The organism is Acinetobacter sp. LipI_23, from assembly GCF_058243045.1.
Genome location: NZ_JBZAYJ010000001.1, coordinates 3,226,185 through 3,456,870, shown reverse-complemented (window position 1 = coordinate 3,456,870; position 230,686 = coordinate 3,226,185). Strand labels below are relative to the sequence as shown.

The window sequence follows — 230,686 nt, the reverse complement described above, 5'->3', positions numbered from 1 at the left end:
TTGACTGTTTACTTCATTCAACCATTCAAATTCAGGTTGCTTCTTCATTGCAACCAATTGGCCTTGAATATCCTTTTTTGATAATAATTTTTGAGTTTCTGAATGGACTTTGGTTTGAAGAGCTAAAGCCCAATTGAAAATAAAGCGAGTGCATCCGAAGTGCTTTTCAAACTGCACTTTCTGTTGAGAATTTGGATAGATGCGATATTTATACGCTTTCAAAAAAGGTTGTTTCATGGTTATAATTTAACAAATTAATTACTTAGTGTAAATATAATGAAATCACATTATCACTGTGTTTATAAGCTCAAATATCATTTAGTGTTAGTAACAAAATATCGCAAGAAATGCCTTTCAAATGAAATGCTCAATCGGCTTGAAGAAATCGTAAAAAAGAACTGTGCCGATTGGGAGATTGACTTGCTTGAGTTTAATGGTGAAGCTGACCACATTCATTTATTACTAGAAATGCACCCGAATATCATGCCAAGCAAATTCATTAACAATCTAAAAACAGTGTCAAGCCGACTGATACGCAAAGAATTTGAGGAAGAACTAAAACCGTATTATTGGAAGCCTGTACTTTGGACGAGAGCATACTGTCTACTTACAACAGGCGGGGCTACAATTGATGTAATTCGGGAATATATAAAAAATCAAGAAAGACCTGAATAACGAAAAGTCGTGCTATCCATCACAATCTAAATCACAGATTATAGATGGAGAATTTCGCACAGTTAGTTAAAAAGCCATTGAGGATGGTAGCCAGCGCCATCGGGATCGTCCCTAAAAATAGGCTCATGCTTGGATGTTAAAAAATCTGTTTGGCTTCCTGCGGATAAAATGCCCAACGTAACCCATATAGCACACTAAAAAGTACAAACAGTAAAATATTGAAATACCACAGTCCTGTGCCGAGTTGCCATGTGAGTGCCTTTAACATCGGAAACTCTGATACAATTAACGCCACAACACCTGTTCCCATACTGACAGTGAACCAGTTGGGGGGTGAATTGACGGATCAGATTTTGCCGCTGTCCAAGTTGTGTAAATGGTTTTTGCATGAGTTCGGCCTCATTTAAAATCTACATTTATACTAGGGTCTGTTGACATTTACTGTTCATAATTACCCCTATAAAGGTAGCCATAAAAATATACAGGCTAAAGCAACAGAACTTTGATAATTTCTTTTGAGCTTGTCATATCGAGTAGCTATTCCTCTAAATTGCTTTAATCTACAAAACATATTTTCAACTAAATGCCTGATTTTATATAAATACCAGTCCATATGGTCATTGTTCGATTGGCTATTTGTTTTCTTTGGTATATTCGCTTTAGTCCCTGTTTTCCTGATCTGTTCACGCAGTGGTTCTGAATCATAGCCTTTATCTGCACATACCACTTTTGTCTCTTTTAAATCTAATGTTGATATTAAATCAGGTGCAACTTTAACATCATGTGTGGTTCCATCGGTAATCATGAAATCAATAGGATTGCCATGTGCATCAACAATCAAATGTATTTTTGAGGAGTTTCCTCCTACACTTTTAGAAATAGATTGATTCGCTATGCCGGCAGAATGTTGATGAGCACGTACATGAGAGCCATCAATAAAAATCCACTCCATATCGGGGCATGAGGCTAATAATTTGAATAATCTAAGTAACTTACCGCTGCTTGACCAACGATTAAAACGTTTGAAAATAGAGTTTGAATGACCAAAACAACAAGGAATATCTCGCCACGGACAGCCTGTTCTAATTCTATAGAGAATAGCTTCAATAAAATTGCGTAAATTTGAGTTGTGGTGAATGGATAAATTACGCAGAATAACTTTCAACTTTTGCCAGTGTTGATCTGTCAGCATGGTACGAGGCATAGCGAATAGTAAAATTGGGTTTGGCGATTTGATTTTACTACTTCGCTATTTTTTTAAGCTAAAAGTGTCAACACACCCTAATCAAATTTATAAATAAGAAAAATTGATTAATTTATATTAAATAAATAAATAAAAATAATATAAATATACTTTGCACTAAATTTTGCGTTGTCAAAAAACAACCACAAGACGAATGCCCAAGAATATGGCAATATATAAGCCGTTCTTAATTCCAAGCACTTGATTTGCCCATGAAGCTGCTCCGTCTAAATGCTTTGCCCTCAAATACCCAATTAGAAAAAACCGCTGTCACCATCGGTAATTTTGACGGGGTGCATTTGGGTCATCAAGCCATGATTCATCAGCTCAAAGCCGTTGCAAAACAACAAAATCTAAAAACAGTAGTAATGATTTTTGAGCCTCAACCACTTGAATTCTTTAAAGGTTATGATGCTCCACCGCGTATTTCATCATTGCGTGAGAAAGTTGAATATTTAACTGAGCTGGGTGTGGACTATATTGCGGTCGCGAAATTTGACAATAGCTTCCGAAGTTTAAGTGCAGAACAATTTGCCGATATTTTAAAAGAAAAACTCAATGCCCAAAGTTTAGTTTTAGGCGATGACTTTCACTTTGGTAAAAACCGCCAAGGCAACAGCGAATTTCTCGAAAACTATGGTTTTCAAGTCTACAATCTAGAAACCATCCTCGCAGAAGGTGAACGCGTCAGTTCAACTCGGATTCGCCAAACACTGGCCGCAGGGGACTTGGCGCTGGCTGCTCAGTTATTAGGGCGCCCTTATAGTATTACGGGTCGGGTACAATATGGCGACCAAATTGGCCGAACCCTTGATTTTCCAACCATTAATGTACGTTTAAACCGACATAAACCCTGTTTAAACGGCATTTATGGTGTAGATGTGATGTGTGAAACCACGTCTTTACGCGATAAAGTGAAAGCAGACCACCCTGATCGATTAGGGGTTGCAGGATATGACCATTCAGCGCTTTTTGGTGCGGGTCATGTCGGAACACGTCCAGCCATTCAACAAGCACAGCCAGAATGGCGATTAGAAGTACATTTCCCTGATGTTTCTGCTAATCTGTATGGCTTGTTAATGCGGGTCACTTTCTTGAACTACTTACATGGTGAAAAGAACTACCCTTCGCTGGAAGCACTCAAAGCGGGAATTGATGATGATGTGGTGAAACTGCTTGAGTTCCGCCAAAACACCCCCACATTTCCCTTTTAAATACCAATCAATTTTATGTAAAACGCGTCAGCCGAGCCGCTGATTAAATTGGAAGACATCTTGCATGAGCGATAAGCAAACTACTGAAAATGCAGTGGATTATAAAGCCACACTCAACCTCCCAGGTACCGAATTTGCCATGAAAGCAAACCTTGCGGTACGTGAAGCAAAATGGTTAGAAGAGTGGTATGCCGACAACATTTATCAGCAGATTCGTGCGTCGCGTATTGGCAAGAAAAAATATGTCCTACATGACGGCCCTCCGTATGCAAATGGCCAAATTCACTTGGGTCATGCGGTCAATAAAGTTTTAAAAGATATCATTATTAAAAGTCGTATTCTCGACGGCTTCGATGCCCCTTATGTACCAGGTTGGGACTGTCACGGCCTTCCGATTGAACTGAAAGTAGAAGAGAAAGTCGGTAAAGTGGGCGTGAAGGTGGATGCTTCTACTTTCCGTAAAGCCTGCCGTGAATATGCTTACACCCAAGTTGAACTGCAAAAGAAAGACTTTGTGCGTATGGGCGTGTTTGGTGACTGGGACAATCCTTACCTGACCATGAACTTTAAGCAGGAAGCAGACATTGTGCGCTCTGTTGGCGCAATTGCGAAAGCAGGCCATATCGAACCAGGTCTTAAACCTGTGAACTGGTGTTTAGACTGTGGTTCAGCTTTGGCTGAAGCTGAAGTGGAATATGAAGATAAAAAATCTGACGCGATTGACGTTGGCTTTACGGTTGTCGACTTAAAAGACTTAAGCGCACGTTTAAATATCAACGTAGAAGCCGCAACAGATATCGTAATTTGGACCACCACACCTTGGACTTTGCCTGCAAACCAAGCAGTTGCCGTCCATGCTGAAATTGACTATCAACTAGTTCAAGTTAGCACCGACCGTGGCGTGCAAAACTTTATTTTAGCTAAAGACTTAGTTGAGTCGGCAGTTGAGCGTTATAAGCTTGAAAACCCTGTGGTTCTCGCTGATTTTAACGGCTCAGCAATCGAAAACCTATTATTACAACACCCGTTACTGACCGATCGTCAAGTGCCTGTGATTTTGGGTGAACATGTCATTGCAACCAGCGGTACAGGGGCGGTACATACTGCACCTGGCCATGGTGTAGACGACTATAAAGTTGGCTTACAGTACAACTTAAAAGTTGAAAACCCAGTGGGTGGTAATGGTGTGTATTTACCAACTTCACCGATTTTTGCAGGCGAGCACATCTACAAAGCCAATCCAAAAATCATTGAAGCATTGGATGCAGTTGGTCGCTTATGGGCACATCAACCGATCAAACATAGCTACCCACACTGCTGGCGCCATAAAACACCGATTATCTTCCGTGCGACCCCACAGTGGTTTATCAGCATGGATGCACAAGGTCTGCGTCAAAACGCTTTAAATGCGATCGAAAACGAGATCAGCTTTGTGCCTGATTGGGGTAAAAATCGTATTCAAGCCATGATCGAAGGTCGTCCAGACTGGTGTATCTCACGTCAACGTACGTGGGGTGTGCCAATCCCATTCTTCGTGCATAAAGACACCAACGAGCTCCATCCGCGCACAGCCGAGTTGATCGAAGAAGTCGCGAAATTGATCGAACAAGAAGGGATTGACGCTTGGTATAACCGTGAAGCGAAAGACTTTATCGGGGATGAAGCGGAACAGTACAACTGTGTGCGTGACACTTTAGATGTGTGGTTCGACTCAGGCACAACGCACTATGCCGTGTTGCGTGAACGCGAAGAACTCACCGATCCAGCCGATTTATACCTTGAAGGTTCAGACCAACACCGTGGTTGGTTCCAGTCTTCATTGCTCACCTCGATTGCGATCAATGAACGTGCGCCGTACAAAGGTTTACTGACCCATGGCTTCGTGGTGGATGAAAAAGGCCGTAAGATGTCAAAATCTTTGGGCAACATCATCACCCCACAAGACATCATTAAAGACATGGGTGCAGACGGCTTACGTTTCTGGATTGCATCGGCCGATTACCGTTATGAAATGACCGCAGGTAAAGAAATTTTTAACCGAGCATCAGATGGTTACCGTCGTATTCGTAATACTTTGCGTTTCTTGTTAGCGAACTTAAATGGTTTCAAACCATCGACGGATGCACTGCCTGTAGATCAATTGATCGCACTTGATCAATACATCTTGCAACGTGCAGCAGATGTACAGAAAACCATTCAGCAAGCCTATGAAGATATGAACTTCCATATCGTGACCAATGCGCTGACCAACTTCTGTATCAACGACTTGGGTGGTTTCTATCTAGACATCATCAAAGACCGTCAGTACACCACCAAAGCCGATTCACAAGCGCGCCATTCAGCTCAAACTGCGCTGTATCATTTGGTTCAAGCCTTTGTACGTTGGATGTCACCAATTTTGAGCTTTACCGCTCAAGAAGCATGGCCTCTTATTCCAGAGCAAACTGAGAAATACGTGTTCACTGCGGAATGGTATGACATTCCTGTGGCTTCAAAAGCAAACTTGTTGTCTGAAGCCGATTGGCAAACGCTGATTGCGGTGAAGTCTGCGGTGAACAAGTTCATCGAAACTGCGCGTACCGCGAAAATCGTGGGTTCAAATCTCTCTGCCAAAGTTGAACTGTGGGCAGATGCAAAACTCAAAGACGTACTGGATCGTTTAGATGATGAACTTCGCTTTGTTATGATCACTTCACAAGTCTTGGTCAATGCATTCGATGCAACTCAAGGTGAAGCCTCTGATCTGGCAGGTCTGAATGTGCAAGTCTCTGCGGCTGATGGTGAAAAATGTGTACGTTGCTGGCATGTGCTGCCAGATGTGAATACACATGTTACACATCCAGGTTTATGTGGTCGTTGTATTATCAACCTTCCTACAGGCCAAGGCGAAGAGAGAAAGTATGCCTAACCCTCAACAGAAAAAGGGCTTATTCCAATTCTATCCACACAATTTGGTGTGGGTAGGTTTGGCGATTCTAGCGATTGTCTTAGATCAATGGACCAAATGGATTGCCAGTGCTCATCTGAATTATGCAGATCCAGTACCAGTCCTGCCCTTTTTAAATTGGACTTTATTGCATAACTATGGCGCAGCCTTTAGTTTCTTGTCCGATGCGGGCGGCTGGCAACGTTATTTCTTTACCTCTCTTGCAGGTATTGTGTCTGTCATTTTTCTGTTTTGGCTAATGCGTATGCCCAAAACCGTAAAAGTGCTGCCCATCGCGATTGCTCTTATTTTAGGTGGTGCTATAGGGAATTTAATTGATCGTGTAACCTTAGGTTATGTGGTTGATTTTATTCATGTGTACTATCAAAACAGCCACTTTCCTGCATTTAATATTGCAGATAGTGCGATTACGCTAGGAACGATCCTTTTGTTGATCGATACCTTTTTTCTCGAAAAAAACCGTATCCAACGTGCCGAAGTAAACCATGACTGATTTTATTAATCCCAATGAAGAAACTCGCGTGAGCGAAGGTTCAAAAGTAGAGTTACATTTTTCTGTTTGCATTGAAAATGGCGTAGAAATTGATAACACACGTAGCCGTGAAGCGCCTGTAAGCCTTGTAATGGGTGATGGCAGCTTACTGCCTGGTTTTGAAAAAGCACTGTTTGGTTTACGTGCTGGCGACCGTCGTACGGTGAGCCTACCACCAGAAGATGCTTTTGGCCCGTGGAATCCTGAAAACGTACAACAGTTTGATACAGTCAAATTTGAACAGCGTCCTATTGAAGGGCACATGATTGAATTTGAGGACAAAGCTAAACAGAGTCTTTATGGTGTGGTTAAAACTGTAGGTGATGACATCACCGAAGTCGACTTTAACCATCCATTGGCAGGTAAAGATATTACCTTTGAAGTAGAAATCTTCAAAGTGACACCTGCCGGTCAGCAAGGCATCAAAATTATGTAAAGCCACAGATCGAACGTCTGTGTGTCATTTAAAGCTCCTTCGGGGGCTTTTTTAATGCCTCAAACATTTGTCGATCAGATACATATTCAATCTATGCAAAGCCTAATTTTCATACTACCGTAGCGTAATCACATTTATTTCCCAAGGATTTTTGATGAAAATTCAGGTCATTATAGGCAGTGTACGCGAAGGTCGAACAGCCATTAAAGTTGCGCGATGGGTACAAAAAGGCTTTGAACAACTTGAACTCAATACGGTCCAACTCGAGTTGGTCGACTTAAAAGAGTGGGATTTACCAATTTTTTCAGGTGCAAATCCCCCAATGACAGGGATTTATGATCAACCTAAACAACAAGCATGGGCCGACCACATTGCCCAAGGTGATGCCTTTATTTTCATTAGCCCCGAATACAATCATGGTTATAGCCCTGCGCTTAAAAATGCCCTAGATTACTTAGGCAAAGAATGGCAAGGTAAACCTGCAGCCTATATCAGTTATGGCGGGACCAATGGCTCACGCTCCATTGACCAAATTCGCCAAGTCGGTACTCAGCTCGGTCTGGTCGATACCAATGCGGTGATTGAAATTCGAGATATTTTTTCACGCAATAAAACCGAAGATTTTGAACCAAATCCTTTTGATGAGAAGAATCTAAAAGCAGCAATTGATAAACTCATTAAATATGTCAGCGCATAAGCATGAGATTATTCTGTACGCTATTGCTTACAGTAACTTAAGTATTTGTCGGCTTTTCAATAAACAGCATCGACGCTATAGTTAAATCATACAGAGACAGGATGTCTCAGATTAAAAACAAAAATAACAACATACATAGCAGGATGCTGATCGGTAGGACAGGAGTTATACCGTTTGAAAGAATTTAAAAAGCCCTCGACAGGATGTCGGGGGCTTTTTAATTGTATTGATTCTTAGCTCAATATTTCTCCAAAAAACCAAATCAAGATCAGATATTAACTAACCTCTTATATGCTTCAATACTTTAGAAGAAGCTCGTGAATACAAATTAAAATTGGTCTGAATGGATGTCTTTCTCAACTTAAATATTATAAAAATAATGATATAAAACATATATATAAATACAAAATACTTCCCAAGTAATCATTTCCGTCCAACGTACATATTTAAGCGCTAATCTATAAATTAGATCCATCAAATATTAAGACTTTCACCGTTTGTCGGTATGTTCTTCTGTACAACGAAATATTACATCTGGCGCTCGCACTACACTTTATACTCTCGCCCACTGAACATTTGCCGCTTTAGCCAAAATGCTTCAGCCCAATACAATAAATTAAAAAAACAAAAATAGAGACCATTCACATGCAACTAAACACCACACTTTTAAATGATTATTGCAAAATTTATGTCGCTGACCCCGAATATACAGATGTAGATGCTCTAGCCGCCTATGTTAGAGTCCATCGCACAGAACTTATGCAAGAGTTGCATCAGTACGGCATCTTATTATTTCGTGGCTTTAAATTACAACGTCACTATGAATTTCATGAGCTCATCGAATATCATTTTCAGCTTGAACCTTGGCATACATTTACGCCTAAAAAATCAGGTTGGTTCGCCTCTTTCATTTGTAAATATAGCGAAAATCATGCAGGTCATGATAGACCTTATCTCAACCACAATACGGTGCAATTAGGCTCTGTTGAAAACTCAATTCAAGGTCCACATGTCGAAGGTGGCCTACACTCGACTCGCTCGCGTTATATTGCCTTGTTTTGCCAAGAACCCGCGGACCACTTACTCGAAACCGGGTTTAATAACCTCGAAAAAATTTGGGCCCATTTTCCAGTCAGCTCACAACAAAAATACTTAGGCGCATGGAACCATTTTTCTTATATTTCAACACGTAAGCTTAATCTATTTGATCGCTTGACCTTCAATAAAAACTCATTTGGTTTCCAGAAAAAATCAAATAAAGAAAGCAAACTTACCTTAAAACGCTCACCTTTCGTTGTCATACACCCGAACACGCAAAAGTTGATGATCCAGCCGTGGGCTTTTGCAAACAATACCAATTCTTTTGCCCATCAAGCTGCACAAAAAAGATTTAAGCAGCGAGGAAAGCTTCAACCAGACCCTACGGCTCATTGCATGCAACTGTCATGGGAACTTTTCACCCATGAAGGTGAAAAAATTGAATGGACCGATCAGGAAAAACAGCACTTCTTTGAAGCCTTATATCACGATGCACTCTTGCTCAAATGGCAAAAAGGGGATGTCGCCTTGATCGATAATATTAAAATTGTCCATTGGCAGATGAATGGCAAACAAGGACAACGAAAACTGATGCAGATCCAAGCCAATGTCTTCAATGCCGATCAACATGCTGCGCTTTAAAACCGTCTTTCCTAGCAACACTCTATTCGGGTGATTAATGTGAAAGCAGCTGAATTAAATCTGCATGTTTCCCATCCTCAATCACCCAAATACTGCCATCTTTCGCTTGTTGTAAACCACGGATACGTTCTTTCATATCTATCCGTTGGATTTCTTTTACTGGCTGTGCTGTGGTGTCTACAATAATTAATGCTTTAGATGAAAGCCCACCAATGATGGCTTTATCCTGCCACTTTGGAAACATCTGTCCCGTATAAAAAATCAAACTCGATGGAGAAATTACGGGTGTCCAGTCTAATTTTGGCGTTTCAAACTCAGGCCGCGTGGCGTGGTCAGGGATATTCACACCACTATAATGATCACCATTCGAAACGATTGGATAACCATAGTTTTTAGCCTTTTGAATTAAATTAAGCTCATCCCCACCTTTGGGGCCCATCTCCACCACCCAAAGTTGTTTTTTGGCATCCAAGGCCATTCCCAAAGGATTACGATGCCCCAAACTCCATATTTGTTTTGCGACATCACCCTGCATCTGAAATGGATTATCTGAAGCAACCGAACCATCATCATTCAAGCGAATCATTTTTCCAAGGTTCGATGTTAAATCTTGTGCAGGCTCAAACTTTTGCCGTTCTCCTGAACTAATCCATAATTTTCCTGCACCATCAAATAACATCCGATGTGCATAATGCCCCTGCCCACGCACCTTGGGTACTTGTTTCCATATCGTTTTAAGGTTGTCTAATTGTGGTTGCGCCTGATCTAAATTCAAATCAGCACGAATCACAACCGCACCATAACCACCTTGCACTGCTTCTGCATAGCTAAGATAAATTTGATGGTTTTGTGCAAACTCAGGATGTAAAGCAATATCGCCTAATCCGCCCTGACCACCATAAGCCACTTTAGGTATATTCCTAATGAGAGTCTTTGTCTGATCTATCGGATTAAATAAAATCAACTGTCCTGATCTTTCAGTAATCAATAATCGCCCATCAGGCAATACCGCTAATGCCCATGGCTCATTAAATTCAGCAATACGTTTGAGGTGTATAGATGTGCCTAAAGAAGCAGAACTGTCCTGTTGTTCCTGTGCTGCTGACTCCGCTGGTCTTTGTGCATGACATGCCATTAATCCAAAAAATGCACTCACTGTCATCAACAAACAAAAAGCTTTTTTTCTCAGCATTGCCTTCCCCATTAAATGCACGAACACCATTCATTGTAGAGAGATCATAAGCATAAGGTTATCCGCTATAAGATGAATCTATGTAAGCCAAAGCTTACAAAAACTGAGGAAAGTGACCACTAGCCTTAAAACAGCTTACAGCATATATTAAATACATCAGGAGACAGGACGTTTCCCAAACTTAAAACAACAATAATCAGTTTGAGCATCAGGATGTGAGATATGACAGGAGTTGTATCTAAGCACTGAAATACAAAGAAACCTCGACAGGATGTCGGGGTTTCTTTTTTATAGAGCACATTAAAATCTAAATCAAAACCTGTTTTGGCATATTTTGCATGATCACGAGTTAACTATAGCCATATTCCATTTAAAGATATTGCTAACAAACTATGAACATTTGATCGACTATTCAATATTTTTAAAAATCTAAAAATAAAAATGTTAGATAGATTAAATGTCATGATCGATAAATAAGTAAATCAGTATGTAGAAACCTATCCTAAACCTCAATTAGACGATTGATTCGTTTATTTTTTATTATTTAATATATTCAGCATAAAAAAATCCCCCTCAGCGCTTAGCGGAGGGGGATTTAGAATTAATGAGCTGGCGATGACTTACTCTCACATGGATAACTCCACACTACCATCAGCGCTAAGAGGTTTCACTTCTGAGTTCGGGAAGGGATCAGGTGGTTCACTCTTGCTATTGTCGCCAGCACAACTGTTTATGACTATTCGTTGGGTCTAACCTCAGAGCAGTGCTCTTCGTGCCTAACTTTCATCAAATGAGTTATTAACAGGTATATTTGAGTTGGATATTTTATCTAGCTTTATAACTAAATCAAGTTGTTTGCAGTGATTTGAACCACAACACCAACTGTTTGGGTGTTGTATAGTCAAGCCTCACGAGCAATTAGTATTGGTCAGCTTCACATATCACTATGCTTCCACATCCAACCTATCAACGTCGTAGTCTTCAACGGCTCTTTAGAGGACATAAAGTCCTAGGGAAATCTTATCTTGAGGTAGGCTTCCCGCTTAGATGCTTTCAGCGGTTATCCCTTCCGAACATAGCTACCCGGCGATGCGACTGGCGTCACAACCGGTACACCAGAGGTTCGTCCACTCTGGTCCTCTCGTACTAGGAGCAGATCCTCTCAAATTTCCAACGCCCACGGTAGATAGGGACCGAACTGTCTCACGACGTTCTAAACCCAGCTCGCGTACCTCTTTAAATGGCGAACAGCCATACCCTTGGGACCTGCTTCAGCCCCAGGATGAGATGAGCCGACATCGAGGTGCCAAACACCGCCGTCGATATGAACTCTTGGGCGGTATCAGCCTGTTATCCCCAGAGTACCTTTTATCCGTTGAGCGATGGCCCTTCCATACAGAACCACCGGATCACTAAGACCTACTTTCGTACCTGCTCGACTTGTGGGTCTCGCAGTTAAGCGCGCTTTTGCCTTTATACTCTACGCGTGATTTCCGACCACGCTGAGCGCACCTTCGTACTCCTCCGTTACTCTTTAGGAGGAGACCGCCCCAGTCAAACTACCCACCAGACATGGTCCTCGTCCCGGATAACGGGACAGAGTTAGAACCTCAATATTACCAGGGTGGTATTTCAAGATTGGCTCCACCGAAACTAGCGTCTCGGTTTCAAAGCCTCCCACCTATCCTACACAAGTAAGATCAAAGTTCAATGTCAAGCTGCAGTAAAGGTTCACGGGGTCTTTCCGTCTAGCCGCGGGTACACCGCATCTTCACGGCGAATTCGATTTCACTGAGTCTCTGCTGGAGACAGCGCCCCCATCATTATGCCATTCGTGCAGGTCGGAACTTACCCGACAAGGAATTTCGCTACCTTAGGACCGTTATAGTTACGGCCGCCGTTTACTGGGGCTTCGATCAAGAGCTTCGCTTACGCTAACCCCATCAATTAACCTTCCAGCACCGGGCAGGCATCACACCCTATACGTCCACTTTCGTGTTTGCAGAGTGCTATGTTTTTAATAAACAGTTGCAGGGGCCTGGTTTCTGTGGCTGCCAATAGCTCAAGGAGTAAATCCTATCACCGTCGGCAGCGTACCTTCTCCCGAAGTTACGGTACCATTTTGCCTAGTTCCTTCAGCAGAGTTCTCTCAAGCGCTTTGGTCTACTCGACCTGACCACCTGTGTCGGTTTCGGGTACGATTCCTATGTAACTGAAGCTTAGAGACTTTTCCTGGAAGCATGGTATCAGCCACTTCACTGTACAAGTACAGCTTGCTATCAGTTCTCAGCATACAGTACCCCGGATTTGCCTAAGATACATGCCTACAACCTTCCACCTGGACAACCAACGCCAGGCTGACTTAACCTTCTCCGTCCTCTCATCGCATTACATAGAAGTATTGGAATATTAACCAATTTCCCATCGACTACGCCTCTCGGCCTCGCCTTAGGGGTCGACTCACCCAGCCCCGATTAACGTTGGACTGGAACCCTTGGTCTTTCAGCGTGCGAGTTTTTCACTCGCATTGTCGTTACTCACGTCAGCATTCGCACTTCTGATACCTCCAGCATACTTCTCAATACACCTTCATCGGCTTACAGAACGCTCCCCTACCACTTGCAATAAATTGCAAATCCGCAGCTTCGGCATATAGTTTTAGCCCCGTTACATCTTCCGCGCAGGCCGACTCGACTAGTGAGCTATTACGCTTTCTTTAAAGGGTGGCTGCTTCTAAGCCAACCTCCTAGCTGTCTATGCCTTCCCACATCGTTTCCCACTTAACTATAATTTTGGGGCCTTAGCTGGCGGTCTGGATTGTTTTCCTCTTGACTACGGACGTTAGCACCCGCAGTCTGTCTCCCGGATAGTACTCATTGGTATTCGGAGTTTGCATCGGTTTGGTAAGTCGGGATGACCCCCTAGCCGAAACAGTGCTCTACCCCCAATGGTATTCGTCCGAGGCGCTACCTAAATAGCTTTCGGGGAGAACCAGCTATCACCGAGTTTGATTAGCCTTTCACCCCTATCCACAAGTCATCCCCTGGCTTTTCAACGACAGTGGGTTCGGTCCTCCAGTTAGTGTTACCCAACCTTCAACCTGCTCATGGATAGATCACCCGGTTTCGGGTCTACACCCAGCAACTAAACGCCCTATTAAGACTCGATTTCTCTACGGCTCCCCTATGCGGTTAACCTCGCTACTGAATGTAAGTCGCTGACCCATTATACAAAAGGTACGCAGTCACCGAACATGTCGGCTCCCACTGCTTGTATGCATGCGGTTTCAGGATCTATTTCACTCCCCTCACAGGGGTTCTTTTCGCCTTTCCCTCACGGTACTGGTTCACTATCGGTCAGTCAGGAGTATTTAGCCTTGGAGGATGGTCCCCCCATATTCAGACAAGGTTTCACGTGCCCCGCCCTACTCGACATCATCATATCAGCCCTTTCGTGTACAGGACTATCACCCACTATGGTTGCACTTCCCAGAGCATTCCACTAAAACTGATATGACTTAATGGGCTTTTCCCCGTTCGCTCGCCGCTACTGAGGGAATCTCAATTGATTTCTTTTCCTAAGGGTACTGAGATGTTTCACTTCCCCTCGTTCGCCTCGTATGACTATGTATTCATCATACGATACCTGCCTTATGACAGGTGGGTTTCCCCATTCAGAAATCTCCGGATCACAGGATATTTGCCGCCTCCCCGGAGCTTATCGCAGGCTATTACGTCTTTCATCGCCTCTGACTGCCAAGGCATCCACCACATGCACTTAATTACTTGACTATACAACCCCAAACAGTCGTTAATCCCTACAAGTAGGATTAAGACAGTCTATGATGATTTCTCATCACTTCCTTACAGTTTGTTGTTCTGTGTACTTAAACACTGTACAGCTTCAATTCAATTCACATACCAAAACGCTTGATTCAGTTAATTTCGCTAGTAACTCATTTCTTTAATCTTCATCATCCAGTAATAAATCACTGTTAATGTCGATCTTAAAAATGAGTATGAACAAATTATTTCAACTCAAATATATTCTGTTAATGATTTTTCCAGCCTTCGTCAGGTCAGGAAACTGTGATAAATCACAGAAGTTAATAAGCTTTAACTTACTAAGTTCTATAATCTATGGTGGAGACTAGGAGAGTCGAACTCCTGACCTCCTGCGTGCAAAGCAGGCGCTCTACCAACTAAGCTAAGTCCCCAGCTTATCAATAAGTCAATGTCTCTGTTTTCTGTATTCAGCATTGAACAATGCTTGTTAGTCAGATTTGGTGGGTCTGACAAGACTTGAACTTGTGACCCCACGCTTATCAAGCGTGTGCTCTAACCAACTGAGCTACAGACCCTCAGATACATCGTCATGAAGAACAACTTGTTGTGGATTCTTACCAATCGTCAATCTTTCGTTAAGGAGGTGATCCAGCCGCAGGTTCCCCTACGGCTACCTTGTTACGACTTCACCCCAGTCATCGGCCACACCGTGGTAAGCGTCCTCCTTGCGGTTAGACTACCTACTTCTGGTGCAACAAATTCCCATGGTGTGACGGGCGGTGTGTACAAGGCCCGGGAACGTATTCACCGCGGCATTCTGATCCGCGATTACTAGCGATTCCGACTTCATGGAGTCGAGTTGCAGACTCCAATCCGGACTACGATCGGCTTTTTGAGATTAGCATCCTATCGCTAGGTAGCAACCCTTTGTACCGACCATTGTAGCACGTGTGTAGCCCTGGTCGTAAGGGCCATGATGACTTGACGTCGTCCCCGCCTTCCTCCAGTTTGTCACTGGCAGTATCCTTAAAGTTCCCGGCTTAACCCGCTGGCAAATAAGGAAAAGGGTTGCGCTCGTTGCGGGACTTAACCCAACATCTCACGACACGAGCTGACGACAGCCATGCAGCACCTGTATGTAAGTTCCCGAAGGCACCAATCCATCTCTGGAAAGTTCTTACTATGTCAAGACCAGGTAAGGTTCTTCGCGTTGCATCGAATTAAACCACATGCTCCACCGCTTGTGCGGGCCCCCGTCAATTCATTTGAGTTTTAGTCTTGCGACCGTACTCCCCAGGCGGTCTACTTATCGCGTTAGCTGCGCCACTAAAGCCTCAAAGGCCCCAACGGCTAGTAGACATCGTTTACGGCATGGACTACCAGGGTATCTAATCCTGTTTGCTCCCCATGCTTTCGTACCTCAGCGTCAGTATTAGGCCAGATGGCTGCCTTCGCCATCGGTATTCCTCCAGATCTCTACGCATTTCACCGCTACACCTGGAATTCTACCATCCTCTCCCATACTCTAGCTTCCCAGTATCGAATGCAATTCCTAAGTTAAGCTCAGGGATTTCACATCCGACTTAAGAAGCCGCCTACGCACGCTTTACGCCCAGTAAATCCGATTAACGCTCGCACCCTCTGTATTACCGCGGCTGCTGGCACAGAGTTAGCCGGTGCTTATTCTGCGAGTAACGTCCACTATCCTAGAGTATTAATCCAAGTAGCCTCCTCCTCGCTTAAAGTGCTTTACAACCAAAAGGCCTTCTTCACACACGCGGCATGGCTGGATCAGGCTTTCGCCCATTGTCCAATATTCCCCACTGCTGCCTCCCGTAGGAGTCTGGGCCGTGTCTCAGTCCCAGTGTGGCGGATCATCCTCTCAGACCCGCTACAGATCGTCGCCTTGGTAGGCCTTTACCCCACCAACTAGCTAATCTGACTTAGGCTCATCTATTAGCGCAAGGTCCGAAGATCCCCTGCTTTCCCCCGTAGGGCGTATGCGGTATTAGCATTCCTTTCGGAATGTTGTCCCCCACTAATAGGCAGATTCCTAAGCATTACTCACCCGTCCGCCGCTAGGTCAGGTAGCAAGCTACCTTTCCCCGCTCGACTTGCATGTGTTAAGCCTGCCGCCAGCGTTCAATCTGAGCCATGATCAAACTCTTCAGTTAAAAATCATTAGTAGCTTATGGCTACAAATCTTGGCTCATCAATTTTCTGACAAATATTTCTCAAATAAACTTCGAGTAATTTTTACCATCAATCAATGAAATATTTTCGATCGATCAATCAGTAAAAATCCACACAAGTTGTTCTTCATAATCTCTTAATGATCTTTCTAACACCTCGTCAGTGCTAGAAGCTGGACTCAATATACTCAACAACTCAGCACTTCGTGCTTCGTTCGTTTCCGTCTATCTCGTCGGTATGGGGTGCATTCTAGAGGATTTCTAAAGCTTTGCAACCCCCAAATTCACTTATTTGAAACGGGCGTTGGTTTTTTCTACAAAACTTAAGAAAAACCGTATTTTTCATCTATTTTTTGATCATATTTATCATTTTTTCTCTTATTTCTTTCAACAAGAGCATTTCATTTCCAATCTTTAAAAGTCTTTTAAGCTTGAAATTTAAGCCTTAGCATTTATTTTTTCTTTCAGCAGAGTATTACCAATCTTCTAGCAATGTTGTTTTCAGACTTAAAATCACTCTATATTCCGTTCATCTCTGTATTTTTGATAAATCATCTTTCTAAAGACGTAGTTCTTTTATATTTGATACATGCCTAAGCTGAAAAACTGCCACATCTCTATAAAGACACCTAATTATTTAACAAGAATGGAATGCTTAGTCTGTTTTTATTTCATTCATGTAATAGCAAAGCCCTCTTCTATCTATACCATGGTAAAGATAATTCAAGATAGAGCTGAAATAACAACTACGATAAAGCTTGATGATACGAAGCATCTGGATATAAGTAGAAAACATAGTGCTATATACCTGTAAAGGTGATGACCTTCTTTATTTAAAAGTCTGTTGCACCTAACTTTATATGACAGCTCGTTATTTGTCCGTGAGCAACTGATTTTAAAAACTAAATTTTTGCCAATAAAAAAGGAAGAGATCTCTCCCAAAACCTCTTCCTCGGAGTTAGATCGTTATCTGATCCATAGATGTCATTATTATAGTTATCTTAAAAAAAGTCCCTTGGGGAAGAGACTTGAAAACTGTGGAGAGTTATTCTTATTGACCCTTCTAGCGATATTAAAAACATCGACTAGACGTTGAAATCTTATACACACTCATTTTAAATTGCAATATTTTTGGAAAAAATTAAGCATTGTTTTTATAAGGTTTTTTTTGAATTTACTTATTTGATTTTTTTATAAAGATTAAAAAAATAAAAAGCAGGCCGAAGCCTTAATGCCAGTCAGTTAAGAAATTGACTGGCATTTTCTTGGATATTTTTGTGCTTTAATTTTCACTACTCGCGGACATTGCCTTTGCCTTTTTTCAGGTAATACAAATATTTTAGATTGTTCAAATAATTGCGCTAAATGTTTGGGTAGGTTTCCTGCTGATTCTAAAGGTGTGTGCCTTAAGATATTGATAATACTCATAGATGCAACATGGAAACTGATCCTTAAAGGACTCACCTTTGCATGTTCAGCGATAAACCTCATCTGTCTTCTTAAGATATTATATGCAATAAATACCCCCCACAATTCTTGATAGACCAAATCAGGTTGTTTGCTTCTTAAAATCCTTGCATCCTGTAAATCACTTTTAATTTCCCGATAACACATTTCTATTTCCCAACGCTGGATATAAAGCATTGCAAGGTCTTTGAATGGATAAACTTTAGAATCTGTTAATGATGTAATGTAACGTCTTATTTTTCCTGCATATTCAACTTCAATTAAACGTGCTTCCCAATAGTCACCCAATGACGGATTTATCTTTTTTGCTCTTGCTGAAACAGGCATTTTGATCTGAAAGTCATGAGCCGCATTATGATGAATCACTTCATAACGCAGGTTGTCCTTTGCTCGCATCAACCAATGACTCTCTTCTGCCTGAGATTGCCAGCTCACTAAAAAATCAGCAGAGAAGTAAGCACGATCAAATAGGGTAATACTGCGAACTGGTGCTTTTAATTGACTGGCTAAGGTTAATTCACCTTGATCCATACTGCCCATTTGGGCATCAATCATTTCATGGGTATTGGTATTCACCAGGCAAGTCGCTCTAACTTGTGGGTAAGGTGCAGCTGCTGTTTTGCCTTTGGATGAACCAAAGTGCTTAAAGTTTTCTTCTGTATGAGGCATAGACCAAACCACACCATCTACAGCACAAACGCATAGACCGTGAAAGTTGCTATATTGTTGTTGTGAGTCTTTAAACCATGCCTGACTTAATGTCGAAAATAAAGCACTCATGGGTTCTAAGCCTAAGCGTTGTCTTGCTTGTACGGATGCACTCGGTACACAGTATTCTGCCGTACCGAAAACAAGTTGCAATTGTTGAACCACATACCAAATCGGTTGATTTCGAAATAGAGCAAGTCCGATTACCAGCCAAACAACATGTTCAGCAGGCAGTTTTCTTTTTCGAATTGATGCTTTACCTGTTTGGTCTAAGCAATCTTCAATCCAGTTTAAATCAATCAATTCACTGAATTGTGAAAGTGAAGGTAAGGTTTGTTTTAATGTTAAATCTAGATTCTGAGATAAATTCATAAAAAAAGAGCGTATTTACATACGCTCTTTTTACAGCATTTTAACTTTTTTTGCTTAACTGACTGGCATTAGGCCGAAGCCTGCTTTTATATCAATAACTTAAAGCATATATATGCACTGACTTAGTCTGTAAAAGTGACTTTGGCAATGGCTTTTTTACCCGACTGGACAATTAAAGTGACATTTTCTTTAACAGAGAAACCCATATCGACCACGTTCCAATCAACTTTGACCGCACCACGACCCACGGCATCTTTTGCCGCTGCAGCATTTGGGTTTAAGCCCGCTACGCGAAGAATTGTTGCAATAAACAACTCGCCACCAAATTCTGCACGTGAAATTGTCACTTCTGGTGTCCCTTCGGGTAGTTCACCCTCAGTAATCAGGTTGCCTGCACCTTTATGTGCATTTTCTGCTGCTTCTGCACCATGGAAACGCTCTACCAACTCAAGGGCTAGAATTTTCTTCACTTCTTGTGGATTACGCCCTTCAGCAATTTCTTTTAGCAGGACTTTAATATCATCAACGGATTTAAAGCTGAGTAAATCGAAATAGCGTTCAATTAATGCATCTGGCATCGAAAGGACTTTCTGATACATCGCCCCTGGTGCATCAAATACCCCAATATAATTACCCAAAGACTTAGACATTTTGTTCACACCGTCTAAACCTTCAAGGATTGGCACTGTAATGCAGACTTGCGCTTCTTGATCATAACGACCTTGAAGTGTACGCCCCATCAATAAGTTAAAGGTTTGGTCCGTACCGCCTAACTCAACATCTGCCTCAAGGGCAATCGAGTCATAGCCTTGAACCAATGGATATAAAAACTCATGAATTGCGATTGGTTGATGGTTGTTATAACGCTTGGTGAAGTCATCACGCTCAAGCATACGTGCAACCGTTTGCTGTGATGCCAACTGAATTAAATCAGCCGCTGTTTTGGTTGCAAACCATTCTGAGTTGAAGCGCACTTTGGTTTTATTAGGATCAAGAATTTTAAACACTTGTTCTTGATAGGTTTTTGCATTTTCAAGCACTTGCTCACGCGACAATGGTGGACGTGTTGCACTTTTTCCAGTTGGGTCACCGATCATCGCGGTATAGTCCCCAATCAAGAAGGTCACGTCATGACCCAAGTCTTGGAAAGTTTTCAGTTTATTAATTAAAACCGTATGCCCCAAGTGCAAGTCAGGCGCAGTCGGGTCAAAGCCCGCTTTAATTTTTAAAGGACGATTTTCTTTTAATTTCTTCAGAAGATCTTCTTCAGAAATAATTTCATGCGTGCCTCGTTGAATGAGAGCAAGTTGTTCTTCAGCCGGCAGGAAATTTGACATCACAAAACCCAAACACATCAGTTATTCAATTTGTGCGATATACTAACACTTTTTCAGCACATTGCAGGCTTTAGAATAATCATGACAGCGATCTATATTGGGGTAATGACTGGCACCAGCATGGATGGTGTTGATATTGTTGCTGCTTCTTTTGATCCTTTAGAGATTCACGCGACACTCACCCTTCCTTTTGATCCAGACCTTCGCGATGAACTCATGGCACTCACTTTGCCAGATGACAACGAAATTGATCGTATGGGTAAAGCCGATGTCGCACTGGCTCAAATGATTGGTCATGGCATCAATGAGATGATTGAGAAAAATCAGCTTGATCGTAGTCAAATCAAAGCCATTGGTTCGCATGGTCAGACTATTCGACATCGTCCTGAACATGGTTTTACTCTGCAAATTGGTGATCCCAATATTATTACTGAAATCACCCAAATTCCGGTGATTTCAGACTTTCGACGTCGTGATATGGCCGCAGGTGGCCAAGGTGCCCCGCTGGTTCCTGCGTTTCACCAAGATATGTTCCAACATGAAAGCATTCATCGCGTCATCTTAAACCTAGGCGGCATCGCCAATGTCAGCATGTTACCCGCAGGCCAACCTGATCAGGTCTACGGTTTTGATACAGGCCCAGCCAACATTTTAATGGACGCTTGGTGTGAACGCTTTACTGGACAGCCCTATGATGAAAATGGCAATTGGGCAGCTTATGGCCATCCAATTCGTAGCTTGCTTGATCGGCTACAATCCCATGAGTATTTTTCTAAAGAACCACCGAAAAGCACTGGCCGTGAAGACTTTAACCTCGAATGGTTAGATGAACAAATTGCCGACTGGCGCAATGACCTTGAATATGACGAGCTTGAAGATAGTCCAGAAAATGTTCAAGCCACCTTAATGAAGCTCACCACGCGCGCCATTAAAAAAGCCATCTATCGCTCCGATATGGATACGGGTGAAGTCTACGTCTGCGGCGGTGGTGCGTATAACTCGCATCTTTTAGAACAATTACGCTGGCGCTTACGTAAACACAATTGGTCTGTACAAACCACCTCCGCCATTGGCTTAGCCCCAACGTGGGTAGAAGCAACCGCCTTTGCTTGGTTGGCTATGCGCTTTATCCAGCAACTCAGTGGCAACTTGCCGACAGTGACAGGCGCACAGGGCAACCGTATTCTCGGGACAATTACCGCGGTTTAAACATCACAGTGCTTCTGACCTTTTAGTCGCAACCAGTGCAAATCAAAAAAGCCAGTCAGGTGAATAACCGACTGGCTTTTTATCTATCTCAGCGATTTTTTGCTGTTAATGTTAACGCATCATCAACTTGGCATTTTCCTGACGAAAGGCTTTTAAAATTTGCTGTCCCGCTCGTCCCGTCGGACTTAAACCTAAACGGATTTGCTCCTGTCGAATGGCTTGACGAGTTTTATCACCAATCAAACCATCTACCGCGCCAATATCATAGCCACGATTCAGTAAAAACTGCTGAATTTCACGACGTTCAGAACGTGAAGTGCCTGCATCATCAGTTGGCCAAGTTGTACTAAAACCGCCTTGCCCTTGTAAACGGTCTGACAAATGCGCAATCGCCAATGCATAACTTTCTGCTGCGTTATAACTATAGATTGCATCAAAGTTTTTAAACACTAAAAACAGTGGACCATTTTCACCAGCAGGTGCCATCAACCCCGCTTGCGAGCTAGAAGATAAATTGCCTTGAATTAACGCTGAGCCATCTGCACGTACCAAGCCATTTTGCATCCAGTAAGATAAGGACTTCTTATTGCGACGACTTTCACCACTCAGAGAGATCGCTTGCGGATTTTTCACTTCAAATCCCCAAGGTTGCCCAGTTTGCCAACCGCGTTTTTTGAGGAAATTGGCTGTTGATGCTAAAGCATCTGTAGTACTCGACACCAAATCACGGCGTCCATCGCCATCAAAGTCGACGGCCAGCTCTTCATACGTCGATGGCATAAACTGGGTATGGCCAAACGCACCTGCCCATGAGCCTTTCAGTTGTGGCTCCGTTAAATCGCCACGCTGTAAAATACGCATAGCGGCAAAAAACTCTCCACGGAAATAGCTTTGGCGGCGCCCTTCACAACTCAATGTGCCTAAAGCTTGTAATAATGGATATTTACCTGAAATATCGCCAAAATTACTTTCCACGCCCCACACGGCAACCACGGTCTCCGCAGGCACACCATATGCTGCCGCAACACGATTCAACACTTCACGATGCTGCGCCAATTTTTGCTGACCTACCGCAACACGCTCATCATCCACCAATCCTGACAAATAATCCCAAATCGGCGTGGAAAATTCAGGTTGGTAATTTAATTTTTCAATCACAGAATAATCAGGCGCTAAATTTTGCGTGTAGCGATCATAAGTGGACGCAGACACACCATTCGTCATCGCTTGGCTTTTTAAATTGGCAATACAGCTTTGAAATGAATTCTGAGGACGATAATCGGAAGTTGCGACATTTGAACTGCCTGTAACTTTTTGACCATTAATAATGAGCTCAGCATTCGTCTGAGTCGCCGCTAAAAAAAATGAACCTAAAAGAAAAGCAAAACGGTGCATAAAATCCCTAATCATTCTTTATCTCTAAATTATGCTTTTTACCTTAACACTTTCGATTTCACTTTTCTGAATCAAAACGTAAATGAATATTCATTCTGGTTTAAATTCAAAACGATCTTTTAAATTTAAAACCACTTATCCACAGCGCCCCCACATCTCAACTTTTGAATTCAAAAAACAATCTCTGACTCAGCATATACTTTAAATTCAATCATCTTGTTTTAAATTTATTTATCCACAAATTTTATTTAACATTAATAATCAACAATATATAAAGAATTAACCATCAAAACCCAAGCTCAATATTTTTAAATTCAAAACTTTAAATTCATTCAGTAGTCTTTAAATTTATTGTTTTGAATTTAAATTCAAACCACATCAAAAATTTTAAATTTAAACAATCGATTTAAATTTAAAACTCACTTTTAAATTTAAAATTTTACTTCTATTTTTTAAATTCAAAACATACTTAAAAAGATATCCACACCCCCAAGTTGATAGAGATCTCTGCTGTTTCACTTTCTTTTAGGTGAAAACCAGTGTCACATTCAATTGTGGGCTCTGTTTTAAAACGTGCATCTCTGTACAAAACTCGCTTTATTTTGCTTTCAGTTTATTTTTCTATGCGCTAATTTTATCTAAACGGATAAAAAACACGCAATTTATTTTAATTTTGATCCGATTAACGGTCACTTTTTTCAAAGAGGCGCAATCATGCCTGAATGAATCCAAATAAAAAAGCGACCACTCTTGTGATCGCTTTTTTTAACAACAACTGAAGCTTTAGATGGTCATATCTTCGCTCAGTGCCAAGGGATTTGGTAAAATTTTCGCCAACTGACGACATAGCGTCGTGAGTTGAGCGGTATCATTCGGCATTAAAGTCAGGTGACCAATCTTACGACCTTCACGTTCTTCCTTATTATAAAGATGTAGATGTACACCTTCTAAGGCCAAGACTTGTTCAGACTGTGGATACTGACCAATAATATTGATCATGACCGTAGGGCGAACCACTTCTGTTGAACCCAAGGGTAAACCTGCGACTGCACGAATATGGTTTTCAAACTGAGAGCATACTGCGCCTTCAATCGACCAATGTCCTGAATTATGCACACGTGGCGCCATTTCATTGGCATACAAACCTTTGTCTGTGACAAACAGTTCTAAGGTCAACACGCCAACATAATTCAAATGATTCAATAGGCGAGTGATGTAGTCTTGTGCAACAGGTTGTAACTCCGCACTATTCGGTGCAGGAACAATCGAGTGCGACAAAATACCATGATGGTGATGGTTTTCAGCCAATGGCCACGTTTTCACATCGCCATTTTGACCACGTACCGCAATGATTGAAACTTCACGCGAGAACGTCACAAAGCTTTCTGCAATTAAACTACCAGCAGGGCCTAATTCAGCCCATGCTTGTTCAATTTGCTGCTCAGAACGCAATACGAACTGACCTTTACCATCATAGCCACCTGTGGCTGTCTTCAGCACAATCGGTAAACCCAGCTCAGCAACCGCAGCGCTTAAACTTTCTAGGGAATCTACCGCTTTATAAGGCGCAACAGGAATCTCAAGCTCATCAAATAACGCTTTTTCAGACAAGCGATGCTGTGCAATGGCTAAAGCCTGACGCGGCGGATGCATATCTTTTTGCTTGGTCAAAACATCAACATCAGACAAAGGCGTATTTTCAAACTCAAGGCTGAAGACATCTGCACTGGCAATAAAGTCTTGTAAACCGTTTTCAGTTTTGCTTGAAATCACCGTTCCTAAAGCCGCTGAAGGGCAGTCTATACTCACATCAAAGAACGTACATTGAATATTTAGTGGCAAAGCCGCTTGCGCCATCATGCGACCTAGCTGCCCACCACCAAAAATACCGATGGTTTTATTCATGAGGAATGCCCCGTATTAAGCTTGACCTGGAATGTTGTTGCTTGCGACTTTGTCGGTTTGTGCAGCACGGAAATCGGCTACATTTTTTGCAATTTCAGGACGTGTCAGACCTAAAATTTGTGCTGCCATAATCGCGGCATTGGTTGCGCCTGCTGGACCAATCGCCAAAGTACCCACTGCAATACCTGCTGGCATTTGCACAATCGATAACAGTGAATCGACACCGTTTAAAATCGAAGACTTCACTGGTACACCCAGTACAGGCAAATCAGTTTTCGCCGCACACATTCCTGGTAAATGCGCCGCACCGCCTGCACCCGCAATAATCACTTGGATACCACGGTCACGTGCTTGCTCTGCATATTCAAAAAGACGATCTGGCGTACGGTGCGCAGACACAACTTCCGCTTCAAATGGGACACCAAGTTGCTTAAGCATATTGGCAGTGTGTTCGAGAGTGGCCCAATCTGATTGAGAACCCATGATAATTCCAACGAGAGGAGTGTCTTGTGAAGCGGCCGCATTCATTGCAATGTTTCCAGAGATAGTTAAGAGAGATAAATCTCGACTAGCGCCAAGCTTTAATAAGAGCCCCGTATTATAGACTGATTTTTCAGCTCTCCAAAATTTAACCGTACAACTAAATGCAGATTTTTCTTGTTTTTTTATCGTGTAGCATAAAACTTAAATAAAAAGAGGACTGTAGCCTCACTTTTTGATTTATTGGCTGCGAAAGACAAAATACACACAACCAAATAAACACAGTCCTGCCCACAAATAATCGAGCTTAAAAGGCTGTTTAAATAAGAAAAGCATAAACGGTACAAAAACCAATAGCGTCACCACTTCTTGAGTGATTTTCATTTCGCCCATCGACCAGCCTTGCTGTGACAGCATACGCGTCGCAGGAATCATAAAACTGTATTCTACCAACGCTATGAACCAGCTAAATAAAATGGCTTGCCAAAGCGGCACACCCGGCAAAAATTTTAAATGTCCGTACCATGCAAGTGTCATAAAACAGGGCAGAGTAAAACTTGAAGTGCGACATAAAACCACCTAATTAATTTAAAGGGTTTATGGAGTATATAAAATTGTCCTCTGTACACGACAAATTTCACAGAACCCTTATCCTATCAGGATTCTGCCTTCTTAAAATTGCCAAAATTTCCTTAAACTCTTCTTTTTTCCCAAAACCAATTAAACGCTGAATCGCCATTTGAACATAGTCTAAACCATAGCGAAATAAACTCATTGAGAGTCGTCCATGCTTCTTTATTTTTATCGCTTTTTTTTGATCATGTTGCCATTCACCCGTTAAGTAACACCAACAGAAGCTTATAGCTAACACCGCAATCAATTTTTTCACTCGTCTAGGGTCTGTCAAGCGCGTATTTTCAAGATTAAACCCGCGTCCTTTGAGACAACTGAATAAGGTTTCAATTTCCCAGCGTAATGCATAATCCTGAATAGCATTGGCATTAAACTGAGGAGAAACGACGAGTAAAAGCTCTCCATTTTCTAACTGTAGTGCACTTATATATAGTTTCACCCGACCAACCAAAATCCGTCGTTTACGACATTCAATTTGACCAACTTTAAGATGGCGAAATAAATCACTAATTTTATGATTCTTTCCTAAATGATTGGTGACAATGAAGTTTTTTTAACACGAATGCAGAAGTTGATGTCTTGTTCAATTAACCATGTAAACCACTGCTCACCGATAAACTCTCTGTCTGCGAACACATTCACAATACGGTCTTTACCAAAAATGGCTATAAAGCGTTGAATCAAAGCAATGCGCTCTTTCGTATCTGAATTTCCACGTTTATTAAGCAATGTCCAAAGGATAGGTATCGCTATTCCACGATAAACGATTGCGAGCATCAGGATATTAATATTTCGTTTTCCCCATTTCCAATTGGTTCTATCTAAAGTCAGTTGCACTTGGTCGAATGAAAACATATTGAAAATCAACTGAGAAATTTGACGATAATCAAAATACTGACCTGCAAAGAAGCGCTGCATACGTCGATAAAATGATTGTGGTAAGCACTTGATGGGCAAGGCTTTAGATGCAGAAGAAAGATTACATGTTTGCTTTAAAATAATCACAAGCATGATGAGCGCAAAGCACTTTAAATGTGACTTGTTCCATTTTAGAGATTTGTTTAAGATAAGATATAACTCATTGAGATGTATCATAGTATTCGTCGTTAGAAAACAATTATTGTGACATTATTTCAATGAGTTATCTATTTTTGTCGTGTACAGAGAAAATTGTCATACCATCATCTTAACTTTGAAGATCGTACTGCATTAATGCTTGAGTCAAGAAAAGAAGGCTTTTCACCCAGAAAATTTGCTGAACTCATTAAAAGACATCCTAGTACGATCTATCGTGAGCTTAAAAGAAATAGCATCAATGACGTTTATCAAGCTCAATATGCTTCTGATAACACCTTCGCTAGACGTAGACGTGGTCACATAAAACTCAAAATCGATTCAATCCTCTGGAAATTTATTGTTGAAGCGATCCGTTGTTTATGGTCTCCTCAGCAAATAGCAAAGCGTTTAAAGAGATTTCCTGATTTGGATCAAACAATGAATGTAAGCCATACAACGATTTATTCAACGATACGAGCATTACCAAAGGGTGAGCTGAAAAAAGACTTACTATCCTGTCTGCGACATGAAAATAAAAAGCGAAAAGCTAACGGTGAACCTAAAAAAGATTCTATATTACAGGATATTAAAACTATTCATGAGCGCCCAACCGAAGTTCAAGAAAGAAAAATACCGGGTCATTGGGAAGCCGATTTAATTAAAGGTAAAGACAATAAAAGTTCGATAGCAACACTTATTGAACGAAATACACGGCTCTGTATCTTGGCAACATTACCTGATGCAAAGGCAGAATCAGTGCGCAAGGCTTTAACTGAAGCTCTGAAATATTTACCCGCAGAACTGCGTAAAACATTGACCTATGACCGTGGACGTGAGATGTCAGAACATAAAATCCTCGAAGAAGATTTAGGCATAGATGTATATTTCTGTGACCCACATTCGCCATGGCAGAAAGGCACATGCGAAAATATGAATGGTTTAATTAGGCAATATTTACCTAAAGGGATTGATTTAAACCAGGCAGATCAGCATTATTTAAATCAAGTTGCCATGTCACTGAATACTCGTCCTAGAAAAGCGTTAGATTGGCTTACACCATTAGAGAAATTTGCTCAGCTTGTTGATTATCATAAGGCTTTTGAAACTGTCGCACCTCATGTTTGAATTCGCCCAGTTAGCAATAATCAATAAAATAAAGGGCAGGGACATGAAGCAAGATCGCCGAATTTCGAAGCATTTTATTCTACGTTTTTTGCTAGAAAATTCAGCAAATATTGCACTTTTCAGCCGACTTTTTTACAAAATAAAAGCGTTGTTCAAGCCGCAGAATAATTAAACGATTAGATACAAGAATCACTATCTTTTCGCTAAGCGCCTTGCTATGGTTGCTTTCACATCGAATTAATCACGACAACAGCACCAACAATACGTGATGTGTCTATAAAAGCAGTGGAGTGAGGCGGAATGCATCTGCATATTTTGGGTATTTGTGGCACCTTTATGGGGTCTTTAGCGCTTTTAGCACGTGATCTTGGCCACACTGTGACGGGTTCGGATCTAAACGTTTATCCTCCCATGTCGACCCAGCTCGAAAATGCAGGCATTACCTTAATGCAAGGTTATGACCGCAGTCATTTACAACCTCATCCTGATTTGGTCATCGTCGGCAATGCGATGAAACGCGGGATTGATGCCGTTGAATACATGCTTAATGAAGGCTTGCCATATATTTCAGGCCCACAATTTTTGGCCGATCATGTGCTCCAAGGCAAACACGTACTTGGCGTAGCAGGAACCCATGGTAAAACCACCACCACCACCATGTTGGCTTGGGTGTTGGATCAGGCGGGTTTAGAGCCAGGTTTCCTGATAGGCGGTGTACCATTAGGTTTCTCTGAAAGTGCGCGTTTAGGTGCTGGTAAATACTTCTGTGTCGAAGCTGATGAATATGATTCTGCCTTTTTTGACAAACGTTCGAAGTTCGTGCATTACCACCCCAAAACAGCCATTTTAAATAACCTTGAATTTGACCATGCCGATATTTTTGATGATCTAGCAGCGATTCAAAAACAATTCCATCACTTGGTTCGTACCATTCCAAGTGAAGGTCGTATCATTGCGCCTATTACTGAAAGCAATATTGATGAAGTTTTAGAGCAGGGCTGTTGGACACCTGTGATTCGTACCTCTTTAGAGGCTCACGACCAGTCCGAATTGTATGCCGAACAACTCAATGCGGATGGTTCGCACTTTAAAGTCCTCCAACACGGCGTGGTGAAAGGCACGGTACAATGGAACATGACAGGGCAGCACAGCGTAGCGAATGCTTTGGCGACTATCGCTGCGGCTGAACATGTGGGCGTAAGCATTGAAAAAGCGTGTGAAGCACTGTCTAACTTTGGCGGCGTGAAGCGCCGTATGGAGCTTTTAGGCACGGTACGTGGCGTTGAAGTGTATGATGACTTTGCCCATCACCCAACCGCAATTGATACTACGCTAGAAGGCGCACGTAAGCGTTTAGGCGAGCGTAAGTTGTGGGCGATTATTGAACCACGTTCAAATACCATGCGCATGGGAAGCCATAAAGATGGACTTGCGCACTCTGCACGTTTGGCCGATGAGGTGATTTGGTATCAACCAGAAGGTTTGGATTGGGACTTACAACCTGTCATTGCAGCTGCACCGAACAAGGCTGTGGTTGCACGTACATTAGATGATATTATCCATACCATCGTCAGTGAAGCAGGCGAGGGCGATGCAGTGGTAATCATGTCCAATGGTGGCTTTGGTGGCTTACACCAAAAATTGATTAGTGCCTTAAACGCAGAATAAGTTGTCCCATTAGAAGAAAAAACCCGCATATGGCGGGTTTTTTTACAAGTGTATCCAATTAAAAACTAGACATCGTACCCGTATATTCAAAATCTTTTAGTTTTGACCAACCTTGAACCGTGTCTCCCAAGCGTTTGCTGAAATACATGATCGAAACCCACTGTTCTTGGCCATCATCATAGGTGCTATAAGCAGTGATATGATCATTTTTAATCATAAACAGATCTTTGATTTTACAAGCATCGCTCGGTGCTGAATGAAAATACACTCTGGTTGGAGCAATCACTTTCATGCCCCAACGTGGAATAATCTGGACTTCTTTTTGTTCTGCCTTTTCCTCAAGTTTTACACAATCTTCAGCATGTAATAAAGGGGCAACTGAACAGAATAGGGCAATAGATAAAAGCGTCTTCATATACTTTAATTCCATCATGTTCAGCATTGCAAAGTCCAAATTAGAACTGCAATGGCAGCTATATCATTTTAGTTTAACGCTTAGAACCGCGATGAATGTTGTGAACAATTAAGCCGCGACATCTTCAAAACTTTTCTCACGGCGAAACATCACATCGACATAAGAGCAGGTCGGGATAATCTTCAGGTTTTTCTCACGTGAAAAATCAACCAGAGTATCCAACAGCAAACGCGCCACACCTTGACCCCGCAGTGAATCATCGACCCAAGTATGGTTGGCATCAATGGTTGTCTCGTCCCGCCAAATATAGCTAATTTCAGCAATGCGCTGACCTTCTGCATTATTTAAAAAAAACTCACCTTTTTGATCGCGATCTACATGTTGAAATTGCATAGCATACTCGTTGAATGGATTGATTTATCGTTCTCTATCTTAATGGAATAAAACATCATGAATAGATGGATCTTTGTCGAATACCGATTTGGAAAAAGGGCACAAGGGTAAAATTTTCACGCCCTTATCACGTGCAAAGTTAACCAAAACATCCAATAACTGACGCCCCACATGTTGCCCACGGAGCAACTCACTGACCCAAGTGTGATCAATGATAAATTTATCGTCCCCAGCCCAACTATAAGTCATTTCCGCCACACGCTCGTTTTCTTGCTCAACAAAAACTTCGCCTTTACTACCTGTTTCTTGATGTTGAATTTTCATTATTATTCCTCTTTGGTTTACTGTTTTTTTTAGCTTGCCACAAATTGAAGCAAAATTTTGTCTCATTTATATTTCATCTACAATTTTCTTTAATATTTGCTCAAACCATAAAAATATGCGATGCTTAGCTCACTTTTGGATCAAATCCAAAACCAAATTTATGTTGAACAAGGGGAGTAGCCTCCTCCAAACGTGAAAAATCAATGCCATGCATAACTTTCACGTGTCAGATTATCGTCATTACACTTTGCAAAAAGTCGGTATCTGAGCATTTTAGCGCACAAAATACATACGCTAAAATGTAGGCAAGACCTTGATCATGTTGTCACAGATGTTTTATTTCATCTGGCAGCAGGTCAAGGTTTTTTTGTGGCCGATTGCTGGATGTGGAGGATTTCATGGAATCTATCGGCAATTTATGGCTATACCTTGCTTTTTTCGGCATTGTTACCGTGATGCTACTGATCGACTTTTTAGGCTTTAAACAAAAAGAAGGCCAAGAAGTTAAAATCAAAACAGCCGCGTTATGGAGTATTGCGTGGGTTTCCGTCGCATCACTCTTTGGTGCAGGTCTCTGGCTGTATTTACAACAAACTGCAGGTGTTACTGTGGCCAATACAAAGGTCATGGAGTATTTTGCAGGTTATTTACTTGAAAAATCTTTAGCCGTTGACAACGTCTTTGTCTGGCTGATGATCTTTGCTGCTTTTGCCATCCCACCTGCATTACAACGCCAATTACTGCTTTACGGTGTCTTGGGTGCGATTATTCTACGTACCATCTTTATTTTTATTGGCGCGTGGTTCGTACAAGAGTTCTCATGGATTCTGTATATCTTCGGTGCGTTCTTGGTGTATACGGGCTTCAAATTCTTCAAAGGACAAAACGAAGAAGAAACCAATATCGAAGATATGGCGATCTTAAAATGGTTGCGTAAACATATGCGGATTACCCCGCAACTGCATGGCAACAAGTTCTTTGTCCGTCAAAACGGCATCTTGTGGGCAACGCCGCTGTTCTTGGTGTTAATTTTAGTTGAAGCGTCGGATGTAATTTTCGCGGTGGATTCCATCCCTGCAATTTTCGCGGTGACCTCTGATCCATTTATCGTGTTGACTGCAAACTTAATGGCGATTTTGGGTCTACGTGCAATGTTCTTCTTGTTGTCTGGTGCAGCAACCAAGATGCATTATCTCCCATACGGTTTAGGCATTATCTTAGTATTCATCGGCTTTAAGATGCTCATGCTAGATGTGTTCCATATGCCAATTTGGATTTCACTGGGCTTTATTGTGTTGGTGCTGACCATTACTGCAATCTTATCGATTCGATACAGTAAGAAACATCATCAAACCACCATCTAATGTTTTAAAAAGCCTTCCTCTGTGAAGGCTTTTTTTATGACCAAATTTTAGTATGCACAATACTTAATCCTATGATTTTCGGTGTAAATGCACTGTACTTTATGCAAACAGCTCCCTATGATAAGCGGGCTTAAAACCCTTGGTTTTACCAGTAAAAATAAAAGAACCTGAAGGTTGCTCATCCATGCGTACCAAAAAATTAACTCTTGTTGTAGTGCCGGTTTTACTCACGGCATGTAGCGGTTCTAAAACCCTACAACAAGATGTTTACAATAACCAATACAACTGCTACCAAGACTGGCATTTTGAACTGTGCGAACCTGCTAACGAAAATGGCGAATCGAGCTATAGTGGCTCTGCTGGGGTTTATATCGGCCCTCAATATTATAAGAACAACCGTAAAGTCCGTTACATGGGCCAAGTCTTGAAAGCTCGCGGACGTCATTCGACGGGCGCACCTAAAATCTCGACTTACGTTTTTAGCCATGCCAAATCCCAGCCCATTCGTGGAGGCTTCGGCCGTGGCGGAGGCTCGTTCGGAGGTTAATACATGAAACGAGTTCTATTCCCTGAGCGTGCAAACTGGCAACAGGCGCATCAAGAGATTGGTTTTGACTACTACAACTTGCCGTCGCGCGATGGTTCAATGTATTGGTCAGAAGGGGTGGCTTATGAGTTTAGCCTCAAGCAAATTGAACAGCTTGAAGATGCCTCAAACGAATTACACCAGATGTGCCTTGAAGTGGCAGGGGATATGATTCAACGCGGTCATTATCCCGAATATTTTCAACTACCCCCAGCAGCGATTCCTTTGATTGAGTACTCATGGAAAAACCAAGCACCGATGCTCTATGGCCGTTTCGATTTTGCCTATGATGGTCAAGCCATCAAAATGCTGGAATACAATGCCGATACGCCAACGGGTTTACTCGAAGCCTCTGTTGCACAGTGGCATTGGATTGAACAGGTCGAAAATATTGCAAACCGTGATCAGTTCAACAGCATTCATGAAAAGCTGATTGAGCGCTGGAAACAGCTTTATCCTGCGCGTAGCCGTGTCCATTTCGCAGCCTGCCAAGAAGCAGGGCGTGAAGATTGGGGCAATTTAGAATACCTCATGGATACTGCTTTTCAGGCAGGCTTAAATGTCAGCGAGCTGTCGATGGAAAATATCGGTTGGAATGGCACAGCCTTTGTCGATTTGCATCAGCAAGAGATTCAGCATTTATTTAAGCTGTATCCGTGGGAATGGATTTGGGAAGAAAATTTTTCACAGTTTCTTAAACCCGAAACTGAATGGATTGAGCCGTGTTGGAAAATGCTACTCTCCAATAAAGCCCTGTTGATCGAGCTATGGAAACGCTTTCCAAATCATCCATTGTTGTTAGAAACCCATGCTTATGATGCACACGCCCACTATGCAGGGAAATGGGTGCGTAAGCCCATCTTAGCGCGCGAAGGCGCAAATATTCATATCCTACAAAACAATGTCGATTGTGGCGCAGCTTCTGGTAGTTTTTACTTTGATGACTACGACAAATATGGCTATGTTATGCAACGCTGGGTAAAAACTCCGTTGCATGAAGGCATGCTGCCCACCTTGGGACTTTGGATGGTCGGAGATGAATGTGCGGGGATGTCACTGCGTGAAGATGTATTTGATGTGATCGGCAATGATGCGCATTTTGCTGCGCATTATTTTGTGGAATAAAGTGGCGCTCTAAATCAGCTATTTAAAATAGCTGTCCAAAAATTAATACGGGTCTGTTCAGGCGTTTTAGTAGGAGTACTACCACTTTTAGGTTATTCACGGCGGAGTCTTATCTTTTTTAAGTTCAATACTGGGAGCTTAGTTATTCTTTTGTTTCACCAAATGAGAAGCGAAGCTTCGTAAGAAAAGCATTTGTCCTCCGCAAAATCTGTTTACTTTCTATAATTAAAAAAATTTGTGTTGCAAAAACAATCTATTCCAAACACTACGCAGGTTGAGGATGACGCTTCCGTGTATCAAATAGAGTTTAAATTGAAAAAGAAAATGCCTGTCAACTCTAAAACTGACAGGCATACATTCGAAAACAATATTTTTTTCAAGCTTAAATGGTATGCGCTTTAACCCGCTTCATATAAGACACCAAACGCGTGAAAAACAAGATTTGCAGGAAGATGGTAAATAGCGAAATAGTCCATTCATACCAATCATCAAACGCTGTGCCTTCTAGATTAAAAGCAAAATAAAGGCCTAATAACACTGCACCAAACACAACACCAGCCACGGTGGTTTGTACCAAAATGGGAAAAGACAACGCTGTGATTCGACCTAGGAAATGCTCACCCTCATCGCCGCCATTGGCTTTATAAGCACTTTGAATCCCGATAAACATAATCAATAAAGTCAGAAGTCCCTCAATACCAATCACACGGACATCCCCATAGGGTGAATACATCCCGTAGTAATACACCACTGAAACCAGTAAGGCGGTGACTAAGTAATAATTTTTATAATGCTTTTTATCGAGGGTATTGCTAGATAATTCATGTGCTAATGCTTTGGTATTCCAAAAATACATGCCGGTCATTGTCTCTTATTTTATCAATGTCGACACTGTACTGACTCAGCATTTAAAGATAAAGACTTTCTCAACAAAATTTTGCGAATAGATTGAATCATTTAAGCTCAAAGCTTGTGCTTATGCATTGCATAAAAAATCATGATCTTATCGATGGCACAGGTACATGTCTGGCCTTAAAACAGTTCAATTTTTAAGAAAATACTGCTCCAGTCTTTCATTTAAAATGTAGCGTTCACAACACACATAAAAACTTCAGTAAATAGCCGTGAAAAAAATCCAGTTTACGGTACAATCAATCGAAAAAAAGTCAAAACGCAGGTTTAAAATGTCTTCTGTAGTTGCAACGACGGCGGTTCGCGGTCGCTTCCTAGATATTCAGAATACGGTTGCCCAAGCGCGTGAAATTCACGACCAAGTGCGTTACGTAGAAGATGGTTTACTGATTAGCCAAAATGGCAAAATCCAATGGTTTGGATCTTGGCAGGAGGGGCAACAGCACCTTCCTGTTGGCATCGAGGTTCAGCACTATCCTGAACAATTGATTGTGCCGGGTTTTATCGACACCCACATTCATTTTCCACAAACAGAAATGGTGGGGGCCTATGGTGAACAGCTACTCGAATGGCTCAATACCTATACCTTCCCAACTGAATTACAATTTTCCGATAAAGCCTATGCCGACCAGATTGCCCAATTCTTTGTGCAAGAACTGCTGAAAAATGGCACCACCACAGCCTTGGTCTTCTGTACTGTGCATACCGAATCGGTAGATGCACTATTTGAAGCAGCAGGACAGCACCAGATGCGCCTGATCGCAGGTAAAGTCATGATGGATCGTCATGCACCTGAAGATCTGTGCGACACACCTGACAGTGCTTATGCCGACTCTAAGGCACTGATTGAGAAATGGCATGGCAAAGGCCGTAACCTGTATGCGATTACGCCACGTTTTGCCCCAACCTCAACACCAGAGCAATTGGCTAAAGCAGGGCAGCTCAAAGCTGAATACCCAGATGTGTATGTGCATACGCATTTAAGTGAAAATAAAAATGAAATTGCTTGGGTAAAAGACTTATTCCCTGAACAGCAAGGTTATCTCGATGTTTATCATCACTTTGGTTTAACCGGTTCGCATTCGGTCTTTGCCCACTGCGTGCACTTAGAAGATGCGGAGTGGGATTGCATGCATCAGACTGACTCTGCCATTGCTTTCTGTCCGACCTCCAACCTATTTTTAGGTAGTGGTTTATTTCCGTTGAACAAGACTTGGGAAAAGCAGGTAAAAGTTGGACTGGGTACAGACATTGGTGCAGGGACCTCTTTTAACCAACTACAAACCCTCAATGAAGCCTATAAAGTACAGCAGCTTCAGGGAGATAAATTGTCCGCGTTTGAGTCGCTTTATCACGCTACGATTGGCGGTGCTAAAGCACTGAGCTTGGATGATAAACTCGGGAACTTTAATTTGGGCAAAGAAGCCGACTTTGTGGTGCTCGACCTCAAAGCAACTGCGCTGCAAGCATTACGTCAGCAACGTACAAAAGGGATTGAAGATGCGTTATTTGCCCTAATGACCATGGGTGATGACCGTAATATTCATGCGACTTATATTTTTGGTCAGAAAGCCTATGTGCAAAACTAAGTAGCAAATAGCGAAAATTTAAGCAGCTAATCGAGTTTTGAAACAACTTTGATTTTCGCCTCTAAGCCAAGCTGCATCCCGTCTGCAATGAAATGATTACATTTTCAGCGGGCAAAAGGGGGTGCATCTCGTTTAGAGATATATTAAAATTAATGCATATATAGAGGTGTTGCAGGTCAACGCCTTTTTTATTTTTGATTTTTTTAATTTTTAGGTATCTACCCATGACCGTTCAAATGAGCGTAATGATTTCTACTGAAGAGATTCAAGCGAAAGTAAAAGAGCTTGGTGCACAAATCGATGCGCATTATGCAAACAGTGATAAGGAACTCGTACTGATTGGTTTATTACGTGGTTCAGTCATTTTCATGGCAGACTTATGTCGTACCATTTCAAAACCACATGAACTCGATTTCATGACGGTTTCGAGCTACGGCGGCGGTACGGTATCTTCACGTGATGTAAAAATTTTAAAAGATTTAGACGGTGAAATTCGCGGTAAAGATGTTTTGGTCATTGAAGACATCATCGACTCAGGCAACACCTTGAGCAAAGTATTAGAAATTTTAGAAACACGCTCTCCCAACTCAATTGAACTTTGCACCTTAGTCAGCAAACCTTCACGCCGTGAAATTGAACTCGATGTGAAGTTTTTAGGCTTTAATGTCGAAGATCGATTCATTGTGGGTTATGGCTTAGACTACGACCAAAAGTACCGTCATTTGCCATTTATTGGTGAAATTGGTCTTTAAGATCAATCGAGAAAAGAGTGGCCGAAGGCCACTTTTTTTTATTTTCACTATTACCTAAGTACATAAAACATACAGTTTTTAGCAGATTCGCTCTACTGCACAGTCGCATTATGCCCGATGATATTTTTGCACATGATGTAAAAACAAAGACATGATAAAAAAGGAGCTGGCTCATGTGGTCACTTATTGTTGCAATCGTGATTGGTTTTATTGCAGGTCTCATCGCACGTGCTATCCATCCTGGCGATGACAAAGCGGGATTTATTGTCACCACTTTACTGGGGATTGCAGGTTCTCTCGTAGCCACTTATGGTGGTCGTTTACTCGGTCTCTATAGTGAAGGCTCTGCCGCAGGCTTTATTGCTTCAGTTATTGGAGCCATCGTTATTTTATTCATCTACAACATGGTCACCAAAAAAACCTAAACGCAGCCATTAAAAAAAGCACCGTTTCAGGTGCTTTTTATCTGTATATTTGAACTCTTATAAGCCCAGTTCACGCCACATATTTTCAATGGTGGTTGAAGGTACAGCACCATTCACTTTAAAGCCGTTTGAGAAAATAACCACGGGCGTCCCTTGTAAACCCAGACTACGACCGAGTTCAATGTTGCGCTCAATTGGATTGGCACACGGTTTTTTCGACGTCGGTTGGGTCCCTTTTGCAATCAAATTTTTCCATGCGAGGGCAGGGTCTGCTTCACAAAACACTTGTTTCGACGGTGCAATCGATTGCGCCTTAATGGCATAAATAAAGGTGTAAATGGTCACATCATTCAGTTTATTCAGCTCAGCCTCTAACTGCTTACAGTAAGGACAGTTTGGGTCTGAAAAAACCGCCAATTGGCGTTTGCCGTTGCCTTTAACGCTTTTAATGGCATCTTTTAGCGGCAGCTTGTTCCAATCAATCGAGTTTTGTTGCACATATAAGGCAGCACTTAAATTTTTCTGATCTTTTAAACGTACCATCGAACCTGCAATCACATGCTCAGCCGCTTCGCCTAAATACACAATTTCGCCATCTAAAGATCCGCTATAAATGCCCGACATTTCTGTTTTTTGAATATTTTGAACATTAATATTTGGATAATTCTTTTTTAAGTTGGCTTGAACACTTTCTACACTGGCCATACTCATGCTTGCAATTGCACTTGTGAGTAGTGCCAAACCCAGTTTTTTTATCATCACTTTTTGCTCTTTCAATCGGAGAACCACGGCGCTAGTGTAGAGCGTATTATTCAAGCATTGAATCATTTTTTCCTTGGCTTTACCGAAACCCAACACGCCTTGCTTATGAACTGGCCAAAGTTTCACGTGGAACAGTTAGAGCCTTGCTATTAATTTCCACCGAGACATGAACAATTTCCTCATGAATCGAGAGCATTGCCCGCACGCGATCCGCAGTTAAGTCTACCGTCGTTTCTAAAGCCAAAATGCAGGAAAACTTGCCTTTGCCTACTTTCCAAACATGTAAATCGGTCAAGGTCGTATGCGGTAGTTCTGCCAACACTTCGCGAATTTCATCCACCACATGATGATCCATTTCAGCATCTAACAAGGTTTTTCCCGTTTCTTGCATTAAGCTCAATGCCCATTTGGCTACCAGTATTGATCCCACGATCCCAAGGGCAGCATCGAGAAAATCCCAGCCCAAATATTTACCAAAAATCAGCGCGATAATGGCAAAAATGGAAGTCACTGCGTCTGCCACTACATGCATAAACGCAGCTTTCTGATTTAAATCATGATGATGGCTATGTACTTCTGATGCATGATGGTGATGGTGATGGTGACCATCATGCAGCAACCATGCACAGATTAAATTCACCAATAAGCCTAAAATCGCAATTGGAATCGCTTCGTTATAATGAATTTGTACAGGCGAAAATAGACGCTGAATTGAATGAAAAGCCATAAAACCCGCCACCACCATCAGCAAAATAGCGCTGCTGTAGCCTGCAAGAATTTCAATTTTCCATGTGCCGAAACTAAAGCATTGATCATGGGCATAATGCCGCGCAGCACGATAGGCAAAATAAGCCAAACCCAGTGCCAACATATGCGAACTCATATGCCAACCATCTGCCAGTAAAGCCATTGATTGGAAAATCCATCCACCAATCACTTCTAATAACATCATGACTGCCGTTAAAATGGTCGCCATTAAAATCCGTTTTTGTGCCAGTGGATTACCGTCATCAAAATGATGCGTATGCTGACGTGATGGGGTATTTTGCATTTAAAATCATTCACCAATATACTCCCCCTTAGTATATTTATTTTTGGAGCAATGTGTTGAGTCATTTGCATGAAGATAAAAAAATTTTAAACCGTGTGAAACGCTTACAAGGGCAGGTCAACGCCATTGAACTCTCGATTACACATCCCGATGCCAGTTGTATCGACGTTTTACAACAAGTCGCTGCTATTAAAGGCGCGGTCAATGGACTGATGAATGAACTGGTTGAAGCACACTTACGCCATCATGTATTAGCACAAGCTGAACAGGTCAATGAAGAAGAGTTAGCTGAGTTCTTAAAACTGCTGAAACGCTATGGCTAAGTTTCATTGCGTTCTTTTTCAAGTTTTTAGTTGACCATTTTTTCCACAAACCGATACACTGTTGCTCTCTATCCTTTTTCTCTTGGGCATCAAAATATTCTTGTTTTGACCGAGAGAGCCGCATGGCATTTGCATGACAACAACCACTTCTTGGCGTCCATTTTGTATGGTCAGCCTCGCCTTAATGATGGGAACGATGGGGACTGCCTTAGCCAGTCCACTTTATCCGCTGTATCAAGCTTTATGGCATCTGGTGCCGAGTCAAATCACCTATATTTTTGTGGCTTATATGTTTGGTTGTCTCGCTACTTTACTGTTTCTTGGCCGGACCAGTAATAGCATTGGCTATTTACGCACCTTACAAGTAGGGTTGGTGTTTATCAGCATCGGGTTGGTGATTTCCGCTTATGCTTCTGATGCTCTCATCTTATCTTTGGGGCGCTTTATTATTGGTATTGCATCTGGTTTGATGACCACTTCGGCCTTACTGGGACTGATGTATACCGTGCCCAAAAGCCATCAACAGATTGCACCGCAGCTGAGTTCGATTATTACCGCAGTAGGCTTTGGCTTAGGCCCGCTGATTGGTGGCCTGATAGCTCAATTTTCAGAATACCCTTTGGTCAGCCCTTATCTACCGGTCATTCTTGGTGCTGTACTGTGCTTCTTTGGTTTATTTTGGGTTGAGTCTCCCACATTTACCGCACAGCCCTTTAGTATTGCCCCAAAGCTACTCCGACCAGAAGTGCAATATCATCAGTTGTTTTTGATCGTTGGATTTACCGCATTTAGTGCCTTTGCCGCGTTTAGTTTATTTGCATCCTTATCCCCGTCATTTGTGCGGGATATTTTGCCGTGGCACGGCCCCCTTATCAGCGGTTCAGCCATTACCAGCATTCTCATTGTCTCTGCCGTGGTGCAGTATTTTGCCAGAAGTATTCCTGCTTATAAGTGCCTCAACTATGGCTTAATTACCTTGATTGCAAGCTTAGGCATTTTGGCGCTGTGTATGCTATTTCAACTGAGTGCATTTTTCTTTATCAGTGATTTTCTCGTTGGTGTCGGACATGGCCTGACCTTGATTGGTTCCTTTGGTCTCATTCATGCCATGACCAGCTTAGAGAATCGTGCTGCGGTGATGTCGACTTATCTTTTTATTGGTTATTTGGGTACGATTGTGCCTATTGTAGCTGTGGGTTATCTGGCAGATCACTTTGGATTAAGTTTCGGGGTCATTAGCTTTTGCATTGCCATCGCTTTATTGTGTGTTTATCTGTGGTTTGCGCATAAAAGCAGTATACGTCTGATTTAAATATCAAAAACCCTGTGATCAGGGCTTTTGATATTTAGCGATGTTATTTTCCAATACAGAACGATCCAAAAATTTTCCCAAGCAAATCATCCGCACTAAAATCTCCTGTAATTTCACCAAGGGCATTTTGCGCCAAACGTAGCGACTCTGCGACCAACTCACCTGCGTTATACACCACCAATTGTTCACGCGCTTCAGCAAGGTAAAGCTGAGTGCGTTTCATTGCGTCTAAATGGCGTGTACGTGCAATAAAGGTATCTTCTTCAGGCTGGAAGCCTGCATGCGCTGTAATCGCTTCTATGAGCGCTTGAACGCCAGTTTCTTGTTTTGCCGAAACCATAATATGACGGAAGCCGTTAAAGTCTTCGATATGCGATGTCGTTTCCATCAAATCACACTTATTGCCTATTAGCATTAAACGTTTCGGTTCAATATGCTCAGCAAAATATGCTTGCGCCAGTTTGAGTGGGTCTTCGCCTTGACTTAGGTCATAAACCAAAAGTAACAGATCGGCTTGCTCAATTTCTTTAATGGCACGACGGATCCCTTCTTTTTCTACAATATCACCTGTTTCACGTAAACCAGCGGTATCGGTTAAGGTAATGGGTAAACCATTCAGGGTAATTTTTTCATGTAAGACATCCCGCGTCGTACCTGCAATATCCGTCACAATGGCGCGTTCAATGCCCGCTAATGCATTGAGCAGTGATGACTTACCCGCATTCGGTTTTCCTGCAATGACCACTTGTAAACCTTCACGCAGCAACTGTCCTTGACGAGCCGATTGTTGCACTTGGTTCACAGCAGCCGTAACGCCATCTAAAAGATTTAAAATTTTCCCGTCCGCGAGAAAATCAATTTCTTCTTCAGGAAAATCAATCGCAGCTTCCACATGCAAACGTAGATGAATCAATTGCTCCAACACGCGATTTACTTTAGTTGAAAATGCACCTTGTAATGAACGTACTGCAGAACGTGCAGCCGCTTGAGACGTCGCATCAATCAAGTCAGCAATTGCTTCAGCCTGTACCAAATCCAGTTTACCATTTTCAAAAGCACGCATGGAAAACTCACCGGCTTTTGCTGCAATCGCTCCGAGCTCCAACAAACGCCCCAGTAAAGCATTTTGAATGACAGGGCCACCATGACCTTGCAATTCAACCACATCTTCACCAGTGAACGAATTCGGGTTCGGAAAACAAATCGCTAAGCCCTCATCCATCACCTCGCCAGACGCATCATAAAACTGGCGAAAACCCGCAAAACGTGCTTTCGGCAAGTCTTTTTGGGTCAAAGCGTGTGCAATCTCATAAGACTTGGGACCAGATAGGCGAATGACCCCCACACCACCACGCCCAGGTGGTGTTGCAATGGCAGCAATCGTGGTTCGGTTGTACATAACATTCACCTAAAATCTTAAAAGTCACACAATGAAAAATCCGCCTAAGATTACCATCTTAAGCGGATTTATTCAGCTTTTCGCAAAAAGTTGCCTCGATTAACTCGACGCACTTTCCTTTTTCAAACGGTCTTTTTCAACAGATTTGTTGATCAAGGTCTGCTGAATAATCGTAATACTGTTGTTGACAATCCAGTACAACACGAGACCCGCAGGGAAGAACAACATAAAGACTGTGAAAACAATCGGCATGATTTTGAAAACTTTCGCTTGCATTGGATCAGCCGGTTGTGGGTTTAAAGACTGCTGAATGAACATCGTTGCGCCCATTAACAGCGGTAAAATAAACCACGGATCCATCGCTGACAAATCTTGAATCCAAAGTAACCATGGCGCATGACGAAGCTCAACAGACTCCATCAACACCCAGTACAACGCAAGGAAGATTGGCATTTGTAATAACAATGGCAAACAACCCGCAAGCGGATTGACTTGTTCACGTTTATACAGTGCCATCATTTCTTGAGAGAAGCGCATACGGTCTTCACCGAACTCTTCTTTCATACGCTGCATTTCAGGTGCAATGACACGCATTTTCGCCATTGAGCGATAGCTCTTAGACGACAACGGCCAAAGAATCAGTTTCACCAAGACCGTTAACAAAATAATTGCCCAGCCCCAGTTACCCACTAAACCGTGGAAGAACTCAAGACCCAAGAACAATAATTTAGCAATTGGCCATAACCAACCATAATCAACAGTTTGGTTTAAACCTGTTGCGAGCTCTTTTAACTCAGATTGAACTTTCGGACCTGAATAGAAGGTCGCGTCAATCTCAGCCACTGTACCAGCAGGTACAGTAATCGTCGGTGAAGTAAAACCAATGATATTCATATCATCCGTTGACTTACGCGACTCTAATTTCGCGACATAAGGTTGACCATTGGCTTGCGTCAATTTTAAGTCACCTGGAATCCAAGCACTCACAAAGTAGTGCTGAACCATAGCAACCCAGCCGCCTTTTGCTTCAACATTCAATTTTTCTTCATTGAAGTTAGCAAATTTAAGCTTGTTATAATGTTCTTCAGGCGAACCCCAAGCACCACCTAAGAAAGTGCCCAGCGTGAAAATACCTTGATCCGATTTGCCTGGATCATCAGAGTTGTCACGTTTGAGTTGACCAAACATTTGACCCTGCCAGTTTTGACCACTGCGGTTCACCACTTTATGGTTCACAACAACAGGATATTCACCTTGCTTAAAGGTAAAGGTTTTAATGATTTCCACACCATCAGCTGTTTTCAGTACCATCGGTACGGTTAACACTTTGATGCTTTTTCCATCTTCAGTTTGAACCGCTTTGGCATCATTCAATGTATAAGCAGATTTTTCAATCTCATACATTGGACGACCGCTACGGTTACTGTCTGGACCATTAAGACCAATTAAACCAGACTGCGCCACATAAGTACGTTTTGCATCACTTTCAAGCATGACAAATGCTTCGTTACTGTCTTTGCTCTTGTCATGGTTTAACAATTCAATACGAACAATATCACCACCTTTAGGATTAATCCAAAGATGATAAAGGTCAGTTTGTACTGAAATAAGCTGTTGATTTACAGATGCTTTTGCTTCTGTAGCTGGTTGCTGAGTCGCGATATTTGCTTGTGGCATATCAGACGCTGCTGAAGCCGTTTGAGCATTTGGCAAATCTGCAGATACTTCATGTGAAACTGCTGCAGCCTGTTGTGGCTGTGGCTGAGTCTCAGCATGTCCATAATCTTTTTGCCAAGCCAAAATGAGCAAATAAGCGACAACAAACATGGCCCCGAGAATGGCAAACCTGGCCCATTGTTGCATATCGATTACCCCAAGTGGTTAGAGTGATTTTGGTTCAAGAAACAATCACGAAAGGGTACAGCAACCAGATGCTTTTGAGAATCTATTTGCTGAAAAGAGATAAAACGAATCCTTTTGTTTGGAACAGGGTCATACCCCGATCCACCCCAAGGATGACAACGGCAAATACGTTTAGTAGCCAACCACACACCACGCACAGCACCATGTGTATGGACTGCTTCCAATGAATATTGAGAACATGTAGGGATATAACGACAACGCGGTCCAAGTAAAGGACTAATCGCAATTTGATAAAATCGAATTAACCAATGCAGTAACCGGACCATTGGCCATCTCTACTTTTGCAGGGAGGGAGCTATTTTTTGATGCTTTTTGGCAAGACGTTGTAATTTTTGCCAAGCAAATTGTAATTGCTGGTGCAACTCTGCATTAGGCACTGTTTCTATCCCCATTTTAGGCATAACCACAATATCTAAAGTTAATTGCTGTTGATGCAAGCGAAAACTTTCGCGAGCCAAACGTTTTACTCTATTTCTTTCGTGTGCACGACGCACTTTCTTTTTAGCAACAACAATACCCAAACGACTTTGAGGTTGTTCGGTCAGTTTTGCTAGAAATAAGAAATGGGGCTGATGCACTTTAAAAAGCGCACCATCGAAGACACTTTTATAATCGGCAGCACAGCGAATACGAACCTCTGTGCTGAAGCCATAAAGTGTAGTCATAACACCCAAAATCGTTTAAGCCTTAACTATTAATTAAACAGTTAAGCTGTGACGACCTTTTGCACGACGACGAGCTAATACTTGGCGACCAGCTTTAGTAGCCATACGAGCACGGAAACCATGAACGCGCTTACGCTTTAATTCAGATGGTTGGAATGTACGTTTCATATCGAAACTCCAAAAATGATCATTCAATGAAGGTTCGCGAGTTTAGTGTTCATTGCTTGAGCTGTCAATGGGAAACCGATTTTCTTGTGAAATTAAGCCTTTTTATTTGTAACAGCAGCTTGAGCTTGCTCTTTTCTCGATAACATTTAAACAACTGCACTTTTTTCTTATACACAACCTAGATTATTGTTTATTAAAGTGATATAAGTTACCAACAAGATTACCCACACAATTATCCACAAGTCTTTAAATTCACTTGCTGTGCATGTTTTTAAATTTAAATTCATTTTGGATCTCCAGTTATCCCCAGAAAACAAGTCTCTTATAAATAAATTCAAATTTATAAATTTAAATTTATTACTATTAGGGTGGCCTTTTTCTGTGGAAATGACACTTTTTTAATTATAAAACAATAAAATATGGTGTGGATAAGATTGTTTTTATAAAATTAATAGTTTGTGGATAACTTTGTGCTATATTCTATCCACAGTTTGCGGATAAACTTATCCACACCAGTATTTGAATTTAAATTTATTTTCATAAGCAGGCTTTTTGAGCAATATCTGCAGAATTTTCCATGACAGATGTGGATAACTTGGTTAGAATGGCGACCCGCTTCGGTGGGTACATAGTGTTTTTATTAATTATTGATGGAATGAATAGGGGTTTCACATGCTTTGGACGGACTGCTTAACTCGCTTGCGACAAGAGCTCTCTGGGAATGTCTTTACAATGTGGATACGCCCTTTAGTTGCAGAAGAGTTAAATGACACACTACGTCTTTATGCTCCCAATCCCTATTGGACACGTTACATTCAAGAACATCACCTAGAATTGATTACAATTTTAGTGGAGCAGCTCTCTGAAGGGCGTGTACGTAAAGTTGAAATTTTAGTCGATTCACGCCCGGGTGCAATTTTATCTGCGAGTGAGCAACCTGCAACGACGACTGCAGCTTTAGAGTCTGCTCCAGCACCTGTTGTGCGTCCGAAAAAAGAAAAAGAAGAAGGGAATTCTAAAAACAGCCGTAAACGTCAGTTAAATCCTTTATTTTCCTTCTCACTTTTTGTGGAAGGTCGTTCAAACCAAATGGCTGCTGAAACGTGTCGTAAGGTTTTAACTCAGTTAGGTGCTTCTCAGCACAATCCCTTATTTTTATATGGCCCGACTGGTTTAGGTAAAACACACTTAATGCAAGCAGTGGGCAATGCCTTGTTGCAAGCCAAACCGAATGCACGTGTCATGTATATGACGGCAGAAAGCTTTGTTCAAGATTTTGTTAGTTCTTTACAACAAGGCAAAGTGGAAGAATTTAAAAAAAATTGCCGATCTTTAGATCTATTGTTGGTCGATGATATTCATTTGTTGGCGGGTAAAGAGGCGAGTTTAGTAGAGTTTTTCTATACTTTTAACGCACTTTTAGATGAATCTAAGCAAATTATTCTGACTTCAGATCGCTATCCAAAAGAATTAACGGAATTAGATCCACGTTTGGTTTCACGCTTTTCTTGGGGCTTGTCGGTTGGGGTTGAGCCACCAGATATTGAAACCCGTATTGAAATTTTGCTGAAAAAAGCAGAAAGCAATGATGTGGAATTACCACGAAACTGTGCGTTATTTATTGCGCAACAAGTGGTTGCAAACGTACGTGAATTGGAAGGTGCGCTGAATAAAGTGGTGGCCATTTCACGCTTTAAGGGTACAGCTATTGATTTGGATGTTGTGCGTGAGTCATTAAAAGATGTCTTGGCCATTCGTGCACGAACCATCAGTACTGAAAATATTCAACGTGTGGTGAGTGAGTACTTTAGAATTCCACTCAAAGAGTTGGTTGGGCCTAAACGGACCCGTATTTATGCTCGTCCACGCCAATTGGCAATGGGCTTGGCACGTGAGTTAACGGGAGACAGTTTCCCTGAAATTGGTATGGCCTTTGGCGGTCGAGATCACAGTACCGTCATGCATGCTTGTGAAAAAGTTTTAAGTCTGCGCGATGAAGATCCGATCTTCAATGAGGACTATAAAAACTTGCAACGCTTGCTGCAAAGTTAAGCAAAATTGCTCAAATTCTATTCTTGCAATGCGGCATGTTCTGCCGCATAGTACACTGCTAAAAACACATTTATTTATTATTTTATCTTCAGTTTTTCGAGGAATGTATCGTGCGTTTAAAAATCGCGAAAGAAAGCTTACTTAATGTTCTATCACATGTCGTAGGAGCGGTTGAACGTCGCCATACTTTAAACATTCTTTCAAATGTTAAAGTGCAAGTGAGCCAAGCGTCGTTGACGATTACAGGTTCGGACTTAGAGGTCGAATTGGTTGCAAGTACCCCTCTTACAGAAGGGGCGTGTTTACAAGCGGGTGAAACGACCGTTCCTGCACGTAAGTTGATGGATATTTGCAAATCTTTACCGACTGCAGCACTGATAGACTTACAAATTACTGAAGATCAGCGTTGTATTTTAAAGTCTGGTAATAGCCGTTTTGTGTTGGGGACTTTACCCGCTGAAGATTACCCGTTATTGACCACAGAGAACACGCAAGGCACGCAAGTTGCGGTGACACAGCGTGAATTAAAGCGCCTATTTGAAAAAACTGCATTTGCTATGGCGGTGCAGGATGTGCGTTTTTATCTCACGGGAACCTTACTTGAAATTGATAATAATCAACTGCGTGCAGTGACCACAGACGGCCACCGTTTAGCTCTGTGTGAAACTGTCGCTAGCTCAAATGCCACTCAATTGATTCAAGCGATTGTTCCACGTAAAGCAGTGGGCGAATTACAACGTTTATTGAGCATTGAAGATGAACAATTGGCGTTGTTAATCGGTCGTGAACTATTGAATGTGACTATTTCTATTGCCAGTCGTGACAAAGAACAAGGGGATACCACGGTTCGTTTCACCACAAAACTGATTGACGGTAAGTTCCCTGATTATCGCCGTGTGATTCCACGTGGTGGGGATAAAAATGTGTTAATTGCACATGATGTCTTTAAGCAATCTTTACAACGTGTTTCGATTTTAAGTAATGAAAAACTACGTGGTGTGTTCTTAAACTTTGCCGCAGACACTTTGCAGCTGCGTGCCAATAACCCAGAGCAAGACGAAGCCGTAGAGGATTTGGCGATTCAATATAATAATGCGCCAATGGAAATGTCTTTTAATGCCCAATATATCTTGGAAGTCTTAGGCGCATTGGATGGTGATGATGTGTCAATGACGATGACCGAAGCAAATCAATCGGTTCTAGTGCAAGATCCAGCTCATCAAGATCAGACCTATGTGGTCATGCCAATGCGTGTTTAAGCCCTAGGTTCAGGCATGCAAATCACGCGTTTAAACATCGAACGTGTTCGAAATCTCAGAACGGTTGCTCTCCATGGATTGCAACCGTTTAATGTTTTTTATGGACAAAATGGTTCAGGTAAAACCTCAATTTTAGAAGCCATTCATCTGTTGGCGACTGGGCGTTCCTTTCGGACCCATATTCCGAAACACTATATTCAAACCGACACCCAAGACGCGATTGTCTTTGCCCAATCCAGTTCTGAAAAAATAGGGATGCAAAAGCTGTTGTCTGGTGAACAGCTCATCAAGGTCAATGGCGACAACATTGCCACTCAAGGTCAATTGGCTAAAATTCTTCCTTTGCAACTGATTGATCCGCAAAGTACCGATATTATTGATCATGGTGCCAAGCCTAGACGGCAACTATTAGATTGGCTGATGTTCCACGTGGAACCTGAGTTTTATCATGCATGGCAATATTATTCACGTGCTTTAAAACAGCGTAATAGTTTACTAAAAACACGACGGAATCTAAGTCTGGCAGATTTGGAGCCGTGGAACAAAATGCTGTGTGATTATGGGGAAATGTTGCATTCGCAGCGCGTCAGCATTGTGGAGCAGTGGAAGGGCTTTTTTGAGCAAGATTTAAAACACCTGCTGCCAGATATCGAGGTTCAGTTAGAATATAGCCCTGGCTTTCATACCGAGTTAGGGTTACTGAATGACCTGCAAAGTCACCATCAAAAAGACCTTGAACGGCGATATACCGAGTATGGTCCACACAAGGCAGATTTGCGTTTAAAAACAAGCCTTGGCGATGCCGATGTCGTACTGTCACGTGGACAAAAAAAGCTGTTAATCATAGCCTTAAAACTGTCACAGATTGCAATGCTACATGCTTGTAATAAGGAAACTGTGGTATTATTAGATGATCTGACAGCAGAATTAGATTTAACAGCACAACAACGTTTAATTGAGCGATTGAGCCAACTGGGTAGTCAAGTTTTTATTACCACTTTAGAGTATGAATCAGTCAAAAATCACTTACATGATTTATCTATTTCTTATCAATTATTCTGTGTTGAAAACGGTCAAGTTCAAGTTGTCGCACAATGATTTTAGATTTTACCCATCACGGGATAGACCTATTTTTCGCTAGGGAGAAACCATGAGTTCAGAAGATCAACAAGCTGCTTCTCAAACGGAACAAACCACAGAAAAAGCTTATGATTCCTCTAGTATCAAAGTATTACGTGGATTGGACGCAGTACGTAAACGTCCGGGTATGTATATTGGCGATACGGATGATGGTTCAGGCTTACACCATATGGTGTTTGAGGTGGTGGATAATGCGATCGATGAGGCGCTTGCAGGTCACTGTGATGAAATTTTGGTGACGATTCACGAAGATGAATCTGTAAGCGTATCGGACAATGGGCGCGGTATTCCGACCGATATTCACCCTGAAGAAGGGGTTTCTGCCGCAGAAGTGATTTTAACCATTCTGCATGCAGGTGGTAAGTTTGATGACAATAGCTACAAGGTTTCAGGTGGTCTACATGGTGTAGGCGTATCGGTTGTGAATGCCTTGTCACGTAAGTTGGAACTGACGATTCATCGTGCAGGTCATATTCATCAACAAGAATATAAACACGGTGATCCGGTTTACCCACTGACTGTTGTGGGGGATACGGATACCACAGGAACAACTGTCCGTTTTTGGCCAAGTGCTGAAACTTTTAGCCAAACCATTTTCAATGTCGATATTCTAGCGCGTCGTTTACGTGAATTGTCTTTCTTAAACGCGGGCGTGCGCATTGTTTTGCGTGACGAGCGTATTCATGCAGAACATGTGTTTGACTACGAAGGCGGTCTGTCTGAGTTTGTGAAATATATTAACCAAGGCAAAACCCATCTGAACGACATTTTCCATTTCACCGTACAGGCTGAAAATGGCATTGGTGTAGAAGTGGCGTTGCAGTGGAATGATACCTATCAAGAAAATGTACGTTGCTTTACCAACAACATTCCACAAAAAGATGGTGGAACGCATTTAGCGGGTTTCCGTGCGGCATTAACGCGTGGTCTAAACAGCTACATGGAAAACGAAAACTTACTCAAAAAAGAGAAAGTAGCGGTTTCTGGTGATGATGCACGTGAAGGTTTAACTGCGATTGTTTCAGTGAAAGTGCCTGATCCGAAGTTCTCTTCTCAGACCAAAGAAAAGTTGGTTTCAAGTGAAGTGAAACCTGCGGTTGAGCAGGCAATGAATAAATCATTCTCTGAATATTTGCTTGAAAACCCGCAAGCTGCAAAATCAATTGCAGGAAAAATCATTGATGCGGCACGTGCTCGTGATGCAGCACGTAAAGCGCGTGAAATGACGCGTCGTAAAAGTGCGTTAGACATTGCAGGCTTACCAGGTAAGCTCGCAGATTGCCAAGAAAAAGACCCTGCATTATCTGAATTGTATCTGGTCGAGGGTGACTCTGCAGGCGGTTCAGCAAAACAAGGCCGTAACCGTAAGATGCAAGCGATTTTACCGTTGAAAGGTAAAATCTTAAACGTGGAACGTGCGCGTTTTGACAAGATGATTTCATCTCAAGAAGTCGGCACGCTGATTACAGCATTGGGTTGTGGTATTGGTCGTGAAGAGTACAATCCGGACAAATTGCGTTATCACAAAATCATCATCATGACCGATGCTGACGTGGATGGTTCGCACATTCGTACCCTATTGTTGACCTTCTTCTTCCGTCAAATGCCTGAGCTGGTGGAGCGTGGTTATATCTATATTGCTCAGCCACCGCTGTATAAGCTGAAAAAAGGCAAGCAAGAGCAGTATCTTAAAGATAATGATGCGCTTGAAACCTATTTAATTTCAAATGCGATTGATGAGCTTGAATTGCATATCAGTGCTGCTGCACCTGCAATCCGTGGTGAAGCTTTAGCGAATGTGATTGCAGACTATCAAACGTCTCAGAAGAGCTTACAGCGTTTAACTGTGCGTTATCCTGCCAGTGTCTTAGATGCGTTGATTTCGGTTGAAGGCTTTAAGCTTGATCAAAACCATGACCGAGCTTATGTTGAGCAGTGGGCTGAACAAGTGCGCAGTGCTGTGGCAGAGATTCAACCGAGCTTGCGTCCTGAGTTAAGCTTAGAAACGTTTGAAAAAGAACTGGCAGATGGTCAAAAGATCGAGACTTACTTGCCTCGTATCACCATCTATGTACACAATCTGCCGCACAGCTACTTATTAGATGCAGGCTTATTGGGTTCTGGTGAATATGCACGTTTGTTGAAAAACTCCAAGAGTTGGTTCACGTTGTTGGAAGATGGCGCATACCTACAAAAAGGTGATCGCAAGATTGCAGTCACTAACTTCCATCAGGTATGGCAGCATATTTTGTCTGATTCGCGTCGTGGCATGATGATTCAACGCTATAAAGGCTTGGGTGAGATGAATGCGGACCAGCTTTGGGAAACTACCATGGATCCTGAAAACCGTAACATGTTGCAAGTTACCATTCAGGATGCGATTGAAGCCGATCGTATGTTCTCTTGTTTGATGGGTGACGATGTGGAACCACGTCGTGCATTCATTGAGGAAAATGCATTGAATGCGGACATTGATGCCTAAGCGCTTTACAAAATAAGCCAAAAAAGCACCCTACGGGGCATTGCTGTCCCACAATTTTTCACAAGAGAAAGCTCAAATGAGCTTCCTCTTGTTTTATGGGTATTTTATCGGGTGAAAATAAAGCTTTTAAAGTTCTTCTTTCAAACAAATTCACTTGAATTATTCTGAGTAAACGTTGAACTGTCCAACCTGTTTTTCCTAAATGTTGAGCGAAACTCACCAATAAATAGGCGATCATCGCAATCCAGATTTGTGTCTGAATTGCGTTCCTGCTGCGGCCTAGAAACGCTTTTAATTTGAGATTCTGCTTAATCGCCTTAAAGAACAGCTCAACTTTCCAACGATCTTTATAAATCGCCGCAATGGTGGAGGCGGCTAAATGAAAGTTATTGCTGAGAAAGCTAAAGTGCTTGCCACTTTGCTGATCTCTATATTCAATTCTTCTTAACACTGGGGCTTTTCTTTTTAGGGCATGTGCGCTATTCAGCTGAATGGTTTCATCTTTTAGAATACCTTTGGATTCAAGCACTGGATGTTGCTGGATCACCTGATACACAGATTTAGGCCTAAAACGTGTGACAAATCCAATGTTTTGAGCAGTCAGATTTGCATACCATTGGTAATCGACATAGCCTTTATCAAAAACTACAATGCTGCCAGCAGGAAACTGGAATTTGCGGCCTTGTACCATGTCATTTTCTTTGCCATTTTCAACTGCAACAAACTCAGGAATATCATTGCTGTGATTCAATCCTATACTGAGTTTCATGCTGGCTTTTGAGTCGTGAACTTTGGCCCATTCACATAGGGAAAGCGACAGGTCAATATGACTGGCATCCAAGGAATACAAGGGATTCTTAAAGCGAAATTTATGAGCTACTTTTGAGTGTTCATAGTATTTAAGCAACTTGTAAAATAGCTGTTGATACAAGGCAGCAGGCTGCTGCTCATTGATTCGTGCCAGCGTGCTTCGGGGAATAGACTTTGCTCCGAGATGACTTAGCTTTTCCTGTTGGCACTCCAAATTGGATTGAATATCTCTCAGACTTTGCCTACAAGAGAATTGAGACATCAATATGGCAATAAACTGATCCCACCGGGAAGCCGCTCTAAATTTCTGTCCAACATGGTGTACTTTAGCAAGTTGTTCAAAATCCTGTCGCACAACAGGTTTAATTAGCTCATGAAATACGGTATTCTGATGTGACAAAACCTGAATCCTGGTCGTTAAAGTGTTTGTTTGCACTCATATTTTAACTGTTAGGACTCAGGTTTTTTTATTTAAAGCAAACTATGGGACAGCAGTGCCCTACGGGGTGCTTTTTTTTACAGCATTTTTTATGATTTTGAATAAAATATAAGCAATGCACACTGTTATTAAACTGACTTATAGCGATGTCATGATGTGAGTATCAAGTCTTTTGCACAGTGCAAAATGTGAGGTCATTATGATGGATAATCAACTAGAACAAGTACGCGACATTTGGGTGAATGCATTTTTTACGGGCAATTATGAAGTTTTAGCTCAATATGAAGATGAGCATTTTAAAGTGGTCTATGAGCAAGCTGATCGTGTAGAGAGTAACTATACGCGTTATGAAAAGATCGCACATGCTGTGAAAAATGGCGTTTGGAAACCTCAAAAACCCGACGTCGAATTTGAAGAATTTGAGTTTAACCGTGACCAAACACGCTGTCAGGTGTTGATCGGTTTGGTTGAAAATCGCCAACAAATCCAAGAAACATGGGCCTTTGATCAGGGTTGGAAAATACAAGAATTACGTTTTCTAAAGGCGCAAAGAGCCGTATTAAATTAAGGAAAAAGAGCGCAAAAACAGGATGGATTTGCCTAAAACAACTGAATAAATAAACAGCATTGGCCTGTGGATAAATAAAAATAGCACTTTATATCAGCTGCTAAAATACGTATAATTTTATCCACAGTTGTTCTAGGTACAGTCTTTAAATTTAAAACCATGTCTTATTTTTAAATTTAAATCGATCTTTTAAATTTATTCCCTCTTTTTAAATTCAAAACTTGTTGTACTGAAAGGTGCATGTCTGAACATGATGGATATTCGCTGTCTGTTGTGAAGGTTGTATTTGGCTTTAAGCTGTGAAATTCACGGAAATAGGGCTGTATATAGTTGAATATTCAATTAATTAAGCTAAATTAAACAATCTTGTTTTTTGCTTTTTAAGAATATCTAAACAATAAAAATCAATCAATTTATCGCTTTATTTATTAAGAAATAATTTTAATTTCAATCACTTATAAATTATTTAAAATGCTCAGACTATGTGGGTGCATTTCCTATTGAGTTATATGCATAGACCGAAAAGGCACGTTTTTCGAGATCGATTGGTGTTGCAGCAAAGTAAATAAATCAAAATGGTTAAGACATAAAAATGCCCGCCATGCATAAACAGAGCGGGCAGGGTGTATGAGGAAAGATTATTCGTTTTCGAATGAGCTTTCGAGCTCTTCAAGTTCCATCATCAGCTCTAGCATTTGTTCTTCAGCTTCACTGACTTGGTTTTTAAGTTCGGTTTGCTCATTCATCAGTTTCATGAGTTCATCTTTGCGTGCAGCATCATATAGGCCAGCATCACCGAGTAAACTTTCGATGTCGAGTAAACGTGGCTGGTGTTTTGCCAGCAGGTTTTCACATTTTTCGATGTTTTTACGAATCGGGCGCGTTTGTTCACGGCGTTGTGCGGCCAATTTACGCTGCGCTTCTTTATCAACTTTAGAAACGATAGTTTTTTGAGTGCTGACTTTAGACACGATCGGCGCTACGATTCCGCCTTGTTTAATCATTTCTAGGCGCGCTTGGCGTAACCAGTTGGCATAATCGTGTAGATCACCTTCAAATTCGGTCGATTTTCCAGCATGGACTAAAATGAGGTCATCACACACGCTGGCAATCAGTTGGCGTTCATGCGAAACCAAGACCACAGCACCTTCATAGTCTTGTAAAGCCATGGTCAGGGCATGGCGCATATCTAAGTCTAAATGGTTGGTCGGTTCATCTAGAATCAAGACATTGGGACGTAACCACACGATTAAAGCCAGTGCCAAACGTGCACGTTCGCCACCAGAGAAACTCTCGCAAGGGGTATCCATCCGTTCGCCACTAAAGCCGAAACTGCCTAAAAAGGCACGTAAGGTCGCTTCACTGATTTTTTTATCCGCAATGCGTGCCAATTGCAGCATTGGGCTGGCCGACTCATCCAGTGAATCCATTTGATGCTGCGCAAAATAGCCAATATTTAGCAGTTCTGAGGCTTTACGTTGTCCTGCCAATAAAGGTAAATCACCGACCAAAGATTTGATTAAAGTCGATTTACCTGCACCATTCATCCCCAATAAGCCAATCCGGCTCGTCGGGGTGATTTGTATGTTGATATTGGTGGCAATCAGTTTTTCACCATAACCAATATCAGCCTGTTCTAGAGTCAGCAGTGGTGAACTCATTTTAGTGGGTTCACGGAAGCTAAAGGTAAAAGGGGTATCGACATGTGCAGGCGCAAGCAGCTGCATCCGTTCCAATTGTTTAATTCGGCTTTGTGCCTGACGTGCTTTAGTGGCTTGGGCTTTAAAACGGTCAATATATTTTTGAATATGTGCCCGTGTTTCGAGCTGCTTTTCATAGGCTTGTTGTTGTTGTGCTAAGCGTTCTGCACGAGTGGTTTCAAAGGTAGAATAGTTACCGCTATAGAGGGTGAGTTCTTGATTTTCGATATGCAAAATACGGTTGGTAATGGCATCTAAGAAATCGCGGTCATGCGAAATTAAAATTAGGGTGCCCGTATAGGCATTTAACCAATCTTCTAACCATAAAATAGCATCGAGATCTAAGTGGTTGGTTGGTTCATCCAGTAATAATAGATCCGAACGGCTCATCAAAGTACGCGCTAAGTTTAAACGCATTCGCCATCCACCAGAGAAACTCGAAACTAAGAGTTGGTTTTGATGTTCCATAAAACCCAGACCCGCCATAAGCTGAGCGGCTTTAGCGGGCGCGGAATAACCGTTAATTTCGTCGAATCGGCCATGTAAATCAGCCAGTTCAGTGTCAGTTAACTGTTCAGGATGGTTGAGCTGTTGTTGAATGTTCCAATATTCTTCATCACCGGTCAGGACGAAATCAATCGCGGCCATATCTAAGGCTTTTACTTCCTGCGCCATGTGCGCCACTGTCCATACGGCAGGGCGGCTTAGGGTGCCATCATCAGGACCTATCGAGCCTAAGAGCGCAGCAAACAGGGTTGATTTTCCAGCACCGTTGACACCGGTAAGACCAACTTTCCAACCCGGATGGATTTGCATGGAGGCTTTTTGAAATAACACTCGTCCACCACGGCGCAATGAAACTTGATCAAGCTGAATCATGGAACTATCAAATATCAGAAAAAGGTGCGCCTATTCTAATGGATGCGTCAGCAAAAGACTAAACATTCAAAATTTATCTGAACTGAAATCTCTAAGCGTTTCTTTATAAGGGGAGGATGAAACCATTTGACCTTTGGTCGGAAAGCCAAAAGTTGACCTTTTTTGACCTATATTGAGGAATAGCACACAGATATATTTCCCCAGTAAAACAAAAAATATGAAGGGATAATAATGAAAAGAAAAGGATTTTTTATTTTATCGACGCTAGCACTGTGCGGCTTCTCAAGTATGGTGCAGGCGAAGCAGCAGGTGTGTGTCTTCGACCTATTGGGTAAAGCAGGGGAATCTTATAAATTCTTAGAAGAATGGGCTTTGGTCAGTAAAAAATGGGGTGCACAGGTACAGTTGATTTCATTTCAGGACGAAGACTTAGCCGATAAAGCTTTTCAAAATGATAAATGCGATGCGGTGTATATGACCTCGATGCGCGCGCGCACCTATAACAAGTTCGCAGGTTCGATTGATGCCTTAGGCGGAGTACCAAGCAATAAAATTGCACAAAAGGCGGTGGAATATGTACTCGATCCCAGAAATACCAAGCGCATGACTACTACGCTGCAAGGGGACAGTTATGAAGTGGCAGGCATTGGCTTGATTGGTTCAGCCTATATTTTTGTAAAGGACCGAAGTCTAAATACCATCGAAAAAGCGCAAGGTAAAAAATTTGCCATTCTGCATTATGACCGGGCACAACGGGTGATGGTAGAGCGAGTGGGCGCTGTACCTGTGATGTCGGATATTTCCAACTTTATAAAAAAGTTTAATACAGGCGAAGTCGATGTGGTTGCTGCACCTGCATATGCCTATAAACCCTTAGAAATTGAAAAAGGTCTAGGCTCTAAAGGGGCTATGCTTAACTTTCCCGTGGTCAATGTCACTGCAGATTTAATTGTCAGACCCGAGCGTTTTCCTGCTCAATTTGGCGAGCAATCACGGCAATGGTTTTTGCAAAAAATTCCGCAATCCTTTGCTATGGTCCAGCGACTTGAAGCTGCGATTCCCAGTAAAATCAAAATGCAGCTCAGCAAAGAAGACAAAGAAAAATATCAGCGTTTGCTACGGGAAGGGCGCATTGATTTAACCAAACAAGGAGTCTATGACCCAGGCATGATGCGCGTGTTGAAAAAAGCCCGTTGTACGGTTGAACGTACCAACTTTGAATGTTCATTGGGCGGTGAATAAGGCGAAAATCTGTATTTCTTTGTAATATTAAGCATCATTCATGTAAAACGGATGATGTAGGATTTTTATTTTAATATGATGAATTTAAAATGCTTTTACTAATCCTTTGAAAAGAAAAATGAGAGAAAAGAAAAAAATTTGCCCAATTGACAGTGATTTTTGAGTAAATGCTCTATTTTTTTAATTTTAACTTGCTTAATATTTTGCATGTGTATGGACACCTGTCAAACAACAAAACGAACAAGGACACAAGAATGAAAAAATTAACCCTCGCACTCGCTGCTTTTTCTGCTTTGGGTGTAGCGTCGACAGCACAAGCGGCCAAAGTGGACATCTGTGTATTTGACTTGCTTGGCAAATCTGGTGAGTCCTATCAAATGGCGCAAGAATGGGCTTTGGCGGCAAAAGGCTGGGGGGCTGAAATCAATTTAATCCCTCGTCAGGATGAAGCCGTTGCCGACAATGACTTTAAAGCAGGCAAGTGTGATGGCGTGTTTATGACTGCTATGCGTGCACGCCAGTACAATAAATTTGTCGGTTCTATTGATGCATTGGGTGGTGCTCCAAGCAATGCCATTGCACAACGTGCGATTACTTTTGCATTGGATCAGCGTAATGCGACCAAAATGGTGAGCAATCTTGGGGGTAAAAAATATGAAGTGGCAGGGATTGCACCTTTAGGTTCAGCTTTTATTTTTGTGCGCGATAAAAGTATTAATTCCATTGAAAAAGCGGCAGGTAAAAAGTTTGCAGTCTTGGGCTATGACGATGCCCAAAAAATCATGGTACAACGCGTCGGTGCGCAAGCAGTGATTTCCGATGTGTCTAACTTTGTGGCGAAGTTTAATAATGGTCAAGTTGATATGGTCGGCGCACCGGCTTATGCTTATAAACCCCTAGAAATTTATAAAGGTTTAGGCACGAACGGCGCCATGTTTAACTTCCCTGTACTACAAGTGACAGCTGACTTTGTGATTCGTCCAGATCAATTTCCAGCAGGCTTTGGACAAAAATCACGCGATTGGTTTGTGAAAAACCTACCGAAAAGCATCGCAATGATTGGTCGTTTAGAAGCAGGCATTCCTGCAAAATACAAAATGAACCTCACAGCAGAAGACAAAACCAAATATCAAAAAATGCTGCGCGATGGTCGGATGGATATGACCAAACGAGGCATTTATGATCCAGCAATGATGTCGGTGTTGAAAAAAGCCCGTTGCTCGGTGGATAAAGCCAACTTTGAATGCTCACTGGGCGGTGAGTAATTTGCCGAGTGTAATCAAAGAAAGCTCAGTTTAATTGGGCTTTCTTTTTTTGCTTTTAATCGACAGATTTAAATCGATTTGACGCAACTAATTTGTATAGCGCGTAGGAAATGAGTGGTTTTGAACCGAGTGAAGTGTCAGTCGGGGCATTAAAAAATAACAAAGAGCACAAGTGAATGGCTCATCACAATAAACAACAATAAGTCAAAAGGAAGATGCATGAAACAGTGGATGAAAGGCCTTAGTGTCGGGACATTAGTCATTTCTGCAACAGCGATGGCACAGGCCAAACAAGTGGTTTGTGTATTCGACTTGGTCGGTAAAAATGGTGATGTGTATAGCCTGATGAAAGATTATCAGTTGGCGGCTAAAAACTGGGGCGCGGATATTGAACTGCGTGTCGGACAAAATGAAGCCGTGATTGCTGAGGATTTTAAAGCAGGAAAATGCGATGCCATTAGTGTTACAGGCATGCGCGGGCGCCAATTTAACGCGTTTACAGGTTCACTCGACGCGATTGGCGCGATTCCCGATCTCAACTTAGCGGTTAAAGTGATGCAAGGCTTGGCCAGCCCAACATTTGCTAAACATATGGTCAATGGTAAGTATGAAGTGGCAGGTGTGATTCCTGTGGGGGATGCCTTTTTATTGGTGAATGACCGTAGCATCAATACCGTAGCGAAAGCCGCAGGCAAGAAAATTGCGGTTTTAGACTATGACCAAGCGCAAAAAGTCATGGTTCAACAAATTGGTGCGCAAGCTGTGAGTGCCGATGTCACGAACTTTGGTGCAAAGTTTAATAACGGTCAAGTCGATATTATTGGTGCGCCTGCAGCGGTTTTTAAACCCTTAGAGTTACATAAAGGCTTGGGGACGAAAGGGGCGATTGTGAATTATCCGATTTTACAGGTCACAGGCAATATCATTATTCGTCCGGATAAATTCCCTGTGGGCTATGGACAAAAATCACGGGAATGGGTCAAAGGCCAACTGCCGCGTGCATTCGGTATCTTGGGTAAAATGAAAGCTGAAATTCCGCAAAAATATTGGATGCAGGTGCCCGCTGCAGATCAACCCGGTTATCAAAAGATGATGCGGGAAGCACGAATTGATCTCACCAACCGCGGTATTTACGATAAGCGAATGATGAAACTGTTATGGCAATTCCGTTGTAAGCAAGCGGCGAAAAACTTTGAATGTGGACTACAGGATGAAAATTACAAACAATCTTGAGAAAATTAGTCTGATTTGACTTTAAATATTCAAATAGGGACCATATATTGAGTATGCTATACTCGAAATATGGTCTTTTTGATTTGAAAGACAGCTGAACCGAACTGAGGAATCTAAGATGAATGCCCAAGCACTTGAACTAAGCGACAATGCCGCAAATAAAGTACGTCAATTACGTGACAGTGAAGGTAATCAAGATTTAATGCTTCGTGTATATGTCACGGGCGGTGGTTGTTCAGGTTTTTCTTATGGTTTTAACTTTGCTGAAAACCAAAATGAAGACGACGCAGAATTTATCAATGGTGATGTGAAAATGTTGGTTGACTCATTGAGTTATCAATATTTGGTCGGTTCAGTGGTGGATTATATTGAAGGTTTAGAAGGTTCACGTTTCATCGTGCAAAACCCAAATGCAACAACGACCTGTGGTTGTGGTTCATCTTTCTCGATCTAAACCTGAACTAATTAAAAAAGCCCTCATGATGAGTAATGCCAGTCAGTTAAGAAATTGACTGGCATTTTCTTGGATATTTTTGTGCTTTAATTTTCACTACTCGCGGACATTGCCTTTGCCTTTTTTCAGGTAATACAAATATTTTAGATTGTTCAAATAATTGCGCTAAATGTTTGGGTAGGTTTCCTGCTGATTCTAAAGGTGTGTGCCTTAAGATATTGATAATACTCATAGATGCAACATGGAAACTGATCCTTAAAGGACTCACCTTTGCATGTTCAGCGATAAACCTCATCTGTCTTCTTAAGATATTATATGCAATAAATACCCCCCACAATTCTTGATAGACCAAATCAGGTTGTTTGCTTCTTAAAATCCTTGCATCCTGTAAATCACTTTTAATTTCCCGATAACACATTTCTATTTCCCAACGCTGGATATAAAGCATTGCAAGGTCTTTGAATGGATAAACTTTAGAATCTGTTAATGATGTAATGTAACGTCTTATTTTTCCTGCATATTCAACTTCAATTAAACGTGCTTCCCAATAGTCACCCAATGACGGATTTATCTTTTTTGCTCTTGCTGAAACAGGCATTTTGATCTGAAAGTCATGAGCCGCATTATGATGAATCACTTCATAACGCAGGTTGTCCTTTGCTCGCATCAACCAATGACTCTCTTCTGCCTGAGATTGCCAGCTCACTAAAAAATCAGCAGAGAAGTAAGCACGATCAAATAGGGTAATACTGCGAACTGGTGCTTTTAATTGACTGGCTAAGGTTAATTCACCTTGATCCATACTGCCCATTTGGGCATCAATCATTTCATGGGTATTGGTATTCACCAGGCAAGTCGCTCTAACTTGTGGGTAAGGTGCAGCTGCTGTTTTGCCTTTGGATGAACCAAAGTGCTTAAAGTTTTCTTCTGTATGAGGCATAGACCAAACCACACCATCTACAGCACAAACGCATAGACCGTGAAAGTTGCTATATTGTTGTTGTGAGTCTTTAAACCATGCCTGACTTAATGTCGAAAATAAAGCACTCATGGGTTCTAAGCCTAAGCGTTGTCTTGCTTGTACGGATGCACTCGGTACACAGTATTCTGCCGTACCGAAAACAAGTTGCAATTGTTGAACCACATACCAAATCGGTTGATTTCGAAATAGAGCAAGTCCGATTACCAGCCAAACAACATGTTCAGCAGGCAGTTTTCTTTTTCGAATTGATGCTTTACCTGTTTGGTCTAAGCAATCTTCAATCCAGTTTAAATCAATCAATTCACTGAATTGTGAAAGTGAAGGTAAGGTTTGTTTTAATGTTAAATCTAGATTCTGAGATAAATTCATAAAAAAAGAGCGTATTTACATACGCTCTTTTTACAGCATTTTAACTTTTTTTGCTTAACTGACTGGCATTACTCATGATGAGGGCTTTTTTTATGTGCAATCATTCGCTTTCAATCGAGTTTAATCGCATCGAGTAAGTCAAAAATAATCGTGGTGACATCTTGGCTTAAGTCACGGTTATTAAAAACTTCATAGGCAGTAATGGTGACATCGGTGTCACTCGGTAACAGTTTCTGTTCTTCTTCGATCAAGTCATTGATCGGTAAAAGCGTCTGTTTCACTTCCAGATGTAAAACATCCTTAAACTCTAAATTTTCATCTTCAAGTTCTAACAGCTGCTCATTAAAATAGGGCAATAGAATAGAATGGAGATAAGGTTGAATCTCAACAATATCAAAGATTTCGATATCACGAGTTTCTTCAATCGTACTGATGTGGTCATTTACTTCGATTAAGATATGGTAGTAACTCACATTCGTCTCCAAAGCTTCTAGTGGATATTCAATTATTTACAATAACACGAACCCGAGTCAAGATGTGCTGTGATTGTATTTCATACACATATTAAAATTAGGGGATTTTTTTAGCAATTCATCATTTCAACGGGCATTAAACAATGCAATATCGGCACTTTGTAAACGAAAATGCTGCATATCTTGCTCTTCTAGCATTGGGTACATCAGGGCTTTCGGATCATTATGATGTTTCATGCCGAGGGCATGGCCAAATTCATGCGCTAAAGTCAGCCGTAAGTCTTCTTTGGACTCAAACTCATAAATATGAATTTCACGCCCATTGAACAGTCCTTTATCAAATAGACGGGGTTGAAAGCGCTGGTTGAATTGGTCAATCGCGAGATTATGACCTTGATCTAAACGGTTCAGCTCATCTACTTTTTGGTTGTAGGCATTCACTTGCAGGTTAAAGCTTGCAATTTGTTGGTCTAAAACGTGTTGCTGTTGACGCAGCTGCGCCAAACTCTGTTGTACGGCTGCTTGCTGCGAAGCAGGGACTCCGCCGTGCTGGTTATACTGAAGGATCATGGCATTATAGTTTTGGCTAAGTTCCTGTAGACTCTGTTTTTGCACATCTAAAGCCCCTGAATGGCGTGCCAGATTTTGCTGCATGGCTTTGAGTTCATTATTTTTTTGATTCAGCCCGTGTTCATTTTGTGTCAGTTTAGACAGTTGATCACGGCGTTGTAACGACTCATCTTGACGCTGGTCATAAATGAGTCGAATACTGAGCCGAGCATTGGGGTCATAGACAAAGTAGTCTTGGCCCAAACCCTGCTTCCAAATATCCGTGGCTTGCTGGCTAATGTACTTTAACTCATGTTCACTGAGACCAAAACGCGGATCGACTTCCGCAATACGATAGCGAATACGCTGATCGAATGGATGGGTGAGTCGATCCAGCAGTGGATTGAGACGCAGCTGGGGCTGTTGCATATTTTGATACAGAATCAATCCTAAAAAGCACAGTAAAGCAAACAAGAGACTTTGACGCATATTTCATTCATATATCTTTATTTTTAGCTACTTTAGCGTAAAAAATACCTTTGCAACATAAAAAATACGTCTTCTCTATGGGCTTAAATTATTCCCAGTGCTGTCAGATTTTGTTTGATCAGTTGCTCACGCACGCTGGCTGAAATCCCTGTTTTCATTTGCATATTCAAAGCAAAATACACTTTTTCACCTGTTGCTGTTTCGACCCAGCCTGTCCACCAGCCCACTTGCGGTTCTAGGTCCATGCACTAACCTGATTTTGCATAGAGTTTATAATTCGGTTTTTGTTCAATCATTAGCATATCTTGTACTGTATGTTGCACATCTGGCTTAAAAGCGAGTTGCGTATTGGTCAGCTTCTCTACAAAAAGGACTTCTTGAACAGGCGTAATTTGCAGTGGACCGACTAACCAAAAATTATCGACAACGGTACCAATCTGTTGATTGCCATATCCAATGCGCTGTACTTCTTTTTGCATTAGATCTAGGCCAATGCACCGTGCTAGCTCCTGATAAACAGGAACGGCAGATGCTTGCATGGCTTGCCCTAAAGTCATGTCTTTTTCCTAAGTAGGGAAGCTGCGCTTTTGACCATCCCATTTAAACACCTCGGTGCTGGTTGCTTTACCATGTTCTAGTCCGATTAAGGCATTCAGCATTTTAAAGGCAGAGGCGGGTACATAGGGTGTCTGAGCACGGCTCAAGTCATTGCCGTAGCTGTGTAAGCCATACTTATCCTTAATGACAATCACCGTTATTTAAAACCTACTTAAACCTACTTACGTGGGTTTAATGTTTAATTCCTACTTCATCATCAAGAACCAATTGCTATTGCGCTTGGGATTACCTCAATTCCATAGGCTGTCACGGTGTAACTCACCGCCATTGGTGGCTTATGTAGCCACCAATTCTTTATCTGCATGTTTTAGAATATTGATGGCAGCATTAATATCCCTGTGATGCAGGGTGTTACATGAACATCGCCACTCACGCATTGCAAGTGTCAGGTTTTGGTTTAATTCACCACAATTCGAACACATCTTGCTGCTTGGAAAGAATCGTCCAACAGAAAGTATTGATTTGCCATGCTGTTTAGCCTTGTAAATCAACTGTCGCTTGAACTCATAAAAGCCCATATCCGATATGGCTCTTGAGAGCTTACGGTTTTGTACCATACCTTTCACATTTAAATCCTCAATCGCAATCAGATCGAATCGCTTAACTAAATCAGATGTGACTTGATGAAGATTGTTTTTTCTCAAGCATGATATTTTGTAGTGCAAACGAGAGAGCTTGGTTTTCGCTTTTTCTCTGTTTTGACTACCTTTCTTTTTACGGCTAAAAGACTTAGCAAGTCGTCTTAACTTGGCAAGCTGTTTCTTTAGTGGCGCACTTGATGGAACAACCTCGCCATTAGATAAAGTGGCAAGACTGGAAACACCTAAATCAATACCAACAGATAAACCTGTTTTGGGGTGAAGTTTCTCAGGCTGATTTAATTCAACAGCAATCGAAGCAAACCACTTACCACCCTGTTTAAATATTTTCGCTGATAATATTTTTCCTTGATAACGCAAATCCTCAGTCATTTTTACCCAACCCAAGTTTGGGATACTAATTTTTCTATCTTTAATGCTGAATTGGTCATTTGATAATGAGAAGCGATCATCTACGCCTTTTTTTCTAGGCTTTGGATATTTGGATTGACCATTAAAAAAACGATCAAATGAACTACCCAATTGCTTAATCGCAAGTTGTGGCGCACATTTGGTCACTTTAAGCATGAAAGGGTATTTCTCACGCTTGAACGAGTTTAAGTGCTTTCTTATTTTAGCTTCGGATGGTTTATTTAGAAGTTTTTTATCCACCTGAACGCCATAATAGTCACACTGATCTCTATATTCCTTATCTGCTTTATATTGACGTTGCCATTCTTTTAAAGCCCAATTATACGACAAACGAGCAACACCACTCGCTTGAGCGAAATGACTTGCTTGCTTATTATTTGGCAGTAATTGGATTACATGCCCTCGTATGAATCGGCTCATAGTGCGTCTTTGACTGCCTGTATTAACTTTTGGTTTTTCTTACTACGACTACCATATAATCTTGCCGAAAACACTGTAATGATTTCCAAAACATCTTGAGCAAGTTCTTCCTCAAAAGACAAATTTTCACCCTTATTAAGAATGACGATCTCCACGCTTTTAGCTTCACATAAGGCAAAAACCAACTCAGCACCAAACCGCAATAAGCGATCTTTATGCGTTAAAACCAAACGTCCGATTTCATCATTCATGATTGCTTCTAGCAGCTTATTTAAGCCTTTTTTTCTATAGTTCATACCCGAACCAAGATCGGAGATTAATTCAAACGTCCAACCTTGATTTGCACAGTACATTTCAAGAACTTGTTGCTGTCGAATTAAATCTTCTTTTTGGTCATGACTCGATACCCTTGCGTATGCAATGGTTTTCCTTTGAAGTTGACTATCGGGCTTGTGTATTTGCTCAGGCGTGATCTTACTCAGATCATATCGTCTATGATTTTTAGGGGTTCGATCTGCAACCAAAGTGCCTTCTTCATCCCAACGCCTTAATGTTTGAATGGAAACACCTAATGTTTTAGCTGCAACGCTAATGCTTACATATTTACTCATGTTGTATATAATAGTATAGAAATAAGTAGATTTCAATTAGCAGTTACAAACCCCCGTGGTTTGGAGTTGATCGAAGGCTTGTTGGATCTGCTGCTGCGCACTTTGTTGCTGTTGGTTTTTAGCTGTTTCTACGGAGGGGCTTATTGTTGTACATGCGGAACCGAAGGTTGTAATGAGGACGATGAGTCCCAACTGTAAATTTTTCATTGAAGGCTGAGATCTAAATTTTTTATCAGCCTAATGTAAAAGTGGAATGTGAAACAACAATATTTAGGTAATAAAAAAACCGCGCCTAAGCGCGGTTTTTTTATTAAAGAGACAAATTATTTTTTGTCATCTTTTACTTCAGTGAACTCAGCATCTACAACGCCATCGTCCGCTTTTTGTTGTTGACCAGCGTCACCACCGAATGCATTCGGGTCGAAACCTTCAGCACCGCCTTGACCTTGCGCAGCTTCATAAGCGCGTTGCGTGATCGGCATGATGATGTTTTGAAGTGCTTCAGTTTTCGCTTTGATATCTTCTACATCATTTTCTTTAGTCGAAGTTTCAAGCTCAGCAACAGCAGTTTCAACAGCAGTTTTTTCGTCAGCAGTTACTTGCTCGCCTAGATCTTTTACTGCTTTTTGAGCAGAAGATACCAATGCATCCGCTTCATTACGTGCTTTCGCAAGTTCTTCGAACTTACGGTCTTCTTCAGCATTCGCTTCAGCATCTTTGATCATTGCTTCGATTTCAGCATCAGACAAACCTGAGTTTGCTTTAATCTGGATAGATTGCTCTTTACCAGTGCTCTTATCTTTCGCAGATACTTTCAAGATACCGTCAGCGTTAATGTCGAACGATACTTCAATTTGTGGCACACCACGTGGAGCAGGTGGAATGTCGCCTAATTGGAAGTTACCTAACAATTTGTTTTGCTGTGCCATTTTACGTTCACCTTGGAACACAGAAATGTCTACAGCAGGTTGGTTGTCCGCAGCAGTTGAGAACACTTGAGATTTCTTAGCAGGAATCGTGGTGTTTTTCTCAATAATTGCTGTTAACACGCCACCCATGGTTTCGATACCAAGTGTCAACGGAGTAACGTCAAGAAGAAGTACGTCAGTTTTGTCACCAGACAATACCGCACCTTGAATTGCAGCACCCATTGCTACCGCTTCGTCAGGGTTCACGTCTTTACGTGGTTCACGGCCGAAGAACTCTTGTACTTTTTGTTGTACAAGTGGCATACGAGATTGACCACCCACCAAGATTACGTCAGAGATGTCGCTTGTTGAAAGACCAGCATCTTTAAGCGCAATGCGGCAAGGTTCGATTGTACGTTCAACTAAATCAGCCACTAAACCTTCAAGTTTTGCACGTGTTACGTTAATCACTAAATGTTTAGGACCAGTCGCATCAGCCGTGATGTACGGAAGGTTAATTTCAGTTGCATTTGACGAAGAAAGCTCGATTTTTGCTTTTTCAGCTGCTTCTTTCAAACGTTGTAATGCAAGTGGATCTTGTTTCAAGTTGAAGTTTTGTTCTTTCTTGAACTCTTCAACCAAGAACTCGATTAAAGCGTTATCGAAGTCTTCACCGCCAAGGAAAGTATCACCATTGGTTGATAACACTTCAATTTGTTGGTCGCCATCAAGATCAGCGATTTCAATGATAGATACGTCAAAAGTACCACCACCTAAGTCATAAACTGCAACTTTACGGTCGCCTTCTTTTTTGTCCATACCGAACGCAAGTGCAGCAGCCGTTGGTTCGTTGATGATACGTTTAACTTCTAAACCTGCGATTTTACCCGCATCTTTAGTTGCTTGACGCTGTGCATCGTTAAAGTAAGCAGGAACGGTAATCACCGCTTCAGTTACTGTCTCACCTAAGTAATCTTCTGCAGTTTTCTTCATCTTTTTCAAGATTTCAGCAGAGATTTGTTGTGGTGCAAGTTTCTTGTCGTTTACTTCAACCCAAGCATCACCATTGTCAGCTTTGATGATTTTGTAAGGGACAAGACCGATGTCCTTTTGAACCGCTTGGTCTTGATACTTACGACCGATCAAGCGTTTGATTGCGAATAATGTGTTTTTAGGGTTAGTCACTGCTTGACGTTTTGCAGACTGACCCACCAAGATTTCGCCATCTTTATACGCAATAATCGATGGTGTTGTACGTGCACCTTCAGCGTTGTCGATCACTTTAACTTTGTCGCCTTCAAGTACAGCGACGCAAGAGTTTGTTGTACCTAAGTCAATACCAATGATTTTAGCCATTTGGATGATTCCTCAAAAATTTTTGCAATGTTTTTGCTTGTTATTCGATATGAGAGCCGTTCAATTTTTTTCAAGTGATAATCAAGAAAAAATTTTACAAACTCTCGAATTTATAGAGTTTATGCGCCAACCATGACCATTGCTGGACGAAGCAAACGACCATTTAAGGTATAACCTTTTTGTAATACCGTTCCGATCTCGTTGGCTTTCGCATTTGGATCAATCCCGACTGCTTGATGCAAGTCCGCATTGAAACCATTTGCTGTATCAACTGCGACCACACCAAATTTTTCCAGTGCAGTCAGTAACGATTTCAACGTCAGTTCCACACCTTCAAACATTGGTGTTTTTTCCTCACCCGATGCGCTAAGGGCACGTTCTAAATTATCCACTGAGTCCAGTAACTCTTTTGCGAATTTTTCGAGAACGGTGTCTTTATGCTTATCGGATTCACGTTGAATACGCTCTACACTTTTTTGTGCTTCGTATACAGCATTTGCAGTGCGTGCTTTTTCAAGCTTTAGGCTTTCTTCAAGATTGGTAATTTGAGCTTGTAAATCCTCAACTGAAACTTCAGCTTGCTCCGTTTCAGCTTGAGTTTGCGCTGTTTGTGAATCCGCTTGCTCTTGCCCTAGATCTTGAGCTTCTTGATTGTGCTCAGTCGCCATTGATTTACTCCGTTTAAATGGGTTCTTAAACATGTACAGTCCTTCAGGCATCAGTGTTAACTGGGTTAATCTGAACTGCCATGCGTCATTGAATTCAGGATTACTACAAAAGGTCGGGGCAACAGCCAAAAATTCAAGCGGCTTCAGTGATTAATTCATGTATTTTTGGTAAAAAATTGCTGAAATCAGGCTTTCTAGGTGCTTATTCTGTGCAAAGGTCCATTTCCAATCCTGCTTGAGTTTTTTATGTTGACAAAGGCTAATCGTTACATTGAATTATTTTAATTAAATTTATCTGTTTTACTAATTTTTCGCTTGACCACATAATGAGTTCATCAGCGGTGATCATACTTTGTGGAGAGAGTAAAGTATGGTGACTGCGACCTATTTGCATAGCTTGGGGAAACCCTCTTAATTTAGAGATTTAGGTTTTTGAATAGTACGTCTCCCAAAAGTACTCTATTCGGTGCAAAGGTATAATCCTGTCAGAGTGATTCGAGCTTTGCACTCAAAATTCGATTTTAAGGCTGTGGTTTCTTTATTTTTGTATGCTTTCTCGAGCTTAATCTACCTTGGATTAAGCTTTTTTTTGCTTCAATTTTAAAAATAACATTATTTAATCGTGTATCAGCATACAAGAGTTCTGCAATACTGAAGAGTTGATGGTGTAAGCATAGAGTTCCTATTTATGCTGCTCACCGAAGAAAGAAATAATGCAGAATCAGCATATTAACTTGAGCTGCTGTGGAGATGTAGTCCTAAGGCGGTATTTGTACCCAATTAATAAAAAATTGCACAAGTTGTACTCGAGTCTGCAAAAACTACAACTCAGAACGTGTGTAAAAGTTTTCAGATTTGACAAAGATAGGCAGGGCAAAGTTTGGCTTTGCTATTTTTGTATGATGTAAAAGGAAATGAAAGAATGTTAAATAAGAAAACTGCATTATTGTCTCTAGCGCTTTTAGGTTCAGCATTTGCCATCGTGGGCTGTAGCTCAAGTGAAACCAGTACTGCACCAGAGTCCGCTCAAGTGACCACTGCACCAGATGCAACTGCAACCGTTGAGGGAAGTGCTGGAGTCGAGGTTCAAGCAGATCCTGCGGCTCAGATTGAACCCATCCAATCTACACCTGCGACAACACAACAATAAAGCTTAAAAGAGAACTTCTCTTACATTCGCTTTGTTAAAGACCTTCACAGGATGCCGTGAAGGTCTTTTTTTTAAGGGTAAATAATTAGAAGCTGTTCAGCCGTGTTATTTCATCAGTCTGATGTACGATGACGATTTTATCGTTCTTGACGTGAGTTATCCCAACCTTTGTTTTGATCGCGGCGTTGATCATCGGGACGTTGCTTACGATCCTTATGGGATTGTTTGCGTCGATCTTCAGTCCGTTGATGCTCTTGCTCACGACGTTTGCGTTCGGCATTTTGTCGTTGCTGACGCTCAGCATCATAACGTTTACGTTCTTGGTTTAATCGCTCTTGATCACGCTTTTTCTGTTGCCAGTCGTGATGACGTTGGTTAGCGATCCGTTTGCGCTCAGCTTCAATACGTTGCCGTTCTTGTTCGCGGTTTTGGCGTTCCCATTCAGCATGTCTTTGGCGGTTTCGGTCTGCTTCGCGACGTTCGCGTTCGATACGGTTTTGTCGTTGTTGGTATTCCCAACGTTGGCGTTCTCGTTCACGTTCATAGCGATCATGTTGGTCGTAGCGTCGATCATCATAATCATAGCGGTGGTCGTAGCGTCCGTCATAATAGCCATCCTCGGGAAAAGCCACACAACCAACAAACAAGGTGCTGATGAGCGAGAGGAATATTATTTTTTTAGTCATGGCAGGTCTCCTTCATAAAACGGAGTAGCAAAACACTCCTAAATCGGCATAAAAATTGTCAATGACAAGCTCTTAAAAGAAGATTAGCGTATAGGGCGTATTGCTATGTATCTTGATGTGAAGACTTATATAAGAGAATGGTCACATAAGTGATGATCATGTAGAGAATATGAAGAACGATAAAAGGATATTATTGATATGGGCGTGTTGAATCAAACTTTACAACAATGGATGGAACAAGGCCAAGGCACTGCGGCACGTATGATTGATCGCTTACCGACAGTAGCACAAGAAGGCCTGGTGAAAGCACTAGGTTATCCTCACCAGTTTGAACAACTGGACCCCTTTATTAAATGCTTAATGGCGGCTCAATATAAGCAAGGCAAATCGGGCTTTATTTTTGAAGACTACCACCGTTCGCGTAAATTGTTTGATCATCAAATTCAAATGTTGACCGCCAAACCCAGCACGGTAAAACAAGTGGAGGATTTACGTCTACCTTTACAAAGTGGAACTGTGTTTGCGCGGCATTATCATCCTGCACCGAATAAGAAACTTCCGATGCTGGTGTTTTATCATGGCGGCGGCTTCGTGGTCGGCAGTCTCGACAGTCATGATGAAGTCTGTCGCTTACTGGCGATCCATGCCAAAGTGCAGGTGCTCAGTATTGATTATCCTTTGGCGCCAGAAGTTGGCCCGAATTTATTAATTCAATCTTGTGAAGATGCTTTGGCTTGGGTCTATCAAAACCGTCGTCAGTTCAAAATTTTGAAAAATCGAATTGCGGTGGCTGGCGATAGTGCCGGTGGTAATATCAGTGCTGTGGTGGCGCAGCGAACTGCTGCAAAAGCTTATGCGCCAAGTGCACAACTGTTAATTTACCCCGTGGTCGATTTCAAAAGTCGCCATCCATCGTTCTTTGCTTATAAAGATGGACTGACCTTAACGGGGCAAGATGTCGATAGAGTGACGTCGTTGTATGCTGAACAACATCAGGTAGCTCTGGATGATCCTATTGTTTCGCCGACTTATGGTGTATTAAAAAGTGTCGCACCCGCTTTTGTCATCACCGCAGGTCATGATTTATTGCATGATGAAGGTGAAATTTATGCCATCAAATTAAAGCAGCAGAGCAATAAGGTTTATTATCAGAATTATCTAGATCAACCCCATGGGTTTGTGAACTTCACCATCATTTCTCGTCGGGCAAAAAAAATTACCATAGAAATGGCAAAGAATTTTAGAAAATTTTGGGATAAGAATGCCAAATAAAAAAGCATGGATTTTAAAAAGAATGTTTCACGTGGAACATTCTTTTTTTATTTAGAGCGGATTTTGGCTTCTGGAAAAACGAGCTGAAAACTCGGGACATAAAAACTTTGTAGAGCCTTGGCTTGGCCAAAGTCTGGGAAGAGGGTGGTATGGTTTTGCCATTCAAATTTTTTCAGTTTTATTAGCTTTGCGCGAAACTGTGGAGAAAACTCATAGCGTTGACCTTGCCATGCTTGTTGTATTTTGAGCATGGAACGTGGAATGTGATGACTATTAATATAAAACGGACGTGCCTTTTTGCATTGGGTGAGTGTTAAACACAGGGTTTGGTCTTGAGTGCTGAGTTGACATTGTGTTGTTTCGTGCTGCGTATGCCAGTCAAACTGAGCGAACTCTTTCGGAATGCCCCAAAGTTGTTGACCATGTTCAACTGAAATCTGTGTAGACACATAAATTTTAGGAATCGAGCTTAATCGCCGTTTGCTCAGTAAAGGGTGGTCGAGCAAAAGCAGTTCATCATAAGGTCCAACAGGGGATTGATGATAACGCACCAACATGACTTGAACCACACGACCAATCGGGGACGGGGCGATACGAAACGCTTTATATTGTCGGATAAATTGCGGACTGATCCAATAATTCAAAATAAAGGCTTCACCTTGTAAATGCCAAGGTGGAAATTGACTCAATTGAGACAGGGCTAAAGCTTCATTCATCGTTATTCTCGTTTTCTTAGAAGAAGTAGTGTTTTATTTATCCATTGGAGCGTAAAACCTCGGGGTTTAGCCCATAGGTATCTACACAATTTCCGAGCTTTGCGTTAAATTGAAGAGCATGCTCTTCAATTTAACATCTCTGGCCTGGATCAGCGTCTTGTCAAACGCTATAACGGCCTTGTAAAACTCAATATGAATCCTCTTGCTTCACTTGCTCCCGCAATAAAAAACCTAGCCTCTACCCAAAAGTCGAGTTTCTCAACTACACAGGCAGTTTGGCGATTCCTGAATAATGATAAAATCTCTTTTAGTCAATTAAACCAGCCGATTAAGCTTCTTGCATGCGAACAGATCAAGACATCATCGCATCAGTATGCATTAATCGTTCATGACTGGTCTCAGCTGCAGTATGTAAAGCACAATCATAAGGTTCAGCGTCTTCAAAGAACACAGGCGAATTCAGGCTATGAATTGCAAAGCAGTTTACTTGTCGATGCGTCATCAGGGCTCCCGATTGCGCCATTAGCTCAGACGCTAACAGATGCATCCGGCTGTTACTCTACATTCAGTGAACAATACAGCGAGCGCAAGTCCCATTTGGACTCACTCGCAGAACAAATTAAAACGATTGAACAGTATCCGATTGAGAAAACAAAAGTCCATATCATTGACCGTGAAGGAGACTCGATTGCCCACTTGAGGGAAATCAGCAGCCATGGTTTTAAATGGTTGATCCGGGCCAAAGAAAGTCATCGGATTGAGTATCAAGGGGAAATCTACAAAGTTGCAGAAGCCGCAGAAAAAGTAGTAACTCAGCAGGTTAAGCCGATTGCTTATAAAGGAAACCGGCATATGCTGCATGTTGGAGAAACCGATATTCGGATAACGCGTGCAGCAAAGCCGAAGAGAAAAGATGATTCAGGCCAACGGGTTGCTCCCCAGCCAGGCAAGGCGGTTACAGCCAGATTAATTGTTGCTGTGGTGAAAGATGCTCAAGGTAAAGCAGTCGCGAGATGGTCACTGATCAGCAATGTTTCTTCAGAAATTGATGTGGTTGAATTAACCACCTGGTATTACTGGCGCTGGACAATTGAGTGCTATTTCAAGCTTATCAAGCAGGCAGGCCATGACGTTGAATCATGGCTTCAAACCACACCTGCAGCGATTTTAAGACGGCTCCTGATCAGCAGTATGGCGTGTGTGCTGACTTGGCGAATACAGCGTTCTGAAGATGAACAAAATCAAAAAATTCGTATATTTCTGACCCGTCTTTCAGGCCGACAGCAGAAGAGAGGTAGGTTGGAAAGTGCACCTGCGATATTAGCAGGACTTTCGATTTTACTGAACACTCTTCAACTGCTCTCAGAATATTCAATAGATGAACTGAATGAAATCGCAACAATTGCATTAAGTACCTAAAGATGTGTAGATACCTATGGGTTTAGCCCGAGGATATAAGCGAGTGGCGTAAGCCATTAATGCGGTGTTTGCTGTTGTTGAATATATTGTTTAACAATTCCAATTGGCGCACCGCCACATGAAGCAGCGAAGTAACTAGGCGACCACAAAGCACTGCCCCATAGCTTGTTTTTAATTTCAGGGTGTTTGGTTCTTACAATGCGACTTGAAGCACCCTTTAAACTATTCACTAAGCTAGAAATTGCTATTTTAGGTGGATAATTCACAAGCAAATGAACATGATCGTGTTCACCATCAAACTCTACCAACTCGGCTTCAAAGTCTAAGCAGATACGCTCAAACACTTCACGCATTGTTTCAAGCATTGCTTTGGTAAAAACATCTCTACGGTATTTAGCCACAAAGACTAAATGTACATGCATATTAAAAACACAGTGGCGACCTGTTCTAATCTCTTGACTATTGCTCATAGACCAAATATATTTTAATCATGAAAACACTTAAGTTACGCATAAAAGACAAACATTACAAGGTACTAGACCAACTCGCATTGGAAGTAAATTTTGTTTGGAATTATGTGAATGATTTAGGATTTAAACATCTAAAAAGAAAAGGTGAATTTCTTTCAGCTTACGATATTGCTAAATACACGAAAGGCACATCTAAAGAATGCAATCTGCATAGTCAAACTGTTCAAGCGATAACAGAAGAATTGGTTACTCGAAGAAAGCAGTTTAAAAAAGCAAAGCTAAAATGGCGGGTGAGTAATAAGAAGTCTGCAAGACGTTCTTTGGGTTGGATACCCTTCAAAAAGGTTGCAATCAAATATGCTGATGGCTACGTGCAGTATGGCAAGCATCAATTCAAGCTATGGGATAGCTATGGACTATCAAAATACAACGTCAAAACAGGCTCATTTGTAGAAGACAGTCGTGGACGTTGGTATGTTTGTTTAGTTGTTGATAAGACAAAACAAGTTAAATCAAAGGGTAATACCTCAATCGGTATGGATTTGGGCTTAAAAGACCTTGTAACCTGTTCAGATGGCGTAAAGCTCAAAGCCCCTCAAATCTATCGGCAATACGAACAAAAACTTGGCATTGCTCAACGTGCTAGAAATAAAAAGCGTGTTAAAGCGATTCATGCCAAGATTAGAAACATACGTCAAAATACGCTACATCAATTCAGTCATAAATTGGTGAATAAACATGCAGCCATCTTCGTTGGTAATGTGAATGCAAAGGCATTAGCACGGACTAAACTAGCGAAGTCTGTATTAGATGCAAGTTGGACAACACTTAGAACCATGCTCAAGTATAAATGCGAGAACGCAAGTGTATGGTATAAAGAAGTCAATGAAGCCTATACCACCCAAACTTGTTCGAGCTGTGGCTCACGCTGTAGTAGTCCGAAAGGTAGAACGGGACTTGGAATAAGAGAATGGCAGTGCATGGAATGCGGTACATTCCATGATAGGGATATAAATTCCGCACTGAATATTCTTGCGCTCGGACATGAGCGTCTAGCAGTAGGAATCCCCGTCCTTTAGGTCGCGGAGGATGTCAAACTGAACGATTAATATACCGAAATCTAATAACATCTGAATGCTGTGAGTAAAGAAATGTTAAAGAAGAGTTTAGTTGCAGTGGCGGCTACATGTATGAGTATGGCGGTCATGGCAAATAACACGATTGTTGAAATGAAAACATCAATGGGCAACATCGAAATTGAACTGTTTAATGATAAAGCACCTATCTCAGCAAAAAACTTTGAAGACTATACGAAAGCTAAGTTTTATAACGGCACGATCTTTCATCGCGTCATTCCGGGTTTCATGGTACAAGGCGGGGGTATGACTGCGGACCTTGTAGAAAAGCCAACTCGACCAGCCATTCAAAATGAATCAAGCAATGGTCTATCTAATAAACGTGGCACTTTGGCGATGGCACGAACCAACCTACCGCATTCTGCAACCAGTCAGTTCTTTATTAATGTGGTGGATAATAACTTTCTAGATAGAAGTACCAATAACGCAGGTTATGCGGTTTTTGGTCAGGTCACTAAAGGTATGGATGTGGTGGATAAGATCACTAAAGTACCGACAGGACGTGCAGGGCCACATCAAGATGTACCGAAACAACCTGTTAAAATTCTCAGTGTGAATATTAAAGCAGCAGCAGTGCAAAAGTAATGAAAAAAGAGAGCAGAAATATTAAATTTATATTTCTGCTTTAAAATTATTAGGTTAGGTGTGTGACTGCATGTTTTTGAACCTTTTTAGTGCATAAAAATACAACACCCGATAAAACAACCAGTTAAAAGCACTTGCAAAGCTTTAGAAATCCTCTAGAATGCACCCCATACCGACGAGATAGACGGAAACGAACGAAGCACGAAGTGCTGAGTTGTTGAGTATATTGAGTCCAGCTTCTAGCACTGACGAGGTGTTAGAAAGATCATTAAGAGATTATGAAGAACAACTTGTGTGGATTTTTACTGATTGATCGATCGAAAATATTTCATTGATTGATGGTAGAAATTACTCGAAGTTTATTTGAGAAATATTTGTCAGAAAATTGATGAGCCAAGATTTGTAGCCATAAGCTACTAATGATTTTTAACTGAAGAGTTTGATCATGGCTCAGATTGAACGCTGGCGGCAGGCTTAACACATGCAAGTCGAGCGGGGAAGGGTAGCTTGCTACCTAACCTAGCGGCGGACGGGTGAGTAATGCTTAGGAATCTGCCTATTAGTGGGGGACAACATTCCGAAAGGAATGCTAATACCGCATACGCCCTACGGGGGAAAGCAGGGGATCTTCGGACCTTGCGCTAATAGATGAGCCTAAGTCAGATTAGCTAGTTGGTGGGGTAAAGGCCTACCAAGGCGACGATCTGTAGCGGGTCTGAGAGGATGATCCGCCACACTGGGACTGAGACACGGCCCAGACTCCTACGGGAGGCAGCAGTGGGGAATATTGGACAATGGGGGGAACCCTGATCCAGCCATGCCGCGTGTGTGAAGAAGGCCTTTTGGTTGTAAAGCACTTTAAGCGAGGAGGAGGCTACTTAGATTAATACTCTAGGATAGTGGACGTTACTCGCAGAATAAGCACCGGCTAACTCTGTGCCAGCAGCCGCGGTAATACAGAGGGTGCGAGCGTTAATCGGATTTACTGGGCGTAAAGCGTGCGTAGGCGGCTTCTTAAGTCGGATGTGAAATCCCTGAGCTTAACTTAGGAATTGCATTCGATACTGGGAAGCTAGAGTATGGGAGAGGATGGTAGAATTCCAGGTGTAGCGGTGAAATGCGTAGAGATCTGGAGGAATACCGATGGCGAAGGCAGCCATCTGGCCTAATACTGACGCTGAGGTACGAAAGCATGGGGAGCAAACAGGATTAGATACCCTGGTAGTCCATGCCGTAAACGATGTCTACTAGCCGTTGGGGCCTTTGAGGCTTTAGTGGCGCAGCTAACGCGATAAGTAGACCGCCTGGGGAGTACGGTCGCAAGACTAAAACTCAAATGAATTGACGGGGGCCCGCACAAGCGGTGGAGCATGTGGTTTAATTCGATGCAACGCGAAGAACCTTACCTGGTCTTGACATAGTAAGAACTTTCCAGAGATGGATTGGTGCCTTCGGGAACTTACATACAGGTGCTGCATGGCTGTCGTCAGCTCGTGTCGTGAGATGTTGGGTTAAGTCCCGCAACGAGCGCAACCCTTTTCCTTATTTGCCAGCGGGTTAAGCCGGGAACTTTAAGGATACTGCCAGTGACAAACTGGAGGAAGGCGGGGACGACGTCAAGTCATCATGGCCCTTACGACCAGGGCTACACACGTGCTACAATGGTCGGTACAAAGGGTTGCTACCTAGCGATAGGATGCTAATCTCAAAAAGCCGATCGTAGTCCGGATTGGAGTCTGCAACTCGACTCCATGAAGTCGGAATCGCTAGTAATCGCGGATCAGAATGCCGCGGTGAATACGTTCCCGGGCCTTGTACACACCGCCCGTCACACCATGGGAATTTGTTGCACCAGAAGTAGGTAGTCTAACCGCAAGGAGGACGCTTACCACGGTGTGGCCGATGACTGGGGTGAAGTCGTAACAAGGTAGCCGTAGGGGAACCTGCGGCTGGATCACCTCCTTAACGAAAGATTGACGATTGGTAAGAATCCACAACAAGTTGTTCTTCATGACGATGTATCTGAGGGTCTGTAGCTCAGTTGGTTAGAGCACACGCTTGATAAGCGTGGGGTCACAAGTTCAAGTCTTGTCAGACCCACCAAATCTGACTAACAAGCATTGTTAAATGCTGAATACAGAAAACAGAAACATTGACTTATTGATAAGCTGGGGACTTAGCTTAGTTGGTAGAGCGCCTGCTTTGCACGCAGGAGGTCAGGAGTTCGACTCTCCTAGTCTCCACCACTCATTGCGATGCAATGAGTTAAACATTAAGCAAACGAACTGATAGCTTATAGAGCTTAGTGATAATAAAGCGTAGAATGCGCTTCGTTGTTATTAATCTCTGTGATTTATCACAGTTTCCTGACCTGACGAAGGCTGGAAAAATCATTAACAGAATATATTTGAGTTGAAATAATTTGTTCATACTCATTTTTAAGATCGACATTAACAGTGATTTATTACTGATTGATGAAGATTGAAGAAATGAGTTACTAGCGAAATTAACTGAATCAAGCGTTTTGGTATGTGAATTGAATTGAAGCTGTACAGTGTTTAAGTACACAGAACAACAAACTGTAAGGAAGTGATGAGAAATCATCATAGACTGTCTTAATCCTACTTGTAGGGATTAACGACTGTTTGGGGTTGTATAGTCAAGTAATTAAGTGCATGTGGTGGATGCCTTGGCAGTCAGAGGCGATGAAAGACGTAATAGCCTGCGATAAGCTCCGGGGAGGCGGCAAATATCCTGTGATCCGGAGATTTCTGAATGGGGAAACCCACCTGTCATAAGGCAGGTATCGTATGATGAATACATAGTCATACGAGGCGAACGAGGGGAAGTGAAACATCTCAGTACCCTTAGGAAAAGAAATCAATTGAGATTCCCTCAGTAGCGGCGAGCGAACGGGGAAAAGCCCATTAAGTCATATCAGTTTTAGTGGAATGCTCTGGGAAGTGCAACCATAGTGGGTGATAGTCCTGTACACGAAAGGGCTGATATGATGATGTCGAGTAGGGCGGGGCACGTGAAACCTTGTCTGAATATGGGGGGACCATCCTCCAAGGCTAAATACTCCTGACTGACCGATAGTGAACCAGTACCGTGAGGGAAAGGCGAAAAGAACCCCTGTGAGGGGAGTGAAATAGATCCTGAAACCGCATGCATACAAGCAGTGGGAGCCGACATGTTCGGTGACTGCGTACCTTTTGTATAATGGGTCAGCGACTTACATTCAGTAGCAAGGTTAACCGCATAGGGGAGCCGTAGAGAAATCGAGTCTTAATAGGGCGTTTAGTTGCTGGGTGTAGACCCGAAACCGGGTGATCTATCCATGAGCAGGTTGAAGGTTGGGTAACACTAACTGGAGGACCGAACCCACTGTCGTTGAAAAGCCAGGGGATGACTTGTGGATAGGGGTGAAAGGCTAATCAAACTCGGTGATAGCTGGTTCTCCCCGAAAGCTATTTAGGTAGCGCCTCGGACGAATACCATTGGGGGTAGAGCACTGTTTCGGCTAGGGGGTCATCCCGACTTACCAAACCGATGCAAACTCCGAATACCAATGAGTACTATCCGGGAGACAGACTGCGGGTGCTAACGTCCGTAGTCAAGAGGAAAACAATCCAGACCGCCAGCTAAGGCCCCAAAATTATAGTTAAGTGGGAAACGATGTGGGAAGGCATAGACAGCTAGGAGGTTGGCTTAGAAGCAGCCACCCTTTAAAGAAAGCGTAATAGCTCACTAGTCGAGTCGGCCTGCGCGGAAGATGTAACGGGGCTAAAACTATATGCCGAAGCTGCGGATTTGCAATTTATTGCAAGTGGTAGGGGAGCGTTCTGTAAGCCGATGAAGGTGTATTGAGAAGTATGCTGGAGGTATCAGAAGTGCGAATGCTGACGTGAGTAACGACAATGCGAGTGAAAAACTCGCACGCTGAAAGACCAAGGGTTCCAGTCCAACGTTAATCGGGGCTGGGTGAGTCGACCCCTAAGGCGAGGCCGAGAGGCGTAGTCGATGGGAAATTGGTTAATATTCCAATACTTCTATGTAATGCGATGAGAGGACGGAGAAGGTTAAGTCAGCCTGGCGTTGGTTGTCCAGGTGGAAGGTTGTAGGCATGTATCTTAGGCAAATCCGGGGTACTGTATGCTGAGAACTGATAGCAAGCTGTACTTGTACAGTGAAGTGGCTGATACCATGCTTCCAGGAAAAGTCTCTAAGCTTCAGTTACATAGGAATCGTACCCGAAACCGACACAGGTGGTCAGGTCGAGTAGACCAAAGCGCTTGAGAGAACTCTGCTGAAGGAACTAGGCAAAATGGTACCGTAACTTCGGGAGAAGGTACGCTGCCGACGGTGATAGGATTTACTCCTTGAGCTATTGGCAGCCACAGAAACCAGGCCCCTGCAACTGTTTATTAAAAACATAGCACTCTGCAAACACGAAAGTGGACGTATAGGGTGTGATGCCTGCCCGGTGCTGGAAGGTTAATTGATGGGGTTAGCGTAAGCGAAGCTCTTGATCGAAGCCCCAGTAAACGGCGGCCGTAACTATAACGGTCCTAAGGTAGCGAAATTCCTTGTCGGGTAAGTTCCGACCTGCACGAATGGCATAATGATGGGGGCGCTGTCTCCAGCAGAGACTCAGTGAAATCGAATTCGCCGTGAAGATGCGGTGTACCCGCGGCTAGACGGAAAGACCCCGTGAACCTTTACTGCAGCTTGACATTGAACTTTGATCTTACTTGTGTAGGATAGGTGGGAGGCTTTGAAACCGAGACGCTAGTTTCGGTGGAGCCAATCTTGAAATACCACCCTGGTAATATTGAGGTTCTAACTCTGTCCCGTTATCCGGGACGAGGACCATGTCTGGTGGGTAGTTTGACTGGGGCGGTCTCCTCCTAAAGAGTAACGGAGGAGTACGAAGGTGCGCTCAGCGTGGTCGGAAATCACGCGTAGAGTATAAAGGCAAAAGCGCGCTTAACTGCGAGACCCACAAGTCGAGCAGGTACGAAAGTAGGTCTTAGTGATCCGGTGGTTCTGTATGGAAGGGCCATCGCTCAACGGATAAAAGGTACTCTGGGGATAACAGGCTGATACCGCCCAAGAGTTCATATCGACGGCGGTGTTTGGCACCTCGATGTCGGCTCATCTCATCCTGGGGCTGAAGCAGGTCCCAAGGGTATGGCTGTTCGCCATTTAAAGAGGTACGCGAGCTGGGTTTAGAACGTCGTGAGACAGTTCGGTCCCTATCTACCGTGGGCGTTGGAAATTTGAGAGGATCTGCTCCTAGTACGAGAGGACCAGAGTGGACGAACCTCTGGTGTACCGGTTGTGACGCCAGTCGCATCGCCGGGTAGCTATGTTCGGAAGGGATAACCGCTGAAAGCATCTAAGCGGGAAGCCTACCTCAAGATAAGATTTCCCTAGGACTTTATGTCCTCTAAAGAGCCGTTGAAGACTACGACGTTGATAGGTTGGATGTGGAAGCATAGTGATATGTGAAGCTGACCAATACTAATTGCTCGTGAGGCTTGACTATACAACACCCAAACAGTTGGTGTTGTGGTTCAAATCACTGCAAACAACTTGATTTAGTTATAAAGCTAGATAAAATATCCAACTCAAATATACCTGTTAATAACTCATTTGATGAAAGTTAGGCACGAAGAGCACTGCTCTGAGGTTAGACCCAACGAATAGTCATAAACAGTTGTGCTGGCGACAATAGCAAGAGTGAACCACCTGATCCCTTCCCGAACTCAGAAGTGAAACCTCTTAGCGCTGATGGTAGTGTGGAGTTATCCATGTGAGAGTAAGTCATCGCCAGCTCATTAATTCTAAATCCCCCTCCGCTAATCGCTGAGGGGGATTTTTTTATGATGAAAATATTAAATAATAAAGAAAAAGCGAAATATTAAGTGGGAAAGAAGAGAATTAGAGCGGAGAATACACGCTAAATTATACAAAAATACATTTATATAAATTAAAATTATGTGAAACATCTATTGTTTATCAAAGAATTTGATGTAGTGCAAATTATTTTTTCGTCATTTTTATACAACTTTAGTCTAGTTTTTCCAAAAAAAGCTGTTTCAATTGTTTTATTTATAGACAAAAACTGAATTATGATTCATTTTATGTAAAAGTGAATTTGGATTCACTTTTTATAATAAAGCTCACAATTGGAGGTGAGAGAAAAATGACAGCGACAACAATGAATGTAAATGCTGTAATCGATCAGGCTAAGTTTAAGCCTTTTCATTTAACGGTTGTTTTGTGGTGCTTATTCGTCGTCTTATTTGACGGCTATGATTTAGCAATTAACGGTGTGGCTTTACCGCTTTTAATGAAAGAGTGGGGTATGACGGCTGTTCAAGCGGGAATGCTAGCCAGTACGGCCCTAGCAGGCATGATGTTTGGTGCAATGCTATTTGGGATGCTGGCCGATAAAATTGGCCGTAAAAAAGTCATTATTATCTGTGTTACGTTGTTCAGTGGGTTCACTTTTGCGGGTGGCTTTGCATCAAACCCGACTGAATTTGGTATTTTACGCTTTATTGCGGGTCTTGGAATTGGTGGTGTATTACCGAACTTGGTCGCTTTAACTTCGGAATATGCGCCTCAGAAGTTTCGTAGTACTTTGGTGACCGCGATGTTTAGTGGCTATGCAATGGGTGGAATTATGGCAGCACTACTAGGTGTTGCGTTTACGCCAACCTTTGGCTGGAAGATCATGTTTTTCATTGCGGGTATTCCATTACTGTTTATTCCTATTTTATGGAAATTCTTACCTGAATCAGTCACTTTTTTAGTGAAAGACCAGCAAACAGAAAAGGCACGCAGCATTATTCAACGTCTGGTACCTGAAGAGACTGTAACTTCAGATACTGTTCTAGTGCTGAATGAAGCAAAAGTCCCTGATGCATCTGTCGCTGCCTTGTTTAAAAATGGCCGTGGTATGGGTACAGTTTTATTTTGGTGCTGCTTCTTCATGTGCTTATTGATGGTTTATGCCCTAGGAAGCTGGTTACCAAAACTGATGATGGCTGCGGGTTATTCGATGGGCAGCAGTTTAATGTTCCTCCTTTCCTTGAACATTGGTGCGGTGATTGGCACTGCTGGTGGTGGTGTGCTTGCGGATCGTTTCCACTTGAAACCTGTCATTATTAGCATGTTGACTGTCGGGGCATTTGCATTGGTGGGTTTAGGCTTTAATTCACCACAACCTGTAATTTATTTATTGGTTGCACTTGCAGGAGCTGCTTCAATCGGTTGTAGTATTTTACTATATAGCTATGTGGCGCAATATTATCCATTGGCTGTTCGTTCAACTGGGTTGGGTTGGGCATCAGGAATTGGCCGTGTGGGTGCAATCGTGGGTCCAATTGTCATTGGTGTATTGTTGGGCATGGAATTACCACATAAGTTGAATTTTATTGCTGTGGCAATTCCTGCGGTACTTGCTGCGATAGCAGTTTCTTTTATCCGTTTAAATAGTGCTGAAGAAGCAGTTAAAACTCAGGTGAAAGTTTCAAGTTCAATCAAAGCATCTTCTTAGTTAAATCTTAAATAAATAAAAGGCTCTCGTTGTGAGGGCCTTTATTTTTTTCAAAATAGATGTACCGTTGGATGGTATTTGATCGTGTTTGAAGGAGAGTGCTATGCTAAAGGCAGCTTTAAATAGGGCAGTACAATAACAATGATTAAGCAGCAGAAAAAACTCGAACCTGAGCAAAGTGAACGTTTATTCAACATCCTAGAACAGCGTTTTCAGCAGTACACTGAACGTCATATGCAAATTAGTTGGGCATTTGTCCGAGAAAAACTTTTGCAGTCTCCGGAAAAATTATACGCCTTACAACAAATGGAAATGAGTAGAGGTGAGCCTGATGTCGTGGTTTTACCGAATACACAAGATGTGTATTTTTTTGATTGTTCGATTGAGTCACCGAAGGGGCGACGGAGCATGTGTTATGACCGAGAGGCACTATTGAGTCGCAAGGATCATCCGCCTGAAAATACAGTGCTCGATTGGGTACAGGCGTATGGCTTAAGCTTAGTGACGGAACAACAGTATTATCTTTTACAGCAGATCTTTAATTTTGACTTGAAAACATCCAGTTGGGTTGAGACTCCAGCTGAATTACGTCAGCAAGGCGGGGCAATTTTTTGTGATCAGCGCTATGGTCGTACGTTTACCTATCATAATGGCGCTGCTTCGTACTATGCGAGTCGAGGATTTCGGACTTATATTCAGCTTTAACTGTGGAATAGAGAAAAAAAGAAACCCCGACATCCTGTCGAGGTTTCTTTGTATTTCAGTGTTTAGATACAACTCCTGTCATACCTCACATCCTGATGCTCAAACTGATTATTGTTGTTTTAAGTTTGGGAAACGTCCTGTTTCCTGATGATTTAAATATACATGGCGGTGGCTGTTGTTCATACAGCATTTTAACCACGCTATTTGTAAGCCTAAGCTGACAAAAGTGAATGGCTTATAATTTTTGCTTAGTGCTTTAGATCAGCATCGTTTAAATAGCCTAATCAATGCTAGATTGGCTTAATGAACTGATCCTGCTCGACAACGATAGGGTTTGACCGTTTTTCCTTTTTAATATAGAGCATCACTGGTATCGCGCAGTTGTAAATACGACTGCTCGATAAATACAGAACAATATTAAAAAGTTGTATGCATGCATGTGATGTTCATCAGAAACATGATCAATCTTCTCCGATGGAGTGGATATTTGAATAAAAATGTGAAAAGTAATGTTTTATACATACAATTGATGGCTTGAGCAGCCTTTAGATTGATTTTTTAGTAGGTTGAACATCGTTGAGGGATATTAAAATTTTATGCAGCGAAATAGGTGGAATAAATCATTCCAAAAAGTTTGTTAATTTACAACTAATTTTGTACAATAAATAAGCTGATTAATTGAACGGTTGAATCAGCACACATTATAAAAATGGAATATTTGAAGCAGAAATTACAGAATATTTTTATAAAAGTGAGTATTGTTGAACCATATAAAAGGGAAGTTTAATCGACACACTTTAACCAAGGTTTTGTGAAAACTCCTCTGTTTGTCATTTAGAACCTTGCACCCAAAAGGTCGAAGCTAAATCAAACACTCAAGATTAATATTAAATGGTTCTTTTTTGTTGCGAGATAACCAAATAAAAAGCAATTAAAAGGGACCTAGGTTTAGGTGTTTTATGTCAGGAACTCGTGAAAACTGGACATCACGATCTGGTTTTATTATTGCAGCTGTAGGTTCGGCTGTAGGTTTAGGTAATATTTGGCGTTTCCCTTATGTTGCTTATGAAAATGGTGGCGGTGCCTTTCTTATTCCTTATTTATTGGCGTTAATTACCGCTGGTTTACCTCTGTTATTTTTAGATTATGCAACGGGACACCGTAGCTCGGGGTCACCACCTAAAGCCTATCGGGCTTTGTTTAAAGGCGGTGAAACGTTGGGTTGGTGGCAAGTCTGTGTGTGTATCATCATTGGTTTGTACTATGCCAGCGTACTGACGTGGGCGGGAAGCTATGTTTACTTCTCGATTGGTCAGACTTGGGGCAGTGACCCTGAAAGTTTCTTCTTTAATACCTACTTACAAACTTCGAAAGCAACAGGTTTCGATTTACAGTTTGTAAGCCATTTATTTTGGCCAATCGTGGGAATTTGGGCACTGACCTTAATTATTCTGTTTGGCGGGGTTAAAAAAGGCGTTGAATTATCGAATAAGATTTTCATGCCTTTGCTATTCGTTTTATTCACCATTTTAGTGGTGCAATCACTTCGTTTACCCGGTGCAGCAGAAGGCTTAAATGCATTCTTTACGCCGAACTGGTCTGCGATGATGGACTATAAAGTGTGGTTGGCGGCGTATGGTCATACCTTCTTCTCGCTTTCTGTGGGTTTCGGGATCATGGTGACTTATGCATCTTACTTAAAGCCAAAGACCAATTTGACAGGCTCAGGTTTAATCGTTGGTTTTGCCAATGCTTCAACTGAAATCTTGGCGGGTATTGGTATTTTTGCTGCATTGGGCTTTATGGCGCATGCCGCAGGCAAAGAAGTTCAAGATGTGGTGAGTGGTGGTATCGGTTTGGCATTTATTGCTTTCCCGAAAATCATTTCAAGTCTTGGTGCAGGTGCTGATTTATTCGGTCTATTGTTCTTCTCATCATTATTTGTTGCCGGTATTTCTTCCATGGTCAGTATCTTGGAAGTGCCGATTGCAGCAATGCAGGATAAGTTAAAATGGAGCCGTAAAAAAGCAGTTACCATTATTGGTGGTGGTAGTGCACTGGTTTCAGTGATCTTATTCTCAAGTGTGAATGCGATTAAATTGGTAGATATCGTGGATCACTTTATCAATAACATTGGCATTGTGGGTGGCGCGCTTGTTTCTATTCTTTGTATTACTTGGTTTAAGCGTTCAGCATTGATTGAGTTGCGTGATCACGTAAACCGTATTTCCACAATTCAACTCGGTAAGGGTTGGGCATTTACCTTGACCGTGATTACTTCACTCGTGTTATTAACGACGTTGAGCATGACGTTATTTAATTTGGTGAAAAATGGTTACGATACCTATAGCATGAGTCTGCAAGGGCTATTTGGTTGGGGCAGTGTGATTTTCTGTGCTGTCCTCGCAATCGTACTCAGCAAAGTTAAAGATCGCTAGGAGAAAAAAATGAATACTTCAGCAATCGTAATGATGGTGATTTCAATGTTGTTTGTTTGGGGTGGACTTGTATTGTCTATTCTTCACTTGATGAAAAATCCAGAAGAGCTCGATGATGTTCTTGAAGAAGTGAAAGACCAGCATACGTTGTAATACTGGATGAAAAAGGCAATTCATTGATTTCATTTGTAATCAGTGAATGATAAAAAACCGAGTGAATGTCACTCGGTTTTTTATGGACTTTTAACAGGTTTAAGAGAGCTGTAGCACTGACCGGCTTTGTTGCACAAACCTAGCCTATAAGGTTTATTCAGTCCTATAATTTCAAAATGATCAAATCTTTATTTAGACTCTCTTTACGCATGGTCACAGGTTTTGTTCAAAGTCTGATTAAACTTTGTGGATTAAATTGGACCGCACCAGATTACAGTACGCTTTGTCGAAGACAAAAACATATTGATATTGCGATTAGCTATCAAAAAAGTAGTGATGGGCTACATCTACTCGTCGACTCAACTGGCTTAAAGTTTCTAGGTGAAGGTGAGTGGAAACGTAAGAAACATGGACCTGAATATCGTCGCCAATGGCGTAAGCTTCATATTGGCATCGATGCTGAAACCTTGCAAATACGTGCAGTACAGCTTACTACAAATAATGTGAGCGATTCGCAAGTACTCGGTGATTTACTTGCTCAAATTCCCTTAGATGAACGAATTGATTCGGTCTATACCGATGGTGCTTATGACACGAAGCACTGCAGACAAGTCATTCTAGATCGAGATGCACATGCGCTCATTCCGCCAAGAAAAAATGCAAAACCATGGAAAGATCAGAAATTGAGATCTTTAGAGCGGAATGAGTTACTGAAAACAGTTAAACGTTTAGGAAGAACGCTTTGGAAAAAATGGTCTGGTTATCATCGTCGAAGTTTAGTTGAAACCAAGATGCATTGCATCAAACTATTAGGTGATAAATTAACAGCAAGGAGTTTTTCTAGTCAGGTGAATGAGATTCATGCACGCATAGCCGTATTGAACAAATTTACAGAATTAGGTCGTCCTCATACCCAAGTTGTCACTTGAATTCTGTTCAAATGAGCAGAGTGTTATCTTTTAAATCTTTGTGCAACAAAGCCCCTCTATTCTGGTACCAGTGATACGCGTGGCTTGCGATTACAAAAAGTCCGGATCTTGGTATCGGGTTTAAATAATGCTGAGGGCACTTATAATATCTCAAATTTAAAATTGGGTAATTTTTCAGTCATAGATAGAACTTCACTTATAAACTCTAATCCAAAGACAACCACTGTTCCAGTCGTGATGAATGGTTCTTTTCAAATTACAAAATCCACCTGTGTAATTAATAATGGTGCAGCAATTAATGTTAATTTACCAACTATACCAAGTAGTAGCTTTACTGCGGTAGGTCAAACTGCTGGAGATACTTCATTTACAGTGGATGTGAGTCGCTGTAGTTCAGAGGATAGCAATAAAACTCTACTTGCCTTGTTAACTGATAATAATGATGCATCTGCAAGTAATCAGAGTGGATTATTAAAAAATATCCATTCTCCTAATGTTTCAGTGCAAATTACCGACAGTGTTGGAGGCGCTTTATCGATTGCCCCGAAAAATATTAATAGTTCAAATAGCTTTTTTAGTTTTGGAACCATTGGTTCCAGTGGTACGGTTTCTAAAGCATTTAAAGCGCGTTACTATTCAAATGTCGCTACTGTACCAGCAACGCTGGTTCAGGCACAGGCTACGATTACGCTGATATATAATTAAACAAAGAATGAAGGGGTTATCATTATATGTTTGACTGCATGACTAAACTATAGTACGCAATCAGTAAAAAATACTTACTGCATCACTTCAAAGTATAAGTTTAGGAAAATTTGGACCCATACCAGTTCTCGATTAAAAAAGGAGCTTTTCAGCTCCTTTAATTTTTAAATCTTTTCAATGCGACAATAATAAAAACCATCGCCACGCCCTACTTGAGGGAGTAGTTGGCGACCATGAATCTGCTCAAGCCCCCAATCGGCATCAATTTTAATTTCTTTCGCATCCGTATGTTCAACAAAGAAGTCGACCATTTGCTGTTCATTTTCGGCTTTCAAAATCGAGCAGGTGATGTATAGCAATGTGCCGCCGACTTTAAGTTGTTGCCACATATTTTCAAGAATTTGCTTTTGGAGTTGTACTGTTTTAGCAATATCGCCCGACTGACGCAGTAAACGAATATCGGGATGGCGACGGATTACTCCAATGGCAGAACAGGGTGCATCGAGAACGATACAATCTGCAAGTTCAGGTGATGTCCACTTCACCGCATCGGCAGTGATAATTTCCACAGGCTCTTCGCTTAAAGCCAAACGCTCTAAGTTTTCAGACACACGTTTTAAGCGTTTTTCATCTTGGTCGAGTACAATCAGTTTTTTTGGCTGATACATCTCTAAAATATGCGCTGTCTTGCCGCCAGGTGCTGCACAGGCATCAATTACGAATTTGCCATTTAAGTCGGGCAACAAGGTTGCACAGAGTTGCGCATGTTCATCTTGTACTGAAAAACCACCCACCTCAAAACCCGGCAGGCTTGGGATATGAAGACTGTCATCCAGCACAATGCCAACATTTGAAAGTTCACACGCGTGTGCTTCAATGCCTTCATCTTCTAAAATTTCAAGATATTCGTCACGGCTAACTTGTAAGGTGTTGACGCGCAAGGTTAAGGGCGCAACTTGTTTCAGCTCGTAGCTAATTTCAGCCAGTTGCTCACCCCAGTCCTTTTTCAAACGTTTGGATAACCAACTTGGCAAATTTGAGGCTTGTTCCAGAACATCATAGAACTGCTCAGTTTCACGTGTTGCACGGCGCAAAATAGCATTCACCACACCGCTTAAGCTTTCCATACCCAATTGTTTGGCTGCTTCTACCGTTTCAGAAATCGCGGCATGCGCTGCAACGCGGGTACACAGCAATTGGTATAAACCCACATATAAACAAGTTTCAACGACTTGGTTTTCCAGTGGCTTAGTCAACAACGGTAAAGTCACTTGTTTAAGCGCATGCCATTGGCGTAAACAGCCAAGAACTAATTCATGGTACAAGGCACGGTCTTTGTCAGACACAATCGCCATGTGTTGCTGAAGTACCGATGCCAGTGATTGACCATTTTGGACAGCCAATAACGTTTTAACAACCTGAGCACGTAAGTTTAGAGTCTTACCTGAGGCGTGGGGAGATTGTTTCATTATAAAATTTGTCCAATATTTAGTTTTTGGGTTTGTAAAATTTGTACGGCATTTAGGGGTTTACCACCAGGCCATTGCAGAGAGCTTAAACACACTGCTTGTTCATCGCCACAAGCCACATGAACACCTTGTTTATCGATGGCTAAAATGGTCCCTGCAGCTTGAGCTTGGGCATTTTCTTGAGACAACATCGAACCCCAAACGCGCAGATTATTGCTTTCATCCAGTGCGATAAATGCGACAGGCCATGGGTTAAATGCGCGAATATTACGGTCAATTTGCACCGCTGTTGAAGTCCAATCAATTTGCGCTTCAGCCTTAGAGAGTTTGTGTGCATAGAGTGTCAAAGCTTCATCTTGCACTTCGCGGTTGTCTAAATAGTGCTGCAATGTGCTTTCAGAGGCTAACACTTTGACCGTCGCTTCAGCCCCTTGTTGTGCCAATTTATCATGCAAGCTTGCAGAGGTATCGGTAGCTTCAATCGGACAGTAGGTTTTATACATCATATCGCCCGTATCCAAGCCAGCCGCCATTTTCATAATGGTGACCCCGGTTTCGGTATCTCCAGTAGAAATTGCGCGTTGAATAGGCGCTGCACCCCGCCAGCGGGGCAACAGTGAACCGTGAATGTTCAAACAGCCATATTTAGGCGTATCCAAAACCACTTGCGGCAAAATAAGGCCATAAGCAGCCACCACCATCACATCTGCATTTAAGGCTTTGAGTTCAGCTTGAGCAGCCAGACCTTCTTCAGTTGAGGACTTAAAATGCAGCGGTTGATACACAGGAATATCATGTGCTAAAGCCAACTGCTTCACGGCCGAAGCGGTAAGTTTCTGCCCACGACCTGCTTTACGGTCAGGTTGCGTATAGACGGCTACAATTTCATGTTCTGTTTTTAGGAGAGCGTCTAATGCCACAGCCGCGAATTCGGGCGTGCCTGCAAAGATGATTTTCAAGAAATACTCGGAAAAAAGGAGAAGATTAAAACAATTATAGCAAAACTCGAGCAGCTACAGATTTATCCTGCATAAAAAGCCGATAGAGCAGTTCTAACTGAATGATGTGCGAGAGTTTTATTCAAAAAATAGCGCAAGGATCCTTGATAGCATATCGCTCAAAATTTGTAATTCATATAAATAAAACTCATGCAAAATTTAAAAATTATTCATAGAAGTTTTGTATTGCAAGGCGATTGAACGGGTTATAGTAGTTTCCATATGCAATTGAATGTCAGCTCATCGGTTAAAATGTAGCGCGCAAATATACTGCCGTCCGTATTTTAGGTCGAGATACCTAAAAACAAGATTTACGCAGAATGTGAATATGTTATGTTTAAATTTTTGACAGTTTGACACTCTCAGAACTCAGATTTTAGCCAGAGTGAATGTGGACATTCATCTCAAGCACAACTATGTTGGAAAAGTACAATGCCTGACTATCGTTCAAAAACATCAACACACGGAAGAAACATGGCGGGTGCGCGTGGCTTATGGCGCGCAACGGGGATGAAAGACGAAGACTTTGGTAAGCCGATTATTGCGGTAGTCAACTCATTCACTCAATTTGTACCGGGTCACGTTCATTTAAAAGACTTAGGTCAACTTGTGGCACGTCAAATTGAGAAAGCAGGTGGCGTAGCTAAAGAATTTAATACCATTGCGGTCGATGATGGGATCGCGATGGGACACGATGGCATGCTGTATTCATTGCCTTCACGTGACCTCATCGCTGACTCAGTGGAATACATGGTCAATGCGCACTGTGCTGATGCGATGGTCTGTATTTCAAACTGTGACAAAATTACCCCGGGCATGTTGATGGCGTCTATGCGCTTGAATATTCCAGTGGTGTTTGTCTCTGGCGGGCCGATGGAAGCGGGTAAAGTGAAAATCCGTGGTAATGAACACGCGATTGACCTGGTTGATGCCATGATTGTCGCAGCAGATGACAGCTTCACTGATGAAGAAGTGGCTGAATACGAACGTTCAGCTTGTCCAACCTGTGGTTCATGTTCAGGCATGTTTACTGCAAATTCAATGAACTGTTTAACCGAAGCTTTGGGCCTATCGCTTCCGGGCAATGGTTCAACTTTAGCAACCCATGCCAATCGTAAAAAATTATTCGAAAAAGCGGGTCAATTGATCGTTGAAATTACCAAACGCCATTACGAACAAAACGATTACAGCTTGTTGCCGCGTTCAATTGCCACCAAAGCAGCCTTTGAAAATGCTATGACGCTGGATATTTCAATGGGTGGTTCAACCAATACCGTTCTACACTTGTTGGCAGCGGCACATGAAGCTGAAGTTGACTTTACCATGACCGACATTGACCGTTTGTCACGTAAAGTGCCTGTGCTGTGTAAAGTTGCCCCTGCAAAACAAGACGTGCACATGGAAGATGTACACCGTGCAGGTGGCATCATGTCGATCTTGGGTGAATTGGATCGTGCAGGGTTGTTGGATACGTCTGTGCCAACTGTGCATGAAAAAACCTTAAAAGATGCTTTGGACAAGTGGGACATCATCCGTACTGAAGACGAAGACGTGTATCAATTCTTCCGTTCAGCACCGGGCGGTGTACCGACGCAAACTGCATTTTCACAAGACCGTTACTACTCACGATTAGATGGTGATCGTAACAATGGCGTCATTCGTAATGCTGAACATGCTTTCTCTCAAGATGGTGGTTTGGCTGTGCTGTACGGCAACATTGCGCTTGAAGGCTGTATTGTAAAAACTGCGGGTGTAGATGATTCCATCTTGAAATTCAACGGCACGGCACGTGTGTTTGAAAGCCAAGATGCTGCGGTAGAAGCGATTCTAGGCGGAAAAATTACCGTTGGCGATGTGGTGGTGATTCGCTACGAAGGCCCACGTGGTGGTCCGGGTATGCAAGAAATGTTGTATCCAACCAGTTACTTAAAATCGAAAGGGCTTGGTAAAGATTGCGCTTTACTCACCGATGGTCGTTTCTCGGGCGGTTCATCAGGTCTATCCATTGGTCACGTGTCTCCAGAAGCAGCTGAAGGCGGTGCAATTGGTTTGGTGGAAGATGGTGACCGTATCGAAATCGATATTCCAAACCGTAGTATTCACTTAGCGGTGGATGAAGCAACCATGGCTGCGCGCCGTGAAGCACAAGAAGCCAAAGGCTGGCAACCTGCTGAACAGCGTCCACGTAAAGTCTCTAAAGCTTTAAAAGCCTATGCGATGCATACCACCAGTGCCTCTAAAGGTGCGGTACGTGAAATTTAAGCTGTAGTCTTTGACTGAGTAAAAAAAAAGCACTCCATTTGGGGTGCTTTTTTATTGATTGATAAAAATAGTATAGGACTTACGCACTGTTATTTATAGACTCTCTGTGGTAGCAGATGATTTTTATCGAGAATAAAGTCATCAATGAAGTTTTTGATCATTGGTCTAAATAACTTCTTCTGCCAACGATATACATTTTCAAAGATCCGCTCAAACTGGTTCTTTTGTATCTCAACATAGGCCATCAAGGCTGAAAAAATATGATTCGAAATCAGTTTAGATCGTCTTACTTGAAACTTTTCAATATGACAAACCTGTTTAATCACTCGGTGATATTGTTCTATTTTCCAATGACTTGAATGTAATTCATGAAAACCCTCAAAGGACAATAAATCATCTTCATCTTGATGCACAATATAAAACCTCTGCTGTTCTTTTAACTGAGTCTTAAATAATTGTACAAAGCCAAAATCTTTGAGCCAGACCACTTGACCCTGATGGAAATTTGGCAATAAACGCAGTTGAAACCATTGTCCTTTTTCTGGGGAAACCTTACGGTTACAGTCGATACCAAACATAAATCGAATACCATATTTTCTTATGGTTTTTAGATTTCCAGTCGATGAATACCAACTATCACCTGTAATAAATTGAATCTTTGCACCCCAACTGAGTACTTCACTTAACATATCCATAAAGTAATCATTCTTGGTTTTACTTTCAGATTTGTCATAAATTCGGAAATTAATTGGAATATTTTGACCATTCTGATCTGTCGCATACAAGGTAATGAGATTAATACCCTTGACGGATCGGTGGTGTTTGCCTGACCAAAAATAGCTAACCAAGTCCATATGTTGACTATAGGGTTTATCTAAAACAGTATCATCAATACTGACTATAAGTTTATTATTATCAATATGTTGAATTGCTTCTTGATATAGGTCGTGAGGTGTGTAGTCTTCACGTTCTAGAAAGCGATTTACACTATCATGCGAGATGTTATAAGTCTCGGCAAGTTGTGTGCAGCTAATAGAGTTCGGTTCTGTCATGAGAAAGCCCATATAAATGGGTAGAGTACAAGTTGCTGTAGAAGCATTTTTAATTCGTCTGATCACAGATACTTTATAAAGTATTTTAATACTTTTTTGAATCCGTCAATGCGTAAGTCCTATAGTACATCGCATTTTACAGTATGGTTTGCACTGTCATTACGTAGACGAGGTTTTACTTTTGACGGCACAAAAGTAACAAAATGCCTTTGTTCCCCTGATATGGCGTCCCTACCATACAGTGAAACAGCGACATCCATGTCGCTTCATCATTTGACCTGATTTGGGTAGAACCACAATAAATGGGTTCATGTAATACCCAGCGAGTCGCTTTCATGTCTAGCCTGCTTTCTATACAATAAAAACAGAAAAAATTGCCAAGACTGTAGAGCAATACGCAGCCATCGCTAAGGACAAATACAATGAGTAAAGACAATATCCGCGAACATTCAGCTCCTGTTTATGAAGGCATTGAAAATGCGCCCGCACGTTCCATGATGCGTGCCACAGGCTTTAACGATTCAGACTTTACTCGTCCCTTTGTTGGTATTGCGTCTACTTGGGCTAATGTCACGCCATGTAATATGCATATCAATGAACTGGCACGTGAGGCCGAAAAAGGGGTCAATCAAGCTGGTGGTAAAGGCATTATTTTTAATACCATCACCATTTCAGATGGTATTTCTAACGGCACCGAAGGTATGAAGTATTCATTGCTGAGCCGTGAAATTATTGCGGATTCGATAGAAGCGGTGGTGGGATGCCAAGCCTATGATGGCGTTATCGCGATCGGTGGTTGTGACAAAAATATGCCGGGTTGCATCATGGGCTTAGCCCGTTTAAACCGTCCAGGTTTGTTTGTTTATGGCGGTACAATTAAGCCTGGCGCAGGACATACCGACATGATTTCCGTCTTTGAAGCTGTGGGTCAGCACGCCAAAGGTGAAATCAGTGCCATTCAAGTCAAACAGATTGAAGAAGTGGCCCTGCCGGGGCCGGGTTCATGTGGTGGCATGTACACTGCAAATTCGATGGCCTCTGCGATTGAAGCCTTGGGCATGAGTTTGCCGGGCTCCTCTGCACAAGAAGCGGTTTCTGATGACAAGCGGATCGACTGTCAAAAAGCAGGTGAAGCGGTGATGAATTTACTGCGCTTAGACCTGAAACCACGCGATATTATGACCAAAGCTGCATTTGAAAACTCAATTAAAGTGCTGATTGCCTTGGGTGGTTCGACCAATGGTGTGCTGCACTTACTGGCAATGGCACATACTGCTGGGGTTGAGCTGAGTTTGGATGATTTCGTCCGTATCGGGCAAGATATTCCCGTAGTGGCCGATGTGCGTCCATCTGGCAAATATTTGATGTCTGAGCTGATCGCGATTGGGGGCATTCAACCGCTGATGAAGCGAATGCTTGATGCTGGCATGCTCGATGGTTCATGTTTAACGGTCACTGGAAAGACCTTGGCGGAAAATTTGGCTGAGGTTGAAGACTATCCAGAAGGTCAACAGATTATTTTACCGTTCGACGCGCCAATTAAAAAAGACTCTCACTTGGTGGTGCTTAAAGGTAACCTGTCTCCAACAGGTGCTGTGGCTAAAATTACCGGCAAAGAAGGCCTTTACTTTGAAGGACCTGCACGTGTCTTTGAAGGTGAAATTGGCGCAATGCGTGGCATTTTGGATGGCGAAGTTCAAGCGGGTGAGGTGGTGGTGATTCGTGGTGAAGGGCCTAAAGGTGGTCCGGGTATGCCTGAAATGCTGAAACCGACCTCAGCGATTATTGGTAAAGGTTTGGGCAAATCTGTGGCGCTGATCACCGATGGTCGTTTCTCCGGCGGTAGTCATGGTTTTGTCATTGGTCATGTAACCCCAGAAGCCTATGAAGGTGGGCCAATTGGTTTAGTACAAAATGGCGATAAAATTTCAATCAATGCAGAAACCCGCGAAATGACGTGGCATATTTCGGCAGAAGAGGCCGCAGCGCGTCAAGCCGCGTGGGTGAAACCGCAGCCGAATTATCGTTATGGGGCTTTGGCCAAGTTTGCAAAACTGACCACTGGTGCGGAAAAAGGCGCGGTAACTGATCTAAATTTAGATGTCTAATTGATCATTTTGCTGCGAATTGATATAAACCCTTGTAGTACTTTCAAGGGTTTAATTTAGAGGCTTTGCTCATGTCACTGTTGCGTCGATGGTTCGATCCGATTCGATCGCGTTGGTTTTATCAAAAACCGATTCGTCAAACGGTCGTATCTACAGAACAAGGCTTGAGTATTCATTTACGCCTCGACGATGTATATAGCTATTTAGCGGTTCAGCAGTTACCACAAATTGAAGAAATTTTAGCGGACGAACTGAAACCATTGAAGGTGGTCATTTCCAGTCAGGCTGCTGCCCCCCCGAATCAAATGTCGGCTTTGGAGTGGCAAACTTATTGTTTAAATGATGCCAAAATTCTGTCGCGCCAGCACCGTTTTAGTTTTCACGAAACGCCAGAACAACCCAGTCCAGAGGCGCTGAGCCAAGCGGAAACCATCTTGCGGCATACACCGCTGCGTGGGCAGGACTTTTTATATTTGCTGGAAGATGTGTTTCACATGCTGTGGCAAAAACAAGAGGGTAAGCTGCGCACCTTATATGCGATGGCCAGCCGTCACCATCAAGAGCAACACTTTCCAGAACGTATTTTTAATGATGAGGCGGTATTGGCCAGTTACTTCCAGCTTGGTGACCGTCAGTACCATGCCGTCGATGATCTGCTGCGTTTAACGCGCCGTTTAAAACAACAAAAATTATTTACCGATAATCCAATTTTCTTGATCAATCATATTGATTGGCGTGAGCATTTGATTAGTGATGCTGAAGAGTTAAATGAAATTCAGGCGCTCGATCCAGAGTTAGACTTATACGTTGCGCTGGAAGATCCAATTTCATGGTTGTTATTGGCTTATATTAAAGAAGAACTGGCCGATTATTATAATATTCAGCTCAATGTCTATCCGCTCAGCTATCACGGTCGAGACGGGTTTGATTGGAGTTTGGCAACGCGTTTATCCAAACGGACAGAAATCAAATTCACACCGTTTTGCCGTCCGACGCAAGCAGCCACTTTGGCGATGGCACAGTTATTTTATAGCGTGCCTGAAGAGCAGCGCGTTGATGCCATGTATCGGATTTTGAAAGCCGTTTGGACCCAAGGCAAAGATTTATCCTTTAAATCGCACTTTGATCAACTGATGCAAGAATTGGAAATCACAGCATTGATCACCGAAGATGTGGAAGCCAAGCTTCAAGAAAATGACATGCTCTGTGAAATGAAGTCCCAGCCTGATTTCCCCGTGATTGAACTGCGTGTGGATGGGCAGAGCTATGTCTTTAATAGTCTGTATCGCGTCTGGATGATTGAAAGTATTTTCAGTAATGTGCTGGAAGATCAATATAAAACCGACCCTGTGGATGAAAGCGAAGGCTGAGTTTTGTATATCTCTTATTGATCAAAACAGTCCAATAACATATGAAACCTAAAGCCGATGGTGTTTTTTGGCTGAGTTATTAAAGTGCTTATTAATAATGTTAATGAGGTTTAACAATTAAATTTATTGTTAAATTTTATTAATAAATAGGCTTCCAAATGAAAATGATTATAATTGGCATTCTTTCTGTCTGTTGATTGATGTTATGCGTTTTCATATTTCTTCTTTGAGCTTATCCATTCTGGCCGTGATGACTACAGCAGCGTTTGCTCAGGGCGAGACACAGGAAACAGCATCATCCCAAGTTTTACCGACTTTGCAATTTGAAGCCCAAGATGCAGATGTAAAAGCGGCATATGCAGCAAAAACTGCATCAGCTGTTTTGCGTTCAGATGCACCGCTGTTTGAAACAGCACAATCGATCAGCGTGATTAGTGAAAAACAACTCGAACAGAAACAAGCGAAAACACTGTCTGAAGCCTTGCAGGGTGTAGCGGGGGTCACCGCAGGACAGTATGGTCGCCGTGGTTGGGATGACTTTATTATTCGTGGGCAGGTTTCCAGCGCACAGACCTATGTCGATGGCTTGCGTATTCAAACTTCTGATAATGCCCTACGTTCAGAAGACATCAGTGGTTTACAGTCGATTGAAGTGGTGAAAGGGCCGACATCGACAGGTTTTGGCTTTGCCTTGCCGGGCGGCTTAGTTAACTTAACCACCAAACGTCCTGAAGCTGAAACTTTTTCTCGGGGCAGTGTGAGCTATGGCAGCAATGCCTTTGTGGATGGCACATTTGATATCAACTATGCGCCAAATGATAGCGAAAAAGGGGCGTTTCGTGTGGTGGGTCATGCCTCTGACCAAGATGATCCAACTGATTATGTTTATTATAAAAATTATTATATTGCACCGTCTTATAATTTTGACTTAGGTGAAAAAGACGAACTGTCTGTGATTGCCAGCTATCAGCATCGGGATTTTATTCGCCAGCAGGGGATTCCCTATAGCAATGGCGCTTATAAAAACTATTCACAGACCTTATTCTTTGGCGATTCTGACTATGGTTATGACGTTGATGTTTATCGTTTAGGTTCGAACTATGCGCATTATTTTGATAATGCTTGGACTTTTAAACAAAACTTTGCTGTGACTAAAACTGAGACATTGGGTGATTCGATTTTAGCATCTGGTCGAAGTGTATTACCTACAATTAAACGTGCAATTAATAATCAAGATAAGCAAGATGTGAATTATACTTTGGATAATAATTTGCAGCGCAACTTTAATTTTGGACTTATCAACTATGATGTGATGGTTGGTGTAGATATGATGCGTGAGCGTAGTGATTATTATCGTCGAACAGATACGATCAATGATTTTGATGTAAATAATCCAAGTTATGGAAATATAAGTATCAAAAAAGTAGGTGTGCCAACGGAAGAAATCACCTATAGCCAATATGCAGGTTTGTATTTAAGAAACACCATTAAAATTGATGATGACTGGATTATTGGGCTCTCTGGACGCCATGACTGGACTCAAGTTGAAATTGACAATATCTTAACAAATACAACAACTAAAAACTCGGACAATGCTTTCACGGGTAATGCATCTTTGATGTATCAAATCAATGATAAGTTTGCGCCCTATGTGAGTTATGCAACCTCATTCTTTCCTGTGAGCGACACTGGCGCTGGCGGAACACTATTGGACCCTGAAGAGGGAGAACAGTTTGAGGTTGGGGTTAAGTTCCAAGGGCTGAATCAAAGACTGCAAGGTTATGTGGCTTATTATGATTTAACCCGTCAGAACGTGACTGAGTCGGATTCTACCCTCGGTTATTCTGTGCAAATCGGTGAACAAAAAACCAAAGGTTTTGAAACGGAATTATCCGCTGCATTGACGGATCAATGGAACCTGACTGCAACCTATAGTTATATTCCTACCGCGGAAACGACAGAAAGTACCACCAGCAGTGATATTGGTAAGCGGATTAACCATGTGCCTAAAAATGCAGCCTCTTTATCAACCCAATACTTCTTTGCTGATGAGCCACTGGGCTGGAATATTGGTGCCAGTGCGAATTATCAGGGCGAGCGTACAGCACAACGAGGGACTTCTTATGTCCCACTATCGAGCTATACGCTGTACGACGTCAGTGCTGGCTATGAAGCTAAAAATTGGGGCGCAAAGTTCAGTGTAAAAAACCTGTTTGATAAAGAGTATCTAGTCGGCACCACGCCAAATGCGCAATTGGTGAATTGGGGCGATCCACGTACTTTCCGCTTCAGCTTAAATTTTAAATACTAAGCAGAAGCACACTGCATCACATCTGGATTCAATAACAGTTGAGTCCAGACCATTCTTTCCAGTAAGCCTCAATCTTTGGTTGAGGCTTACTTCTAAAAACAGTGATATGAGCCCAGATTTAAATTTTATAGCATGGCGCTAAGTGTTTAGAGAGAAGCGTCATGCTTGCTTTTGTTATTTTTGTTTTTGCTGTCGCAGGCATGATTAAGGGTACCATTGGTCTGGGTTTGCCCGCCGTGTCGATGGGACTTTTATCTTTGGTGATTAGCCCATTTCAAGCGGCAACTTTGCTGATTATCCCTTCCATGGTCACGAACTTCTGGCAATTGTTCGCAGAAGGACGTGTACTGCGACTGGTACAACGCTTTTGGCCGTTGCTGGTGGGCATGATCATTGGTTCAGTTTGGAGTGTTTTTCCTACACTTGGACATGGCGAATTTCAAAGTGAAGCGCTGTTGGGCGGGATGCTGGCCATTTATGGTCTATATGGTTTGTTTGTCAAAAACATGCCCAACTTAGCCCCGTATGAAAAATATTTATCACCGATCATGGGCTATTTGGGCGGTGCTTTGACGGTGGCGACAGGGGTGGTGGTGATTCCCGTGGTTCCATATTTGCAGTCCTTGCATTTGAAACGGGATGATTTGGTACAATCGCTCGGCCTTGCCTTTACCGTTTCAACTTTGTGTCTGGCCACGTATTTACATCGAAATCCTGTTGAAAACACTCCAATTGACTATCAACTGTCGTTGATCGCACTGCTGCCTGCATTGCTCGGAATGTGGTTGGGCACTAAAATTCGCTACCGCATTCCTGAACAAGCCTTTCGTAAGGTGTTCTTTGTGGGCCTAGTGCTATTTGGCAGTTATATGGTTTTACATCAACTGGGCTGGCTTTAATGCGGCCTGAGTTGGTCATGTTGGCTCAAGAGGAATTGACTAAAGCGTTGGTAATCTACTGCGAGCTGATCAAAACACCGTGCCGCTAATAGCAACTTGCGGTTGGCCCATTTGCCTAAGAGTTCAACCTGCTGAAAATCATACTGTACTTTTAAACGTAGGGCTGCCCGTTTGGGAATAATCGCAATGCCGACGCCATTGGCAACGACTTGGGCGATCGCGGCAAAGTTCGGCACCCGTAGACGATAGTGGATGTCACAGCCTAAGCGTTTGGCTTGAGCTTCTATTGACTGTTGTAAGGAGTGATATTGCATGAGGCCCACAAATGGATGTTGCAGTAATTCTCCCAGTTCTAGTTGTGCCGCAGTGGCAAGTGGATGCTGGCTTGGGCAGATCAGTACCAACGGGTCTTCAGCAAACTCTTGAGTTTCAAGCTGCCCTGCATCAAAAAAACCAGAGATCAGCCCCAACTGCGCCGTACCTGTACTGAGGGCCTGAATGATGTCATTGGTTTCGGCTTCTTTTAATTCAATATGAATCTTCGGATTTTCCATTAAATACTGCGGCAATAAATGAGGTAAGTACTCACTCTGCGCCGATGAGTTGCACCACAATATAATGTTGCTCGTTGCACTGTGAGCAAAGGGCAGCATGGCTTGTTGTAATTGCTGCTGTTGTTGCAGTAAGTGCTGCGCATATTCCGCAAAGGTTTGTCCAGCAAGGGTCGCTTTTACCCCAGTTGCATGGCGGGTAAATAAACTGACTTCAAAATGGTGTTCTAATTTTTTAATTCGCTCACTGGCGGCCTGTAAAGAAATGGCGGAGCGTTCTGCACCCTTGGTAAGACTGCCTGTACTCAGGATATTGATAAACAATTGCAGATCAAAAAAATCAAGGCGCATGGCAGGGTCAAAGCGGAAAATGTTGCTTTATCTTAGTCCTTTTTGCGTTTTGAGACATCCCTTTAGGTGTAATAGGAGTCAGAGCATTAGACCAAAAAAAGCAGCCCGAAGGCTGCGATCAACAATGGATAATCAAAATATCAGATAGATTAATCTTTTTGCCCTAAGCTGAAGAACCAGTTTAAGAACAACGCTGCAAACGTAGCAGTACCAATACCACCCAAGTTAAAGTTGCCAATTTGTAAGGCAAAATCACCTGTACCTAAAATTATGGTGACTGCTGCGACCATCAGGTTTTTGTTCTGTGAAAAATCGACTTTGTTTTCAATCCAAATTTTTGCACCCGCGATGGTAATCAAACCAAACACTACAATCGACGCACCGGTTAAAATCGCGGTCGGAATGGTATGGATGATGGCACCAAATTTCGGTGACAGACCCAAGAAAATGGCAAACACACCTGCGATGGCAAAAATGATGGTCGAGTAAACTCGTGTGACTGCCATGACTCCAATGTTTTCACCATAGGTGGTCATGCCTGGTGCGCCGACACCGCCTGCTAATGTCGTTGCGACACCATCGGCAACAAACGCTTTACCAATGTGCGGATCAAGGTTTTCACCGGTCATCGCACTCACGGCTTTAATGTGACCGAGGTTTTCTGCCACCAAAATTAACGCAATTGGTGCAATGATCATCATGGCATTGGCATTAAATTCAGGCGCATGAAAAGTCGGTAAACCAAACCAAGCGGCTTGTTGAATTGGTGCAAAATTAATCGCTGTGCCATAGCCCATAACGTTGGTCACGATGAAATAGACCAAGTAAGACAGTAACAAACCAATTAATAATAAGAGACGCTGCAATAAACCACGGGTAAAGACTGCAATCGAGCCCATACATAATACGGTAACTAGTGCCATCCACATATTAAAGGAATTGCCCGCAACGCCTTTGACCGTCACTGGCGCAAGGTTGAGACCAATAATCATCACCACAGCACCTGTCACCACAGGCGGCATCAGTTTTTCAATCCACTTAGTGCCCGTTGCCATGACCATAAAACCAAACAAGGTATAGAGCACGCCGCAGGCAATAATACCGCCGCCCGCCATAGCTAAATTTGGATTGAGTGCGCCTGTGCCCGATGCGGTATAGCCCGTTGCTGCAATCACGACCCCAATAAAGGCAAAACTTGAACCTAAATAGCTTGGAACACGTCCACCCGTCATAATAAAGAACAAGATGGTACAAATCCCGGACATTAAAATAGCAAGGTTGGGATCGAAGCCCATTAAGAAAGGTGCAAGAACCGTTGCTCCAAACATGGCAAAGGCATGCTGCACACCTAAAATTGCACTTTGTGAAGCAGGGAGGTATTCACTTGTGCCAACAGGACGTGCATCGATATTGCCTTCGTACGGGCGCCATTTGGGAAACCAATTGGACATTTTTTGAGCACTCTAAAGATAAATTGTGCACATCATACTCTTGTTTTTTAGAAGATTTAATCAGTGATACAAAAAATTGTTCAAACTAATCTTATGACTTTTCAGAACTTTTTACCGTATGGTAAAACTTTTAATTTTTAAAAATAATGAAAAATCAATGTTTAATTGGTAAATTTAGCCAATCGCTCATTCATAAATATTTATGATTGGATTGATAAAAAATTATAAAAGGTTTGACCATGCGGTCAATAAAAAAGCACATCATGCTGATGTGCTTTAAATGGAGCGGGCTTAAAACTTTATCCTGTGTTACGAAGACCCGCTGCAATGCCGGCGATACTCACCATAAGTGCATGATCTACAGGTGTATTTGTTTCCTGACGCTCTTCTAGGTAGCGGCGACGACGTTTCATTAACTCTGCTTGGAGTAAATGCAGCGGCAATAAATACGGTTTGCGCACTCTCATTGACTGATCTAAAACTTCGTTACTGCTGAGGAGTTTAGACTCACCTTTAAGCGCCAAGAGGGTTTGCACTGCATACTTTAAGCGCTGACGTAGATGTTCACCGAGCACTTTCAAGTCCTCATCATCGGTCAGGTGCGACTCATAATATAGCGCTACATGAGCATCAGACTTTGAGAGCACCATTTCCAACATATCAATCAGGGTTTGGAAATACGGCCATGCCACCAGCATTTCATCTAAGGTGGCTTTATGACCTTGATCAATCACTTGGTTAATTGCCGCGCCAGTACCTAGCCAAGCGGGTAACATCAAACGAATCTGGGTCCACGCAAATACCCAAGGAATGGCACGTAGAGACTCAATGCCGCCAGTGACTTTACGTTTTGCAGGGCGTGAGCCAAGCGGTAACATTTGCAGTTCAAGCTCTGGCGTGACGGTGCGTAAATATTTGACGAAGTGCGGGTTTTCTCGCACGGTCTGACGATATACCTGTACCGACAAATCGGTCATGCTGTGCATTAACTCGCGCCACTCAGGTTTTGGGACGGGTGGTGGAAGTAAAGTGGCTTCTAAAGTGGCAGCGGTATAAATCTCTAGGTTTTGTAGCGCAATGCCTTCTAGGCCAAACTTGAAGCGAATCATTTCACCTTGTTCAGTGACTCGAATTGCACCTGAAATCGAGCCAGGTGGCTGTGAAAACAGGGCTTGTTGCGTTGGCGCACCGCCACGGCTGATGGAACCGCCACGACCATGAAATAGTGTGAGTTGTATGCCATGCGTTTTCGCAATTGCGGTTAATTCTTCTTGCGCACGGTACTGTGCCCAATTGGCTGACATAAAGCCTGCATCTTTTGCAGAGTCTGAGTAGCCAATCATGACTTCATGTTTGCCCTGAATATGCTGTTTATACCAATGCATATTGAATAAGGTATTCATGGTGGCTGCGGCGCCATCTAAGTCTTTCAATGTTTCAAACAATGGCACCACACGTAGTGGGTGTTGGATACCTGCTTCTTTTTGCAAAAGCAGTACCGCCAGCACATCACTTGGATATTCAGCCATCGAAATAATGTAGGCACCTAAACTTTCTTGAGGCTGCGCTGCCAAAGTGCGCATGGTGGCAAACACTTCTTGCACTTCAGGTTGTTCAATTAAGCTTTGCGCAGGCTCATTTAAATGCTTGGGCAACAGTGGACGTTTGCTTTGTAGTTCCTGCAATAAGAAGTTTTGGCGCGCTTGTTCGGTCCACGTTTCAAAATTACCCAGACCCAAATATTCAGTAATCGCCGAAATCGCTTGGCGATGACGGCCCGATTCTTGGCGAATATCCAGTTTCAGCAGTTCAATCCCGAAACAGTTCACCCGATGGATAAAGTCCAGCAGTTTCCCATTGGCAATTTCAGGCAGATTGCTGGAAATCAAAGAGCGATAGCACAGCAGTAAAGGCTGTAACAGTTCCTCTTTGGCTTTAATCACCAAGCTGTCATCGGCATCGGCACCGCGCAGTTTTTCTGCGAGCCAATGGCGCGTAGCTTTTAAACGTTCGCGAGTATCGCGTAAATATTCACGGTAGGGTTCAGGATGGTCTTGACCCAAGGCTTGACGTAGTTCATCGCTACAACTTTGAATCGACAGTTCCCAACGCAAATCTTCAATGTCACGTAAGTAAAGATCAGCCGCTTTCCAACGCGATAGCCACAGGACTTCTTGAGTAATGTTGTGTGTCACATTCGGGTTGCCGTCACGGTCACCACCCATCCATGAAGCGAAACGTACAGGTGCCACATGTAAAGGCAGACGTTGCCCACAGTGTTCGATCACCATGTCGTCTAGTTCACGCATGAACTTCGGTACGGCATTCCATAAGGTTTGCTCAATGGTGGTAAAGCCCCATTTTGCTTCATCGACAGGGGTTGGACGGTGTTGACGAATTTCATCGGTCTGCCATGCCGAACAGATCAGTTGTTTTAAGTCTTCAAGGACTGTCTGGCGCTCACGAGGGGTCAGTTTTTGCTGATCCATTTTAAATAAGGCATCGTTGATACCATCATATTTTTGGATCAGGGTACGGCGGCTAACTTCAGTGGGGTGAGCGGTGAGAACCAGTTCAATATTTAAATCACAGATTTGCTGGAACAGCGTATCGGTTGAAATGTCGTTATTTTTAAATTTAGCAAAGAGGTGGTCGAGCGGATTTGGAGAGGGTGCGGTCTCATCAAATTCACTTTGACGACGGCTACGGACCACATGGTATTGCTCCGCAATATTGGCAAAGTTCAAAAAGTGGGTAAAGGCACGCGTCAGCGGCAGAATTTCATCATCTTCAAGGCTGAAAAACAGTTGTTCCAGCTGTTTTTCGGCTTCAACTTGACCATCCCGCGCCCCTTTGGATAAGGCCCGAATTTGCTCGACCTGATTAAACAAATCTTGTCCTGCATGCTCCTTGAGGGTTTCACCCAATAGGTTACCGAGTAATCGGACATCTTCACGTAGTGGAGCATCAATTTGTTGAATCATGATTATTATTCCCTCGTTGTTCTTAATTTGACTATACCCCGATTCGATGACAATCCAAGTAGGGGCAGACAAAAGTAGGGGATTAATTGCTGAATTTAGAAGCAAATGAACAACTTAGGGCAAGAAATTGTTTTAAAGGAAAGAGGGTTTTTAATTTCAAGCATTTGAATTAATTATAAAAATATAAATTTAATTAACCGAATCTTAAGGTTTTTGTAAGGGGTATTTTAATAAAAAAATCGCAATGGCTTCTTGAATCAGTTGCTCGCGTTGTTCGGCATTGGGCACTTCATTCATCCCCAGTAACATTTCTTGGTGACGATATCCAAACAGCAAAGACATTAATAAGGTGATGACCTCGTTGACTTGTTCAAACCGAAGAACGCCTAAGGCTTGAGCTTGGGCAAAGAACTGTTCCCAAATCGCCCGCATTTTGAGGTGGGAGGCTTTATAGAAGTTCTCTAGCAATGGGTTTTGTTCAGCGGCCAGCTGTAATAACAGGTGCTCCAGCTTGATGGCCTCAGGCAGGTTAATAATATGCATTGATAACGCACAGATCTGTTTGAGCATAGGCACAAAGTCTTCGGCACGTTGCAATTGAAATGAACGACCCAGCATCAGCTTTTCACAGGTTTCCTCAATCGCACAGCTGAACAGATTGGCTTTGTCCTGAAAATGGTTATACACCGTGAGTTTGGTGACGTGCGCTTCCTTGGCAATATGGTCCATGCTGGAGCCGTGGTAGCCATGTTGTAAAAACAACTGACGTGCCACCTCCAAAATACGTTGCCGTTTTTCTAAATCCTTGGGACGTCCTGCTGAAGCTTGCACACATTTTCCTAAAAAAAAGTTCAAAAAGTCATTTACATCTGAGCATATCTTTAATTAGTGTACTACACAGTATATTAATTAAAAAATAACCAAGTTAAGTCTGGATATTGTGCCTGATTAATTGGTGGTTATGGAAGAAGAGCAGACTTCATGAGCAAAATTCAGACCCTTGTGGCAAGTATGATGGTGGTGTGTAGTATCACCTTGTGGGGATGTAGCAAAGACACGACCGAACCAGAGTCGGTGCCTTTGGTAATGGTGAGCCAACCGAATACCACGCATCTAGAACAAAAAAGCTATGCAGGCGAAGTGCAAGCCCGCCAACAAACGGCACTGTCTTTTCGTGTTGGGGGGCAAGTCACGGAGCGTCTGGTCGATGTGGGTGACCAAGTCAAAGTCGGACAAGTTTTAGCACGCTTAGATGTGCAAGATGCCCAGTTAGAACTCAATGCAGCCAAAGCACAGTTAGAAAGTGCTCAAGCGGCTGAAAAAAATGCGCAGGATGAACTCAAACGCTTTAAGCAATTGTTACCGAGTAATGCAGTGAGTCGTTCACAGTACGACAGCGTTGAAAATCAATATAAAGCCGCACTGTCGAGCTTGAAACAAGCACAAGCCAATTATAACGTTACGCAAAACCAAACCAGTTATAACCAACTGATCGCCAATAAAAACGGCGTGATTACCGAGCGTAATATTGAAATTGGACAGGTGATTTCAGCAGGGCAACCCGCGTTTCAATTGGCCATTTCAGGTGATCGTGAGGTGGTGATTGGTGTGCCTGAACAAGCCATTGCTCAGATTAAAGTTGGACAAGATGCAATCGTCACTTTGTGGTCCAAACCCGATGAACGTTTTGCTGCCTACGTCCGTGAAATTTCGCCTGCCGCAGATCAGTCACGTACTTTTAGTGTCAAAGTGGCTTTGCGTGAAGGACAAAATACGATTCAACTGGGACAGAGTGCTCGGGTGTTTTTCAGCTCAACTGAAAGCAATGTGTTGAGTGTACCGTTAGCCAGTGTTTCCGCTGCAGGTAAAAATGCTTATGTCTGGGTGGTGAATGCTGACAACAGCATTCGTAAAGTCCCTGTCAGTGTGGGGGAGTATGGTCGAAACAGCGTTACCATTCGTTCAGGTTTACAGCCAAAGGACTATGTCGTGGTGGGTGGGGTGCATTTACTGCGTGAAAAACAAAAAATTCAGCCGATTAGCCGTGACAATAAAACGGTCAAGATTGCGACAGGGAGTTAAGCATGAACTATAACCTGTCGGAATGGGCCTTAAAGAATAAGGGCTTGGTCCTTTATTTGATGTTGTTGCTGGGCATCGTGGGTGTGGTGTCTTATTCCAAACTAGCACAGAGCGAAGACCCACCTTTTACCTTCAAAGTGATGGTGGTACAGACCTATTGGCCGGGCGCAACGGCGCGTGAGGTGTCTGAACAGGTGACCGACCGTATTGAAAAAGAGCTGATGACCACGGGTAAGTATGAGCGCATTATGGCCTACTCCAGACCCGGCGAGTCGATGGTGACTTTTGTGGCACGAGATGCCATGCGCTCCAGTGAGATACCGGATGTGTGGTATGACGTACGCAAGAAGGTTGGAGATATCAAACATCAGCTGCCCAATGGGGTACAAGGACCATTCTTTAATGATGAGTTTGGTGATACTTTCGGCAATATTTATGTACTGACCGGTAAAGACTTTGATTATGCGGTGATGAAAGAATATGCCGACCGTTTACAGTTACAACTGCAACGCGTCAAAGATGTCGCCAAGGTCAACCTAGTTGGGCTGCAAGATCAAAAGATTTGGATTGAAATTTCCAACACCAAGTCGGCGCAGTTAGGCATTCCTGTGACAGCGGTGCAACAAGCCCTGCAACAGCAAAATACCATGGCCAGTGCAGGCTTTTTTGAAACAGAATCAGATCGTATTCAACTCCGAGTCACAGGGCAAATTAAAAGCGTTGAAGAACTGCAACGAATGCCTTTATTGGTAAATGGGAAAACCATCCAGCTGAGCGATGTTGCCGACGTCTATCGTGGCTTTAGTGAACCCGCTCAACCCCGTATGCGCTTTATGGGGGAAAATGGCATTGGCATTGCAGTATCGATGCGTAAAGGTGGCGACATCTTGGCTTTGGGTAAAAATTTAGAAACTGAGTTTTCCAAGCTGCAAAAAACCTTACCTTTAGGTATGGAGCTGAAAAAAGTTTCAGATCAGCCTGTTGCGGTGAAGCGTAGTGTCAACGAGTTCATGAAAGTTTTGGCTGAAGCGGTGATTATTGTACTGTTGGTTAGCTTTTTCTCGCTGGGTTTCCGTACTGGACTGGTGGTGGCATTCTCTATTCCACTGGTTTTGGCCATGACCTTTGCAGGTATGAATATTTTTGATGTCGGTCTCCATAAAATTTCCTTGGGTGCCCTGATTTTGGCGCTGGGCCTCTTGGTTGATGATGCCATTATTGCCGTGGAAATGATGGCGATCAAAATGGAACAAGGCTACAGTCGACTACAAGCAGCAGGGCATGCGTGGCGAACGACGGCTTTCCCAATGTTAACGGGAACCTTGATTACCGCTGCGGGCTTTTTACCGATTGCTACAGCAGCGTCCAGCACAGGTGAATACACTCGCTCTATTTTCCAAGTGGTGACCATTGCCTTAATTGTGTCGTGGTTTGCTGCGGTGTTGTTTGTGCCTTATTTGGGTGACAAACTCCTGCCCGATTTTAATAAAGAGCTGATTCAAAAAGCGCCGTGGTATAGCCGTTTGTGGGCACGCTTGCGCAAACAACCAGAACCTCAGCCGATGGTGCATCATGCAGGTGAGCATCACGATCCTTATCAAACCAAGTTCTATCAAGGTTTTCGCCGTTGGGTCGATCTGTGTGTGACCTATCGCAAAACGGTCATTGCAACGACGGTGGCTATTTTTGTGCTCTCGGTGTTGATGTTTAAGTTAGTACCACAGCAGTTTTTCCCACCTTCGAATCGTGCCGAAATTTTGGTCGACTTAAAACTTGAAGAAGGTGCATCTTTAACGGCAACTGAAAATGCGGTGAAAAAAGTTGAACAGTTCCTGTCGAAGCAAGAAGGCATAGATAATTATGTGGCATATGTGGGCACAGGCTCGCCACGTTTTTATTTACCGCTCGATCAGCAGCTACCACAGGCCAGCTTTGCTCAGTTTGTGGTCTTGGCTTCTTCACTGGATGATCGCAATGAAATTCGTAAATCCTTAGACACCCAAATCCGTCAGTTATTGCCTGATGTACGTACTCGCGTCTCTTTACTTGAAAACGGCCCCCCTGTCGGTTATCCACTTCAATATCGCGTGTCGGGTGAAGACTTGACCCAAGTGCGTGCTTGGGCGGATAAAGTCGCGGCGATGCTGAGTGCTAACCCCAACACCACCAATGTGCATTTGGACTGGGGTGAACCAAGCAAGATGATCAATTTAGAGATTGATCAAGACCGTGCCCGCCAAATGGGGGTGTCGAGTTTAGATTTGGCCAATTTCTTGAACAGCTCAATTTCAGGTGCCACCATTAACCAGTACCGTGAGAAACGAGAACTGATTGAAATCCGTTTACGTGGCGATCAAGCTGAGCGGGTTGAAGTAGCATCACTGGCGAGCCTTGCCGTTCCAACCTCAAATGGCGGAACAGTACCGTTGGCACAAATTGCCAAAATTGATTATAGCTTTGAAGAAGGTTTGATTTGGCATCGGAACCGTCTACCGACCATTACGGTACGTGCGGATATTCGGACCAAGTTACAACCGGCCACTGTGGTGGATGAAATGGCGGAGCAGATGAATCAGCTGCGTGCGGAACTACCGAATGGTTATTTGGTTGAAGTGGGCGGCACAGTGGAGGAGTCTGCACGTGGGGGTAAATCGGTCGCAGCAGGCATGCCTTTGTTCTTGGCCGTGGTCATGACTTTGCTGATGATTCAACTGCGCAGTATGTCTCGTGCCACGATTGTCTTGCTCACCGCACCTTTAGGTTTGATCGGCGTGGTGTTGTTCCTGCTACTGTTCAATAAACCTTTTGGCTTTGTTGCGATGTTGGGCACCATTGCCTTGTCGGGCATGATCATGCGTAACTCGCTGATCTTGATTGATCAGATTGAGCAAGACATTCAAGCGGGGCATGAATCATGGGATGCGATCATCGATGCGACGGTGCGACGTTGTCGACCAATTGTGCTGACGGCATTGGCAGCTGTTCTGGCGATGATCCCACTATCTAGAAGTATTTTCTTTGGACCTATGGCCGTTGCGATCATGGGCGGACTGATTGTGGCGACGCTATTAACCCTGTTCTTTTTACCTGCCTTGTACGCGCAGTGGTTTAAAGTAAAAAAAATTAGCCATAAGCTGTAAATTTATGCCAATATCAGGTGCGAAACGTTGAAAATTTCAATATAGTAGCACCTGAAATTTATGGCATTTTTATAAAGCAGTTTTTTGCTACACATTAAAAAACCAACGATGTGGCAAATGGGGTTAAACGCATGATGCAAGACAATGTAACCAAGTATCGCCGCTCTATCGCGATTTCTTATGTCTTCATGTTTTTGGCTTTGTTTACTGTGATTAGTGGCGCATTTTCCTATTGGTATGCCCGAAAAGTCACGCAAATTGATCATGCCGAAGTGTGGTTACAAGCGCAAGCACTCTGGGTCATGCGCAATATTGTGATTTATAGCATTTTGGCGTTATTTGCAGCGTTGTGGTTTATTCCTCTTATTTTCTTCACTTGGGACAGCGCATTATGGGTGACTGGATGCACGGTTGCAGGTGTGGTTTTTAGCTGTATTGCATTTCTCTTCCTTCTAAATGCATGGTTTAAAGGCCTGTCTAAATTTTTGAAAAATAAAGCAGTTTTCTAATTCTACTGATTTTTTTTCAAACACCCCCTTGTAAAACTTGGTTTGAACCCAATTTCAGACCACAGTTGAGTATTAAATAAATTCCGTGAGGAGCATCGCCAGACATGGCTAAACGTGATTATTATGAGGTTTTAGGTGTTGCTAAAACCGCTAGTGATGATGAAATTAAAAAAGCCTACCGTAAGTTGGCGATGAAATATCATCCGGACCGCAATCCTGACAATGCTGAAGCTGAAGAGAAGTTTAAAGAAGCGGCTGAAGCTTATGAAATTTTATCGGATAGCGAAAAGCGCAGCATGTATGACCGTATGGGGCATCAAGCCTTTGAAGGTGGTATGGGCGGCGGAGGCGGCTTCGGTGGTGGTTTCAGCGCAGAAGACATTTTCAGTCAATTCGGTGACATTTTCGGTGGCGCATTTGGTGGCGGCGGTGGTCGTGGTCAACAGCGTACACGTCGTGGTTCTGACTTACGTTATGTGATGGAACTGACGTTGGAAGAAGCTGTAAGAGGGGTGAAAAAAACCATTACTTTTACTGCACCAGCGCCATGTGAAACCTGTGACGGTAAAGGCTCTAAAAACCCGAATGATGTTGAAACCTGTAAAACTTGTCATGGTGCAGGTCAGGTTCGCATGCAGCAAGGTTTCTTCTCTGTACAGCAGACCTGTAGTACCTGTCGCGGTCAGGGTAAGATCATTAAGAACCCATGTAATACCTGTCATGGTTCAGGCGTTAAAGACCGTCAACAAACCTTAGAAGTGACGATTCCTGCGGGCGTCGACAACGGTGACCGCGTTCGTTTAACGGGTAAAGGCGAAGCGATTCGTGATGGTCAGTCAGGCGACTTGTACGTAGAAGTGGTGGTGCGTGAGCACGAAATCTTCCAACGTGATGGTGCAGACCTGTATATGGATGTGCCTGTGAGCATTGCCGATGCTGCTTTGGGTAAAGAAATTGAAATCCCGACACTCGAAGGTCGTGTGAGTTTGAAAATTCCTGAAGGCACACAAACGGGTAAAATGTTCCGTTTACGTGGCAAAGGGGTTAAACCTGTACGTACCAGTATGCAAGGTGACTTACTCTGCCGTATCGTGATTGAAACGCCAGTCAACTTAACAGCACGTCAACGTGAACTGTTGAAAGAGTTACAAGAAACTTTAGATGGAGATGATCACAAATCATCACCAAAGAAAAAGTCTTTCTTTGACCGACTGTTTGATTAATTGAATACGGTACGTCTGAATTGGTGTTGAAAAGAGCGGGAATATTTTCCCGCTTTTTTTATGTTATTGCGCTTCTGCGGGCAACTCAGGTTGATCGATCTCTTCAACCGATACCATTTCTTCGGCCATAGGTGCAGTGGCTGGTACTTGTTGCTCGGCCTGTGCTTTGGATGTGTGCTGGTGGTGATCTTTACCTGCGACAAACTTTCTAAGGTATCGCCCGCTTGAACAGCGGGTTCAGCCTGAACTTGTGCCCAACTGCCCCCAAAGGCCATCGCTAGAAAAAGTACCTTTGCTTTCATTCTATTTTCCTCATTTTAAAGTTGTTTTTAAACGCGAACCTAGTCTGCGTAAGATTGATTGCAAATTTGTGAAAAGCTGGAGAAATCATGTTTGAAAATAAAGCGATTTTTTCGATGAAAATGCCCAACAAACCTTAGTCTGTGCAATCAGTTTTGCTATAGTAAGAGCAATTTTGAAGCTAGATTAGGAATATGTTATGTCAGCAGCTCCACGCATTGGTGTCTTAGGTGCCGGCGGTCGTATGGGTCGCATCCTTATTCAAGCGGTACATGAAGCAGGCTATCAACTGGCTGCGGCAGTGGAACGCCCTGAAAGCTCACTGGTTGGTACAGATGCAGGTGAGCTTGCAGGTATTGGCAGCCTAGGCGTGAAGGTGGTGGGTAGTCTGGAAGTGGTAGTGAAAGATTGTGATGTGATCATTGATTTCACTGCACCAGTAGCGACCGTTCAGCATTTAAAAATTTGTCGTGAAGCTGGGGTGGCCATTGTCATTGGCACCACGGGCATGAATGACGAACAAAAAGCTTATTTGGATGACTCTGCGACTCAAACACCTGTGGTCTATGCAGCCAACTATTCTGTGGGGGTCAATGTTTCGATTAAACTGTTGGAATTGGCGTCTAAAGTCTTTGGCGACACAGTGGATATTGAAGTGATTGAAGCGCATCACCGTCATAAAGTCGATGCACCATCAGGCACAGCGTTGATGATGGGTGAGGCGATTGCGGGTGCTTTAGGTCGTGACTTGAAAACCGATGCAGTGTATTGCCGTGAAGGTCATACAGGACCCCGTGAGCGTCAAAGTATTGGTTTCCAAACCATTCGTGGCGGCGATATTGTCGGTGAACATACGGCTATGTTTATTGCTGATGGTGAGCGTGTTGAAATTACTCATAAAGCGACCAACCGTATGAACTTTGCTTCGGGTGCGGTACGTGCTGCGGCTTGGGTGGTAGGACGTGAAGCACGTAAATATGACATGAAAGATGTACTGGGTTTTAACGACATTCAAGTTTAAAAACCTGCTTCATTCGCCATAAAAACAAGATAAAAAACTAAAATAAGATGAAGAATAGAATGAAAAAAGTCATATATATGGCTTGTGTTGTTGCCGTGATGACGACAGCACAGGCCAAACCTATGGATCAAGCCAAACTCAGTATTCATAAAAATAATATTAAAGTTTGGACCTATCAAAATGCGCAAAACCCAGTCTTTTTATATAAGGCTGAAACCACGTTTGATGTGCCGATTGAAAAAGCAGTGTCATTGATCTTAGATGTTGACCATGCGGTGAAATGGGTGCCGTATATGGGCAGTGTGAAAGTCTTGTCGCGCGATGATAAAAAAGGCGAGTTTCAACTGTATATGGTGCTGGATTTTCCTTTTCCTTTAAAAGACCGCGACTTGGTGGTGCAGGGAAAAATGACCAAGGACAGTCAGGGCATTATTAGCATTAAAAATAAAGCGATTGATAAAAACATCCTTAAAAATCCAGATTATGTGCGCCTAAATCATTATGAGGGCGATTGGACCTTTCAGAAACTGGGATCAAATAAAGTCAAGGTTTCGACCTCAGGTTATGCTAACCCTGAGGGGTCGATACCACTGAAGTTTGTGAATATGTTTGTCCAACAACAACCCTATCAAATGCTGCAAAAAATGAAAAATCAATTGCTAGAACAAGAAGACACTCCTGCCCATTTACCAGCTGCCTTACGTTAATTTTAAAGACGAAGAAGCCTGCAATGCAGGCTTTTTATGTTTTAAAACTTAAGGCTGTTGATAAGCGCTCAGCAGCTCTAAGGTTGAAGCCTTAGGCAGGTCTAACTGGATTAAACTGAGCATGGCATGTCCTTCACCAGCGAGCGAGATCTTGAAGTTTTCAGCACTGCTTTGGTCACATTGGAACTGTAAATTTTTCTGGTGGGGCAAGTTCATCTGCATTTCACGTTCATTGTTCAACCGATATTGATAGGTTCGTTGGGTCGAGGTTTCAGTCAAGCTCGGCGCTAAACTTAAAAACTGATAATCAGTTAAATTTTGCGTTTTCAGAAACCCTTCAATCAGTGCTTTACAAATAAAATGCTGCTGTTGTACTTGCTGCGAAACATGTGGCAGTTGGCAAGCCGATAAGCTCAATAAGCAAAAGAGAGATATGATTATTTTTTTCATAAAAGTGCCTATTTATGGTTGTGAACGAATGACAGAAGCATAATTCTGTTGGCATAATGGATACAGATACATAAAAGTTAAAAAAATAGGTACAGATGAATGGCATTTCAGTATCAAAGCTTGGCTGCACAGTTGCTTGAAAAAATTCAAAATGCTGAATTACCCGCAGGGCAAAAGCTGTTGTCGTTACGCCAATTTGCCAACTTACAAAAGGTCAGCTTGAATACGGCCAAGAGCTGTTATGAACTACTCGAGTCGCAGGGGTATATTCATGTGAAAAATAAGTCTGGCTATTTTGTCAGTTATCAAAAAAATACCAGCCCATCTATTCCCGTACCACAGCATCCTGATTTTCAGTCTCAAGCCCGTGATATTTCTAACTTAGAGCTACAGTTGGAAATTCAACAGTCTTCCATTAATAGCCGTCTCATCCATTTGGGAGCGATTCAGCTTTCGCCAAAACATGTGCCTGTAGAAGCACTCCGCCGCTCCATTCAACGTGCTTTAAAACACAGTCAACCTGAAGATTTTTTATATAGCGATAAGCAAGGTCATATTCGCTTGCGGCAGGCCTTGTCTGAGCATTGGGCTGAAGATGGCTTTTATATTTCGCAGGATGATATCTACATCAGCAATGGCTGTATGCCTGCGTTGTCGGTGATGATCCAACACCTCAGCAAGGAAGGCGACAGCGTAATTGTACCAACCCCAAATTTTAATGGTCAGTTGCAAATGTTGGCGGGGTTAAAGCGAAAAATTATTGAAATTCCAGCCGATACCCAAGGCTTTGATCTTGAACGTTTAGAGCAGGTCATGCAAAGTTCAGGCGCAAAAGCGTGCTTACTCACGGCCAATTATCAAAATCCCTTGGGGTTTTGCTTAAGCAATGCAGAAAAAGAAAAAATTGCACAACTGGCGGCGCGCTATCAGTGCTATGTGATTGAAGATGATATTTATGGTGAATGTAGTTTCAGTTCGAGTCGTCCGTTGCCGATTAAGTATTGGGATCAGCAGGGTTATGTGATTTTCTGTGGTTCGGTTTCCAAGTCACTTTCAACTGCGTATCGGGTAGGTTGGTTTTGTATTCCGCAGCGCTTAGCGCATTTGAAGGCTACGTTATTGATGCAAAATATTACAGTGAATACACCCTTGCAGTTGGCACTGGCCGATCTCATTTATAGTCGTGCTTATCGGGAGCATTTACAGCAGTTAAAGCCGATTTTGAAACAGCAAGTTGAGCAATACCGACACATGATTCAGCATGCCTTTAACGGAGTTGAGTTACGTATCAATCAACCCTTAGGTGGTTATGCGCTGTGGTTACAGCTACCCGAGTGTATCGATGGTTTAGATATGTACTATTTTGCTCAGCAGCACGGTATTAATATTGTGCCAGGCGAAGTCTTTGGTGAAGGGCAGCGTTATAAAAACTGTATCCGCCTCAATGCAGGTCATGAAATTTCAACAGATATTCGCGCAGCGGTCACCTTGTTGGCCGATTGGGTGAAAGCGCAACTCAGCAGTTCGACGTTGGTCAAACAAGCGGTATAAAAAAAGCGCCTGTTTTTAGGCGCTTATGGATTAAAAATCGGCTTTGAGGACGATCCGATAGCGGGCTTTTCCAGAATGTAACCGTTCCAGTGCTTCATTCAACTGTGACATAGGATACAGTTCAATTTGTGGCGCAATGTTTTTACGTGCAGCGAATTTGAGTAGCTGCCGTAATGCAGCAGGGGAGCCAGTGGGTGAACCCGTGATAGATTTTGCTCCAGCAATCAGACTACCTGCATGAAACTTGATGGGCTCAAGGGGCAAGCCTAGCAGATGGATCGTGCCATTCGGTGCCAGCGTACTGATATAGGCAGGCCAATTGAGCGTGACATTCACCGTACTGAGCAATAGATCGAATTTGCCTCGCTGGGTTTTAAGCGCATCCACATCACGGCTATTCACCACATGATCTGCGCCCATGGCCTTGAGCTCGTCAGTTTTGTCGAGGTTCGAGGTGAACGCCGTGATTTCACAGCCCCATCCTCGAAGTAGCTTAATGGCCATATGCCCTAGACCACCAATCCCAATTACCCCGACATGGTGAATGGCTTGAATTTGGTGTTTTAAAATCGGATCAAAAACGGTAATACCGCCACACAATAAAGGACCCGCTGACTCAGGATCCAGCTCTTCAGGTAAAGGAATAATCCACTGCCAACCTGCGCGAACTTTGTCAGCAAAGCCACCTGCATGACCGACGATGGTTGCTGTTGACCCACCTGTACAGAGCACTTGTTGACCCGATACACAGGGGTCACAGTGTTGGCAGCTTTCTGCCGTCCAGCCAATACCGACGCGCTGTCCAAGTTTAAGCCCTTTGGCTTCGGAGCCTAAGCGACTGATGGTGCCAATAATTTCATGACCAGCGACAACGGGATAGACCGAAGAGTTCCATTCATTGTTAATGACCGAAACATCGGAATGGCACAATCCACAATATTCGACTTGGACTTCGACCTGATGTGGTTGCAGTTCACCCGCATCGAATTGATAGGGTTGTAGCGCTGCGCCTGCTTGCATTGCTGCATAGGCACGAATGGTATTATGCGTCATATTCGAGATCCTTATTTTCCTGTTTTTTATGTACTTTTATTTAAAATGACAGCTGTTTTCATGATCATTGACCATACCAACCGCTTGCATAAAGGCATAGCAGGTGGTGGGTCCGACAAATTTAAAACCCTGTTTTTTTAAGGTTTTAGACATATTTTGGCTTTGAGGAGTCTGTGCAGGTGCTGTACGGTAGTCCGGGACATCATTGTTGATTGCGTGTTGCTCGACAAAGTTCCAGAGCCACTCAACGGGGTTGATGCCTTGTTGCTTTAGGGCTTGCCATGCAAGCGCATTGTCACGTATGGCGGTCAGCTTCCCGATATGGCGAATTAAGCCGATATCTTGGACTTTTTCGGCTAAATCTGTATCAGTCAAAGCCGCAATCTGTTCAATGGAATATTGAAAAAACTGGCGATGATAATGTTCACGCTTTTTCAGGACGGTAATCCATGACAGCCCCGCTTGTTGACCTTCGAGGCAGAGCATCGCAAATAACTGCTTTTCATCATGTAGTGGTTTACCCCACTCATGATCATGGTAGTCGATGTAAAGTGGGTCTGAGGAGCACCATCCGCAGCGTTGAGTGGTCATGAACATGCTCCTGATCTTTTTATAGGGTAAAAGGTGCCCATTGGTCGTGTTGATTGTCCCAATAAAACAATTGGGCGTGTTCGAGGTCGGAAAAGTTAATCCAAACATCTTTTCCTGTTTTTTCAGCAAATCCAGTACTGATTAAAAGCGCATCTTCGGTAATTTCCATGATCCAACCTTGGTGGTTTTCTCCAGCCAAAATGATTTTTTGTTGATTGCCTGATTCAGCAAATTCGACCAGACGGTTGATCAACGCTTCTGACATGAAAAATTCCTAAAGTTAACGTAAATAAGGATAGGGATTTACTGCACCACGGCCTTTACCTTGTAAATAAAGTCCATAATGCAAATGTGGGGCTGTGTGCCGTGCATTGCCTGTATTGCCGACATAGCCGATCAGGTCGCCTTTTTTGACATAGTCGCCGACACTTAAGCCGCGTTTATGGTCATCAAGATGAGCATAGTAATGCCAAGTGCCTGCTGGCCCCATAATCCAAACCACTTTACCACCCAAATTGTTATTGCGTAAGTCTGCAACGAGACCTTCTGTGGCAGAAAAAACTTTTGTTCCACGTGGAGCCAGAATGTCGATGCCTTCATGCGTCCGTCCGCTACTGCGAGACGCTCCCCAAGTATCTGTGAGTCCATGACGTTTAATGCCTTGAACGGGTACAGGCAGCTGCTTAGCTAAACGCATGTTTTTCAGCTGTTGGACCTGTGAGGCAGGTAATTGGCTTCCACTCGGCGCAGGCGGCGTGGTACGGCAAGCTGCGAGTAACAGAATCACAAAACTTAAACTGGCAAGCGCAGAAAGGCGAGGCAAACAATAATGCACGAACAATCCTTTATTATTTCAGTGATCTAATTTTAAAGTGTCAGGGTGAACCCAATGCATTACCCAACTATGTCACAGTTGAATTGCCGAGATCAATTTTTTCATCGCAGTTGGGATGCCCATTTCTGTGACGTTTTGTATGTCTAGCCATGTGCTGGCCAATTCTATACTTAAATGTTCGAGTTGATCGGCATCGACTTCAAAGCAAAGCGCTTCCAGTTGCCAAGTGAAATGGGTGAAACTATGCGAAATTTCAGCGCGTTGCGAGACTTGTTTCAGTCCTAGACTTTGGCACAGTTGCGTGAGTTCATCACGATTTTCAAAAATGGGTAAACACCATAAACCGCCCCACAATCCACTATTGGGACGCTGTTGCCACAGCCATTGATTGTGATGGCGCAGCACCAAAATTTGGGCAGACTTCACAGGTACAGCTTTCTTGGGCTTTTTAAAAGGCAATTCAGTTTCTAGCCCTTGCGCATGGGCCTTACAGTGTTGTTGCATTGGGCAATATAAACACAGCGGTTTTTTAGGGGTACAGACGGTTGCCCCCAAATCCATGATGGCTTGGGTATAGTCGTGGTTACGTTCAGTTGGACAGAGTTCAGTGGCCAGTTGCCACATGCTGCGTTCATGCACAGGTTTGCTTAGATCATCCTCAATGGCAAAAAAGCGTGCGAGCACGCGTTTTACGTTGCCATCCATAATGACGCCGTACTGACGTAAACCCAAAGACATCAGTGCACCTGCGGTAGATGGACCAATGCCTGGCAGTTCAATCCAGTCCTCTAAAGTTTGAGGAAAGTGTCCCTGACGTGCCACAACCCCTGCGGCTTTATGTAGATTACGTGCACGGGCATAGTAGCCCAGACCCGCCCAGTAAGGTGCGACCTCATCCCATGATGCTGTCCCTAAAGCTGCAACCGTTGGGAAGCGTTCGATAAAACGCTCGAAGTATTGCAGCACTGTTTTGACTTGGGTCTGTTGCAGCATAATTTCAGACACCCAGACTTTGTAGGGATCATCGGCCACTTGCCATGGCAGGTCATGTCGACCATGAACATCGAACCAAGTCAGTAACGCATCTGAAAAAGAGAAAGGAGACATCTGAGGCACAAGCAAAAAATTCGGCTTAGTATAACGGAATGTCTTTTCTGAGCCTGATTTTTTGCGCAAAAAAAATGGCGCTTACGCGCCATTTAAAACCATAAAAACTTAGTCTTGCGTCATGCCCCAACGTGCATCGAGTTTTAGCTCTTGGTCTTTGTAGCGTGGAATAATATGGATATGTAAGTGTTCAGACACATTCCCAAATATTTCACCATCATTAAAACCAATATGAAAGCCTGAAGGTTGATGACGCAATTGGAGTTCATTGCGTGCCAGTTCTAGCAAAGACATTAAACTTTTACGTTCTTTGTCGGTAATGTCAAAAAATGAGCTCACATGACGTAGAGGGATAATGACACAGTGACCTTTAGACAATGCATTGGGTTCGGGCAAAATTACCCCAAAGTCATTTTTATCAAGCACGTCATATTCATCAAAATTACAATATTGGCAGTGGGTCTCAGTCATTGTTATCTCCTCTAAAATCTAATTATGTATCCTGTTGGATCTGAAAAATCAAATAGTTGAATTCTCAGCTCTAGTTAAGCACTGAGATTGCGTTCTAGCAAGTCATACATTGCATCTAGCCCTTGTCTTTCTGCTTCTGGGTTATAGCCCAAGTCTACGCCATTGGCTTTGGCACGCTCATCGGCCAATGGATTGCTAAAACCGTGCTTCGCATTTTCAAAAATGATGACTTCATGGTCCACTTTTGCCGCATGCATTTCTTCACGGAAGCTGGCAACATCATCCAAAGTAACCATGCTGTCTAACTCACCATGTAAAACTAAAATTTCACCCTGAATTTGACCTTCGACCGCAGGGGCTTTCGGTGCCAATGTGGCGTGGAAAGTCGCCACTGCTTTAAGCGGTGCACCTGAGCGAGCTAAGTCTAAAACCACTTTACCGCCATAACAAAAACCAATCGCCGCCAGTTGAGTGGGATTCACTTCAGGCTGGGCTGCAAGCGTATCTAAACCTGCTTGCGCACGGTTGACGATGGTGTCTGCATCGGCAAAAGTTTGCATCATCCATTCATAGGCTTGTTTGGCATCTGTGGTGACATTTTTGTCGCCGTACATATCAATCGCCAGTGCGGCATAACCGTGTTCAGCCAGTTCGCGAGCACGTTGTTCAGTATATTCATTTCGGCCCCACCATTCGGGTGCAACGATGATACCTGCATGCGGTGTTTGAGAGCTTGGTGCTGCAAAATAACCAACTAAGCGTTGTCCATCGGCGGCGTTATATTGAATTTCTCGAGTTTGAATACTGATTGTCATGCTCAAATCCTGATAGATGATCTGCTCTGATTAAAGCATAAAAACTTTTACAAGGATTTGAAAAATATTCCAATGTATATGAGAAGTGTGAGAAATTATTTTTAAAGGCACACATAAAAAAAAGAAGGATCTGAATCCTTCTTTTTTTTTATTAATAGTCGCGTACTTTAGACTTTGCCACGGGATAAAAATCCGACAATCGCAAGAATCACAGCAATCACCAATAAAATAATCGCAAAGTCTTTGGATAAACCTGCTACGCCGCCAAAACCAAGTAAGCTTGCAATCAGTGCAATCACTGCGAAGATAATCGCCCAACGAAACATAATTTTTCTCCATAGATGTTCTTATTTATTACTCTATTAGTATAGAAACAAGGTTCGGACACATTGTGTTGCTTTTGTTTAAAAAGTGTTCTGTTTGTATTTTAAGTTTATGAATATGATGTAAATATTGACACTTTAGATAGCTCTGAAAGCCATGTGACTATAGGTTATAATAGTGCATTCAGTTTTATTGGCAGTGGTTATGTCCAACGAATTAAGACCAGAGTTTTGGAAGCATTATACGCTCACTGAGCTAAGCTCAGCAGAGTGGGAAGCGTTATGTGATGGTTGTGGTCTGTGCTGTCTGGTGAAACTTGAAGATGAAGAAAGCCAAGAAGTCGCCTATACCAAAGTGGCCTGTAAACTGCTGGACTGTCAAACGGCCAGTTGTCGGGATTATCCGAACCGAAAGCAGCATGTGCCCGATTGTATCCAGCTCACGCCCGAACTTTTAGACACGATTCATTGGTTACCACCGAGCTGTGCTTACCGTCGTCTGCATGAAGGTAAAAATTTGCCCAGATGGCATTATCTGAACACGGGCTCACGTCAAAGTATTCTGAAAGCGAAAAAGTCTGCGGCAGGACGCTGTATTTCTGAAGAAGAGATTCAGGATGATGACATCGAAGACTATATTGTGCGTTGGGTTCGCTAGTCGATAAAAGCACAATCAAATTGCATGAAAAGCTTGTGTCATTTGCCTGAATTTGCCATAACATAAGCATTCGATGAACGCATGATAAGTCCTAGCCCTATGTCCGATAGCAATATTCCACTGCCTGAACGTTTACGCCCGCGTGATTTATCTGAAATTATTGGGCAGGATCACTTATTGGGTGAGCAGGCACCGCTCCGCCAAATGATCGATCAAGGGCATTTGCCATCGATTATTTTTTGGGGGCCGCCAGGCGTGGGGAAAACTACGATTGCTTTACTGCTGGCGCAAGCGATCGACCGACCATTTGTCAGCTTATCTGCACTCAATACGGGTGTTAAAGAGCTCCGTGAGATCATTGCTGATGGCGGAGATTTAATGCCACCTGTGGTGTTTATTGATGAAATTCATCGCTTTAACAAATCACAGCAAGATGCCTTACTGAATGCTGTGGAGAAAGGCAAAATTACCCTCATTGGTGCCACCACCGAAAATCCTTCTTTTGAAGTCAACAGTGCGTTGTTGTCGCGTTGTCAGGTCTATACCTTAAATGCGCTCGATGCCGATGCGATTCAAACTTTATTACTGCAAGCGATTAAGAACGATCCATTTTTAAAAGAGCGTTATATTCAAATTGAAGAATTTGAAGCACTGGTGCAGTTTGCCGCAGGTGATGCCCGCAAAGCCTTGAATTTAATTGAACTGATTGCGGGCACCTTCGAACCTGACGTTGAAAATATCGTGACCAATGCAATGGTGGTCAAAGTTGCACAGCAAAATATCGCCCGTTATGACAAATCGGGTGAGCAGCACTATGATTTGGTGTCAGCTTTTATTAAGTCGATTCGGGGGAGTGATCCCGATGCCACCTTGTATTGGATGGCACGTATGCTCAAAGGCGGTGAAGATCCTGTTTTTATTGCCCGTCGGATGTTGATTGCAGCCTCTGAGGACATTGGCAACTCAAACCCCAATGCACTGCTGCTGGCTGGAGAATGCTTCCGTTCTGTTCAAGCGGTGGGCATGCCAGAGTGTCGAATTATTCTTGGGCAGTGTGCGGTGTATTTGGCGACCAGTGCCAAAAGTAACAGTACTTATCTTGCGATCAACAAAGCTTTGGATTTGGCTGAGAAAACAGCGAATTTACCTGTGCCGTTGCATTTAAGAAATGCTCCGACCAAGTTGATGAAAGAGCAGGGCTATGGCGTCGACTACTTGTATCCGCACAACTATCCAGAGCATTTTGTGATGCAAGAATATTTACCCCCTGAGCTCAAAGGGAGCAAACTGTATGAGTCGGCACGCAATAAGCGTGAGGTTGAGGGTGAGCGTTTACAGCAACGCCGTTGGCAACAAGAGCAGCAACAGCAGCAGTAATAAAAAAGCCTGATGAAAAAATCAGGCTTTTGTTTTTTGAGGCTTAGGATTTAGTCACATTCATTGAGCAGTTTTTTCTTTAAGCACTGTAGCGTTTTATGTTCCGATGTGCGTATTCATCAATTTTAATGCCGCAGGTAACACAGCGGCTAATAAAGCGATTGCCATTGTGATGTTAAAGCTCAAGGCAAAGCGCAGTTTCATCAGATATTGGCGTAAGAAAAGACCACCGACTGCCCAAACCCCGACACATGGAATGGAAACTACCATTAAAATCAGGGCCGCATAAAGAATATCACTGACATGAGGGTTTAAAGCAAAATAAGTGGCAATGGTGCTGATGGAGATAATCCACGCTTTGGGATTGACCCACTGAAAAAGAGCCCCTTGTAGAAAACCCATCGATGGTTTTTGTTCTAATTCGATGTTGAGTGGCCCACTGGACGCGATTTTCCATGCGAGCCACAGCATATAAGCCGTGCCGATTAAACTTAAAATAAATTGGAGCTGGGGCAGGGCCAGAAACACTTGATTTAACCCGATGCCGATGGCGAAGAGTTGCACAGCCACACCAAAGGCAATGCCTAAAACCAGAGGTAGGGTTTTACTGATGCCAAATCGTGCACCAGACAGCATGACCAGTGCATTATTGGGCCCAGGCGTGCAGGTCATTACGACACAGAACAGCAGATAAGAGACAAACAATGAAGCGTTCATAAAGGGGGTGGAGTAATCAAATAACTATCATTTTATTGTTGATCTATCACAATTTGGTTGTATATTGATCGTTAATACTGAGTTTTATGCAATAAATGATTGAATTAGATCGATTAGACCGAAAAATATTGTGTGAGCTTGAGCGCGATGCACATTTAACCAATATTAAACTGGCAGAACGCGTGGGTTTGTCACCTTCGGCCTGTTTACGACGCGTGCAAGAGTTAGAAAGAATTGGTGTGATCCGAGGCTATAAAGCGGTGATTGACCGTTCGCTTTTGGGTGTTGGTTTAACGGTTTATGTGACCATTGGGCTGTCTTGTCACTCAAAAGAAAGCTTGAGTCAGTTTGAGGATGTGATCACTGCAACGGATGAAGTCACAGAATGTCATACCATTACAGGCTCGGTCGAGTATTTGCTCAGGGTTGAAGTGGCAGACATTAAGTCTTATAAAAAGTTTCATACCGATGTTTTAGGAACGATTCCATCCATTAGCTCGATCACCAGTTTTTTGGTGATGGATACCACTAAAAATCGATACACCAATCTATAAAAGCTTAGGTGGAAAGGTAAAAAAACCGAGCGAAATGGCTCGGTTTTTTATCTGAATGCATATAGTTTCGAGGGATCATATCAAACGAGGCGCTTTATCTTTTTAACTAAGCATTGAGTGTTGAATCATTGCTGCACCAAGCTCTTGAAGACTATTCAATTATTTAAAGTTACCCTCTAAAAACTGTTGCAGGCGTTCACTTTTGGGGTGAATCAAAACTTCTTTTGGATCACCTTGTTCTTCAACTTTGCCTTGATCTAAGAAAATGACATGGTTGGACACATGGCGTGCGAAGCCCATTTCATGGGTGACCACAATCATGGTTCGGCCTTCTTCAGCCAAACTTTGCATCACTTTCAACACCTCACCCACCAGTTCAGGATCTAGAGCACTGGTCGGTTCATCAAACAACATCACTTCCGGCTCCATTGCTAAGGCGCGGGCAATTGCGACACGCTGTTGTTGTCCTCCTGACAAAAAAGACGGATATTTCTTTTCGACACTTTCTGCGAGCCCAACTTTTCTTAAATATTTTCGTGCACGCTCTTCCGCCTCACTCCGCTTTAGTCCCAAGACATGAATGGGTCCTTCAATAATATTTTCTAATACCGTCATATGCGACCATAGATTGAAATGTTGAAAGACCATCATCAGTTGGGTGCGCATTTTTTGCAGTTGTTTGGGGTTTGTGGCTTTAAGATCGCCATTTTTATCTAAAGTGGTCTCTAACTGTTCGCCATTGAGCTGAATGCTACCTTGGCTTGGTTGCTCTAGAAAATTGATGCAGCGAAGAAAGGTGCTTTTACCTGAACCCGAGGAACCAATAATGCTAATCACATCACCTGCATGTGCCTCTAGTGAAACCCCTTTTAAGACTTCATGATCGCCAAAACTTTTACAAAGGTCTCGAATCACCAGTTTTGCTGAATGTTCCATTGTTTCTCCTAATGATTCGATGGCTTTAAAAACGCCAGCCAGCGTTGTTCCAATTTACGAAAGATCCAAATGAGGATAAATGCCAGACAGGCATATAGCACAGCGGCAATGCCAAAGGCATCAAACGTGGCATAAGTGGCAGCATTGACATCTCGTGCAATTTTGAGAATATCAGGCACGGTTGCAGTGAAGGCAATGGTGGTTGCATGCAGCATCAAAATGACTTCATTGCCATAAAACGGCAATGCTCGGCGTAGCATCGACGGAATAATAATACGGGTATAGCGTTTCCAAGGCGACATTCCAAAGGCTTTTGCTGCCTCAATTTCGCCGTAGGGAATCGAACGTATGGCCCCTGCAAAAATTTCAGTGGTATAAGCTGCTGTATTGAGTGCAAACGCTAAAATGGTGCAATTAAGCCCCTCTCTAAAAAACTCATCGAGCCGTTCATGGGCATGGACAAATTCAAGGCTATAAATCCCAGTATAAATAATCAGTAGCTGCACATATAAGGGCGTACCACGGAAAATATAAGTAAAAAACCAAACAGGTCCACGTACAAAAGCATGCTCAGAAACTCGAGCAATTGACAAAGGCACAGCCAGAACAAAACCAATCGCAATCGATAAGACCAGTAGCCATGCGGTCATGGCGACCCCAGTCATTTGAAAACCATCGGTCCACAGATAGGACTGCCAGTATTGTTGAATAATTTCAATCATAGTTGTCCCTTTTTCACACCAGCAGAATAACGACGTTCTAGCCACATGAGAATCAAATTCGAAAGGGTGGTAATGGCCAGATAAATGATGGCTGCAACAATACTGAAATAGAACACTTGCATGCTGCTTCGACCTGCATCTTGGGTAATTTTGACGATGTCGGTCAAACCAATTAAGGACACCAAGGCAGTGGCTTTAATCAGGACTTGCCAGTTATTGCCAATTCCTGGTAAGGCAAAACGCATCATTTGTGGAAAGAGGACACGCCTGAAGACTTGAAATGGGGTCATGCCATAGGCATATGCAGCTTCAAGTTGACCTTTGGGGACGGCTTGAAATGCGCCACGGAAGGTTTCCGTAAAATAGGCCCCATAAATAAAGGCTAAAGTAATCACCCCTGCCACAAAGGGATTGATGTCAATTTGCTCCATATGGATCGATTCGGTAATCGAGTTCAATCCAAGTTGCAGGCTATAGAACAACAACAACATGATCACCAGATCAGGAACACTACGAATGAGCGTGGTATAGAGGGTTGCAACATGACGTAAGATTTGAATACGAGAGAGTTTGGCACTTGCCCCAAACAATCCAATAATGATCGAAAGTAGCAGTGATAACAAAGCAAGCTGTATGGTCATCCAAGTGCCACTGAGTAATACGGGACCATAGCCAGACAGAAACATACTCAGTTTCTCCGAGTAAAAATATAAAATTTTATAAATCAGCAGTATCTAAAAAGTGTCGGTGGTGAACCGACACTCTATAAATTAATAAATGCTGAAGGAGAAGTATTTTTTCTCGAGTTTCTTATAGGTACCGTCGGCAATAATTTCAGCTAACGCTTTATCAATATTCTTTTTAAGATCGACATCTTCTTTACGTAAGCCGATTGCAGCCCCTACACCGAGTGTTTTGGCATCGACCACATTATTGCCTGCAAAAGCAAAGCCTTTGCCTTTCGCCGATTTTAGGAAACCAGCATCGACCATAATCGCATCTTGTAATGTTGCATCTAGGCGCCCCGAAACCATGTCTTGGTAAAGCACGTCTTGGTTTGGATAAGGAACCACATTCACACCCTTAGGTGCCCAATAGGCTTTTGCATAGCCTTCTTGAATGGTGCCTTGTTGTACACCCACACGTTTGCCTTTTAAAGAGGTTGGTGTAGGGAGTAAAGGAGAACCTTTCTTTGCAACCATACGGGTAGGCGTGTTGTAAATTTTATTACTAAATGCGATTTGTTTTGCGCGATCCGTAGTGACCGTCATTGAAGACAGAATACCGTCGAATTTCTTCGCTTTGAGCGCAGGAATCATCCCATCAAAGGAATTTTCTACCCAGACACATTTGGCTTTTAATTTGGCACAAATGGCATTGCCTAAGTCGATGTCAAAACCGACCAGCTTATTGTCTGGTGTTTTATATTCAAAAGGTGCATACGCAGATTCTGTGCCAAAACGAATGGTTTTCCATTCTTTTGCTTGGACAGTACTGCTTAGTGCTACGGCTACGAATGTAGTGGAAAGTAGTAATTTTTTTTGCCAGTTTTTCATTTTAAATATAGCCATCCATAAAAAATCAAATCTAGGAAATAAGACGAAGATAGAACTTACCCTACTGAGTACTTTTGAATAAAAGCAACATCTATACCAGCTTTCGGCTCTTAGGAGATCGATGGATCTTGTCGCCATGAGAGATGAGGAAATAAGGGTATTTTTTCGGTTGGAATAATTTTTATCTGAGAACGTCCTGTTCATATGTTTTTATCATATTAAAAAATGAAGTTGAGACATAGCTGAAATATACCTGAAGTCTTGTGCGCTATGACGTACAGGATTGTTGATTTTTTAACAGTGGCTCAGTGTTTTACAAGACTATTTTTCAGTGTTGAATAGCTCACAAATAAACTGAAGTACTGTAATAGCTATGGAGCTGAAAACAAAAAAACCGAGCGTTTAGGCTCGGTTTTCTTGAATCTGTAATTGATTAGATATCAGAAAGGTCGATACCTAAACGTGCAGCAACTTCTTCATAAGCTTCAACCACACCGCCTAAACCTTGGCGGAAACGGTCTTTGTCGAGCTTTTTCTTGGTTTCTTTGTCCCATAGACGACAACCGTCTGGAGAGAACTCATCACCAAGAACAATTCGGTCGTGGAATACACCAAACTCAAGTTTGAAGTCCACAAGTAGCATGCCACCTTGGTCAAATAAGTTTTTAAGCACTTCGTTTACTTGGTAAGTGAGGACTTTCATTTGCTCAAGTTGCTCGGCAGTTGCCCAACCTAAAGCAATTGCTTGAGACTCATTGACCATTGGGTCACCAAGCGCATCATCTTTGAAAAATAATTCAAAAGTCGGCGGGGTTAATTCCTTACCTTCTTCTACACCTAAGCGACGGCATAAAGAACCTGCTGCATAATTACGAATTACACATTCAACAGGGATCATGCTGAGTTTTTTCACTAGAACTTCAGTTGGAGAAAGAAGTTTTTCAAAGTGAGTCTCAATGCCAGCCGCAGCCAATTTATCCATGATAAAGGCGTTAAAACGGTTGTTCACCTTACCTTTACGATCTAGTTGTTCGATCTTTTCACCATTGAATGCCGAAGCATCATCACGAAAGACTAAAATCAGGTGGTCTGCACTGTCTGTTTCATAGACAGATTTCGCTTTACCAGTATAGAGCAAGGTTTGTTTTAACATGAGGGAACCTTTTTCAAAAAAAAATGCCTAGTACGACTAGGCTGGCCAATTTTGGTAAATCTGGGTTAACAATTCTGTGGCTTTTTCAGGCGCTGCAAAACTGTTATCGGCATTGAACACAGCGAGGTTATTGCTGCTGCCGACCGCGGTTAGTCTTAACACATAGACCTGTTGATCGATTTTAATGGTTGCTTCATAACCATTTTTGCTTTGACCAACAATTTGATGGTTGAGGCTGCTGAGGGTGGCAAGCGTATATTGCCAAATTGTAGCAGAATTTCCCTCAATTTTGAGCAGCGGATTCTTATTTCCGTCAATAATCAATTGAGGGCGGCTCACAGCTGTATCAACTGTTTCCGTTGATTCTGCATTCGACATGACTTGAGCAGCTTGAGGGCGCGGCATTGCAAAACGGTTTCCGCGCTTATTTTCAAGTACAGGTGCATGTTCAAGAGCGAGCGCTTCAACCGTTGGAGCTGGATACAACGGCGTTGCAGGTCGAACCATAGAGCCTTCAGGGTACTTAAGAGGTTCTAAGGTTGCTGTTTCTTTATAGTCCAAACTACCGTTATTGACTGCAAGGGAACTACAACCCGCTAAACTGACAACTGAAAGTGCGAGAGTAAGACCTAAACTTAATTGCATATTGATGTGCTCTTTATTTAATGACACCCGCTGTTGTGAGTGCTTCACGGAGCGGTGTGCGATATTGTTCTGCAAGTGGTGTTAATGGTAAACGAATACCCGTTTCGATTAACTCCATTTCATGAAGTGCCCATTTCACAGGAATTGGGTTTGATTCGCAAAATAGAATTTCGTGTAAATTTGCAACTTGGGTATTTAGGTTTTCAGCTTGTTCAGCTTCGCCTGCCAGTGCTGCCGCACAAACATCGCTCATTTCTTTTGGGGCAACGTTCGCAGTCACAGAAATATTACCTTTTGCTCCCGACAGAATCAGTTGATAAGCCGTTGCATCATCACCTGAATAGACGGTCATCGCTTTGCCAGCAAGGCCTTCGAGCAGTGCTTGGCCACGAGGGACATCACCTGTGGCATCTTTAATGCCCACAATTTGAGGAATATCGGCCAAACGAATGACCGTTTCATTCGCCATATCGACACCTGTACGACCAGGTACGTTATACAGAATTTGAGGAAGATCAACAGCTTCAGCAATAGCTTTATAGTGTTGATATAAGCCTTCTTGAGTCGGTTTATTATAATAAGGGGTAACCAGAAGAGCAGCATCTGCACCGAGTTCTTTGGCTTCTTTCGTCAACTCGATGGCTTCACGCGTTGAATTCGCGCCAGTCCCCGCAATAATCGGGATACGTTTGTTGGCGACACGAATGATTTCTTTAATCACTTGTGTATGCTCTTTCATGCTTAGAGTAGACGCTTCACCCGTTGTACCGACAGCAACAATGCTATTTGTGCCTTGTGCGATGTGCCACTCAACGAGCTTCTCTAGACCCTTCCAATCTACGCTGCCATCTTCAAACATAGGGGTGACGATTGCGACAATTGAGCCTTGGATGGTCTGTGCTTGCTGAGTCATTTTAAAAAAATATCCTATTTGTCCATCCAGTTAGGCCAGAAAAACATAAGATTGGATGGGTGCGTATTTTAATTTATAGCATTTTCAAAGCGCTGATGCATTGAATAATGCTTATGCAAATTATGAACGAACACAACATGAAGAACAATATGCTTTAGTCAAAGTGTATAAAAACTTTATCTTTCGCTACAAAAATACAGCTTGTTCAAATGGTAGACAAAGAAATGCTTTTCATTTTGCATCTGAAAAGGGCATTTTGCATAACCTATGGCCGTGGATTGAGGTATTTAAAGAAAGAATCTCTTCATCTCAATCGAGCATTAGAAGCCGATCAAATTGAATATTGGGTTATAAGCTTCTATAAACGTCAGGATTTTGCATGATTATACGAGTTCTCTAAGTATGTGTGACATCGTCCTTTTAACGTTATAGATCAATGTCCAGTATTTTGTTCTATATTCTATCTTCGCTTCAATTTGCCACAATACCCATTGCACTCAAGGCTGCGGTCATTTAATTTTGACCCGCGAGGATGAATACTGTTTTATAAATTAAGCTATGCTTGGCCTTCGAGCGCAGAACTAAAAGGACAGAGAAGAATGCAGAAGAATATGGCATTGATTGTGGTGGATGTACAAAATGGTTTTACGCCTGGTGGAAATTTAGCGGTAGCAGGATCAGATCAAATTATTCCTAAAATTAATCAGTTGGCTGATTATTTTGACACTATTATACTCACCCAAGATTGGCATCCCGAAAATCATATTTCTTTTGCAGACAATCACCCCGATCAACAAGCCTTTCAAACGATTGAATTAGACTACGGCACACAAGTGCTCTGGCCACGTCACTGTGTACAAGGCACACAAGATGCTGAACTGCATCCTGATCTCGACCTTGCCAAAGCGCAGTTGATCATTCGTAAAGGATGTCATACTCACATTGATAGTTATTCTGCTTTTTTAGAAGCGGATCACAAAACCCAGACGGGACTCGCAGGCTATTTAAGAGAGCGTGGGATTGATACCGTGTTTATTGTTGGGATTGCAACTGACTTTTGTGTGGCATGGACGGCAATAGATGCCTGTAAACTCGGTTTTCAAACTTATGTGATTGCCGATGCCACCAAAGGCATTGATTTACACGGCTCTTTACAACATGCATGGCAAGAAATGCTAGCCCATGGTGTGAAACGTCTGTATTGCAAAGATATTGTGCATCAATATGCCGTGAACTGATGCGCCGAACCAATCGGTTCACCTCAATTACCAATATCGACATTATAAACACATGCAGTAGGGAAAGGTCATGGGCACTTTTTTAAAATTTACCGCTTGGATTCAAAAAACCTTTGCCCTGTGGGTGGTGTTATTTGCAGGCATTGCGCTCCTAAGCCCTGAAACTTTTGTCTGGATGAAGGCTTATATCACGTGGATGTTAGGGCTGATCATGTTTGGTATGGGCATGACCATGACACTGGAAGATTTTAAAGGGGTGATGCAAAGTCCTAAAGCGGTTGCAATTGGGGTAGCGGCTCAGTTTGTGGTGATGCCAAGCGTGGCTTATCTGCTGTGCTTATTATTTCGCTTGCCGACTGAAATTGCGATCGGGGTGATTTTGGTGGGTTGCTGTCCGGGTGGCACAGCATCTAATGTGATTACTTATATGGCGAAAGGCAATACGGCTTTGTCTGTCGCATGTACCACGGTATCGACCTTATTGGCGCCTGTGTTGACTCCCGCGATTTTCTATCTGTTGGCCAGCCAATGGATTGAAATTAATGCATGGTCGATGCTGAGTTCAATTTTGCAGGTGGTGCTGTTCCCGATTATTTTAGGGCTGGTGGTACGTGCCGTGCTGAAACAGAAAGTTGAAAGCTATATTTCGGTGATGCCCTTAATTTCTGTAGTGGCGATTGTGCTGATTGTGGCGGCTATTATTGGCGGCTCAAAAGCACAAATTTTAGAATCAGGCTTATTGATTTTAGCTGTGGTGGCATTACATAACGCGATTGGTTATTTACTTGGCTTTGCAGCAGCACGGATGTTTCACTTGCCACATACCGACTGTAAAGCGGTTTCGATTGAGGTCGGTATGCAAAACTCAGGACTAGGCGTGGCTTTGGCTGCCGTGCATTTTGCTGCTTCGCCAATTACGGCGGTACCCAGTGCGATCTTTAGTTTGTGGCATAACATTTCAGGGCCAATTTTAGCCAGTTATTGGGCCTCGAAAGCAGACGCCACAGCCAAGGAAAAAAGTGAAAAGGAACATATGTCGGTTTGAATACTGTACGCTGTTGCAGCTTTAAGCATAAAGTCAGGATGAATTTTCTATTTGGCATAAGGTTGTAACTAAACTGTCATAAAGACTACCTAACATCCCTGCCAAACACTTCATAACAGACTGTTGCAAACAGCATTGAGAGGGTATGGATAATTTTCAGCATTCATCGGCGACGTATTTTAACCGAGAGCTATCGTTATTTGAGTTTCATCAGCGGGTTTTAGCACAAGCATTAGATCCGAGTTTGCCTGTGCTGGAGCGCTTAACTTTTTTAATTATTTTTTCACGTAATTTAGATGAGTTTTTTGAAATTCGTATTGCAGGCTTGATGAAACAACGCGATATGAATGTGATAGCACGAACCCCTGATGCTGTTCCCACTGAAGTGATATTAGAAGATCTGTCCCAATCCATTCATCGTGCCGTCAAAAAACAGTTTGAAGTGTTAAATCATTCGATTTTGCCTGAGTTACAAGCGCAAGGTATTCAGTTCATCCAGTTCCAAGACATTTTAGAAAAACATAAAGCGTGGATTGCAGAATATTTTGCCAAAGAAATTCAACCCGTTTTGACCCCAATCAGCTTAGATCCGTCACACCCTTTTCCTCGCCTCGTGAATAAAAGCCTGAATTTCATTGTGAGTTTACAAGGTAAAGATGCTTTTGGACGAAGCATTGAGATGGCGATTGTCCCAGCGCCGCGCTCATTACCGCGTTTAATTCAGATGCCGAAAAACGTGGCAGGCAATACTGACACGCAGATTTTTTTAACCGCAATGATTCAGCAGCACATCAGCGATCTGTTTCCAGGGATGAAAGCCACGGGTTGTTATGCTTTTCGTGTGACGCGTAATGCAGATCTGATATTGTCGGAAGATGTTGATGATTTGGCGGTGGCACTGAAAGATGAGTTGTCGTCACGCCGTTTTGGTCGCGCGGTGCGTTTAGAAATCGAGGATGACTGTCCCGAAGCGGTGATTGATTATTTGCTCAAGGAGTTTGATTTAACTGAGCAGGAGCTTTATCGCATTGATGGGCCAATCAATCTTTCACGCCTCAGCACCAGTTGTGACCGACCTGAATTAAAGCATCCAGTTTTTATTCCAGTCATTCCCAAAGTTTTGCGTAAGCAAAAAAGTACCTTTGATACCTTAAAAGTACAGGATGTGTTGTTGCATCATCCTTTTGATTCTTTTCAGCCTGTGATTGGTTTATTAAAAGAAGCAGCGAAAGACCCAAATGTGCTGGCGATTAAACAAACGCTCTACCGCAGTGGGCCTGACTCTGAAATTGTACAGGTCTTGGCAGAAGCAGCACGAAATGGCAAGGAAGTCACAGCCGTGATTGAGTTGCGTGCGCGTTTTGATGAAGAGTCGAACATTACCGTGGCCAATATTTTGCAAGAAGCTGGGGCGGTGGTGGTGTATGGCATTGTCGGTTATAAAACCCATGCCAAAATGATTTTGATTGTACGCCGTGAAAATGCCCAGTTGATCCGCTATGCCCATCTGGGCACAGGCAATTATCATGCGGGCAATGCCCGTATGTATACCGATTATGGCCTGATGACTACACAACCTGATATTTGTGAAGATGTACACCGTATGTTCCAAGAGCTGACGGGAATGGGCAAAATGGCCAAATTGAAGGCGTTGTTACATGCGCCTTTTACGTTACACAGTGAACTGTTAAAACTGATTGAGCAAGAAATTCAGTTTGCACAAGCCGGTCAAAAGGCGCGTATCATCATTAAAGTCAATGCCTTAACGGAACCTCAGTTAATTGCTGCACTGTATCGTGCGTCTCAAGCGGGGGTTCAGGTCGATCTGATTATCCGTTCGATCTGCTGTTTGATTCCACAGGTCCAAGGCATGTCTGAGAATATCCGAGTGCGTTCGATTGTGGGCCGTTTTTTGGAACATACCCGCGTGTATTGTTTTGAGCATGGCGGTGAGAAAAAGCTGTACTGTGCCAGCGCAGACTGGATGGGGCGTAATTTATTTTCGAGGGTGGAAACCTGCTTTCCAATATTAGATCGCGCTTTGAAAAAGCAGATTTATAAAGACGGATTAATCAGTTACTTAAATGATTGTTTGAATGCTTGGGAGCTACAAGCTGATGGTCATTGGCTTAAAGTAGCTTGTACCGATCCAGAGCAAAGGTATAGTGCGCAGCAACATTTGATTGCGCAGAAACAACTTAAAATTTAACAGTTGTCATAAAAAAGCCTGACATGCGTCAGGCTTTTTTATGATTGAACCTAATTAAGAGGCTTTAGATTGTTTTGCTTTTAAAATTTCCGTTCTTAAGCTTTGCGCCAACTCTGCAGACTCCGCACCCATGCCATTGACCATAAAGGCATGACGGGTCAAGACATTGGTTGGATTAGGTAAATTTACCAATTGGTAACTTTCAGAGATGTCTTTCAATAATTCGTTACTTAAATGTACGGCACTTTCTTTGGCAGACAACTGTTGGACCAAACGCTCAGCAGCTTGATTCGCAGACAGTTGCATTGCATCGACTGCAGTTGAAATGCCACAACGTGTTTGCAAAACAAAGCGCTTTTCTTCGCGGTAACGTTTATACAAAACCTCAGAAAGCAGTTGGAATACACTGCTGACCATCATTAAACATGGCACTGCATTAGGTGTGTCTGTCGACATGCTGAGGGTGGCACCATGCTCATTAAAGGATTGAACTGTAGTGATGTCCGAGCTGTTGAGTTTGTAGTGTTTTAAACAAAGTTCTGTGCTTTTATTGAGGAAAATCTGACACAAATTAAAGTATGGAATAGACACGGTTGTATTCACCGAGTCCATCAACTGTTTCGGGTCATAAAATTGAATATTGAGCGCAACCGAATGATTATCCACGATCACGGGTTTTTGTTCTTTAGGTTTCGCACTGGTTTTGATTTGTTGTTGTGCTTGAGCAATCGCGACCGCCGTATGATGTTTTTCCTGTTCAAGCGTTTGGGTTAAAACTTGAATTTCATGTTTTAAGCGGGATTCATTATTGATCCGTGCCAAATATTCGGTACGGCTTGGGCGCGCAATGGCGCGATAAGCTAACCACAGTAAACCATGAATCGCTAAGGACAATAAAATCGCTAACCACTGAGTACGTAAAATCTCACCCATACTTGGTTTAATGAGCGTGATTTCAATGCTACCCACTTTCTTTTCATTTTGCAGCGCATCACGGACAAACACTTCGCCATCACGTGTTCGAACTTGGCCACCTGTCGCCAAGACTTGATTGTTGGCATCCAAAATACGAATGGAAGCTACGCTTGGGTTGGTCGCATAGCGATCCACCAAAAGCGCAAGGGAAACCGTGTTGGCAGGCTCCAGCTCTGCAAGACTGTCTGTGACCAATTGAGAGGTCATCAGTTGGCCTTGGTTGGCACGGTTTTCATTCAGTTGATGAGTCGTTGCCAATACCAATAAAAAGGTATGTAAAGCAAAACTTACAATTAATAGGCTAGCAAATAGCCCTTGTCTAGGCGCATTCAACGTAAACTTCCAAAGAAAATATATTCAATTTCGATTATGATTCTAACAATAGTCGTAGCTCAGACCCGAGTCAATTCATGCGAGAAATCATTCTTATTTCATTTTTAGGACCAGACCAACCTAATCAGTTCACTCGATTAATGCAGGTATTGTCCACTCATTCATTACAAATTTTAGATGTCGGACAAGCAGTTATTCATAACCAATTGACCTTAGGTATTGTTATTTCTTCAGATGACCAAACTGCAACAGCTTTGGCCATGAAGGAAATTCTGATTTTAGCACATGAAATTGGTTTAACTGTACGTTTTAAACCAATCACTACAACTGAATATGACCAGTGGGTGAGTGAAGGTGGACGGACGCGTTATATCGTCACGGCTTTGGCGCCAGAGCTTGAAGCGTCTCACTTACAAGCAGTTACAAATATTGTGTCCAACCAAGGTTTCAACATCGAAACCGTGACCCGTCTGTCTGGTCGTCCAGTCTTAAATGGCGAAGTCGATGGGCCGAAACGCGCCTGTGTTCAATTCGGTTTAAGTGGTCAAATGCTGGATGCCGCAGCCATGCGTGCAGCTTGTTTACGTTTGTCACATGAACTGAATGTCGATGTAGCGGTACAAGAAGACAATGCCTACCGTCGTAACCGCCGTTTGGTGTGTTTTGACATGGACTCGACTTTAATCGAGCAAGAAGTGATTGATGAGTTGGCGATTGAAGCGGGTGTCGGCGCACAAGTCGCTGAAATCACCGAACGTGCAATGCAGGGTGAGCTAGATTTCCAGCAAAGCTTCCGTGCACGTGTCGCACTGCTCAAAGGGATGGATGCCTCTGTCCTACCTAAAATTGCAGAACGTCTGACCGTTACAGAAGGTGCTGAACGCTTAATTTCAACTTTAAAAGCATTAGGCTACCGCACGGCTATCTTGTCGGGTGGTTTTCAGTACTTTGCAGAGTATCTACAAGCCAAACTTGGTATTGACGAAGTTCATGCCAATGTCCTAGACGTTGACAATGGGTTGGTGACGGGCGAAGTTAAAGGTCACATTGTCGATGGTGCACGTAAGGCATTATTATTACGTGAGTTAGCCGATAAGATGGGCATTTCTCTTGAGCAGGCGATTGCAGTAGGAGATGGTGCGAACGATTTACCGATGTTGTCGATTGCTGGCCTAGGTGTAGCTTTCCGTGCGAAACCGCTGGTGAGACAAAACGCTAATCAAGCCATTTCAAGTGTCGGCTTAGATGGGGTGTTGTATTTATTGGGTGTGCACGATAAAGACTTAAATCGTGCTTAAAGCATCTCTGTGTTATTAAAAACGCAGCCTTTGAGCTGCGTTTTTTTGTTGCAAATTTAAGCGAAAAATGATGAGCGGTCAGTGAAAAATGTCGATAAAAACAACGATCAACAGAATTGGAAAAAATATTTTTAAGCGCTGAAAATACGGGTTTTATTTTGTAATGACACGCCAAGACTGAGCGCGTCTTTGTTTTGGAAAAGTTCAAATCTAAAAAAATGTAATGACAATATAATATGGCGACAAGGTATGTCGCATTCTAAAAATACAAGCCTTTTTTTCTTTTCAAAACTGCTCATAATGCATGCATAGAGTTTGAAAGCTACACAATCCATTAATTTTAAACGGTATCGGGGATGGGTTCAGCACAGTGTACCAGTTGCCTGAATTTATCTTAGACGGAGGTTTTTATGGTAACAGCGAATTTAGCAACCATCGTTGGCTTAAGTTTAGTCGCCGCTGCGTTGATTGCTGTTTTCTTTTCGCCTTATCGTCGCTGGTTGAGTTTTATGGTGGCGGGTATGGTGTTTTGGGGAATATTGGAAGTCATTCGCCTAGGTGTGCAAGCAGTGTTTGAAATGCCGATCACTTATAGCTACTTAACTGCTTTAACTTCAGCGATGCTTATTGTGACGATGTTGCTTCTACGTGAAGATCGTCGCGCAGAACGTGCACTGGCGCAGCGCCGTTGTATTGAACATACACCTGTATATGAAGATGACCAACAGCAGTGTTCTAGCCGCTAAGTCATAACCTCATACCGTAAAAGAAGATGCCTAGAGCATCTTTTTTACGTTCTTACATGATTGTTATACAAAGCCTAGCGGTAAAAATGGCAACTTGTGGTAGCATTGAAAACAGTCAATTTATCAACAATTACAATAGGCTTTCATGTCATGAAACTATCTTCAATTCCTGTGGTTAAACTTCCATTGGTTGATGTCAGCACGGATCCGCTGGATTTAATGGTTACAGGTTTGGCACTTCGTATGAAACAGCTGGCGCGTACCAGTCCAAAATTTATTGAATTAGTTCATGAACGTCAGTTCCGTATTCAAATTGGTACGGATCTGGGTATGGCACGCCAAATTATTGTGAACAATGGTCAGATTGATACCGTTTCAGGTGATGCTGAAAAAGCCGATTTTATTTTACAGTTTGCGGACAGTGAGCAGGGTGTGAAAACTTTAATCAAAGGTGACCCAACCGCATTTATGACGGGCATGCAAAACGGCAGCATTAAAATGGAAGGTGATTTTGGTCTCTTGGTTTGGTTCAACCAAGTTGCAAAATTGGTTCCACCCAAGCTACCAAAGCCTGTGAAAGCAAAAATTAAAGCTGCTCGCGCATTTTTGAAAGAAAAAACCGGTAAGTAAAAAGATTTTTTAAACGTCTCGATGCCGTCTCCTTTATAAAAGGCAGATTGAGAGTGATGAAATCGAAAAAGCCCTCTATCGAGGGCTTTTTTATGTATGGTGTTTTTATTCGACTTCTAAATTGAAAGTCACGGGTCCATCATTGACCAAATGTACTTTCATGTCGGCAGCAAAAATACCTGTTTGCACATGCTCAAACTGGGTCTTGGCATAGTCAACCAGTTGTTCGTATAAAGCCTCGGCATCATTTGGTGGCATGGCTGGTCCAAAGTCAGGGCGTAAGCCCTTTTGGGTTTGTGCCATCAAGGTGAACTGCGAAACCAGAAGAATCCCACCACCGGCTTGGCTGACATTCCAGCCCATTTTGCCTTGTTCGTCGTCAAAAAAACGATACTTTAAAATTTTATCGATCATTTTTTTGCCTTTGTCTAAAGTGTCTTCTTTCCCAAGACCTAAGAAAACCAAGATACCGTGTTGAATTTCACCTGTGGTTTCACCATCGACCACCACTTTGGCTTCGAGAACGCGTTGTAATAAGGCCCGCATGACTGATTCTATCTACCATTTGATTGTGCAGACTGAAATTGTAGCAAAGCTAGTGCAGCACAGGAGAAACATCGATTGAAAAAACAAGGCAATTGCGTTGATATCCATAGCAATGTTTCAGGAAAAGAGCATAGGCCAAGAGCGATGTCAGTAAAGACATCAACATTTGTATTCTGAATCAAGAGAAATAAGAAATGTCCCGAGTAATTGGTCGAATAGCAAGACCGAATTACCAAAACATGGCTATGCAGCTTAAAAAAATGTGCTTTAATGCAATAAGTTGCTAAAAACCGAAAATGATATGTCTGCCATCATCCAATCCTTATTAGATACTGATCTGTACAAATTTACGATGCTACAGGTGGTCCTGCATAAGTTTCCCCAAGCGCATAGTGTGTACCAGTTCCGTTGTCGCAATTTGGATGACACCGTCTATCCTTTGGTCGACATTCTCGATGATTTAAATCACCAATTAGATTTGCTCTGCCAATTACGTTTTCAAGACGATGAGCTGCAATACCTGCGTGGTTTGCGCTTTATCAAAAGTGATTTTGTCGATTATTTAGAGTTGTTTCAGCTCAAACGCCGTTTTATTGTGGCCAGTATCGATCACCAAGGCCGTTTAGACATTCGAATTGAAGGGCCGATGGTTCAAGCCATGATGTTTGAAATCTTTGTGCTTGCCATCGTCAACGAGTTGTATTTCAGCCGTATTCGAACTGATGAGGTGATGGCTGAAGGTGAACGTCGACTACAGGCTAAAGTGGCCTTATTAAAACACTATGAAACATCGCAAACGCCAAATGATCCCCCATTTTTAGTTTCTGATTTTGGTACACGGCGTCGCTATAGTTTGGCGTGGCAAAAACATGTGATTGAAGTGTTTAATCAAGCTGCACCGCATATTTTCCGTGGCACCAGCAATGTCTTAATTGCAAAGCAATTGGGTCTGACCCCGATTGGGACCATGGCACATGAATTCCTACAAGCATTCCAAGCGTTGGATGTACGTTTACGTAATTTCCAAAAATCAGCACTGGAAACCTGGGTACAAGAGTACCGTGGTGATTTAGGTATTGCTTTGACGGATGTGGTGGGGATGGATGCATTCCTGCGTGATTTTGACTTGTACTTTGCCAAATTGTTCGATGGCTTGCGCCATGACAGTGGTGACCCGTATGAATGGGGCGATAAGGCCTATGCCCACTATAAAAAGTTGAAAATTGACAGTAAAACCAAAATGCTAACGTTTAGTGATGGACTCAATTTAGAGAAAGCATGGGATCTGCACAACTATTTCAAAGACCGTTTCCAAGTCAGTTTCGGAATTGGTACCAATTTGACCAATGATATGGGACAAACGCCATTAAATATTGTGCTTAAACTGGTTGAGTGTAATGGCCAGTCGGTTGCGAAAATCTCAGACAGTCCGGGTAAAACCATGACGGATAACGATACTTTTTTGGCGTATTTACGTCAGGTTTTTGAGATTGCTGAAGCAGAAGTCAATTAATCCAGAATATATACCATGCCAGAATCCGTTCTGGCATTGCGCATTAAAAAACTGGTGAATAGTGATATCTCTAATTCTGCTAAAAGAATGCAAAAAATCAGAATAATTGTAAAAATGAGTTGTGCTAAGATCAAAGCATGATCTGAAAATATACGAAATAATATGACACATTCTGCCTTTGATTTTGGCTTGTTGATAGACGCAGAGCAGTTGGTTCCGCATTTAGGGAATGACAAATTACGCATCGTCGATTTAAGTCGTGCTTCAGTCTATGACCAGTTACATATTCCACATGCTTTGCATTTAAAGCCGAAATTTTTGGTGCGCCAAGACGAACAAGCCACCGGTCTACTTCCTGATGTAGAAGGTTTACAGGAACTGATTCGTTATTTGAATATTTCACCCGAACATCATGTGGTGGTTTACGATGATGAAGGTGGCGCTTGGGCAGGGCGTTTGATTTGGAATTTACACTGCTTAGGTTTTGAAAATACCAGTCTGCTGAATGGTGGAATTCATGCATGGCTTGCAGCAGGACTTCCAACCACTTCTGAAGTGGAACAGTTTGAACCTGTCAGCGCCTTGGTACAGGTCGATCAAGCCAAAATACAGCAGTATCGAATTGAATATGCTGAGTTATTAGAGAAAGTTCAAAGCAGCCAAGTCCAACTCTGGGACTGCCGCACAGAAGACGAATATACCGGCCTGCGTCTTGCAGCGCGACGCGGCGGTCACATTCCAAATGCACTACATTTTGAATGGAGTACTGCCCTTAACCGTGAAAATCATTTAAGATTGCACCCTTTAGAACGCACGCAGCAACGCTTAGAACAATTGGGTTTTAACTTAAATGAACCTGTGGTGGTGTACTGTCAGTCACATCACCGTTCAGGACTGGCTTATATTTTAGGTCGTTTATTAGGTTGGAATATTCAGGCGTATGACGGTGCGTGGAGTGAATGGGGCAACCGCCTCGACAGTCCTATCATTACCGGAGAGATGCCGTCTTGAGCCTCACATCACGCTTAAAAAAACAAATTTTCATTCAAGCTCAACGTGTTGTACCCCAACATCAGTTATCACGTGTCGTGGGCAGAGTCGCAGCCAGCGAAAATCCAATTGTGAAAAATGCGGTCATCACTGCGTTTAAAGCGCAGTACGGCATTGATATGTCGATTGCTGAGCAGAGCAATGCACTGAAGTTTAAGTCCTTTAATGAATTCTTTACCCGTGCATTAAAAGAGGGTGTACGTGATATTGATACCGATGCGACCAGTATTGTATCGCCTGCCGATGGTGCGATTTCACAGTTGGGTCCCATTGTGGAAGGTGATATTTTCCAAGCCAAAGGACAAAAATTCACCGTTGATAATTTAATTGCAGATCCGCAGTTGGCTGAACCGTTTAAAAATGGTCAGTTTGCAACGGTGTATTTATCGCCTAAAGATTATCACCGTGTGCATATGCCATTTGCAGGCACATTGACGGAAACCTTATATGTGCCGGGTGAATTGTTCTCGGTCAATCAAACCACTGCTGAAAACATTCCGGGCTTGTTTGCCCGCAATGAACGTATGGTCTGTTTATTTGATACAGAAATCGGCCGTATGGCCGTAGTTCTCGTTGGCGCCATGATTGTGGCGGGGATTGAAACTGTTGCAACAGGAAAAGTGAAACCGACTGGCCGTTTAGAATTAAATCAGCATAACCTGTTCTTGGACAAGGGTGCTGAACTCGGTCGTTTCTACCTAGGCTCAACCGCTGTGGTACTGTTTGAAAAAGACAAAATGACGTGGGATGCAGCCTTTAAAGCCAACTCGACTGTGGTGATGGGTGAAGCGATGGGACATACAGTTTAATCGTTTCAGCTCTCGGTCACCGTCCTTGTTAAACGGACGGTGAGAGACAAAAAAAGCACCGATATCGGTGCTTTTTTCATGCTTTTGAAGAAAGAGCCTTATTCAGGATTATAGGTGCGTTCTTTGGGGAAAATCACTTTAAAAATAGAGCCTTGATTTTCTTTGGATTCAATTTCTAAATGTGCTTGGTGTTGCATTAACACGTGTTTCACAATTGCGAGTCCTAAGCCTGTGCCACCCGTTTGTCGACTGCGCGCGCTGTCAACACGGTAGAAGCGTTCGGTTAAACGGGGTAGGTGCTTAGGATCAATGCCGATACCAGTATCTTCCACAGTAAAATAAGCCTGTTCACCATTGTCATGCCAACCCATGGTCACCGTTCCGCCTTTCGGCGTGTATTTGATGGCATTGGTAATCAGATTACTAAAAGCGCTGGCCAACTCCATATCTGAACCGATTAAGTCACAGTGACTGTCGATATCGAGATTGAGCGTATGCCCATAATCAATATTATAGGCATGTGCATCGTCATAAAGTTGGTTCATTAAGCTAGGCATGTCAATGATTTGATTTTTAGCAATTTGCTTGTCATTTTCTAGGCGTGACAGTAACAACAAATCATTCACCAAGGCATTCATGCGTTTGGCTTGTGCCTGCATTTGGTCAAATGCCCGCTTCCAACGTGGGTTGAGGTCTTCTTGGTCGGTAAAGGTCTCAATATAACCACTGAGTACTGTGAGTGGTGTGCGTAGTTCATGTGAAATGTTATCGACAAAGTCTTTACGCATTTGTTCGAGATTGTGCATGCGGGTCACGTCATAGGCGACCAGTAAGCGACTTTCACCACCAAATCGAGTCATTTTGACTTGAACATAATGTTCATCAAAACTGGATGACTTCATTTTTAAGCCATCTGGTGCAGCATCAATATTATTGTAATAATCCACAAAACTCGGTTGGCGTAATAAAGTCAAAATATTACGGCCACGGTCATTTTGTTCGATGCCTAATAACCGTTCTGCAGCAGGGTTCCACCATTCAATTTGTTGCATGTCATCGATCAGCACCACTGCTTCTTGCAAAGCGACCAAGGATGACTGCGCCCGATCAATCAACCCGACCATTTCCGCTTGTACAATACGTTCTTGGCGCTGTGCACGATAGACATTGAACAATAATGCCCCCCAAATGCCCCCAAGGTTGGGTGGAACTTCGTAGGGACGATTGGAAATCCAGTCATTGACTAAATACAAAGAGCGCATTTGCAGAATAAAAAAAACGGCAAAAGCAATGGAAATACACGTCCAAAAATAACCGACGCCAAAGCCAATCAAGCTTGCAATCAGCAAGAAAAAGGCAAGGAGACGTAAGTCCTGTTTGGCAAAGCCCCATAAACTGCTGTATCGCGTTTTTTTATGCTCGCGTGCGAGTTCAGGGACCGGGTAGGGTTCATACATAAAACAAAATTAACCTAGGGCGATATCCGCACGTGTAGAGAATCGATAGCCTGTACCCCGAACTGTTTGCACAAAGCGATCTGCCGCATAAGGCTCAAGCACTTTACGTAAGCGGCGAATATGCACGTCGATGGTACGGTCTTCAATATACACGTTTCCGCCCCAGACTTGGTCAAGAAGTTGTGCACGGGTGTAGGCACGCTCAGGATGAGTCATGAAGAAGGCCAATAAACGATACTCGGTTGGCCCCATGTCGAGGAAATTATTGCCAAAGCTGACCCGTTGGCTGACAGGGTCTAAGATTAAGCCATTGGCATCAATCGATTTTTCACCACTGAGCGCGTTAGCGCGGCGTAAAACCGCTTTAATACGTGAAACCAATTCGCGGGTCGAAAACGGTTTAGTCATGTAGTCATCTGCACCAGCATCTAGACCTTGCACTTTATGGTCTTCTTCGCCACGTGCCGTGAGCATAATCACTGGAATTTCAGAGAGATTTTCATCGCGCTTGAGACGACGACATAAATCTACACCACTGACACCACCAGGCATCATCCAGTCGAGTAAGATCAAAGCAGGACGCTGATCCACAATCATTTGGTGGGCTTGTTTTGCGTCTTCGGCTTGTAAGCATTGAAAGCCTGCCATATCCAACGAGGTGTGAATCATTTCTCGAATGGGAAGTTCATCATCGACGATTAAAATGTAGTCATCTTTCACAACGCAATATCCTATTGTAGGTAACGGCAGGCCGTTTTAATTTTATGACAGGCTTATTACAAAGATTAATTATGACAGTATCATTGCAAAAAACAGACGATTGATGAAATTTGCAAAAAAATGTGACAAAAAATCGTCATATTGGGATTCAAAATTAATGGAAGTTTAATCTAAATTGCATTCGGAAATGCCGACTGCATCCAAATGAAAAGTCTTAGACATCCAATTTTGCCCGTGTATTCGGGTCTGAAAAAGTTTCTAGAAGTGAAATAAACACAATACGGCTGGAGGTTAAAACTTCTTCAAAGGATTGTTTAAACCCACTGACCACCCAACGGATCGCAATTTGCGTAACATAGCCATTGAGGCCTGTGGCGACCAGCGAAATTTCTCGTTCGGACCGGTTAATTTGCGGCATCATCAGCATGACAAAGGCTTGAATCATCCGGTCAAAACGGGTCATGGTTTCATGAATGGTGGCTTGGTTATGTAATTCTTGGACCAACATCGCATCGATATAAATAATACGCGCCATGCGAGGATTGTCTTTTAAGGTAGTGAGCAGGGCACGCAGTCCTGCATCAATCATTTTGTATGGATCTGAAGAGGCTTGCATGATGGCTTGCATGACATTGTGCTGTAACTCATCGATCAGCTTTAAAAAAATGGTTTGAAACAGCTGCTCACTTTTTTTAAACGACTCATAAAAATAACGTTCAGTAAGTTTGGCTTCATTACAAATATCTTTCACCGTCACGGCAAAAAAGCCGTGAGTACCGTAGGCTTCAATTCCTGCTTCAATGAGTTTTTCACGACGCAGCTGTTTACGTTCAGAAAGCGATAAGCCCTTGAATTGTCTTTCTTTGGTTTTATTGTTATCGCTGTTTTTTTGTACTGGTTCAGATGCCGTCATCAGATTTCATCGCCCTATTTGAAAGCCAAGGTTTTGCATAGTTTAGCAATAAACCATGACTCTACCTATGCGTAGGCTTTAATCTCTAGCTGGTTTTCATGGACTTGACACTTTTGGCTATTAAATTTATGACAATTGATATTGTCAATTATAAAAAAAGCATCTACAGTCGATGTACAAAGATAAAGGACAACCACAATCTCATGAAGAATTTTAAAAATAAAGTTGCGGCAATTACAGGTGCAGGATCGGGTATTGGCCAACAATTGGCACTTTTATTGGCCAAGGCGGGCTGTCATGTGTCATTGAGTGATGTCAATGAACAAGGGTTGGCGAAAACGGTTGAACTGCTGCAAGGCAGCAATGTACGCGTCACCACGAAAAAATTAGACGTCTCAGACCGTTTAGCGATGCAAGCGTGGGCTGAAGAAACCGTACAAAATCATGGTTCTGTGAATATGATTTTTAATAATGCCGGCGTTGCTTTGGGTTCAACCGTAGAAGGTGCATCCTATGAAGAGCTGGAATGGATCGTGGGGATTAATTTCTGGGGTGTGGTCTATGGCACCAAAGAGTTTTTGCCTTATATTAAAAAAATAGGCGATGGGCATATCATCAATATTTCCAGCTTATTTGGTCTAACGGCTCAACCGACTCAGTCTGCTTACAATGCCACTAAGTTTGCAGTGCGTGGCTTTACCGAGTCATTACGCCAAGAGTTAGATATGGAAAACTGTGGCGTGAGCGCATTGTGCGTGCATCCGGGTGGGATTCGAACCAATATTGCCAATGCAGCCAAAGTGAACGATAGCTTGCGTAGTATCGGGATGAACCCTGAGAAGTCTGCACAGACCTTTAATAAATTATTACGCTGTCCACCTGAAGAAGCAGCGCGTCAAATTTTAGAGGCGGTACAAAAAGATAAGCGTCGTTTATTGATTGGCAATGATGCGAAAACGCTAGATTTGATTCAGCGCATCTTACCAACGGGCTACCAAAAAGTGACGGCTTTTGCGACCAAATTAAGCCAAAGAAAGTCTTAATGTCGTGATGTAAAAAAACCCGCTTTGGCGGGTTTTTTATGCTTTATTTTAAAGATCGTCATGATCAAAAATGTGTTCTATCAAGTACTCGCTTAGCTTTAAATGAGCGTTTCAATGGTCTTTTTCTTCCAAACATATTGATAATAAAGCCCTTGCATGATGCATAAGCTGACAAAGGCTAGTGCATAAGCATACCAAATCCCTTGCATTCCCCACCATTCACTAAATAAGTAGGCACAGGGCACTTCAATCGCAATAATCGCAACGATATTGATGATCATGGGCATGGTGACTGTACCACTGGCCCGCATAATGGAGGCAAAAATGGCACTGGCACCAAAGAATAAAATGGACCACAGCACAATAAATAACAGCTGCTGCCCCAGCTCAACCACCGCATGGTCCGTGATAAAGAGTGCCATGAGGTATTTGGAGAAAAGATAAGCCAAGACCACCAAGGAACCTGTAATGATGATGTTCATGCCGAGCGCGGTACGTGTGACTTTGGCCAACAGCTCAGACTTGCCAGCGCCAATGGCTTGTGCACCAAAAATCGATGCAGCAATGGCAATCGATAGAGCAGGGAATTGAATATAATTCAGGACCTGATTGACCGCGCCATAAGCTGCGGTCGCATCGGCCCCATGGCGGTTGACTAGACCTACAATCACAAGGCCTGCGACGGAGGTGGTGATCATTTGAATGCCTGTTGGAACTCCTAAGCGGAGAATGATTTTACTCAGCTGGCGGTCAAAGCGAATATGACGTAGCAGTTGTGCATCAAGTCGGAGTGGGTGCTGTTTATAGTTCAAATAGAAATACAAAAAGGTCAGCACGGAAACAAAGCCTAAAATGGTCGCAATAGCAGGCGCAACAATCCCCAGTTTTGGAAAGCCGAAATAACCCGCAATCAGAACTGGCGTGACACAAAGCCCAATCAAGATGGTCATGCCAGAAGCAATTAGAGGTGTCGTACTGTCTCCGACACCGCGTAAAATTGAGGTATAAATAATATATACAAACAGTAGGGGACTACCTGCCAACATCCATTGCACATAAGGTAACGAGAGATGCATGACGTCTTCATCGATACCCAAAGCCGATAAAATTGGTCGCGCAAAAATTACCCCTAAAAATGCAATAAAGCTGCCACCAATGAGAGTCATAAAAATAGTGGAGCCGACCACCGCACGGACTTTTTCAATATTCTGTGCGCCCCATGCTTGACCAACCAAGACGGTCGATCCCGCGGATAGTCCAATTACGAAGGCCATTAAGCAAAACAGGATGGGGAAGAACACTGCAACCGCTGCAATCGCCTGCACACCCATCATCTGTCCGACAAAGATGGTATTAATCGTACCCGACAGATTTTGCAGAATATTGGTGGCAATCAAAGGCATCAGGAAAATAAAAAAGGCTTTCCATAGCTTTTGCTGTTGCACCAATGGGGTGTGTGCTGACATAAGTCATCCTGAGGTTCTTTTTATTACATTTCTAAGGCTTACCCTAGCATAGTTCGGTGCTGAAAAGCCGATGTATTTCAGTAAGCGAAGCCTATTCTTGTGCAAAAGCAAAGCTGAAAAAGATTTAAACGCTTTGCAAAATTTCTGCTGCCTGAGCCAAGGTTTGATCGGTCTTAGCAAAGCAAAAACGAATCATGCGCAAAGCCTCTGGCGCCTGCTGATAAAACACCGAAACAGGAATGCCAACAATGCCATGCTGCTCTGCCAGAAAGCGGCAAAATTCAACATCGTTTAAATCGGGACGAATGCGGCTGTAGTCGACATTTTGAAAGTAAGTGCCTTGCGAAGGCAGCCATTGAAAGCGTGAACCAGTTAAACCCTCAATAAAACGATCGCGTTTTGCTTGATAAAAGCCCGCTAAGTTTTGAATATGCTCAGGATGTTGCTGCATATAATTGGCCAAAGCCAGTTGTACAGGGGTCACTCCGCAGAAGTTGGCAAACTGATAGACCTGGCGGAACAGTTGCATCAGCGTAGGTGTAGCAACGCAGTATCCGGTTTTCCAACCGGTCACATGAAAGGTTTTGCCAAAGGAACCCACCACCACACTGCGTTCACGCAGTTCAGGAAAAGACAAAGCCGAATAGTGACGTTGACCATCAAATACCAGATGTTCATAGACTTCATCAGACAGGACTAAAATATTGCTGTCGCGAATCAGTTCAATCAGCGTCAACCAATCTTGCTTGCTCCAAATGGCACCACTCGGGTTATGTGGTGTGTTGATAATGATCAGTTTGGTTTTGGCCGTGATGGCTGATTTGACCTGCTCCCAATCGACCGAAAAATGTGGGGGGTGGAGCGCAATATGAATGGCTTTACCCCCGACCAAAGCCACACTTGGCGCATAGCTGTCATAACTGGGGTCAAAAATGATGACTTCATCATCCGCATGGACTACGGCTTGAATGGTGGCAAAAAGGCCAATGGTTGCGCCCGGAGTGATGGTAATTTCAGTCATCGGGTCGAGCTGAATCTGATCGCGTTGTGCAAATTGCTGCGCCAGTTGCTCGCGTAATAACCAGACTCCATCGCCTGGAGCATACTGATTGAAACCACTTTGAGTTGCCTGTGCTAAAGCATCCAGCAGTTCAGCAGGAGCTTCGAAGTCTGGAAAACCTTGGGATAGATTTAGGGCATTTAAGCGCTGTGCCATGGCAGTCATGGTGCTGAAAATAGTGACGCCTTGTGCAGGCAGTTTAGATGAAGGCAACTGAATCATGAATGCTTAAAAGTGTCTAAATATCAGCCCAAAATAGCATATTCATCCCCTTTTACTTATGCAAATTTTGCATGTAGGGCAGGGGTAAAGTATGCATTTTTGTGGATTGCTTTTATAAGAGCAGTTCAACTGCCGCGCGAATAATCCCCAGTGCTAAGCCAATAAATGCACCGACCACTACACCATTGACCCGAATCATATGCAAGTCGCCACCGACTTCATTTTCGATCTTATCAATCATTACACTGGAGTCCCATTCGTGAATACGTTCACTGATAAAACGAATGACTTTTTCGCTGTATTGGTCACTGAGATTGACCGCAATGCCGCTGAGGCGTTGATTAAGCAAGTCTCTGACGGCTTGATTGGAGATGATGTTTTCCCCGATTTGTTGAATGGATACACGGATGTTGTGAGCAATGCCAGAGTCTGGTTTTTGTAGGTCTTGTTTAATGGCATCACATAAAATGACCACTGCACCGCTAATAAAATTCAGCACTTGTGGGCTATCTAGCAGGGCATCTTTGGTTTGGTTTAAACGCTGGCTGGCTTTACTGTCTGTGTCTGCCAGTTCGAGCATGAGCGCGTGCCCTATCGCTTCAATCTTTTGACGCCACGGATGCTCAGGATCGGCCAACATCGATTCGACTCGTTGAATGAGTGAGTCGATGGTTCTTTGCTGCACATCGATGCCAATCCAACTGGCCCCTTTGGCCAGCTTCCAAACCCCGAGTTCTTTGAACAAGGTTCGGGTCAACTCACGACTTTGTTCAGGATGTTGGGTCATCCAATCATGCGCCAAGTCGAGTCCGCGTTGTAATACATCTTGATGGAAATCATTTTCCAGCACTGCACGCAGCATTTCACTGGCCAAATGATTGACTTGAGTGTTGCGCACCCACTGCACGCTGTTACTTTGAATAAAGCGTCCGATTTGTTCTTGGCCCACAAATTCAAAGACTTTAGGCACCGTTTGTTGAATGACTTGGGTGACTTGCAGATTGTTTTGTGGGTTGGCAAGCCATTGGCCAACCGCCAAAGACAGGTCGGTACTTTGCAGGCTTTTTTCCACCACTTGTGGAGAAAGAAAGTTTTCTTGTACAAAGCGGCCCATAGACTCTGCAATACGGTCTTTGTTACGAGGAATAATTTCGGTGTGATCGCGTAAAAACTTTGGAATTGGCATTTTCCCAAAGGGATTACGGAACAGCACAGTAATGGCATACCAGTCAGCCAAGCCGCCGACTACACCTGCTTCTGCGGATAACATTAAAATATGAATGATCCAGACTTTGTCTGTGGGGACAAACTTGGCAACGACCATCAGCAGCAGCCATGTCACCACTGCCGTGATTAGGGCGATGGTGGCAAAGCGTTTACTGCGTTTCAGACTCGATGGGACGGCTTGAGGTTCATTCATAGGCAGGCTCTATGCTTTATTTGCTGGTCGACGCGGGGCTACTCGGTTCAGGCGGTGGGAGCACTTCACCGGTTGGGCTCAAACCGTATTTTCCACCCAGCGATTTTAAAATCAGCGTGGCATCAAAGGCATCGCTTGGTGCCGATTTTTGGTCTTTAAAGCATTGAATGCTATATGACACTTGCACAGGATCAATGTCGACTACACGTGGTACATCGTAGAACGGATCAGGCCAAAAGGCTGGATGGCGAGAATAATAACCATATGGGTAGTAAGGCATTGGGTTTGAATACACCAGGGCTTGTCGGGGTGGTTGGTTTTGGTTGCTCGGGTCATTCAGTACTTTAAAAAAGCTGTAACCATTTTGCACTGTGGTTTGCGCGGCTTTGACTAGGGTAATTTCTTCAGCCGTGCCATAGCTCATATTTGGGCGAGCTTGGAAGCTGATGCGATAAGTCGAGGTGTTTAATGGCGTATTACTAAACCGACCTAACTGGTCGAAGGTTAAGGGCTTTGAGGGGGTAGAGGCACAGCCTACTAAACTCAGACCCGTCGCCAGTGCACAGGCGATTAAAATTTTCTTCATGAGATAGACTCCTTAGCACACAGGGAGAAGCCGAACAGTTAAAAATGGCTGTTGGGCTGAGTCAAAAAATCCAGTTCTTCTTGGCTTGAGTTGCGGCCAAGGACTTGGTTCCGATGTGGATAGCGTCCAAAACGATCGATAATCACTTTGTGACGCTGTTCAAAATCGAGGTTAATCGGATTGCCTAAGTCTTCGAACAATTTTAAAGCATATTGATGAATAAGTTTCGATTCACTATGCATAAAGGGCATATATAAAAAACTACGTTGTATGGGTGGCAGTGCTGCATCCAGTTTTAGCGTGATGGCTTCTTGTGCTAAAGCCAAGGCCAAAGCGTCCTGAGCAAAGGCCAAAGAACTGTTGCGATACAGGTTTCTCGACAGTTGGTCGAGCACAATAATTTCAGCCAAACGCCCCTCAGCACTACTGCGCCAAGACCATAGCTCAGCATGCGCCGCTTGTTGATGAATTGTCTTAAATTTTTCTTCGATGAGTGCATCGAACGCATCATTTTGGCTAAACCACCAGCTTTGGTTTTTGGGATCGAACCAAAAATCTAAAATTTCTTGATAATTCATAAAGTTTACAATTCTTTAGCATTTATTCTTCAATACAATCACACTTTTGACATGTCTAATAGCGTAACTTTGTGATAAATATTTTCCGAAAAAATAGAACAGATGGTTTACTTGAAAATAGGACTGGGTGTAATGTGCCGAATTAAAATCACGTTATACTGATATAAACTGATGATTTTATTTTATTCGTCGTTGTAATTGTTTCTTCCAAAAAGTGAGATTGTAATGGGTCAACCCGCATCTAAATCTACAGCTGTGTTACCGACTTGGGTCAATTCATCACTTTTGCAAGGGATGTTACGTGGGATTGAGCGTGAAAGTTTGCGCATGCAAAGTGATGGTTTTTTATCACAAGCCGACCACCCTCAAGCTTTGGGTTCTGCACTGACCCATCCGCATATTACGACGGATTATTCGGAAGCTTTATTAGAATTTATTACACCGCCCCAGCCCAGCATTACCGAGGCGTTGCACTATTTAAAAGACATTCATAGCGTGGCGCATCGTCATTTGGAACATGGTGAAAAGCTCTGGCCGCTGTCGATGCCATGTATGTTGGATGACAATGACGATAAAATCCGCTTAGCCCAATATGGCAGCTCAAATATCGGAAAGTTCAAGACCTTGTACCGTCATGGTTTAGGGGTACGTTATGGTCGCCGTATGCAAACCATTTCAGGTTTACACTATAACTTATCTTTTCCTGATCAGCTTTTTGAACAATTACAACAACATGAAACAGATGAGGCACTAAAAGCCTTATCTGCACAAGACTATCGTAGTCACCGCTATTTTGGTTTGATCCGCAACTTTATTCGCCTTACGCCGTTGGTGATGTTTTTGGTCGGGGCAAGTCCATCGGTCTGCCAGTGTTTTATGACAGGGCGTGAACATCATCTGTTGCCATTGCTGCGCGGGACCTTGTATTTACCTTATGCAACTGCTTTACGCATGGGACGTTTTGGTTATCAAAACTCAGCACAAAAGCAGCTCGGGATTCATTACAACAATATCGATGGTTATCTCGAAGGTCTACAAAAGGCAGTCAAAACCGCTTATGCGCCGTTTAGTCGCTTAGGCCTCAACGATGCGCAGGGCGAGCCGATTCAAATTAATGATCATGTCCTACAAATTGAAAATGAGTACTACAGTTTGGTGCGTCCAAAGCAAGTACCGCAAGCAGGGGAAACACCATCACAAGCGCTGAGCAATCGTGGTGTCGGTTATGTAGAACTGCGTGCGGTGGATGTGAACCCGTATAGCCCAATTGGGATCAATGAAGATACCGCAGGTTTCTTAGAAGTGCTGGCGCTGTACTGCTTATTGCTAGATAGCCCAGACTTATTAGCTGAAGAGCAAGATCAAATCGAGAAAAACCAAGCGGAAGTGGTCAATCGTGGTCGCGCACCGAATGCTGCAATTGCTGTGGGTGAGCAATCGTTCCCGATTGAAGTATGGAGCCAGTCTCATTTAGAGGCCATGCAAGAACTGGTTGTATTGTTAGATCAGTGCTATGACACCACACTCTATAGTAAAGCGATGACAGTCATGCAACAGAGAGTCGCTGAAGTTGATGATACTTTGTCGGCGCAGATGATCGAAGATACTCTGGAAGCGGGTGGGACATGGGGCTTTGGTAGCCAAATGGCCGCACAACATGCATCAAGTTATGAGCGTCATCAGTTGAGTGCAGAGACATGGGCTTATTTTGACGATTTAGCTACGCAATCACTGCAACAACAACAGCAATTAGAGCAAGACAGTCAACTGAGTTTTGAGCAGTATCTTGCACAATTTAGATAAAAAATTAAGAGGATTGACCATGCAATGGAGTTATCGCTTCGTGAGTGGTGTTTTGGTTTTAGCCAGTATCATCGGGATGGCCTTTGCCTTGTATTTAGAGCATGGCTCCCTACAGTTAAACCCATGTCCACTCTGTGTGTTCCAACGTGTGGGACTGATTGGACTGGGGATTATTTCGCTGATTGCCTTTTTGCATAACCCAGCATCGAATGGTTTTAAACGCTTTTATGCATTTTTAGGCAGCCTCTCGATCTTATGGTCGGCAGGTGTGGCAGCACGTCATGTTTGGTTACAGAGCTTACCGCCTGATCAAGTGCCGAGCTGTGGCCCAGGCTTGGATTATTGGTTAGACACGTTGCCGCTGCGTGCTGTGTTTGAGCAAGTCTTAACAGGTTCAGGTGAATGTGCACTGGTAGACTGGACTTTCCTAGGTCAGTCTTTACCTGTGTGGTCTTTGGTATTTTTTGTGGCACTGGCGTTGATTAGCCTGTGGCAACTGTTGCGTACATATCCAAGCCACGCGAAGAAAAAATAATAAAGATAAAAAAAGCCAACGTGATGTTGGCTTTTTTATTGGATGTATCAGTGGTTTAGGTGAGTGCGATGCCCTCCAAATCATCCAGCCCGATCATGTATTCATGCACTTGACCATATTCAGTTTCGGTTGGATTTGGATAGAACCAATTTACGATTTGTTCGGCAACACTGGCATGGGTGTGTAGCTCAAAATGGTTTAAGCCGTAGAAAATGGCTTTATGTGAATCGGGGACTTTTAGTTGAAAGCGTGGATTCATATGCTCGCCTAAGGCACTTTTCACACTGACCAAATAATCCCCAATTACATTGAGTGCACGATATTTGCGATGTTCAAACTCAATAGTACCTGCCACCAAGAAGGTATTGATATGGGAGGGCAATGGAGCAGGTTTACGGTTGTCATCAACATGACCAATACGCGCTTCATTATGTTCCCAGTCATCGTCCCGCACACTGCCATGACGTAAGTCTAAAATACCGTTGCTGCGAATGTTGACGATATGCCCAATAATTTTGACAAAAGGGAAACGTCCCAATTTGTCCTGCAAATGAAAGCCAAAACGTTCTAAAGCCGCACCATGATGGGGAGAACCAATACAGACCATGTTTTCCACCACATGAATCCAGCTTTGCATATTTTGTTTGCCGTAGAACAGCGCACTGCGCGAAACCAGTCCGCCCATACTGTGCCCAATCAGATCAATCGAGCTAATCCGTGGGTTGCGGTTGAGTAAATCTTGTAGTGAGTTGGCAAAGCTACGCCCATTGGCTGAAATACGACGACCCGTGTTGTAGTTGAGATATAGCATGGTATTTTGTGCACGTTGCGCCAGCAGTTTTTCCCCTATACCGCCATAACGCGCCGTGCTCCAGTACAAATGGTTCATGCATAGACCGTGGACCATAATCACCACGCGACCAGACAACTCGCCTTGCTGGATAGCACCGTAATGATCATAAAACACCATCGGTAGCGCCACAGGGTTGTGATATTTCAGTAAATAGTCGCCCAAAACGCCGTTGATTGCACCAACTAAATAATGCATGGTTGGGGTTAAGGGTTTGCGATGCAAATTTGGAAATTTTTCAATGATATGACGCAAACTTGGCGCCAATAAATAGCTACCGTAGTTTTGCAAGGTATTGAAGGAAAACTGGTAAATTTCTTCAATTGACCGTGTCGACAGAAACTTCTTGGAACTGGTTTCATTCATCCCAAATATACTGATTAAAATTTCTCGTTGAATGGCCTGAATTAAATCGTGGACGACATCGCCTAAGCGGGTTGTCACCAACTGAGCAATCCCTTCAAGCAGGTCGGCTTGGCTGGGAGGAGTACGATCCCATTTACAATAGGTCTCGTGCAGAGGCGTTAAACTTGGCATTTTTTCTACCCTTGTGTTTCTGTGTCCAAAGGGACTTTATTTTTTTCAACGATCACGGTATAAATTCTTAGCACTCTAGCTTATCTAATTCATCTCGAACAACTTTTACAATAGCGATGAATACACAGATGACCTTATTTTTTTGTCTGACAATTTTTATATCCATACAAAATAATACAGTCGGCTGATGCCACCTCTTTTGAGTTCAATAAAAATGATGTAGAAGAGTAAATGTACAGCATGAATATTATTTATTTACATGGCTTTCAAAGCAGTTCTTTATCGATTAAAGGTCAATTGCTGAAACGCTATTGCGAATCTCGTCCACACTGGAACGTGCATTTGCCAGACTTGAACATGCCGCCACATTTGGCCTTAGAAAAATTGGCCGCCTTGATTCAGGAGTTGGATCAGGTAGTGCTGGTGGGCAGCAGTTTAGGTGGATTTTATGCGACACAACTGGTCGTGAAGTTGGCAGTACCAGCTGTGCTGATCAATCCAGCTATGCAACCATGGCATTTGTTCCGAAATCTATTTGGTGCGACTCAACTGCCCTATAGAGTCAATGAACATTGGACGCTCGATGATGCGCAATTGGACTATTTAGAGCAGATTGAGCTGCGATTTGTGCAAGATGCAGACAAAATTTTAGTGTTATTGCAACAAGGCGATGAAGTTTTGGATTATCGTGAAGCACAGCGCTATTATAATGGCGCAGCACTCGTGATCTCGGAAACGCAAGGCAATCATGCGATGGAAGATTTCGTAGACAAAATACCGATGGCATTACAGTTTTTATCGGACTGCTTAAAATAAGGAAACAGTACAACGTGTCTCAATATACGGCTCAATCGCTTGAAGTATTATCTGGTTTAGATCCGGTACGTCGTCGTCCTGGCATGTATACCGATACCACACGCCCAAACCATTTGGCGCAAGAGGTTATTGATAATGCAGTCGATGAGGCACTGGCTGGTCATGCCAACAAAATTACCGTCACCGTTTATAAAGATGGTTCGCTCTCAGTCGAAGACAATGGTCGCGGTATGCCTGTCGATATTCACCCTGAATACGGTCAAAGTGGGATCGAGATTATCCTGACCAAACTGCACGCTGGTGGTAAGTTCAGTACCGACAACTACCAGTTTTCAGGTGGTTTGCATGGCGTAGGCATTTCCGTGGTGAATGCTTTATCTAGCCGAGTCGAAGTAGAAGTTCAGCGTCAAGGCAACCTTTACCAAATGGCCTTTGAGCACGGTGAACCGACTGCACCCTTGATGGTGCTAGAAGGTAAAGCTCCGAAGCGTGCGACAGGGACCACCGTTCACTTTTGGCCTGAAGCTAAATATTTTGATTCACCGAAATTTGCCCTGAAAGCGCTGAAGCACAACTTAAAAGCCAAAGCCGTTTTGGCTGCCGGTTTGCAAATCAATTATGTCGACCAAATCAATGACGAAAAAATCGTTTGGCAGTTTGAAAATGGCCTCGTCGATTATTTGATGGATGAAATTGAAGATCGTGAGATTCTGCCTCATCCAGCCTTTGTGGCAACAGGAGATGCTGAGCGTGCCAGTGCCGAATTTGCCATTTGTTGGAATGTCGATGGCGGCGAATTGGTCCAAGAAAGCTATGTGAACTTGATTCCAACGGCGCAAGGCGGAACTCATGTGAATGGCCTACGTTCAGGTGTGACCGATGCGATGCGTGAGTTTTGTGAACTGCGTAATTTGCTGCCACGCAATATGAAGCTGTCGGCTGAAGATGTTTGGGATGGTGTGAACTATATTTTGTCGTTGAAGTTCCAAGAGCCACAGTTTTCAGGCCAAACCAAAGAGCGTTTATCCAGTCGTGAAGCATCGGGCATTGTCCAGAACATTGCCAAAGATGCTTTTGCACTGTGGTTGAACCAAAACTCCGATATTGCCATGCAGTTGGCGGAAATGGCGATCTCGAAAGCAGGTCGTCGTCTGAAAGCTGCGAAAAAGGTTGAACGGAAGAAAATTGTGGCAGGGCCGACGTTACCCGGCAAACTGTCAGACTGCGTTGGACATACCTTAGAAGAGTCTGAACTGTTCATTGTGGAAGGGGATTCTGCGGGTGGTTCAGCCAAGCAGGCGCGTGATAAAAACTTCCAAGCGATCATGCCTATTCGTGGAAAAATCTTAAATACGTGGGAAGTCTCTTCTGATGAAGTCTTGGCTTCGCAAGAAGTGCATAACATTGCCATTGCGATCGGGGTCGATCCGGGGTCGGATGATTTATCCGAATTACGTTATGGCAAGATCTGTATCTTGGCCGATGCTGACTCGGATGGTCTACACATTGCGACGCTGCTGTGTGCTTTGTTTGTGAAACATTTTCCGATCTTGGTTGAAGAGGGACATCTGTATGTGGCGATGCCACCGCTGTATCGAATTGATGATGCAAAAGATGTGCACTATGCCTTGGATGATGATGAGCTTGAAAGCATGTTGAAAAAATGCAAAACCAAGAACCCGCAAATTACTCGATTTAAAGGTTTGGGTGAAATGAACGCAAGCCAACTGCGTGAAACCACGCTGGATCCAAACACACGCCGTTTGGTGCAATTAGATTTGGATGACAGTCATTTTACTGCAGGTTTATTGGATAAATTGTTGGCAAAAAAACGTTCGAGTGACCGTAAAGAATGGTTAGAGCAGAAAGGTAACTTGGCCGAGTTAGTGGTTTAGCACTGCTAAGGACAAAACAAAAAGCCCGCACATTGCGGGCTTTTTGATGCGCAGATGAGCAATAAAATTGCGCTTAATCTGTGCAGAATTTTTTAGATTAATCGATTGAATTAGGCGAAATGAATTGATTTGGAACACATGATGTATACAAGTTTGTATGCAGAAAAGTAGCCATTTGGGCGCAAATCCACCTAAAATGCAGTGCATTTAAAAATTAATAAATAATTGATAAATATTAAAATAATTAAAATTTTTACAATGATTTTCACATCATAAAACCCTGCTTGGCATAGAAATTGAATTGGCACTCATAGCGCGAATAACAATCATGCATTGCAAAATGCACCCTAAGTTTCAAGTTTGGAGAAAATCAAGATGTTCCAACAAAAATTACTCACTAAAACATTCCTTGCAACTGCAATGATGGGGACTATTGCTTTGACAGGTTGTTCAAAACCTGCAGAGAAAGCGGAAACAGCAACGTCTGAGCCAACAGCGGCAGTGAGCAGCGGTGACACCATCAAAGTCGGAATTTTGCACTCGCTATCAGGCACCATGGCAATTTCTGAAACCTCACTCAAAGATACGGCCTTGATGACCATCAATGAAATTAATGCCAATGGTGGGGTACTGGGTAAAAAATTAGAACCTGTAGTGGTCGATCCAGCATCTGATTGGCCTTTATTTGCTGAAAAAGCACGTCAACTCATTACCCAAGATAAAGTCGCGGTGATTTTTGGTTCATGGACATCGGTATCGCGTAAGTCTGTGCTACCTGTGGTAGAAGAGTTGAATGGTTTGTTGTTCTATCCCGTGCAGTATGAAGGGCAGGAACAGTCGAAAAATATTTTCTATACAGGCGCCGCACCGAACCAACAGGCGATTCCTGCGGTGGAATATTTGATGAGCGAAGAGGGGGGTAAAGCAGAGCGCTTTGTTCTACTCGGTACGGACTATGTCTACCCACGCACCACCAATAAAATTTTACGTGCGTTCTTGAAGTCAAAAGGTGTGGCCGATGCGGACATCATGGAAGAGTACACCCCCTTCGGTCATAGTAACTATCAAACCATTGTTGGTAATGTGAAGAAATTTGCTGCAGGTAAGAAAACCGCGGTCATTTCAACCATCAATGGTGATTCTAACGTACCGTTCTATCGTGAGCTAGGCAACCAAGGCATTAAAGCTTCGGATATTCCAGTCATGGCTTTCTCTGTGGGTGAAGAAGAACTCCGTGGTATTGATACCAAACCATTGGTTGGACATTTGGCTGCTTGGAACTATTTCATGTCGGTGAAAAACCCGACCAATACTGAATTTGTCAATAAAATGAAGCAGTATGCAGTGGAATATAAACTGCCGAATGCTGACAAAATCGTGACCAATGACCCGATGGAAGCCACCTATGTGGGCATTAATATGTGGAAGCAAGCGGTTGAAAAGGCAGGCAGTACTGATGTTGATAAAGTTCGCGTTGCGATGGCTGGTCAAGAGTTCAAAGCACCATCAGGCTATACCTTAAAAATGGATTCTGAAAATCATCATCTACAAAAACCAGTGATGATTGGTGAAATTCGAGGTGATGGTCAGTTTGACGTGGTCTATAAAACACCAAAAGTGATTAAAGCGGAACCTTGGAGTCCGTACATTCCTAAATAATTTTCTTAAGCGTTGAGCCTGCTGCGATCGCTGTGGGCTTTTCAGTAAGCACATCCCGATGTGGGGTGTTTTAAGCAAGCTTAAGGAAGTCATATTATGAATCTTAAATTTTTTTGTGCCGCACTGTTGTGTGCAATGGCACAGCTCGTGAGTAGCAGTGTTTGGGCTGAAGAGGCTCAACTTTCTACTCAGACCCAAAGCGTATCAGCACCGAATGATACGATTCAACGTTTTGTCAAAGCTGAGTTTTCTGAGCGCCGTGCCATGCTCAACCAATGGCCGGGGACGATTGAAGAATTTGATCGACTGGTGGCACTGATCGACAGTGATGAGCTGTATCGGGACAGTGCAGGCATGACGTATATTTTAAAAAATAATGAAAAATTATTGCGTTATCCCGATGAGCAAGTGATTGAAACTTGGCCGGGGGATTTGTCTCAGGTAACTTTGGTCAACACCTTACGTAAAGCCTTAAACTTTGGACAGGCACAGGCCAAATTAAAATCTGAAGAATCTGCCCAACGTTTAGCAGCTATTGATATTTTAGAAAATAATCTGTCTGAACTGAATGTTGCGCAGATTAATCAGCTCTATCTGCATGAACAAAATAATAAAGTTAAACAGCGCTTGGCACAGCTCAAAGCGCGCCTTGACTTTGAAAGTCCAGATGTTTTAGTCCAAATTCAGGCTGCTAAAGTCCTTACCGATTCTAACCGTCCCGATGTGCTGGCACTGGTTGAGCAGGCTTTAACTCAATCAAATTTGAACCCCGAACTCAAAGCTGTTTTGGTGGATGCCAAAAGTCAGATTAAAACACGGATTCAGGCCAGTGAATGGGCAGGGCATGTATTTTCTGGTTTCAGTACAGCCAGCATTTTACTGCTAGCAGCGCTCGGTTTAGCCATCACTTATGGCCTGCTGGGTGTGATTAATATGGCGCATGGTGAGTTGATTATGATTGGGGCCTATACTACTTATGTGGTGCAAAGCCTGTTTAAGACCTACTTGGGTAGCTATGTCGATTGGTATTTAATTGCAGCTATTCCTGCAGCCTTTTTAGTGAGTGCCTTAATTGGCATGTTGATTGAACGGACGGTGATTCGTCCACTGTACGGCCGTCAGCTTGAAACCTTGTTGGCCACTTTTGGGGTCAGTCTGATTTTGATGCAATTGGTGCGGATGATTTTTGGCGCACAAAATGTTGAAGTCTCGAATATTTCTTGGTTATCGGGTGGGATAGCGCTGAGTCCAAGTTTGATGCTGCCGTATAACCGAATTGCCATTATTGTGTTTACGGTTGCGGTGCTACTGCTGTTGGTTTACCTACTCAATAAAACCCGCTTTGGTCTGTTTGTTCGTGCCGTAACACAAAACCGTCAAATGGCACGTGCTGTCGGTATTCGCTCTAGCCGTATCGATATGTTGGCCTTTGGGCTGGGTTCAGGCTTAGCTGGTCTAGCAGGCTGTGCCTTAGCACAGGTGGGCAATGTTGGGCCTGATTTGGGTCAGAACTATATTATCGATGCTTTCTTGGTCGTTGTGGTGGGTGGTGTGGGGCAAGTTTGGGGAGCTGTGCTGGCGGCGCTTGGTTTAGGGATCAGCGGTACGGTCCTTGAAATTGGGATGGGGGCTGTTCTTGCAAAAATTATTCTACTGGTTCTTGTGATTTTGTTTATTCAAAAACGTCCACAAGGTTTGTTTGCCATTAAAGGCCGTTTTGTGGAGTAAGCACATGAAAATCACTTCTTTATTTTCCGATAAACCTTATAGTGCGCTCGCTATTGCGGTCTGCTTTGCGGTGATGCTGATCCTACCTTGGTTACATTTGTTACCAGTCGATTCAGCCTTTCATCTCTCTGCGTATTGGGTCACCTTGATTGGCAAAATCATGTGCTTGGCTCTGGTGGCTTTGGCACTAGACTTGGTTTGGGGGTATGCAGGCATTTTAAGCCTAGGCCATGGCTTGTACTTTGCCCTCGGCGGCTACGCCTTTGGTATGTATCTGATGCGCCAGACAGCGGGTGACAGCCTGCCTGACTTTATGCGTTTTTTAAGCTGGACTGAACTGCCGTGGTATTGGGTGGGCAGCAATCATTTCTTATGGGCTTTGGCCTTGGTGGTGTTGGTGCCCGGTGTGGTGGCCTTCATCTTTGGTTTCTTTGCCTTTCGTTCCAAAATTAAAGGCGTGTATTTCTCGATTATTACGCAGGCCATGACATTTGCTGCGGCACTGTTGTTCTTCCGCAATGAAACAGGTTTTGGCGGAAACAATGGATTTACAGGCTTTAAGACTATTTTAGGCATGGATATTACTTCTGCTCCCATGCGTGCCACCTTATGTTCCTTAACGGCTTTGGTGTTGATGTTGTGCTTTGTGGGGTTGCGTCATCTCATGAATAAACCCTACGGTCGTGTGCTGGGGGCGATTCGGGACAGTGAAAACCGCTTGCAGTATTTGGGCTACCGCACGCTGTGGTACAAGCTTTCTGCATGGGTGCTGTCCGCAGTGATTGCAGGTATTGCAGGAGCTTTGTATGTGCCTCAGGCTGGCATTATTAACCCGAGTGAAATGAACCCTGTCAATTCGATTGAAATGGCGGTATGGGTGGCTGCGGGTGGGCGTGGCACCTTGATTGGCCCAATTTTGGGTGCAGGATTAATTAATGGCGTAAAAACCTATTTCACCGTGGCTTATCCAGAAGCATGGTTATTGATCTTGGGTGCTTTGTTTATTGTGGTCACCATTTTTTTACCCAAAGGTGTCATTGGTCTGTTTGACCGTTTTAAAAAGGAGCGTAGCGAATGAGTGAGCTAATACAACCTCATGGTGGCCATGCTTCAGACGGCTATGGACGTCCCAAAGAACAAGGCGCCGACTTCAGTCATGGGATTGCACTGTACTTGGAAAAAGTTAGTGTTTGGTTTGATGCTTTTCGTGCCTTAAATGATTTATCACTATACATCCAAGAAGGGGAGCTACGCTGCATTATTGGTCCCAATGGTGCAGGTAAAACTACACTAATGGATGTTATTACGGGCAAAACCCGACCGACAGAAGGCTCGGCTTTTTTTGGGCAAAACTATGATTTGGCCAAGATGAGTACCGAGCAAATTGCGGAAGCAGGCATTGGGCGTAAATTTCAAAAACCAACGGTGTTTGAAAACTTTAGCGTGATGGAAAACTTGCTACTCGCTGCACCCAAAGATAAGCGGGTGAAGAAAAGCTTTTTTAGCAAACTAGATCCAGACGCACAGCTGGCTTTGGACGAGTCCTTAGCGCAAATTCGCCTAGAAGAATGGGTACACAAACCTGCGGGGCTGTTGTCACATGGACAAAAGCAATGGTTGGAAATCGGCATGTTGCTTATGCAACGCCCTAAGCTGATTCTACTTGATGAACCCGTGGCCGGTATGACCGATGCCGAAACGGAACGAACCGCTGAGCTATGTTTAGAGCTGAAGAAAAATCACACCTTGGTGGTGGTTGAACATGACATGAGCTTTATCGACACCATCAGTGAAAAAGTGACGGTACTGGCTCAAGGGGCGATCTTAGCCGAAGGTACATTGGCTGAGGTACAGGCCAATGAGGATGTGATTGAGAAATATTTAGGACGTTAAGGAGCCGACCATGTTAGAAGTCAAAGACGTCAATCAGTTTTACGGTGGCAGTCATATTTTAAGAGATGTTTCATTTCAGGCCCCTGTGGGAGAGTGCTCCGTGGTGCTGGGGCGGAATGGCGTTGGGAAAACCACCTTACTGAAATGTTTAATGGGGATTTTACCGATCAAGTCCGGACAGATTCTACTTGATGGTCAGGACATCTCGAAAATGAGTCCCGAGCAACGCGTGCGTGCAGGTTTGGCTTATGTGCCGCAAGAGCGTGATATTTTTTCAACCTTAACAGTTGAAGAAAATATCCTGATTGGTATGGCCAAGTTTAAAGGGGCTAAAACTCGAAAAGTGCCTGAGCATTTGTATGAAATTTTCCCAATTTTAGATGAAATGAAGCACCGCCGAGGCGGGGATTTATCAGGGGGGCAGCAGCAGCAACTGGCCATTGCGCGTGCTTTAGCATCAGAGCCTCGGGTGTTAATTTTGGATGAGCCTACAGAAGGCATTCAACCTTCTATTATCAAAGACATTGGCCGAGTGATTCGTAAACTGGCGGATGGCGGCGACATGGCAGTGGTTTTGGTCGAGCAGTTTTATGATTTTGCCGAAGAGCTGGCCGATGCATATACCGTCATGGCCCGTGGGCAAGTGATTGCGCAAGGTGCAGGCTGTGAAATGCCTGCAAAAGGTATTCGAGAATTGGTGGCGATTTAAGCTTTTTTATTCTCCCCTCTTCCAAATGGAGAGGGGGAAGCCTCCCTTTTAAAAGGGAGGTTTGGAGGGATTTATTGTTTTTAAATCTCGGTATTTTCATCCCATAGAAAATAAATACCATATTGCCCCGTTCTAAATTCGCCCCCAATAGACTTCCCTGAATCTGTAAGTAAGTGCTTTCCATTGTCTGTTAGGTTTAAATAGCCTTTATTGACTAACTTTTCTAGTAAATCTGGGGTTTTAATACCAACTTTAGCAGCAAGTTTTGCTGTAGTTAACTTAGTAAAGGTCGTAATTTCCTCTTCATTTTCTTTCATTTCTGAAACTGGAGAAGCCTCAGCTTTTACTTCATCTAGAGTAATACGTATTTCATCACTAATACGGATAATTCGTTGAGCTTCCTCATAAGCATCTTTGAAGACTTCGTTATCTTCATACTTACGAACTAAGATCCCCATTTCATTGTTATTGACTTGGCTGAACTCATAAAGGTTTAGACTTGAAATAATGCATTCACTTTCATTGACATAACATTTTGCATGCAAGTTTTTGCAGAAGCTAACGCGAACATAATCCAACTTTTGCATCCATTTAATTTCGTCTGGATGTAAATCACTTTTTCCATAAACAATACGAATATCAATTTTGAGACGATCTTTATCTTCTAGCAGTTCCTTAATTCGGTCATTTAAACGGAGATAAGGACTAATTAAAATGAGACGCTCTTTGGCATTTTTGATGAGTTCTTCAAGAAAAAAATTAGTACCGCTCGTATTTAAAAATTTTGCCATTGAACCCTCTGATTATTTTGAATAATTAAATGAGATATTAACGCATAAATACTTGGTTAGGCATGATCTAGACGTGTAATTTGAATTTTTTCATCAAGCTGAAAAATATCACAATGGTGTTCTGTCCTCATCCAGTCAAAACCGAAAACTCCTTTGGGGATTCGAATGTTTGAGTCTCAATATATACATCTGCGAGGAGGGGTAAGTTTTAGTCTGTGTTGGTCGGTCTTTGGGTTGGAAGTAAAGGTTGGTCATCTTTCAATTTGTATGAAAAATTACTCATACAAATTGATTGAGCTATCTGCTTTTAGACGCGTTAAGCTAATGCAAAGCAACAACAATAAGAGCAGCCATATGGACACATTATTATTAAGTATTCCGCCCAATGCTTTGGAAACGTTGATTTTAGAATCTATTTCTGTCGACGATGTGCTGAATTCGGAGCACATCGAGTCACATCTGCTTTTAGGTAAAAACTGGAAAATCTTACAGACCTTATTACAAGGCAGTTTTAAGTCCGGCACTTCTTTACTGGCCTTGAGTGTGCAAGCCGAGCATCACTTGGCAGAGCGCCAAAAACAACTTGCAGATGTACGTTATAACACCGCGGTGCGTGTGGTTGAAGTTCAAGAGGCTTTAGAAAAATTAGCTATCGATGATTTTAAAAAACATATGCAAACCACATGTTTGAAACGCTTAGAACAGGAACATGGCATCCAGACTGAATCGATTGAATTGCAATTTGCCGAGTTGAGTTTAGTCTTTGCTCAGCTCAGGAATTTTTATGAACATGCGGCCAAGCATACGTATGCTGTGATCAGCGTAACCAGTGACAATTTAGTCCCAACCTCACTGATTTAACAGCAGTTGCATTAGAACTAGATCACGCCATTGCCCAAACTTCTGTCCGACTTGGGGCATATAGCCAGTTTGTACAAAGCCAAACTTTTCATGCAAAGCAATTGAAGCCAGATTGGCGTGGTCAATCCCTGCAACCATGACATGCATTTGCTGCAATTTCGCCTGTTCAATCAAATAGGCTAAAAGCTGCTGACCTAAGCCCTGACGTGCATAGTTGGGTGAAATATAAATCGAGTGTTCAACGGTATAACGATAGCCTGAAAAATTACGGAAGGTGGCATAGTCTGCAAAGCCTGCAATGGCCTGCATTTCTTGGTCTTCCACCACGCAAAATGGAAATTGGTTTTGTTGAAAGTGTAGTAGTTGTTTTTGGAAATGTGCTAAATCATAGGCATGTTCATTCCAAGTGGCCATGCCATGTAAGACTTCTGCATTATAAATATTTTGGATCTCGGGCAGATCGTGTTCAGTAGCCAGACGAATGAGAAAAGACATGAAGGCAAGGTTGTATGCGTTGGGAGGGTTATCATGCTGCTTTTACATAAAAAAAAGCAAGACAGAAGTCTTGCTTTTGGATATTCACAAAAGTGAATTAGAAGTGGTATTTAATTAACGCACTTACGTCATTTTGGTCAACGCCTTTATAGCCGTATTTGTTATTCCAAACTGAGTGCTCGATACCTACGTAAAGGCGTGTATCTGGAGAAATGTGTTTACCTACATTCCATTTATACTGACTAGTCCAGTTTAACTCGCTTGCATGATTTGCATTTTCACCTGTTGACCAGTCAAGGAAGGCATCAACTAAAAAGTCTTCAGAACCAAGTTTGAACGGTACTGCATAGTTGATGGTCATTTGATAATCATCATCAGTCAGGTCGTTATCTGCTTTGTAGAAGTTGATGTTTGCATACTGTGTATATGGCACGTTTAAGGTAAAACCAATACCATAGAGGTAGTTATTGAAACCTTCACCGCCTTCCCATGTCGTTGCAACTAGCACATCTTTAACTGGGCCAAGCTCAAGTTTAGTTCCTGTCATTGCACTTAAGCTGAAACGTGGTGCAACTTCAAAGTAAGTTTCATTGCCATCAGCATCGTTGTTGGTACGGTCAGCGAAAGCGAAGAAATCGCCATATTTGAAGCCCGCTGCGTATTCTGCAGTAATGGTTGTTTGCTCAAGCTTTTCGTCTTCAGTTTTGAACGGTGATTTGTAGTTTTCACCATATAAACCAGTGAAGCTAAAGTCTTGCCAAATCGGCGCAGCTTGAGAGATTGCTGCAGCAGAAGATAATGCTACGAAAGCAGCAATTTGAGTCAGTTTCATGAATATTTCCCCAAAAAATCGGATACAGGATACCGATTATTAAGCAAAAATAAAGCCAAATTTGACGAATGTCATGGAAAATAGATATCAAAATGAGCCATTTTTTATACTTTTTTTACCAAATGGTTTAATGTTGCCTTTCAGGCATGACACTTAATTTGATATGGACCTTCATGGAAAAAATGTTAGGTGATTGAATAATAAATTTAGCAATATCGACATGATACAGCTCGGGAAAATCCTAGAATGGAACAGCGTTTGCACTTATTTGGGGATGTTTGCAAAGAGTGAATGATCGATGAGTGGAGTCATTCCTGCCGTAATTGAAGTTGTCATAATCATGAGATTTTTTTGTTCATTCTAGCCAATGAAGTCACGTGAATAGTTAGAAGATGGAATCAAATCCATCTGTTTTTAGCCATGCAAGTAAGGGCTTGTCACAATAAGTATCCTTTTCATATTTTTTTAAAAATATCACTTGCATAATTTTCAGTTAGGCCCGATATTCAAAGGAGAAGGACACAGATCTGCAGACTCAAAAGTGTTCATCATTCAATCGATGGAGGTTATATTCCAAAGCAATTGAAGATGGTCGAATACTGTTAAAACAGTAAGTTACAAGTGTGCCAAGACATAAAAATCTTCGTACAAAAAAAGAGTCGAATAAAGAAAGAGAGAGGATGTTATTTTATGAACATAGAAATCCGTACAGATAAAAACATTCAAAATAGTGACCGTTTAATTAGTTATATACGCGAAGAGCTGAATCAAGAATTTCAACGTCACAGTGAGCGCATTACCCACTTTTCAGTGCATCTAAGTGATGCCAATAGCCATAAAGGCGGAGATGACGACATTCAATGTATGATTGAAGCGCGTCCAGCAGGTTTAAAACCCGTGGTTGTAAATCATAAAGGTCATAATGTTGATACCGCGATTCATGGCGCGATTGATCGCCTTAAACGTAGTTTAGAACATACCTTTGAAAAAAATGATAAACCACGTGCTGGCCAACCTGTATATGCAGATCAGGATGATGGCCTAGTTGATGATGAGGAAGATTAAACCTCACCGAATTTAAAAAAAGCCCCTCAATCAGGGGCTTTTTTAATGCTGGGCACTCACTTTTATCCAACATTACGGATAACAAATGTCCCGTTTATTCGGCATAATAGAATAAACTGAATTGAAGAGCGTCATCTCCATGTTAACCGCGCAACAACAAGCTTTCGTGCAAGCACTTGAAGAATTAGATCTTCAACAAGTTCAACGTCTATTGACTGATGGGTTAAGCCTCAATTTTATCGATCCTGAAAAAGGACCTGTGATTTCTGTTTGGTCAGACGGCTTATTCAAATGGTGGGAAGCGATTTGCGAAGCGTATGAAGCAGGTGCACCACTGTCAGAAAAAGAAAAACAACAGACTCTAGCGGTCCATTTAGACATTTTAGAACAACTGATTCATGGCAAAGCAAACTTGCATTTGTGGGATACAGAAGAAATTTATGGCCCACTTTGGGATGCTGCAAGTGCTGCATGTGCGCCAGCGGTCAAACGGTTGTTGGATGAAAAAGTTGATCCAAACACCAAAGATGAAGATGGCTTAACTATTTTATCTTCAATTAGCGATTTATTCTTTGATTGTGAGTTTGACGAAATTAATTGGGCCGAAGCATTGGCTGAAGAAAAGCAAACCTTAGAGTTGCTTCGTCAGCATGGTGCAAAAATGACAAAAGAATTAGCTTAAACAGCGAGATCATCATGATGCAATTAAAACATTTAGGTTTATGTGTAGCCGCTGGGTTCAGTATGAATGCGATGGCCGCAGATTTTTCTTTTGACCGTCCGGGTTCGGGTATAGGGACAGGGATTACGCCTGTGGGACAGTTGGCTTGGGAGCAGGGCTTGGCCAATGCGCACTATGCTGAATCGACTACGGTTGATGGTGAAAAAGTCAAAACCACCAGCTTAAATGCAGATATGTTATTGCGCACAGGTTTAGCTGAAAACATCGAATTGCAATTGGGTTGGGCTGGACCTTCTTGGCAACAAGTGAAAGTGGCCAGCCACAAGTCTGAAACAGATGGCTTGGGTGATGTCAGTGTCGGTGTAAAAGCGGCGATTCCCTTGGATGATGAACGCTTGAGTATGGCAGTGCTGGCTGAAGCGATTATTGCCACAGGGAATGATGGTTTCACCAATGAAGATGATATTTATAGCCTGTCGTCTGTGGTGGCATACGATTATAGCGACCTCGTGTCGACATCCATCACCATGCGTTATGAAGTGCAAAATAGTGATTGGGCCATTTCTGCGATTCCGACTTTAGAGTACCAATTTACCGATAAACTCAGTGGTTTCTCTGAATTGGTTTACCGTAAAGCAGAAAGTCAAGACAATGAATATGCGCTCGGTACAGGTGTCATGTATGCGGTGAATAATCGGATGCAGTTGGACGCAAGTGTTGGTGTCGACTTAAATGGTTCAGATAAAAGTTATTATTCAGGACTTGGCGTTTCATACTTATTTTAATTAGAAAAAAGAACACATTATGAAAAAGCATCTTCATCTGAAACAGGGGATGAGCGGCAAAACGTGGTATCTGGCACTGTCAGTATTGATCATCAATCTGTGTATCTGGAACAGTATCCTAAACGTTCATGCGGAAACTCCACTCCTTTCAGCTGAAGATGCTTTTCTATTTACAGTGGAATCTACGACTGAGCATACGGCTCAACTGCACTGGAATATTCCTGAACAGTATTATCTGTATCAGCACAAATTTGAAGTGCAACAGGCGGGTCAGCCCCTTAAGCTTGAGCTACCGCCTGCGCATGATCTGTATGATGAAAACTATGGACACACCCAAGTTTATTATCAACAAGTGCAATTTGACTTAGACACACAGGCTTCACAAACTTATAAGGTGACTTGGCAAGGCTGTGCCAAAGATCGCATTTGCTATCCACCGCAAAGCATTGAGTTTAAAACTGATGTTAATGGCTTGGTCAGCCTACAAGATCAAGCGGGTGGATCAAAACGACTGTTAGATTTAGCCGCGCAGTCGAATCCGCAATTTGAGCCGATCAACCCCACAGTCACTGCTGAACCCGCCGCAACAGCTTCCGATGCAATGGCTGCGCAAGACCAAATTTGGTCTGAAGAGCTAGCCAAAAGCTCATTGGCTTATGGTTTATTACTGTTCTTTGGCCTCGGGATATTACTCGCGTTTACGCCGTGTTCTTTGCCGATGTTGCCGATTTTAACCTCATTAATTATTCGCGATAGCAAAGGCCTCAAAGCATGGATGATTGCCTTGGTCTTTGTGTGCAGTATGGCCATGGTCTATGCCATTTTGGGCTTGGTGGCCTCATCTGCGGGTTTGAACTTCCAGCGTTGGTTACAACAGCCATCTACCCTGATTGCTTTTAGCATTCTTTTTGTTTTATTCGCGCTCAATCTATTTGGTTTGTTTGAACTTAAACTGCCGCAAGCCGTGGTGAATAAACTCGATCATATCCAGTCTATGCAAAAGGGTGGCAGCCTGATCAGTGCCGCGATTATGGGCATGATCTCTGCGCTGTTGGTTGGACCGTGTATGACGGCACCTTTGGCAGGCGCTTTACTGTTTATTTCACAGACACAAAGTCAGTGGCAAGGGGCCATTTTGTTGTTCACCTTAGGCTTTGGTATGGGTACACCGCTGTTGCTGGCGAGCGTACTGGGCGCTAAGGTATTGCCTCGTGCTGGGCTGTGGATGAATCAGGTTCGGGTATTCTTTGCTTTCATCATGTTGGCTTTGGCGCTGTATTTTGTGCGTCCTTTGCTTTCTGAAACATGGATGCAAGCACTGAGTCTGCTGCTAGGGTTAAGCTTTATCATCTATGTGTTGTATCGTTTGATGTGGCATAAAACTCAATTGCGTATGCTATACATCGTGGCTCTAGTTATTGGCGGGACGTACATTGCTTATAGCCAATATAAGCAGAGTCAGCGTTTCTTTGAAGCACCAATGGCTGCATCTTCGCGTTGGCATGTGGCAGCGAGCGTAGCGGAGTTTAAGCAGCTCTTGGCACAAGCACCAAAAGGGCAAAAAATCATTATCGATGTCTATGCGGATTGGTGTGTTGCTTGTCAGCCAATCGAACACCGTATATTAAAATCGGCAACGGTACAGCAAGCACTTGCGCCGTATTATTTGATCAAATTAGATTTGAGTCATTACGATGCAACCCATCAAGTGCTTTTAAACCAGTGGGATATTTTAGGACCACCGACCTATTTATTCTTAGATGCCTCACAACAAGAAATTCGTGGTTTACGTTTAACCGGTGCATTTACTGAGGCTGAACTTTTAGCTCAATTACAACGTTTTTAAACCTGAGGGAGAGCGGGTATGCAACGTTTATATATTGCCAATAAAAATTACTCCAGTTGGTCGATGCGAGCATGGCTGGTCTTGACTGCATTTAACATCGATTTTGAAGAGGTACTGGTTCGCTTTGATACGACAAACCCCAGTTTTAAAGAGCAATTGTCTCACATTCATTCCAATGCTAAAGTGCCCGTATTGGACGTGGGCGAATTTCAAATTTGGGACTCTTTAGCCGTCTGTGAATATTTGGCCGAGCAAAATCTAGATTTAGCCCTGTGGCCTAAACAGGCCCATTTGAGAGCACAAGCACGGAGTATTAGTTGTGAGATGCACAGTAGTTTTATGGCACTACGCCAATTGTGCCCCATGAATATTCAAGCGCAGTACAGCATAGCTGAGGGGCAAGATTTGTGGGCGCAGCATGCTGAATTAAGAGCAGATGTCGAACGAATTGAACAAATTTGGGCACAGCGTGCAGATGAACATCCCTTTCTGTTTGGTGATTTTTCTATAGCCGATGCCTTCTATGCCCCTGTAGTGATGCGTTTTAAGAGTTATGCACTGCCTGTATCTGAACGCAGCCAGCAGTATATGCAACACATTATGCAGCATCCTGCGGTCATAAAATGGGTTGACGCGGCACGGGCAGAAGCAGTTTAGTTGGATGAGATGTGCTGTGTGTCTGCACATACGGCGCTATATTTGAGCTCACAGGAATTGATTTCCAGATAGCATTTGATTTGATTGCGTCCACTGGCTTTAGCGGCATAGAGTGCTTTGTCTGCTTGATCCAAAAGCTGTTGCGGTTTCAATTTATCCGTCGCTAGGGCAATGCCGAAACTGGCAGTAATGCGAATTGCACGTCCATCTTCATTTTGAATCACTAAATCTTCAATGGCTGCACGGCAACGTTCCGCAATTTGACGAGCTTTAAGGGCAGAGGACTGCTTTAAAATGAGTATAAATTCTTCACCCCCAAAACGGCCGACTACATCACTTTCACGCAAATGAAGGCCCAATTTTTGACTTACGGCAATCAGAACCGTATCTCCCATATGATGTCCAAATTGATCATTGATATTTTTAAAGTGGTCGAGGTCTAAAAGCACGATGGCATAGGGGCAATTTTTATTATGATGCAACTCATTTAAGCTTTGGTTAATGCTGCGGCGGTTTAAGGCGTTGGTGAGTGGGTCGGTCTGGCTTAAGTGTTGAATCAGTCGCTCACGATGCCGCCATTGGCTGAGTAAGATTTCAAATAAAATCAGACAAGTGACAAGAATGTGGGCAATGAAATACAGCATTGAAAATAACCAAAACCCATTATAAAACAGCTTGCCGTTAATGGTGAAAAGTGGCGAGTAGGGCACGACATCTATAAAACTGAGATAGCCCGAGAAGACCAAAAAGCTGGTTGCGGGAATCAGCATGATATAAATGATTTTGCGTTTAAACAGGACTAAGCCCACGGTCAGTAAACAAATGTAGGCAATCATAGTCATGGGGCTTAATACGCCAACGAAATAACTGTCTTGGCAAAGAGAAATGACAAAAATGCCGATTGCGACATAGGGTAAAAAACGCTGTACCCAGACGCGATCATGTAGGACATAGCAGGGATAAATCAGTCCTGACAAGGTCAGTAAAAAGATAGAGTTCAGTACAAATTGGATTCGTACAATATTGAGATTGACCACCTGCCAATATTGCGGGTTCAGTAGGATAAAGCTATCCCAACCGAGCCAAGCAACATGAATAATGCAAGCCAAAACCAACATCAGAATGCACTTTTTCAAGGTACTCCAATTCATGATGACTTCCTCTTCCAGTAAATAGTGAGAAAGTTTATTTTTATGTAATTTTTTAGAGCTGGAGGCTAGGTGTTTAGTCCCAGATTTTAATGGTGCAATATTCTCAGATAAATGGAAGGAAGCACTATGGGACAAGTTCTACACAGCAGCGCCACAACGACACAGGCAGTGCGTCGAGCAATACAAAATAGTCAAGAGAGCTTAAGAACGCTAGCCAAGCGTTACGGCATCAATCAAAAGACCGTCGCAAAATGGAAGAAACGTACTTCAGTAGATGATCTTACAACCGGCCCAAAGAATCCTCGCTCAAGCGTGTTATCGCCTGAAGATGAGGCGGCAATTGTTGCTTTTCGAAAACGCACTTTGTTGCCGCTAGACGATTGCCTTTATGCATTGCAGCCGAGTATTCCTTATCTGACACGCTCGTCGTTACACCGCTGCTTACAGCGGCATGGTATTTCACGACTGCCTGAGGTACAAGGTGATCGCCCTGTCAGGAAGCGCTTCAAGAGCTACCCCATTGGTTACTTTCATATCGACATCGCTGAGATGCAAACAGCACAGGGTAAGCTTTATCTCTTCGTTGCCATTGATCGCACTTCCAAGTTTGCGTTCACTGAATTGCATACTAAAGCCAGTAAGATGGCAGCCGCGGAGTTCATGCGCAATCTGGTTAAGGCTGTGCCCTATAGAATCCATACGGTGCTAACAGATAACGGCATCCAGTTCACGAACCGCACCTGTGATCGCTACGCCTCTGAGCACATCTTTGATCGGGTTTGTACTGAATGTGGCATTGAACATCGTCTTACCAAGGTTAAGCATCCATGGACCAATGGACAGGTCGAGAGGATGAACCGAACGATTAAAGAAGCTACTGTCAAACGGTTCCATTACGACGATCACACTCAGCTATGCATTCACCTTGCTGATTTTATTGCTGCATACAACTTCGGCCGCAGACTCAAAACACTCAGGGGCCTGACTCCCTACGAATTCATCTGCAAACAGTGGACAGATGAACCTGAACTTTTTAAAATTGATCCGATCCATCAAATGCCGGGACTAAACACCTAGTGAATTCATTCAATCTTTTTATCCTCTTACTTTCATATTCTTTTTAATTTAAATGTGTAATTAATTCTTAAAATTGAATTTAAAGATAGCATCTAAAATCATAGAAAAAATATCCCTATAAAAAGGGAAAAGTGTTCTATTTTTGCAACATAGTGTTTTAAATAAACCAATTATTCTAAGAGCGGGATTCTTTTAAGATGCAGCTATTCAATAAAGATTATGCGGGAACATCCCATGAAAGTTTTACACATCGATTCAAGTATTATGGCGGATGCCTCTGTATCTCGTCAGTTGAGCCAAGCCATTGTTTCGCAACTCAGCGAAAAGCATGCGCAAGTTGAGGTTGAATATTTGGACTTGGCAACGCAACCGATTCCACATTTAGACGCAGAAATTTTAATGGGTCAAAATGCAGAACAATCGGCTTTGGGCGAACGTATTATTCAACAATACTTAGATGCGGACGTTGTGGTGATTGGTGCGGCGATGTATAACTTCGGGATTACTTCGACTTTAAAAGCATGGATTGACCGCATTAGTGTTGCAGGTCGTACTTTCAAATATACTGAAAATGGCCCGGTCGGTTTGGCTGGTGACAAGAAAGCCTATATTGCCAGTAGTCGCGGTGGTGTCTATGGTGAAAATAGTCCTGTTGACTTCCAAGAAGGCTTCTTAAAAACCGTCTTTAATTTTACCGGTGTGACCGATGTTGAAATCATTCGTGCTGAAGGCGTGAATATGGGGCCAGAGCTGAAAGATAAAGCCATTGCAGCAGCTTTAGCACAGGTGCAAGCGATTTAAACAATAACTGTAGTTCCATGATTCCTCATTTGGTCAGCGTTAAGCTGACCTTTTTTTATGCAGGATGTGTCTAGTCTTGGTCGAGCGCTTGAGCAAACGTTGCGATATCATCCAATGCCATTTTAGCTTCTGGAAACCATGCATTAAACATTTGAAAGTTATGCCACATGCCTGTGTATAGTTTAAATGTTACGTCTACGCCGGCCTTGGTTGCTTTATCTCTAAACCGCTGGGCATCGTCCAAGAGAATTTCTTTCGAACCGACTTGTACAAGGGTCGGCGGGAGGTCTGCTAAATCATTAAATAAAGGTGAAACAAGTGGGTTGGCGGGGTCGATTTGTTCTGGAACATAATAGTCGATGCCTGTTTCAAGGGCCTCGATGGATAAAAGTGCATCGAGCTTGCTGTTATAGCGAATAGATTCACTGGTTAAGCTTAAATCCAAAAATGGCGAAAGTAGAATTAATCCACTGACTTGAGGACGTTGCTCATCACGAATGCGCAGCGCCAAGGCTAGCGCTAAATTTGCACCACATGAATCCCCCGATAAAATAATATCTTTGGCCTGTATACCTTGCTCCAATAACAGCAGATAAACATCAAACAGTGCATCAATAGCTTCAGGATAGGGATGTTCAGGCGACAATGGATAGTCAAGGTGAATGACTTGCATTTGTGTACTGGCTGCAAGGTCTGAGACAAACGCACGGTGGGTATTCATTGAACCTAAAAAGAAAGCTCCACCATGAATATGCAAAATGAGCTGAGTGGCTTCAGTTTCAGGTTTTAACTCTTCCGCACGCAGGCCTACAAGACGTAGAGGACGAATCTGGATCGACTTATTGAGCGGAAATGCACGACACATTTGTTCAAGAAGAAAACGCTGACTACTGGGTGGGAGACTAAAGCGACTTGGGGTTCGAATCGTGGTTTTTAAAAACTGCTCTGTAATGATTTGTTTCCATGGATCGGCAATCTTCATAGTTATTCCATTTTGTTATTTGTTTTACCTTGAGTTTGTGTATTTACCAACATAATTTACAAGGTTACACTAATTGGTCACATTGAAAAATTGAAAAATTGTTGTGACTTTTTAATAATGATAGTCGTCTATACTAGACTAGGGAAATGACAAAAATGAAAAAAATTGCACTTGCACTAAGCGTACTAGGATTAACCGCTCTAGCTCATGCAGCAGATCCGCTGAATGGCACTGTTTGGAAAACGATTGATGATAAAACTAAACAAGCGAAAGCTTTGGTTAAATTCACTGAGCAAAAAAATGGAACTTTAACTGCGAGTATTCAAGGTATTTTGACGCCAGGTGAAGAAAATGCATGTACCAAGTGTGAAGGCCCATACAAAAACAAATCGTTGAAAGGTTTAACGATTGTACATGGTCTGAAAAATGTGGGTGGTACAAGCTATGACGGTGGATCAATTTTAGATCCGCAAACTGGTAAAACCTATAAATTAAAAGGCAACATTGCTGCTGGTGGTAAAAAACTAGAGCTTCGTGGTTATATTGGCGTGGCTGCATTAGGCCGTAACCAAACTTGGATTCGCGCGAATTAATCCCATCCAACAAAAAAAGCCGAGCAATTGCTCGGCTTTTTTGTTTTGTTATGCTTTTAGGACACGAATTGCATCTTCATTGAAACCCACAATAAAACCTTTCGGGGTTGCAATTACGGGACGCTTAATGAGACTGTTATGTGTGGTGAGGGCATCAATTAGTCCTTGCTCTGAAGCTAAAGCAGTGTCTTGTTCTGTTTCAGTCAACTTACGCCAAGTGGTACCTTTTTTATTCAGGACCACATCTGCCCCAATCTGATCGAGCCATGTTTTGACAGTCGCAGCATCAATGCCTTGCTTTTTATAATCATGAAACTCATAAGCCAGTCCTAACTCATTCAGTAGGTCGAATGCTTTTTTCATTGAATTACAATTTTTAATGCCATACACGTTTAACATGGAAAACCCTTCTGAATTTTAAGCTGGGTTTAGAGTAACGGAAAAAGCAGAGCAGCTCTAGTGTGTCGATCTAAGCTTAAAGCGTCATCGTCTTGTCATAAAAGCGATTTAGAATCAAATCAAAGAAAAATAGAATCTAAAAAGAAGAAGCATTAAAAAAGGCAGAGACTAAAAAAGAGAAAACCCGCATTTAATCATCCTGATCATGCGGGTCTCATTACAACGTCCATTGTCACATCCTTGAAAACCAACTATTTCCATAGTTCGTTTTAATTTAATCCTACGGCGTCCTGTCCTTGTGCTGTCATCCTGACATCGTCCCTTTGCCGTGGAAACATAATGCACTGATTGATTGATCAGAAAAAGACTCAAAAAACGGCAGATAATGTAGGTTAAAAACTCATATTCAGTAAACAGGTGTTCACTGAATATGAGCTAAATACTTAAATTTTTCTAGATTTTGTAGTCAATAATGACAGGTGCATGGTCGCTAAACCATGTTTCTTTATAGACCCAAGCATTGACTGTGCGGGCTTTCCAGTCAGGTGAGCACGCTTGATAGTCAATGCGCCAGCCTACGTTCTTGGCACGAGCTTGTCCACGGTTTGACCACCAAGAATAAAGCTCAGCCTCTGGACGCACTTCACGGAAAGTATCGACATAGCCGAGTTCATCATAAATATGATCGAGCCAAGCGCGTTCGTGTGGTAAGCAGCCTGAGGCTTTTTGGTTGCCTGACCAGTTTTTAATGTCGATGCGTTTATGCACGATGTTGTAGTCACCACAGACAATCACGGATTTATTTTCATCACGCCATTGTTTCAAAATTTGTTTGTATTCTTCTAAGAAGTGGTCTTTACGTACTTGTGCCTCTTCACCAGAAGAACCCGATGGTAAATAGAGTGAACAAATATGCACGTTTTGGTCTAAGCCTAAGTCAAACTCAGCCGAAATAAAGCGGCCTTGAGAATCGGCCAATTCAAAACCAAGTCCATCCGTGACTGAAACAAACGGTAAACGGCTATAAATAGCAGTGCCAGCATACCCTGGACGTTCAGCAGGGAACAGGTGAGTATGCCAACCTTCAGGTTTAAATTTATCGGTCCATTGTTCGTGGGTGATGCGAGATTCTTGCATGCAAATCACATCAGCATCTGATGTGGCAATCCAATCAAAAATCCCTTTTTTTTCTGCAGAACGTAGACCATTTACGTTAATTGAAACCACACGTAAAATTTTTTGATCACTTGGATAGCTACTCTTTGGTATCATGCGCAAGTCTTACCTCAATTTGAAAATACGGAGCACCGCATGACAACGCAAGCGACATTTAACCCTCAAGCTTTTATCGAACTCGCATTATCACGTGGCGTGCTTAAATTTGGTGAGTTTACTTTAAAATCGGGTCGTGTGAGTCCTTATTTTTTTAATGCCGGTCTACTTAATGACGGTGAAGCCTTGTCATTACTGGCGTCTGGCTATGCAGCCAAACTGACAGAATGCAACAATGTTGAGGTGGTCTTTGGTCCTGCGTACAAAGGGATTCCTTTTGTTGCTGCAACAGCAGTGGCTTTGTCACAAAATCATGGGGTAAGTGTGCCTTGGGGTTTTAACCGCAAAGAAGCCAAAGATCATGGTGAAGGCGGGGTCTTGGTTGGTGCATCCGTTACAGGCAAAAAAGTCTGGATTATTGATGATGTGATTACTGCGGGCACAGCGATCCGTGAAGTAGTCACCATTTTGAAAAATGCAGGTGCGCAGATTGCAGGTGTGTTGGTGGCATTAGACCGCCAAGAAAAAGGTCAAGGTGAACTTTCTGCGATTCAAGAAGTCCAAAAAGAATTGGAAATTCCTGTGCATGCATTGGTGACCATGAAAGATTTGATGAATTATTTAGAGGCTAAAGGTGAGACAGAGGCTTTAGCAAAAATGGAAGCCTATCGCGTGAAATATGGCGTTTAAGCGTTGAAACAAAAAAGGGAAGCTTCGGCTTCCTTTTTTATTCGCTCTCTCTTTCGGTTGGCGTTTGGCTATGCGCACCTTCCCAACCAATCATCGCGGTTTTACGTGTCGTCCCCCACATATAGCCGCCACGTTGTCCTGAAGACTGAATGACCCGATGGCATGGGATTAAAAAGGCAACGGGATTGCTGCCAATTGCTGTTCCGACCGCTCGTGAGGCACGCTCTTGCCCAATCTCTTGGGCAATATGTGCATAACTGCTGAGCTGCCCCATGGGAATTTTGAGCAGACTTTGCCACACCTTGAGCTGAAAGTCGGTGCCTTTCAGATGCAGTTTAATCTCTGATAGGCTGTGTTGATCTTGCTGAAAAATCGCGAGTGCTTTGCGTTGTAATTCATCCTGATCTTCAATAAATGTCGCACGTGGGAACTGTTTTTTCAGATAGGCCAATGCATCCCGATCTGCTTCGGTAAAGGCCATATGACAAATCCCTTTAGGGGTCGAGGCAATAATGACGGAGCCAAAAATGGTCTCGGCAAAGCTATAGTGAATGTGGAGTGCTTCACCGCCATGTTTATATTCTGCGGGCGTCATACCTTCGATTTGGACAAATAAATCATGCAATCGGCTGGTACTAGAAAGGCCAGTGTCAAAAGTTGCTGCAAAAATATTATTTTCTGTGTGATTTTTCAAAACTGACTTTGCATATTCCACACTAATGTATTGCAGAAATTTCTTCGGACTAATACCAGCCCATTCGCTAAACATACGCTGAAAATGTGTAGGACTTAAATGCACGTGTTCAGCAATCTCAGCCAAACTGGGTTGCTGTTTGAAGTTTTGTTCAATATATTCAATCGCCTTTGCCACACGTGCGTAATTGCTATGTTCTGTCATGATTACTCGCGGAAATCATTTAACTTAAGAAAACAGTAACAAATCCAGTGAGGCCTGAAAATCCGTTTCTTGCGCTTTATCAGAAAAGGTTCGAAGCATGCATTGATTGACTTAGTCGTTCCTTGATAAGCATAAAAAAGCGGAACAGTGACCTGTTCCGCTTGAGATGGCGTTTTAACTGAAGGGGTTTAGAACTGGTAGTTCAAACGCATGAGGAAGCTACGCGGTGTACCAGGCATAGAGTCTGAACGCCAGTATTCTTTATTGGTCAAGTTACTGACAGCTAAGGTCAGGTTCCATGGATCAGCACTATAACCAATGGCTGCATCGACACGTGAGAAAGCTTTCATATCCAAGGGCTGGTTGCTTAAATTGCTATTAGGGTAGGCTTTGTAGTCACCCACATAAGTCACACCAACTTCACCATAGAGTTTTTCTGTAGGTAAGTAACGAACAAATAAGTTACCCGTATGTTCAGGCGCATTATTTAGCACTTTATTCACATTATCTGGATTTTGCTTGTCTTTTTTAACTTCGGCTTGTAGATAACCATATCCACCACGGACAAATACATTATCCAATACGCGACCAATAAAACTAAACTCTAGACCTTTAGATTGATGTTCGCCCGCAGTTGCCCATTCTTCAGGTTTAGTGTCATCAGGTACATAACGAATATTATTTTTGCGAATGTCAAAAACTGAGAGTTGGGTATTTAAACGGTCATCAAACCAGTCACTTTTGACCCCAATTTCATATTGCTCATTATATTGAGGTTCTGAATCAAAGGTATTCAGATTGGTATTTGCGGATACAACACTGACACCTACACGCCCACCAAACGGTGCAAAGCTTTTATTGTATGAAGCATAGAAGCTGTGTTGATCTGTGGGTTGCCAAATGAAACCAATGTTAGGGCTAAAGCTTTCATCATTGATACTACGATGGTAATTGATGTCGAAAGAAGCTAATAATTTATTGGTGGTTGATGTATCGTAATAATCATAACGTGCACCAAGCATTACTTTGAAATATTCATTAAAACTAATTAAGTCTTGAATGAAAAAGCCGTAGCTTGTGCCTTCATTATAATTATGCTGAGTAATGGTTTTAGCACCGTTATCACGATTATTCTGTGTTAATTGACCTGTAATTGGGTCATAAAAACCATCAATTCGACTGCCATTGGCGTTTTTATTAGAAAGTTTCGGCTCTCTTTGTTCATAGGTCCAATCGGTACCCACTAAAAGATTATGTTTAATAGCGCCCGTATCAAACTCACCTGTAATATCCCACGTATTGGTGGTGGTTCGATTAGATGTTTGCTGCCAGTAATAGTTTTGCGAAATTTTTCCGACATTGTTGTAGCAGCGACGTTGTGTAAGTGGAGTGCTAGAAGCGCTTTCACCATTACTGGTGGTTGCATCTGAAGCACAGTAGGTACCACCATAAAAATGATCAAAGTCTTGATCTGCTTGGCGGTAACTTGTTGCCCAATGGAATTTCCAATTCGGCGCAAATTCGTAATTTAAATCTGAACGAATGACTTGTAGTACATCATCAACGTAATCGCCTTTTTGTGCAAAGCCTGTTTTAATGGATGTTCCAGCAGGTAAAACACTATAAGAAGGTCCACGGTCTGGTACTCGACCTAATTTGTCATAGGTATATTGTGTGGTCCACGTGAGGGTTTCATCATCATTTTTATAAGTGAAACTTGGCGAGATCATCTCAATTTTACTGTCGATGCCTGAACGGAAACTATCCGCTTCACCGTATTCACCTGTTAAACGAACAGCCCAGTTGTCATTTAAGACTTGGTTAATATCCGCTGTTGCGCCATAAGTATCATATGAGCCTACGTAAGTACCGACTGAGCTTTTTGAGTCAAAGTTGGCGTATTTACTCACCATATTGACCACACCACCGCCTGCACTACGACCATATAACACCGAGGCAGGGCCTTTTAAAATTTCGATCCGTTCAATGTTGGCTGTACTACGACGCACTTGGCCACTTTCACGGATACCATCACGGTAAATATCACCCGAGTCGGCAGAGAAACCACGGAGGGTAATGCCATCACTGCGCATATCGTAGCTGGTTGAAACCCCTGGTGTGCCTTGTAGCATTACACTGAGGTCGTTAGAGCCATAGATTTTATATTTCTGTACATCGATGGTGTCGATGGTTTGAGGAATGTCTTTTTTCTTTAAACCATTCCGTGTGACATTGGCCTGATCATAATCGACATAGCTTTTGATTGGATCAAGTTCACTCATTGCCTCAATTTTTAAGGTAGGCAGAACTGCTGCTGTATTCGATTTGTTTGTCATCGCTTGAGAGGAGGGGTTCTCATTATTTTGTAGTGTCGCTTCATCCGCATAGGCTGCATGCGCATTTAAAATCATAAAGCTGAGAAGGCTATATTTGAATAGGTTAGAACCACAAAGCGGCTGTGGTGAAAATTTCATCATGATTTAAGGCTCGGAGAGAGTGAATTGCCAATAAAAATGAGAAGTATAATCATTTACCAAAAATGAACAAGACTTACGGTAATATTCATTTTTTCTACATAGTTTTACTGGGTTGAAAAGTACAGCTGTACAGGCTTTTTAATTTTTCTAAAAAATTGATAAATAAGCATTAAAATTTGAAGAAAATGTAAAAGAATTATTTTTGTGAATTTTCCATGCATTTTTTACAGCTTAAAAGAACGCCTATTTTTTCTTGACGTCCTTGCTCAGTTTGTACCCAAGGGCGGTTTTGCCACGGTGGAGTATGGCGGACATGTTGTGTGTGGCCACAGGCAAGCTCCGCCACCCAATGATGTTCTTCATCGAGATGAAAACAGACAATCGCTTGTTGCACTTAAGTACCTCGACTGACGTGTTGAGGCTGTTCTAAGCCGTTTAAAAAACGCTGACACAGTTGATGGATGGCTACCAAATCATCGGGATCTAGACCTAAAGAACACGCCAGCTCAAATGGAATGGCTATAATTTTATCTTTGGCTAAGAGTGCTTTTTCCAGCAGAACGACTTTTTTCATACGTTCATCTTCTTTGACAGCAACACGCTTTAAAAACTGTTTTTCTTCTAGTTTTTGAATAATCGGGGTTAAGGTGCCTGAGTCAAAAAAGGTTTTTTGTCCAATCTCGGTCAGCGTCACATTGTCCTGCTCGTATAAAGCCAACAAAACAATAAATTGCGGATAGGTCAGATCGTAAACCTGTAAGCGTGGACGGTATTGACGAACCATGGCATTGGTTGCGGAATACATGGCAAAACACACGCGGTTTTCTAAAAGTGGGGTGTCCGCCATATTGCATGTCCTTGGGTGTTAATGTCTGTAAAGCAGTATAAATGAAATAGGGGCGAAAGTGTATTGGGTGCAATAATCTTGTGTGCAAGTTAATTGTGTGCGATATTATTTTGCGAATGAGGTCGGTTCAGTGCTTGAAGCGACTTTAATTAATGACATTTGATGAATGGAAGAGATGTAATGAGCACAATTTATGATTTTCAGGCCGAACTGTTAGAAGGCGAGCAAAAAAAACTGGCCGATTATCAGGGTAAGGTTTTATTGGTGGTAAATACCGCCAGCCAATGTGGTTTAACCCCACAATTTGAAGGTTTGGAGCAGTTATATCAGGACTATCAACAGCAAGGTCTGCTGGTTCTAGGCTTTCCCTGTAACCAATTTGCGCAGCAAGACCCTGCGAGTAATGAAGAGATCGGCAGCTTTTGTCAGCGTAACTATGGAGTCTCTTTCCCAATGTTTGCTAAGGTCGACGTGAATGGGCCTACAGCGCATCCGCTGTATCAGTATTTAACCACTGAAGCTAAAGGCATTTTAGGTAGCCAGAGTATCAAATGGAACTTCACCAAATTTCTCATTAACCAAAAAGGGCAGGTGGTGAAACGCTATGCGCCGATTGTTAAACCTGAAAAAATTGCCAAGGATATTCAACGCCTTTTGACTTAATGGAGAAGGTGTGGAAAGGAGCTGTCGCGTGGTAATAGACACATACTCCCTTTGTTGAATTGAGCAGTTAGCATCTGATTTATTACTGTAATGTGTTGTAGTTATTTGAATAAAATAGATTTTTTGATCTTTAATTATTACACAACTTGTTGCACCCAAACCTGAAAACTTCGTTATACTTTTTGCCAAGTTTAAAAAATATGAGCGTGAGAATTATGCGTGTACTGGTAGTGATGGACCCGATTGAAACGGTGAATCTGAAAAAAGATTCCACCATGGCCATGTTATGGGCCGCAAGCCGTCGCGGACATGAGTTGGGTTATGCATTACAACACGATTTATATATCCATCAAGGCAAAGCCTTTGGTTTGATTTCTCCCTTAAAAGTGTTTGAAGACTACGATCATTATTTTGAGTTGGGCGAACAGCAAAAAGAGTCCTTGGCTGATTACGATGTGATCTTGATGCGTAAAGATCCACCGTTCGACATGAACTTTGTCTACACCACCTATATTTTGGAACAAGCGGAACGTGAAGGCGCGTGGATTATCAATAAACCACAGTCCTTACGTGACTGTAATGAAAAACTGTTTGCCACGCAGTTCCCCGAACTGCAAGTCCCTACATTAGTGACTTCACAACAAAGCCTGATCCGTGAATTTATCAAAGAACATGGTGATGTGATTGTGAAGCCTCTCGATGGGATGGGTGGCATGGGAATTTTCCGTTTATATCAAGATGGTGTGAACATTGGCTCAACTTTGGAAATGTTGACGGAAATGGGCACACGTCCGATTATGGCGCAGCGTTATATTCCTGAAATTGTGGAAGGGGATAAACGTATCTTGCTGGTCAATGGTGAACCTATTCCGTACTGTTTGGCGCGTATTCCACAAAACGGCGAAGTCCGTGGGAATTTGGCCGCAGGTGGTTTGGGTCAAGCACGTCCTTTGACTGAAAACGACAAGGCGATTGCTGCAAAAGTGGGACCCTTCTTACGTGAAAAAGGTTTGGTTTTTGTTGGACTTGATGTAATTGGCAACTATGTGACCGAGATTAATGTCACCAGTCCAACCTGTATTCGTGAGATTGATGCGCAATTTGGTACCTCGATTGCCGATACTTTATTTGATATCTTAGAAGCAGGCAAAGCCAGCTAAAACGACAGAAAAGGAACCTGAAATGGTTCCTTTTTTCTTTCATGGTTGTGGTCGGTTTTGAAATAGAGCTGTACTTTGCTGCAAAGTGTATCAATTTGGTTGAAAATAAAGCGGATTATGTTGCCAGACACTACAAATTTTCATCCTACTCAAATGTATGCGCTCAGATTGTATTTCTAAGCGCTAAAATGAAGTGAATTGGGCTTTAGAATGATGTTAAATATTTGATTCAAATCAGCTTCATAGTTTTATTTTTAAATATCGCCAATTGCGCTGTCGAGCCTGATTGTGTGCTGTAGTTTGAGTAAAAATGCACATCTGATAACAAATCTAGTTTAAACTTGAAAATCAGTAGAAAAAAACAATCAAATGCCTGTTGAAAAAAAGTAAATAATCTTTCGCGGTTATGCGTTTGTGATTACAATTGATCGCTTAAAATTGAATTTTGTTTCCATATTTTTAGAATTGAAGAATTAGACTGTGACCGAAGCAACACAAACAAAGCCGAAACATGTAATGATGATGGCTGCCGGAACGGGCGGGCATGTTTTTCCAGCACTTGCTGTGGCTAAGGAATTACAGCAACAAGGCTGCCAAGTCTCGTGGCTTGCTACGCCTACAGGTATGGAAAATCGCCTGCTTAAAAATCATGATATCCCAATTTATCAAATTGATATTCAAGGTGTGCGCGGCAATGGCTTAGTCCGCAAAGTATTGGCACCCTTTAAAATTTTAAAAGCCACTTTAAGTGCAATGCGTTACATGAAGCAGCTCAAAGTCGATGCCGTTGCGGGCTTTGGGGGGTATGTCGCTGGGCCAGGTGGATTGGCTGCGCGTGCACTGGGTATTCCTGTGATTATTCATGAGCAGAATGCGATTGCGGGTTTTACCAATACGCAGTTATCACGTATTGCCAAAACAGTGTGTCAGGCATTTCCAAATACCTTTGCTGCACAAGATAAAATTGTGACCACGGGTAATCCCGTCCGCAAAGAGATTACGGAAATTTTAAATCCGTCTTGGCGTTATCAAGAACGTGAAAAAGCAGGTCTGCCACTGCGAGTTTTAATTGTGGGTGGCTCGTTGGGTGCACAAGCGTTAAATGAGCGTGTTCCTGAAGCATTGAAGCAATTGAATGTGCCGTTAAGCGTTTATCATCAGTGTGGTCAAAACCATGCAGATACGACCCAAGCGCGTTATGCCGATGCCCCTGAGCAGCTTCAGGTTGAAGTCCACCCTTTTATTGAAGATATGGCCAAAGCTTATAGCGATGCCGATTTAATTATTTGCCGTGCTGGGGCGTTAACCGTGACCGAAATCGCGACTGCTGGCGTGGCTGCGGTGTTTGTTCCGCTGCCGAGTGCAGTGGATGATCACCAAACGGCCAATGCAAAGTTTTTAGCCAATATCGGTGCAGCCAAAATTTGCCCACAAGCAAGCATGACGCCCGAGAGTTTAAAAGAATTATTATTACCCTTGATGAACCGTCAGTTATTGTCTGAAATGGCAGTGAAAGCACGTCAGCAAGCACAACCCGATGCAACCCACCATGTGGTTCGTTTAATTCAAGCATTGTAAACCGAGTATTTTATGTCGCCATCTACGCCTGCTGATCAAGCAAAAAAGTTAATTAAAGTGCCAGAAATGCGCCGTATTAAGCACATCCATTTTATTGGGATTGGTGGTGCGGGTATGTGTGGTATTGCTGAAGTGCTCAAGAACCAAGGTTACAAAGTCTCAGGTTCAGATATCAAAGCATCAAAAACCACGGCTCAGCTTGAAGAAAACGGCATCAAAGTCTATATCGGGCATACGGCTGAAAATATTCAAGGGGCAAACGTGATTGTGGTGTCGACTGCAATTGATGCAGAAAACCCAGAAATTAAAGCAGCCATTGAAACGCGTACACCTGTGGTGCGCCGTGCAGAAATGCTGGGTGAGCTGATGCGCTACCGTCATGGGATTGCTGTTGCGGGAACGCATGGTAAAACCACGACCACTAGCCTTGTCACGTGTATGTTGGCAGAAGAAAATCTCGACCCAACTTATGTGATTGGCGGTTTGCTGAATCGTACTGGTGTGAATGCTGCACTGGGCGCGAGTCGTTTTATCGTGGCAGAGGCAGATGAATCAGATGCTTCATTCTTGCATTTGCAACCAATGGCCACCATCGTGACCAATATTGATGCAGACCATATGGACACCTATGGTGGTAGCTTCGATGTCTTAAAAGATACCTTTGTACAGTTCTTACAAAAACTGCCGTTTTACGGCTTGGCTGTGGTGTGTGGCGATGATGCCAACATTCGTGAAATCATGCCGCGCATTGGTCGTCCATTGATCACGTATGGTTTTAACGAAGACAATGACATTCGTGCAGTAGATATTGAACAAGAAGGCATGCAGTCGCACTTTACCGTATTACGTAAAGATCGTGAGCCTTTGCGTTTAACCATCAATTTGCCGGGTTTGCATAATATTTTAAATGCACTTGCGGCGATCGGTATTGCAACCGATGAAGGTGTGTCTGATGCTGCGATTGCACGTGCGTTGGAAAGTTTCAGCGGTGTAGGTCGTCGTTTCCAAGTCCAAGGTGAATTTGACATCGAAGGCGGTAATGTGAAATTGGTGGATGACTATGGTCACCATCCAAAAGAAGTTGAAGCGACCATTAAAGCTGCACGAGCAAGCCATCCAGACCGCCGTTTAGTGATGATGTTTCAGCCACACCGTTTTAGCCGGACCCGTGACTGTTTCGATGACTTTGTGGATGTACTGTCACATGTCGATCAGTTGTTGCTGCTTGAAGTCTATCCTGCGGGTGAAAAACCGATTGTGGGTGCAGACAGTCGTTCATTGGCGCGTAGTATTCGTTTACGTGGCGATGTAGAGCCGATTTTGATCGATCCAGTCGAAGGTAATTTGCAGCATGCGTTGAAAAAAGTGTTACAAGCGGATGACTTGTTATTGACGCAAGGCGCAGGTAATGTGGGGGCTATCTCGGTTGAGCTTGCAAGCAATCATTTATATTTAAAATAATCACGTTTTGTGATTACTCAATGAATAAAACAGTCATAAAGTTTAAGGATATCAACGTGTCAAATGCTTCAAAATTCGGCAAAGTAGCGGTGTTGCTTGGTGGTAAGTCTGCTGAGCGTGAGGTTTCTCTAGATAGTGGTGCAGCTGTACTTGAAGCATTGGTTCGTTCGGGTGTAAATGCAGAGGCTTTTGATCCGCAAGAGCGTAGTGTGACCGAATTGGTCGGTTATGACCGTGCGTTTATTGTGTTACATGGTCGCGGTGGAGAAGACGGTCAAATCCAAGGGGTCTTGGAGTGGCTCAATATCCCGTATACCGGAACAGGCGTACAGGGTTCTGCTATTGGCATGGATAAAGTTAAAACCAAGCAAGTTTGGCAGGGTTCAGACTTACCGACAGCACCCTATCGCATTATTAGCCAAGAGTCAGATTTAACTGAAGTGGTGGCGAATTTGGGTCTTCCACTGATTATCAAGCCAGTACACGAAGGTTCAAGTGTCGGCATGAGTAAAGTTGAAAAAGCAGAAGATTTGGCAGCGGCAATTGCCAAAGCGACCCAACACGATGCTGTGGTGATGGCTGAAAAATGGATTACGGGACGTGAGTTCACGATTTCATTTTTAAATGGTCAACCGCTACCTGTGATTCGTCTACAACCGCCTGCGGATGTGGCTTTTTATGATTATGAAGCGAAATATCAACGTAATGATGTGGAATACGGAATTCCGTGTGGCTTAAGCACTGAAGAGGAGCAGAAGTTGCAAGCGCTTTGCCTCCGTGCATTCCAAGCGGTGGGTGCAAGTGGTTGGGGTCGTATTGATGCGATGCAAGATGAGCAAGGCAATTTCTGGTTACTAGAAGTGAACACCGTACCTGGGATGACCAGTCACTCTTTGGTGCCGAAAGCAGCAAATGCAGTTGGTTATAGCTTTGATGCACTTTGTGTCCAAATTTTAGAGCAAACACTGACAGGTGCGGCTCACTAAATGGCGCAATTACCCGCTTCTATGCGCCGTAAACGCGCAGCGATTACTTCGATACACGATAAACCACCGACGCGTAAGGAAAAGCTTGCCAACTTCGGTGGTTGGGTGATGTTGGTCGTTGCCGTGGCGGTGCTGTTGGTTGGTATTTATGGCTTATATCAAGTCATGACGGATGCACGTGTGGCCGAACTTGATGTGGTAGGCGTACGTTCTGAGGCGGAAAAAAATCAGGTGATGGGACATGTTTCAGCAGCCATTACTCATAATTATTTTACCTCAGATTTAGAAGAAATTCGTGATCGTACTTTAGAGTTGGGTTGGGTCGATCGCGTGGTGGTTTCGCGCGCATGGCCGAATGCGATTCGCGTTCGTGTTATGCCACGGCATGCAATTGCACGTTGGGGGACAGGGCGTCTCTTAAGTGACAGCGGTGACGTATTTAGCGAAGTGACGCCGAAAAATAATCAGAATTTGCCTTTATTACACGGTCCAATCAGTCAGTCTAAAATGATGATGCGCCGTTATAATGAAATTAATCAATTATTCCAGCCAGTCAATCTGCGTTTAAAAGAACTATATTTAACGGAGCGTATGACTTGGTTTATGCAGTTCGATTCAGGTTTACGTGTTATCGTAGATCAGGATCAAACCATGAGTAAGCTGCAACGTCTGAGTTATTTGGCTCAAAGTGATTTGAAGCCAGTTTGGGCCAAAGTATCTGCCATTGATTTGCGTTATCGGAATGGCTTGGCCATCCAATGGAAGAATGCTGCCGCACCAAAGATAGCAAATGGTCATTTTGTTGTAACGATTGATGACACAAGCATTGCAGGTGGAGCAGCAGCAAAGCCATAATACTTGGCTTTAAAACAGAGGCATAAAGCCATAAATTAAACAAACATGTGATGGTAGTAGTAAATAATGAATGAAGCGGTTCCCTCAGTTGTTGCGATTGACATTGGGACGCACAAAGTTTCAGTTTTGATTGGTAAGGTACATGCGCCAGACAATATCCAAGTGATAGGAATGGCAACTGCTCGTAACCGAGGCATGAATAAAGGAAAAATTGTAAGTCTTGATAAAGTCATTACAGCGATAAAAAATGCCGTGCAAGAAGCAGAAGATATGGCTGAATGCCGTGTCCATTCCGCATGGGTCTCAATCCCAAGTGCCGAGTTAAAAAGCTTTTATGCATCAGGACGCACGCCAGTTGAAAATACTGACCATACAATTACAACAAGTGAAGTGGTTCGTGCATTAGAGTTGGCCAAAGCCAGCCACATGACCTCGGATCATTATTTGGTTAGTGCTGTTCCACTGGGCTTTGAGCTGGATGACTCCACTGAGTGGGTACAAAACCCAATACGGATGTCTGCCCACAGCATGATTGGTCATTATCAGTTGATGATGTTACCGATTAGCACCATGCAAAACCTTGATCGGGCCTTAAAAGGCGCGAACATCGGGGTGGAGAAACTGGTGGTGTCTTGTCTGGCAACGGCAGAAGCGAGCCTACTCAAAGATGAAAAAGAGTATGGTGTCTGTTTGGTTGATATTGGTGCAGGTACCACCAACATTGCGGTGTATTTAGATGGTCGTTTAGCCTTGACGCATACTTTGCAGCGTGGTGGCGAGCATGTCACCCGTGATATTGCTGCTGTGTTACAAACCACCACTGAAGAAGCTGAGCGAATTAAATTACTCTATGGGTGTGTCGACATTAAGTCGGTTAAACCGGACCATATGATTCAGATCCAAGGGATTGATGGTCCGCAAACGATTAGTCGTATTGAGCTGACTGAAATCGTGATTGCGCGTTATGAAGAAATCTTAGGCCAAGTTCGCCAAGAGCTAGAGCGTAATGGTGCGATTCATGGTTTGTATCATGGTGTGGTGTTAACTGGTGATGCCAGTCAAATCGAAGGTATGGTGACGCTGACTCGTCGTATGTTGGGTGTGTCTGCGCATTTGGGTAATCCACCTGTGCAAGTGACAGCAGATGAGCAAAATATTGCTGCACTGCGTCGCTCTCAGTATGCCACTGTCGCAGGTTTGTTGATGTTTAGTCAGAGCGAAACACAAGAAACCATAGTGGAACCAGAAGATACAGAAAAACTGTCTCTGATTAAACGCGTTGGACGTGCTTGGTCTGGACTCAATGAAAAGCTGAAATCTGTTTTTTAAGTTGAATTTTTTTGGAATATTGTTAAGAAGTTGTACAACGCATTGCTTAAACTTGACAAGCTATGGCTTGCACAGCATGCTTAAAAGCAATTTTGTTTATTAAGATCAAGGCAGTATACGGGCTTAAGTGACTGCCAATAACGAATTAGGAAATCTATAGGTCATGGCCTCATTTGAATTTTTAGAAGATGATCAAACCGATAGCAACGGTCAAGCCCGTTTTACTGTGTTTGGTGTTGGTGGCGCAGGTGGTAACGCCGTACAACACATGCTTGAGTCAGATATTCAAGGTGTAAAATTTGTATGTGCCAATACGGACAAGCAAGCGCTAGACCGTATGAATGCACAATTCAAAATCCAGTTGGGTGAGCAAAGTACCCGTGGCTTGGGTGCAGGTGCCAATCCAAATGTCGGTCAAGCAGCGGCTGAAGAAAGTCGTGACTTGATTCGTCAACACCTTGAAGGCACTGACATGGTGTTTGTCACTGCCGGCATGGGCGGTGGTACAGGTACAGGTGCTGCGCCAGTGGTTGCTGAAATTGCCAAAGAAATGGGTATTTTAACCGTAGGCGTGGTAACGACACCGTTTAACTTTGAAGGTAAGCGTCGTCTTCAGTCTGCGGAGCAAGGCATTGAAGCATTAGAAGCGCATGTAGATTCTTTAATCATCATTCCAAACCAACGTTTGTTAAAAGTTTTCCGTGACATCTCAATGAAAGATGCCTACAAAAAAGCGGATGATGTCTTATTAAATGCGGTCCGTAGTATCTTTGATTTGGTGGTACGCCCAGGTCATATTAACCTTGACTTTGCTGACTTGAAAACTGCGATGAGCACACGTGGTTATGCCATGATGGGTGCAGGTTTAGGTCGTGGTGAAAACCGTGCACGTCAAGCAGCCGAACAAGCGATCCGTAGTCCATTGCTAGATAATGTCACCATTATGAATGCCAAAGGGATTCTGATTAATGTGACGGGTGGTGATGACGTCACGTTTGGCGAAATTGAAGAAATTACTGATGTTGTGAACCAAATTGTCGATCTAGACGAAGGCCAAGTCTTCTATGGCACCGTATTTGATCCAGATGCGCGTGATGAAATCAGTGTCACTGTCATTGCAACAGGTTTAACTCGAAATTCAGCAGATTCTGCTGAGCCAGTGAAGCGTCCAAATGCACATGTGCAGGTAGCACAACATGGGCATGCAACGCAAGCGGTTGTTGAAGATGATGATGTGCCTGCAATCCAGCGTCAGAACCAAGACGTGGCTGCTGCAGCGAGTTCTGCATCGACAGTGAGTGCTGCACGTCCAACACCAATGAGTATTCAAGATTACTTGAAAAATCAACAACGTAAGTAGTATTTGTCTATGTGCTTAAGCCACATGTGATGAAGAAAAGGTAGTCTCTGACTACCTTTTTGTTTTTTATCAATGGCTAAATATGCTAACGTATAGCGGTTTAGTGGTGAGATGATATGAAACATGTTGAAACAAAGAACTCTACAACGTGTCGTTAAAGCAAGCGGCATTGGTTTGCATAGTGGTCAAAAAGTCTTAATTAACTTTGTGCCACATCATGCGGACGGAGGAATTGTGTTTCGTCGTATCGATCTCAATCCACCCGTCGACATTCGTGCAAATGCCATGTTGATTCAAGAAGCCTTCATGTGTTCAAACTTAGTTCAAGAAGATGCCAAAGTCGGTACGATTGAACATGTTATGAGTGCAATTGCAGGTCTGGGTATTGATAATTTGATCATTGAAGTGTCTGCCTCTGAAGTGCCGATTATGGATGGCAGTGCGGGTCCGTTTATTTACTTACTGATGCAAGGTGGCCTCAAAGAACTGGATGCCCCTAAAAAATTTATTAAAATACTCAAACCTGTTGAAGCTCTCATCGACGACAAACGCGCCATTTTCCGCCCGCATGAGGGTTTCCAACTCAACTTCACCATTGACTTCGATCATCCCGCTTTTAAGAAAGAATATCAGTCTGCCACTATTGATTTTTCAACCGAAACCTTTGTTTATGAAGTCAGCGAAGCCCGTACTTTTGGTTTCATGAAAGATTTGGATTATCTTAAAGCCAATAATCTCGCTTTGGGGGCAAGTTTAGACAATGCCATTGGCGTTGATGAAACCGGGGTGGTAAATGAAGAAGGTTTACGCTTCTCAGATGAGTTTGTTCGTCACAAAATATTAGATGCGGTGGGGGATCTTTACTTGCTCGGCCACCAAATTATTACCAAATTTGATGGATATAAGTCTGGGCATGCTTTGAATAATCAATTATTGCGCAATGTCCAAAGTGATCCAAGCAGCTATGAAATTGTAACATTTGATGACGAAGATCAGTGTCCAATTCCTTATGTGAGTGTGACTTAAGTCATTGTCTTTATTATGTGATGTTATATTGTAACAAGTATAAATGTGATGAATTTATCATTTTAAAAACGCAATTCTAAAGCTAGTCGCGACGAGGTTACTTTTTTTTGCTTGCCAAACGGCGCATTGCTTGGCTAAGCTTAGGGTCGCTCACAAAGTCAGCAGCACCTCGGATTAAGTCTTGAGTTTCTGTGCTTAACGATCTTGAAATAGATTGTATCTTTGCGGGTGTTTGAGAGGGGATTCTCAAACGAACTTGGAGTTTTTGTAGGTCTTTAAACTCATCAAGTTCCGACAGTTGTGCAATATATTGTTTTTGAAGGTAGCCAAGTTGACTAATCATCGCTTGATTTTCGCCGGTAATCGTCAAAATACCATATTGATAACAAACAACCTGCCACTGCTCTGGTTGCGGTAGGATAGGTTGAATCAGTTTTGTAAGTTTCTGCCATGCAGTCACTTGCTTTGAGAGAAACGTTAAGTTTCCTGTTTTTATGTGTTTTCTGGTTTGTTGAAAGAGATTCACTGGTTCGGACATACATATTTCCTTCATGTTAATGTCTTAATCTTATGCGCTTCTTTCGGTAGATATCAAGGACGAGATCACGCAAGAAACATTCGTAAGAACAGTTTTAAGAGGTTTTTTATGCATATGCGACGTATTTTGTTGGCTTTTTCTTTTGCGGCATCGGCTGCTTCAGTAGCCTTCGCTGATTTGGTAGAACTCAATACAAATAATGCATCTTCGGATCGAATTGAGCAATTGACACGCACTTTATCGGAAGGCGCTTATACCGAATCTAATGATATTGATATCCCTGCCGAAACGAAAATGTCCGTGAAACTACGTGAGAAAACAGTTGAACTCAACAACGCTTCACTGGCGAAAAAATACGGTTCGGAATCCTCTGCAAAAAGTTTTTCAAATAATCCATATTCGTGGTTAGTGACACACCCACTTCCAAGCGCACGTGTTAGCTCAAGTTACGGCGGCCGAACCATGAATGGTCGTGCTGAGCGTCACTCAGGTCTAGATCTTGCTGCGCCAAGCGGTACACAGATTTATGCGACAGGTCCAGGGATTGTGACCAAGTCACGTTGGGGTACAGGTTATGGTCAATATGTTGAAATTAACCATGGCAATGGTTACATCACGCGCTATGCTCATGCATCACGTTTAATCGCTCGTGTTGGCGACCGTGTAGACGCGGGTGAACATATTGCCAATGTCGGTTGTACAGGTCGTTGTACTGGCCCACATTTACATTATGAAGTAGTTAAAGATGGTCAACGCAAAAACCCATCGACTTATCTAGCAATGTTGCCTTAAATCCGATTTGTTCAGATGATCCGAACTTACCGTTGGTCTGATGCTTGAAAAAGGAATACAGCTCTGACGAAATCTAAGTTAGCATCAAAAAATAGCATTAAATGTATAAAAAACCGCCTAAATTGGCGGTTTTTTGTTATCTTGGGTAACGAATGGTAAATGACTATTTAGTTGCTAAATAGTATGGCTCAGCCATATTCAGCTGTAGCGATACTCTTATAGGACGAAAGTATGATACATATTAGCGTATAAGATTAGGATATCGAAATAGGTGAATTATGGCGTTTTATGGTGATACTGACGCGCAAGAAACGCAAGAGTGGCAAGATGCGTTTGACTCCGTTTTACTACACATGGGGACTGAGCGTGCAGCTTTTCTACTGGAAAAACTGTATCAACAAGCAATCGCTAAACATGTCCCTATTCAGCGATTAAATACGCCTTATTTAAATACAATTTCAGTGGCTGAAGAACCTGCAATGCCGGGCGATCAAGACATGGAGCGTCGTATCCGTGCATTGATTCGTTGGAATGCGCTAGCGATGGTACTCCGTGCCAATAAAACGGGTGATGACTTAGGTGGTCACTTGGCAAGTTTCGCCTCTTCAGCAACTTTATATGATGTCGGTTTTAACCACTTTTTCCGTGCCAATAACGACAACTTTGGCGGGGACATGATTTATTATCAAGGTCACTGTGCGCCAGGTATTTATGCGCGTTCGTTCCTTGAAGGTCGTTTGACTGAAGAGCATCTAAACAATTTCCGTCGTGAAGTGGACGGTGTTGGCTTACCTTCTTATCCGCATCCATACTTAATGCCTGATTATTGGCAGTTCCCAACGGTATCGATGGGTCTTGGCCCAATCATGTCGATTTACCAAGCACATATTCAAAAATATTTGATGAACCGTGGTTTGATTAAAGAAGAAAATCGCAAAGTTTGGGCATACCTTGGCGATGGCGAGATGGATGAGCCAGAAAGCACAGGTGCAATTTCACTTGCGGGGCGTGAAAAATTAGACAATCTCATTTGGGTTGTAAACTGTAACTTACAACGTCTAGATGGCCCAGTACGTGGTAACGGTAAAATTATTCAAGAATTAGAATCTTTATTCCGTGGTGCGGGCTGGCGTGTCATTAAAGTGGTTTGGGGCCGTCATTGGGACCCGCTACTTGCAAAAGACAAAACTGGCGCTTTAAAGTCGGTTATGGAAGAAACACTGGATGGCGAATACCAACGCTTACAAGTGAAGGGCGGTGCATATGCACGCGAAAAGTTCTTTGGTAAATACCCAGAAGCGGCTGAGTTGATTAAAGACTTAAGCGATGAAGATATTGATAATCTAAATCGTGGTGGTCATGACCCGTACAAAGTTTTTGCAGCCTATGCAGAAGCATGTACAGCCAAAGGTCAACCAACTGTAATCTTAGCGAAAACTGTTAAAGGTTATGGCTTGTCTGATGAAATTGAAGCAGTAAACAAAACGCATCAAATCAAAAAGATGCAAATCGAATCTTTAAAATATGTACGTGATCGCTTCAATTTGCCATTTAACGATGAGCAATTAGAAGAAGTGCCTTTCTATCGTCCAAGCGAAAACTCGCCTGAATTGAAATATATGAAAGCACGTCGTGAAGCACTAGGTGGTTACTTACCTGCACGTCGCAAAGAAAGTGAACAGTTGGCTATTCCAGAACTTTCTGTCTTTGATGCAGTATTAAAAGGCTCACAAGGCAAAGAACAATCAACCACCATGGTGATGGTTCGTTTAATCGCTGCATTGTTAAAAGAAAAAGCAATTAAAGACCGTGTTGTGCCAATTGTTCCAGATGAAGCACGTACTTTTGGTCTAGAAGGTATGTTCCGTCAGTTAGGTATTTATGCAGCCAATGGTCAGCATTACACGCCTGAAGACCAAGAACAGTTGATGCATTACCGTGAAGCAAAAGATGGCCATATGCTTCAAGAAGGCATTAACGAAGCAGGTGCAATGAGCGCTTGGGCGGCATTGGCAACCAGTTATTCAACCAATAACTTACCCATGATTCCAATGTACATGTACTACTCTATGTTTGGTTTCCAACGTATTGGCGACATTGCATGGGCTGCAGGTGATGCACAAGCACAAGGTTTCTTATTGGGCGCAACAGCAGGCCGTACAACGCTCAATGGCGAAGGCTTACAACACCAAGATGGTCACTCACATATTCTTGCGAACACGATTCCGAACTGTGTGTCGTATGACCCATGTTTTGGTTATGAATTAGCAGTTATTGTGCATGATGGTTTACAACGCATGTATGTGAACCAAGAGCGTATTTTCTATTACTTAACGGTAATGAACGAAAACTACGAGCATCCTGAAATGCCACAAGGTGCTGAAGAGGGCATTAAACGTGGTATGTACTTACTTCAAAAAGATGAAAAAGCCACTGTTCAGTTGATGGGTTCAGGTGTGATTCTTCGTGAAGTGATTAAAGCAGCACAAATCTTACGTGATGAATACCAAATCCATTCAAATGTATTTAGCGTAACAAGTTTCAATGAACTTGCACGTGATGGTATGGCATGTGAAGAATATAACCGCTTGCATCCAATGAGCGAGAATGTGAAAGAAGCTTGGGTGACTGAGCAACTGCGCGGTACAGAAGGTATCGTGGTTTCTGCAACAGATCATATGCGTGCTTATAGCGAACAAATTCGTGCATATCTTCCAGACAACCGTCCATTCGTAGCATTGGGTACAGATGGTTATGGTCGTTCAGATTCACGCGCTAAATTACGTAGCTACTTTGGTGTAGATGCAGCGCACATTGTTGTTGCCACACTGAAGAAATTGGCTGATGAAGGTGAAGTGGATGCACGCTTAGTGAAAGATGCCATCTCTACATTTGAATTAGATACGGACCGTCCTGTGGCTTGGGCTCCTCAAGCAACGCCATCTGTACACGCTGTAGCTGACTACAAAGAGGAGAAATAAGTATGCAAATTACAACTCCTGATATTGGTGTAGATAAAGCCGTTGTTGCTGAAATTTTGGTCAAAGTCGGCGATCGCATTGCGGTTGATGACAGTGTCGTTCTATTAGAATCAGACAAAGCATCTGTTGAAGTGCCTAGCACTTCAGCAGGCGTTGTTAAAAGCATTTTAGTAAACTTAGGTGACTCGGTCGCTGAAGGTGCAGCGCTGATTGAGCTGGAAGCCGAGGGACAAACTGAAGCGCCAGCAGTACAAGCACAGGCTGACGTTGTACAAGCTGAAGAAAAGACTGCACCCGCTACTGTTGCTGAAACAGTTGCACCCGCTGCGACTACAGCATCACAAGTGATTGATGTGCAGGTGCCAGATATTGGTGTGGAAAAAGCAACCGTTGGTGAAATTTTGGTGTCGGTTGGCGATCAAATTGACGTTGATCAAAGCATCCTTGTTGTTGAGTCAGACAAAGCGACTGTGGAAGTACCGAGTACGATTTCAGGCACAGTGGAATCAATTAGCGTTCAAGTTGGTGACAGTGTTAAAGAAGGCGTAGTGATTCTGACTGTAAAAACAGCAGCGTCAGTTGCACAAGTGACTGCTGAACCTACTCAAGTTGCAACACCTCAAGCTACTGAAACTCAGCCTGCTGAAGCGGCGCCACAAGTTGCTGCTGCGCCTGCAGGTGCAGTTGAAATTGCAGTGCCTGACTTGGGTGTGGACAAAGCGGCTGTTGCTGAAATCTTGGTGTCAGTAGGTGATACGGTTGAAAAAGACCAAAGTATCATCGTGGTTGAATCAGACAAAGCGACTGTGGAAGTACCAAGCACAACAGCGGGTGTGATTAAAGCCATTCATGTTGCATTGGGACAAAATGTCTCGGAAGGTGTGGCTTTGGTGACCATTGAAGCTGAAGGCCAAGCCCCTGCACCAGTGGCTCAAGCTGTTGCTCAGACACCAGCGAAACCTACAGCGGCTCCAGCTGCAACTACACCAGTAGTGGCATCTACTGTACAGGCTGCACCAGCAGTTCAAGGTACAGATAAGTTGACCAAAGAGCAAAATGCAGCCAATGCTAAAGTCTACGCGGGTCCTGCGGTACGTAAACTCGCGCGTGAATTGGGCGTGGTGCTGGCAGAAGTCAAAGCTTCTGGTCCACATGCACGTTTAATGAAAGATGACATTTTTGCTTATGTGAAAGGTCGTTTAACCGCACCGCAAACTGCACCTGCTGCGACGGCTGTTGCTGCTGCGGGCTTACCGAAACTGCCTGACTTTAGTGCATTTGGTGGTGTTGAAGAGAAAGTACTGACACGTCTGCAACAAGTCTCTATTCCTCAGTTGTCTTTAAACAACTATATCCCGCAAGTGACTCAGTTTGATTTGGCGGATATTACTGAACTTGAAGCTTGGCGTAATGATCTTAAAGGTAACTTTAAGAAAGATGGTATTAGCTTGACCATCATGGCTTTCATTATTAAAGCTGTTGCGCATTTACTCAAAGAAGAACGTGATTTTGCTGGTCACTTGGCTGATGATGGCAAGTCTGTACTCTTGCGTAACGAAATCCATATGGGCATTGCTGTAGCAACACCAGATGGTTTAACCGTTCCTGTATTACGTAATCCAGACCAGAAATCAATTAAAGACATTGCGGTGGAGCTCGGTGTATTGGGTCAGAAAGCACGTGATAAGAAGCTTTCGCCGAAAGACCTACAAGGTGCAAACTTCACGATTTCAAGCTTAGGTGCAATTGGTGGTACGGCATTTACACCATTGGTGAACTGGCCACAAGTCGCGATTTTGGGGATTTCTCCAGCGACGATGCAGCCGGTATGGAATGGTCAAGGTTTTGATCCGAAACTGATGTTGCCGTTGTCACTGTCTTATGATCACCGTGTGATCAATGGGGCGGATGCAGCGCGCTTTACCAATAAGCTGACCAAGCTACTGAAAGACATCCGTACTTTGCTGATCTGATGATCTATCTTTTAGCCCAGCTATTCTCTTTTCTCAAAAGAGGAAAATAGCGGCTGGAAGCACTGAAAAAATACCTCAATAAAGACCCTGCCTCGGCAGGGTCTTTTGTATTTATAGATTGCCAAAAAACATATTTTCGCCTAACATGGTGTTACTTCATTGGGGAGTAGCCGCTGTTCTTCAGAACAGGTGATGATCAACATATTTGCTCTAAAACGAGCATGGTCATCATAGCAAAGAACCAAATGAGCTTCTAAAGAGCTTTCTTTTGTTGGCAAGACCTTTGATTTACCACTCTGCAGATTTTTGGCTAGCAGGAGCGGTGAGTCATTGGTATTTGTTATGCTAGCCAGAGAAAGACATCATGTATGAATTCCTCCTCTCCACAGCCATCGTGGCTTTAGCTGAAATGGGCGATAAGACCCAACTGCTCGCATTGTTACTTGCTGCACGTTTCCGTAAACCCGTCCCAATTCTATTGGCTATTTTTCTGGCGACCATTATTAACCATGGCGTCTCTGCTGTTTTAGGTCAATGGATCACCACAGTTTTAAGTCCTGATGCGCTGATCTGGATTCTCTCGATTGGTTTCATTGCTATGGCGGGTTGGATGTTGATTCCTGATCAGTTGGATGATGAGTCAGGCAGCATTAAGAAATGGCAGAAACTAGGGGTATTTGGCGCAACGTTTGTGTTGTTCTTCCTGGCCGAAATTGGCGATAAAACCCAAATTGCGACAGTGGCTTTAGCGGCACGTTTTGACAGTATAGTTTGGGTGATGTTGGGTACGACTTTAGGGATGATGTTGGCCAATGCGCCAGCGGTCTTTATTGGCGATAAGTTGGCGACCAAGTTGCCAATTGCCTTAATTCATAAAATTGGTGCGGCCATTTTCTTGGTCATTGGTGTTGCAACACTTATCCAGCATTATTTCTTCTAATTCACCGTAGAAAATAAGAATCCCGACTTAAAAAATCGGGATTTTTTATTGAAAAATGATCTTCAATTTATTGATATATCAAATGATATTGGTCGCAAATGCATTGTAAGTTTGTGTAAATCCATATATGTTATAGGTATTAAAAAGTCTTTTAAGAAAAACAGCATTTTGAGGGGATGGGCATGGCATTTGACCGCACAACGTCACAGGTTTTATATGATGATGGCACACATAAGTGTATTAGCTTTACCAGCTTGGTCAAAGGCGAGGGTGTACAGGCAAATCAGTTTTTAATTATTGACCATGAGCGTGCTGCGGTCTTAAATCCGGGTGGTGATTTAACCTATGTACCACTGACCATGGAGTTGAATAAATATACCCGTTTGACCAATCTTGATTTTGTGATGGCCTCACACCAAGACCCCGATATTATTACCTCAATGCCGCGTTGGTTGGTCTATACCGAAGCGAAAGTGGTGGCATCTAAACTTTGGGCACGCTTTTTACCCCACTTGAACTCTGCTTTTATGAGTGAGCGAATGAAAGGTAACTGGCTGGATCGTTTAGTGGAGTTGCCTGACCACGGTCAAGTCATCACTTTGGGACAATCCTCCATTATTGCTGTGCCTGCCCATTTTCTGCATTCGGTAGGCAATTTTCAGTTTTATGACCCAATTGCCAAGATTCTATTTTCAGGCGATATGGGGGCATCGATGGTGGATGATGCCTCAAAGCCTTTGGAAAACTTTGCTGCGCATATTCCTAAAATGAAAGGGTTTCATCAACGCTATATGTGCAATAACAAAGTGATTCGTTTATGGGTCAATATGGTCCGCACCATGGATGTTGAAATGATTGTACCGCAGCATGGGACACCGTTTATTGGGCAAGAGCAGATTCATCAATTTTTAGACTGGATTGAGACTTTGGAGTGCGGTACCGACTTGATGGATGAGAGTGTTTTTACCTGTCCAACTTAAGTGACAAAATAGTCGTAAATTTTGCTTGTTTGGCAACCACAATTTTTTTAATATTTTCTTCCAAAAAAAGTTTTTGAAAATGAGAATATAAAGGATGTTGTCTCAAGTTCCAACGGAAGATGCCTGTTTAAGCTGTGGGGCATGTTGTGCCTTTTTTAGAGTCTCATTTTACTGGGCTGAAGGCATCTCCATGCCTGAACATTACACAGAGCCAGTGACGGCTGTGTATTCATGCATGGCTGGAACCAATCAAGCCAGCCCACGCTGTATTGCACTGCAAGGTACCATTGGTGAACACGTTAGTTGTGGGATGTATGAACAGCGTAGCTCTTCATGTAAAGAAGTTCAAATTGCTGATGATCAATGCAACAAAGCGCGACGTGCGCACAATATGATTCCATTTGTGCAATTGGAAGCGAGCATTCCAGTCAACGCTGAAGGTTTTGATCAAGTGTGTTAATCGGTAAAAGCAGAGTCAAGGCTCTGCTTTTTTGAGTTTTAGAACGTCAATTGAACCCATCTTAAAACAACAAATAAAAAAATAAAGGTGAAAATGAAGGTCTCAAATAAAATATAGGTTTTATCACTTTATTTTCTAAGATAAAAAAATAAATTTTCAATTGAAATGAAATTTAAGTTCATATTTGTTTATAATAGCGCACGGAAATTACCAGTGAGACTGCCATGTTGACCATCGTTCAAGACGCGTTAACTTTTGATGATGTCCTATTACTCCCTGCCTATTCTACTGTTCTCCCAAAAGATGTCTCATTAAAGACACGATTCACGCGCGGCATTAATTTAAATATCCCCCTTGTTTCAGCAGCAATGGATACGGTGACTGAATCACGTATGGCGATTGCGATGGCGCAAAACGGTGGTATTGGTATTTTGCACAAGAACATGGATATTGCTGCACAAGCTGCAGAAGTCCGTCGTGTGAAAAAATTTGAAGCAGGAATGGTGAAAGATCCAATTACTGTGACACCTGAAACCACAGTGCGCGAATTGATCTCGATTACTCAAGCCAATAACATCAGCGGTGTGCCTGTTGTGAAAGATGGCAAAGTGGTCGGTATTGTCACAGGTCGCGATACACGCTTTGAAACGAACCTTGAGCAACCTGTAAGTAACATCATGACTGGTCAAGACCGCCTTGTGACTGTTCGTGAAGGTGAGTCGAAAGAAAATATTCAAGCTTTACTGCAAAAGCACCGCATTGAAAAAGTTTTGGTTGTTGGTGAACACAACGAACTCAAAGGTTTAATTACAGTCACTGACTTCCGTAAAGCGGAAAGTTATCCAAGTAGCTGTAAAGATGATCTTGGTCGCTTACGTGTGGGCGCTGCCGTCGGTACAGGTGTAGAAACACCAAGCCGTGTAGAGGCTTTGGTTGAAGCGGGTGTAGATGCAATTGTCGTAGATACGGCGCATGGCCACTCTGCGGGTGTGATCGAGCGTGTACGTTGGGTGAAAGCGAATTACCCACAAGTCCAAGTGATTGGCGGTAACATTGCAACTGGTGATGCTGCATTGGCACTCCTTGATGCAGGCGCAGATGCGGTCAAAGTCGGTATCGGCCCAGGTTCAATTTGTACCACTCGTATTGTGGCGGGTATTGGTATGCCGCAGATTTCTGCGATTGATAGCGTGGCTAATGCACTAAAAGATCAAATTCCATTAATTGCAGATGGTGGTATTCGTTTCTCTGGCGATATGGCGAAAGCGATTGGCGCGGGTGCGAGTACGATTATGGTCGGTTCACTCCTTGCTGGGACTGAAGAAGCGCCAGGTGAAGTGGAATTCTTCCAAGGTCGTTACTATAAAGCGTATCGGGGTATGGGGTCATTGGGCGCGATGGCAGGCGCAACAGGTTCTGCGGATCGTTATTTCCAAGACTCTAAAGCAGGTGCTGAGAAACTTGTTCCTGAAGGGATCGAAGGTCGTGTGCCATACAAGGGACCAATGGGCAACATTGTGCACCAAATGATGGGCGGTTTACGTTCTTCTATGGGTTATACGGGTTCATCTGTGATTGAAGATCTTCGTCAAAATGCGAAGTTTGTGAAAATCACTTCGGCAGGTATGTCGGAGTCACATGTTCACGACGTGACGATTACCAAAGAAGCACCGAACTATCGCGTTGGCTAATTCAGCTATACCAATTGTTCAAAGTAAAAGCCGTCATTTTTATGACGGCTTTTTCGTTTTGGTGTAAAGTGTTGGCAGTAAAAAAGTGATGATTTAGATCACCATTAAGAAGTGAGTAAAATATGAGTTATTTTGGTACCGATGGTATTCGTGGTAAGTTTGGCGTTCTCCCTATTACCCCTGAATTTGCACTTAAATTAGGCTTTGCAGCAGGGAAAGTTTTAAAACGTCACAGTAAAAAAGCAAAACCTGTTGTAGTGATGGGCAAAGATCCGCGTTTATCGGGCTATATTTTAGAATCTGCACTACAGTCAGGTCTGAATGCTGCAGGTGTTTACGTGCATCTGTTGGGTCCTTTACCGACGCCTGCGATTGCCCATTTAACTCGTGCTTTACACGCAAGCTTAGGCATTGTGATTTCAGCATCACATAATCCTTATTTTGACAATGGAATCAAGTTTTTTTCCAGTGAAGGTAAGAAACTACCAGATGCGCTACAAGAAGAAATTAACCAAGAATTAGAAAAAGACCTCATCATTGATGATATTGCCAACTTGGGTAAAAGTGTCCGTGTAGATGATGCGCAAGGTCGTTATATTGAATTCTGTAAATCCACATTTCCCTATCATTATGACTTGAATGATTTAACGATTGTGATGGATTGCGCGAATGGTGCAGCGTATAGCGTGGGGCCATCGGTATTTCGTGAGCTAGGTGCTAAAGTTATTGCTATTCATAATGAACCCAATGGTTTAAACATTAACGAAGGTTGTGGTTCAACACACCCTGAAAGTTTGCAACAAGCTGTGGTTGAAAATGGTGCAGATTTGGGCATCGCTTTTGATGGGGATGCAGACCGTGTCATGTTAGTCGATAAAGCTGGCAAGCTGATTGATGGCGACCATATTCTATATATCTTGGCGACACAAAGTGCTAAAAAGCCTGCTGGAATAGTGGGCACCTTGATGTCAAACATGGCTTTGGAACTGGCTTTGGAAAAAGCGGGTGTAGCGTTATTACGTGCCAAAGTGGGGGATCGTTATGTCCTACAAGGTCTAGAAGAAAAAGGCTGGGTCATTGGCGGTGAGCCATCAGGGCATATCTTAACCTTGGACAAAAGTACCACAGGCGATGCCATTATTGCGGCTCTACAAGTGCTTACTGTGATGGTCGAGCAGAAGAAAGCGCTGCATGAATTGGTTGCTGACTTTAAGCTTCTACCGAATGTGCTGGTGAATGTACGTTTAGAGGCGATGTTTGACCCTTATGCGGTACCTGCTTTGGTGGCTGAATTTGATAAAGCAGAGCAACAACTCAAAGGTCGTGGTCGTTTGTTGATCCGTAAATCAGGCACTGAGCCTGTGATTCGTGTCATGGTGGAAGGGGATGACCTCGATGAAGTCAGCACTTTAGCCCATACATTGGCTGATGCTGTACGTGCGAATGCAGCTTAATAAGGAGTGAAAAATGAGTGATTTAATTAAAGATCTCAGCGAACTTCGTTTAAGTTATCAAAAAGGCGAGCTGCGTGAAGATCGAGTAGAAGCCCATCCACATGCCCAGTTCTTGCTTTGGTTTAATCACGCTCTAGAAGCACAACTGCACGAACCCTATGCTATGTCATTGGCGACAGCAAGTGTACAGGGTCGCCCGCATGTGCGAACGGTATTGCTACGTGGTGCAACCGAAGAAGGGTATGATTTTTATACCAATTATGACAGCCAAAAAGGCAATGATTTGGCTGAAAACCCATATGCAGAGTTACTGTTCTATTGGCAAGAGCAGGAACGTCAGATTCGAATTGGTGGTAAAGTAGTCAAAATTTCTGAAGCAGAATCGACGGACTACTATCATAAACGTCCACGAGATAGCCAAATTGCGGCACATATCAGTACACCACAAAGTGGTGTGATTGAAAGCCGTGAAGTCTTGCAACAACGTTTTGCGCAATTGCAGAACCAAGTTGAAGGTAAATCAGAACTGAATAAACCCCCCTTTTGGGGTGGCTACCGTCTCGAGCCTGACTACTATGAGTTTTGGCAAGGGCGTCCAAACCGTTTACATGACCGTTTAAGTTATGAAAAACAGCAAGATGTATGGATGCTGAAGCGTTTGATGCCATAAATGTCAGCCATTCAAATTAAGCAAAGACCCTTTATTACCTGTCCTGAATTATTTCAGGACATTCCTGCGTTTATTGCAGAAATTTTAGCCCGCCGTGGGGTGGCGTCAACGCAGGAGCTGGAGTTAAAGCTCAAGCATTTACTGGCCCCTAGTCTGAAAGGCTTAAATGAAGCGATTCAGTTGATAGATGCTGCAATTGATCAGCAACACAAAATTGTCATTGTGGGTGATTATGATGCGGATGGTGCAACCAGCACTGCTTTAATGATCTTGGCTTTGCGAGAAATGGGGGCGCAGGTAGAGTATCTGGTTCCAGATCGCTTTAAATATGGTTATGGCTTAACGCCTGCGATTGCGGATTTAGCATTTACCAGCTTTACACCTGATTTATTGATTACTGTGGATAATGGTATTTCCAGTCATGACGGCGTGAAACAAGCGCAAGATCATGGCATGCAGGTGATTATTACCGATCACCATTTGACCACCAAACCGACTCCTAGTGCCCAAGCGGTAGTGAATCCGAACCAGTTGGGGTGTGATTTTCCAAGTAAAGCCTTAGCTGGGGTGGGTGTGGCCTTTTATGTCTTGGCTAACTTATCGACCTATCGTAAAAAACTAAATAAGTCTTCGGCACTCATGAGTCAGCATTTGGATTTGGTAGCCTTGGGAACTTATGCCGATGTTGCCAGTCTTGACTATAACAATCGCATCTTGGTCGATGTTGGCCTGAAGCGCATTCAACAGCATTTATGCCGCCCTGGTATCAGTGCTCTACTGGAGATTGCAGGTCGAGAGGCTACAACTTTAAAAGTGCAAGATTTGGGGTTCGTACTGGGACCACGTATTAATGCAGCAGGTCGTATGGAAACCATGGACATCGGGATTGAGTGTCTATTGGCACAGGACTTTGCCTCTGCCTATCCATTGGCAGAACAACTGAATCAGTTGAATGTGGAACGTCGTCAGGTTGAAGCGACGATGAAACAAGAGGCCTTAATAGCCTTGGATCAAATTCAACTGGATGATACGGTCTTACCTACGGCTTTAATTATGTTCGAGCCGCATTGGCATCAAGGGGTGATTGGCATTGTTGCGGGACGCTTAAAAGAACAGTTTCATCGTCCGAGTATTGTATTTGCCGCAGATGAAGATGGGATACATATTAAAGGTTCAGCACGTTCGATTGAAGGAGTGCATATCCGCGATGCCATTGAGTGTGTTGCTGAGCAATATCCACATTTGGTCAGCCACTTTGGTGGGCATGCTGCGGCAGCGGGTTTAACCATTCAAAAAGTCCATTTTGAAGAGTTTAAGCAGGCCTTTGAAGTACTGATGGCAGCTCAGGATGAAGGTTTATTTACGGCGACTTTATGGACCGATGGTGAGTTAGCAGCAGAAAATATTCAGGTTGAAACGGTCGATCTTCTACAGCAGATTAGTCCATGGGGGCAAAAGTTTCCAGCACCTATTTTTGAAGGAAACTTTCAAATTTTAGATTTCCGCTGGTTGAAAGAAGTGCATTTAAAATTACGTATAGCTTTAGACAATGGACAGGTCGTGGATGCCATTGCTTTTAATGCGGCGGACAAATACCAGTTCAATGAGATGAACCATCAAGTTCGTTTGGTTTATGAGCTGGATAAAAATGAATTTCGTGGCAATGTCAGCGTACAACTTCGCATTTTGCATTTAGAACAACATTAAAAAAAACCGCTCTATAGAGCGGTTTTTTTTTATACATTTTAGTTGCAATTAGAAGCGGAATGTACCATTGATACCGTATGAATCAGCATCTTCAGTTGTTGTATAGTTCAAACCGACAGCAATAGTAGGCGTAAAGAATTTTTGCGCGCGAACAGCCCAAACAGTGTCAAAGTCATCGAATGTTGTATCCATAAATGAAACACCAACACTTAAGGTTGGGTCGATATATAAATCAGCACCTAAGCGGTATGCAGTTTCATCGCCAAAGTATGTTGCACCTTCAAAATTGGTAAAATGGTTACCAATTTGAGTCACATATTTAGCACGTAAGGTCACAGCTGTATCGTCTGCTACTGCGGAGATATTTGAGAATGTATCAATGAAGCCATTTTTTGAAACATACATTGGATCAAGATTTTCTTTGGCAACACCAGCCGCAATGAGTAGCCCATCGACAGGCAGGTAACCTGCTTCTAATGCATAACCTACATTATCATCTGATACTTTACCAAATTCACCTTCAACCGTTACTTCTGAGCGGTTTAGGCTACCAGAAACATAAAATTGAGAGTTTGGGATGAAAAATTCACCATTTAAGCCGACTGAGTCAATTTCTAAATCAGCACCGTCTTCATCAATACTTGAGTTTGTATAGCCTAGACCAATGTTGCTTGCTTTACTTAAAAAAGCGGCTTCTGCCAGTGGCGAATTTTTAGTATTTACCCCATTTAAGTAGTACTTGCCACCGATGCCAAAAGTATCAAGATCTTCACTATCACCATCAAAGCTTGTATTTTCGTAGTTTGCATTGATTTCTGCTTGGTAAGCGTGAGCAGTTCCGAGGCTCGCAATAAGTGCGGTAGTAAGTGCAAGTTGTTTAAGCATGTAGAAATTCTCTCTTTGTTATAAAATATGACTGTTCTATGACAGTTGTAACGAAGTGTACAAAAAAGTGGCAGGGAGTCAATCTTTATTTATAACAATGCCTTATCAGAGTGCAAAAAGCCCATTCGAAAATGGGCTTTGAGTATTCAAGGTTTTTAATTGGTTTTAGAAACGATATTTCGCAGCTAAACCGAATTTGTTGTAGTCGTTGTTGCCATCTTCACCAAAACCAACACGGCCTTCAAGGCTGACTTGCGGGGTAAAGAATTTACGTGCATTGATACCAAATTCGTTAGTATCACCATAGTCACGGTCTTTGCTGTAGTAATCTACACCTAGGCTTAAGGTTTTATCGATGAAGTAATCTGCTGCAAGATTATATTCGTCTAAATCACCAAAACCTGCGCCTGCTTCTAAGTTAATGTCTTTACCATTGCTTAAAGAAGTGACATATTTAGCGCGAAGAGTAGGATCTACGCCATCGTCATAATCGTTGTCATAGCCTTTTAGACCCGCAGCAATTAATAAACCTGGTGCTGGTAAATAACCCACTTCAGCGCCATAAACGGTCTCATCAAAATCGCCACCGCGGTCAAATTTCTTATCATCGCGACCAACATTACCACTCACATAGAAATCTGAGTTAGGTACAAAGACTTCAGCACCGACGCCATAACGATGACGTTCATTATCACCTACTTCGTCGTATTGGTATTTTGCGTTAACGTTACTTGCACGGTCTAAGAATGCTGCTTCTGCAAGTGGCGCATTACGTGTTTGAACTGGGTTGAAATAGTATGTGCCATCTACGCCAAAAGAGCCGCTTGAACTACCGTTGTCTGGATCAATTAGGCCAGCTGAAGCACCCACCTCTGCTTGGTATGCATGTGCAGTACCTGTGATCGCTAGAGCTGAAAGTAATGCTGAAGCAATTGCTAATTTTTTCATGGTATGTACCCCTCGTAAGTGGAACTGTATTTCATTAATTTTTTGTTACAACTTCAGTCTAGGGCAAAATAAAAAAGCGTCAACCAAAGGAAAGTTAATGCTCTGTATCTAAGGTTACATCGTGTAATTTTTTAAATTTAAATGATTGATAATAAATTATAAATTTATAATGTTTTGTTTTATTAAAATTGTGTAGATTCTGTGGAGTTCATAATTTTTGACGCCATTTTAACCAATTTTAACTCAAAATGTTTAGTCCGTTTGTCTGTTGAGAACACTTCTCAGGTGTGTATTTTGTGGGATGGTTCGCATTTATATGCAGCTTGATTGCGGTTGAAGAGAATGCTTTTTTGGAAACTAAACGGTTTTAAGGACTAGAAAGAAGGCGTAATTTTGTCGAATTTGAGATGAATAATCCCAGCCGTCGACTGTGATATAATCAGCGGCTATTTTTCGCTTTATATTGATTGAGAGTAATTCACGTGGAAATTAATCCGTATCTAAACCAATTAAAAGACTTAAACGACCGTGGTCTCACATTACGGGGGTATCTTTGACTACGATCTGAAAAAAGAGCGTTTAGAAGAGGTTCTCCGTGAATTAGAAGACCCAGCGATTTGGAATGATCAAAGCCGTGCACAAGCCATGGCCAAAGAAAAAGGCGAACTTGAAAACGTCTTAAATGTGTTAGATGGTTTGGCAACGCAGCTTGAAGATGCGCAAGCGATGCTTGATTTGGCAGTCGAAGCAGATGATGAAAGTCTGTTGGCTGATGTCCAAGCTGAATTGACTTCTGCAGAAGAAGAGTTAGCGAAGCTTGAATTCCGCCGTATGTTCAGTAACCCAATGGACCCAAATCCATGTTATGTGGAAATTCAAGCCGGTTCAGGTGGGACAGAAGCACAAGACTGGGCTTCAATGCTACTGCGTATGTATATGCGCTGGATTGAGCGTCATGGCTTTAAAGCTGAATTGATGGAAGAGTCGGATGGTGATGTGGCTGGGATTAAGTCAGCAACGATTCGTGTGGAAGGTGAATATGCCTATGGTTGGTTGCGTACCGAATCGGGCGTGCATCGCTTAGTACGTAAATCGCCATTTGACTCGGGTAACCGCCGTCATACCTCATTCTCTGCGGTGTTTGTCTCGCCAGAAGTCGATGACAATATTGAAATTGATATCAACCCATCTGACGTGCGTACCGATACCTACCGTGCTTCGGGGGCAGGTGGTCAGCACATTAACAAAACAGACTCTGCGGTACGTTTAACCCACGCGCCAACAGGCATTGTGGTGGCGTGTCAGAACCAACGTTCACAACATGCCAACCGTGACCATGCTTGGAAACAGTTACGTGCGAAGTTGTATGAGTTGGAAATGAGCAAACGTAACGAAGCAGCGCAAGCACTTGAAGACTCGAAGTCGGATATTGGTTGGGGCAGTCAGATTCGTTCTTATGTATTGGATGACTCGCGTATTAAAGACTTACGTACGGGTGTTGAAAACTCCAACACAGGTGCAGTACTAGATGGTGACCTTGATAAGTTTATTGAAGCAAGCTTAAAACAAGGTTTGTAATTTAAATGATGAATAAAAGCAAAGGGTTATCAGTTATTCTACAATATATCTAAAAAAATCGATATTAAAATCGAAAAAATGCGATATATTAAGTAAAACAAGCTGACAACGCTTTGTTGCCCATTAAACGTGTCTTGAGTATGGATATAGATTTAATTTTTAAAGCCTTGGCTAATCCAACGCGTCGCCAAATTTTGGAATGGTTAAAAAAACCGGAACAATTTTTATCGAGTGACGAATGTGGTGACTTTAGACGCGGCGTATGTGCAGGTCATATCGAACGGTTGGGAAATGTATCGCAATCGACGATGTCGAACCATTTGTCCGTTTTACAGCAGGCCGGTTTAATTCAAGTGGAAAAATATGGACAATGGTCTTATTTTTCTCGCAATGAAGCGTTGATTCAGCAATTTATCGAACACCTACAACAACACCTTTAACAGGTGGGAGTAACGATGGCTGAATTAAATTCTCCTTTAACGCTCGGTGCGTTAGAGCTTAAAAACCGTGTCATCATGGCGCCGCTGACCCGTAACCGCGCAACTGCTGATCGCGTTCCAACCCCAATGATGGTTGAGTACTATGCGCAACGTGCAAGTGCTGGCCTGATCATTTCTGAAGCTACAGTGATTTCTGAAGAAGCCAATGGCTATTTGAATACTCCAGGATTGTTTACCGATGCTCAGGTCGAAGGCTGGAAAAAGGTCACTCAAGCGGTTCATGAGAAGGGCGGTCTGATTGTTGCCCAGCTTTGGCATGTTGGTCGTGTATCGCATCCGGATCTGTTAAATGGTGAAACACCAGTCTCTGCAAGTGCAGTACAACAGGCGGGTCATGTCAGCTTGTTACGTCCAAAACGTCCTTATGTGTTGCCGCGTCCGCTGGAAATTTCGGAAATTCATGCCATTACCGAGCAATATAAGCAAGCCGCGATTCGTGCTAAAGAAGCCGGTTTTGATGGTGTTGAATTACATGCTGCCAATGGTTATCTGATTGACCAGTTCTTGCAAAGCAAAACCAATCAGCGTGAAGATGAATACGGCGGTTCAGTGGAAAATCGTACACGTTTCCTGCTAGAAGCAACTGATGCACTGATTGAAGTATGGGGCGCAGATCGTGTAGGGGTGCATTTTGCGCCGCGTTGTGATGACCATGACATGGGTGACAATGATCCACGTGAAACATTTGGCTATGCCATGGAGCAGCTGGGTAAGCGCAAGATTGCCTTCTTCTTTACCCGTGAATATCTGGCTGAAGACAGTATTTCTGAATATATGAAAGAGCGTTCTGGTGGAGTGCCTTATATTGCCAATATGCAACTGAGTCGTGAAGATGCGATTCAGCTGTTGGCATCAGGCAAGGCTGATGCGGTGTCTTTTGGTAAGGCGTATATTGCCAATCCAGACTTGTATGAGCGTTTACTGCAAGATGCACCACTGAATGAACTGAAACTGGAAAATATGATTGGAACGGATGTCGCGGCAGGCTATGTGGACTATCCGACTTTAGCTGAAATGGAAACTGCTGCGGTTTAAATTGCTTTTCCGTTCAATTCGCGACAAGATAACAGCGCAATTCATGGGATAATATGAGTTGCGCTGTTTTATTTTTGCATTGATTTTTGGAGCACGTATTTGGCTACTCCTTTTTGGTATAACGCAGCACTTGCGCTGATCAAACCGCTGTATAAGTCTAAAATAAAAAAACGTGCAGAGACTACAGAACAATTTCAACAAGAATGTCTCGAACGTTTCGGGCCATTTCAACCGGTTAAAAATCACCAAGCGATTTGGTTTCATGTGGTGTCGGTGGGTGAAACCAATGCAGCGCAGCCTCTCATCGAGCATTATTTAAAAGCCGGTCATCCAGTCTTGGTGACCAATACCACCAAAACTGGACAGGCACGGGCCAAATCCCTATTCTTAAAAGCACCTTATTTAGACCTGTTCCAAGCTGTATATTTACCTGCGGATCAAAAACCTTTAGTTCGTCAGTTTTTCGCATTGTATCAGCCCAAACTTTTGGCTTTGGTTGAAACCGAACTCTGGCCGAATTTAATTGCCCAAGCGGGGCAGAGTCAGGTGCCATGTATCTTGATTAATGCCCGTCTTTCTGAAAAATCAGCCAAAGGCTATGCCAAAGTATCTAGCCTTACGCAGCCGATGTTACACGGACTAGATCAGCTTTTGGTACAAGATCAGGCAACTGCAGAGCGCTTTATTCAGCTCGGTGCAGCACCATCGCTAACACAGGTGGTGGGGAGTATTAAGTTTGATATTCATGCGCCAGAATCGTTTGTCAAACAGGCAGCTCAGCTCAAGCAAGAATGGTCACTCGCTGGGCGTAAGATCATCACTATTGCCAGTACTCATGCACCCGAAGAACAAAAACTGTTAAGCGCGTTTAAGCCATATTTGGATACACAGCCTGAACTGTTGTGCATTGTTGTACCACGTCATCCAGAGCGTTTTGATGAGGTCTTTGCTGTTGCACAAAGTTTAAATTTAAATACCACTCGCAGAAGTACGGGACAAAGCATACAGGCGCACACCCAAGTCTATTTAGCCGATTCGATGGGGGAGATGTGGTTATGGTATGCCTTATCTAATGCCTGTTTTGTCGGGGGATCACTAAATGAACCTGGTGGCGGACATAATATTTTAGAGCCAATTGCGTTACATGTGCCGACGGTTTTGGGCAAAAACTATTTTAATTTCCAAACCATTGTCGATGAATTTGTACAAGCCGATGCGGTGAAAGTTGTTGAGGATGCTGAACAAGCTGCCGCGGTGTTGATGACACTGTTAGAGGATGCAGAGCAGGCCAATACACTGAATCAAGCGGCACAAAAGATTATGCAGTTAAATACCGGCTCTCTAGCAAAGCATATTCAAGTGATTGATGCTTATTTATAAAATTTGACTGAGTCTGTCATTACTGCAAATGCTGTAGATTTTATGGATGGTTTTGCGTAGGTAGTTGTTACTTTTCAAAGATGAAAAGTAACAAAAATCTTTTGCTGTGCTGAGGTACATCCTGTACCTCAGCACAGCGGGCGACATCCTTGTCGCCTTTCACGATGACATGTGCTGATGAGACCTCCACTGTTTGGATTTTTTCTATTTATTATGAATATCGTTCTCTTAGATCCGCGCCAAACTGAATCTGAACTCTGGTCCATTAGTGCCAAGCGTCAGCTTGAACATTTGCATCGTCATTTAGAGCTGAAAGCCGGTGATACGTTAAAAGTAGGGATACAAAACGGAAAGCGTTATCTTACACAAGTGATGGAAGTCTCTGAAACAGCTGTCCGTATAAAACCCTTATATGAAGAACCTGTACCAGCCAAACTACCAGTGACTTTAATTGTCGCGATGCCACGTCCTAAAGTTCTGCGTCGTTTGATTATGGATGCGGTGACTTTAGGGGTTGAGAAAATTATTTTGCTGCATAGCTATCGGGTCGATAAAAGTTATTGGCAAACCCCGTTTTTACAACAGTTGGATCAATATGTGACTTTGGGGCTAGAGCAGGCAGGCGATACGGTTGCACCCAAAATTGAAATTTATAAACGCTTTAAGCCTTTTGTTGAAGATCAATTGCCAAGTCTGATTTCAGCCGATTGCCCTGCCTATGTGGCACATCCTTATAGCGATACCCAAATGCCTTTTGCGATTCAACATCCGTGTACGATTGTGATCGGGCCGGAAGGTGGATTTATCCCTTACGAAGTTGAACTACTTGTAAAAAACGGCTGCCAAGCGATGAGCCTAGGCAGCCGTATTATTCGGACTGAAACCGTGATCCCTTATGTTTTAGGACGCTTATTTAGCAGTTGAAGTTTCTGTCGGGTAGCTGTCATTTTTTGCGACGCGAACTTCTTGAACTGGGTAAGGAATAGAAATCCCTTGCTCAGCAAAGGCCTGAACCACATATTCTTGTACTGAACTGATTGAGCCAGATACCGTGGTTTCTGTGGTGTTGACCCACCATTGGACTTTGAGGTTCACTGAAAAATCTGCAAGTGCAGCGACGTTCACGCTAAAACCTGGTTGACTTAAAATGGTCGTATCTCGGTCTAAAATACCTAAAATAATATCTTTGGCTTTTTTGATGTCATCTTCATAACCAATACCGACCAAGAATTCACAGCGACGACGTGGATAGGCGGTGTTAACGGTGACTGCACTGGTATACACAGTTGCATTTGGAATCACGATACGACGACCATCTGGCGCACGTAAGTAAGTGGCACGAATTTGAATATCTTCAACGTTGCCTTCCATACCCGAGACAATGATGTCGTCACCAATCTTAAACGGTTCACCCAGTAAAATCAGGATTCCTGAAAGTAGGTTTTGGAAGATATCTTTAAATGCAAAACCAATGGCAACCGAGCCAATCCCCAAAGCACTCATCAGCTGACCGGGTGTGAAACCTGGAATCGCAATCACCATGGCAATCAGGAAGCCAATAAAGACGATGGCCGAACTGCCGACACGGTTCAGGACAAGGACAAGGTTTTGTTTGGTATAAGAACGATCAGATAGTGCTTTACGAACAAAAAGCTTAAACAGTTTGGAGAGCAAATAAAAAATGACGAAGGTAATCAGCGCAATACAAAAATAAGGCATACGCTCCCAAAAACTATCGACAAATTTGTCGATGGTGGAATAGGCGTCATTATATTTTGCCGTATGTGCAATTACACTTTGCGTGGTTTTCGCTGTCGCGTCATGTAGCATCTCTGACGTACCTTGAGCAACTTCGCTCAAGGTATTGGTTTGTTCTGACACTGGTGCTCCAATCGCTGAAAATTTGGCATATTTTGCCTGAAAATTGTGTGTATTTAATAGAGAAAAGCGTATGAAATTATCGCATTCTGGGTGATTGATAGACGGATAAAAATCTATCTCTCTGTTTTTTAAATGCTTGAGTTTTGGAATGAAGGCGCTGAGTCATGCTTCTATGTATGAAATAGCGCAGCCTGAAGTGTAACAATCTGCTTAAAAAAGCCTAGCTGGAGCGACTTTACTGAGTTCAGTTTTGTTCATGTTACGGATTAAACACAGGATCTCATTGAAAGATCACTATAAAATGTGTTTTAAATTGTAGAAATAATATACGACCAAAGCCGTGTTGATCTGTTTAAAAAACAATCGTCATACTGTGGTTATGCAGTCCAATAATAAACCAATAACTGTGGCATGAACTCTCGCGATGAGAGTCAGAATATAAGGAAGTATGATATGAAAGAAGTCTATCCTGTACCTGCTGAATTTGAAAAAACTGCGCGCACCAATGAACAAGAATATTTTGAACGTTATCAAAAATCGATAGAACAACCTGACGAGTATTGGGCTGAACAAGCGTTGAAACTCGATTGGATCAAGCCTTTTAGTCAAGTTAAAAACACCAGTTATGATAAAGATAATTTTAAAATTGAATGGTTTGCCGATGGTCAGCTGAATCTAAGTGCCAACTGCCTTGACCGACACTTAAAAGACCATCCGTATAAACCTGCCATTATTTGGGAAGGTGACCATCCCTCACGCCATAAAATCATTTCCTTTGCTGAACTGTATGACGAAGTGTGTCGTTTTGCCAATGTCCTGAAAAAGCATGGTGTGGTGAAGGGTGATCGTGTGGTGCTGTATATGCCGATGATTTCAGAAGCGGCCATTTCGATGTTGGCCTGTGCCCGAATCGGTGCCGTGCATTGTGTGGTGTTTGGTGGCTTTTCACCTGACTCATTGGCGAGCCGAATTGATGACAGTCAAGCCAAAATTGTGATTACCGCAGACTCCGGAATGCGCGGGGGGAAACCCATTCCGCTGAAAGAAAATGTAGATGCAGCATTGAATCTACCTGGGACAGACTCGGTACAAAACGTGATTGTGGTACATCGGACAGGCAATCCAATCACGCTGAAAGAAGGGCGTGATTTGTGGTATCACATGGAAATCATGACCGTCAACGAGATTTGTCCACCTGAACCGATGAATGCTGAAGATCCCCTATTTATTTTATATACCTCAGGTTCAACCGGTAAGCCCAAAGGTGTGCTGCATACCACAGGGGGCTATTTAACTTATGTGAATAGTACCTTCCGTGAAGTGTTCGACTTAAAACAAGATGATGTGTTTTGGTGTACAGCCGATGTAGGTTGGATTACGGGACATTCTTATGTGCTGTATGGCCCCTTGTCGAATGGAACCACAACAGTGATGTTTGAGGGGATTCCACAGTATCCAAGTTGGGCACGTACAGGACATATTGTCGACAAACACAATGTGACGATTTTATACACGGCCCCGACAGCGATCCGCGCCATGATGCGTGAAGGGGATGCCTTTGTCCGTGAGAGTGACCGTAGCAGTTTGCGTTTAATTGGTTCCGTTGGAGAACCGATCAACCCTGAAGCATGGAATTGGTACTACACGGTAGTGGGAGAAAGCCGTTGCCCAGTGGTGGATACTTGGTGGCAAACCGAAACAGGCGGGATTTTAATTTCTCCACTTCCGGGTGCGACACCGCTTAAACCCGGGTCTGCAACGCGTCCTTTATTTGGAATTCAACCCGCTTTGGTCGATGCTGAAGGCAAAGAGTTAGAAGGAGAAGCTGAAGGCAATCTGGTGATTAAGGATTCATGGCCAGGACAAATGCGAACCATTTGGGGGGATCCTGAGCGGTTTATCGAAGCGTATTTTGCAACCTATCCGGGAACGTATTTCACGGGCGATGGTGCACGCCGTGATAAAGATGGTTACTACTGGATCACAGGTCGAGTCGATGATGTACTGAATGTGTCAGGGCACCGCTTAGGCACGGCCGAAGTGGAAAGTGCTTTGGTGGCACATGAGGCGGTTGCTGAGGCTGCCGTAGTAGGAATGCCACACGAGATCAAAGGGCAGGGAATTTGTTCCTTTGTCACTTTACAAGCGGGCACAGCGCAAACGGAAGAACTCCGTGCAGAGCTAATTCAGTGGGTAAGAAAGGTGTTGGGCCCTGTGGCGACACCAGATGCCTTACATTGGGCACCGTCTTTACCCAAAACACGTTCAGGCAAAATCATGCGCCGTATTTTAAGAAAAATTGCGGCGAACGAGTTAGATAGTTTGGGCGATACATCGACGCTGGCTGAACCGCAAGTGGTCGAAGTGTTGATTAAAGAAGTGTATCCAAACGGATAAAATCAACCTAAAAAAATACCGTCTTAAGCAGACGGTATTTTTATTTTGGTGTACCGATGGAATACGTCGGGTTGCTGTATACCAATTTGTAAGTGCGAGACGTTTAGAAATTAAATAGTTCTAACGCTGATGGATGCTTTCTAAGGTATCCACCATCGTCCGTGTCATCTGATCAATTTCATAATTGACCGCATCGCCGACTTGTACCGATGCCCACGTGGTTAGACGCAAGGTTTCAGGAATCAAATCAACTGAAATTTCATGGCTGTTACGATCAACACGGTTGACGGTGAGGCTACAACCATTCAGACCAATAAAACCTTTTAAGAAAAAGTATTTGATATTACCCTCGGGAATGTGGAGATCCACATGCAGAGTCTCGCCGTGACGGCTCAGCTGCTTTATCGTAGCCGTTCCTTCGATATGTCCATACAAGTTGTGTCCCCCATTTTCCATCCCGACTTTGGCTGAACGTTCGATATTCACCTCATCGCCTGTCTGTAAAGCCCCTAAAGTGGTCAGGCGTCGAGTCAAATCTGAGACATCAAAATGGACTTGACTGGTGGTCAGATCGATGTGCGTTGCAGTTAAGCAGGTGCCATTGATGGCTACACTTGCACCGATGAAGACATCGTGAAAAAAGTTGTGTGTATTTGAAACTACAAGGGTGCTAAAACCGTCGCCTTGACGGACATCTAGAATTTTCTCTAAGCCTTGTACAATACCTGTGTACATCAGAAGTCTTCCTAATTCGGGGGTTATGTTTAATGTAAATGATCTATCACTCGATGTGGCATTATTTTGAGTTGAGATGTGCTAAAGCTGTACCTTTGATTGGATTTCGACGCCAATAATAGGGTCGCAAAAATCGGAGCAACAGACGTAAGGGCGTCATCCATACGATTCGGGTATGGCGACGTTTATTCTCTAAAATACGTTGAGCCAAATAGCGACAGACCACTTCGGGAGGATCGATAATAAACAAAAAAAGCCGTTTCATTTTGTTCCAGTGCTGAATATTGCCATTTTGCCAAGAGGATACCAGTAGGTCGGTTGCCACCATTCCAGGGCTGAGTGTGCCGACTTGAATGTGGGTCTGTTTGGTTTCTTTAAACAGGGCTAGACTAAAGTAACCTACGGCACGTTTGGTGGTGGCATAGGCGGTCATGCCTGCACTCCATTCGCCTCGAGTACCCCAACCTTCCATATTGAAAATTTGACCATAGCCTTGTGCTAGCATGCCATTTAAGGCCACTTGTGAGCCGAACATACTGCCTAGAATATTGGTTTGAACTACAGTTTGTATGTCTGCTGCTGTGAGATCTTTAAAGTCTAGTGTCGCTGTACAACTGCCTGCATTATTAATCCAAATCTGAACAGCACCAAATTGTTGAATGGCTTCATCCCAAAGCGTTTGTACTTCATGGATTTGCGTGACATCACAAGTGACAGCATGAATCAGCGCAGCGGGAAAGCGATGCCGTAGCTGTTGCAGGGCGCTGTGCAAATCTGTGCTGTTTCGCCCAGAAATCACAACGGCTTGTTGCTGTTCCAAGAAGGCTTGAGCTAAACCCAAGCCGATACCTTTAGAACTGCCTGTAATGACAATGCAACCTGATTTTGAATTCATATGGATCCTTTACTTTGTGAACTAAAGGAAGTCGCTTTTTGACTGTGAAGCATACAATAACAAATGGATAGACTGATCATTGCAAGGTTCATAACCACAGGATTAAAAGCACGAATGAGACTGTCTGGTATTAGAAAAGCGACCAGTGCGAATAAAAACACTAAGCTAAAGATACTGAGGTAATGCAGATATTTACTGGAGCTAAATAGGAACGATAAAGCAAAAACACACTCAAGCACACCTGAGCCCTGACCTGCCAGTTGAGCCTGTACATAGGAAAGTCCAAAAGTTTGCCAAATGGCAATCTCATCGGGATTGATAAAGAGGATTTTAGGAATTAGACCTTGATAGCCCCATAAAAAGGCCAAAGAGAGATTAATGAATTTAGAGGGTTGGCTGTTGTTCATATCAAGTGGTTATTTTTTACTTTGTGCGGATTATACACCAATAAAAAAACCCTCAAGCCGAGCCTTGAGGGAAGAATAGAGTCACCTATGATTATTATTTTTTAGTTCGTGTCTGCTGCTTACCGAGCTAAGCAGATTTGGCAGTCTCAACGGATTGCTGCTGAGCTTCCAACTCACGAACCAATGGCAACACTTTGGCACCGAAGTATTCAACCTCTTCGATAAAATGTAAAAAACCTGAAAGGATTAAATCCACCCCAACAGCTTTTAATTCCACAATACGTTCGGCAATTTGGCGTGGTGTACCAATCAAATTGGTTTTAAAGCCATCATTGTATTGAACTAAATCTTCAAAGCTCGATTTGGCCCAGTTGCCTTCACCTTCAAGTGTTGCAGCACCCGCCTCACGGGTGGCATCGCCAAAGGCATGTACCGCTTGAATATTGGCTTTATCAATAATTTCTTGCAGAACCGTTTTCGCTTCTTCCTCGGTATCTCGGGCAATAATGAAAGCATTGACCCCAATTTTGACCTGATGGCCATTCTGTTGGGCTTTTGCACGAATATCATCAATCTGTTTTTTGAGCTCCTCAGGGGTGTTGCCATTGGTAAAATACCAGTCTGAAACCCGTGCAGCCATATCCCGTGCAGCGCGTGAACTGCCGCCTTGGAAAATTTCAATATGCGGCTTTTGCACAGGTTTGGGTGACAAGGTGTAGTCTTTGAACTGGTAGTATTTTCCATCAAAACTATAGTTGTCTTGGGTCCAAACACCTTTTAATGCACGAATAAACTCTTCCGAGCGAGCATAGCGTTGGTCATGTTCAGGCCATGTTTCACCAATGGCATCAAATTCGCCGCGAAACCAACCACTAACCACATTAATCGCAATACGCCCTTGGGTTAAGTGGTCGATGGTTGCAAGCTGTTTTGCGGCAAGCACGGGTTTCCACGGGCCAGGTAAAATAGCGGCAATGACTTTGAGTTTGCTGGTTTTGGCTAAGATACCGTGACTAAAGCTGACCGACTCATGTTGGTTTTCTGCGTTATAACCCGCAGTAAAACGAATCTGAGTTAGAGCATAGTCAAAGCCATTTTTTTCCGCAGCCTGCGCTAAACGGACGTTATAGTCATAACTCCAGTCTGTGCGCTGCTCAATATTACTCACCACTAAGCCACCGCTGACATTGGGAACCCAATAAGCAAACGTAATATTTTTATTCTGTTGTGACATGTGAAAACCCTCTCAATGCTTTTTGCGTTAAGCGACTTGTGGTTTGGCTTTTTTCTGATGCAAGCGAGACTCGGCTGCATCTAAATTTGGTACTGCGGCTGAAGGCAGTACATCGTCTTGTTCGATTTGTGTGTTGATACCCAAGTTTTGATTTGCAAGTTGGGTCTTTTCTTTCACTACTTCTGCACGCTGACCTTTGGCAGGTGCCCATTCTAGGATGGGTAAAGCACGAGCTACGGCAAGAGTAATGCGATCTCGTAATAATTCACTGTGGATGGTATACGCGGGTGTAAAGTCTTTGTCTGTGGCATAGACTCCAATAGGTAAAGTTTGCGCTTGGAAGAAGCTGAATAGTGGGCGAAGTTGATGCTCCAGTACCAACGCATGGCGTTCACTGCCACCTGAAGCTGCAAGCAGTACCGGTACATCGACCAGCGCCGTTTGCTCAACAAAGTCGAAAAAGTGTTTAAACAAGCCCGTAAAAGAGGCGCGATAAACTGGTGTTCCAACAATCAACGCATCGGCAGCTTCGACCGCGGCTAAGTCATCTTGCACACGTTGTGGCAGTTGGTTGCGGTAAATCGCGCCACCGAGTAAATGGCCAATTTCGCTGAATTTAATGAAATGTACATTGATTGGGGTTGCATCGCCCAGTTCATTTAATATTTCTTGTACTAGAGCCTCAGTTTTAGACGGGGTATTTAAACCGCCTGACACAGCGACAATATTGAGTGGTTTTTGCAGTAAAGTAGACATAAGGAAAGCCCTAAAGTGTTGTATCTCGGAATGGGCTTATTTATCTAATATCTGAACGAAGGCTGTAAAATAAAGAAATAGCGTTAAGTTATCTGATTTTAAGATATATCTGTTGAGCTTGAAAAAGGCTGCTAAAATTTTTATTAAATAGTTGTATTTTTTATATATATTTAAATTAAATAACCTTTTTCGATGTGCTGATAAATTTTATATCAAAATGTGATTAGTTATTTATATTTCAATATCGACTTGGAATTGAGGCTATTTTCCTACCTAAAGCGTGATAAAGTGAAAAAAAGTTAGACTTTGCATATCCTTATCGGCACTTGTATGGTTAGAATAGTCAAGACTAGTGCACTCGAAATCTCTCGTTGCTTATGAATATATTAATCGTTGATGACCATCCGCTGTTTCGCCATGCGTTAATCCAAGCTGTTCGTTATAGCTTACCGCAAGCTCAAATTCATGAAACAGCTGCAGTAAACGAGTTTTATGAACGCCTTGAAAAAGGTCCTGAACCTGATTTGGTGCTATTGGACTTAAACTTACCAGGTGCTTCAGGTTTTTCTGCATTGGTACACGTTCGTGCCCAGTATCCATCATTACCGATCATTGTCGTTTCAGCGCATGAAGAGACGTCAATCATTCAGCGTTCAATTGCACATGGTGCGATGGGTTATATTCCAAAGTCGGCACATCCAAGTCATATTGGCGAAGCAATTCGCGAAGTCTTAGATGGTGAAATTTGGTTGCCGCCAAATTTACCTGCTAACATGAACTTTGATCCACGTGCCGCCGATGAAACTGCACTGGCTGAGCGCATTCAATCCTTAACGCCGCAGCAGTTCCGTGTATTGATGATGGTGGCAGAAGGTTTGTTGAACAAGCAGATTGCCTATGAACTTGATGTTTCAGAAGCGACAATTAAAGCACACGTGACTGCGATTTTCCGTAAGCTCGGGGTACAAAACCGAACTCAAGCGGTCCTTGCTATCAATGCTTTAAATATTGAAGAAAAACGAATGTAAGCTGATCTATTGAATTAAAAAAAAGCGCTGAATCATCAGCGCTTTTTTTCGGTCTTAAGTTTGTCCCGTCCTGAAATAAGTTTACACCTTTAAGAGGCTTATTTTATGGAACATGAACGAGAACAAAGAGTTAAACGTACACAAGGTGATTATAGCTTTGCCTTTAAAATGATGGTTGTACATGAAGTAGAAAAAGGGCAAATTACTTATAAACAAGCTCAGGCAAAATATGGTATTCAAGGAAGATCAACTGTGCTGGTATGGTTACGCAAGCACGGACAACAGGACTGGACTTCGAATATGCCGCCTTCTTCTAAACGCCAATTAACACCCCAACAACGAATCCGCCAATTAGAAAAGCAGTTAGCCGCAGAAAAGCTTAAAACTGAATTTATTCAGGATGTGATTTATCACATTGATAAAGAATGTGGGACTGATCTTGGAAAAAAGTATACCGAGCACGTTTCAAAGATTGGCAAAGCCAAAGAGGACTAAGCGTTTCACGTTATTGTCAGTGGTTGGGAATCACCCGACAAGCTTATTATCAAGCAGAAAAACGTGCTCAAATGACTGCACAAGCAACTGAACAAATACTTGAGTTGGTTATGGAATATCGTTGTCTCATGCCAAGTATCGGAACACGTAAGTTGTATTGGCTTATTAAAGGCAAATTGTTGCAGCGTGGTTTAAAGTGTGGACGGGATCAGTTATTTAAAATATTGAAAGAGCATAATTTATTGATTCGCCCCAAGCGTCGCTATACAAAAACTACGGATAGCAAGCATTGGATGAAGAAGCATCCAAATTTATTAAAGGATTATTCAGCAGTGCAAGCCAACGAAGTCTTTGTTAGTGATATTACTTATGTTGAGAGTGCTGAAGGCGTACATTATTTATCATTGGTGACAGATGCTTATACCCGTCAGATTAAAGGTTATAAGTTATCGAATGATATGCGTGCGGAGAATGTTATGCAGGCTCTACATATGGCGATGCAGCATGTGACGGATCGAGCGACTAGGATGATTCATCATTCAGACAGAGGCTCTCAGTATTGCTCTGAGCTATATCAATCGGCATTGCGCCATTATGGGATATGTCCTTCCATGACAGATGGATACCTTGCGAAACAGTGTTTCTCATATCAAAATGCATTAGCAGAGCGGATTAATGGAATATTAAAGCAGGAGTTTTTAACTACACGATGTCAAACCATGAAGGAGTTAGATCACTTAATTACGGAATCTATCATGATTTATAATTACTATAGACCACATTTAAGTTTAAATATGAACACCCCGAATCAGATGTATGAGCAAACTAAAACCGAGCTAATTGCTTAACTCGGTTTGAAGTGGAATACTGTCAATCTATTTCAGGACAAGACAGTTTAAGCCAAGCAGTTTTGTTTGCTGGTGACATCGGTACAAAATAAAGGATTTAAAGCACATTGTAAGTCATCAATTTGCTCTTCAGAGACATAGCCCTGTTGTTTCAAATAAGCGGCAACACGGTCATCACGCAGACTTAAAAAGGCCGCATCATACACGCCAAGATCGACAAATAAAGCCGCCGTTTCCAAGCTGTTGAAACGGTCTAAGTAGATTTCGTTGTCATACATAAGGAAAATATGGTCTTGTGTTCCTTGCGCATCAATACTTAAGCGATCCGCCAAGACTTGCGGTGGTGTTTTAATAAAGAGCAGATCCGACAATTGGTCAAACTGGGTGGTGTCGAGTTGATCCTGATCGGTTTTGACTTTACCGAGCCATGCTTTAAACACCAAAACTGCACCGCCGCGAAGGAGCATGCTCCAAATTTGATGGCGCACATCTTCACTGAGTCCGCTGGATTCGGCTTCCAATGCCAGCAAGAACGGGTCTTCTTGTTGCTGAAGTTTTTCAAATAGACCTAAACCTTGCGGTTGGTAAGCCGCGGGGCGAAACACATCAAAGTCGAGTTGTTCAAACACTTGTAATGCGAGGGGAATAGCGGTGTGATACAGCGTATCTAAGGCCTGAACATGAGTCTCGTTGAGTCTACTTTGTTTAAAGAGTTCGACCCAGTCAATACTGGGTAAAAAGGCATTGGCACTATACTGGCGCAAAAATTGTTGTGATTGATCTGAGCCATGTGGCATTGCTTTAGAAATGTTCATCATAAAACTCCAAGAGAAGGATGATCAGTTTCTTCAGCGAAGGAAGAGGTATAAGGTAGAAAAACTGATCTTTTCTTAGTCCTAGTTATCTGCCAATCCCCTGTGGAGATGAATACGACTAAAGTCGTATTTTGTGTTTTTATGCATATTTAGTTTAAATAAAACAAATGCTTGAAAAATTGTAACTAAGTATACAAGTGTTCACTAATGTAAGTGGTGTATTTTGCCATAGTAAAAATAGATGTGGAATTTTTAGTCAATATTATTGGGCTTCAAAGAGCTGGAAATGAGCACTTTGGTCGAAACCGTTAAAACTTTAGTCAGTTTGCCGTATATACAGGGCCTAAAAAAGACAAAACCCAAGTCAGATGACTTGGGTTTTGTGAGCAAATGTAGTGAATTTATTCAGGATTTGAAATTTTTAAACCCGATAACCATGCTCGTAAAGAAGCAGGTTTTAATGGTTTTTTCAAAAGCACGATATTCATATCTTTGACCCGTTGTGGCAGTTCAGGATCTGAGTCTGCTGTAATCAAAGCGACGGGGACATTCTCTTGGCGATTGGCCAAAATAAAGTCCAAACCAATTTTGTCATGATTTAAGTGCTGATCGACCAACCAGACCTGAATGTTTTCTTGCTGAATCATCTCAAAAGCTTGCTCAGGCTCGGTTGCCTTAAACACTTGATAGCCCCATTTGGTGAGTAAAGTCGACATCCCTTCTAAAATGGTTTCGTCATTGTCCAAGCACAAAATTTTATAGGCTTTGGTTTTGAGTGGAACCGCTTGTACAGGCGCTGCCACGACTTTTGGTGGATCAATGATTGGTACTTCAATCATAAAGCATGACCCTTTGCCATACTCTGAATAGACATGCACTGGGTAGTCGAGCAGGCTGGTCATCCGTTGTACGATGGCTAAGCCCAAGCCAAGCCCTTGCTCACCCCACGGTGAGGTATGGCCACAGCGCTCAAACTCTTGGAATAGTTTAATCCGTTGTTCTTCTGCAATCCCGGGTCCTGTATCCCACACCCCAATCCGGATATGGCGTGGCTTGTCCGTGGAGCGGAGTACACCCACCACCACTTTGCCTTTGGCAGTGTAGCGTAGGGCATTACTGACAAAGTTTTGAATAATACGGCGAATCCACTGTGGGTCAGTATCAATCCAGAACTGAGCATCATGTACGCTGAAACGAATACTGCGCTGTGCTGCAATGGATTTAAACTGCAATTCGAGGTCACTGAGTAAATCATGCAGCGGATAAGCCTGACGGTTCGGTTGAATGGTACCACCTTCAAGACGTGCAATATCCAGCAGGGCAGACAACATACTTTCTGCACCGTGTAAGGCACGATCAAGCTGTTGTAGGGTTTTACGGTCTTCTTCACTTTGTACGCTTTGTTCTAAAGCCGTACTGAACAGACGCGCGGCATGCATGGGTTGCAATAAGTCATGACTGGCCGCGGCAATAAAGCGGCTTTTCGACATATTGGCTTTATCGGCTTGCTCACGTGCTAGTTGTTGTTCAGTTAATGCATCTGCTAGCTGTTGAGTTCGGTCTTGGACACGCGCCTCCAGCATGGCTTCGTTTTCACGGAAGGCGGTAATGTCGGCGAAGGTGGTGACGAAGCCACCGCCTTCAATTGGATTGCCGCGCATCTGAATGACACGACCATCTTTACGAATCCGTTCAAACTCGTGTGCGCTACCGACTTGCATCCAGTGCATCCGTTTCCGTACATGTTCTTCGACCGAACCCGGGCCACATTCGCCGCGCTCTGCGTTATACCGAATCAAATCGGAAATTGGACAACCGACATAGACAATGTCCTTCGGATAATCAAACAGTTTTAAATATTGGTTATTCCATGCCACCAAACACATATTTTCATCGACCACACTCACCCCTTGGGTCATGTGGTCAATCATGGTCATGATCAGGTTTTGATTAAAACGTTGCCACTGTGAGGCTTGGTCCAGAATGTTTGCCACTTGCCCCAAAGCGAGGCCATTGTTGACCATTGCGGTGGTGAGCAGGGTACGTGCCGATGCAGCGCCAATCGTGCCTGCTAAATATTGTTCGGTAAAACGCCACCACATGCCGTTGGCATTGCTGTTTTCATTCAGCACCACATTGTTCTGGGCACAGAACTGTTGGAAAGCGCGCATAGTTGCGCCATCGCCAGTAATCCGTTTGGCTAAGGTGATTAAATCACCAA

At 43.0% G+C, this 230,686-nt stretch carries 198 protein-coding genes, 4 tRNA genes, 6 rRNA genes, 5 pseudogenes and 1 riboswitch (2 of these 214 only partly in view); of the genes and pseudogenes, 114 read left to right on the top strand and 99 right to left on the bottom strand.

The features are described from left to right. Positions 1–237 carry the start of an RNA-guided endonuclease TnpB family protein gene (locus AC4CVD_RS17015; protein WP_490753472.1) on the bottom strand. Its footprint begins 981 nt before the window's first position, so 237 of the gene's 1,218 nt are visible here — the first part of the coding sequence; the start codon lies at positions 235–237; the stop codon falls past the left edge of the window. Between the two features lie 39 nt (positions 238–276). Between AC4CVD_RS17015 and tnpA (AC4CVD_RS17010) the strand changes: the two genes are divergently transcribed. Further along, complete coding sequence (tnpA, locus tag AC4CVD_RS17010; protein WP_490753471.1) at positions 277–675, top strand: IS200/IS605 family transposase; 399 nt, start codon at positions 277–279, stop codon at positions 673–675. A gap of 64 nt (positions 676–739) precedes the next feature. Here the strand turns inward: tnpA (AC4CVD_RS17010) and AC4CVD_RS17005 are convergent. Next, a pseudogene (locus AC4CVD_RS17005) lies at positions 740–1,064 on the bottom strand (SLAC1 family transporter); the annotation flags it as partial. A 68-nt stretch (positions 1,065–1,132) separates the two neighbouring features. Beyond that, positions 1,133–1,879: an IS5-like element ISAba31 family transposase gene (locus AC4CVD_RS17000; protein WP_004645384.1), complete on the bottom strand. Its 747-nt coding sequence runs from the start codon at positions 1,877–1,879 to the stop codon at positions 1,133–1,135. Between the two features lie 251 nt (positions 1,880–2,130). Between AC4CVD_RS17000 and ribF the strand changes: the two genes are divergently transcribed. The 6 genes from ribF (at position 2,131) to AC4CVD_RS16970 (ending at position 9,424) form a co-directional block, all read left to right on the top strand. Next, the gene (ribF, locus tag AC4CVD_RS16995; protein ID WP_490753470.1) at positions 2,131–3,132 is read left to right on the top strand and encodes a bifunctional riboflavin kinase/FAD synthetase; all 1,002 of its coding nucleotides are present in this window, start codon (positions 2,131–2,133) and stop codon (positions 3,130–3,132) included. 64 nt (positions 3,133–3,196) lie between these two features. Further along, entirely contained in the window at positions 3,197–6,040 is a 2,844-nt protein-coding gene (ileS, locus tag AC4CVD_RS16990; protein ID WP_419277061.1) for an isoleucine--tRNA ligase, read from the top strand. After that, entirely contained in the window at positions 6,033–6,572 is a 540-nt protein-coding gene (gene lspA, locus AC4CVD_RS16985) for a signal peptidase II (protein WP_419277063.1), read from the top strand. The genes ileS and lspA overlap by 8 nt, the downstream gene beginning before the upstream one ends. Further along, complete coding sequence (locus tag AC4CVD_RS16980; RefSeq protein WP_078426654.1) at positions 6,565–7,047, top strand: FKBP-type peptidyl-prolyl cis-trans isomerase; 483 nt, start codon at positions 6,565–6,567, stop codon at positions 7,045–7,047. The genes lspA and AC4CVD_RS16980 overlap by 8 nt, the downstream gene beginning before the upstream one ends. 154 nt (positions 7,048–7,201) lie before the next feature. Continuing rightward, positions 7,202–7,744, top strand: coding sequence for an NADPH-dependent FMN reductase (locus AC4CVD_RS16975; RefSeq protein ID WP_114836732.1), 543 nt, complete (start codon positions 7,202–7,204; stop codon positions 7,742–7,744). Positions 7,745–8,389: 645 nt separating this feature from the next. Further along, a complete protein-coding gene (locus tag AC4CVD_RS16970) occupies positions 8,390–9,424 on the top strand; it encodes a TauD/TfdA family dioxygenase (RefSeq protein ID WP_094148614.1) in 1,035 nt (344 codons plus the stop codon). 34 nt (positions 9,425–9,458) lie between these two features. Here the strand turns inward: AC4CVD_RS16970 and AC4CVD_RS16965 are convergent, their stop codons facing one another. The 8 genes from AC4CVD_RS16965 to tyrS form a co-directional block, all read right to left on the bottom strand. Beyond that, a complete protein-coding gene (locus AC4CVD_RS16965; protein WP_490753469.1) occupies positions 9,459–10,616 on the bottom strand; it encodes a PQQ-dependent sugar dehydrogenase in 1,158 nt (385 codons plus the stop codon). 607 nt (positions 10,617–11,223) lie between these two features. Next, positions 11,224–11,338 (bottom strand): 5S ribosomal RNA (gene rrf, locus AC4CVD_RS16960). Positions 11,339–11,513: 175 nt separating this feature from the next. Then, positions 11,514–14,407: ribosomal RNA gene (locus tag AC4CVD_RS16955) — 23S ribosomal RNA — on the bottom strand. A 349-nt stretch (positions 14,408–14,756) separates the two neighbouring features. After that, positions 14,757–14,832: transfer RNA gene (locus tag AC4CVD_RS16950), tRNA-Ala, on the bottom strand. 67 nt (positions 14,833–14,899) lie between these two features. Next, positions 14,900–14,976, bottom strand: a tRNA-Ile gene (locus tag AC4CVD_RS16945). Between the two features lie 61 nt (positions 14,977–15,037). After that, positions 15,038–16,575, bottom strand: a 16S ribosomal RNA gene (locus AC4CVD_RS16940). A 1,260-nt stretch (positions 16,576–17,835) separates the two neighbouring features. Next, positions 17,836–19,140, bottom strand: a complete 1,305-nt coding sequence (locus AC4CVD_RS16935; protein WP_062032364.1) for an IS4 family transposase — start codon at positions 19,138–19,140, stop codon at positions 17,836–17,838. 122 nt (positions 19,141–19,262) lie between these two features. Then, on the bottom strand, positions 19,263–20,495 hold the full coding sequence (gene tyrS / locus AC4CVD_RS16930) for a tyrosine--tRNA ligase (RefSeq protein WP_278345301.1): 1,233 nt from the start codon (positions 20,493–20,495) through the stop codon (positions 19,263–19,265). Positions 20,496–20,558: 63 nt separating this feature from the next. Here tyrS and AC4CVD_RS16925 point away from each other — a divergent pair, with 63 nt between their 5' ends. Further along, positions 20,559–21,686, top strand: a complete 1,128-nt coding sequence (locus tag AC4CVD_RS16925) for an anhydro-N-acetylmuramic acid kinase (protein WP_490753468.1) — start codon at positions 20,559–20,561, stop codon at positions 21,684–21,686. A 111-nt stretch (positions 21,687–21,797) separates the two neighbouring features. On the opposite strand, the gene AC4CVD_RS16920 is transcribed toward AC4CVD_RS16925, so the two are convergent. The 5 genes from AC4CVD_RS16920 to AC4CVD_RS16900 all read right to left on the bottom strand — a co-directional run bounded on the left by AC4CVD_RS16920 (position 21,798) and on the right by AC4CVD_RS16900 (position 27,194). Next, a complete protein-coding gene (locus AC4CVD_RS16920) occupies positions 21,798–23,081 on the bottom strand; it encodes a lytic murein transglycosylase (protein WP_490753467.1) in 1,284 nt (427 codons plus the stop codon). Positions 23,082–23,864: 783 nt separating this feature from the next. Then, positions 23,865–24,986, bottom strand: coding sequence for a 5-(carboxyamino)imidazole ribonucleotide synthase (locus tag AC4CVD_RS16915; RefSeq protein ID WP_490753466.1), 1,122 nt, complete (start codon positions 24,984–24,986; stop codon positions 23,865–23,867). Positions 24,987–25,001: 15 nt separating this feature from the next. After that, complete coding sequence (gene purE, locus AC4CVD_RS16910; RefSeq protein WP_004697498.1) at positions 25,002–25,514, bottom strand: 5-(carboxyamino)imidazole ribonucleotide mutase; 513 nt, start codon at positions 25,512–25,514, stop codon at positions 25,002–25,004. Positions 25,515–25,706: 192 nt separating this feature from the next. Beyond that, a complete protein-coding gene (locus AC4CVD_RS16905) occupies positions 25,707–26,003 on the bottom strand; it encodes a DMT family protein (RefSeq protein WP_490753465.1) in 297 nt (98 codons plus the stop codon). 100 nt (positions 26,004–26,103) lie between these two features. Then, a protein-coding gene (locus AC4CVD_RS16900) for an IS4-like element ISAba1 family transposase (protein ID WP_100607965.1) occupies positions 26,104–27,194 on the bottom strand; the annotation gives its coding sequence in 2 pieces (ribosomal slippage) (positions 26,104–26,654 and positions 26,654–27,194; 1,092 coding nt in all). A 75-nt stretch (positions 27,195–27,269) separates the two neighbouring features. Between AC4CVD_RS16900 and AC4CVD_RS16895 the strand changes: the two genes are divergently transcribed. Both AC4CVD_RS16895 and mpl read left to right on the top strand, forming a co-directional pair. After that, positions 27,270–28,280 (top strand): IS30-like element ISAba125 family transposase, encoded by a 1,011-nt coding sequence (locus AC4CVD_RS16895; RefSeq protein WP_490753464.1) that lies wholly within the window; start codon positions 27,270–27,272, stop codon positions 28,278–28,280. A gap of 300 nt (positions 28,281–28,580) precedes the next feature. Then, entirely contained in the window at positions 28,581–29,948 is a 1,368-nt protein-coding gene (mpl, locus tag AC4CVD_RS16890) for a UDP-N-acetylmuramate:L-alanyl-gamma-D-glutamyl-meso-diaminopimelate ligase (protein ID WP_058870641.1), read from the top strand. A 58-nt stretch (positions 29,949–30,006) separates the two neighbouring features. On the opposite strand, the gene AC4CVD_RS16885 is transcribed toward mpl, so the two are convergent. From AC4CVD_RS16885 to AC4CVD_RS16875, 3 genes are all read right to left on the bottom strand, one after another. Beyond that, on the bottom strand, positions 30,007–30,390 hold the full coding sequence (locus tag AC4CVD_RS16885; RefSeq protein ID WP_347881257.1) for a hypothetical protein: 384 nt from the start codon (positions 30,388–30,390) through the stop codon (positions 30,007–30,009). 81 nt (positions 30,391–30,471) lie between these two features. Then, on the bottom strand, positions 30,472–30,756 hold the full coding sequence (locus AC4CVD_RS16880; protein ID WP_184119130.1) for a GNAT family N-acetyltransferase: 285 nt from the start codon (positions 30,754–30,756) through the stop codon (positions 30,472–30,474). Between the two features lie 39 nt (positions 30,757–30,795). Beyond that, positions 30,796–31,080, bottom strand: coding sequence for a GNAT family N-acetyltransferase (locus AC4CVD_RS16875; protein ID WP_062031177.1), 285 nt, complete (start codon positions 31,078–31,080; stop codon positions 30,796–30,798). A 398-nt stretch (positions 31,081–31,478) separates the two neighbouring features. Between AC4CVD_RS16875 and AC4CVD_RS16870 the strand changes: the two genes are divergently transcribed. From AC4CVD_RS16870 to AC4CVD_RS16860, 3 genes are all read left to right on the top strand, one after another. Then, a complete protein-coding gene (locus AC4CVD_RS16870) occupies positions 31,479–32,444 on the top strand; it encodes a TerC family protein (RefSeq protein WP_039890861.1) in 966 nt (321 codons plus the stop codon). Positions 32,445–32,628: 184 nt separating this feature from the next. Next, positions 32,629–32,991 (top strand): hypothetical protein, encoded by a 363-nt coding sequence (locus AC4CVD_RS16865; protein ID WP_005401784.1) that lies wholly within the window; start codon positions 32,629–32,631, stop codon positions 32,989–32,991. 3 nt (positions 32,992–32,994) lie between these two features. After that, a complete protein-coding gene (locus AC4CVD_RS16860) occupies positions 32,995–34,155 on the top strand; it encodes a glutathionylspermidine synthase family protein (protein WP_436905657.1) in 1,161 nt (386 codons plus the stop codon). Positions 34,156–34,537: 382 nt separating this feature from the next. Here the strand turns inward: AC4CVD_RS16860 and AC4CVD_RS16855 are convergent, their stop codons facing one another. Then, on the bottom strand, positions 34,538–35,011 hold the full coding sequence (locus AC4CVD_RS16855; protein ID WP_058870669.1) for a hypothetical protein: 474 nt from the start codon (positions 35,009–35,011) through the stop codon (positions 34,538–34,540). A 328-nt stretch (positions 35,012–35,339) separates the two neighbouring features. Here AC4CVD_RS16855 and guaD point away from each other — a divergent pair, with 328 nt between their 5' ends. The 3 genes from guaD (at position 35,340) to AC4CVD_RS16840 (ending at position 37,833) form a co-directional block, all read left to right on the top strand. Then, a complete protein-coding gene (gene guaD, locus AC4CVD_RS16850) occupies positions 35,340–36,656 on the top strand; it encodes a guanine deaminase (protein ID WP_490753463.1) in 1,317 nt (438 codons plus the stop codon). 224 nt (positions 36,657–36,880) lie between these two features. After that, positions 36,881–37,408 (top strand): hypoxanthine phosphoribosyltransferase, encoded by a 528-nt coding sequence (gene hpt, locus AC4CVD_RS16845; protein ID WP_004697480.1) that lies wholly within the window; start codon positions 36,881–36,883, stop codon positions 37,406–37,408. Positions 37,409–37,581: 173 nt separating this feature from the next. Further along, a complete protein-coding gene (locus AC4CVD_RS16840; protein WP_004977734.1) occupies positions 37,582–37,833 on the top strand; it encodes a GlsB/YeaQ/YmgE family stress response membrane protein in 252 nt (83 codons plus the stop codon). Positions 37,834–37,890: 57 nt separating this feature from the next. Here AC4CVD_RS16840 and AC4CVD_RS16835 read toward each other — a convergent pair whose 3' ends face one another. Together AC4CVD_RS16835 and dmeF are read right to left on the bottom strand one after the other, a co-directional pair. Further along, positions 37,891–38,592, bottom strand: coding sequence for a DsbC family protein (locus tag AC4CVD_RS16835; RefSeq protein ID WP_078390117.1), 702 nt, complete (start codon positions 38,590–38,592; stop codon positions 37,891–37,893). A gap of 106 nt (positions 38,593–38,698) precedes the next feature. Further along, complete coding sequence (dmeF, locus tag AC4CVD_RS16830; RefSeq protein WP_490753462.1) at positions 38,699–39,646, bottom strand: CDF family Co(II)/Ni(II) efflux transporter DmeF; 948 nt, start codon at positions 39,644–39,646, stop codon at positions 38,699–38,701. Between the two features lie 56 nt (positions 39,647–39,702). Here dmeF and AC4CVD_RS16825 point away from each other — a divergent pair, with 56 nt between their 5' ends. Beyond that, positions 39,703–39,969 (top strand): metal/formaldehyde-sensitive transcriptional repressor, encoded by a 267-nt coding sequence (locus AC4CVD_RS16825; RefSeq protein WP_183175998.1) that lies wholly within the window; start codon positions 39,703–39,705, stop codon positions 39,967–39,969. Between the two features lie 133 nt (positions 39,970–40,102). Continuing rightward, a complete protein-coding gene (locus AC4CVD_RS16820) occupies positions 40,103–41,281 on the top strand; it encodes an MFS transporter (RefSeq protein WP_490753461.1) in 1,179 nt (392 codons plus the stop codon). Between the two features lie 43 nt (positions 41,282–41,324). Here AC4CVD_RS16820 and mnmE read toward each other — a convergent pair whose 3' ends face one another. From mnmE to rpmH, 5 genes are all read right to left on the bottom strand, one after another. Continuing rightward, complete coding sequence (gene mnmE, locus AC4CVD_RS16815; RefSeq protein WP_490753460.1) at positions 41,325–42,680, bottom strand: tRNA uridine-5-carboxymethylaminomethyl(34) synthesis GTPase MnmE; 1,356 nt, start codon at positions 42,678–42,680, stop codon at positions 41,325–41,327. A gap of 99 nt (positions 42,681–42,779) precedes the next feature. Beyond that, positions 42,780–44,543, bottom strand: a complete 1,764-nt coding sequence (yidC, locus tag AC4CVD_RS16810) for a membrane protein insertase YidC (protein ID WP_130234849.1) — start codon at positions 44,541–44,543, stop codon at positions 42,780–42,782. A 5-nt stretch (positions 44,544–44,548) separates the two neighbouring features. After that, a complete protein-coding gene (gene yidD / locus AC4CVD_RS16805) occupies positions 44,549–44,869 on the bottom strand; it encodes a membrane protein insertion efficiency factor YidD (RefSeq protein ID WP_004977726.1) in 321 nt (106 codons plus the stop codon). A gap of 9 nt (positions 44,870–44,878) precedes the next feature. Further along, positions 44,879–45,268, bottom strand: a complete 390-nt coding sequence (gene rnpA / locus AC4CVD_RS16800) for a ribonuclease P protein component (RefSeq protein WP_039890852.1) — start codon at positions 45,266–45,268, stop codon at positions 44,879–44,881. A 33-nt stretch (positions 45,269–45,301) separates the two neighbouring features. Continuing rightward, a complete protein-coding gene (gene rpmH / locus AC4CVD_RS16795; protein WP_000831329.1) occupies positions 45,302–45,436 on the bottom strand; it encodes a 50S ribosomal protein L34 in 135 nt (44 codons plus the stop codon). Between the two features lie 672 nt (positions 45,437–46,108). Between rpmH and dnaA the strand changes: the two genes are divergently transcribed. The 4 genes from dnaA to gyrB all read left to right on the top strand — a co-directional run bounded on the left by dnaA (position 46,109) and on the right by gyrB (position 52,369). Continuing rightward, entirely contained in the window at positions 46,109–47,488 is a 1,380-nt protein-coding gene (dnaA, locus tag AC4CVD_RS16790; RefSeq protein ID WP_004697428.1) for a chromosomal replication initiator protein DnaA, read from the top strand. A gap of 110 nt (positions 47,489–47,598) precedes the next feature. Further along, positions 47,599–48,747, top strand: a complete 1,149-nt coding sequence (gene dnaN, locus AC4CVD_RS16785; protein WP_234304299.1) for a DNA polymerase III subunit beta — start codon at positions 47,599–47,601, stop codon at positions 48,745–48,747. A 15-nt stretch (positions 48,748–48,762) separates the two neighbouring features. Then, the gene (gene recF / locus AC4CVD_RS16780; RefSeq protein ID WP_238893032.1) at positions 48,763–49,845 is read left to right on the top strand and encodes a DNA replication/repair protein RecF; all 1,083 of its coding nucleotides are present in this window, start codon (positions 48,763–48,765) and stop codon (positions 49,843–49,845) included. A 52-nt stretch (positions 49,846–49,897) separates the two neighbouring features. After that, a complete protein-coding gene (gene gyrB, locus AC4CVD_RS16775; protein ID WP_184119137.1) occupies positions 49,898–52,369 on the top strand; it encodes a DNA topoisomerase (ATP-hydrolyzing) subunit B in 2,472 nt (823 codons plus the stop codon). A 58-nt stretch (positions 52,370–52,427) separates the two neighbouring features. On the opposite strand, the gene AC4CVD_RS16770 is transcribed toward gyrB, so the two are convergent. Beyond that, positions 52,428–53,579, bottom strand: coding sequence for an IS4-like element ISAbe18 family transposase (locus AC4CVD_RS16770; RefSeq protein WP_058951619.1), 1,152 nt, complete (start codon positions 53,577–53,579; stop codon positions 52,428–52,430). Between the two features lie 238 nt (positions 53,580–53,817). On the opposite strand from AC4CVD_RS16770, the gene AC4CVD_RS16765 reads away from it, so the two are divergent. After that, complete coding sequence (locus tag AC4CVD_RS16765; RefSeq protein ID WP_490753459.1) at positions 53,818–54,186, top strand: hypothetical protein; 369 nt, start codon at positions 53,818–53,820, stop codon at positions 54,184–54,186. 638 nt (positions 54,187–54,824) lie between these two features. Here the strand turns inward: AC4CVD_RS16765 and AC4CVD_RS16760 are convergent. Next, entirely contained in the window at positions 54,825–56,765 is a 1,941-nt protein-coding gene (locus tag AC4CVD_RS16760) for an ATP-binding cassette domain-containing protein (RefSeq protein ID WP_130234844.1), read from the bottom strand. Between the two features lie 231 nt (positions 56,766–56,996). On the opposite strand from AC4CVD_RS16760, the gene AC4CVD_RS16755 reads away from it, so the two are divergent. From AC4CVD_RS16755 to erpA, 4 genes are all read left to right on the top strand, one after another. Next, complete coding sequence (locus AC4CVD_RS16755) at positions 56,997–58,007, top strand: putative solute-binding protein (RefSeq protein ID WP_171263905.1); 1,011 nt, start codon at positions 56,997–56,999, stop codon at positions 58,005–58,007. 254 nt (positions 58,008–58,261) lie between these two features. After that, on the top strand, positions 58,262–59,272 hold the full coding sequence (locus AC4CVD_RS16750) for a putative solute-binding protein (RefSeq protein ID WP_078390106.1): 1,011 nt from the start codon (positions 58,262–58,264) through the stop codon (positions 59,270–59,272). Positions 59,273–59,503: 231 nt separating this feature from the next. Further along, positions 59,504–60,505 carry a putative solute-binding protein gene (locus AC4CVD_RS16745; RefSeq protein WP_490753537.1) on the top strand — a complete coding sequence of 334 codons (1,002 nt, stop codon included), beginning with the start codon at positions 59,504–59,506 and terminating at the stop codon, positions 60,503–60,505. A gap of 118 nt (positions 60,506–60,623) precedes the next feature. After that, positions 60,624–60,959, top strand: a complete 336-nt coding sequence (erpA, locus tag AC4CVD_RS16740) for an iron-sulfur cluster insertion protein ErpA (protein WP_004697409.1) — start codon at positions 60,624–60,626, stop codon at positions 60,957–60,959. Positions 60,960–61,005: 46 nt separating this feature from the next. On the opposite strand, the gene AC4CVD_RS16735 is transcribed toward erpA, so the two are convergent. The 9 genes and pseudogenes from AC4CVD_RS16735 to grpE all read right to left on the bottom strand — a co-directional run bounded on the left by AC4CVD_RS16735 (position 61,006) and on the right by grpE (position 69,412). After that, positions 61,006–62,310 (bottom strand): IS4 family transposase, encoded by a 1,305-nt coding sequence (locus AC4CVD_RS16735; protein WP_062032364.1) that lies wholly within the window; start codon positions 62,308–62,310, stop codon positions 61,006–61,008. A 110-nt stretch (positions 62,311–62,420) separates the two neighbouring features. Then, positions 62,421–62,795 (bottom strand): hypothetical protein, encoded by a 375-nt coding sequence (locus tag AC4CVD_RS16730; protein WP_005401765.1) that lies wholly within the window; start codon positions 62,793–62,795, stop codon positions 62,421–62,423. 114 nt (positions 62,796–62,909) lie between these two features. Further along, positions 62,910–63,821: a matrixin family metalloprotease gene (locus AC4CVD_RS16725; RefSeq protein ID WP_178896179.1), complete on the bottom strand. Its 912-nt coding sequence runs from the start codon at positions 63,819–63,821 to the stop codon at positions 62,910–62,912. A gap of 83 nt (positions 63,822–63,904) precedes the next feature. Beyond that, positions 63,905–64,573 (bottom strand): annotated as a pseudogene (gene blaOXA, locus AC4CVD_RS16720) (class D beta-lactamase); the annotation flags it as partial. A 141-nt stretch (positions 64,574–64,714) separates the two neighbouring features. Further along, positions 64,715–65,869, bottom strand: a complete 1,155-nt coding sequence (locus AC4CVD_RS16715) for an RNA-guided endonuclease InsQ/TnpB family protein (protein ID WP_005402020.1) — start codon at positions 65,867–65,869, stop codon at positions 64,715–64,717. After that, complete coding sequence (locus AC4CVD_RS16710; RefSeq protein WP_005402019.1) at positions 65,866–66,480, bottom strand: IS607 family transposase; 615 nt, start codon at positions 66,478–66,480, stop codon at positions 65,866–65,868. Before AC4CVD_RS16710 ends, AC4CVD_RS16715 begins: the two co-directional genes overlap by 4 nt. A gap of 48 nt (positions 66,481–66,528) precedes the next feature. Then, positions 66,529–66,687, bottom strand: a pseudogene (locus tag AC4CVD_RS16705) (class D beta-lactamase); the annotation flags it as partial. Positions 66,688–66,803: 116 nt separating this feature from the next. Continuing rightward, entirely contained in the window at positions 66,804–68,744 is a 1,941-nt protein-coding gene (gene dnaK, locus AC4CVD_RS16700) for a molecular chaperone DnaK (RefSeq protein ID WP_005401744.1), read from the bottom strand. Between the two features lie 119 nt (positions 68,745–68,863). Further along, on the bottom strand, positions 68,864–69,412 hold the full coding sequence (gene grpE, locus AC4CVD_RS16695) for a nucleotide exchange factor GrpE (RefSeq protein WP_058951459.1): 549 nt from the start codon (positions 69,410–69,412) through the stop codon (positions 68,864–68,866). A gap of 922 nt (positions 69,413–70,334) precedes the next feature. Here grpE and AC4CVD_RS16690 point away from each other — a divergent pair. Then, a complete protein-coding gene (locus tag AC4CVD_RS16690; protein ID WP_114837304.1) occupies positions 70,335–70,562 on the top strand; it encodes a hypothetical protein in 228 nt (75 codons plus the stop codon). 137 nt (positions 70,563–70,699) lie between these two features. Here the strand turns inward: AC4CVD_RS16690 and AC4CVD_RS16685 are convergent, their stop codons facing one another. After that, positions 70,700–71,248, bottom strand: a complete 549-nt coding sequence (locus AC4CVD_RS16685) for a hypothetical protein (protein ID WP_114837305.1) — start codon at positions 71,246–71,248, stop codon at positions 70,700–70,702. Between the two features lie 198 nt (positions 71,249–71,446). On the opposite strand from AC4CVD_RS16685, the gene AC4CVD_RS16680 reads away from it, so the two are divergent. Further along, entirely contained in the window at positions 71,447–72,520 is a 1,074-nt protein-coding gene (locus AC4CVD_RS16680) for an alpha/beta hydrolase (protein ID WP_126034728.1), read from the top strand. A 47-nt stretch (positions 72,521–72,567) separates the two neighbouring features. On the opposite strand, the gene AC4CVD_RS16675 is transcribed toward AC4CVD_RS16680, so the two are convergent. Further along, positions 72,568–73,236: an acetoacetate decarboxylase family protein gene (locus tag AC4CVD_RS16675; protein ID WP_178896398.1), complete on the bottom strand. Its 669-nt coding sequence runs from the start codon at positions 73,234–73,236 to the stop codon at positions 72,568–72,570. A gap of 192 nt (positions 73,237–73,428) precedes the next feature. On the opposite strand from AC4CVD_RS16675, the gene AC4CVD_RS16670 reads away from it, so the two are divergent. Next, positions 73,429–74,655, top strand: coding sequence for a transposase (locus tag AC4CVD_RS16670; protein WP_490753458.1), 1,227 nt, complete (start codon positions 73,429–73,431; stop codon positions 74,653–74,655). 56 nt (positions 74,656–74,711) lie between these two features. Here the strand turns inward: AC4CVD_RS16670 and tnpA (AC4CVD_RS16665) are convergent, their stop codons facing one another. Then, positions 74,712–75,125 (bottom strand): IS200/IS605 family transposase, encoded by a 414-nt coding sequence (gene tnpA / locus AC4CVD_RS16665; RefSeq protein ID WP_005402021.1) that lies wholly within the window; start codon positions 75,123–75,125, stop codon positions 74,712–74,714. A gap of 20 nt (positions 75,126–75,145) precedes the next feature. Here tnpA (AC4CVD_RS16665) and AC4CVD_RS16660 point away from each other — a divergent pair, with 20 nt between their 5' ends. From AC4CVD_RS16660 to AC4CVD_RS16600, 13 genes and pseudogenes are all read left to right on the top strand, one after another. Next, the gene (locus tag AC4CVD_RS16660; RefSeq protein ID WP_178896396.1) at positions 75,146–76,204 is read left to right on the top strand and encodes an RNA-guided endonuclease InsQ/TnpB family protein; all 1,059 of its coding nucleotides are present in this window, start codon (positions 75,146–75,148) and stop codon (positions 76,202–76,204) included. A gap of 72 nt (positions 76,205–76,276) precedes the next feature. Continuing rightward, a complete protein-coding gene (locus AC4CVD_RS16655) occupies positions 76,277–76,846 on the top strand; it encodes a peptidylprolyl isomerase (RefSeq protein ID WP_005402030.1) in 570 nt (189 codons plus the stop codon). A gap of 427 nt (positions 76,847–77,273) precedes the next feature. Further along, positions 77,274–78,811, top strand: a 16S ribosomal RNA gene (locus AC4CVD_RS16650). Positions 78,812–78,872: 61 nt separating this feature from the next. Further along, positions 78,873–78,949: transfer RNA gene (locus tag AC4CVD_RS16645), tRNA-Ile, on the top strand. 67 nt (positions 78,950–79,016) lie between these two features. After that, positions 79,017–79,092, top strand: a tRNA-Ala gene (locus AC4CVD_RS16640). A 411-nt stretch (positions 79,093–79,503) separates the two neighbouring features. Next, positions 79,504–82,397 (top strand): 23S ribosomal RNA (locus tag AC4CVD_RS16635). Positions 82,398–82,572: 175 nt separating this feature from the next. Beyond that, a 5S ribosomal RNA gene (gene rrf / locus AC4CVD_RS16630) occupies positions 82,573–82,687 on the top strand. A 370-nt stretch (positions 82,688–83,057) separates the two neighbouring features. Then, a complete protein-coding gene (locus tag AC4CVD_RS16625; protein WP_004691886.1) occupies positions 83,058–84,416 on the top strand; it encodes an MFS transporter in 1,359 nt (452 codons plus the stop codon). 144 nt (positions 84,417–84,560) lie between these two features. Next, positions 84,561–85,121, top strand: coding sequence for a DUF4256 domain-containing protein (locus tag AC4CVD_RS16620; protein WP_162841296.1), 561 nt, complete (start codon positions 84,561–84,563; stop codon positions 85,119–85,121). A gap of 959 nt (positions 85,122–86,080) precedes the next feature. Continuing rightward, positions 86,081–87,559, top strand: coding sequence for a sodium-dependent transporter (locus AC4CVD_RS16615; RefSeq protein ID WP_178896409.1), 1,479 nt, complete (start codon positions 86,081–86,083; stop codon positions 87,557–87,559). A 9-nt stretch (positions 87,560–87,568) separates the two neighbouring features. Further along, positions 87,569–87,712: a methionine/alanine import family NSS transporter small subunit gene (locus AC4CVD_RS16610; RefSeq protein ID WP_004691882.1), complete on the top strand. Its 144-nt coding sequence runs from the start codon at positions 87,569–87,571 to the stop codon at positions 87,710–87,712. Between the two features lie 176 nt (positions 87,713–87,888). Further along, positions 87,889–88,641: pseudogene (locus AC4CVD_RS16605) on the top strand (IS5-like element ISAha2 family transposase); the annotation flags it as partial. 57 nt (positions 88,642–88,698) lie between these two features. Next, positions 88,699–89,346 (top strand): annotated as a pseudogene (locus AC4CVD_RS16600) (fimbrial protein); the annotation flags it as partial. A gap of 164 nt (positions 89,347–89,510) precedes the next feature. Here the strand turns inward: AC4CVD_RS16600 and rsmB are convergent. After that, positions 89,511–90,815: a 16S rRNA (cytosine(967)-C(5))-methyltransferase RsmB gene (rsmB, locus tag AC4CVD_RS16595; protein ID WP_178896405.1), complete on the bottom strand. Its 1,305-nt coding sequence runs from the start codon at positions 90,813–90,815 to the stop codon at positions 89,511–89,513. Beyond that, positions 90,815–91,774, bottom strand: a complete 960-nt coding sequence (fmt, locus tag AC4CVD_RS16590; protein ID WP_178896404.1) for a methionyl-tRNA formyltransferase — start codon at positions 91,772–91,774, stop codon at positions 90,815–90,817. The genes rsmB and fmt overlap by 1 nt, the downstream gene beginning before the upstream one ends. Positions 91,775–92,245: 471 nt before the next feature. Here fmt and ilvD (AC4CVD_RS16585) point away from each other — a divergent pair, with 471 nt between their 5' ends. After that, positions 92,246–94,075 carry a dihydroxy-acid dehydratase gene (ilvD, locus tag AC4CVD_RS16585; protein ID WP_178896403.1) on the top strand — a complete coding sequence of 610 codons (1,830 nt, stop codon included), beginning with the start codon at positions 92,246–92,248 and terminating at the stop codon, positions 94,073–94,075. An 89-nt stretch (positions 94,076–94,164) separates the two neighbouring features. On the opposite strand, the gene AC4CVD_RS16580 is transcribed toward ilvD (AC4CVD_RS16585), so the two are convergent. Beyond that, positions 94,165–95,193 (bottom strand): IS701 family transposase, encoded by a 1,029-nt coding sequence (locus tag AC4CVD_RS16580; protein WP_490751649.1) that lies wholly within the window; start codon positions 95,191–95,193, stop codon positions 94,165–94,167. A 356-nt stretch (positions 95,194–95,549) separates the two neighbouring features. Between AC4CVD_RS16580 and ilvD (AC4CVD_RS16575) the strand changes: the two genes are divergently transcribed. From ilvD (AC4CVD_RS16575) to AC4CVD_RS16560, 4 genes are all read left to right on the top strand, one after another. Next, positions 95,550–97,235 carry a dihydroxy-acid dehydratase gene (ilvD, locus tag AC4CVD_RS16575; RefSeq protein ID WP_178895709.1) on the top strand — a complete coding sequence of 562 codons (1,686 nt, stop codon included), beginning with the start codon at positions 95,550–95,552 and terminating at the stop codon, positions 97,233–97,235. A 71-nt stretch (positions 97,236–97,306) separates the two neighbouring features. Further along, on the top strand, positions 97,307–98,605 hold the full coding sequence (locus AC4CVD_RS16570) for a hypothetical protein (protein ID WP_178895710.1): 1,299 nt from the start codon (positions 97,307–97,309) through the stop codon (positions 98,603–98,605). Between the two features lie 205 nt (positions 98,606–98,810). Then, positions 98,811–100,916 carry a TonB-dependent siderophore receptor gene (locus AC4CVD_RS16565; protein ID WP_178895711.1) on the top strand — a complete coding sequence of 702 codons (2,106 nt, stop codon included), beginning with the start codon at positions 98,811–98,813 and terminating at the stop codon, positions 100,914–100,916. A gap of 161 nt (positions 100,917–101,077) precedes the next feature. Beyond that, a complete protein-coding gene (locus AC4CVD_RS16560; RefSeq protein WP_178895712.1) occupies positions 101,078–101,815 on the top strand; it encodes a sulfite exporter TauE/SafE family protein in 738 nt (245 codons plus the stop codon). Here AC4CVD_RS16560 and AC4CVD_RS16555 read toward each other — a convergent pair. The 4 genes from AC4CVD_RS16555 to AC4CVD_RS16540 form a co-directional block, all read right to left on the bottom strand. Beyond that, positions 101,812–102,717: a LysR family transcriptional regulator gene (locus AC4CVD_RS16555; protein ID WP_178895713.1), complete on the bottom strand. Its 906-nt coding sequence runs from the start codon at positions 102,715–102,717 to the stop codon at positions 101,812–101,814. The two genes, AC4CVD_RS16560 and AC4CVD_RS16555, sit on opposite strands and share 4 nt — an antisense overlap. 149 nt (positions 102,718–102,866) lie before the next feature. Continuing rightward, on the bottom strand, positions 102,867–104,168 hold the full coding sequence (locus AC4CVD_RS16550) for a solute carrier family 23 protein (protein ID WP_058951473.1): 1,302 nt from the start codon (positions 104,166–104,168) through the stop codon (positions 102,867–102,869). Between the two features lie 299 nt (positions 104,169–104,467). Next, entirely contained in the window at positions 104,468–107,152 is a 2,685-nt protein-coding gene (ppc, locus tag AC4CVD_RS16545; protein ID WP_178895714.1) for a phosphoenolpyruvate carboxylase, read from the bottom strand. A 204-nt stretch (positions 107,153–107,356) separates the two neighbouring features. Then, positions 107,357–107,983, bottom strand: coding sequence for a TetR/AcrR family transcriptional regulator (locus AC4CVD_RS16540; protein ID WP_005401437.1), 627 nt, complete (start codon positions 107,981–107,983; stop codon positions 107,357–107,359). A 150-nt stretch (positions 107,984–108,133) separates the two neighbouring features. Here AC4CVD_RS16540 and AC4CVD_RS16535 point away from each other — a divergent pair, with 150 nt between their 5' ends. The 4 genes from AC4CVD_RS16535 (at position 108,134) to dnaJ (ending at position 114,106) form a co-directional block, all read left to right on the top strand. Then, positions 108,134–109,234, top strand: a complete 1,101-nt coding sequence (locus AC4CVD_RS16535; RefSeq protein WP_178895715.1) for an efflux RND transporter periplasmic adaptor subunit — start codon at positions 108,134–108,136, stop codon at positions 109,232–109,234. A gap of 2 nt (positions 109,235–109,236) precedes the next feature. Continuing rightward, positions 109,237–112,374: an efflux RND transporter permease subunit gene (locus tag AC4CVD_RS16530; protein ID WP_114392634.1), complete on the top strand. Its 3,138-nt coding sequence runs from the start codon at positions 109,237–109,239 to the stop codon at positions 112,372–112,374. A gap of 131 nt (positions 112,375–112,505) precedes the next feature. Beyond that, a complete protein-coding gene (locus tag AC4CVD_RS16525) occupies positions 112,506–112,883 on the top strand; it encodes a hypothetical protein (RefSeq protein WP_004691852.1) in 378 nt (125 codons plus the stop codon). Between the two features lie 104 nt (positions 112,884–112,987). Further along, positions 112,988–114,106, top strand: coding sequence for a molecular chaperone DnaJ (dnaJ, locus tag AC4CVD_RS16520; protein ID WP_005401440.1), 1,119 nt, complete (start codon positions 112,988–112,990; stop codon positions 114,104–114,106). Here dnaJ and AC4CVD_RS16515 read toward each other — a convergent pair. Beyond that, positions 114,103–114,408, bottom strand: coding sequence for a hypothetical protein (locus tag AC4CVD_RS16515; protein ID WP_490753457.1), 306 nt, complete (start codon positions 114,406–114,408; stop codon positions 114,103–114,105). The genes dnaJ and AC4CVD_RS16515 overlap by 4 nt on opposite strands. Before the next feature lie 197 nt (positions 114,409–114,605). Between AC4CVD_RS16515 and dapB the strand changes: the two genes are divergently transcribed. Both dapB and AC4CVD_RS16505 read left to right on the top strand, forming a co-directional pair. Further along, entirely contained in the window at positions 114,606–115,427 is an 822-nt protein-coding gene (gene dapB, locus AC4CVD_RS16510; RefSeq protein WP_178895716.1) for a 4-hydroxy-tetrahydrodipicolinate reductase, read from the top strand. A 59-nt stretch (positions 115,428–115,486) separates the two neighbouring features. Further along, entirely contained in the window at positions 115,487–116,134 is a 648-nt protein-coding gene (locus tag AC4CVD_RS16505; protein ID WP_078425141.1) for an START domain-containing protein, read from the top strand. 48 nt (positions 116,135–116,182) lie between these two features. Here AC4CVD_RS16505 and AC4CVD_RS16500 read toward each other — a convergent pair whose 3' ends face one another. Next, positions 116,183–116,584: a hypothetical protein gene (locus AC4CVD_RS16500; protein WP_178895717.1), complete on the bottom strand. Its 402-nt coding sequence runs from the start codon at positions 116,582–116,584 to the stop codon at positions 116,183–116,185. A gap of 99 nt (positions 116,585–116,683) precedes the next feature. Here AC4CVD_RS16500 and AC4CVD_RS16495 point away from each other — a divergent pair, with 99 nt between their 5' ends. Beyond that, positions 116,684–118,135 carry an aminotransferase-like domain-containing protein gene (locus AC4CVD_RS16495; RefSeq protein WP_125273784.1) on the top strand — a complete coding sequence of 484 codons (1,452 nt, stop codon included), beginning with the start codon at positions 116,684–116,686 and terminating at the stop codon, positions 118,133–118,135. A 30-nt stretch (positions 118,136–118,165) separates the two neighbouring features. Here the strand turns inward: AC4CVD_RS16495 and ahr are convergent, their stop codons facing one another. The 8 genes from ahr to AC4CVD_RS16455 all read right to left on the bottom strand — a co-directional run bounded on the left by ahr (position 118,166) and on the right by AC4CVD_RS16455 (position 123,333). Further along, a complete protein-coding gene (ahr, locus tag AC4CVD_RS16490; protein WP_178895718.1) occupies positions 118,166–119,188 on the bottom strand; it encodes an NADPH-dependent aldehyde reductase Ahr in 1,023 nt (340 codons plus the stop codon). Between the two features lie 36 nt (positions 119,189–119,224). Further along, complete coding sequence (locus AC4CVD_RS16485; RefSeq protein ID WP_178895719.1) at positions 119,225–119,779, bottom strand: DNA-3-methyladenine glycosylase I; 555 nt, start codon at positions 119,777–119,779, stop codon at positions 119,225–119,227. A gap of 19 nt (positions 119,780–119,798) precedes the next feature. Next, positions 119,799–120,044 (bottom strand): hypothetical protein, encoded by a 246-nt coding sequence (locus AC4CVD_RS16480; protein ID WP_178895720.1) that lies wholly within the window; start codon positions 120,042–120,044, stop codon positions 119,799–119,801. Positions 120,045–120,059: 15 nt separating this feature from the next. After that, positions 120,060–120,602, bottom strand: coding sequence for a M23 family metallopeptidase (locus tag AC4CVD_RS16475; RefSeq protein WP_178895795.1), 543 nt, complete (start codon positions 120,600–120,602; stop codon positions 120,060–120,062). Positions 120,603–120,686: 84 nt separating this feature from the next. Continuing rightward, the gene (gene mutY / locus AC4CVD_RS16470; protein WP_178895721.1) at positions 120,687–121,721 is read right to left on the bottom strand and encodes an A/G-specific adenine glycosylase; all 1,035 of its coding nucleotides are present in this window, start codon (positions 121,719–121,721) and stop codon (positions 120,687–120,689) included. A gap of 108 nt (positions 121,722–121,829) precedes the next feature. Further along, positions 121,830–122,192, bottom strand: coding sequence for an HIT family protein (locus AC4CVD_RS16465; protein WP_114837612.1), 363 nt, complete (start codon positions 122,190–122,192; stop codon positions 121,830–121,832). Between the two features lie 74 nt (positions 122,193–122,266). Continuing rightward, positions 122,267–123,013, bottom strand: a complete 747-nt coding sequence (locus tag AC4CVD_RS16460) for a dienelactone hydrolase family protein (protein WP_490753456.1) — start codon at positions 123,011–123,013, stop codon at positions 122,267–122,269. Between the two features lie 161 nt (positions 123,014–123,174). Beyond that, entirely contained in the window at positions 123,175–123,333 is a 159-nt protein-coding gene (locus tag AC4CVD_RS16455) for a DUF1328 domain-containing protein (protein WP_004647174.1), read from the bottom strand. A 202-nt stretch (positions 123,334–123,535) separates the two neighbouring features. On the opposite strand from AC4CVD_RS16455, the gene AC4CVD_RS16450 reads away from it, so the two are divergent. Both AC4CVD_RS16450 and AC4CVD_RS16445 read left to right on the top strand, forming a co-directional pair. Then, entirely contained in the window at positions 123,536–123,988 is a 453-nt protein-coding gene (locus tag AC4CVD_RS16450) for a YcgN family cysteine cluster protein (protein WP_178895723.1), read from the top strand. A 99-nt stretch (positions 123,989–124,087) separates the two neighbouring features. Next, positions 124,088–125,365, top strand: coding sequence for a replication-associated recombination protein A (locus tag AC4CVD_RS16445; protein ID WP_178895724.1), 1,278 nt, complete (start codon positions 124,088–124,090; stop codon positions 125,363–125,365). 96 nt (positions 125,366–125,461) lie between these two features. Here the strand turns inward: AC4CVD_RS16445 and AC4CVD_RS16440 are convergent, their stop codons facing one another. Continuing rightward, positions 125,462–126,082, bottom strand: coding sequence for a LysE family translocator (locus AC4CVD_RS16440; RefSeq protein WP_178895725.1), 621 nt, complete (start codon positions 126,080–126,082; stop codon positions 125,462–125,464). Between the two features lie 95 nt (positions 126,083–126,177). Between AC4CVD_RS16440 and AC4CVD_RS16435 the strand changes: the two genes are divergently transcribed. Continuing rightward, positions 126,178–126,636, top strand: a complete 459-nt coding sequence (locus tag AC4CVD_RS16435) for an Lrp/AsnC family transcriptional regulator (protein ID WP_062032084.1) — start codon at positions 126,178–126,180, stop codon at positions 126,634–126,636. Positions 126,637–126,795: 159 nt separating this feature from the next. Here the strand turns inward: AC4CVD_RS16435 and AC4CVD_RS16430 are convergent, their stop codons facing one another. From AC4CVD_RS16430 to dapA, 7 genes are all read right to left on the bottom strand, one after another. Then, complete coding sequence (locus AC4CVD_RS16430; RefSeq protein WP_178895726.1) at positions 126,796–127,572, bottom strand: ABC transporter ATP-binding protein; 777 nt, start codon at positions 127,570–127,572, stop codon at positions 126,796–126,798. Between the two features lie 8 nt (positions 127,573–127,580). Next, entirely contained in the window at positions 127,581–128,294 is a 714-nt protein-coding gene (locus AC4CVD_RS16425) for an ABC transporter permease (RefSeq protein WP_004691821.1), read from the bottom strand. After that, complete coding sequence (locus AC4CVD_RS16420; RefSeq protein ID WP_178895727.1) at positions 128,291–128,980, bottom strand: ABC transporter permease; 690 nt, start codon at positions 128,978–128,980, stop codon at positions 128,291–128,293. The genes AC4CVD_RS16425 and AC4CVD_RS16420 overlap by 4 nt, the downstream gene beginning before the upstream one ends. Before the next feature lie 84 nt (positions 128,981–129,064). Beyond that, complete coding sequence (locus tag AC4CVD_RS16415) at positions 129,065–129,850, bottom strand: ABC transporter substrate-binding protein (RefSeq protein ID WP_058870557.1); 786 nt, start codon at positions 129,848–129,850, stop codon at positions 129,065–129,067. Between the two features lie 433 nt (positions 129,851–130,283). Beyond that, on the bottom strand, positions 130,284–131,003 hold the full coding sequence (gene purC / locus AC4CVD_RS16410; RefSeq protein ID WP_004691818.1) for a phosphoribosylaminoimidazolesuccinocarboxamide synthase: 720 nt from the start codon (positions 131,001–131,003) through the stop codon (positions 130,284–130,286). Between the two features lie 36 nt (positions 131,004–131,039). After that, positions 131,040–131,648 carry a lipoprotein-34 precursor (NlpB) gene (locus AC4CVD_RS16405; RefSeq protein WP_178895728.1) on the bottom strand — a complete coding sequence of 203 codons (609 nt, stop codon included), beginning with the start codon at positions 131,646–131,648 and terminating at the stop codon, positions 131,040–131,042. Positions 131,649–131,661: 13 nt separating this feature from the next. Next, positions 131,662–132,561 (bottom strand): 4-hydroxy-tetrahydrodipicolinate synthase, encoded by a 900-nt coding sequence (gene dapA, locus AC4CVD_RS16400; protein ID WP_039890664.1) that lies wholly within the window; start codon positions 132,559–132,561, stop codon positions 131,662–131,664. Between the two features lie 599 nt (positions 132,562–133,160). On the opposite strand from dapA, the gene pncA reads away from it, so the two are divergent. From pncA to ppk1, 3 genes are all read left to right on the top strand, one after another. After that, positions 133,161–133,799, top strand: coding sequence for a bifunctional nicotinamidase/pyrazinamidase (pncA, locus tag AC4CVD_RS16395; protein WP_178895729.1), 639 nt, complete (start codon positions 133,161–133,163; stop codon positions 133,797–133,799). A 70-nt stretch (positions 133,800–133,869) separates the two neighbouring features. Next, a complete protein-coding gene (locus tag AC4CVD_RS16390) occupies positions 133,870–134,844 on the top strand; it encodes a bile acid:sodium symporter family protein (protein WP_490753455.1) in 975 nt (324 codons plus the stop codon). A 145-nt stretch (positions 134,845–134,989) separates the two neighbouring features. Then, positions 134,990–137,053, top strand: coding sequence for a polyphosphate kinase 1 (gene ppk1 / locus AC4CVD_RS16385; RefSeq protein ID WP_178895730.1), 2,064 nt, complete (start codon positions 134,990–134,992; stop codon positions 137,051–137,053). 54 nt (positions 137,054–137,107) lie between these two features. Here ppk1 and AC4CVD_RS16380 read toward each other — a convergent pair whose 3' ends face one another. Further along, positions 137,108–138,361 (bottom strand): hypothetical protein, encoded by a 1,254-nt coding sequence (locus tag AC4CVD_RS16380; RefSeq protein WP_078425126.1) that lies wholly within the window; start codon positions 138,359–138,361, stop codon positions 137,108–137,110. Between the two features lie 77 nt (positions 138,362–138,438). On the opposite strand from AC4CVD_RS16380, the gene serB reads away from it, so the two are divergent. The 3 genes from serB to AC4CVD_RS16365 all read left to right on the top strand — a co-directional run bounded on the left by serB (position 138,439) and on the right by AC4CVD_RS16365 (position 141,035). After that, a complete protein-coding gene (gene serB, locus AC4CVD_RS16375) occupies positions 138,439–139,659 on the top strand; it encodes a phosphoserine phosphatase SerB (protein ID WP_178895731.1) in 1,221 nt (406 codons plus the stop codon). Between the two features lie 410 nt (positions 139,660–140,069). Next, positions 140,070–140,405 carry a ciprofloxacin tolerance protein AciT gene (aciT, locus tag AC4CVD_RS16370; protein ID WP_004691806.1) on the top strand — a complete coding sequence of 112 codons (336 nt, stop codon included), beginning with the start codon at positions 140,070–140,072 and terminating at the stop codon, positions 140,403–140,405. A gap of 150 nt (positions 140,406–140,555) precedes the next feature. Continuing rightward, the gene (locus tag AC4CVD_RS16365) at positions 140,556–141,035 is read left to right on the top strand and encodes an SCP2 sterol-binding domain-containing protein (protein WP_004691804.1); all 480 of its coding nucleotides are present in this window, start codon (positions 140,556–140,558) and stop codon (positions 141,033–141,035) included. A 105-nt stretch (positions 141,036–141,140) separates the two neighbouring features. Here AC4CVD_RS16365 and dtd read toward each other — a convergent pair whose 3' ends face one another. Further along, positions 141,141–141,581, bottom strand: a complete 441-nt coding sequence (gene dtd, locus AC4CVD_RS16360) for a D-aminoacyl-tRNA deacylase (protein ID WP_178895732.1) — start codon at positions 141,579–141,581, stop codon at positions 141,141–141,143. A gap of 301 nt (positions 141,582–141,882) precedes the next feature. Between dtd and pncB the strand changes: the two genes are divergently transcribed. From pncB to asd, 3 genes are all read left to right on the top strand, one after another. Then, on the top strand, positions 141,883–143,094 hold the full coding sequence (gene pncB / locus AC4CVD_RS16355; RefSeq protein ID WP_178895733.1) for a nicotinate phosphoribosyltransferase: 1,212 nt from the start codon (positions 141,883–141,885) through the stop codon (positions 143,092–143,094). 162 nt (positions 143,095–143,256) lie between these two features. Then, the gene (locus AC4CVD_RS16350; protein WP_004691799.1) at positions 143,257–144,105 is read left to right on the top strand and encodes a sulfurtransferase; all 849 of its coding nucleotides are present in this window, start codon (positions 143,257–143,259) and stop codon (positions 144,103–144,105) included. Further along, positions 144,102–144,953 carry an archaetidylserine decarboxylase gene (gene asd, locus AC4CVD_RS16345; RefSeq protein WP_062031857.1) on the top strand — a complete coding sequence of 284 codons (852 nt, stop codon included), beginning with the start codon at positions 144,102–144,104 and terminating at the stop codon, positions 144,951–144,953. The genes AC4CVD_RS16350 and asd overlap by 4 nt, the downstream gene beginning before the upstream one ends. A 98-nt stretch (positions 144,954–145,051) precedes the next feature. Here the strand turns inward: asd and phoR are convergent, their stop codons facing one another. The 3 genes from phoR to AC4CVD_RS16330 all read right to left on the bottom strand — a co-directional run bounded on the left by phoR (position 145,052) and on the right by AC4CVD_RS16330 (position 148,043). Further along, the gene (phoR, locus tag AC4CVD_RS16340; protein WP_178895734.1) at positions 145,052–146,410 is read right to left on the bottom strand and encodes a phosphate regulon sensor histidine kinase PhoR; all 1,359 of its coding nucleotides are present in this window, start codon (positions 146,408–146,410) and stop codon (positions 145,052–145,054) included. 9 nt (positions 146,411–146,419) lie between these two features. After that, positions 146,420–147,130 (bottom strand): phosphate regulon transcriptional regulator PhoB, encoded by a 711-nt coding sequence (gene phoB, locus AC4CVD_RS16335; RefSeq protein ID WP_004691794.1) that lies wholly within the window; start codon positions 147,128–147,130, stop codon positions 146,420–146,422. Positions 147,131–147,344: 214 nt separating this feature from the next. Then, the gene (locus AC4CVD_RS16330) at positions 147,345–148,043 is read right to left on the bottom strand and encodes a TetR/AcrR family transcriptional regulator (RefSeq protein WP_004691792.1); all 699 of its coding nucleotides are present in this window, start codon (positions 148,041–148,043) and stop codon (positions 147,345–147,347) included. 203 nt (positions 148,044–148,246) lie between these two features. Between AC4CVD_RS16330 and AC4CVD_RS16325 the strand changes: the two genes are divergently transcribed. Then, positions 148,247–149,086, top strand: a complete 840-nt coding sequence (locus AC4CVD_RS16325; RefSeq protein ID WP_178895735.1) for an SDR family NAD(P)-dependent oxidoreductase — start codon at positions 148,247–148,249, stop codon at positions 149,084–149,086. A 98-nt stretch (positions 149,087–149,184) separates the two neighbouring features. Here the strand turns inward: AC4CVD_RS16325 and AC4CVD_RS16320 are convergent, their stop codons facing one another. The 5 genes from AC4CVD_RS16320 to AC4CVD_RS16300 form a co-directional block, all read right to left on the bottom strand. Continuing rightward, positions 149,185–150,552 carry an MATE family efflux transporter gene (locus tag AC4CVD_RS16320; RefSeq protein WP_490753454.1) on the bottom strand — a complete coding sequence of 456 codons (1,368 nt, stop codon included), beginning with the start codon at positions 150,550–150,552 and terminating at the stop codon, positions 149,185–149,187. Between the two features lie 124 nt (positions 150,553–150,676). Beyond that, a complete protein-coding gene (locus AC4CVD_RS16315; protein WP_178895737.1) occupies positions 150,677–151,834 on the bottom strand; it encodes a methionine aminotransferase in 1,158 nt (385 codons plus the stop codon). 112 nt (positions 151,835–151,946) lie between these two features. Further along, positions 151,947–153,254, bottom strand: coding sequence for a DUF445 domain-containing protein (locus tag AC4CVD_RS16310; protein ID WP_178895738.1), 1,308 nt, complete (start codon positions 153,252–153,254; stop codon positions 151,947–151,949). Between the two features lie 16 nt (positions 153,255–153,270). Beyond that, positions 153,271–153,840 carry a CC0125/CC1285 family lipoprotein gene (locus tag AC4CVD_RS16305; protein ID WP_178895739.1) on the bottom strand — a complete coding sequence of 190 codons (570 nt, stop codon included), beginning with the start codon at positions 153,838–153,840 and terminating at the stop codon, positions 153,271–153,273. Between the two features lie 38 nt (positions 153,841–153,878). Continuing rightward, positions 153,879–154,418 (bottom strand): DUF924 family protein, encoded by a 540-nt coding sequence (locus AC4CVD_RS16300; protein ID WP_004978349.1) that lies wholly within the window; start codon positions 154,416–154,418, stop codon positions 153,879–153,881. Between the two features lie 225 nt (positions 154,419–154,643). Between AC4CVD_RS16300 and gshA the strand changes: the two genes are divergently transcribed. Both gshA and AC4CVD_RS16290 read left to right on the top strand, forming a co-directional pair. Next, positions 154,644–156,221, top strand: a complete 1,578-nt coding sequence (gshA, locus tag AC4CVD_RS16295) for a glutamate--cysteine ligase (protein ID WP_125273762.1) — start codon at positions 154,644–154,646, stop codon at positions 156,219–156,221. Between the two features lie 19 nt (positions 156,222–156,240). Next, positions 156,241–156,756 carry a disulfide bond formation protein B gene (locus AC4CVD_RS16290; RefSeq protein ID WP_490753453.1) on the top strand — a complete coding sequence of 172 codons (516 nt, stop codon included), beginning with the start codon at positions 156,241–156,243 and terminating at the stop codon, positions 156,754–156,756. Positions 156,757–156,811: 55 nt separating this feature from the next. Here AC4CVD_RS16290 and AC4CVD_RS16285 read toward each other — a convergent pair whose 3' ends face one another. Next, complete coding sequence (locus tag AC4CVD_RS16285) at positions 156,812–158,143, bottom strand: PGAP1-like alpha/beta domain-containing protein (RefSeq protein ID WP_078388291.1); 1,332 nt, start codon at positions 158,141–158,143, stop codon at positions 156,812–156,814. Between the two features lie 240 nt (positions 158,144–158,383). Here AC4CVD_RS16285 and AC4CVD_RS16280 point away from each other — a divergent pair, with 240 nt between their 5' ends. From AC4CVD_RS16280 to urtE, 7 genes are all read left to right on the top strand, one after another. Next, entirely contained in the window at positions 158,384–158,959 is a 576-nt protein-coding gene (locus AC4CVD_RS16280; protein WP_114837383.1) for a YqiA/YcfP family alpha/beta fold hydrolase, read from the top strand. Between the two features lie 14 nt (positions 158,960–158,973). Continuing rightward, positions 158,974–160,854, top strand: a complete 1,881-nt coding sequence (parE, locus tag AC4CVD_RS16275) for a DNA topoisomerase IV subunit B (protein ID WP_114837382.1) — start codon at positions 158,974–158,976, stop codon at positions 160,852–160,854. A 375-nt stretch (positions 160,855–161,229) separates the two neighbouring features. Next, complete coding sequence (gene urtA / locus AC4CVD_RS16270) at positions 161,230–162,513, top strand: urea ABC transporter substrate-binding protein (RefSeq protein WP_490753452.1); 1,284 nt, start codon at positions 161,230–161,232, stop codon at positions 162,511–162,513. A gap of 96 nt (positions 162,514–162,609) precedes the next feature. Further along, positions 162,610–164,241 (top strand): urea ABC transporter permease subunit UrtB, encoded by a 1,632-nt coding sequence (urtB, locus tag AC4CVD_RS16265; protein WP_114837820.1) that lies wholly within the window; start codon positions 162,610–162,612, stop codon positions 164,239–164,241. Positions 164,242–164,245: 4 nt separating this feature from the next. Next, positions 164,246–165,319, top strand: a complete 1,074-nt coding sequence (urtC, locus tag AC4CVD_RS16260) for an urea ABC transporter permease subunit UrtC (protein ID WP_005401483.1) — start codon at positions 164,246–164,248, stop codon at positions 165,317–165,319. Then, complete coding sequence (gene urtD / locus AC4CVD_RS16255; RefSeq protein ID WP_004691767.1) at positions 165,316–166,134, top strand: urea ABC transporter ATP-binding protein UrtD; 819 nt, start codon at positions 165,316–165,318, stop codon at positions 166,132–166,134. Before urtC ends, urtD begins: the two co-directional genes overlap by 4 nt. Before the next feature lie 10 nt (positions 166,135–166,144). After that, positions 166,145–166,843: an urea ABC transporter ATP-binding subunit UrtE gene (gene urtE, locus AC4CVD_RS16250; protein ID WP_490753451.1), complete on the top strand. Its 699-nt coding sequence runs from the start codon at positions 166,145–166,147 to the stop codon at positions 166,841–166,843. An 80-nt stretch (positions 166,844–166,923) separates the two neighbouring features. Here urtE and AC4CVD_RS16245 read toward each other — a convergent pair whose 3' ends face one another. Next, on the bottom strand, positions 166,924–167,634 hold the full coding sequence (locus AC4CVD_RS16245) for a phospholipase D family protein (protein ID WP_078425112.1): 711 nt from the start codon (positions 167,632–167,634) through the stop codon (positions 166,924–166,926). 354 nt (positions 167,635–167,988) lie between these two features. Between AC4CVD_RS16245 and AC4CVD_RS16240 the strand changes: the two genes are divergently transcribed. Further along, the gene (locus AC4CVD_RS16240; RefSeq protein WP_279743723.1) at positions 167,989–168,495 is read left to right on the top strand and encodes a DUF1877 family protein; all 507 of its coding nucleotides are present in this window, start codon (positions 167,989–167,991) and stop codon (positions 168,493–168,495) included. On the opposite strand, the gene AC4CVD_RS16235 is transcribed toward AC4CVD_RS16240, so the two are convergent. Both AC4CVD_RS16235 and AC4CVD_RS16230 read right to left on the bottom strand, forming a co-directional pair. Continuing rightward, complete coding sequence (locus tag AC4CVD_RS16235; RefSeq protein WP_005401486.1) at positions 168,484–168,990, bottom strand: GNAT family N-acetyltransferase; 507 nt, start codon at positions 168,988–168,990, stop codon at positions 168,484–168,486. The genes AC4CVD_RS16240 and AC4CVD_RS16235 overlap by 12 nt on opposite strands. A gap of 97 nt (positions 168,991–169,087) precedes the next feature. Beyond that, a complete protein-coding gene (locus AC4CVD_RS16230; protein WP_335998339.1) occupies positions 169,088–169,822 on the bottom strand; it encodes an outer membrane protein OmpK in 735 nt (244 codons plus the stop codon). 690 nt (positions 169,823–170,512) lie between these two features. Here AC4CVD_RS16230 and AC4CVD_RS16225 point away from each other — a divergent pair. From AC4CVD_RS16225 to AC4CVD_RS16205, 5 genes are all read left to right on the top strand, one after another. After that, positions 170,513–170,887, top strand: coding sequence for an HPF/RaiA family ribosome-associated protein (locus AC4CVD_RS16225; RefSeq protein ID WP_004691760.1), 375 nt, complete (start codon positions 170,513–170,515; stop codon positions 170,885–170,887). 139 nt (positions 170,888–171,026) lie between these two features. Next, positions 171,027–171,569 (top strand): ankyrin repeat domain-containing protein, encoded by a 543-nt coding sequence (locus AC4CVD_RS16220; protein WP_125273751.1) that lies wholly within the window; start codon positions 171,027–171,029, stop codon positions 171,567–171,569. A 14-nt stretch (positions 171,570–171,583) separates the two neighbouring features. Beyond that, positions 171,584–172,354: a transporter gene (locus AC4CVD_RS16215; protein ID WP_490753450.1), complete on the top strand. Its 771-nt coding sequence runs from the start codon at positions 171,584–171,586 to the stop codon at positions 172,352–172,354. A 19-nt stretch (positions 172,355–172,373) separates the two neighbouring features. Then, entirely contained in the window at positions 172,374–174,200 is a 1,827-nt protein-coding gene (gene dsbD, locus AC4CVD_RS16210; RefSeq protein WP_490753449.1) for a protein-disulfide reductase DsbD, read from the top strand. Between the two features lie 18 nt (positions 174,201–174,218). Continuing rightward, positions 174,219–174,857, top strand: a complete 639-nt coding sequence (locus AC4CVD_RS16205) for a glutathione S-transferase family protein (protein WP_490753448.1) — start codon at positions 174,219–174,221, stop codon at positions 174,855–174,857. Here the strand turns inward: AC4CVD_RS16205 and AC4CVD_RS16200 are convergent. Next, the gene (locus tag AC4CVD_RS16200) at positions 174,854–176,008 is read right to left on the bottom strand and encodes a GGDEF domain-containing protein (protein ID WP_490753447.1); all 1,155 of its coding nucleotides are present in this window, start codon (positions 176,006–176,008) and stop codon (positions 174,854–174,856) included. The two genes, AC4CVD_RS16205 and AC4CVD_RS16200, sit on opposite strands and share 4 nt — an antisense overlap. A gap of 126 nt (positions 176,009–176,134) precedes the next feature. On the opposite strand from AC4CVD_RS16200, the gene AC4CVD_RS16195 reads away from it, so the two are divergent. Together AC4CVD_RS16195 and AC4CVD_RS16190 are read left to right on the top strand one after the other, a co-directional pair. Continuing rightward, the gene (locus tag AC4CVD_RS16195) at positions 176,135–177,085 is read left to right on the top strand and encodes an IS481 family transposase (RefSeq protein ID WP_006582413.1); all 951 of its coding nucleotides are present in this window, start codon (positions 176,135–176,137) and stop codon (positions 177,083–177,085) included. A gap of 234 nt (positions 177,086–177,319) precedes the next feature. After that, positions 177,320–177,886, top strand: a complete 567-nt coding sequence (locus AC4CVD_RS16190; protein ID WP_039890677.1) for an FMN-dependent NADH-azoreductase — start codon at positions 177,320–177,322, stop codon at positions 177,884–177,886. Between the two features lie 70 nt (positions 177,887–177,956). Here AC4CVD_RS16190 and AC4CVD_RS16185 read toward each other — a convergent pair whose 3' ends face one another. Continuing rightward, a complete protein-coding gene (locus AC4CVD_RS16185) occupies positions 177,957–178,868 on the bottom strand; it encodes an alpha/beta hydrolase (RefSeq protein WP_490753446.1) in 912 nt (303 codons plus the stop codon). A gap of 155 nt (positions 178,869–179,023) precedes the next feature. On the opposite strand from AC4CVD_RS16185, the gene AC4CVD_RS16180 reads away from it, so the two are divergent. Next, complete coding sequence (locus AC4CVD_RS16180) at positions 179,024–179,461, top strand: DUF2147 domain-containing protein (protein ID WP_005401494.1); 438 nt, start codon at positions 179,024–179,026, stop codon at positions 179,459–179,461. Positions 179,462–179,509: 48 nt separating this feature from the next. On the opposite strand, the gene AC4CVD_RS16175 is transcribed toward AC4CVD_RS16180, so the two are convergent. Then, the gene (locus AC4CVD_RS16175) at positions 179,510–179,860 is read right to left on the bottom strand and encodes a Spx/MgsR family RNA polymerase-binding regulatory protein (RefSeq protein WP_490753445.1); all 351 of its coding nucleotides are present in this window, start codon (positions 179,858–179,860) and stop codon (positions 179,510–179,512) included. Between the two features lie 453 nt (positions 179,861–180,313). Beyond that, on the bottom strand, positions 180,314–181,132 hold the full coding sequence (locus AC4CVD_RS16170; RefSeq protein ID WP_062031929.1) for an exodeoxyribonuclease III: 819 nt from the start codon (positions 181,130–181,132) through the stop codon (positions 180,314–180,316). Between the two features lie 39 nt (positions 181,133–181,171). Here AC4CVD_RS16170 and pyrE point away from each other — a divergent pair, with 39 nt between their 5' ends. Beyond that, entirely contained in the window at positions 181,172–181,822 is a 651-nt protein-coding gene (pyrE, locus tag AC4CVD_RS16165; protein ID WP_078388306.1) for an orotate phosphoribosyltransferase, read from the top strand. A 37-nt stretch (positions 181,823–181,859) separates the two neighbouring features. Here the strand turns inward: pyrE and AC4CVD_RS16160 are convergent, their stop codons facing one another. The 4 genes from AC4CVD_RS16160 to AC4CVD_RS16145 all read right to left on the bottom strand — a co-directional run bounded on the left by AC4CVD_RS16160 (position 181,860) and on the right by AC4CVD_RS16145 (position 186,044). Further along, positions 181,860–182,720 (bottom strand): methylated-DNA--[protein]-cysteine S-methyltransferase, encoded by an 861-nt coding sequence (locus AC4CVD_RS16160; RefSeq protein WP_490753444.1) that lies wholly within the window; start codon positions 182,718–182,720, stop codon positions 181,860–181,862. A 188-nt stretch (positions 182,721–182,908) separates the two neighbouring features. Beyond that, positions 182,909–185,194 (bottom strand): TonB-dependent receptor, encoded by a 2,286-nt coding sequence (locus AC4CVD_RS16155; RefSeq protein ID WP_490753536.1) that lies wholly within the window; start codon positions 185,192–185,194, stop codon positions 182,909–182,911. 199 nt (positions 185,195–185,393) lie between these two features. Then, on the bottom strand, positions 185,394–185,591 hold the full coding sequence (locus AC4CVD_RS16150; protein ID WP_490753443.1) for a DUF3565 domain-containing protein: 198 nt from the start codon (positions 185,589–185,591) through the stop codon (positions 185,394–185,396). Continuing rightward, positions 185,592–186,044: a MarR family winged helix-turn-helix transcriptional regulator gene (locus AC4CVD_RS16145; RefSeq protein ID WP_490753442.1), complete on the bottom strand. Its 453-nt coding sequence runs from the start codon at positions 186,042–186,044 to the stop codon at positions 185,592–185,594. 180 nt (positions 186,045–186,224) lie between these two features. Here AC4CVD_RS16145 and AC4CVD_RS16140 point away from each other — a divergent pair, with 180 nt between their 5' ends. From AC4CVD_RS16140 to lpxC, 9 genes are all read left to right on the top strand, one after another. After that, positions 186,225–186,707: a glutathione peroxidase gene (locus tag AC4CVD_RS16140; RefSeq protein WP_490753441.1), complete on the top strand. Its 483-nt coding sequence runs from the start codon at positions 186,225–186,227 to the stop codon at positions 186,705–186,707. Between the two features lie 215 nt (positions 186,708–186,922). Next, complete coding sequence (gene gshB, locus AC4CVD_RS16135) at positions 186,923–187,867, top strand: glutathione synthase (RefSeq protein WP_490753535.1); 945 nt, start codon at positions 186,923–186,925, stop codon at positions 187,865–187,867. Positions 187,868–188,347: 480 nt separating this feature from the next. Beyond that, the gene (murG, locus tag AC4CVD_RS16130) at positions 188,348–189,445 is read left to right on the top strand and encodes an undecaprenyldiphospho-muramoylpentapeptide beta-N-acetylglucosaminyltransferase (RefSeq protein WP_291389349.1); all 1,098 of its coding nucleotides are present in this window, start codon (positions 188,348–188,350) and stop codon (positions 189,443–189,445) included. A gap of 12 nt (positions 189,446–189,457) precedes the next feature. Further along, positions 189,458–190,906: a UDP-N-acetylmuramate--L-alanine ligase gene (gene murC, locus AC4CVD_RS16125; protein WP_004691731.1), complete on the top strand. Its 1,449-nt coding sequence runs from the start codon at positions 189,458–189,460 to the stop codon at positions 190,904–190,906. A gap of 56 nt (positions 190,907–190,962) precedes the next feature. Next, the gene (locus AC4CVD_RS16120; protein ID WP_348957904.1) at positions 190,963–191,892 is read left to right on the top strand and encodes a D-alanine--D-alanine ligase; all 930 of its coding nucleotides are present in this window, start codon (positions 190,963–190,965) and stop codon (positions 191,890–191,892) included. Further along, on the top strand, positions 191,893–192,747 hold the full coding sequence (locus AC4CVD_RS16115) for a cell division protein FtsQ/DivIB (protein WP_236770560.1): 855 nt from the start codon (positions 191,893–191,895) through the stop codon (positions 192,745–192,747). 66 nt (positions 192,748–192,813) lie between these two features. Further along, a complete protein-coding gene (gene ftsA / locus AC4CVD_RS16110; RefSeq protein ID WP_490753440.1) occupies positions 192,814–194,076 on the top strand; it encodes a cell division protein FtsA in 1,263 nt (420 codons plus the stop codon). A gap of 163 nt (positions 194,077–194,239) precedes the next feature. After that, positions 194,240–195,436, top strand: coding sequence for a cell division protein FtsZ (ftsZ, locus tag AC4CVD_RS16105; RefSeq protein ID WP_004691726.1), 1,197 nt, complete (start codon positions 194,240–194,242; stop codon positions 195,434–195,436). 123 nt (positions 195,437–195,559) lie between these two features. Further along, positions 195,560–196,462, top strand: a complete 903-nt coding sequence (gene lpxC, locus AC4CVD_RS16100) for a UDP-3-O-acyl-N-acetylglucosamine deacetylase (RefSeq protein WP_490753439.1) — start codon at positions 195,560–195,562, stop codon at positions 196,460–196,462. Positions 196,463–196,559: 97 nt separating this feature from the next. Here lpxC and AC4CVD_RS16095 read toward each other — a convergent pair whose 3' ends face one another. Then, a complete protein-coding gene (locus tag AC4CVD_RS16095; protein ID WP_058870506.1) occupies positions 196,560–197,000 on the bottom strand; it encodes a hypothetical protein in 441 nt (146 codons plus the stop codon). A 108-nt stretch (positions 197,001–197,108) separates the two neighbouring features. On the opposite strand from AC4CVD_RS16095, the gene AC4CVD_RS16090 reads away from it, so the two are divergent. From AC4CVD_RS16090 to recJ, 10 genes are all read left to right on the top strand, one after another. Next, entirely contained in the window at positions 197,109–197,792 is a 684-nt protein-coding gene (locus AC4CVD_RS16090; protein WP_490753438.1) for a M23 family metallopeptidase, read from the top strand. Between the two features lie 278 nt (positions 197,793–198,070). Next, on the top strand, positions 198,071–200,773 hold the full coding sequence (gene aceE / locus AC4CVD_RS16085; RefSeq protein WP_490753437.1) for a pyruvate dehydrogenase (acetyl-transferring), homodimeric type: 2,703 nt from the start codon (positions 198,071–198,073) through the stop codon (positions 200,771–200,773). Between the two features lie 2 nt (positions 200,774–200,775). Next, on the top strand, positions 200,776–202,746 hold the full coding sequence (locus AC4CVD_RS16080; protein WP_490753436.1) for a 2-oxo acid dehydrogenase subunit E2: 1,971 nt from the start codon (positions 200,776–200,778) through the stop codon (positions 202,744–202,746). A gap of 139 nt (positions 202,747–202,885) precedes the next feature. Continuing rightward, positions 202,886–203,035: riboswitch (yybP-ykoY riboswitch) on the top strand. Positions 203,036–203,110: 75 nt separating this feature from the next. Next, positions 203,111–203,686 carry a TMEM165/GDT1 family protein gene (locus AC4CVD_RS16075; RefSeq protein ID WP_490753435.1) on the top strand — a complete coding sequence of 192 codons (576 nt, stop codon included), beginning with the start codon at positions 203,111–203,113 and terminating at the stop codon, positions 203,684–203,686. Positions 203,687–203,868: 182 nt separating this feature from the next. Next, positions 203,869–204,666 (top strand): oxygen-binding di-iron domain-containing protein, encoded by a 798-nt coding sequence (locus tag AC4CVD_RS16070; protein WP_490753434.1) that lies wholly within the window; start codon positions 203,869–203,871, stop codon positions 204,664–204,666. Positions 204,667–204,760: 94 nt separating this feature from the next. Beyond that, complete coding sequence (locus AC4CVD_RS16065) at positions 204,761–205,126, top strand: YkgJ family cysteine cluster protein (RefSeq protein ID WP_490753433.1); 366 nt, start codon at positions 204,761–204,763, stop codon at positions 205,124–205,126. 224 nt (positions 205,127–205,350) lie between these two features. Next, positions 205,351–206,817, top strand: coding sequence for an IMP dehydrogenase (gene guaB / locus AC4CVD_RS16060; RefSeq protein ID WP_004691717.1), 1,467 nt, complete (start codon positions 205,351–205,353; stop codon positions 206,815–206,817). A 122-nt stretch (positions 206,818–206,939) separates the two neighbouring features. After that, positions 206,940–208,271 (top strand): phosphoglucosamine mutase, encoded by a 1,332-nt coding sequence (gene glmM / locus AC4CVD_RS16055; protein WP_490753432.1) that lies wholly within the window; start codon positions 206,940–206,942, stop codon positions 208,269–208,271. A 13-nt stretch (positions 208,272–208,284) separates the two neighbouring features. Then, a complete protein-coding gene (gene pdxH, locus AC4CVD_RS16050; RefSeq protein WP_259232880.1) occupies positions 208,285–208,941 on the top strand; it encodes a pyridoxamine 5'-phosphate oxidase in 657 nt (218 codons plus the stop codon). After that, positions 208,942–210,648: a single-stranded-DNA-specific exonuclease RecJ gene (gene recJ, locus AC4CVD_RS16045; RefSeq protein ID WP_490753431.1), complete on the top strand. Its 1,707-nt coding sequence runs from the start codon at positions 208,942–208,944 to the stop codon at positions 210,646–210,648. It abuts the gene before it with no gap. 48 nt (positions 210,649–210,696) lie between these two features. On the opposite strand, the gene AC4CVD_RS16040 is transcribed toward recJ, so the two are convergent. Together AC4CVD_RS16040 and AC4CVD_RS16035 are read right to left on the bottom strand one after the other, a co-directional pair. Continuing rightward, positions 210,697–211,533 (bottom strand): putative porin, encoded by an 837-nt coding sequence (locus AC4CVD_RS16040; RefSeq protein ID WP_490753430.1) that lies wholly within the window; start codon positions 211,531–211,533, stop codon positions 210,697–210,699. A 165-nt stretch (positions 211,534–211,698) separates the two neighbouring features. Then, positions 211,699–212,481 carry a putative porin gene (locus tag AC4CVD_RS16035; RefSeq protein ID WP_490753429.1) on the bottom strand — a complete coding sequence of 261 codons (783 nt, stop codon included), beginning with the start codon at positions 212,479–212,481 and terminating at the stop codon, positions 211,699–211,701. A 482-nt stretch (positions 212,482–212,963) separates the two neighbouring features. On the opposite strand from AC4CVD_RS16035, the gene prfB reads away from it, so the two are divergent. The 5 genes from prfB to AC4CVD_RS16010 all read left to right on the top strand — a co-directional run bounded on the left by prfB (position 212,964) and on the right by AC4CVD_RS16010 (position 217,898). Further along, positions 212,964–214,059, top strand: a protein-coding gene (prfB, locus tag AC4CVD_RS16030) for a peptide chain release factor 2 (protein ID WP_100222790.1) whose coding sequence is annotated in 2 segments (ribosomal slippage) — positions 212,964–213,035 and positions 213,037–214,059 — 1,095 coding nt in all. Because the reading frame shifts where the segments join, the coding sequence is not laid out codon by codon here. Positions 214,060–214,199: 140 nt separating this feature from the next. Continuing rightward, a complete protein-coding gene (locus AC4CVD_RS16025) occupies positions 214,200–214,499 on the top strand; it encodes an ArsR/SmtB family transcription factor (RefSeq protein WP_004978252.1) in 300 nt (99 codons plus the stop codon). Positions 214,500–214,514: 15 nt separating this feature from the next. Further along, on the top strand, positions 214,515–215,594 hold the full coding sequence (locus AC4CVD_RS16020; RefSeq protein WP_490753428.1) for an alkene reductase: 1,080 nt from the start codon (positions 214,515–214,517) through the stop codon (positions 215,592–215,594). Positions 215,595–215,693: 99 nt separating this feature from the next. Next, complete coding sequence (locus AC4CVD_RS16015; RefSeq protein WP_490753427.1) at positions 215,694–216,974, top strand: 3-deoxy-D-manno-octulosonic acid transferase; 1,281 nt, start codon at positions 215,694–215,696, stop codon at positions 216,972–216,974. Positions 216,975–217,187: 213 nt separating this feature from the next. Further along, the gene (locus tag AC4CVD_RS16010; protein ID WP_490753426.1) at positions 217,188–217,898 is read left to right on the top strand and encodes a 16S rRNA (uracil(1498)-N(3))-methyltransferase; all 711 of its coding nucleotides are present in this window, start codon (positions 217,188–217,190) and stop codon (positions 217,896–217,898) included. Here the strand turns inward: AC4CVD_RS16010 and AC4CVD_RS16005 are convergent. Further along, the gene (locus AC4CVD_RS16005) at positions 217,884–218,855 is read right to left on the bottom strand and encodes a mechanosensitive ion channel family protein (RefSeq protein ID WP_058870491.1); all 972 of its coding nucleotides are present in this window, start codon (positions 218,853–218,855) and stop codon (positions 217,884–217,886) included. The two genes, AC4CVD_RS16010 and AC4CVD_RS16005, sit on opposite strands and share 15 nt — an antisense overlap. Positions 218,856–219,308: 453 nt before the next feature. On the opposite strand from AC4CVD_RS16005, the gene acs reads away from it, so the two are divergent. After that, positions 219,309–221,252, top strand: a complete 1,944-nt coding sequence (gene acs, locus AC4CVD_RS16000) for an acetate--CoA ligase (RefSeq protein ID WP_201706897.1) — start codon at positions 219,309–219,311, stop codon at positions 221,250–221,252. Between the two features lie 120 nt (positions 221,253–221,372). Here the strand turns inward: acs and AC4CVD_RS15995 are convergent, their stop codons facing one another. The 5 genes from AC4CVD_RS15995 to msuE all read right to left on the bottom strand — a co-directional run bounded on the left by AC4CVD_RS15995 (position 221,373) and on the right by msuE (position 225,279). Further along, positions 221,373–221,987 (bottom strand): riboflavin synthase subunit alpha, encoded by a 615-nt coding sequence (locus tag AC4CVD_RS15995; protein ID WP_078388330.1) that lies wholly within the window; start codon positions 221,985–221,987, stop codon positions 221,373–221,375. 61 nt (positions 221,988–222,048) lie between these two features. Next, positions 222,049–222,882: an SDR family NAD(P)-dependent oxidoreductase gene (locus AC4CVD_RS15990; protein WP_058870488.1), complete on the bottom strand. Its 834-nt coding sequence runs from the start codon at positions 222,880–222,882 to the stop codon at positions 222,049–222,051. Next, complete coding sequence (locus AC4CVD_RS15985; protein WP_078388331.1) at positions 222,879–223,289, bottom strand: DoxX-like family protein; 411 nt, start codon at positions 223,287–223,289, stop codon at positions 222,879–222,881. Before AC4CVD_RS15985 ends, AC4CVD_RS15990 begins: the two co-directional genes overlap by 4 nt. 127 nt (positions 223,290–223,416) lie before the next feature. Further along, positions 223,417–224,523, bottom strand: coding sequence for a dimethylsulfone monooxygenase SfnG (sfnG, locus tag AC4CVD_RS15980; RefSeq protein ID WP_078388332.1), 1,107 nt, complete (start codon positions 224,521–224,523; stop codon positions 223,417–223,419). A gap of 27 nt (positions 224,524–224,550) precedes the next feature. Further along, positions 224,551–225,279, bottom strand: a complete 729-nt coding sequence (gene msuE, locus AC4CVD_RS15975) for an FMN reductase (protein WP_004691693.1) — start codon at positions 225,277–225,279, stop codon at positions 224,551–224,553. 377 nt (positions 225,280–225,656) lie between these two features. Here msuE and AC4CVD_RS15970 point away from each other — a divergent pair, with 377 nt between their 5' ends. Together AC4CVD_RS15970 and AC4CVD_RS15965 are read left to right on the top strand one after the other, a co-directional pair. Next, positions 225,657–226,307 (top strand): response regulator, encoded by a 651-nt coding sequence (locus AC4CVD_RS15970; protein WP_004691689.1) that lies wholly within the window; start codon positions 225,657–225,659, stop codon positions 226,305–226,307. A gap of 105 nt (positions 226,308–226,412) precedes the next feature. Beyond that, a protein-coding gene (locus tag AC4CVD_RS15965) for an IS3 family transposase (RefSeq protein ID WP_101495500.1) occupies positions 226,413–227,650 on the top strand; the annotation gives its coding sequence in 2 pieces (ribosomal slippage) (positions 226,413–226,749 and positions 226,749–227,650; 1,239 coding nt in all). 47 nt (positions 227,651–227,697) lie between these two features. Here AC4CVD_RS15965 and AC4CVD_RS15960 read toward each other — a convergent pair. Together AC4CVD_RS15960 and AC4CVD_RS15955 are read right to left on the bottom strand one after the other, a co-directional pair. After that, positions 227,698–228,465 carry a hypothetical protein gene (locus AC4CVD_RS15960; protein ID WP_004978226.1) on the bottom strand — a complete coding sequence of 256 codons (768 nt, stop codon included), beginning with the start codon at positions 228,463–228,465 and terminating at the stop codon, positions 227,698–227,700. Between the two features lie 401 nt (positions 228,466–228,866). Further along, positions 228,867–230,686, bottom strand: the 3' portion of a protein-coding gene (locus AC4CVD_RS15955; RefSeq protein ID WP_062032089.1) for a hybrid sensor histidine kinase/response regulator. Its footprint extends 1,678 nt past the window's final position; the window shows 1,820 of its 3,498 coding nt (coding positions 1,679–3,498); its start codon lies off the right edge, out of view — the gene reads right to left on this strand; its stop codon occupies positions 228,867–228,869.

Bases quoted from the DNA above. Each gene is read 5' to 3' on its own strand.
- tnpA (WP_490753471.1), top strand. From the start codon at position 277: ATGAAATCACATTATCACTGTGTTTATAAGCTCAAATATCATTTAGTG.
- AC4CVD_RS17000 (WP_004645384.1), bottom strand. From the start codon at position 1,879: ATGCCTCGTACCATGCTGACAGATCAACACTGGCAAAAGTTGAAAGTT.
- ribF (WP_490753470.1), top strand. From the start codon at position 2,131: ATGAAGCTGCTCCGTCTAAATGCTTTGCCCTCAAATACCCAATTAGAA.
- ileS (WP_419277061.1), top strand. From the start codon at position 3,197: ATGAGCGATAAGCAAACTACTGAAAATGCAGTGGATTATAAAGCCACA.
- lspA (WP_419277063.1), top strand. From the start codon at position 6,033: ATGCCTAACCCTCAACAGAAAAAGGGCTTATTCCAATTCTATCCACAC.
- AC4CVD_RS16980 (WP_078426654.1), top strand. From the start codon at position 6,565: ATGACTGATTTTATTAATCCCAATGAAGAAACTCGCGTGAGCGAAGGT.
- AC4CVD_RS16975 (WP_114836732.1), top strand. From the start codon at position 7,202: ATGAAAATTCAGGTCATTATAGGCAGTGTACGCGAAGGTCGAACAGCC.
- AC4CVD_RS16970 (WP_094148614.1), top strand. From the start codon at position 8,390: ATGCAACTAAACACCACACTTTTAAATGATTATTGCAAAATTTATGTC.
- AC4CVD_RS16965 (WP_490753469.1), bottom strand. From the start codon at position 10,616: ATGCTGAGAAAAAAAGCTTTTTGTTTGTTGATGACAGTGAGTGCATTT.
- AC4CVD_RS16935 (WP_062032364.1), bottom strand. From the start codon at position 19,140: ATGAATTTATCTCAGAATCTAGATTTAACATTAAAACAAACCTTACCT.
- tyrS (WP_278345301.1), bottom strand. From the start codon at position 20,495: ATGTGTTTGGGTTTTGTGATGTCAAATTTCCTGCCGGCTGAAGAACAA.
- AC4CVD_RS16925 (WP_490753468.1), top strand. From the start codon at position 20,559: ATGACAGCGATCTATATTGGGGTAATGACTGGCACCAGCATGGATGGT.
- AC4CVD_RS16920 (WP_490753467.1), bottom strand. From the start codon at position 23,081: ATGCACCGTTTTGCTTTTCTTTTAGGTTCATTTTTTTTAGCGGCGACT.
- AC4CVD_RS16915 (WP_490753466.1), bottom strand. From the start codon at position 24,986: ATGAATAAAACCATCGGTATTTTTGGTGGTGGGCAGCTAGGTCGCATG.
- purE (WP_004697498.1), bottom strand. From the start codon at position 25,514: ATGAATGCGGCCGCTTCACAAGACACTCCTCTCGTTGGAATTATCATG.
- AC4CVD_RS16905 (WP_490753465.1), bottom strand. From the start codon at position 26,003: ATGACACTTGCATGGTACGGACATTTAAAATTTTTGCCGGGTGTGCCG.
- mpl (WP_058870641.1), top strand. From the start codon at position 28,581: ATGCATCTGCATATTTTGGGTATTTGTGGCACCTTTATGGGGTCTTTA.
- AC4CVD_RS16885 (WP_347881257.1), bottom strand. From the start codon at position 30,390: ATGCTGAACATGATGGAATTAAAGTATATGAAGACGCTTTTATCTATT.
- AC4CVD_RS16880 (WP_184119130.1), bottom strand. From the start codon at position 30,756: ATGCAATTTCAACATGTAGATCGCGATCAAAAAGGTGAGTTTTTTTTA.
- AC4CVD_RS16875 (WP_062031177.1), bottom strand. From the start codon at position 31,080: ATGAAAATTCAACATCAAGAAACAGGTAGTAAAGGCGAAGTTTTTGTT.
- AC4CVD_RS16870 (WP_039890861.1), top strand. From the start codon at position 31,479: ATGGAATCTATCGGCAATTTATGGCTATACCTTGCTTTTTTCGGCATT.
- AC4CVD_RS16865 (WP_005401784.1), top strand. From the start codon at position 32,629: ATGCGTACCAAAAAATTAACTCTTGTTGTAGTGCCGGTTTTACTCACG.
- AC4CVD_RS16860 (WP_436905657.1), top strand. From the start codon at position 32,995: ATGAAACGAGTTCTATTCCCTGAGCGTGCAAACTGGCAACAGGCGCAT.
- AC4CVD_RS16855 (WP_058870669.1), bottom strand. From the start codon at position 35,011: ATGTATTTTTGGAATACCAAAGCATTAGCACATGAATTATCTAGCAAT.
- guaD (WP_490753463.1), top strand. From the start codon at position 35,340: ATGTCTTCTGTAGTTGCAACGACGGCGGTTCGCGGTCGCTTCCTAGAT.
- hpt (WP_004697480.1), top strand. From the start codon at position 36,881: ATGACCGTTCAAATGAGCGTAATGATTTCTACTGAAGAGATTCAAGCG.
- AC4CVD_RS16840 (WP_004977734.1), top strand. From the start codon at position 37,582: ATGTGGTCACTTATTGTTGCAATCGTGATTGGTTTTATTGCAGGTCTC.
- AC4CVD_RS16835 (WP_078390117.1), bottom strand. From the start codon at position 38,592: ATGATAAAAAAACTGGGTTTGGCACTACTCACAAGTGCAATTGCAAGC.
- dmeF (WP_490753462.1), bottom strand. From the start codon at position 39,646: ATGCAAAATACCCCATCACGTCAGCATACGCATCATTTTGATGACGGT.
- AC4CVD_RS16820 (WP_490753461.1), top strand. From the start codon at position 40,103: ATGACAACAACCACTTCTTGGCGTCCATTTTGTATGGTCAGCCTCGCC.
- mnmE (WP_490753460.1), bottom strand. From the start codon at position 42,680: ATGTACAACCGAACCACGATTGCTGCCATTGCAACACCACCTGGGCGT.
- yidC (WP_130234849.1), bottom strand. From the start codon at position 44,543: ATGCAACAATGGGCCAGGTTTGCCATTCTCGGGGCCATGTTTGTTGTC.
- yidD (WP_004977726.1), bottom strand. From the start codon at position 44,869: ATGGTCCGGTTACTGCATTGGTTAATTCGATTTTATCAAATTGCGATT.
- rnpA (WP_039890852.1), bottom strand. From the start codon at position 45,268: ATGACTACACTTTATGGCTTCAGCACAGAGGTTCGTATTCGCTGTGCT.
- rpmH (WP_000831329.1), bottom strand. From the start codon at position 45,436: ATGAAACGTACATTCCAACCATCTGAATTAAAGCGTAAGCGCGTTCAT.
- dnaA (WP_004697428.1), top strand. From the start codon at position 46,109: ATGCTTTGGACGGACTGCTTAACTCGCTTGCGACAAGAGCTCTCTGGG.
- recF (WP_238893032.1), top strand. From the start codon at position 48,763: ATGCAAATCACGCGTTTAAACATCGAACGTGTTCGAAATCTCAGAACG.
- gyrB (WP_184119137.1), top strand. From the start codon at position 49,898: ATGAGTTCAGAAGATCAACAAGCTGCTTCTCAAACGGAACAAACCACA.
- AC4CVD_RS16765 (WP_490753459.1), top strand. From the start codon at position 53,818: ATGATGGATAATCAACTAGAACAAGTACGCGACATTTGGGTGAATGCA.
- AC4CVD_RS16760 (WP_130234844.1), bottom strand. From the start codon at position 56,765: ATGATTCAGCTTGATCAAGTTTCATTGCGCCGTGGTGGACGAGTGTTA.
- AC4CVD_RS16755 (WP_171263905.1), top strand. From the start codon at position 56,997: ATGAAAAGAAAAGGATTTTTTATTTTATCGACGCTAGCACTGTGCGGC.
- AC4CVD_RS16750 (WP_078390106.1), top strand. From the start codon at position 58,262: ATGAAAAAATTAACCCTCGCACTCGCTGCTTTTTCTGCTTTGGGTGTA.
- AC4CVD_RS16745 (WP_490753537.1), top strand. From the start codon at position 59,504: ATGAAAGGCCTTAGTGTCGGGACATTAGTCATTTCTGCAACAGCGATG.
- erpA (WP_004697409.1), top strand. From the start codon at position 60,624: ATGAATGCCCAAGCACTTGAACTAAGCGACAATGCCGCAAATAAAGTA.
- AC4CVD_RS16735 (WP_062032364.1), bottom strand. From the start codon at position 62,310: ATGAATTTATCTCAGAATCTAGATTTAACATTAAAACAAACCTTACCT.
- AC4CVD_RS16725 (WP_178896179.1), bottom strand. From the start codon at position 63,821: ATGCGTCAAAGTCTCTTGTTTGCTTTACTGTGCTTTTTAGGATTGATT.
- AC4CVD_RS16715 (WP_005402020.1), bottom strand. From the start codon at position 65,869: ATGAGCCGATTCATACGAGGGCATGTAATCCAATTACTGCCAAATAAT.
- AC4CVD_RS16710 (WP_005402019.1), bottom strand. From the start codon at position 66,480: ATGAGTAAATATGTAAGCATTAGCGTTGCAGCTAAAACATTAGGTGTT.
- dnaK (WP_005401744.1), bottom strand. From the start codon at position 68,744: ATGGCTAAAATCATTGGTATTGACTTAGGTACAACAAACTCTTGCGTC.
- grpE (WP_058951459.1), bottom strand. From the start codon at position 69,412: ATGGCGACTGAGCACAATCAAGAAGCTCAAGATCTAGGGCAAGAGCAA.
- AC4CVD_RS16690 (WP_114837304.1), top strand. From the start codon at position 70,335: ATGTTAAATAAGAAAACTGCATTATTGTCTCTAGCGCTTTTAGGTTCA.
- AC4CVD_RS16685 (WP_114837305.1), bottom strand. From the start codon at position 71,248: ATGACTAAAAAAATAATATTCCTCTCGCTCATCAGCACCTTGTTTGTT.
- AC4CVD_RS16680 (WP_126034728.1), top strand. From the start codon at position 71,447: ATGGGCGTGTTGAATCAAACTTTACAACAATGGATGGAACAAGGCCAA.
- AC4CVD_RS16675 (WP_178896398.1), bottom strand. From the start codon at position 73,236: ATGAATGAAGCTTTAGCCCTGTCTCAATTGAGTCAATTTCCACCTTGG.
- AC4CVD_RS16670 (WP_490753458.1), top strand. From the start codon at position 73,429: ATGAATCCTCTTGCTTCACTTGCTCCCGCAATAAAAAACCTAGCCTCT.
- tnpA (WP_005402021.1), bottom strand. From the start codon at position 75,125: ATGAGCAATAGTCAAGAGATTAGAACAGGTCGCCACTGTGTTTTTAAT.
- AC4CVD_RS16660 (WP_178896396.1), top strand. From the start codon at position 75,146: ATGAAAACACTTAAGTTACGCATAAAAGACAAACATTACAAGGTACTA.
- AC4CVD_RS16655 (WP_005402030.1), top strand. From the start codon at position 76,277: ATGTTAAAGAAGAGTTTAGTTGCAGTGGCGGCTACATGTATGAGTATG.
- AC4CVD_RS16625 (WP_004691886.1), top strand. From the start codon at position 83,058: ATGACAGCGACAACAATGAATGTAAATGCTGTAATCGATCAGGCTAAG.
- AC4CVD_RS16615 (WP_178896409.1), top strand. From the start codon at position 86,081: ATGTCAGGAACTCGTGAAAACTGGACATCACGATCTGGTTTTATTATT.
- AC4CVD_RS16610 (WP_004691882.1), top strand. From the start codon at position 87,569: ATGAATACTTCAGCAATCGTAATGATGGTGATTTCAATGTTGTTTGTT.
- rsmB (WP_178896405.1), bottom strand. From the start codon at position 90,815: ATGAAACAATCTCCCCACGCCTCAGGTAAGACTCTAAACTTACGTGCT.
- ilvD (WP_178896403.1), top strand. From the start codon at position 92,246: ATGCCTGACTATCGTTCAAAAACATCAACACACGGAAGAAACATGGCG.
- ilvD (WP_178895709.1), top strand. From the start codon at position 95,550: ATGAGTAAAGACAATATCCGCGAACATTCAGCTCCTGTTTATGAAGGC.
- AC4CVD_RS16570 (WP_178895710.1), top strand. From the start codon at position 97,307: ATGTCACTGTTGCGTCGATGGTTCGATCCGATTCGATCGCGTTGGTTT.
- AC4CVD_RS16565 (WP_178895711.1), top strand. From the start codon at position 98,811: ATGCGTTTTCATATTTCTTCTTTGAGCTTATCCATTCTGGCCGTGATG.
- AC4CVD_RS16560 (WP_178895712.1), top strand. From the start codon at position 101,078: ATGCTTGCTTTTGTTATTTTTGTTTTTGCTGTCGCAGGCATGATTAAG.
- AC4CVD_RS16555 (WP_178895713.1), bottom strand. From the start codon at position 102,717: ATGCGCCTTGATTTTTTTGATCTGCAATTGTTTATCAATATCCTGAGT.
- AC4CVD_RS16550 (WP_058951473.1), bottom strand. From the start codon at position 104,168: ATGTCCAATTGGTTTCCCAAATGGCGCCCGTACGAAGGCAATATCGAT.
- ppc (WP_178895714.1), bottom strand. From the start codon at position 107,152: ATGATTCAACAAATTGATGCTCCACTACGTGAAGATGTCCGATTACTC.
- AC4CVD_RS16535 (WP_178895715.1), top strand. From the start codon at position 108,134: ATGAGCAAAATTCAGACCCTTGTGGCAAGTATGATGGTGGTGTGTAGT.
- AC4CVD_RS16530 (WP_114392634.1), top strand. From the start codon at position 109,237: ATGAACTATAACCTGTCGGAATGGGCCTTAAAGAATAAGGGCTTGGTC.
- AC4CVD_RS16525 (WP_004691852.1), top strand. From the start codon at position 112,506: ATGATGCAAGACAATGTAACCAAGTATCGCCGCTCTATCGCGATTTCT.
- dnaJ (WP_005401440.1), top strand. From the start codon at position 112,988: ATGGCTAAACGTGATTATTATGAGGTTTTAGGTGTTGCTAAAACCGCT.
- AC4CVD_RS16515 (WP_490753457.1), bottom strand. From the start codon at position 114,408: ATGAAAGCAAAGGTACTTTTTCTAGCGATGGCCTTTGGGGGCAGTTGG.
- dapB (WP_178895716.1), top strand. From the start codon at position 114,606: ATGTCAGCAGCTCCACGCATTGGTGTCTTAGGTGCCGGCGGTCGTATG.
- AC4CVD_RS16505 (WP_078425141.1), top strand. From the start codon at position 115,487: ATGAAAAAAGTCATATATATGGCTTGTGTTGTTGCCGTGATGACGACA.
- AC4CVD_RS16500 (WP_178895717.1), bottom strand. From the start codon at position 116,584: ATGAAAAAAATAATCATATCTCTCTTTTGCTTATTGAGCTTATCGGCT.
- AC4CVD_RS16495 (WP_125273784.1), top strand. From the start codon at position 116,684: ATGGCATTTCAGTATCAAAGCTTGGCTGCACAGTTGCTTGAAAAAATT.
- ahr (WP_178895718.1), bottom strand. From the start codon at position 119,188: ATGACGCATAATACCATTCGTGCCTATGCAGCAATGCAAGCAGGCGCA.
- AC4CVD_RS16485 (WP_178895719.1), bottom strand. From the start codon at position 119,779: ATGACCACTCAACGCTGCGGATGGTGCTCCTCAGACCCACTTTACATC.
- AC4CVD_RS16480 (WP_178895720.1), bottom strand. From the start codon at position 120,044: ATGTCAGAAGCGTTGATCAACCGTCTGGTCGAATTTGCTGAATCAGGC.
- mutY (WP_178895721.1), bottom strand. From the start codon at position 121,721: ATGTCTCCTTTCTCTTTTTCAGATGCGTTACTGACTTGGTTCGATGTT.
- AC4CVD_RS16465 (WP_114837612.1), bottom strand. From the start codon at position 122,192: ATGACTGAGACCCACTGCCAATATTGTAATTTTGATGAATATGACGTG.
- AC4CVD_RS16455 (WP_004647174.1), bottom strand. From the start codon at position 123,333: ATGTTTCGTTGGGCGATTATCTTCGCAGTGATTGCACTGATTGCAAGC.
- AC4CVD_RS16450 (WP_178895723.1), top strand. From the start codon at position 123,536: ATGTCCAACGAATTAAGACCAGAGTTTTGGAAGCATTATACGCTCACT.
- AC4CVD_RS16445 (WP_178895724.1), top strand. From the start codon at position 124,088: ATGTCCGATAGCAATATTCCACTGCCTGAACGTTTACGCCCGCGTGAT.
- AC4CVD_RS16440 (WP_178895725.1), bottom strand. From the start codon at position 126,082: ATGAACGCTTCATTGTTTGTCTCTTATCTGCTGTTCTGTGTCGTAATG.
- AC4CVD_RS16435 (WP_062032084.1), top strand. From the start codon at position 126,178: ATGATTGAATTAGATCGATTAGACCGAAAAATATTGTGTGAGCTTGAG.
- AC4CVD_RS16430 (WP_178895726.1), bottom strand. From the start codon at position 127,572: ATGGAACATTCAGCAAAACTGGTGATTCGAGACCTTTGTAAAAGTTTT.
- AC4CVD_RS16425 (WP_004691821.1), bottom strand. From the start codon at position 128,294: ATGATTGAAATTATTCAACAATACTGGCAGTCCTATCTGTGGACCGAT.
- AC4CVD_RS16420 (WP_178895727.1), bottom strand. From the start codon at position 128,980: ATGTTTCTGTCTGGCTATGGTCCCGTATTACTCAGTGGCACTTGGATG.
- AC4CVD_RS16415 (WP_058870557.1), bottom strand. From the start codon at position 129,850: ATGAAAAACTGGCAAAAAAAATTACTACTTTCCACTACATTCGTAGCC.
- purC (WP_004691818.1), bottom strand. From the start codon at position 131,003: ATGTTAAAACAAACCTTGCTCTATACTGGTAAAGCGAAATCTGTCTAT.
- AC4CVD_RS16405 (WP_178895728.1), bottom strand. From the start codon at position 131,648: ATGCAATTAAGTTTAGGTCTTACTCTCGCACTTTCAGTTGTCAGTTTA.
- dapA (WP_039890664.1), bottom strand. From the start codon at position 132,561: ATGACTCAGCAAGCACAGACCATCCAAGGCTCAATTGTCGCAATCGTC.
- pncA (WP_178895729.1), top strand. From the start codon at position 133,161: ATGCAGAAGAATATGGCATTGATTGTGGTGGATGTACAAAATGGTTTT.
- AC4CVD_RS16390 (WP_490753455.1), top strand. From the start codon at position 133,870: ATGGGCACTTTTTTAAAATTTACCGCTTGGATTCAAAAAACCTTTGCC.
- ppk1 (WP_178895730.1), top strand. From the start codon at position 134,990: ATGGATAATTTTCAGCATTCATCGGCGACGTATTTTAACCGAGAGCTA.
- serB (WP_178895731.1), top strand. From the start codon at position 138,439: ATGCGAGAAATCATTCTTATTTCATTTTTAGGACCAGACCAACCTAAT.
- aciT (WP_004691806.1), top strand. From the start codon at position 140,070: ATGGTAACAGCGAATTTAGCAACCATCGTTGGCTTAAGTTTAGTCGCC.
- AC4CVD_RS16365 (WP_004691804.1), top strand. From the start codon at position 140,556: ATGAAACTATCTTCAATTCCTGTGGTTAAACTTCCATTGGTTGATGTC.
- dtd (WP_178895732.1), bottom strand. From the start codon at position 141,581: ATGCGGGCCTTATTACAACGCGTTCTCGAAGCCAAAGTGGTGGTCGAT.
- pncB (WP_178895733.1), top strand. From the start codon at position 141,883: ATGTCTGCCATCATCCAATCCTTATTAGATACTGATCTGTACAAATTT.
- AC4CVD_RS16350 (WP_004691799.1), top strand. From the start codon at position 143,257: ATGACACATTCTGCCTTTGATTTTGGCTTGTTGATAGACGCAGAGCAG.
- phoR (WP_178895734.1), bottom strand. From the start codon at position 146,410: ATGTATGAACCCTACCCGGTCCCTGAACTCGCACGCGAGCATAAAAAA.
- AC4CVD_RS16330 (WP_004691792.1), bottom strand. From the start codon at position 148,043: ATGACGGCATCTGAACCAGTACAAAAAAACAGCGATAACAATAAAACC.
- AC4CVD_RS16325 (WP_178895735.1), top strand. From the start codon at position 148,247: ATGAAGAATTTTAAAAATAAAGTTGCGGCAATTACAGGTGCAGGATCG.
- AC4CVD_RS16320 (WP_490753454.1), bottom strand. From the start codon at position 150,552: ATGTCAGCACACACCCCATTGGTGCAACAGCAAAAGCTATGGAAAGCC.
- AC4CVD_RS16315 (WP_178895737.1), bottom strand. From the start codon at position 151,834: ATGATTCAGTTGCCTTCATCTAAACTGCCTGCACAAGGCGTCACTATT.
- AC4CVD_RS16310 (WP_178895738.1), bottom strand. From the start codon at position 153,254: ATGAATGAACCTCAAGCCGTCCCATCGAGTCTGAAACGCAGTAAACGC.
- AC4CVD_RS16305 (WP_178895739.1), bottom strand. From the start codon at position 153,840: ATGAAGAAAATTTTAATCGCCTGTGCACTGGCGACGGGTCTGAGTTTA.
- AC4CVD_RS16300 (WP_004978349.1), bottom strand. From the start codon at position 154,418: ATGAATTATCAAGAAATTTTAGATTTTTGGTTCGATCCCAAAAACCAA.
- gshA (WP_125273762.1), top strand. From the start codon at position 154,644: ATGGGTCAACCCGCATCTAAATCTACAGCTGTGTTACCGACTTGGGTC.
- AC4CVD_RS16290 (WP_490753453.1), top strand. From the start codon at position 156,241: ATGCAATGGAGTTATCGCTTCGTGAGTGGTGTTTTGGTTTTAGCCAGT.
- AC4CVD_RS16285 (WP_078388291.1), bottom strand. From the start codon at position 158,143: ATGCCAAGTTTAACGCCTCTGCACGAGACCTATTGTAAATGGGATCGT.
- AC4CVD_RS16280 (WP_114837383.1), top strand. From the start codon at position 158,384: ATGAATATTATTTATTTACATGGCTTTCAAAGCAGTTCTTTATCGATT.
- urtA (WP_490753452.1), top strand. From the start codon at position 161,230: ATGTTCCAACAAAAATTACTCACTAAAACATTCCTTGCAACTGCAATG.
- urtB (WP_114837820.1), top strand. From the start codon at position 162,610: ATGAATCTTAAATTTTTTTGTGCCGCACTGTTGTGTGCAATGGCACAG.
- urtC (WP_005401483.1), top strand. From the start codon at position 164,246: ATGAAAATCACTTCTTTATTTTCCGATAAACCTTATAGTGCGCTCGCT.
- urtD (WP_004691767.1), top strand. From the start codon at position 165,316: ATGAGTGAGCTAATACAACCTCATGGTGGCCATGCTTCAGACGGCTAT.
- urtE (WP_490753451.1), top strand. From the start codon at position 166,145: ATGTTAGAAGTCAAAGACGTCAATCAGTTTTACGGTGGCAGTCATATT.
- AC4CVD_RS16245 (WP_078425112.1), bottom strand. From the start codon at position 167,634: ATGGCAAAATTTTTAAATACGAGCGGTACTAATTTTTTTCTTGAAGAA.
- AC4CVD_RS16240 (WP_279743723.1), top strand. From the start codon at position 167,989: ATGGACACATTATTATTAAGTATTCCGCCCAATGCTTTGGAAACGTTG.
- AC4CVD_RS16235 (WP_005401486.1), bottom strand. From the start codon at position 168,990: ATGTCTTTTCTCATTCGTCTGGCTACTGAACACGATCTGCCCGAGATC.
- AC4CVD_RS16230 (WP_335998339.1), bottom strand. From the start codon at position 169,822: ATGAAACTGACTCAAATTGCTGCTTTCGTAGCATTATCTTCTGCTGCA.
- AC4CVD_RS16225 (WP_004691760.1), top strand. From the start codon at position 170,513: ATGAACATAGAAATCCGTACAGATAAAAACATTCAAAATAGTGACCGT.
- AC4CVD_RS16220 (WP_125273751.1), top strand. From the start codon at position 171,027: ATGTTAACCGCGCAACAACAAGCTTTCGTGCAAGCACTTGAAGAATTA.
- AC4CVD_RS16215 (WP_490753450.1), top strand. From the start codon at position 171,584: ATGATGCAATTAAAACATTTAGGTTTATGTGTAGCCGCTGGGTTCAGT.
- dsbD (WP_490753449.1), top strand. From the start codon at position 172,374: ATGAAAAAGCATCTTCATCTGAAACAGGGGATGAGCGGCAAAACGTGG.
- AC4CVD_RS16205 (WP_490753448.1), top strand. From the start codon at position 174,219: ATGCAACGTTTATATATTGCCAATAAAAATTACTCCAGTTGGTCGATG.
- AC4CVD_RS16200 (WP_490753447.1), bottom strand. From the start codon at position 176,008: ATGAATTGGAGTACCTTGAAAAAGTGCATTCTGATGTTGGTTTTGGCT.
- AC4CVD_RS16195 (WP_006582413.1), top strand. From the start codon at position 176,135: ATGGGACAAGTTCTACACAGCAGCGCCACAACGACACAGGCAGTGCGT.
- AC4CVD_RS16190 (WP_039890677.1), top strand. From the start codon at position 177,320: ATGAAAGTTTTACACATCGATTCAAGTATTATGGCGGATGCCTCTGTA.
- AC4CVD_RS16185 (WP_490753446.1), bottom strand. From the start codon at position 178,868: ATGAAGATTGCCGATCCATGGAAACAAATCATTACAGAGCAGTTTTTA.
- AC4CVD_RS16180 (WP_005401494.1), top strand. From the start codon at position 179,024: ATGAAAAAAATTGCACTTGCACTAAGCGTACTAGGATTAACCGCTCTA.
- AC4CVD_RS16175 (WP_490753445.1), bottom strand. From the start codon at position 179,860: ATGTTAAACGTGTATGGCATTAAAAATTGTAATTCAATGAAAAAAGCA.
- AC4CVD_RS16170 (WP_062031929.1), bottom strand. From the start codon at position 181,132: ATGATACCAAAGAGTAGCTATCCAAGTGATCAAAAAATTTTACGTGTG.
- pyrE (WP_078388306.1), top strand. From the start codon at position 181,172: ATGACAACGCAAGCGACATTTAACCCTCAAGCTTTTATCGAACTCGCA.
- AC4CVD_RS16160 (WP_490753444.1), bottom strand. From the start codon at position 182,720: ATGACAGAACATAGCAATTACGCACGTGTGGCAAAGGCGATTGAATAT.
- AC4CVD_RS16155 (WP_490753536.1), bottom strand. From the start codon at position 185,194: ATGAAATTTTCACCACAGCCGCTTTGTGGTTCTAACCTATTCAAATAT.
- AC4CVD_RS16145 (WP_490753442.1), bottom strand. From the start codon at position 186,044: ATGGCGGACACCCCACTTTTAGAAAACCGCGTGTGTTTTGCCATGTAT.
- AC4CVD_RS16140 (WP_490753441.1), top strand. From the start codon at position 186,225: ATGAGCACAATTTATGATTTTCAGGCCGAACTGTTAGAAGGCGAGCAA.
- gshB (WP_490753535.1), top strand. From the start codon at position 186,923: ATGCGTGTACTGGTAGTGATGGACCCGATTGAAACGGTGAATCTGAAA.
- murC (WP_004691731.1), top strand. From the start codon at position 189,458: ATGTCGCCATCTACGCCTGCTGATCAAGCAAAAAAGTTAATTAAAGTG.
- AC4CVD_RS16115 (WP_236770560.1), top strand. From the start codon at position 191,893: ATGGCGCAATTACCCGCTTCTATGCGCCGTAAACGCGCAGCGATTACT.
- ftsA (WP_490753440.1), top strand. From the start codon at position 192,814: ATGAATGAAGCGGTTCCCTCAGTTGTTGCGATTGACATTGGGACGCAC.
- ftsZ (WP_004691726.1), top strand. From the start codon at position 194,240: ATGGCCTCATTTGAATTTTTAGAAGATGATCAAACCGATAGCAACGGT.
- lpxC (WP_490753439.1), top strand. From the start codon at position 195,560: ATGTTGAAACAAAGAACTCTACAACGTGTCGTTAAAGCAAGCGGCATT.
- AC4CVD_RS16095 (WP_058870506.1), bottom strand. From the start codon at position 197,000: ATGTCCGAACCAGTGAATCTCTTTCAACAAACCAGAAAACACATAAAA.
- AC4CVD_RS16090 (WP_490753438.1), top strand. From the start codon at position 197,109: ATGCATATGCGACGTATTTTGTTGGCTTTTTCTTTTGCGGCATCGGCT.
- aceE (WP_490753437.1), top strand. From the start codon at position 198,071: ATGGCGTTTTATGGTGATACTGACGCGCAAGAAACGCAAGAGTGGCAA.
- AC4CVD_RS16080 (WP_490753436.1), top strand. From the start codon at position 200,776: ATGCAAATTACAACTCCTGATATTGGTGTAGATAAAGCCGTTGTTGCT.
- AC4CVD_RS16075 (WP_490753435.1), top strand. From the start codon at position 203,111: ATGTATGAATTCCTCCTCTCCACAGCCATCGTGGCTTTAGCTGAAATG.
- AC4CVD_RS16070 (WP_490753434.1), top strand. From the start codon at position 203,869: ATGGCATTTGACCGCACAACGTCACAGGTTTTATATGATGATGGCACA.
- AC4CVD_RS16065 (WP_490753433.1), top strand. From the start codon at position 204,761: ATGTTGTCTCAAGTTCCAACGGAAGATGCCTGTTTAAGCTGTGGGGCA.
- guaB (WP_004691717.1), top strand. From the start codon at position 205,351: ATGTTGACCATCGTTCAAGACGCGTTAACTTTTGATGATGTCCTATTA.
- glmM (WP_490753432.1), top strand. From the start codon at position 206,940: ATGAGTTATTTTGGTACCGATGGTATTCGTGGTAAGTTTGGCGTTCTC.
- pdxH (WP_259232880.1), top strand. From the start codon at position 208,285: ATGAGTGATTTAATTAAAGATCTCAGCGAACTTCGTTTAAGTTATCAA.
- recJ (WP_490753431.1), top strand. From the start codon at position 208,942: ATGTCAGCCATTCAAATTAAGCAAAGACCCTTTATTACCTGTCCTGAA.
- AC4CVD_RS16040 (WP_490753430.1), bottom strand. From the start codon at position 211,533: ATGCTTAAACAACTTGCACTTACTACCGCACTTATTGCGAGCCTCGGA.
- AC4CVD_RS16035 (WP_490753429.1), bottom strand. From the start codon at position 212,481: ATGAAAAAATTAGCAATTGCTTCAGCATTACTTTCAGCTCTAGCGATC.
- AC4CVD_RS16025 (WP_004978252.1), top strand. From the start codon at position 214,200: ATGGATATAGATTTAATTTTTAAAGCCTTGGCTAATCCAACGCGTCGC.
- AC4CVD_RS16020 (WP_490753428.1), top strand. From the start codon at position 214,515: ATGGCTGAATTAAATTCTCCTTTAACGCTCGGTGCGTTAGAGCTTAAA.
- AC4CVD_RS16010 (WP_490753426.1), top strand. From the start codon at position 217,188: ATGAATATCGTTCTCTTAGATCCGCGCCAAACTGAATCTGAACTCTGG.
- acs (WP_201706897.1), top strand. From the start codon at position 219,309: ATGAAAGAAGTCTATCCTGTACCTGCTGAATTTGAAAAAACTGCGCGC.
- AC4CVD_RS15995 (WP_078388330.1), bottom strand. From the start codon at position 221,987: ATGTACACAGGTATTGTACAAGGCTTAGAGAAAATTCTAGATGTCCGT.
- AC4CVD_RS15990 (WP_058870488.1), bottom strand. From the start codon at position 222,882: ATGAATTCAAAATCAGGTTGCATTGTCATTACAGGCAGTTCTAAAGGT.
- AC4CVD_RS15985 (WP_078388331.1), bottom strand. From the start codon at position 223,289: ATGAACAACAGCCAACCCTCTAAATTCATTAATCTCTCTTTGGCCTTT.
- sfnG (WP_078388332.1), bottom strand. From the start codon at position 224,523: ATGTCACAACAGAATAAAAATATTACGTTTGCTTATTGGGTTCCCAAT.
- msuE (WP_004691693.1), bottom strand. From the start codon at position 225,279: ATGTCTACTTTACTGCAAAAACCACTCAATATTGTCGCTGTGTCAGGC.
- AC4CVD_RS15970 (WP_004691689.1), top strand. From the start codon at position 225,657: ATGAATATATTAATCGTTGATGACCATCCGCTGTTTCGCCATGCGTTA.
- AC4CVD_RS15960 (WP_004978226.1), bottom strand. From the start codon at position 228,465: ATGAACATTTCTAAAGCAATGCCACATGGCTCAGATCAATCACAACAA.